The sequence below is a fragment of the Pararhizobium sp. A13 genome, assembly GCF_040126305.1.
Classification (GTDB): domain Bacteria; phylum Pseudomonadota; class Alphaproteobacteria; order Rhizobiales; family Rhizobiaceae; genus Pararhizobium.
Window position 1 is genome coordinate 101,935 of sequence record NZ_CP149510.1, and the last position, 227,893, is coordinate 329,827.

Genomic DNA, 227,893 nt, shown 5'->3' on the forward strand with positions numbered 1-227,893 from the left:
CGGTCGAGGACCTGCCGACGGAAGCCTTGCGCCTGCAATTGGAAACCAACGTCATCGGCTGGCACGATCTGACGCGGCAGGTCATCCCGGCAATGCGGGCGCAGGGTCACGGTCGCATCGTGCAGTGCTCATCCATCCTCGGCATCGTGCCGTATCGATGGCGGGGCGCCTACAATGCGTCGAAATTCGCGCTCGAAGGCCTGACGCTGACAATGCGCATGGAACTTGCCGGAAGCGGCATCGAGGTGAGCCTGATCGAGCCCGGACCGATCACATCGCGCTTCACCGCCAATGCGATCGCTTATGTCGAGCGCTTCATCGATATGAAGGGCTCGGTGCATGCCAAGGAATATGAACGGCAGATGCGACGACTGAAGGGCGAGAGCGCACCTGCCAGAGGCAAGCTGGAGCCCGATGCGGTCTATGCTGCGCTGAAACGCGCATTGACCGCAAAGAAGCCGAAGCCGCATTACATCGTGACGCTGCCGGCCAAACAGGGCGCATTTCTGAAGAAACTGCTTCCGGCCGGTCTGTTCTATCGCATCATCGGCCGTCTCGGCTGACGGGAAAGACGAAGGTAAATCAGATGAACAGTTTTATGACCGGTTTGACGTTGCTCGTCATGGGCGTTGTCGTCATCGTTCTCATCCGCGGCCTCCTCAACATGGTAAGGGGCGGCGACGGCAACACATCCAACAAGCTGATGCAGGCCCGCGTGTTCCTGCAGGCGGTGGCGATCGTGCTGATCATGCTGACGCTGTGGTTCACCGGCGGCGGCCGCTGACCGATGGTGAGACTGAACAAGATCTACACGAAGACGGGCGACGACGGCACGACGGGTCTCGCCACCGGCCCCCGCCGCCTGAAGAGCGATCTGCGTGTCGAGGCCTATGGCACGATCGACGAGGCCAATTCCTTCATCGGACTGGCGCGCCAGCATACCACTGAGCTCGCGGCGCTGGATGCCATGCTGATGCGCATCCAGAACGACCTCTTCGACCTCGGCGCGGACCTCTCGACGCCGGATACGGGCGAGACGCTGCCTTACGAGCCGCTGCGCATTATCGCCGCACAGGTGACCCGGCTCGAAACCGAGATCGACGCGTTGAACGCCGAACTCGACCCGCTTCGCTCCTTCGTACTCCCCGGCGGCAGTGGAGCGGCGGCCGCACTGCATATTGCCCGCACGGTCGCGCGGCGGGCCGAGCGGCAGATGGTAGAACTGGCGCGAATGGAGGGCGAGATCGTCAGCCGCGAGGCGCTCGCCTATGTCAACCGACTCTCCGATTTCCTCTTCGTCGCGGCGCGCTGGACGAACGGCAAGGGCAAGTCGGATGTGCTTTGGGTTCCGGGCAAAAACAGGTAGTCTCGCCACGCAACCGGTTTTTCAGGGGATCTCATGTTCATACCGCTGCACGACGCGAATTCCCTGAAGCACATCAAGGTCCAGTATGTCACGATCAGCCTGATCATCCTCAATGTGGTCATCTGGCTGTTCACCGGACCGCTGCTGGTGCCGGAAACCTTTTCCAACGCCACTGTCATGGGCCTGGGCTACATTCCCGCGATCGCCTTCGACTATGCGCGACTCACGCCTGACCTTGTGCTGGTGCCGGACGAGGCCACTTACGTCACCTATGCGTTCCTGCATGGTGACGTCTGGCATCTGGCCGGCAATATGCTGTTCCTCTGGGTGTTCGGCGACAATGTCGAAGACGCGCTGGGGCATTTCCGCTACCTGATCTTCTACCTCTTGTGCGCCGCCGCCGGCGCCCTGACGCATGGCCTGGTCAACACGGCCTCCGAAGCGCCGTTGATTGGCGCGTCCGGGGCGATCTCCGGGGTCGTCGCCGCCTATTTCCTGCTGCACCCCAAGGTCCGGGTCTGGGTGCTGGTGCTCTTTCGCATCCCGCTTCCCCTTCCCGCCTTCATTCCGCTGGCGTTCTGGATCGGACAGCAGTTCTTCATGCTCGTGGCAGATCCCGAGAGCGGCGTCTCCTGGGGCGCGCATGTCGGCGGCATCATTGCCGGGCTCATTCTGGTTGTCGTTTTGCGACGCCGGGACGTGCCGTTGTTCGACCGCACGATCGTCACGCCGCGCGCCGTCCGGCATGTCGAGGCAACGCCCAGCACCCCGTCTGCCGTTGCCACCGAAAACGCAAGAAAGCCCACGCCTTGGGGAAGACCGTCCTGAGCGGTTCGGAAGCCAGCGGCAGCCAACTGAACGATATCGGTTAAAAACAACGTATTAGCGACGTTAAACGCGTTTTCTCCCGAAAAATGGCCGCAAACGCTCGCCGTTCGGTCACGATTTGATATTGACGCGCACGTAAACGTAAGTATTTTTCCCATCGCAATCTGTTGGCCACCGGAGGGGCAAAGATTGTAATTGGAGAAAAAACGCGTATCGATGTCGCCAACCGACAATCAGGCAACTGCGTTAAAGCGCATTTTCTCGGCAAACGTCTTGTAAGGAAGGACACTATGAAAGTTCTGGTCACCGTCAAACGGGTCGTCGACTACAACGTGAAGATCCGCGTCAAGCCGGATGGATCCGGTGTCGAGCTTGCCAATGTGAAGATGTCGATGAACCCGTTCGACGAGATCTCGGTCGAAGAGGCGCTCAGGCTGAAGGAAGCTGGCAAGGTCTCGGAAGTGGTGGTCGTTTCCGTTGGTCCGGCCAAGGCCGAGGAGACCCTGCGTACGGCGCTTGCCATGGGTGCGGATCGGGCGATCCTGGTCGAGACCGACGATGCCGTCGAGCCGCTCGCCGTTGCCAAGATCATCAAGGGTGTGGCCGAAGCCGAACAGCCCGGCCTGATCATCGTCGGCAAGCAGGCGATCGACGACGATTCGAACCAGACCGGCCAGATGCTGTCGGCGCTGCTCGGCTGGGCGCAGGGCACCTTCGCGTCCAAGGTCGAGATCGGCGACGGCAAGGCGCAAGTGACCCGCGAAGTCGACGGCGGTCTGCAGACCATCGAGATCAAACTTCCAGCAGTTGTCACCACCGACCTGCGCCTCAACGAGCCTCGCTACGCCTCGCTGCCGAACATCATGAAGGCGAAGAAGAAGCCGCTCGACAAGAAGACACCGGCCGATTTCGGCGTCGATACGAGCCCGCGCCTGAAAGTGCTGAAGACCGAGGAGCCGGGTGGTCGCAAGGCCGGCATCAAGGTCAAGTCGGTCGCCGAACTGGTCGACAGGCTCAAAAACGAAGCCGGCGTTCTCTAAGGTCCAGGAAAAGGGAGACTAACATCATGGCCATTCTTCTTCTGGCAGATCACGACAACGCAACCCTGTCCGACCAGACCGCCAAGGCGCTGACGGCCGCCGCCAAGATCGGCGGCGACGTCCATGTGCTGGTCGCCGGTTCGGGCGCCAAGGCCGCGGCCGAACAGGCGGCAAAACTCTCCGGCGTTTCCAAGGTGCTGCTGGCCGATGACGCAAGCCTTGCCAACAACCTCGCCGAGCCCTTGGCGGCGCTGATCGTGTCGCTGGCAGGCAGCTACGACACGATCATTTCGGCCGCGACCTCGGTCGGCAAGAACGTGCTGCCGCGGGTCGCCGCCCTCTTGGACATCGCCCAGATTTCGGAAATCACCGAGGTCGTCTCGGCCGACACTTATCGGCGGCCGATCTATGCCGGCAATGCCATCCAGACGGTGCAGACGAGCGAGGCCAAGAAGGTGATTACCGTGCGCACCGCCTCCTTCGCCTCGGCTGGCGAAGGCGGTTCCGCCGCCGTCGAAACCGTTTCGGCGGCCGCCAATCCGGGCCTGTCCAGCTTCGTCAAGGATGCGCTGTCCTCCTCCGACCGTCCGGAACTGACCTCGGCAAAGATCATCATCTCCGGCGGTCGCGCACTCGGCTCGTCGGAGAAGTTCCAGCAGGTCATCCTGCCGGTGGCCGACAAGCTCGGCGCCGCCGTCGGCGCAAGCCGTGCCGCGGTTGATGCCGGCTACGCCCCGAACGACTGGCAGGTCGGCCAGACCGGCAAGGTCGTGGCGCCGCAGCTCTACATCGCGGTCGGCATCTCCGGCGCCATCCAACATCTGGCCGGCATGAAGGATTCGAAGGTCATCGTCGCCATCAACAAGGACGAGGAAGCCCCGATCTTCCAGGTCGCCGACTACGGCCTCGTCGGCGATCTCTTCGATATCCTGCCGGAGCTGGAAAAGGCACTCTGAGTATTTCGAAATGACATCAGCGGCCGCGCCATCGAGCGCGGCCGTTTTTCGTTGAGCAGGTGCCACATATGCTCGGCTTTCCGTTGCTTCGATCATCAATAAAGGCTGGAAAATTGGGCGCGATGCCTTTATCACTTGCATCCGGAACCCCGGCCTGGCGGGTTCATTGCTCTTTGCCTGAAACGGAAGCGCGACCGCCCTTCCGCACTGATGATGGAAAATCGGCTCGATGATCAAGAATATCGGAATTGTTGGCGCTGGACAGATGGGCTGCGGCATTGCCCAGGTATCGGCTGCGGCCGGTTACAAGGTGCACATCTATGACATTTCCGCCGACCGCGTCGAAGCCGGCCTTGCAACCATCAACGGCAACATGGCGCGGCAGGTTTCCTCAGGCAAGCTGACAGACGAGGAACGCAAGAAAGCGCTGTCGCTGATCAAGGGATCCGCAGACATCAACGACCTCAGCCAAGCCGATCTCGTCATCGAGGCAGCGACCGAGGATGAGAGCATCAAGCGCAAGATCTATGGCCAGGTCTGTCCGGTTCTCAAGGCCGATGCGATCCTCGCCACCAACACCTCCTCCCTGTCGATCACCCGGCTTGCGTCGGCGACCGACCGGCCGGAACGCTTCATGGGCATCCATTTTATGAACCCGGTCCCGGTGATGAAGCTGGTCGAACTGGTGCGCGGCATCGCCACCGAGGAAGAGACCTTTACCACCGCCAAACAGTTCGTCACGGCGCTCGACAAGACGATCACGGTTGCCGAGGATTTCCCGGCCTTCATCGTCAACCGCATCCTGCTGCCGATGATTAACGAGGCGATCTACACGCTCTATGAAGGCGTCGGCAGCGTCGACGCCATCGATACAGCGATGAAGCTCGGCGCCAACCATCCGATGGGACCGCTGCAGCTTGCCGATTTCATCGGTCTCGATACCTGCCTTTCGATCATGCAGGTGCTCCACGATGGCCTGGCGGATTCGAAATACCGCCCCTGCCCGCTTCTGGTCAAATATGTCGAGGCAGGCTGGCTCGGCCGCAAATCCGGCCGCGGTTTCTACGACTATCGCGGCGACGTGCCCATACCGACACGCTGAGCCTGTGGTCGACTGCTAAATCAGCGGTAGAAAAATTCAACCGATCTTAACCTGTTTGCCCCACCGTTCCCGCGTCAGCAACGGGCCGGGCAATGAGAGTTCAGCGCAAACTTCGCTTCATAGCTTTCGTGCTGTGCTTCACCGGGCTGTTCGTCGGCGGCCTCTACCTTGCCCATACGGCCTTCATCGCGTCGTGGAACGAGAAACAGCTGCGCCAGCTTGCAGCTGACACCATCAACCGCACCGAACTGGCGATCGACTCCGCCACGATGAAAATGAGCGACGTCATCCTCAACCGCAGCACGTCGTGCGCCACCGTCGATCGCATGGCGATGACAAAGGCGCTCTACGGATCCAGCATCATGAAGAACATGCGCCTTGAAACGAGAAGTGGCGTCTGCTGGAGTTACGAGGCGAACAACCAGGCGCTCGAGCAATCGATCGCGACCGCACCGCACAACCGCACCAAGAGCCCGGGCTATTCGCTCTTTTCCCTCCGTTTCGAGGGCTGGAAGGGGCTGGGCGTGCGCTGGCAATACGGGCAGGAAGAAAACATCGTCGAAGTTCTCGCGACCAGCGGCCTGCTGTTTGCAATCCTTCCGACCGAGCTGCGCGAGAGCGCGCTGATGCAGCTTACCCTTGCGGACGGCACGTCATTTGCCAGCTATAGTCCCGAGCGGAAATGGTACACCGATGGCGTCGAACTGACCAATTTCGAGGAGCAGTCGACACAATATCCCATCAAGTTCAGCTTGAAGGTCGATTCGTCCGCGCTCGCCCGATGGAACCAAGCGTTGTCGCCTCAGACGATCGCGATCGCCGTGGCTTTCGGCCTCGGCTTCGGCATTCTTGCGGCGCGCGGCATGTTCCGCAACACGTCAATCCTCGACGAACTCGATGCGGCATTGTCCAGCGGACAGATCCAGCCCTATTTCCAGCCGATTTTCGACCTTCAGGACCGAAAGCTTCTCGGCTTTGAAATGCTGGCGCGGTGGATCAAACCGGACGGATCGATGATTCCGCCGCTGGCCTTCATCCCGCTCGCCGAAAACAGCGGCCGTATCGAAAGACTGACAACCGAACTTTTGAAACAAGCCGGCGCGCAACTCGGCGAATTGCTGCAGACGCAGGGCCATCTCAAACTGAGTTTCAACGTTACGCCGGACCAATATCTGGCCGAGGGTTTCGTCGACACTCTCGCCACGCAGGCCACAAGGTTCAGGCTTCCACTGCGCTCGCTTGTCGTCGAGGTCACCGAACGGCAGGCCATCGTGGACAAGGACAAGGCTGCCGCAGTGACGGAGAGACTCATCGACGCTGGCATGCGGGTTGCCATCGATGACGCGGGCACCGGCCACAACGGCCTGTCCGCCATCCATGCGCTCGGCGCCAACTATCTCAAGATAGACAAGTTCTTCGTCGACGGCATCGCCCTTGATCGCAAGTCATCGGAACTCATCGAAATGCTGGCCGCGCTCGCGGAGAAATTCGGCATGACCGTGGTCGCCGAAGGCGTCGAGACGGAGGAGCAGATTGCCGCCCTGCTGCAACTCGGAATCCGCGAGGGGCAGGGTTACGTCTATTCCAAACCGGTGCCCGCAACCACGATCCTCGCCATGGCGGCAAAGGAAGCCGCCGCATGCGAACAGGCGGATGGGCGCGGTTCGCTGTTAAAGAGCGCCTGAAGGCGGCGCTGCGACAGCGGCCTTGACCAGCGCCTTGGCGTCGTCGCTGTCCCAGGCGGCAGGCCCGTTCATCGAGGAAATCAGGCAGCCCTTTTCATCCATCAGCAGCGTGACCGGCAAGCCGAAGGCGAGGCCTTCCTTCTTCAGCGAATTGAACACGCCCATGGAGACATCCCGGTAGTAGCCGAGCTCGTGCACGCCGGTCTCGTTCAGAAACGCCTTCGGCTTCTCATCGTCGCCGATATCGATGTTGACGGCCACGACTTCGAACGTGTCGCTGCCCTCGGTCTTCTGCAGAGCGTTCAGCGCCGGCATTTCCTCGCGGCAGGGTACGCACCAGGTCGCCCAGAGGTTCAGGAGAACGGTCTTGCCGGCAAAATCGGCGAGTGTCAGGTCTTTTCCATCCTTGCCCTTGAAGCTTAATCCGGCGAGCGGGCGCGGCTCGCTGACCGGTGCCATGGCCGCGACCTGGCCTTTCAGGAACGGCGTGATCGCCGCGACCCGATCTTTTGACGCCTCACAAGCCTTTGCATCGGCGGTTTCCACCGCCTGACCATTGCCAGACCCGCTTTCCCTGACGTATACCGCTGCCGCACCGGCGATCAGCCCGAGAAGGGCGGCGATCATCACCAGTCTGGCGGCAGGAAGGCGTTTGTGTCGGTCTGTCACTTCATTTTCCAAAACGGGTCATTCTCCAGGGCGGGCATTCTTCATGGGCGACGGCACTTCCGAAACCAAAAGCTCCAACCAGATGTGGGGCGGTCGCTTCGCACAAGGGCCGGCGGCGATCATGGAGGAGATAAATGCCTCGATCGGCTTCGACAAGAAGCTTTTCGCTCAGGATATCCGCGGCTCAATAGCGCATGCGACCATGCTTGCGCATCAAGGCATCATTTCGGCCGAGGATAAAGACAAGATCGTTCACGGCCTCGACACGATCCTGTCAGAGATCGAAAGCGGCCAGTTCGAATTCTCCCGCCGGCTCGAAGACATCCATATGAATGTCGAGGCGCGGCTTGCCACGCTGATCGGCCCGGCAGCGGGACGCCTGCACACGGCCCGCTCGCGCAACGACCAGGTGGCGCTCGATTTCCGCCTCTGGGTGAAGGAAGAGCTGCAGAAGTGCGAGCAGATGCTGACGGACCTGATCGCCGCCTTCCTCGACCGCGCCGAAGAGCATGCCGAGACGGTGATGCCCGGCTTCACCCACCTGCAGACCGCGCAGCCCGTCACCTTTGGCCATCACTGCATGGCCTATGTCGAGATGTTCGGCCGCGACCGCTCGCGGGTGCGACACGCCATCGAGCATATGGATGAAAGCCCGATCGGTGCGGCAGCGCTTGCCGGCACCGGATTTCCGATCGATCGCCATATGACGGCCAAGGCGCTCGGCTTCCGCGAGCCGACCCGCAACTCGATCGATACCGTCTCCGATCGCGATTTCGCATTGGAGTTCCTGGCGATCGCCTCGATCTGCGCCGTGCACCTGTCGCGGCTGGCCGAAGAGATCGTCATCTGGTCGACGCCGCAATTCGGCTTCGTGCGCCTGTCGGACGCCTTCTCCACCGGCTCCTCGATCATGCCGCAGAAGAAAAACCCGGATGCGGCCGAGCTGGTGCGGGCCAAGACCGGCCGCATCAACGGCTCGCTGATCGCGCTGCTCACCGTCATGAAGGGTCTGCCGCTCGCCTATTCCAAGGATATGCAGGAAGACAAGGAACAGGTCTTCGATTCGGCCGAAAGCCTGGAACTCGCCATCGCCGCCATGACCGGCATGGTGCGCGACCTGGACGTTCGCGCCGACCGCATGAAGGCCGCCGCCGGCTCCGGCTATTCCACCGCGACCGACCTTGCCGACTGGCTGGTGCGCGAGGCGGGCCTGCCCTTCCGTGATGCCCACCATGTCACCGGCCGGGCGGTGGCGCTGGCCGAACAGAAAGCTTGCGAGCTTGCAGAGCTTTCGCTGGAAGACCTGCAGGCGATCCATGCCGATATCACCGACAAGGTGTTCGACGTGCTGACGGTCGAAGCCTCGGTCGCCAGCCGCACGTCGTTTGGCGGCACGGCGCCGAGCGAAGTGAGGAAGCAGATCGCCTGGTGGCGCGGACGGAACTGAGGGCAAGATTCAGGGTGCACAAGACTCTGAAAACTCGATATGAGTTTCGACGAATTTGCACGAAGGGCGCTGTTGCCCGGACCAGGAAGCATCCATGCATCTGCGAAACACCACTTATCTGATTGCGGCCCTTGCCATTGCCGGGCTGGTACTGTCCGGCTGCGGCCGCAAGGGTGATCTTGATCGGCCGGGTTCGTCCGCGCCGATCAACACCAAGGCAGCACCCGGCACCGTTGAAAAGAAGGATGAAGCGCAAGACAAGCCCTTCCTCCTCGACCCTCTCCTTTAACAGGGCACTCCCTTGAACCATTTTGAATATCGCGACGGCATCCTTTTTGCGGAAGACGTCTCCGTCATCGACATCGCCAAGGCAGTCGGCACGCCATTCTATTGCTACTCCACCGCAACGCTGGAGCGTCACTATTCGGTCTTCTCCAAGGCCTTCGCCGATATCGACGCGATGGTCTGCTATGCGATGAAGGCCAATTCCAACCAGGCGGTGCTGAAGACGCTCGGCCGGCTCGGCGCCGGTGTCGACGTGGTTTCAGGCGGCGAGCTGCGCCGGGCTCTGGCGGCTGGCATTCCGGCAAGCCGCATCATGTTCTCCGGCGTCGGCAAGACGGCAGGGGAAATGGACCTCGCGCTCGAGGCTGGCATCTACTGTTTCAACGTCGAATCCGAGCCTGAACTCGAAATCCTCAACGCCCGCGCCGTCAGGCTCGGCAAGCAGGCGCATGTCTCGTTCCGCATCAATCCGGACGTCGATGCAAAGACCCATGCCAAGATTTCGACCGGCAAGAAGGAAAACAAGTTCGGCATCTCGTGGGAGCGTGCGCGCGCCGTATACGCCCATGCCGCGACCCTGCCGGGCATCAAGGTCACCGGCATCGACATGCATATCGGCAGCCAGATCACCGAGCTGCAGCCGTTCGAGGATGCCTTCAAGCTGCTGCGCGAACTGGTCGATACGCTGCGCGCCGACGGCCACACGATCGATCACGTCGATGTCGGTGGCGGGCTTGGCGTGCCCTACAGGGAAGACAACAATCCGCCTCCCTTGCCCGACGCCTACGCCAACATCGTCAAGGACCAGCTGCGCAATCTCAATTGCAAGATCGTCACCGAACCCGGCCGGCTGATCGTCGGCAATGCCGGCATCCTGGTGACCGAGGTCATCTACGTGAAGGATGGCGGCGAAAAGACCTTCGTCATCGTCGATGGCGCCATGAACGATCTTATCCGCCCGACATTGTACGAGGCCTATCATGAAATACGGCCTGTACGGATTTCCGCCGCCAATGCACCGCGCATCAAGGCGGATGTAGTCGGCCCTGTCTGCGAAACCGGCGACTATCTGGCGCTCGACCGCGAAATGGCGATGCCGAAGCCCGGCGATCTGATCGCCGTCGGCACGGCAGGCGCCTATGGCGCCGTGCAGGCTGGCACCTACAACAGCCGTCTGCTGGTGCCCGAAGTGCTGGTCAAGGGTGACCGATTCCACGTGATTCGCCCGCGCACCAGCTACGAAGATTTGATCGGGCTTGATTCCGTGCCGGATTGGCTGGACTGACGCGAGCCAACGGTTCGCGGTCCGCGATTGTTGATAGCGGCGGCCGCGGACGATGGAAATCGATCACGATCGCGCTATCGCCCTCGTCTTCGCCACAAAGAGTGTTATCCTTTGCAGCACGTTTCGAACGCTGAAAGGGAACGGATGACGAAAATCCGGCGGGATGTCTCGACGGGGACGGCGAGCTTCATAAGAAGCCTCGCGGTCAAGCGGACGCTTGCACGCCTCGTTCTCGTCGCCGAACAGGCCGCGCCTCGCGCTCTGCCCTTGGCTGCGACCGTGCTTCTGTTTCTCTCGACGGCCTGGTTCGGTTTCTTCCGCGTTGCGCCGGGCTGGCTGCATGCCACAGTCCTTTTCGTCTTTGCGGCCGCCTTCGTCGCCCTGCTGATCCCGCTGCTGCGTCTTCGCGTTCCCGGCAATACCGACGCGGACCGGATGCTCGAAGAACGCAACAACCTTGCGCACCAGGCGATCCGCGTTCAGGACGACCAGCCGGCCACCAGCGGCGCCTTCGGCCATGCCCTGTGGCAGGAACACCAGGTACGCATGGCGCGGATGATCAACGCGCTGGAAACCGGCCTGCCGCGGCCGGACATTGCCCGCAGCGACAATTACGGCCTGCGCGCGCTTCCCGTGCTGATCGCCTGTGTCGCTTTCGCCTATTCCTATTCGAACCGTGCCGGCCAGATTTCCGATGCCTTTCATCCGCCGCAACAGGTCGAGGCAAAGCCCGATGTGCGCATCGATGCCTGGGTGACGCCGCCCGCCTATACCGGCCGCGCGCCGGTTTTCCTGACCGGCCGCGAGGGAAGCGAACAGACCGCAAGCAACAGCGAGCCCCTTCGCATCCCGCAGTTCAGCGAACTGACCGTGCGTATCACCAGCGGCGGCGCGACCACGGCCGTAACCTATCACGAGGATGGTACCGGCAAACCGCTTGTCGTTCCGGCGCAGGAGGCGAAACCGGGCGAAGGTCAAAAGGCCGCCACCGAAACCGTCGCAGCCGATCCGGCCAAGCCCGGCGGCGAAACCCATATTCTGAAGATCGCCAAAGACGGCACGCTTGCGGTCAACGGCAAAACCTGGGCTTTCACGGTGATTCCGGACAGCGTTCCCGACATCGCTTTTGACGGCGTCCCGCACCCCGTAAACGCAGCGCTCGAAATCGGCTTTGCCGCCAGAGACGACTACGGCATTCAGGACGCCTGGGCCGAGATCAAGCCGCTGGACAAGCCCGAGGCCGGGGCCCGTCCGCTTTATCCGCTGCCGGAATATCGCCTCGACCTGCCCAAGCGCAACGCCCGCGAGGCAAAGGGGCTGACGAGCCGCAATCTTAGCGAACATCCGCTCTCCGGAAAGCGCGTCCGCGTCACGCTCGTGGCCAGGGACGCAGCCGGGCAGGAAGGCCGCAGCGTGCCGCAGGACATGATCCTGCCTTCCCGCCAGTTCTTCGAGCCGCTGGCAGGTGCCGTCGCCGAGCAGCGCCAGGTATTCGCGCTGGATGCCAACCAGCTGCCACGTTCGATCGACCTCAACGACGCGCTGATGATCCGGCCGGACGAGACGATCCCGAACCTCACGCATTTCCTGCTGCTGCAGTCGGCACGCACCCGCATGGCCCTCGTGCGCAACGACGACATGGCACGTGACGCCGCCAGCCATCTCTGGGAGATCGCGCTCGGCATCGAGGACGGCGATATCGCGCTGGCCGACAAGCGCCTGCGCGACGCCCAGCAGAAGCTATCGGATGCGCTGGAACGAAACGCTTCCGACGAGGAAATCGCCAAGCTGATGCAGGAACTGCGGGAAGCGATGCAGGAGTATATGGAGGCGCTTGCCAGACAGGCCGCCAAGAACCCGCGCATGGCTGCCAATCCCGATCAGAACAACGTGCTGCGCCAGCAGGATCTGGAAAAGATGATGAACCAGATCGAGAACCTCGCCAAATCCGGCGCCAAGGATCAGGCGCGCCAGCTGCTGTCGGAAATGCAGCGGATGATGAACAGTCTCCAGGCCGGGCGCATGCAGCAACAGCAGGGCCAGCAAAACAGCCAGATGCGCGAGCAGATGGACAAGCTCGGCCAGCTGATGCAGCGGCAGCAGCAGCTGATGGACGAGACCTTCAAGTTCGACCAGGCGCTGCGTGACCGCATGCAGCGCGGCGATCCGCTCGACGGCGAGGACCAGGAGCTGTTCAATCAGGACATGCCGCAGGAACCCGGCCAGCAGCCCGACGAGAACGCCCAGCCGGGGCCGCTCGACAATATGACGGCCGAGGAACTGAAGCAGGCCCTGAAGGATCTGCAGGCGCAGCAGGAACAGCTCGGCAAACAACTTGGCGAACTGCAGAAGGGTCTCGAAGGCATGGGCATCAAGCCTGGAAAGGGTTTCGGTGAGGCAGGCCGCGAGATGAAGGGGGCCGCCGACCAGCTCGGCAAGGGACAGGGTGAACAGGCCGTCGGCAGCCAGGGCCGCGCGCTGCAGGCCTTGCGCGACGGCGCCCAGGACATGATGCAGCAGATGCAGAGCCAGGGTCAGGGCCCCGGACAGGGACAAGGCATTCCGCAATATGGCCAGAACGGCCGCGACCCGCTCGGCCGCCGGCAGCAGAATGCCGGGCCGGATTTCGGCGATCAGGTCAAGGTGCCGGACGAGATCGATACCCAGCGCGCGCGAGAAATCCTCGAGGAAATCCGCCGTCGTCTCGGCACGAATTCCTCGCCGGAGACCGAGCGGCGATATTTGGAACGGCTGCTCGATATTCGCTGAGTGTTTCAAATTCAGCCTGAACGGGCCTGCCCGGGATGGAGGGCTGCTTGCGGAGGTTCCCGTCTACGACAGAGGTGAAGGTCAGCGTGTTCCAATCGCTGTGCGGTGAGCCGGAGCGTCCGGTCGGGCCAACGCCTGAGGGCCGCCAGCTGCTCCTGTTTCACGTCCTGGCTTGCGTTTCCTCGCATAGATGTTGAGCAGTATTCAGCTGCGGATGCCGGATTTCGAAAACCGCGGGCATGTCTAAAGTCCGCCGTCCACCGAGCTTTCTTGCGCAAACTTATACAGACAACACCTCCGCAATACTCGTCGCGGCACGAAATGCCCGGCTATCACTACCCGGAAAGTTCATCTCTGAGCGCTGACAATGTTTGCATTTTCACGGAGTAACCATAGCGTTACGCATTTGTACTATAGTCCTCACCGTGGTTTGCCGGTCGAGGGGAGGACATAATGCCGGAATCCGGTATCGGGCAGCGTAATTCCGCGGTTCTGGCTGGCATACTGGTGCTTGCCGCCCTGTTTCGTCTCCACGATGTCCAGCAACCCTTGATCGATGCCTTTAGCTGGCGCGAAGCAAGTACGGCCATGATGGCCGATAATTTCATGACACGCAGCTGGAACATCTTCTTTCCGCAGGTCAGCTGGACCGGTCCGGGTCCCTCCTATCAGGGTCGCGAACTTCAGATCATCTCCTACATCACCGCCCTGCTCTACAGCCTGTTCGGCTGGCACGACTGGCTGGGGCGCCTTGTCGCGATTGCCTTCGGCCTCTGGGGCGTCCTTGCACTGCATCGGTTGATCAATCGCGTGTGGGACACGGCGCACGCTCACGCCGGCGCCTTTCTGCTCGCTATCATGCCCGGCGCGGTTTTCATCGACCAGTCGTTTCTTCCCGATCCTGCGATGCTGTCGCTGGTCATCACCGGTGCCTGGCTCTATGTCGTCTATCTGCAGGAAGACCGCCACGGTCTTCTGGTGCTCGCGGGCGCGATTACGACATTGGGCGTGCTGGCGAAGCTGCCCGGCATCGCCGTGGTCGCTCCGATGACCTATGCGACATTCTCCATTCTTGAGGTGAGAGGCAGGCTCAACCCGCGTCGCATCCTGCAGATCCTGCCGGTCGCGCTGATCGCCGGCGCGCTGATCCTCGCGTACTACCGATGGGCGCTCTATGTCGGCACGAACTATCCGCCCTATCATGTTGCTGGCAGCGGCTATCTATGGGACGACGGGCTGTCCAAATTCCTCAGCCAGGCTTTTTACCTTCCCGCCGCATGGAAGATCGCCAGCAGCTGGCTCTTTTCCCTGCCCGTCCTGATACTCGCCGGCATAGCCCTGCTGGTGACGCCGCCGGGCATGACCGACCCGGCGCGCCACAAGGCCCCGTGGTTTTTCCATGTCTGGTTCGCCGGCGCCGTTTTGGTCTATTTCTTCGCCGCGCGCGAGATCAAAACCAATCCGTGGAATTTCCATATCTTCAGCGTGCCGGTGGCTGTAATGGCGGGCCGGGGGCTTATCCTATTGACCGCCATTGACGGCCGCCACCCAGGCTCGCGATGGCGCTGGCTGCGATTGGCATCCATCGTGGGCGTCGTCATCGTCGGCGGCAGCATTCCAGGGCTCCAGCTCATGAAGACACCCTACGCCCAATCCGGCCACAAGCTTGGTGTGCAGCTGAGCTCTCTCAGCAAGCCCGGCGATCTGGTGATTGCCGCATCAGCCACGATCGGCGATCCGATAGCGATCTATTATAGCCGACGTCGGGGCTGGGTCTTCCCGCCAGGCGGCGGGATGAACGACTGGTCGGTGCTTCCGGACGACGGCGAGGCGATCGACATGCTGGAGACGCTGCGGGCGAAAGACGCGGCGTGGTTCGGTGTCGCGAAAAATGCACGCGACTCGAAGGGGCGCAAGCTCCTCGAATACAACACGGGCCTTATTGCGCATCTCGACAAGACAGCCGAGCGTGTCATCGATGACGACACCCTGCTGATTTACCGGCTTGCGCCGCCAACCGCGTCTTATCGAGGGAGCCGCATGAAAAGGGCTGTCGGTCCCACACAATCATCTTCTAACGCGGAACCAGCGACGCAAGGGTTTTAGGGTCAAAGCGCCAGTCCGGTGAACCGTATCCCAGGGGCCAGCGGTAGGGCTCCCTGTCATTGAAGAACAGGATCGTCTCCAACAGCGGGAACTGCGTTTTATAGTCCTGCGAATTGAAAATCTCCGCGTACCAGCCTTGCTTGTAGGTCTGGCTCCCGGAAACACCGAGTTCCGCTATCATGACGGGCTTGCGAAACTCCCGAACGCGCTCATATTTTTCCTCGACCGTTTCACTGAAACGCCTGGGCCGGTTCCAATAGTCGATGTCCATCTTCTCAAGGCCCCAGACGGGAATCCCGACGATATCGACGAATTCGTCGCCAGGATAATAGGCGGCGAGGTTCTTGTGCCCCTTCGGCGACCATATGTAGAGGGCGTCAGGCAGGATCGCGCGGCAATGCGACACAAAATACGCGAAGGCCTTGCGATAGCCTCCCGAATCCTTTCGCGCCCATGGGTAACGGCCATCGACGTCCTCCATTTCATGTCCCCAGCGTATGTAGAGGGGAGCGCGGACGCCGCGAACCTTGTTGCAAATCCACTCGATCTCGGAATCGAAGCGCCCGTTCCGTATGTCCTTGAACAGGCGATCACCGCCTGCCCGCCAATCCGCAGCATGCGTGAAGGGCTCCACGGATATCATGAGGCCACGATGGTCGCGAATAGCACTTTTGATCTTGCGATCCAGCGCACGTTTGTCCGGCGCCTGCCAAGCCACGAAGACATGCTCGATCTGGAAATCGTCGCTGCCTTTTACCATCGATTGAGGATCGTAGACACCCATGGTGACCCGGCTCGCCGTGCGCGTGGTGGATGCAGCAGTGGCACCGATAGCCGCTGTCCTCGCCGACGTGTCCACCAGGGGCAAGCCGATCTCGGACGCTTCTCCGCCAGCCGGAGCCAGCGCAGTCGCGACAACGAGTCCCAAAAAACGTCCCCTCAGATAGCGCCAGTCCATCCGAGGCAGCAAGCGTCGTGCAGTCATGCATGGGTCCTGTCGCGCCGGCCGCCAACGCGTCGGCGCTCATGCGAAAGAAGGGCGTTCACCTGGAAATCAATTGAAGCTCCAGCGGGGCACGCATCGGGAGGTGCGGCCGAAACCGCTCGGCGAGCAGATATACGGACCCCGGCCATAGGCGATCAAACGGGTGTTCGTTTCCAAGCCCGAAACATATTTGACGCCTTTCACGGAAGCAATTTTCGCCCGCTTTTCACGGACCTCCGCAGCAGCCACGCTCTGAACCGCGCCCTTGCTGGGAGCTTGATACGGAGCAGCAGAAACCGCGTCGAGGGATGCCCGCTCGGAAGAACACGATGTGAGCAAGGACACCAGACCGACTGCGATTGCACATGAAACTCTACGAAACTGCGTCCTTACGGACGCTTCGTTTGTCCCAACGTTTTCCGAATACATCCCTGCTCCACGAGTGACCGGCCCCTGTCTCGGTTTCAGCATCTCATCTTATCGTTAACAACGGCTTTATTAGAAACTAATTGAATAGAAGATTGAATAACAGCGTTAAGAAATTTCAACCATTGTACGAAATCTGATCGGATGCACCGATTTGGCACAACACACACTCCTTTAGACAGAACAACCTTCTGTTCGCAATCTCTTTCATTAGAAATATCGGAGCGCACTGGCGCTCTCCGTCAACTCATTACTTCCCAGCGCTCAACGCGAGTGGGACTGAATGATAAGTATTATTACGCAAAGATAAGTAGAGATTCGCCAAAGGCCTAATTCCCCTGTCTCATTGTGACATCCGAAACATGTGTCTTTTCCGTTGTTTAAGAAAACCCCAAATCGTCTTTGACTTCTGTGACAATCGCGGGCATAATCATGTTAATGTATAGGTAACCATTTTTTACTTAATCGGATCGCGCCCTTCGATCTGACTTTTTCTCCGCATAAGCGGCAGAACCCGTCCAAACCTCGTGCTCTTCCCCGGAGTATTCCGCGAGTCGGCGGTTTTGCACCCATAAAATTCTGGGGATCGGTATCCATCCGCCCTTAGAATTTTGGGGGAGATCTGCGTTCGACATCTAGTTTTGTGTGGTCATGCGGGAGGCTGAAACATGACGCGAACAAACAAATCGAAAAAGGGTATTACTGAAAATATTCTGCAATTCCCTAGTAACAGGAGTAAAAAACTCAAGAAAGTACTTGTCGCGGGGGGCGCAGGCTTTCTTGGCTCGCATCTGTGTGAATTGCTTCTGGCGACAGACCACGACGTCATCTGCGTCGATGACCTTTCAACGGGACGCGTCGAAAACATCAATCACTTGTTCGACCTGCCGAATTTCGCCTTCAGGCGCCACGATGTCCGGTCGACGCTCAACGTCAAGGTCGATGCGATCTTCAATTTTGCAAGTCCGGCATCGCCTCCTGCCTATCAGGCCGACCCTATCGGCACGCTCTTCACCAATATTATCGGGGCCCGAAACCTGCTGGAGCTTGCCCGCCGCCGGGATGCAACCATTGTCCAGGCATCGACCTCGGAAGTGTATGGCGATCCGCTGGTGTCGCCACAGCGCGAAGACTACCACGGCAATGTCAGCCCGATAGGGCCTCGCGCCTGCTATGACGAAGGAAAGCGCTGCGCGGAGACCCAGTTTTTCGACTTCCACCGCCTCTTTGGCCTCAAGATCAAAGTCGCCCGGATATTCAATACCTATGGGCCGCGCATGCGCCCCGATGATGGACGTGTCGTTTCGAATTTCATCGTCCAGGCACTGCGCAATGAGCCCATCACCATCTATGGATCCGGACTTCAAACCCGTTCGTTTTGCTACGTCGACGATCTGATCGGCGGGTTCCTGAAATTTCTGAACACATCGCCGGACGTGACCGGACCGATCAATCTCGGCAACCCCACCGAGCTGACCATGATCGACTTGGCCGAGCGCATCATTCGCCTCACCAATTCAAAGTCTCCGATCGTCCATCAGCTTGCTGCCGTTGACGACCCGCAGCGGCGCCGGCCCGATATCAGCCTGGCGGCCGCGCAGCTTGGCTGGCGTCCGTACGTCGATATCGAGGACGGCCTCCTCTCGACCATCGCCTATTTCGACCGCATCCTGCGGCATGCGGCGGCAAACAACTGAGAGGTGACGGGGTGGATACTGTTCTCGTCACCGGCGGCGCTGGTTATATTGGAAGCCATACTTGTAAGCTTTTGCATCAATCAGGTTTCACGCCTGTCGCTTATGACAATCTCGCAACGGGCACCAAGGAGAATGTAAAATGGGGACCACTCGTTCGCGGTGACGTGCGCGACCGGGACCAGTTGAAACATGCCATCAAACTCTGGCAGCCAGTCTGCGTCATTCATTTCGCCGCATCGGCCTATGTGGGTGAGTCCATGGTCGATCCGCGCAAGTATTATAACAACAATGTCGCCGGCATCCTCTCGTTGCTCGACACATGTGTGGACATAAAGCTCCGGAATATCGTCTTCTCGAGCAGCTGCGCCACCTATGGCGTCCCGACAGAATTGCCGATTGCCGAGGCCAGTCCGCAAGCCCCGATAAACCCTTACGGGCGCACCAAGCTGATCGGCGAAATGATGCTGCGGGACTACGCTGCGGCCTATAAAATCCGTTATGTCGCGCTTCGCTATTTCAATGCGGCCGGCGCCGACATCGACGGCGAGCTCCGCGAGCGACACGATCCGGAAACCCATCTCATTCCCCGCGCGCTCATGGCCGCGGCAGGCAGAATCCCCGAGCTGACCGTCTTCGGCGACGACTACGATACACCTGACGGCACTTGCATTCGCGATTATGTCCACGTGTCGGATCTCGCCCAGGCGCATGTGTCGGCGGTCCACCATCTGATCGCCGGCGGCAAAAACCTGATGGTCAACCTGGGTTCCGGTCAGGGCACCTCCGTGCAACAGATCATCGATACGATCGAACGGCTGACGCATCGCCGCGTCCCCGTTCGTCGCGAAGCAAGGCGAGAGGGCGATCCACCCGCGCTTTACTCCGATCTCAACATGGCCACGTCCGAATTGAACTTCGCCCCGCGTTTCTCGGACATCGAAACGATCATTCGAACCGCTGCCCCGACCTTTGGACTGGAGGTCAAGCATGACGTTGTCGCGTGACCAGTCTCAGGCGAGGTCGGCACGTGCACAACAGCGCGCTGCAGCGCGCAGACCACCCGAAGCGCTGGCACCCGTCTTTGCGGGAGGGCGGCGCGTCGTCTATTTGGCGGGTGTTTTCAGCTGGCTCGCAGGCCTGATCTGGTTCTGGCAATGGTGGTTCCGGCCCGAACATTTCATCTCGCTGATGCCTTTTGTGACGTTAACACTGATCATGGCGTGGATAACGCTGCTCCCGGCTTACTTCATCTATCTGTTTGGCGGCAGCAGGCAGGCACGGCACATTGCACAGCAATGCGTTCCGGGACGTATCGCAATGGTTGTCACCAAGGCGCCGTCGGAACCGTTCGGAGTCGTTCGAAAGACGCTCAACGCAATGCTTGACCAGGTTGACTACGATTACGACGTCTGGCTGGCGGATGAGGCGCCAGATGCCGAGACGATCACATGGTGCGAGCGCCACGGTATCTTCATCTCGACCCGTCGGGGCGTGGAAGCGTATCATCGCAAGATCTGGCCGCGGCGCACGCGGTGCAAGGAAGGCAACCTTGCCTATTTCTACGATCATTACGGTTATGCCCGTTATGATTTTGTCTGCCAATTCGACGCAGACCATGTACCGGACGTGACATATCTCCGCGAGATCATGCGGCCCTTCTCGGATCCAGCCGTGGGCTACGTGTCGGCTCCGAGCATTTGCGATTCCAATGCCTCGGAAAGCTGGGCTGCACGCGGGCGGCTTCAGGCGGAAGCCAGCATGCACGGCTGCCTGCAGATCGGCTACAACAACGGCTGGGCGCCGCTTTGCATTGGTTCGCATTATGCCGTGCGAACGGCGGCACTCAAACAAATTGGTGGCCTCGGCCCCGAACTGGCGGAAGATCATTCGACCACGCTGCTGATGAATGCAGGCGGATGGAAGGGCGTTCACGCCATCGACGCGATTGCCCACGGCGAAGGTCCCCGCACCTTCGCCGATCTTGCCATTCAGGAGTTCCAGTGGTCGCGAAGCCTCGTCACGATCCTGATTCGCTATTCCAAGGACTACGTGCCGAGCCTCTCAGGCAAACTGCAATTTCAGTTCCTGTTCTCGCAGCTGTGGTATCCGCTGTTTTCGGTCTTCATGGCGGCCATGTTCCTCTTGCCGATCGTAGCACTGGCAACGGGCCGCAACTTCCTGAATGTGGCCTATCCGGATTTCCTGGCGCATATCCTGCCTCTGTCGATCTTGCTGATCGGGTTGGCCTTCTACTGGCGCTCCACCGGAACGTTCCGGCCCCACAACGCCAAGGTTCTCGGCTGGGAATCGGCCGTGTTCCTGCTTGCACGTTGGCCATGGTCGCTTGCCGGTTCTCTGTTTGCGGCGCGGGACCGGATCACCGGTTCCTTCGTCGATTTCCGGATCACGCCGAAGGACGGCAAGATCGCCGCCTACCCGCCGCTGCGGGTGCTTGTTCCTTACATCGCGATGTCGGTTTCTTCCGCGACAACCGCATTGCTTGTTTCCGATCCAGGCTCGGCCAAAGGCTACTACCTCTTCGCAATCGTGAATTCGATCGTCTACTCCGCGGTCCTGGTCGTCATCATCATCGGCCACGCCCGGGAAAACAGCCTGCCGCTGATCCCGACATCCAGGAGAGGTCTGGCGACGGCAGCAACTTTGGCGATGTGCCTCGTCGTGACCGGCAATGCCATCTATTCGCGCGGCATCCCCGGCCTCGAAGCCGTCGCATACGGGCAGGACATCATCACGTTCACCGAAACACACTTCTCCGTCGCGGGGGCGGGCCAGGGAGGCTCCCAGGTCAAGATTACGCGTTTCAAGATCAAATGGCATGGAATTTCATAATGAAAAAATTAAAGGAAACAACCAGATGAAAATTGCTATCATCGGAACAGGGTATGTCGGCCTGGTCAGCGGAACGTGCTTTGCCGCCTGGGGGCATCATGTTGTCTGCGTCGATATAGACAACGCTCGGATCGAGGCGCTCAGCCGCGGCGAAGTCGCGATATTCGAGCCTGGCCTCACCAATCTCGTGGTATCAAATCTCGAGTCCGGACATCTTCGGTTCACGATCGATCTCGAAAGCGCGGTTCGGGGCACCGACATCGTCTTCATCGCCGTCGGTACCCCGGCAAGCAATCATGATGGCGACGCGGACCTGTCCTATGTTTTCAAGGCAGCCCGGCAGACAGCCTTGGCGTTGTCCGGACCCGCATTGATCGTCACCAAATCAACCGTGCCGGTCGGCACCAGCGAGAGACTTGAAGCATTGATGCGGTCCGTTCGGACCGACATCGAATTCGAAGTTGCGTCAAATCCCGAATTCCTGCGGGAAGGTTCGGCAGTCGCCGATTTTGACAAACCGGACCGGGTGCTCATCGGCTGCGACAGCGACAGAGGAAGGGCGCTGCTTTGTGCGCTGTACCAACCCCTCTCGGACGCGGGTGTACCGATCATCGCCACCACGCGCCGCAGCGCCGAACTCACCAAATACGCCGCCAATGCGTTCCTCGCGACGAAGATCACCTTCATCAACGAAATGGCCGACCTCTGCGAGAAGGTCGGCGCCAAAGTCGATGAAATCGCGCTCGGAATGGGTCTGGACAAGCGCATCGGCGACGCCTTCCTGAAGGCCGGCCCGGGCTATGGCGGTTCCTGTTTTCCAAAGGACACCGTGGCACTCCTGCGCACAGCGCAGGAATGCGGCGTTTCGTTGCGCTTGATCGAGGAAACCATCGCCTCCAATACCTCACGCAAGCGCACACTGGCGCGCCGGCTGAGTACGCTGTTGGGCGAACCCCTGCAGTCCAAGAAAATCGCGGTGCTTGGCCTGACATTCAAGGCAGGGACGGACGATATGCGCAATGCCCCGTCGCTAACGCTCATCAACGCGCTGCAGAGCGCAGGGGCACACGTGCATGCCTTCGATCCAAGAGGCATGAAGAACGCACACGCGCTGTTGCGCGATGTGACGTTTTCCAGCAGTCCGTATGAATGCGCCGAGGACGCCGATGCGATCGTCTTGATGACGGATTGGCAATGTCTTCGAAACCTCGATTTCAAACGGCTCGGTGCGACAATGAACCGGCGCGTACTTCTCGATCTCCGCGGAGTCTACGACGTCGATACACTGGTCAACAGGTACGGCTTCACGGTCGAGCGCGTTGGCTATCCCGTCAAACGCCCACCGGATGAACGCGCCATCAGGATCAATCGTCGCGTCATCTACATCCCGCCCGGCACCGAGGTTCGCAATGGTACCCGCAACCTCTTTGACTCGCGTTTCGTCAGGGAGCGCAACGCAAACGATAGGAAGGAGCTTGACCATGATTAAAGTCGCACGAAAACCTGGCAACGGAGTGCCCGTGCTGCCCACTGCCAAACTTTTAGAGGAAGACACCGTCTAACCGAACATGGATAGCTCAAGAAGAGCTCAACCTTTCGGCCAGCCAAGGAGGCTGACATGACACACAGACTTGTAAGAACCGTCGCGGGAGGCGCCCTTTTGCTGATGCCCGTGACGCCCATCATCGCCGGCGCGACCCTTTGGCCCGCCTACGCGGAAGATACGGTTATGAAAGCAACCGTGGCCGACAAGCGGCCGGTCTTGCACCCAAACGCGACAAAATTCGGCGCTTATGACCCCTATGGTGATTTTGGCACGCAAACCGGTGTCGAGACCGAAGCTCTTTTCCTGCCTTGGGAAGACGTCGATCTCACAACCTTGAGCGTGGCCGACGAATACGCCTTGCAGCGGAAACGTAAGCTCCTGATCACCATCGAACCGTGGTCCTGGAACGAAGATTGGCGGCTCAGTTCCGACGACTTGCGCAGGAAGGTGCTGGCCGGGGACTATGATGCGAACATCAAGGCGATCTCCGCTGTGGTGAAGACCTTGAAGAGCCCTGTGATCATTCGCTGGGGCCAGGAAATGGAAGACAAATCCGGCCGCTTCTCGTGGTCCGATTGGCCCCCGCAGGACTATATCAAGGCCTACAGGAAAGTTGCCGAGCAGTTTCGCAAAGATACCCCCGCCGTTCAGATCATGTGGTCTCCAAAAGGGTCGGAGGGGTTGGAGAAATACTATCCCGGCGATAACTATGTTGATCTCGTCGGTCTCTCGGTCTTTGGCCTGCAGGAGTATGACATCAGGACCTATGGCGCGCCCAGGACCTTCAAGGAAGCATTGAAGCCGGGCTACGAGCGGGTGGCACCGTTCAAAAAGCCCATCTGGGTTGCAGAATTGGGTTATGCAGGCGACGCCAACTACATGCAGCCGTGGATCCAGACCGTGACCGCCAAGGACGCCCAGTTTCCGGATCTCAAGGAAGTGGTCTATTTCAACGACCGCGACGTCCATGCGTGGCCTTTCGAGCTCGGCCGGCCGAACTGGCGTGTGAAGCCCGATTCGAGCGTGAACTAACCCCGGCTCTCGAATGGCCGCGGCGCATCTGGTGTCGAGCGTATGCGAGGCTCAAGCCCGGTGAGCATGACGATAGTGACGGCCGGACGCGACGCGCCGCACGGCGGCTGACGTGCGTTAAGCTGATTGTGATGCCATGGAACCGCCGGATCGGTCCGTGGCGTCTAGTTGTGTTTCCAAACGTGCCCTGATGCAGCAGGCGTCACCAATCGCGGACGATCTGGCGGTGTTTTCGAATTGGTCGGGACGTTCTACGCCGCAAGAGCGACGGCAACGGCCTTGCGAATATCCGGCAAAGTGAAGGGTTTGGAGACGACGTCGATGACCTTGCCGGACAGATTGTCCGCCCTTTCGCGCTGTTCGGCGTAACCCGTCATCAAAAGGATCTTCAGGGCCGGAAAGGCGGCCGACGCTTCATGGGCGAGTTCGATGCCGTCCATGACGGGCATGCGGATATCGGACAAAAGCAAGTCGAAGCGCCCGCCGCGCAGGAAGGCCAGCCCCTCGGCGCCATCGGCAGCCTCGACGGTTTCATGACCGTCCAATTGTAGCGCCCGGGCAACGAAACGGCGCAGGCCGTCCTCATCTTCAGTAATCAGGATTTTCGCCATCATGGCCTCCGTTTCGGCAACAAAACTCCGCGGGGTCTGCGCTATGCAAAGCGCCATGCCCCTCACCCGCAGCACATCGCTGCGGGGTCACACCACCAGAGTTTTCTTTGTTTTCCGTAAACGCGGATGGCCAGATCAGCGCTGTCCCCGGCCGGATGGTTATTCCGCGTCGCCGGTGACGATGCCGACGAAGGGCAATTCGCGGAACGCATAGGCGACATCCATGCCGTAGCCGACGACGAAATAGTCCGGGCATTCGAAGCCGACATAATCCGCTTCGAGGTCGGTCTGACGCTTCACCTTCTTGTCGAGAAGAACCGCGATCGAGACCGACTTGGCGCCGCGCTCATACATCAGTTCCTTGGCGAAACGCAGGGTGCGACCCGACTCGAGGATGTCGTCGATCAACAGAATGTCACGGCCATGCACGTCGCTGTCGATGTCCTTGATGATCCGGACGCCCTGCGACACCGTGCCGGTGCCGTAGCTCGACAGCGTGATGAACTCGACTTCCGGCGCAAGGCCGGTCGCATGCATGGCGCGGATCAGGTCGGCGGCGAAAATGAAGGACCCCTTCAGAACCGCTATGACGAGCAGATCGTTCATCGGTCCCTGTCCGATCTTTTCGGCCAATTCGATATTGCGCGCCGCAATGGTTTCGGCGGAGTAGAGCGGTTCGATGTTTTTCCCACGGACGACGGGCATGTGGAAGTCTCCAGAAATGGTCATGGAGACTGCGTGCTAGGCCTCCGGAAGCTAGCCGCTTAGCACAGTCACGGGGACGAATCACCCTTTTCGCCAAAGGAAACCGTCACGTCCGGCAGTTTTCCACCTGCGTGTGGGAGGCGCGTCGAGAACGGGCGGCTTTCGCCGGGTGCAAGCGCCGCCTCGCCCGAGAATATCCGGCTGGCCGTGCGTTTCCGTCCACCGGCGATGACATCGACCTGGATCGTCGGCACGGCCTTCGGCGCATCGGAAAGATTTTCGACGGCGCCGTAGACCGAAACAATCTTCATGCCGTTGGCGTCGCTGAGCGCCGTGGTGACGCCCTTGATGGACAAGGCCGGAGATGCAACGGCCGGCTGATGATGGGAAAGACCGGCGAAAAGCAGGAAGACGGGCGCACACAGGCACGTCACGAGCACCGCAAACGCCTTGGGCGACGCCGTCTGGAGCAGGCGTTCAAGATGGTTCACCGCCCATGGAAGAACCGACGCAACGCGTGTCCCGCCGGCAACGCCGCGCGTTTGTTGCAGACGTGCGGCGGGTCGGCGATTGTCATTGAAGACCGGATAGACATTGCGGCGGCTGGTTGCCGGGACGATCTCGAATTCCGCGTCGATGATATCCGTCGCGCGCGAAGCACTTGACCTTTGGACGGAGCACTGAGGACGATCGGGCGGCAGAAGGTCCATCCGGCAGGCGGAATTGCCCCTGTTGGAACGGAAAGCGTTCATGGTCTCTCCTCTCGCAGCCACACCGGCCACGCCAGAATGCCGGGATTGGCCAACGGCCAGAATCGGGCATTGAAACAAACCTTTCCGAGACGTAAACCTAAATGGTTAATGCTTCGAAAATGATGCCCGCAAACCAGCTGCTTTCATCGAAAATTAACCATTGTTTAACCATGTTGGGAGCTTAGCAGTGAGCGCGACGCCGTTTCCTGTGGCAGAGGCCATCAACCCGCCGGAAATGCGTGGCAAGAAGCCTGACGAGAAGCTGGACGGACCCGTTGATTCACTTTGAAAATGTCGGATTGCGCTATGGAATGGGTCCGGAAATCCTCCGCGATCTGACCTTCGACATTCCCAAAAAGTCCTTCCAGTTCCTGACCGGCCCGTCAGGCGCCGGCAAGACGACGCTGCTCAGGCTGCTGTTCCTTTCATTGAGGCCGACACGCGGCCTGATCCGCATGTTCGACCGCAACATCTCGACCATTCCGCGCGAGGAATTCCCGATGCTGCGCCGCCGCGTCGGCATCGTCTTCCAGGACTTCCGCCTGCTCGATCACCTGACCACCTACGAGAATGTCGCGCTGCCCCTGCGCGTGCGGGGCAAGGACGAATCGTCCTACCGCGCCGACGTTCTCGAACTTCTTGGCTGGGTCGGGCTCGGCGAGCGCATCAACGTCCTGCCGCCGGTCCTCTCGGGCGGCGAGAAGCAACGCGCGGCGATCGCTCGCGCCCTGATCGACCGACCGGAAATTCTGCTCGCCGACGAACCGACCGGCAACGTCGATCCGCCGATGGCGCGGCGTCTCCTGAACCTCTTTCTCGAACTCAACCGGCTCGGCACCGCCGTCGTCATTGCCACCCATGATCTTTCGCTGATGGACCAGGTCGAGGCGCGGCGCATGATCCTCTCGCAGGGGCGGCTCGACATCTATGAGTGAAGCCCCGCTCGCCAACCATCCGCAGCCGGCAGCGCCCCCGGAGCGCAAGGCGGCGCTACGCGTGCGGCCGACGGCGCCGATCGTGCCGCCGGGCAATGTCTCCGGCAATGCGCTGATGCTGGTGATCGCCATCATGGCCTTCCTCGCCTGCCTGACGCTCGGCGCGGTCAGCATGGTGCGCTCGACGGCGCAGAGCTGGCAGAGCCAGATTTCCCGCGAGATCACCATCCAGATCAAGCCGGACGAAAAGCTGGACATGGAAAAGGCGCTTGCCGACGCACGCGACCTGGCCCTGACCTTCGACGGCACCACCGACGGCAACATCGTCGACAAGGAGGCAACCGCACGGCTGCTTGAGCCGTGGCTTGGCGAAGGCCTCGACCTCGACGACCTGCCGGTGCCGCGCCTCGTCATCATCACCATCGACGAGAAAAACCCGCCCGATTTCGCCGCGATGCGTAAGATGCTGACGGAGACCATCCCGCAGGCCTATCTCGACGATCACCGCACCTGGGTCGATCGGCTGGTCGCCATGGCGCATACGACGGCGCTGATCGGCACCGGCGTGCTGGTGCTGGTTTTTTCGGCCATGGTGCTGACCGTCATCTTCGCGACGCGCGGAACGCTGTCGGGCAACCGGCATATCGTCGAGGTCCTGCATTTCGTCGGAGCCGAGGCCGGGTTCGTCGCCTCCGAGTTCCAGAAACATTTCCTCAAGATCAGCCTCAAGGGCGCCGGCGCCGGCGGCCTCTTGGCCGCGACCTGCTTTGCGATCGCGAGCTTCTGGCAGTCGCGCTCGATCGCCACGCCGCAAAGCGACCAGGCGACCGCCCTGTTTGGCAGCTTTACCATCGGCTATACGGGTTACCTCGGCATCGCTGCGATCATGATCGTCATCGCACTTCTGACCACATTGACCGCGCGGTTCACGGTGATGCGGACGATCTACGAGATCGACCTGATCCGCTCCGATCCGGCCCGTATCGATACGTATCAGAACTGACGCACATGATTGCATTGCCTCGCATCCCTTCCTTGCCGCAATCTGTCCGTATGGAAGAATCACAATGGCTGGCGAAGCGCCCAGGACAGGAATGAGCGAAAGCGGCGGCATGCGGCGGAAAGGCGCGCGGGTGCGCAGGCATGTCAGCCTTCGCCGGCGGTTGGTGCGGCTGACGTTCTACGTGCTGCTGCTCATCGCCGGCAGCGCAACGGCAGGCTTCCTCTATTTCGCCGATTCCGTCGCCTCGCTGCAGCCGCCAGCCAACCCCAGAGCCGACGCCATCGTTGTCCTGACGGGCGGTTTCCAGCGGATCGATCAGGCCGTTGAACTCTTGAAAGGTGGAGCGGGCAAGCGGCTGCTCATCTCCGGCGTCCACCCCTCGACGACGGGCGGCCAGATCCGCCGCAACACACAGAGCTCCGCCGACCTCTTCAAATGCTGCGTCGATATCGGCCATGACGCGATCGACACGATCGGCAATGCCAACGAAACCGCCAACTGGATTCGCAGCAACGGCTACCGCAGCATTCTCGTCGTCACCAACAACTACCACATGCCACGCAGCCTGCTCGAATTGCGCCGCGCCAACCCGGGCATCGAGTTCATTGCCTATCCGGTCGTCAATTCCGACCTGAAGAGCACCAACTGGCTGCACAATCCGATGGTGCTGAAGACGATCCTTTCCGAATACGTCAAACTGACCATCGCATCCGCGCGCGACACGCTCGGCGCCCATCCGGCAAGCGGCCTTCGCACCGAAGGCAAGGACGCCACCGCATCCGGAAACTGAGCGGCAAGGCTAGAAACCCGCAAGGGAAGCGGTTTTCCTTCCCGGAATATTCGTGTAGGCAGCGGTCAGTTCTTTGCTGCGAAAGCCTGCCTGATGATCATCCTGCGTTCGGTCCTGTTCAACATCGCGTTCTATATCAACCTGATTGCCCAGATGATCGTGATGACGCCGATCTATTTCCTGGTGCCCCGCAAGACAGCATGGTTCGTTCCGAAGAACTGGGCCCGCAGCAATCACTGGTTGTTCAAGACGATCGTCGGTACGACATTCGAGATCGAGGGTCTCGAGAATATCCCGAAGGAGGGATATATCTTCGCCCCCAAGCATCAGTCCTTCTGGGACGTCTATGCGCTGCTGCCCTGGCTGTCCGATCCCTTCTTCATCCTGAAGCGCGAACTCGTCTGGATCCCGCTGTTCGGCTGGTACGTCCAGAAACAGCGGATGGTGCCGGTCGATCGCGGCGCCCGCGGCAGGGTGATGGCGGCGGTGATGCAGCGCACCAAGGACGAAATGGCGACCGGCCGCCAGTTGATCATCTACCCCGAAGGCACGCGCCGCCCGCCAGGCGCGCCGCCGCACTACAAATACGGCATCGCCCGCCTCTACCGCGATCTCGCCGTGCCGGTGGTCCCGGTCGTCATGCATCCCGGCCTGTTCTGGCCGCGCCGCAAATTCCTGCGGTTCCCCGGCCATTTCAAGGTGCGCATCCTGCCGCCGATCGAAGCCGGTCTCGATCCCGATGTCTTTCTGCAGACACTGGTCGATGTGATGGAAAAGGCCAGCGATCAGCTGCTGGTGGAAACGGTGAAGGACAATCCGCACTTGCCGCTGCCGCCGACGGCAGCCCAGCGGCTGAAGGAATTGCAGGCTCAGGCCTGAGCCTGCATCCGTTTGACGGTGGCTGCCACTTCTTCGAGCCAGTGATCGCGAATGCCCATCTCCTGCAGATGGGCAAGCGTGTTCATCACATACTCCGTGTTGGCGCCCGATTTGCCATGCGACACGGCAACCGTCGCGGCCGCTTCCTCGGCGCTCAGCGCGCCGGCATATTGCACATGGTTGCGGTCGATGATGTAGGTGAGCGCCGGTACGCGCCGCCCGTCGGCAAGCTTAACCGGCATGGTGCGTTCCTTGTAGACATGGGTGACCAGCTCGCGCTCGCGCAGGTAGTCGATGACGTCAGTCTTGTCCTTCTGAGTCACCTTGAAGGCCATGCCACGGCAGGAGCCGCCATAGTCGAGGCCGAGCACCAGGCCGGGGCGTTCCTGCGTGCCGCGGTGCACCCAGGAGCGGACGCAGAGCGCGCGCCGGTAGCCGAAAGCCCGGGCCGTCATCTTGTTTTCGAAGGCAAAGCCGGGGTTCCACATCAGGGAACCGTAGCCAAAGACCCAAAAATCGTCCATATCCACTGCCATTCACTTTGACGCCATCCCGATGCCGCCGAACGGCGCCGGGATGGCCGACAGACAACTCTGGTGCTTTCCTAGCGTATAAGATCGCCAATCGGAATCGGTTTCCTGAACGATTGCTCGCAAACGGGAAGACGCCAGCAGCCGGTCCCGGTGCAGCAGCATCAGAGATGGGCGATATCCTTGGAGCAGACCATGACAGCAGCAGACATTGCCGAACCCAGCGCCGGGAGCCGAAAGATCCGATGGCTGGCGATCGGTATCCTCCTGTTTCTGGGCGTCTATTCCGGCGCATGGTTTTTTGCGGCAAACCAGATCGAGACGCGGCTGCCGGCCTTTCTGAGCGAGAATAAAGGCACCGGATCATCGGCCGAATGCGGCGGCATGACCGTGCGCGGCTTCCCTTTCCGCATCGGCCTGTTCTGCGACACGGTCCGCCTTGACGATGCGGCACGTGGAGCCTCCGCGTCGTTCGGCGCGCTGCGCTCGGCAGCCCAGGTCTACCAGCCGGGACATGCGGTGATCGAACTCGACGGCCCGGCGGAAATCCGCGTGTCGCCTGGCCTGTCCGTCTCGGCCGCCTGGTCGCTGCTGCATGCCAGCATGCAAGCCACCCTTTCCGGCCTCGACCGGACCTCGATGACCTATGACCAGCTTTCGGGAACCGCCGTTTTGCCGGCGATGGAAGAGGAAGCAATAGTCGGTGCTACGCACAAACTCGCCTTCGGCGCCGGACATGGCGAGGCGCATTTCCGGCAGAACGGTCCGGATCTCGACGCCGCTCTCAGCGTCGATGGTTTCGATGCCAAGGTGGATGGCGGGCCAAGCCTGCTGCCGCTGCTCAATGCGAGCGCGGATATGACATTTGTCGATCGCGCGTCTCTGATGAATGCCGGAGGGCTGCAGCCGGGCGCGCTTCGCAACAGCAAGGGGGAAATGCGCAACCTCACTCTCGATCTCGGCAACGGCATGGTCACCACCGCAACCGGCCCCTTCGCCGTCAACGATCGGGGGCTGATCTCCGGCGAGTTCAGCGTCACGATGAAGAACATCGAAGGCTGGCGTCAGAACCTCGTCAAGGTGTTTTCGAATGAGGACGGAACGGCCATGGTCAACAACATCGCCAACATGCTGACGGCGCTGGCCGACGGCAAGAACGAGGCGACCGTGAAGCTGAATGTCCGCGACGGCATCGCGTTCCTCGCCTTCTTCCCGATCGGTGAGCTACCGCAGCTATAAGCCACGGCTTAGCCGCTACTTCTGATCCATCGCGTGGCGGCCGAAGTCGGCCATCTCGGTGTCCTGGCCTGCCTGGATGATCGAGCGGCGGATGGCGCGGGTGCGGGTGAAGAGGTCAAACAGCTTTTCGCCATCACCCCAGCGGATCGCCCGCTGCAGGTAAGCGAGGTCCTCCGAGAACCGTGCCAGCATTTCGAGGATCGCGTCCTTGTTGTGCAGGCACACGTCCCGCCACATGGTCGGGTCGGAGGCGGCAAGACGGGTGAAATCGCGAAAACCGGACGCAGAATATTTTATCACTTCCGATTCGGTCACCGCTTCCAGATCGTCGGCCGTGCCGACGATATTGTAGGCGATGATGTGCGGCAGGTGCGAAACGATCGCCAGAACCTTGTCGTGGTGCTCCGGGTCCATATCGTCGACCATCGAGCCCAGCGTTTCCCAGAAGGTCCTGAGCTTTGCCTTCGCTGCCTCGTCGGTCTCCGGCAGCGGCGTCAGGATGCACCAGCGCCCCTTGAACAGGCCGATGAAGCCGGCATCCGGACCGGAATATTCCGTGCCGGCGATCGGGTGACCCGGAATGAAGTGGACGCCTTGCGGCATATGCGGCGCCATCTGGGCGATGACAGAGCCTTTGGTCGAACCCACATCCGTGACGATCGCACCGGGCTTCAAATTGGCCGCGATCTCAGCGGCGACAGCACCGGACGCACCGACCGGAACGGAAACGATGACTAGATCGGCATCCTTCACAGCCTCGGCGGCCGACGTCGTGTAGCGGTCGCCGAGCCCAAGTTCCTGAGCACGCTTCAACGTCGCGTCGCTGCGCGAGGAAACCGTGACGGAACCGGCGAGCCCCTTGTCCTTGATCTCGCGCGCGATCGACGAGCCAATCAGGCCGATACCGACCAGGGCGATGGTGTCAAACTGCTTTGCCATCACACCCTGCCCATGAACTCGGTCAACGCGGCAATCACGCCTTCATTGGCCTCTGCCGAGCCGATCGTCATACGCAGCGCATTGGGGAGGCCGTAGGCGCGCACGGACCGCAGGATGAAGCCGCGACTCGTCAGGAACTCGTCGGCCTCCGGCGCCCGCTTGCCGTCCACATCCGGGAAATGGATCAACACGAAATTGGCGACCGATGGCGTCACCTTGAGGCCGATCGCGCTAAAAGCGCCGGTAACCTTGCCGAGCCAATCGAGGTTGTGATCGACGGCGGTGGCTATGAAGGCCTGATCGCGGATGGCAGCAGCGCCGGCGGCGATGGCGGGCGCGTTCATGTTGAACGGGCCGCGGACACGGTTCAACGCATCGACGATCGCAAGCGGAGCGTACATCCAGCCGACGCGCAGCGCTGCAAGACCATAGACCTTCGAGAAGGTGCGGGTCATCACCACGTTGCGGTTCGACGAGACGAGTTCGAGACCGGCCTCATAGTCGTTGCGGCGGACATATTCGGCATAGGCGGCGTCGAGAACGAGGATGACGTGTTTCGGCAGCCCGGCCTGGAGACGGCGGATCTCTTCGACCGGAACATAGGTGCCCGTCGGATTGCCGGGATTGGCGATGAAGACGATCTTCGTCTTCTCGGTCACGGCCGCGAGGATGGCGTCGATATCGACGCGGCAATCCCTTTCCTTGACGACGACCGGTGTCGCGCCGGCGCCCATGATCTGGATCTTGTAGACGAGGAAGCCGTGCTCGGTGATGATGCCTTCGTCGCCGGGCGCCAGGTAGACGTGGCAGAGCAGGCCGAGCAGTTCGTCGGAACCGTTGCCGCAGATCAGGTTTGCGGCGTTCAGGCCATGCACGGAGGCGATCGCCTCGCGCAGTTCCACCGCCTGGCCATCCGGATAGCGCTCAAGGCTCACGGCTGCCTTCTGGAAGGCTTCGATCGCCTTCGGGCTCGCGCCCATCGGCGTTTCGTTCGAGGAAAGCTTGTGGACCTTGGCGACGCCCGGCACATGCTCCTTGCCCGGCACGTAGGCGGCAATGTCGAGAATACCGGGGCGGGGTGCGGGGCTTTGCAGTTCAGCGCTCATGGGATCAGCTTTCCGGAGACTAAAGACGAGGTCCAGCCAATACCGGCGAATGCTGATTTTGTCGAGTGTTGGCCTGTGGCTCTTTCATTCTGCTTGCGGCTTCGCCCCCCCTCTGTCACTCCGTGACATCTCCCCCTCAAAGGGGGAGATCAGCCGCCAGCCTCTGAGCTCATAAGGGAATAGAATGATCTCCCCACTCGTGGGGGAGATGACAGCGAAGCTGACAGAGGGGGCGTCCTTGCTCAGTCCCTCATGACCTCAACGCAACTTCACCCGCGTCGTCGGGACGCCATGCGGCGCCAGCACCGGTACGAAGACACGCCGGGAGGCGCGGGCTGCCACCGGCAGGCCCTGGTAGAGCCGTTTCTGGGCCTCGACGATGATGACGCCGGAAAACACCGGCCAAAGCGACCGGCCGAGCCGCTCGAAGGCGCTGCGCAGTTTCAAGACCATTTTCAGCTTGGAGGGCGGGAAGAACAGCGCATCGGCGGATGCGCCGGGCGTGAAGTTGGTCTCGCGCAGAAGCGCCGTCAATTGCCCGCGCGAATAGGGCCGGCCGGAGCCGAAGGGCGTATGCTCCATGCGGGCCCAGACGCCGCGGCGGTTCGGCACGACGATGACGAGGCGGCCCCCGGGTGCAAGGACGCGCCAGAGCTCCTTCATCGTCTCGCGCGGATTTTCGGCGAATTCCAGCGAATGCACCATCAGCACCCGGTCGACAGACGAATCGGGCAAGGGCAGTTCCTCGTCGAAGATCAGTGCCGTCGAGGACAGTTCCGCGACCGGCCAGTTCACCGCTCCCTGCCCCGCGGGCATGAAGGCGAAGGTCCGCTCCGTATCGGCGCGAAAACGGTCGAGATAGGGTACGGCATAGCCGAGCCCGACCAGCCGCTCCTCCGGCAGCCGCGCCCAGACGGACGACAGCGCCATGCTGATCGACTGTTCGGCAAAATGCCCGAGGCCGGAATGATAGAACTCGCGGAGGTCGACAATATCTGCGTGCATGACCACCATGTTAGTCTGGAACGGGTGGACTTCAAGGCGTCCCTCACTACATTTGCGGTAACGACCCGTCTCTGCAGGAGCCATGTCATGGCCAATCTCGAACTCGACCTCTTTCTGTGCCGCACCGACAATTTCGGTGTGCTGGTCCATGACCCTGTAAGCGGCGCAACCGCCTCCATCGATGCGCCGGAAGAACAACCGATCCTCGGCGCGCTGAAACGGCGCGGCTGGACATTGACGCATATTCTGACGACCCACCATCACCCGGACCATGTATCGGCGAACCTGGCACTGAAGGAGGCGTTTGGCGTAACGATCATCGGGCCGGAGAACGAGGCGAGCAAAATCCCCGGCATCGACCGCACGATCGGCGACGGCGGCCATTTCGATTTTGCCGGCCACAGGGTCGATGTCTTCGAGACGCCGGGGCATACCGCCGGGCACATCTGCTTTCACTTCCCCGAGGACAAGCTCTTGTTTTCCGCCGACACGCTGTTTGCGCTCGGCTGCGGTCGGCTGTTCGAGGGCACGCCGGCACAGATGTGGACGTCGCTGCAGAAGCTGATGACGCTGCCGGACGACACGACGGTCTATTTCGGTCACGAATACACGCAATCGAACGCCCGTTTCGCGCTCACCGTCGATCCGCAAAACGACGCCTTGAAAAAACGCGCGGCCGAGATCGACGCCGTCCGTGCAGAGGACGAACCCACGGCGCCAACGACGCTCGGGCTGGAGAAGCAGACGAACCCCTTCCTGCGGCCGCACGATGCCGGAATACGGGCACATCTGGGCATGGAAAAAGCGTCCGACGCCGAGGTCTTCGCCGAAATCCGCAAGCGCAAGGATAATTTCTGATGGATGTACAGTTGCCACTCTCCGCCGAGGCGATCATCGAGACGCTGAAGATGCAACGCCATCCCGAGGGTGGCTGGTACATCCAGACCTTCAAGGATGAGGCGGGCGGTGCGCGCGGCCATTCCACCGCCATCTACTATCTGCTGGAGCGCGGTGAGCGTTCGCACTGGCACCGTGTTCGGGACGCGGTCGAGGTCTGGCATTTTTATGCCGGTGCGCCGCTGGCGCTCACAATTGCCGAGAATGGCAAGCCGGCGACGAGCGTCACACTCGGTGCAAATATTCTGCTGGGTGAACGGCCACAGGCGATCGTGCCCGCCGACTGGTGGCAGTCTGCGACCTCGCTCGGCGCATGGACGCTGGTTGGCTGCACCGTATCGCCGGGTTTCGATTTTTCCGCCTTCGAAATGGCGCCGCCGGACTGGCAACCGCCTGCGACGTGATCTCTATTCCGCGGGCTGCGCAGCTGCCCGATCGCGGAAAATGACGTCCTTGGCTGCAAGAACGGCGCCACCGGTCACGAACAGGCAGGCGAGTGCAATGCGCCAGGACGGCTCGGCAAAGCCGAACACGATGAGGACGAGCGTGGAAAGAACCGGAGCCGCATAGCTGGCGACGCCGAGAATCTGGATATTACCGTTCTTGACGCCGTAATCCCAGGCGTAGAAGGCAGCGCCGACCGGCAGGAGCCCGAGGCCTGCAACGGCGATCCATTGCGTTGCCGTCTCCGGCCAGACGGTCGTTTCCAGGCCGAGGTGGCAGAGGAACGACAATGCCGCCGTCGCCAGGCAGAAGCCGGTGACGACATCCGTCGAGACGGCATCGAAGCGCCGCGTCAACAGCGAGTAGCCCGACCAGGTGAAGGCGCAGGCGAGCGCTGCGCCATAGCCCATGGCATAAGCGTCATCAAACTGAACCCCATTGCGGGCGACGATCAGGATGGTACCGGCAAGGCCGCATAGCGCGCCGGCAATGTGATACCAGCGCAGGCGCTCGCCCGGCAGCAGCGCCGAGCCGACGACGATAAGCAAAGGCCAGAGATAGGCGATGAGCCCGGCCTCGACCGCGGGCGCGTTTCTGAGTGCCGTGAAATAGAGGAAGTGATAGCCGAACAGCCCGGCAATACCGACGATCCAGACTTTTGCCGGCTGTTTCAACAGCGCAAGCCGCTCCGGCTTCAGCGCCAGCACGACGATACCCGGCAGGCTGCCGATGGAAAAGCAGATCGCCGACAGCTGGAAGGGCGGCATGGTGCCTGAGGCGGCCGTGAACAAGGCCAGCAGTGACCACATCAGGATCGCAGAAAAACCGATCAGCGTTGCCTTGACCTTCATGCGCCTGCCCCCGCCTTTACAGAATCGTCAGCCCCCGAATTTGGTGGCCCAGACTGTGACTGGCCCGAGCCGCGTCGGGATCCGGACATAGACCGGAGCATATACATTCACCGCATCAGACTTGGCAAACCAGATTTCCATTGTATCCAGCTTGCGCAGGTAATCGACGTCCTCGCGCCCCTTACGGTAGCCGGATCTCGGCACGAATTTGATGCCGCAGACGATAACGTTGCCTTCGAAGCCCTCGGTCTTGAACGGTTTCGTGCCTTTAGCCGAGAGTTTCAGGTCCATCCGTGATTCGCCGTCGAAGATCGGCACGCTCTTCGGGCAGACGCGGGTGTCCGCGGGAAAAATCAGGCCGGAAAGCGGATCGACGACGTTGCGCATGTCGGCCTTGGTGACCGGCACCCAGTTTTTCGGAATCCGGCGGGCCGGCTTCATGGAGGCCGACAGGACGTTCCCGTTGTTGAAACGGACGTCAATCGCCCTGCCCTTCTTGCCCGTCTGATAGCGCACCCGATATTCCGAAGCGCTTAGACGATCTCGTCCGACGACGCCGGAAACGGAAGTTTGACCAGAGGTCTGTGCGAAGATGTCGGCGAGGCCGGCCGAATTCATCGTGCCGGAGATCGTGTAGCGATCGGCCTTGAATTCAGAGTGAAACGACGCCCTGGCAATCGGCAGGCCGGCCAGCGAAATGCTGTAATCCGTGTTGTGCTTCAGCTCGACGGCCTGAGCCAGACCTGTGGAAAACGTCGTCGTGACGAAAGCCAGAAGCGCCGAGATACCGATGCGCCAGTTCATTCCGCAAGCCCTTCCATTTCCCATTTACGCAACCGTCGCAGATACGGCGGGTTTGCGGCATTTCTGCGCCGCGCGACCTGCATTTGCCACAAGCTTTAACCCACCGCGCAGCAAAGTGGAATTGCGCCGGTCAAAGATGTATATGAACGCTGCCAACCACAATCGAAGCTCTCCCGGCCTTGTAAAACCGGCGTGGATTTCAAGAGTTTTCCCGGAAAACGAAGGTTTGGCTTGACGGCGCGGCTCTGTCTGACTATAGAACCGCAACTTTCCAATCATGGCCAACGGAATGCGGCCTGGGCGCTTAGGCCCGCTAACGCATGGACCGAAGCCGAAAAGAAAAATAGGTGCATCATGTCCCGTAGTTGCGAATTGACCGGCAAGGGCGTCCAGTCGGGCAACAATGTGAGCCACGCAAACAACAAGACCAAGCGCAAGTTCCTGCCGAACCTGTGCAGCGTCACGTTGATCTCCGACGCGCTTGGCCAGCGTTACCGTCTGCGCGTTTCGGCTGCAGCCCTGCGTTCGGTCGAACATCGCGGCGGCCTCGACGCTTTCCTGCTCAAGGCTGACGAAACCGAACTGTCCATGCGCGCTCGTCTGCTGCGCCGCCAGATCGTCAAGAAGACGGCTGAAGCAGTCGCTGCTTAATCAGCAGATTGCGCATCCCGATTTGAGAGGCTTGCCTGGGTGACCGGCGAGCCTTTTTCTCGTCTGACGTTTCAGTCAATCTTCGCTAATCTTGCCGGGCTTAAACGCGGCGAAATCGCGAACCCATGTTCCTCCAACTGGTGGCATACCCCAGGATAAAAAAATGCTGACAAACCGCACGTTCCTGATCTATGTCGCGCTGATGACCGCCGTCGTCGTGGCGTCCAATTTCCTCGTCCAGTATCCCCTGCCCGGCTCGATCGCCGGCATGCAGCTGGGCGATCTCCTGACCTGGGGCGCATTCAGTTATCCGATCGCCTTTCTGGTCACCGACCTCACCAACCGCCAGTTCGGACCGCAGACCGCCCGCAAGGTGGTGATCGCCGGCTTTGCCGTTGCCATCCTCTTATCGGTGCTGATCGCCACGCCGCGCATCGCAATCGCATCCGGCTCGGCCTTCCTGCTCGGCCAGTTCCTGGATATCTCGGTGTTCAACAAGCTTCGGGCGCAGAGCTGGTGGCGCGCGCCGCTGATCGGCTCGCTGTTCGGCTCGTTCCTCGATACGGCGATCTTCTTCTCCTTCGCCTTCGCCTCGTTCTTTGTGGTCTTCGGCCCGAACGACCCGTTCGCCTTGGAAAATGCGCCGATCCTCGGCGTCATGACGGCCGAAGCGCCGCGGTGGATTTCCTGGGCGCTCGGCGATCTCGGCGTCAAGATCATCGTGGGCCTCGCCATGCTTTTGCCCTACGGCGCCCTGATGAGCGTCATCAAGCCGATGCCCGCCTTGAAGGCGAGCGCCTGAAACGAGCGCAATTCTCCGGGAGATACAGACCCCTGTCACCATTGTTGGCAGGGGTTTTTCTTGCCAATGTTCACTGAACCAGGCGGAATTCCAGCATCAGGTTGCGCTCGAGGATCGAGTGATTGTCGTCGGAAACGATGATAACGTGGATGTCGCCGCCGGGCTCCACGACAATATCCAGGCCTTCCATGTTGTCGATCTGATAGCCCATGTCCGCCTGCAACAGGATCTCGCCGTCAACCGCGGCGCCCGGCTTGATGTCATCGCCCTTGATTCGGCGTATCTGCATGCCGATGCCTTCGGCGAAACTGAAGCGGCGCTCCAAGAGCAGAAGATCGCCGTTCGGCAGGAACGCGCCGTCGGTAACGGCGAAGGGTTTTTTCTGAACGACGCCGAAGACGCCCTTGCGCGGGCCGTCGAGAACGGCTGCATAGATATGCGCAGCCTTGTCCAGACTGAGCTCCGAAACGACCACGGCGCCACCGGCAAGCGGGCTTTCCTTCGGCGAAACGGCGATGGTTTCAAGCCCTCGATTGCTGCGCAGGGATTTCGGCGGAATGAACGTGGGGAGCGTCGCGACCGGGCGCGACCGCGCAAATCCAGGGTCGGGATAGACCTCGACGAGATTCATCTGCTCGATGCCGACTAGCGCCTCGCCGTCGCGCAGCGCCAATCCCTCGCTGTCCATGTCCCCCTTTACCTGCTCGGACCGGCCATGGGGATCGATCATCGATGTCACGGTCAGATCGCTCACTCCTGCCAGCCGGCCTTGCCCGTCACGGGCGATTTCGCCCTCGACCCAGTGGCCGGTATCCATGACGGCGAGGAAGGATTTCCGGTCCGGCCGGAAGCGGATCGAGGAGATTGCGCCCAGCAAGGCGTTGCTCGACGACATCTCGATGCCGCCGATGAATTCCAGCTTTCCGAACAGTTTCTGGTCCGAGCCGATCTTGAAATTCCCCATCTGCCGGCTTGCCACCGGGACGCTTTCCTGCGCCGGGAGGGACGCGGCGGCGGCCGGAATCACGGCGAGAGTGAGGGACAAAACGGCGGCCCTGATCAGTATCGCTTTCAATAGGATTCCTTCCGGCAGGCCGGCCCGGAGCATGCAATGTTGCTCCTCGAAAACTCAAATAGACAATGCACAAACAAAGCCGGGGCTGCTCGCCGCCCCGGTCAGGAAATGTCTCAGCCAGCGCGCCGCATCGACCCGCCTCGCCGCCTCGAGCTTTCGTCATCAAACAGCGAGGCGAGCTGCTCCGTCATCGCACCGGCCAGTTCGTCGGCATCCACGATCGTCACCGCCTTGCGATAGTAACGCGTCACATCATGACCGATACCGATCGCCAGCAGCTCGACCGGCGAACGTGTCTCGATCTGCTCGATGACGGCGCGCAGGTGGCGCTCCAGATAATTGCCCGGATTGACCGACAAGGTCGAATCATCGACCGGCGCCCCGTCGGAGATCATCATCAGGATACGGCGCTGCTCGGAGCGGCCGAGCAGCCGGTTGTGCGCCCAGATCAGCGCCTCGCCGTCGATGTTTTCTTTCAGCAGCCCTTCGCGCATCATCAGGCCGAGATTGCGGCGGGCGCGGCGCCATGGGGCATCCGCGGACTTGTAGACGATGTGGCGCAGGTCGTTGAGGCGGCCCGGCGTCTGCGGCTTGCCACTCGCCAGCCACTTTTCGCGCGACTGCCCGCCCTTCCAGGCCTTGGTGGTAAAGCCGAGAATCTCGACCTTGACGCCGCAGCGCTCCAGCGTGCGGGCAAGGATATCGGCGCAGGTGGCGGCAACCGTGATCGGCCGGCCGCGCATCGAGCCGGAATTGTCGATCAAGAGCGTCACCACCGTATCGCGGAAATTGGTGTCCTTCTCGCGCTTGAAGGAGAGCGGCTGCATCGGATCGATGATCATGCGCGTCAGGCGCGCCGAATCGAGATAGCCCTCTTCGAGGTCGAATTCCCAGGAGCGATTCTGCTGCGCCATCAGGCGGCGCTGCAGCCGGTTGGCGAGACGCCCGACGGCACCCTGAAGATGGGCCAGCTGCTTGTCGAGGAAGGCGCGCAGACGGTCGAGCTCGGCCTCGTCGCAGAGTTCCTCGGACGAGATGATCTCGTCGAATTCCTCGGTGAAGACGGTGTAATCGACCTTCTCGTTGAAATCGTCGAAGGGATGGGCCGGTCGCTTGACCTCGCCGGGCGTCTCGCTGTCATCCTCGCCGTCATCCGACATCTCGTCTTCGGAGATCTCGGCGCCGTCCATCTCGCCTTCGTCCATCTGCTCGTCGGCAGATTCGTTCTCGTCGGCGGGGGCGGCGTCGGAGCCGGCATCCTCGTCGGAGCTGTTTTCATCCTGCTCCTGGCTGCGCGGCTGGTCCTCGTCGGTCTGGGTATCCTGATCATCAGGCTCGACGTCATCGTCGCCGTATTTCTCCGCAACGTCCATGGAGGTCAGCATGTCGCGCACGACGCGGGCAAAGGCCTGCTGGTCGTTGACGGCGGCCGGCAGGTTCTTCATGTCGGCGGCGGCTTTTTCCTCGATGAAATCGCGCCAGAGGTCGAGCACCTTGCCAGCCGAGGCGGGCGGCTTCTGGCCCGTCAGCTTCTCGCGCACGATCAGCGCAATCGCTTCCTCCAGCGGTGCATCCGCCTGCCGGTCGATATTGCCGAAATTGGCCCTGGCATATTTCTCTTCGAGCATGGAGGTGAGGTTGCTCGCGACCCCGGTCATCCTCAGCGAACCAATCGCTTCGACACGCGCCTGCTCCACCGCATCGAAGATTGCCCGCGCATCCGCCCCCTGCGGCGACATGGTCGCATGGACGCGCTGATCGTGGCAGGCCTTGCGCAACGCCATGGAATCGCCGAGCCCGCGCGTTACCGCAAGTTCCTGCCGGGTCGGGCGCTTGGAGATTTCCGGCAGCCGCACACGTTCGCCGGCAAGGCCGGGACGCTCGTTGGCAAACACCACCTCGATTTCGGCGTCGCCGGCGATCGAGCGGATGCAGCCGGTCAGCGCGCGGCGGAACGGTTCGACATCGACGACGCCCGTTGGCCTTGCTTTCGAATTGTCGCCGCGGCCCGACATGGATCAGGCCGTGGCTTCGAGCACGATATTGGCAGCGCTTTCCTTCAGCTCGACACCGAAGGCGCGCTGATAATGTTCGGCGACCAGAGGCCGCTCGAGCTCGTCGCATTTGTTGAGGAACGTGATGCGGAAGGCAAAGGCGATATCGCCGAAGATATACGCGTTTTCTGCCCAGGTGATGACCGTACGCGGGCTCATGACTGTCGACAGGTCGCCATTGATGAAGGCGGCGCGGGTGAGGTCGGCGACGCGCACCATCTTCGAAACCGTTTCGCGGCCCTTGTCCTTGGTGAAGCCCTTGACCTTGGCGGCGACGATGTCGACTTCGTTGTCATGCGGCAGGTAGTTCAGCGTGGTGACGATCGACCAGCGGTCCATCTGCGCCTGGTTGATCTGCTGTGTGCCGTGATAGAGGCCGGTCGTATCGCCGAGGCCAACGGTGTTGGCCGTTGCGAACAGCCGGAAGGCCGGATGCGGGCGGATGACGCGGCTCTGGTCGAGCAATGTCAGGCGGCCGGACGATTCGAGCACGCGCTGGATGACGAACATCACGTCCGGGCGGCCGGCGTCGTATTCGTCGAAGACGAGCGCGACGTTGTGCTGGTAAGCCCAGGGCAGGATGCCGTCCTTGAATTCGGTGACCTGCATGCCGTCCTTGACGACGATCGCGTCCTTGCCGACGAGATCGATACGGCTGACATGGCTGTCGAGGTTGACACGCACGCAAGGCCAGTTGAGACGCGCTGCGACCTGCTCGATATGGGTCGACTTCCCCGTGCCGTGATAACCGGACACCATGACACGGCGGTTGTGGGCAAAGCCTGCGAGAATGGCGAGCGTGGTTTCGCGATCGAACAGATAGTCCGGATCGACGTCCGGCACATAGGCATCGGCCTTGGAATAGGCCGGAACCCTGAGATCGGTATCGATACCGAAAACGTCACGGACGGAAACTGTCGTATCGGGAAGGTTGGAAATATCGAGGTCTACCTTGCTCATCATGTCTCCAGCACGGAAGCCCCTTGATTTTTCTCGTGGGGGGCGTCGCGTCTATGCCTTTTAAATGTGTGACCGTAATAAAACGGGTTACTAGCAGAAGCCAGCCTGTTTTAACAATTGATATGCCTGGATCACGGCGCGAAAACGCTCTTCCGAGCCTCTGTCTCCGCCATTTGCATCGGGGTGATGCTTTTTTACAAGCTCTTTGTAGGCGGCCTTGACGTCGGCGGCTGTGGCATTGGCATGCAGGCCGAGCGTATCGAAGGCCTTGGCCTCCAGCGTCTTCAGCTTGCGCAGGCGCGGTTCCTGCCGGGCGGCGCGGGTGCGCGCCTGGTCGACGAAGCCGAACGGATCGCGCATGCGGGCCTGCGCCCCGGCTGATCCCGACCGCATCTGCGACTGCGCCGGACCGTTCTTGGCATTCTTGTTGACGCCAACCGTCCAGGTCGGGCGATGTCCGGTCAGGGCTTCCTTCTGATAGCGCGCGATCTCATTGTCGGAAAGGCCGGAAAAGTAGTTATAGCCCTTGTTGTATTCCTTGACGTGCTCGAAGCAGAACATGAAATATTCGTTCTCGGCATTGCGCCCCACAGGCGCGCGATGCACAGCATTTTCCTCGCACCCGTCCCACTGGCATTTGGGGGCCATCGATTCCGGTTTCTGGTTCACCTTGCGGCGGGTCCGGATGCCATCGAAGTATTTTGAATCGAGTTTCATGGCGCTAATTATGGGGTGTTGTGGGCACCACAACAAGAATTGACAAATCGGAATGTTGCTGGCTTTGTGAAACCATTTTGCACCGAGCAAAAAGCAATCCGGGACGGATCTTTCGGCTGCGGTCAACGCACCGGAAAAGCCAGAGAAACGGGGCTAAAACATGTCGCTTCAAAGCCGCATCGAAACAAAACTCAAGGCGGCCTTTGCACCCGAACGGCTGATCGTCATCAATGAAAGCCACCTGCACGCGGGCCATCAACCGGATTTCCACGGCACCGGCGAAACCCATATGCGCGTGCGCATCGTCTCGAGCGCCTTTATCGGCATGAGCCGCGTCGCCCGCCACCGGGCCATCAACGATCTCCTGAAACCGGAATTCGACGCCGGGTTGCATGCACTTGCGGTCGAACCCGCTGTTCCCGGGGAAACAACACGCTGGTAACGGGCGTGCTAACCCTGTCGCTATGCCTGACTGAACCCACCAGACTCGACGCTTGCCGAATTTGACGGTTTTCGGTCCCGCACCTACAATTGTAGCGGGTGAAAAATGGACGGATCTCGTGGTCCGTTGAAATTGCGACATACGGAAAATTTTCATCTTTAAGGCGCAGCCGACCACAGGTTGTCCGGCCGGCCTTGTTTTTTGGGGTCAAGACTATGCTCAGGAGGTTTGGGCTTGTCGCGGCGTTTGTCGCCGCGTTTTTATCAATGGATTACGCATCGGCATCGACGCCCCCAGGCAAACGCGTCGCGCTGGTCATGGGCAACAGCGCGTATCAGCACGCGGTTGAGCTGCCCAATCCGAAAAACGACGCCAAGTTGATGTCGGAGACGCTGCGCGCTGCGGGGTTTACCGTACTTGACGGGGAGAATCTCGACAAGGCGGCGATGACGGCGCTGGTCGATCAGTTCACCGAGATCGCCTACGACGCAGAGGTTGCGATCGTCTACTATGCCGGCCACGGGCTGCAGGTGGACGGCCGAAACTATCTCGTCCCGATCGACGCACAGCTGGAAAAGGCGGCGCAGCTTCAGACCCGCACCATTCCGGCCGACAAGGTTCTCGGCGCCCTGCCGCCGGATCCGGCCGTCAGCATCATCATTCTAGACGCCTGCCGCGACAATCCGCTGGCCCGCTCGCTGGCAAAGGTGCTGCCGGCCAGCCGCTCCGCCTCGATGGGCGTCGGCCTGGCGCCGGTGCAGGCCAATGGCCAGAGCACGGGTTCCGGCGGACTGCTGATCGCCTATGCGACCGATCCAGGCGCCGTCGCCTATGACGGCAAGGGCATCAACAGCCCCTACACGGCAGCCCTTGCACGGCACCTGACGACGCCGGGGCTGGAAATCCAGAGCGCCCTGACACGGGTGCGGGCCGACGTATCGGAAGCAACGGGGGGCGCGCAGCGTCCATGGCACAATGCCTCCCTCTCACGCGAAGTCTTCATCGGCGGCGATGCCTCGGCGCAAGCGGCACAGACCCCGGCGACGGACGTCAAAGCCACCGCAAACACCAGCGCCTCGTCCGACAAGACCGACGTCAACTGGACCGTCGAGCAAAAGCTCTGGGAAGAAGCCTCTAAGCGCAACACCGTGGCGCATTACGAACTCTACCTGCAGCAATATCCGAACGGCAATTTCGCCACGCTTGCCAAGCTCAATCTCGACCAGTTGAAGACGGTGACCACAACCGACGTTGCGTCGGTGGCCCCTGCCGGCGAAGCAAGCGCATCGGCATCGCAGATCAGAACTGCCGTTGCCGTTCCGGACGACGTCAAGCTGACTGTCGGTACGCCGGAAACGGAAGCCGCGCTGAACCTCGACAAGGGCGCCCGGATCGACCTGCAACTGCGGCTCGGGGCACTGGGCCATGTCACCGGCGGTGCGGACGGCGCACTCGGTGCCAGGTCACGCGGCGCGATCGGCGCCTGGCAGCGCCAGAACGGGCTTGTCGAAACGACCTACCTGACACAGCAACAGCACATGTTCCTCGTCGTCCAGACCGACCCGATGATGCCGCAGATTCGCGCGCAGTATGAGGCGCAGAAGAAAGCAGCCACAGCGCTTCGCAAGGCGCAGACCCCGGCGCGCCAGAAAGTGGTGGCGCAGCAGCGCGTCAAACGGCAGCGGCAGCAGCCGGAAGACACATTCGAAGGTCCGGTTGAACGCGGCAGAGGTGGAATGGACCCGGCGGGTGCTGCATTCGCCGGCGGACTGCTCGGTGGCGCCCTTGGCGGGATCATCGGCAACCGCTGAACCGGGCCCGACCCTGATGACTGGCCTTCGCCCTACGACAGGGGCGGAGGCATCGTCGCGTCGTCAGCCGGCCTGATCCTCAGCCGGGTGATCCGGTTCTTCACCCGCTTCATGACGATGAAGCGCTTGCCGTAGAAAGTGAACGCCTGGCGCTCCTCGGGGATCGTCTTCGATTCGTGGATGACCAGGCCGGCGACCGTCGTCGCCTCCTCATCCGGCAAATTCCAGTCGAGCGCACGGTTGAGATCGCGGATCGGCACGCTGCCGTCGACGACGATCGACCCGTCGGCCTCCTGGCGAACGCCCTGGATTTCCAGATCGTGCTCGTCGGATATATCGCCGACGATTTCCTCCAGGATATCCTCCAGTGTCACCAGCCCCTGGACCTCGCCATATTCGTCGACGACGATGGCGAGATGCGCCTTACGGCGCAGGAAGGCGTTGAGCTGATCCTTGAGATTGGTCGTGTCGGGCACGAACCAGGGCTTTTGCGCAATGCGGACGATATCGAGATTTTCCGGTTCGACATCGGGCTCGGCGAGTGCGCGCAGCAGATCTTTGGCGTGGACGACGCCGATGATATTGTCGGTCGAGCCGCGCCAGACCGGCATACGGGTATAGGGGCTTTCCAGAACCGCGCGAACCGAAACCTCCGGCGCATCGTCGGCGTTGATGCCACGCATCGAGGTGCGGTGGATCATGATGTCCGAGACCTCGAGTTCGCCGAGATCAAGCACGCCGCCAAGCCGGTCGCGATCCGCCTTGATGACGGAGCCTTCGCGGTGGAGGAAGTCGACCGCTCCGCGCAATTCTTCGTGCGCCGTCAACATCGGCATTTCGGAGGAGAGATTAACGCCGAACAAGCCAAGGATGCGCCGTACAATGCCATTGACCAGACTCGACAAGGGGCCGACGACGATCACCAACAACCGGACCAGCGGCGCAACGGCAAGCGCGAACCGGTCGGGCGCGGCGATCGCCCAGCTTTTCGGCAGAACCTCGGAAAAGACCACGAGCAGAATGGTCATGATGACGGTGGCAAACGCCACGCCGGAATCGCCGAACAGCCCGAGGAAAAGACTGGTGGTCAGCGACGACGCGAGGATGTTCACCAGATTGCTGCCGATCAGCAGCGTTCCGATCATCCGGTCACGCCGCGCGATCAGCCGAACCACAATGCCTGCACTGATATCGCCGTTGCTTTCCAGCGTGTGCATGCGAGAGCGGGACACCGCCGTCAACGCTGTTTCTGCACCAGCGAAAAATGCGGAAAACACCAGCAGCCCGAGCACCGAAACGATTATCAGCCAGTACTCGGCCAGAAACGCGACTGCGGCTTCGATGGTCATCTGGGATGTTTTTCCTCAAGAAACCGCAGCACTTCGTTGGCGGGCACGTCGTCGGCGACGAAGGACTGGCCGATACCACGCGTCAGGATGAAGGTCAGTTTGCCGCCCTTCACCTTCTTGTCCTGGGCAATCGCATCCATAAGCTTTTCCGCCGGCGGCAATGTGCCGGGAATGTCGTTCATGCGGGTCGGCAGACCGACGGCTTTCAGATGCGCCTCGACGCGGGTCGCATCGTCCGGGCTTGCGAGGTTCATGCGCGCCGAAAACTGGTGCGCCAGCACCATGCCGATCGCAACGCCTTCGCCGTGCACCAACCGGCGGCCATCATACTGCGTGGCTGCTTCGAGTGCATGACCAAAGGTGTGGCCGAGATTGAGGAGCGCGCGCAGACCGTTTTCGCGCTCGTCGGCTGCGACGACATCGGCTTTCGCCTGGCAACTGATGGCGATCGCCTCGATGCGAGCGTCGCCGCCGGCAAATACGGCCTGCCAGTTCTTTTCAAGCCAGGCGAAGAAATCCGGCTTGTCGATCAGACCGTATTTGGCGACTTCGGCATAACCGGCCCGGAACTCGCGCGGGCTCAGCGTATCGAGCACATCGGTATCGGCGAGCACGAGGTCGGGCTGATGGAAGACCCCGATCAGGTTCTTGCCGTGCGGCGAATTGATGCCGGTCTTGCCGCCGACGGAGGAATCCACCTGCGCCAGCAGTGAGGTCGGGATCTGGATGAACCGCGACCCCCGCCGGGCGATACCCGCGGCAAAGCCGGTGAGATCGCCGATGACGCCACCGCCAAGCGCGATCACCGCATCGTTGCGCTCGATTCGCGCACCGAGGATCGCATCGCAGACGGGGATCAGGTGTTCGAAGCTCTTGGTCTTTTCGCCCGCCGGCAGGACGAGCGACACGGCCTCGATCTCCTTCGCCTTCAGGCTCGTCATCAGCGGTTCGAGGTAGAGCGGCGCAACATGCTCGTCGGTGATGACCGCCATCCTGCGGCCCTTCAGCCGAGCCGCGATTTCGCCGGCTGCGGTCGCGATCAGGCCGGGACCGATGAGGATATCGTAGGAGCGGTCACCGAGATCGACGCGGACGGTGCGCTTGGCGGCGGATGGGCTGGCAGATGTCATTGTTTCACTTCTTCGGCATGGCGGCGAGAGCAGTAAGAACCTCTTCCACCATCACCTCTTTCTTCACATCGCGGGAGATCACTGTCAGGTCCGCCTCGGCATAGATCGGATAGCGGGCATGCATCAGGTTTTCGAGCGTCTGCTTGGGGTTTTCAGTTCTTAAAAGCGGGCGGCTATCGCGCTTGTTGACGCGCTCCCACAGGGTATCCAGATCGGCCTTGAGCCAGACCGAAAGGCCTTGTTTCTTGATATGACGGCGGGTGCGCTCGTTGATATAGGCACCGCCGCCTGTGGAGACGATGCGCGGGCCGGTATGGAGCAGCCGCTTGATGACGCGGGTTTCGAGCGCACGGAATTCTTCTTCGCCATAGGCTGCGAAGAGATCGCTGATCGTCATGCGCGAAACGCGCTCGATCTCATGGTCGGAATCGATGAAGGGAATGCCGAGCGCCGTTGCCGTCATCCGGCCGATCGCCGATTTGCCGGCTCCCATCAGACCGACGAAGACGAGGTTTCGCCGCCCGAGCGCGGCCTTCGCCCGCTCGATCAGCGCCTCGGAAACCGGTTCGATCACGTCGCTCATGCAGTTTCAATTTCCCCGTTCCGCTCCGGTATCGACAAATCGACGGGTAGCGTCAAGACATGGCTGCATACGACCTCAAGCATGATGCCCAAAAGTGTGAAGCAGTTTTCGGGCAACATCATGCCCCACTTCGAGAGAAACCGGCAGTTCTTGCACTTGCGAACGGGCGTGGTCATATAGATGCCAAGCTGAGGAGTTCAAAATGCCCACCCTGTTCCGGTTCCTGTTCATCTGCGCCATGATCGCCGGGGTGATTTACGGAAGCATGGTGGCCCTGGTGACGTTCGTCGACCCGGTAGAGCGCGACGTCACCATTCGTATCCCCTCGGAGCGGATCAACAAGACCCAATGATCGACCTTTCCGCCGCCCATATGGAATCCTTCCTGGAGATGATGAGCGCCGAGCGGGGTGCTGCCAACAACACACTTCTGTCCTATGAGCGCGACCTGGAGGACGCTTATTCCTTCCTGAAACAGCGTGGCGTCAAGCCGACGGAAGCCGCCTCGGAAGATCTGCGCGCCTATCTCGCCCATCTCGCCCAGCAGGGTTTCAAGGCATCGTCACAGGCCCGCAGGCTTTCGGCGCTCAGGCAATTCTACAAGTTTCTCTACGCCGAGGGTCTGCGAACCGACGATCCGACCGGCGTTCTCGACGCGCCGAAGAAAGTGCGCGCGCTGCCGAAGGTGCTGAGCATCGACGATGTTTCCAAGCTGATCGGGCAGGCGGAAATCGAGGCGGCACGGGCGGACGGCGATGTCGTTGCACGGTTGCGGATGCATGCGCTGATCGAACTGCTTTATGCGACCGGCATGCGCGTGAGCGAGCTGATCGCACTGCCCGCTTCCGTGCTTGCCCAGAATGGCCGTTTTCTCGTCATTCGCGGCAAGGGCAACAAGGAGCGGATGGTGCCGCTTTCGCATTCGGCAATCCGCGCCCTGCAAGCCTATGGCACCGAAATGGCCAGGGACAATGCCGCACAGAAGACGCCGCCGCCCGAAAGCCCATGGCTCTTCCCATCCTCCGGCAAGGCCGGTTACCTGCCGCGGCAGGTTTTTGCCCGCGATCTCAAGGGGCTCGCGGCCCGCGCCGGTATCCGCGTCGCAGCGATCTCGCCCCATGTGCTGCGCCACGCCTTTGCCAGCCACCTGCTTGCCAACGGCGCCGACCTTCGCGCGGTACAGGAACTTCTCGGTCATTCGGACATTTCAACGACACAAATCTACACCCATGTGCTCGAAGAGCGGCTGCATCAGCTTGTCCAAAACCATCACCCCCTTGCCAAACAGGCGAAAAAACAGGATTAGGAGCGCCAGAACACTTGGCCGGAACTACTGGGATCATCATGTCCGCGGCCACTGGCGCAATATGATCGGAAACGCATCACATGCACAATTATCTCGATTTCGAAAAACCAATCTCTGATCTCGAAGGCAAGATTCACGAGTTGAGGAAGATTGCCAGCGAAGACGAGAGCATCGACACCACCGACGAGGTCGAGCGTCTTGAAGTGCGCGCCCGCGAAGCGATGGCTGAAATCTATTCCAAGCTGAACCCCTGGCAGAAGACGCAGGTCGCACGCCATCCGCAGCGTCCGCACTTCCAGGAATATGCCGCCAGCCTCTTCACCGAATTTACGCCGCTAGCCGGCGACCGCAAGTTCGCCAATGACGAAGCGATCCAGGCCGGCCTTGCGCGCTTTCGCGGCACGCCTGTCGCCGTCATCGGCCAGGAAAAGGGCAACGACACCAAATCGCGCATCAAGCACAATTTCGGCAGCCCCCGTCCGGAAGGCTACCGCAAGGCGATCCGCGTGATGGAAATGGCCGACCGTTTCAGCCTACCGCTGATCACGCTGATCGACACTGCCGGCGCTTATCCCGGCATCGGCGCCGAGGAGCGCGGCCAGGCGGAAGCCATCGCCCGCTCGACGGAAATGTGCCTCAACCTCAAGGTTCCGATCGTCTCCGTCGTTCTCGGCGAAGGCGGTTCGGGCGGCGCGATCGCAATCGCCACCGGCAACCGCGTCTATATGCTGGAACACGCGATCTACAGCGTGATCTCGCCGGAAGGGGCAGCCTCGATCCTCTGGCGCGATTCCACCCGCGCCAAGGAAGCGGCGACCAACATGAAGATCACCGCCGAGGACCTGAAGTCGCTCGGCATCATCGACGGCATTATCGGCGAGCCGGTCGGCGGCGCGCACCGCGATCCGGACGCCGTCATCGCAAAGACCGGCACGGTGATCGCCGATGCGCTGAAGGAACTGTCCGGCCGCACCGGTGACCAGCTGCGCTCCGACCGCCGGCAGAAATATCTGGCGATTGGACGCCAGCTTTAAACATATCCATGGATTCCGCGGGGTTGGCCGGTCAAATTATGGTCGCGGTCCAACCTTGGCCATAATCTTGGCGTTTGGAACGGCTGGCGTAAGGCGGATCTGCAAGGTTAATATTTTGTGAAGTATTAAGGACGTATTGATTCTCCGTGGTCCGCCTCTGCGGGAGCGTCACGTTCAATCGTTTTCTCTATGGGCCCTTGCCGATGCGTCTGACACATCTTGTTGCCACCGCCGCCATCGCCGCGCTGCTCGCAGGCTGCACTGCCAATGAGGCGATGGATACAGTCGATGTCGATCTCAAGAAGGTCTCGAGCAAGGTAAACTACCAGCTTTCCGGCAAGATCGTGCAGAAGATGCAGGCAATGAGCATGGCGAAGGAATCGCCGATCATGCTGCGCATCTTCAAGGAAGAAGGCGTGCTCGAAGTCTGGAAGGCCAATGCCTCCAATCGCTTCGAAATGCTGCGCCAGTACAAGATCTGCGCCTGGTCGGGCAAGCTCGGCCCGAAGGTCAAGGAAGGCGACCGGCAGGCACCGGAAGGCTTCTACCCGATCGCACCGGGCCAGATGAACCCGCATTCCAGCTATTATCTGGCGATCAATACCGGTTATCCCAATCGCTTCGACCAGGCCAACGGCCGTCACGGTTCGAACCTGATGATCCACGGCGCCTGCTCCTCGTCCGGTTGTTACTCGATGACCGACGAGCAGATGCAGGAGATCTTCGCGCTTGCCCGCGACGCCTACAAGGGCGGCCAGCAGGCGGTCCAGCTACAGGCCCTGCCCTTCCGCATGACGGCGGAAAACATGGCGCGGCACCGCAACAGCCCGAACATCGATTTCTGGAACATGCTGAAGCCCGGCTACGACCAGTTCGAGATCACCAAGCGTCCGCCCGAGGTCAATATCTGCGAGAAGAAATACGTCTTCAACCAGCAGACCGACGGCAAGTTCAGCCCGACGGGCCCCTGCCCGGCGATGTCGACGCCTGCGGTCATGCAGGGAGCACTCGCCGCCTACAACAAGAAATACAATGAAGACTATGCCAAGGCGATCAAGAAGCTCGACGGCATGGTCTGGTACGAGCCGAGCGAAGCCGAGCGCAAGGCGATCGTTGCCAAGCAGCGCGTCGGCAAGGAACTGGCCTACGCGCCAACCGGCACGTCGCTCGACGCCGGCAAGCTGATGAAGGTCGCCGACCTCGAAAAGCAGGAAGCCCGCCGCCGCGAACTGGAAGAAGCCAAGAAGGCGATCGAAATCCAGAAGGCCGAGTTGGAGAAGTCCACCCGCAACGGCAAGACTGTGCCGGTGCCGGCCGAAAACCCGCTACCGCGCCCGGTCGAAACGGCCTCGGTCGAACAGACGGCTGCCAGGAAGAGTTTCTGGGGGGGCCTGTTCTCCAACAACGGCGATGATGCGCAGAAACTGCATCCGGTGGCCGCAGCCGCCGGTGATGCCGCTCAGCAACCGGCAGCAGTCGCCACGGCCCGGGCGGCTGGTGCCGAAACGACACAGAAGCCGGTCGAAGCAGCGACACAAGCAACCGCCACAACCGAGGCTGCACCGGTGGCCGTTGCTGAACAGGCGCCTGCCGGCAAGGGTTTCTGGGGTCGCCTATTCTCCAAAGACAGAGCTGATGCGGGGAAACCTGAGCTGGTAGGCACAGCGCCCTCTGACATCGCAAGTCAGCAACCTGCGGGTCAAAAACCCGTCGCGGATACCGCCCAACGACCCGCAACCGTCGCCACGGCTCAGCCCGCTGCCACCGAAACGGCACAGAAGCCGGTTGAAGCGGCGACGCAGGCAATAGCCACAAGCGGGAGCGCACCCATGACCGGGCAGGTCGTTGCCGAGCAGCAGCCGAAGAAGCGGCCGTTCTGGAAGCTCTGGGGCAATTGATGCCCGACGCGGACAGCCTGATTTATGATCTCAAGGGGCTGAAATGCCCCTTGCCGGTTTTGAAGACCCGCAAGCGCATGAAAACCCTTGCCCCCGGCACGCTGATCATCGTCGAGACGACCGACCCGCTGGCAATCATCGACATCCCGCATTTCTGCAACGAGGACGGGCATAGCTTGGAGCAATCCGAATCCATGGGGACCAGCCATCGGTTCGTGATCCGCAAGAAGGCCTGACGCACCTTGGCGCTGCGCGGATCAGCCAGGACTTTTGCGGACCGCAGGTGAGTGGCCTGGATCAAGCCACCGGCCTTTGGACGCGGTAAGGTGTCCGGCAGCGCGGCAAGATCAGGCACGGTGTTTTCAACCGATGACCTGGATGGCACATCGGTCAGCGGCTCAACGCCCGTTTCAACAACGGGCGGTTTGTTTGCGGCGTCGAATTGTTGCTGTGTCAGGACATCGACGGTGACGCTATCCTGCAACGGAGAGGCCTGTCGGCGCGGCGCCACGGCGAAGAGGAGCGCAAGTCCGATCAGGACGTGAAAGCCGAGCGAGGCGCCAAGTCCCCACGGGCTGGGCCGGCTGGACCGAGGCGCCGGTCCTGGCATGTTGCCGATGACTTCACCCGCCCCGAGAAACATGCCAGCCCTTTGCCGCTGAAAGCTACATCCTGAGACCCGGCACAGCCAGTGGATTGTCCTCCAGCGCCTGCCGGTCCGGACGGTCGATGCGTGGCTTGCCGGTGAACGCGTCGAAGAGATCGCGCACGAAGGCTTCCGGCAGTTCCTTCGTGATCAGCACCATGCGGGTGCGCCGGTCGGAAGGGTCCGGCCAGGCGGCCATACGCTGCGGCGGATGGAACACCGTCTGCACGCCGTGCAGGATCAGCGGCCTGTCCGGATTGTCGGACATGGCAACGATCGCCTTCATGCGAAGCAGTTTTTCGCCATGGGCGGAGCGCAGGAGATCGATGAACATCTCCAGCGCCATCGGATCGATCGGCCGGTCATGGACGATGCTGAAGGAGCGGATATCCGCGCCATGGCGGTTCTCGTCATGATGATGGTGGTGATGTTCGTGACCGTGATCGCAGGGCTCATGGTGATGGTGATCGTGGCCGTGGTCGTGGTGGTGACCTGCCGTGGCCTCGTCCTGAAGCCAGCGGCCGACATCGGCAATCTTTGTCGTCGGATCATAGAGCCCGCAATGGAAAAGCTCTGCCTTTCCTGCTTCGGGCAGATCGCCGTCCATCATCGGCGCGCGCGGATTGAGGTCTCTCAGGCGCGCTTTTAGTAAAACCACCGCATCCGGCGTCGCCAGCGACACCTTGCTGATCACCAGCCTGTCGGCCATGGCGACCTGCTTGACCGCTTCCTCGTGATTGGCGAGCGTCGACAGACCGTTGACCGCATCGACGATCGTGACGACGCCGTCGAGACGGTAGCTCTGGGCAATGACCGGATTGCCCATCACCGATTGGAGCACGGGCGCCGGATCGGCAAGCCCGGTGGTTTCGATGACGACACGCTTCAGCGGCTTGATCTTGCCCGTCTGCATCCGGTCCATCAGATCAGCCAGCGTATCGACCAGTTCGCCGCGCACTGTGCAGCAGAGGCAGCCATCCGACAGCTCGATGATGCCGTCGCTCGACGCCTCGACCAACAGGTGATCCAGCGAGACATCGCCGAACTCGTTGATGATAACGGCGGTGTCGGTGAGATCGGGATCCTTCAGCAGCCGGTTGAGGAGCGAGGTCTTTCCGGCACCGAGGAAGCCGGTGAGGATCGACACCGGCACGGCATTGAGGACAGGGCTCATATCTTATCCGATCGGTACAGAGACTTAAAAAACCGGACGAGGGACCGGGATCGGAATATTGGCAACATCGCCCTGTGCGGTCTCGGTCTGCCCGTTGACGTTTACAGCTTTCTCGGTGCCGGGGATAAGACCGGCGGCAACGAGGTTCAGCGGGCGGTTGATCTCATGGATATAGGGCGACTGCAGTTTCTGCCGGCCGACTTCGTCCCGGTTTTCGGAGCGGATCTTTGCGGCCTTCGGATTGCAGATTTCCTTGCTGACATCGGCGACCATGTCACGGGTTTCGCCATAAGGCGCGATCTGGCCAAGACCGGGCTTGCCGGCGCCACTCGACGTCAGGCCAAGCTGCAGCAACCGCGCCGATTCGTCCGCCCGTCCGCCGAGGCTTTCGGCACCGAGGACGACGGAAACGACGGCACGCCCGTTGCGCGTCGCCGAGGAGACCTGATTGAAACCGGAAGCGCAGATGAAGCCGGTCTTCATGCCATCGGCGCCATCGAAGCGGCCGATCAGCATGTTGAGGTTGGGATAGTTCTTCTTGCCCGTGGTGAAGCCTTCATAGGCGAAATAGGGAGCGTATTGCGGGAACTCACGCTTGATGGTGACCGCCAGCACGGCAAGGTCGCGGGCTGTCGTGTATTGGCCGGCACCCGGCAGACCGTTCGGATTGATGAAATGCGAGGAGGTCATGCCGATCCGCTGGGCTTCGGCATTCATCAGGTTGACGAAGGCGGGTTCGGAACCTGCGACCGTCTCGCCGATCGCAACCGCGATGTCGTTTGCGGATTTGATCAGCATCATCTTCAACGCACTGTCGAGCGTCACCGCCTGGCCGGGCTTGTAGAACATCTTGCTCGGCGGCTCGCCCGCCGCATTCTTCGACATCACCACGGGCGATTCGAGCGTCAGCTGACCGGACTTCAGGGCGCGGAACGTCGTATAGGCCGTCATCAGCTTGGTGAGCGAGGCCGGATACCACTTCTGATAGATATCCTGCTGCTCGTAGACCTTCAGCGAATTGACGTCGACGACCAGCTTTGGATTGGCCGCGCCGGGCATGGCGGTTGCAAGGAGCGCCGCGCAGGCCCCTGCCAGCACGGAAAATAGCTTCACCTGGCCGCTCGTCCGGATTCCATTCGTCACCACAATCAGACCTCGAAATTTCGGGAATTGCCTCGTATCGTCCGGCTATTTAACCTATATGGCGAGGTAATGGCAAAGACCATTCTTCTGCATCGATGCCAAAAATCCCGTACCCTATGCCCGCAATGGACCCACAGGAACCAACAATGCCCCTTCTCAACCGCGCATCAGAGCTCCAGAACGAAGTCACCGAATGGCGACGACACCTGCACACGAAGCCGGAACTCCTGTTCGCCGTGGAAAATACGGCAGCCTTCGTCGAAAATAAACTGAGGGAATTCGGGGTTGACGAAATCGTGACCGGTCTTGGCCGCACCGGCGTCGTCGGTCTGATCAGGGGCAATCACGGCGAAGGCCGGACGATCGGCCTGCGCGCCGACATGGACGCCCTGCCGATGACCGAGACGAGCGGCAAGCCCTGGGCTTCCACCGTGCCCGGCAAGATGCATGCCTGCGGCCATGACGGCCATACCGCCATGCTGCTGGGTGCTGCAAAGTACCTGGCGGAGACCCGCAACTTCAAGGGCGCGGTCGCCGTGATCTTCCAGCCGGCGGAAGAAGGCGGCGGCGGCGGCAACGAAATGGTCAAGGACGGCATGATGGAGCGGTTTTCCATCGAGGAAGTCTACGGCATGCACAATATGCCCGGCATGCCGCTTGGCCAGTTCGGCACCCGCGTCGGTCCGATCATGGCCTCGACGGACGAATTTACCATTACCATCGATGGCCGCGGCGGCCATGCGGCGCAACCGCACAAGACCATCGACCCGATCGTCATCGGCTCGCAAATCGTCAATGCCCTGCAGACGATTGCCTCGCGCACTGTCGATCCGCTTGCCTCGGTCGTCGTGTCGGTCACCAAATTCAACGCCGGCTTTGCCCACAACATCATTCCCGAGCAGGCGACGCTGGCCGGCACCGTGCGTACGCTGAGGCCGGAGGTCCGCGATCTCGCCGAAGCACGCATCAAACAGATTTCGGAAAGCCTCGCCTCCGCCTATGGCGCCAAGGTCCGGGTGTCCTATGGCCGCAATTATCCGGTGACGGTCAATCACCGGGAGGAGACTGGCCACGCGCTGTCGGCCGCGGCAAGTATTGTCGGCGAAACAAAGGTGTCAGCAGATCTCGACCCGATGATGGGCGGCGAGGACTTTTCCTATATGCTGCTCGCCCGTCCCGGCGCCTTCATCTTCATCGGCAACGGCGAGACCGCCGGCCTGCACAATCCCGCCTATGACTTCAACGACGAAGCGATCCCGCACGGCATCTCCTATTGGGTGAAGCTCGCTGAAATGCGGCTGGCGGCGTGACGACTTCGGGATGGCGCCGATGCATGAGATAGACAAGATCGACCGGCGGATACTCCACATCCTGCAGGCGGACGGCCGGATCACCAACCTCGAACTGGCCGACCGCATCGGCCTCTCCCCGACAGCGACCAGCGAGCGACTGCGCCGCCTCCTGAAGGAAGGCTACGTCTCCGGCTTCGGCGCGCGGCTCGATCCGCACAAGCTGGGCTTCGGGCTTCTCGTCTTCATCGAGGTCATGCTCGACAAGACGACACCGGAAGTCTTCGACAAGTTCGCTGTCGCCATCAAGCAGGCGTCGGCCGTGCTCGAATGCCACATGGTGGCCGGCGGCTTCGACTATCTCGTCAAGACCCGCTTCGAGGACATGCACGCCTACCGCAATTTCCTCGGCCAGGTGCTCTGGACGCTGCCGGGCGTCAAGGAGACGCGCACCTATGCGGTGATGGAAGAGATCAAGAACGACGGGCCGCTGCCGCTGGTGTGAGTTTACCCCCTCCCCCTTGTGGGGAGGGTTGGGGAGGGGCTTTTTCTTTACTAGGAGAGTAAACCCCTCCCGACCCTTCGGGCCAGCCTCCCCACAAGGGGGAGGGTAAACCGAGTCCCTTACAGCGTCGCCATGTCGATGACGAAGCGGTAGCGGACGTCGCTCTTGATGACGCGCTCATAGGCTTCGTTGACCTGATCCATGCGGATCAGCTCGATGTCAGAGACGATGTTGTGCTCGCCACAGAAATCGAGCATCTCCTGCGTCTCCTTGATCGAACCGATCATCGAGCCGGCAATGCTGCGGCGGCCCGGAATGAGCGAGAAGGCATGCACCGGCACCGGATTTTCCGGAACCCCGAGCAGGACGAGCGTCCCGTCCACCTTGAGCAGGCCGAGATAGGCGTTCCAGTCGATTTCCGCCGAGACGGTGCACAGGATAACGTCGAACGTGCCGGCCAGCGTCTTGAAGGTCTCCGCGTCGCTGGTGGCGTAATAGTGATCGGCACCCAGCTTGAGGCCGTCTTCCTTCTTCGACAGCGACTGGCTGAGGACGGTCACCTCCGCATCCATTGCATGGGCAAGCTTGACGCCCATATGGCCGAGACCACCCATGCCGACGATCGCGACCTTCTTGCCAGGACCGGCGCCCCACTTGCGCAGCGGCGAATAGAGCGTGATGCCGGCGCACAGCAGCGGCGCCGTCGCTTCGAAGGGCAGATGCTCCGGAATGGAGAGGACATAACCTTCCTTGACGACGATATGATCGGAATAGCCGCCCTGGGTCGGCGTCTTTCCGTCAGCCTCCACGCCGTTGTAGGTCGGCACGAGACCAGGCATGTACTGTTCGAGATCCACGTCGCGGCTGGCACAAGTCGTGCAGCTGTCGACGAAGCAGCCGACGCCGACCCGGTCACCAATCTTGAATTTCGAAACCTTGGATCCGACGGCGGTGACGATGCCGGCGATCTCGTGGCCGGGAACCATCGGAAACATCGAGTTGCCCCATTCATTGCGGGCCTGGTGAATGTCCGAGTGGCAGATGCCGGAATATTTGATACTGATGACGACGTCGTCCTCGCGCGGTTCTCGCCGTTCGAACGTGAAGGGTTGCAACGGCTTCGACGCATCCGTCGCCGCATATCCTCTTGCCAGGGCCATGGGTCACTCCTTTATGTGATGAGGCGGGGATTGTGATGGAAGCACGAACGGCCTCTCCCCGGACGCGCACTATGCAGGGAGCGACAGGCAGGCGTTAGAGCAATCCTGCAAACTTATTGTACGATCCTGCAAAACATGTCGCTGGAGTTTTGCAAACACGCGTTAAGAGACTACCTGTCGGGCTGCGTGATGGCATCTAAATAGCTGGAAAGACTTTCGATTATGACAGATTCAAGAACCCCGCGCAGTCAGGAACTGGTTGATCTCATTGCCCGTTTCGCCAAGGAAGATGGTGATCATCCGACAGCGATCCCTGGTTTGAGCGTCCATCGGCACGCAGGGACGGGAACAAAGGCCTGCGGTTCCTACAAGCCGAGTTTGGCGCTGATCGCGCAGGGCGCAAAACAGGTCATGCTCGGCGACGACATCTATCGCTACGGCCGCGGCGACTATCTGCTGACCTCAATCGACTTGCCGGTCACCACCCAGATCATCGAGGCGACAGCCGAAGAGCCTTATCTGAGCATGATATTTCAGATTGACACGACCAAGATCGCCGGGCTCGTGGAACATGCCAGCCAAGACGATCGCAGCCCCGCCCCTGCCGAACGCGGTATGGCCGTCAGCACGCTGACCCCGGAGCTTGAAGATGCCGCCACAAGGCTGCTTCGGTTGCTCGACCGGCCGGCCGACGTTCCGGCTCTGCTGCCGCTGATCGAGCAGGAAATCATCTATCGGCTGCTGACGGGACCGCAGAGCGGCCGCCTGCGCCAGATGGCCATCGCCGACAGCCAGTCGCACCAGATCAACCGCGCCTGCGTCTGGCTGAAGGAGCATTACGCCCTGCCGCTGAAGATCGAGGAGCTCGCCAACCGCGTCAGCATGAGCGTTTCCTCGCTGCATCACCATTTCAAGGCGATCACCGCCATGAGCCCGATGCAGTACCAGAAGCAGCTGCGCCTGCAGGAAGCACGCCGGCTGATGCTGGAGGAGATGCTCGACGCGGGATCGGCTGGCCATCAGGTCGGTTATGAGAGCCAGTCGCAGTTCAGCCGCGAATATGCGCGGCAGTACGGCGAGCCGCCGCGGCGCGACGTCGGTCGCGTCCGCCGCAGCCTGATAGACCGGCTGACCGGCGGTGTGGAAATGCTGAGCGAGGGATAAGCCTCTCGCTCAAGAAGCAAATTTGGCGGGCGGGAGCGGGAGCCGGCTGTAATCGGCCAATTTTTCCGGTCGTTAAAATTGTCGCCTTTCTCGCGCGACTTCCTTTACGGCATTTCCGTAGCATTCTTGCACACAGAGGCGAGGAGCATGTGATGGCAAATCACCGAAGAGAAGCCTATTCGGCGTTCGCAGAAGATCATAGGCAGCTTGGAGCCGCGAAGGGTCCCTTCTCGCCGACGCTGCGCATAAAGGCGCTCGCCGCCGCCGTTCTGGCCGGCGTCCTTTTTTGGGGCGCGGTCGTCTTTTTCATCATGCGCTGACGCCGAGGCCGGGTTTCCCCGGCGGTATCCGGCCGTCAAGCTGAAGTGCGAACCTTCAGAGGCGCATTCTGGCACCCGCGGCTACATCCGGCTGAACTCCGGCGGCCGTACCACCAAGCCTCTCGACGGCATTTCGCTCGAAAAACCCGCTAACACGGCGTTACATCGCGAAACAATTTGCGATGATTTTTTTCGGAACGATCGCTCCGCCTCTCGCATTGTGGACCACATGGCCATGACAAAACGAAAGGAGTGAGCCATGAAAACGAAGATCCTGATCCTCTCCGCTGCCGTTCTCGGCATGATGTCGAGCGCCGCGCTGGCCGAAGATGGCGCCATCACCGGTGCCGCTGGCGGTGCGGTCACAGGCGCCATCGTCGGCGGCCCGGTCGGCGCTGCCGTGGGCGGTGTCGTCGGCCTCGCAGCCGGCGCCGCGCTCGATCCCCCGCCGCAGAAGGTCGTGACCTACGTGGAACAGCAGCCGCTGCAGCAGTCGGTCGTCACCGAACAGCCGATGGTCGTCGGCAAGCCCATCCCGCGCGACGTGGTGCTGGTCCCTGTGCCGGAAGACACCCGCTACGCCTATGCGATCGTCAACAACCAGCGCGTGATCGTCGATCCGAAGACCCATACGGTCGTGCGGATCATGCAATAAAGCAGGTATCGCATGAAGCAGAAGGGGCGGACGGTGGTCCGCCCCTCGGTTGGGCGGCGTCCTCGTTCTTCGACAGAGAAACCGTCCAGCCGCATCCTGAGAAGTCCGCCCCCACTTCGGCAGGTTTTAGTTTTCCCGCAGTATTTCCAGGAGTAATCTGTTTATCGAGTTTGGACGACGGGAAGAGATGTGATGAAAAATCTGATTTCAAGCTGCGCCATCTTGGTCGCACTCGCGTCCTGTACGCCATACCAGGAGCAACCGATACCCGGAAGCATCACCTATGGCGGTCACCAGCCTCGCACGAAACTGACGAAGGCACCGATCGGCAGCACGTTTACCAATCAGATCATGGACGAGACCGGCCGCATGGCCATCGAGACCTACAGGATAGAGCCGGACCGCTCGCTCACGCTGATCAGACGCGAACGCCTCCGGCCCGGATTTTTCTCATATGATTGAGAACTTGGGCCCGACCGAGACCATATCGACCGATATTCAGCCAGGCTGGTTGAACGCATTTGACGACCGCCACTCAGAGACGTTCTGTCATCTATGTCTCCGGGTCGGACAATTGGAAAAATGGTAGCGGGAGAGGGACTCGAACCCCCGACACGCGGATTATGATTCCGCTGCTCTAACCACCTGAGCTACCCCGCCATCGGACTTGGACGCGGGCTTGGCCGCTGTCGTCGCCGTCAGTGGGGCGGCTTATAAGGTGCGGTTCATGCCGGTGTCAAGCGGAGCCGTTTTAAAAAATTGGAAGTTTTCCAACGGTCCGTGGACAATATGTTGAGCAAGGGGCGCCAGGCGCCCCTGCCCCGTTCAGGCCGCGGCCGAACTCTGCAGCAGGTCCTTCAGCGCCGCTTCGGCTGCCGCTTCGCGCTCGGAACGCAGGATGAAGCCGCCGCCATAGACGCGGGCGTCCTCGCCGGTGCCGGAATAGAGCGCGCAGGCCTGCCCGGGGGCAACGCCTGCCTCGCCTTCCAGAAGTTCGACCGAGATGCCGCCTGCATCGGCGTGCAGGATGGCGGGTGCCGGCTGGCGCGTGGAGCGCACCTTGGCGAAACAGGTGAAGCCTTCGGCTGCCACGTCACGAATATCGCCGTCGCCCAGCCAGTTGACGTCGCGCAGATAGACGCGGCGGGTTTCCAGCGCTTCCTTCGGGCCGACGATGACGCGGCGCGAGCGGGCGTCGAGATGCACGACATAAAGCGGCTCGCCCGTAGCCACGCCGATGCCGCGGCGTTGGCCGATCGTGTAATGCAGGATGCCCTCGTGGCTGCCGAGCACACGGCCGTCGAGATGGACGATATCGCCCGACAGAGCCGCATTCGGCTTCAGCTTCGAGACGATATCGGAATATTTGCCCTGCGGCACGAAACAGATGTCCTGGCTGTCGGCCTTCTTGGCGACGACGAGGCCCATGTCTTCGGCCAGCGCCCGCGTTTCGGCCTTCGTCAAATGACCGAGCGGAAAGCGCAGATAGTCGATCTGTTCTTGCGTCGTGGCAAAGAGGAAATAGCTCTGGTCGCGATCGGCATCGGCGGGGCGGAAGAGCGCGCGGCGGCCGGGCGCTCCCGGCTGCGGATTTGCTTTGGAGCGGATATAGTGCCCAGTCGCCAACGCATCGGCGCCGAGTTCGCGCGCGGTCGCCAGCAGATCGGCGAACTTCACCGTCTGGTTGCAGGCCACGCACGGAATCGGCGTTTCGCCGGCGACGTAGCTTTCCGCGAAGGGATTGATGACGGTTTCGCGAAAGCGCTGTTCATAGTCGAGCACGTAATGCGGGATGCCCAGCACTTCGCAGACGCGGCGGGCATCGTCGATATCCTGGCCGGCACAGCAGGAACCGGCGCGGTGCACGGCGGCGCCGTGATCGTAGAGTTGCAGGGTGATGCCGAGAACGTCATAGCCCTCACGTTTGAGGATGCCGGCCACGACCGAGGAATCGACACCGCCGGACATGGCAACGACGACGCGCGTATCTTCGGGCTTGCGATCAAAATCGAGACTGTTCACGGTTTCCAATCCGGCATTCCGGTCCATCGGCGGGGTTTCGGCACTTCTGCGCGACCATACCCTGTTTCCTGCAAACGGCCAACGCCGCAGCGAAGCGTGCCCGGCAACTACGCCTACCCGCAAGCCCGCTATATAGAAAGTCGCGAGGATATGGACAAGTGCCAGCTGAAAACGCGCTTAGATGAGCTTCATTCGCATGGCGCGGGCGATCGCTTGCATCCGGTTGACGGCATCGAGCTTGCGTGTCGCCGTCTTGAAATAGCTTGAGACCGTGTAGACGGAGATGCCGAGGATGATGGCGATCTCGTCGCTACTCTTGCCGGCCGCGGCCCAGCGCAGGCATTCGATCTCGCGGGCCGACAGCTTGTCGCGCGACGAGGCCCCGGTTTCGAAGGTGTGTTCGAGGATTTCGAACAGTTGCAGCAGGGTCAGATAGAGGTCCGCGGTCTCAGCCCTGTCGGGCTCGCTGCGGGGGCCGGAGAGGAGAACGGCGAAGGCCTCCCCGTGGGTGGTGTGCAAGAGGACGGCAAAGGCGTTGCGCATCGACTGGCCCGCAAACAGCGCACCGATGGTATCGACGGCATTGTCACCTTGGGCGTTCATGAGGACGGCCGTTTCGGCAAAGATCGGCAGCTTCGTCTGGCGCAGCCGCTCGATCAGCATACTGGCATGGAACACTGTGACGGCATCATATTCCCGCACCATGTCGGAGGACCAGCTGCTCAGCACAAGACGCTCGGCAAAGCGCTGCTGCTCGCCGGAAGGAATACGCGCGACCATGAAGTGGCTAAAGCCGAACTGGGCCGTGCACTGGCGCATCAGATGCAGCACTTCATATTCCGTCTGGATTGCGGGACTGTTCATGTCCGAAAGGAAATCAGCATAAGCCTCGCTTCGCAAGGCCAGCTTGTCACGGTCTCTCATAATTTCGATCACCAACCTGCCGGCCTATGCCGCCGGCGCTTCAAAAAATTCTCATTCCATAACTTTTTTCTTAAAGCAGCACACGGGCCGAAAGCGGCAAACTCCGAAAGTGCCGGGGAAAGCACAATCGAAGCAACAGACCGGAGTTTGGAAATAATGCGACGCAGTAAGAGCCGTTCCAGAGCATCGAAAGAGATGCGCTATGCTCAATTACCGGGCGGTTTTACCAAAGCATTTAATCAAATTGCAACCGTTACATTTGCATGGCTCCCATGCAAATGTTTGTTTCAAAACATTTCTTGCCTCGAAATCAGGAGGCGGATGATCGCTAAAACCTGTTCTTTTGTGGGGGAGGCGCCGCCAGCGGCTGGCTGTCGTCGCGCGGCCAAGTGTTCCGGTCCATGCCAGCAACGCCCCGGAAGTCTCTAAAATTATGAGCAAATTGTTACCGTGCGCTTAGGCAAATGTTAAATGTGGCAAGCTAAGTTGGGCGCATATGGTCTTGAGTATGTGTAGAGAGTCCAATGACCGAAATGATACGACCCCGCGTGAAATATGTCATCGGCCCCGATGGCAGCCCTTTGACGATTGCAGACCTGCCCCCGGCCAATACCCGTCGCTGGGTGATCCGACGCAAGGCTGAAGTCGTCGCCGCCGTTCGTGGCGGGCTTCTGAGCCTGGAAGAAGCCTGCGAACGTTACACCCTGACCGTCGAAGAATTCCTGTCCTGGCAGTCCTCCATCAACGACCATGGCCTCGCCGGCCTGCGCACGACCCGCATCCAGCAGTACCGCCACTGATCGGCGCGCATTAAGCGAAACCTTTTTTCGGGCGGTTGCCATGAACCCGGCAACCGCCCGAAGCATTTTCAGGTACCAGCCACCCTTCGCGTTCTGCTCGCGGCATGCCATATATCCACAAGCAGACAATCCGGATGGGTGGACCCATGGATATCAAACTTGAGGAAGCCGGCTCGCACGGCCGCTACAGCGTGGCTGTCGAAGGTCACACCAGCGAAATGACCTATTCCAGGTCATCGCCACAGCTGATCATCATCGATCACACCGCCGTTCCCGACGCGCTGCGCGGCAAGGGCATCGGCCAGGCACTCGCCGCCCATGCGATCGAGGAGGCCCGCAAGGGCGGCTGGAAGATCATTCCGCTCTGCCCTTTCATGCGCGCCCAGACGCACCGGCATCCCGAATGGCAGGATGTCATCCAGACATAGGACTGCACACGCCCTCAGGCGCACTGCACCAAAAACGCACAAGGCCCTCCTCACGAACTTGGGACAAGTCCGTCAGAAAGGCCCTGTGCCTTTGAACGCCGCCGAACGCCTCAGGCGCGCATGCGAACGCTGCTATCGCGCTCTTCAAGCGCGGCCGCCTTGGCGAATTCCGCCTGGACTTCCTCTAGCGCCAGTTCCGCCGCATCCTGCTGCACCTTCAACTCCCGCACCGAGACCTGCAGGTTGTCGGCCCGCTGCCGGGCAGCCTTGGCAAAGGTCGGATAGGCGAAATGCGAGGGATCGGAGATCCCGGATTTCTTCTCTTCGAACGTGATTTGGTTTTCCAATTCCTTGGTCATCCGCTCAAATTCGGCCATCATCATTTGAAGCTGGTTCAACTGACGCTGTTTCTCCTTCACCTGAAATTCCTTCAGGCGAACAAGGCTCTCACGTGACTTCATACGCAATACTCCCGTGATGCGAGACCCCGGTTACTTGATTTGGCCCGTCCAACCGACCTTACGGTGTCGGAAAAAGAAAAAAATTCAGCGATCTTAACAAAATCCTACCGCTGGTAACCTTTCGTTTACGGGCATCGTTAATCATAGGGACGATCATTTAAGGGTCAGTAAATGCCGAATGTTAAATTTGAGGTTCGGCATAGATTGAGTCAGATGAGTCAGATAGCCAATTTTCTTAATGTGGCGCATTAAGGATGTCATTCTAGATTCACATGCAAAATCAGAGGACTGCAAAAAATATTTAACATTTCCGATACACCTTGCCAGAGTGAATCAGAATTTGTTAACCATTTGCTGGCAGCCTCCAAATCAGGCAACGACTGGATCCGTATCGCGTAAGGGGGCCATCAACGACCTTTCGGCGGCGGAAAAGGGGACAATTATGCGGGTTCTACTGATTGAAGACGACAGCGCGACAGCGCAGAGCATCGAACTGATGCTCAAGTCGGAAAGTTTTAACGTTTACACCACCGATCTCGGTGAAGAGGGCGTCGACCTCGGCAAGCTCTATGATTACGACATCATTTTGCTCGATCTCAACCTGCCCGACATGTCCGGGTATGAGGTTTTGAGAACGCTGCGCCTGTCCAAGGTCAAGACACCGATCCTGATCCTCTCCGGCATGGCCGGCATTGAGGACAAGGTTCGCGGCCTCGGCTTCGGCGCCGACGACTACATGACCAAGCCTTTTCACAAGGACGAGCTCGTCGCCCGGATTCACGCGATCGTCCGCCGTTCCAAGGGCCATGCGCAGTCGGTGATCTCGACCGGCGAGCTCATCGTCAACCTGGATGCCAAAACCGTCGAAGTCGGCGGCCAGCGCGTCCACCTGACGGGCAAGGAATACCAGATGCTGGAGCTGCTTTCGCTCCGCAAGGGCACCACCCTCACCAAGGAAATGTTCCTCAACCACCTCTATGGCGGCATGGACGAACCCGAACTGAAGATCATCGACGTGTTCATCTGCAAGCTTCGCAAGAAGCTGGCAAATGCTGCCGGCGGCGCCAACTACATCGAAACGGTCTGGGGTCGCGGCTATGTGCTGCGCGAGCCGGACGGCGATTTCGCAGAAAGCGCCTGATTTTCGCCTGCTCTTCAGCTGGCGGCGTCCCGCATCCCGCATATGTGGAGACGCCACGGCTGATCGTGCCGAAATGAGTGTGAAGACCCGCCGGAGATGGCGGGTTTTTTCGTTTTTGGGGGCTGGATGGATCGGGGCGGCGCCCAGGGCGCCACACTACAAAAAAGCTGAGGCTGGGGGCAGCGGCTTCATCTGGCGGACACCGGAGTATGATTTTGGGAGTATGATTTTGGGAGTATGATTTTGATCAGGCAGCGACCGACAGGCTGCCAAAGACGCTGGTCAGGATCTTGCGGTCAAACGGCTTCAGGAGGAAGTCGTCAGCGCCGGCCCGCTTGCCGGCCATCATCTTCTTCAGGTCGGCTTCGACAACGCAGTAGTAGATGCGCACGCCCTTGCCGCCGGGCAGGTTGCGGATATTGGCAATGAGGTCCAGCGCGCCATCGAGAGCGGCATCGACGATAATGATATTCGGCAATTCCGCTTCGCAGCGCACGAGCGCCTCAAGGCCGTTGGCGGCCTCGGACACCAGGAAGTTCAAGCCGGAGAGAATGCGCTTTCCAACCTTGCGTACGACGTCAGAATCATCGGCAATCATTAACCGTTGCATCTCTAGCTCCTTCTTTATACCTAAGCGGGAGTCATTCCCTTGCAACAACCGTATTCCGGTTTGGCAAAGATTCAGTTACCGCGGGAACTAAAAAGACATTTATCTCGGGGTACCTCAGGCTTCGGTCATCCTTGCCGAAAAGATGATCTCCTCCGGCGTCGACTCCACCGCGATCTCCATGCCGGCCTCTTCGGCAAGCAGCACCGTGTAATAGGGCTGGATGGTGTGAGCATCGACCGCTTCTTCGAGCGTGCCGGACAGCAGTTCGATCAGCTTCGGCGGCACGCGCATCATCCGGCCCTTGGCGATCAGCTTGAAGACCGCGTCATATTCAGGGTTTTCCAGCACGACCTCGATCGAGCCACCGCGAGGAATGGCGCCATAGGCGATCAGGAACAGGTTGAGCAGCAGCTTCACGCGGTTCTTGGCGATAATGACGCGTGGGCCGGTCCAGGTGACTTCGGTCTTCTTTTCGACGGAGGCGAAATCCTTCGCGGCCTTTTCGGCCTCGCCGGTATCGATCGAGGCGCCGACCGAGCCGGAAGCACCGAAAGCAAGCCGCGCGAACTTCAACCGGACAGACGCATTGAGCGCACTGGTGCGGATCAAGTCCATGGCATCGGCATCCGCCCCGCCCTCGTCGAGAAGCTCGAGGCCGTTGTTGATGGCGCCAACAGGAGAGATGATGTCATGGCAGACGCGGCTGCACAGAAGCGCTGCGAGATCAGGACCGGTCAAGGTCAGGTTCGGGTTCTTTCCCATGTCGATTCCTCAATAGCCGTCTTTCGGCTTCCGGCTCATAAGCGTGGCCAGGCGGCCTTCCGCGATGCTTTTGCCAGCATGGTCTAGCCCGCGAAGATTGCGCGGGCATAGCGTCAAGGGCGAAGATCATAAAGACACCACATTTGGTAAACCGATTGTTAAGATCATCGGTTCAAATTGCTGACAATCAGCCCGAGCCCGTGACAGACTTGAACGGGGCAGGACAGCGGCCTGCGAATGAACACGCGCAGGCGCTCCCGGATTTACGGAGAAAACTATGCAGCGGATCGTCAATGCCGTGAAAACCAACCTCCTCCGCATGCTCGTGACATTGATGGCTGTCTTCAGCCTCGTGTCCGTTTCGCACGCGCAGAGTGCCAACGGCTCCCAGTACACGATGCAGGAAATCGTCGATGCCGGTCACGGCTTCTTCGGATCGACATCCGGCGGCCTTGCCAAAGTGGTCGAGAACGCATTTTCCAAATACGGACTGCCGAACGGCTACATCCTTGGCCAGGAGGGCTCCGGCGCGTTCGTGGCCGGCCTGACCTATGGCGAAGGCGACCTCTACACAAAGAATGCGGGCCAACACAACGTGTTCTGGCAGGGGCCGTCGCTCGGCATCGACTGGGGCGGTCAGGGCAGCCGCGCGATGATGCTGGTCTACAACCTTCCAGCCGTCCCCTCGCTCTACAAGCGCTTCGGCGGTGTCTCCGGCTCGGCCTATGTGGTCGCAGGCGTCGGCATGACGGTGCTGACCGATGACAACATCGTGCTGGTGCCGATCCGCACGGGGATCGGCGCACGGCTCGGCATCAATGTCGGCTATCTGAAGCTCACCCAGCAGCCGACCTGGAACCCCTTCTGAGGAAAAATCGCCGCGTTATCCTTGTCCGTCATTTCTTCAGCGGACGCGTCTTGCAAAAAAGGCGCGTCCGCGAATACTTGAAGTGATATCGTCGTTAGGCTTTCGAGCGACTGAAACGAGAACCGTTGCCGCGTGCTTCGAATTGAAATGGCCAGCCCTTGATTGAATTCGTACTCCTGTTTGCGCTCGGTTTCCTGACGGCGGCTATTCTCGGCCTTCTGGCTGCTCCGGTCGTCCACAAGCGCATCGTCCGTTTCGCCGAAGACCGATTGAAGGCGACGATGCCGCTGTCTCCACAGGAAGTGCGGGCACAAAAGGATGCGGCACGCGCCAGCTATGCCGCCGAAAACGCCCGCACCAGCCAAGTCCTGAAGCGCGAGCGCGACAAGAACGTCACGCTATTGCTGCAGAATGATGCCGTCCTGAAAGACGCCCAGCGCCTCGCCGGCGAAAATGCCGATCTGCACACCCAGATCGCCGACATGAATGTCGAGGCCGCCGACCTGCGTTCCACCGCCCGCCAACTGGAGCAGACGATCGAGCGGCTGAAGGCGAGTTTGGCCGACGTCGAGCGCGATAACGTCAAGAAGAACATCGACATCAAGACACTGACACGTCAGGTGGACCACGTCGCCGCCGATTTGGACAGCCTTAAGATCGACGCCGCCACCTACGATACGGAGGCGGAAAACCTGAAAAGCCGCATTGCCGGGCTGAGGGATGAGCGCGAAAACCTGCGTAACGAACTGAGAGCGGAAAGCGCCAGAGCGCGCGAGCTGGAAGCCCGGCTTGCGCGTGACGAAACCCGCATCCGCCAGTTCGAAGCCAAGCTTGCCAGGGAAATCGCTGCCAATGCGGACAAGGATAGCTTTCTCGAGCGCCGTGCGGCAGAAATCGAGCGTTTGAAGGCAAAGGTCAGGGATGCGGGCACCGATCTGCGCGATGCATCGAAGGCCCTGCGGGCTGCCGGCCTGACGATGCCTGTACGGAAAGATAAAAAGCCTTTGGCAGAAATGCCGGCCGCCGACGGCCTGCCTGTCCATGCGCCGACGTCTGTTGCGGATTCCCTCCCCTCAAGCGCCGTCATCGATCTGACCGTGCCCGCCGACTACGCCCGCAACCGGGCGGCCGCCGTGTCGGAGCGGCTGATCAATTCGAAAACATCGTCCCATGACGACGCCCTGCGGGAAGAAATTGCCGATATCGCGGCAACCATGGTGGCCTTGACCGCGGCAAAGGAAGGCCCGGCCTCGCCGATACCGGCTCTTCTCAAACCCGCCAGCGCACAGACCGAAGCGAACGAAAAAAGCCTCGCCGGCCGCGTCAGGGACATGTTCCCGCCGGAGCAGCCATAAGCGCCGTCAAATAAACCCGTTGATTATCGCAACCTGATGCAGCGCAATGCCGGTCGCGGTGGCGACGTTGAGGCTGTCGAGACCGGGCCGTTGGCGTATGCGGGCAGTGCGGATCGAGGACAGGATAGGCTGTGGCAATCCCTCACCCTCGGTGCCCACCAGAAGCGCCGTGCGCGGCGATGGCGCAATGTCGCGCAAATCGGTTTGCCCGCGCGGTGACAGCCCCCAGATCGAAAATCCCTCCGCCTGCAACCGCGACACAAGCGCTGCGACCGAGCCTTCCCGGGCAAAGGGCACCGTCAGGACCGAGCCGACGGACACGCGGATCGCCTTGCGGTACATGGGATCGCAGCTGGTGTCGTCCATCAGCACCGCATCGGCGCCGAACGCCGCCGCATTGCGGAACATGGAACCCATATTGTCGTGGTTGGAGATGCCGCAGGCGGCCAGCACCAGGCTTTTGGCAGGCAGAGCGCCAATGAGCGTATCCATTCGGGGCGCACGATCACACTTGCCAAGCGCCAGCACGCCGCGATGCATGTTGAAACCGGCAATGGCATCGAACACCACGGCATTGGCGACATAGACGGGAATATCGGCCGGGAATTCGGCAAGAATGTCGCTGACACCGCTGACCCGGTTTTCGAGCAGCAGGATCGCCTCTGCCTCTATGCCCCGGCCTGCGCGATGCGCGGCGGCAAGCACGCGCAGCACCACGGTTCCCTCGGCGATAAAGCGGCCGTGCCGTCCGGTGAGGTCCCGTTCCTTGATCGACACCAAGCCGGCAATACGCGGATCAGCCGGATCGTCGATGCGGACGGGAGCTTTCGCCACGAGACTGTCCCGCTCAGTTCGGCTTGACGGTGATGTCCGCGGTGATGCGGCCGGCAGCGATATCGAAGACGAACGCCTTGCGGTCTCCACCGCCGACAGCGCCGTAGAACAGGATCTGGCCGCCCGACAGAGCCACGTCCGAAACCTCAAACCCGGCCGGCAGGGCTGCAATTGCCGTCCGCGGTGCATCGCTCGGGACTGAAACGGCGGCCGTTTGCGACGCATCCTGATCGCTCAGTCGTGTTACCTTGTAGACAATCGCCCCAAGCACGACCATAAGCATCACCAACATGACACCGGCCGAGACAAGCTGCAGACGGATCATCTTGCGGCGCACGTTCTCCATCACCGGATCGAGCGGCTTTTCTTCCTGTTCGTCTGGTTTCTGAGTAGACATGGCTGGCCTTACCTGCGGAATGGAACGAAGAATGAGCGATCCCTTTAAACAAGCCCCGGCCATTAGGAAAGTCCTGACCGCAAATGAGGAAGCGAGCGGCCGGATGGACGCCTTCCTGACCGAGGCGCTGGCCGGCGAGTTTTCCCGCAACCGCATCAAGAGCCTGATCGAACAAGGCGAGGTCACCCTCAACGGCAAGACCATCAAGGAAGCGAAGAAGAAGGTGCAGCCGGGCGACATCTTCGAGATCGGCCTGCCGGAACCGGAAGATCCCGAGCCCAAGGGCGAGGATATCCCTCTCGATGTGCTCTACGAGGATGACGACCTGATCGTGCTCGTCAAACCGCCGGGCCTTGTCGTTCATCCCGGCGCCGGCAACTGGACGGGCACGCTGGTCAACGCGTTGATCCATCATTGCGGCAACAGCCTGTCGGGCATCGGTGGCGTCAAGCGGCCGGGCATCGTCCATCGCCTTGACAAGGATACGAGCGGCGTCATGGTCGTTGCAAAGAACGACGCGGCGCACCGCCATCTCTCCGACCAGTTCGCCGACCATGGGCGCACCGGCCCGCTGGAACGGGCCTATATGGCTGTCGTCTGGGGGCGCCCGCGCGGCCTTAAGGGAACGATCGACGCGCCGCTCGGCCGCGCCGGCGACCGGGTCAAGCGTGCCGTCAAGCAGGAAGGAACGGATGATGCGCGCGAAGCCATCACCCATTACGAGGTCATCGAGCGCTATCACGAAAAGCCCGACGCGACCGCGCTCGCTTCGATGGTCGAATGCCATCTCGAAACCGGCCGTACCCACCAGATCCGCGTGCACATGGCCCATATCGGCCATCCGCTGATCGGCGATCAGGATTATGGCGCAGCGTTCAAGACCAAGGCCAACCTGCTGCCGGATGCCGCAAAAGCCGTCGTCAACCGCTTCCCACGCCAGGCGCTGCACGCCTTCATGCTGGCGTTCGAACACCCTTCGACCGGAGAAACCATGCATTTCGAGTCGCCGGTTCCCGACGATATGCGTGAACTGGTCGAGGCACTGAGGGCGAAGGCTTAAGTTCGACTTTTGCCGGGCCGGAAAAGATCGGATTTGCTGTATTTCAGCCCTTGATATTTTGCCGGAGAACACAATTTACAGTGTGCAACCCGAATGAAGCATTCGCTTCTCCGGCTTCACGCCTGTGTGAAACCGGAGTTCTTGAATCATGCTTTCACCGCACTTATCTATGAGCATGTGGGGTCGGACAGACCCACAAGCCCGGCTTGCCAGAAGGAGGCCGGAACGCGAAAGGGGGGTGCATCATGGCCCGCAGTACGTTACCGTCCATTACCGCCGGAGAAGGCGGTCTCAATCGTTACCTTGACGAAATCCGCAAATTTCCCATGCTCGAGCCGCAGGAAGAGTACATGCTCGCCAAGCGGTACCAGGAGCATGACGACCGCAAGGCGGCACATCAACTCGTCACCAGCCATCTGCGCCTCGTGGCGAAGATCGCCATGGGGTATCGCGGTTATGGCCTGCCGATCGGCGAAGTTGTTTCCGAGGGCAATGTCGGCCTCATGCAGGCCGTCAAGAAGTTCGACCCGGAACGAGGCTTCCGCCTGGCAACCTATGCCATGTGGTGGATCAAGGCCTCGATCCAGGAATATATCCTGCGCTCGTGGTCGCTCGTCAAAATGGGCACGACCGCCAATCAGAAGCGGCTGTTCTTCAACCTGCGCCGCCTCAAGGGCAAGATCCAGGCCCTCGACGAGGGTGATCTGAAGCCCGAGCAGGTCAAGCACATCGCAACAACGCTGAACGTTTCGGAAGCCGAAGTCGTCTCGATGAACCAGCGCCTCTCCGGCGACGCATCGCTCAACGCACCGATCAAGGCGGGCGAAGGCGAGTCCGGCCAATGGCAGGACTGGCTGGTCGATGACCACGACACCCAGGAAGAAATGCTCATCGAACAGGACGAGCTGGAAAACCGCCGTGGCCTCTTGTCGAGCGCCATGAACGTGTTGAACGATCGTGAACGCCGCATCTTCGAGGCCCGCCGCCTGACCGAAGAGCCGGTAACGCTCGAAGATCTTTCGACGGAATTCGACATCAGCCGTGAGCGCGTTCGCCAGATCGAGGTCCGCGCCTTCGAAAAGGTTCAGGACGCCGTCCGCAAGGCGGCGCTCGAGCGGCAGAACGCGCTTCGCGTCGTCGAAGGCGCCTGAGTGTAAAGCAATAGATAAAAAAGCCGGCTGGATCGCTCCAGCCGGCTTTTTCATGTGGAATTTCACGCCTATTGGCCGGCGGGATTTGGTTTGGTGACGAGGCTCCAGGCCTGCATGGCCTTGGTGAAGGCCTCGGTGCCCGCCGGGCCCTTTTCCAGCGTCAGCAGAGCACGGCGACCATTACGATAGGTCAGCGGAATATCGATCCAGGTGCGGCTGCGCAGAAGCTCGATATTCGTTGCCACGGCTTCGGGGAAGTCGTTGAGCGCGATCATGTGGAAATCTTCCGTGATCTTCGCGGGCACAGCGATCAGCGGATCGCCGCGATCCTGCTCGTTGCGCTTCATCGCGACGCGCTGGACGCTTTCGATGCTGCCGCCTTCGAAGTTCTCCGGCAATGAGAAAACGAACTCGATGACGTGGCTCGCAGGCAACGACGAGTCGGCATTGCGCTTGATCGTCATCAACGCCGTCAGACCGCGTTCCGGAACATTGATCTGCGCCTGGACGACCGGCTCCGGCTTGGCGTCGCCGCCCGGAGATTCTTCCTTCACCGACCAGGCGACATTGCCTTCGATCGCCGTCGGCGCGGACTGTCCGAGCCGTTCCTCATAGAGGAACATCTTCTGGGCGCCGGCAGGGATCTGCTGTGTCGTCGGATTGGCGGCGGTCTGCTGCTCAGGCACCGGCTGAGCAGGCTGGGCGTCTGCGGCCTGGCCTGCAGGCGCCGCTTGCGCCGCGTTCTGCGGCGTACCTGCCTCCGTCTGGGCGGCAACCGATTTGCCTTCCTCGGTGGCAGCTTCCCCTCCCGGTACAGGCGCTGGCCCCTGATCGACTTCGCTGCCATCCGCCTGCAGGCGCTGCGTGAACTTGGGGTTGTTGCTGTCAAGCGACGCAACGTCAGTGCCGGGAGGCGTCTCAGTCTGCGTGCTCGTCTGCGGCGTTGCGACGTCCTTGGCCCCCTCTTCCGGCGTCGTTGCATCCGGCGTCTTCTGCCCCGGCACCTGCGCAGTCAGGGACTCGATCGCGGCCGCAACCCAGGAATTGACCACGTCCTGGTTTCGCCAATAGGCGTAAGCCCCACCGCCAACGACGATGAGGACAGCCGCGACAATTGCGATGACTTTGAGATTGACGGGCGAGCGCTTCGGCTCGGCGCGATAGGAAACCGGTCTCGAAGGAGCCGCCATATCCTCCGGGCCAGCTCCCGCAGCTTCCCTGCTCTGCTGAAAGGCCGCAGCAGCACCGGTGGCGGTTGCAACGCTGCCGTGTTCGAGGAGTTCGTCAACGTCATTCCAGGCACTGCCGGAAGATACGTGTCCCTCCGGCTCGACAGCAGCCGGTTTCTCGACGGGCCAGGACCAGTCGGAAATGGCAGGCTCCGTGCTCTCCGCGGCAACCGGCGCCGGGCTCTGGGTGAAGGGGTCGCTGTCGTCCCATGCCCAGGAATGCGAAGGTTCGGCGGCTTCCTGGCCTTTGCCATCGGATTCGGCGCGCGGTTGCACAACCGTTTCGACTGACTCGTAGTCTGAAAGGTCGGGAATTTCCTCGGTGATCGCAACTTCGCCCGCAGCCTCCGTCCAGACGGGCTCGCTGTGAGCCACGGCGGGAACCGGATCGCTCCATTCCGGCAGCTCCCATTCGGACGACGCCGCAGGCATCGGCTTGTCTTCGGGTCTCGACGACTGCGCGACGAGCTCCTCTTCCAAATCATCCGCCGCATGACCATCGTCCGGAGAAGACGTCTCGACCGACAACGCTTCAGGCTGCTCTGAAGCAATGCTGTGGCTCGGCTCATCCTGCACAGACGCTTCCACGGTTTCGCGCGTCTCGACAATTTCCGGCTGTTGCGGCGCAGTTTCCGTGGCAGGCTCGGATTCGGTCTGCTCGGAAACAGTCTCCTCGACTTCGGCAACCGGCTCGGAGACAGTCTCGTGCGCGACCGTTTCCTCATAGGCCGGGGGTTCGGCCGTTTCCTCTACAGCGGGAACCGCTTCCGTATCATAGGCCTCCACCGGCTCAACCGGTTCATAATACCGCTCTTCGGCAGCATCCACGTGGCGTTCCTCAGCCACGGGCTCTGCGACCGGTTGTGCCTCGTCGACGGCTGCCGTTTCCGCCGCGGCGTCCGCCAGCTCAGCGGCAGCACCTGCAGCCACCGAATCGACCGGCCCATCATCCAGCGCCGGAAGCGCTTCGGCATGGTCGCTCTCGACCTCGTTGATCGCCGCTTCCAGCTTGACCATCTGGCGTTCGATCATCTCGTCCGAGGGACGAGGCTTCATGCTTTCGAGCTGACGGCGGACGGCGCCCCGGGCCTTTTCGTAGACCTTGGCCCGCATCTCGGGAACATTGTCCGACAGACCATCGACGGTCCTTCGAATAACTGCAACAAAATCCGCCATCAGAACTTTCTCATACAATCGGCGTGTTTACGCCAGACTCTTCCCCAGTCGTAAACGCGAAGACTAGTCCTCAAACGGGTCCGTCACAAGTATCGTGTCATCGCGCTCGGGGCTGGTCGAAAGCAGCGCGACCGGCGCCCCGATCAGCTCTTCCACCTGCCGGACATATTTGATCGCCTGGGCCGGAAGATCTGCCCATTTGCGGGCGCCGACGGTCGATTCCTTCCAGCCTTCCAGCGTGATGTAGACGGGCTTTGCCTGGGCCTGCTGCGCCTGACTTGCCGGCAGATGATCGATCTCGACACCGTCCAAAGTATAACCGACGCAAATCTTCAGTTCATCGAGACCATCGAGCACGTCGAGCTTGGTCAGCGCAATGCCGGTGATGCCATTGGTTGCCACCGACTGGCGAACAAGTGCGGCGTCGAACCAACCGCAGCGGCGCTTGCGGCCCGTCACCGTGCCGAACTCATGACCTTTCTCCCCCAGGAACTGGCCGATTTCATCGTGCAGTTCGGTCGGGAACGGCCCTTCGCCGACGCGCGTCGTGTAGGCCTTGGTGATACCGAGGATATAGCCGAGCGCCCCCGGGCCCATGCCCGAGCCTGCCGCCGCCTGTCCTGCGACAGTGTTCGACGAGGTGACGAAGGGATAGGTCCCGTGATCGATGTCGAGCAGCGTGCCCTGCGCGCCCTCGAACAGGATACGCGCGCCCTTGCGGCGATGGCGGTCGAGCAGCAGCCAGACCGTATCCATGAACGGCAGGACACGGGCGGCGATGGAGGAGAGTTCCGCCATGATCGCCTCGTGGCTCACTTCCGCCTCGCCAAGACCGCGACGCAGCGCGTTGTGGTGCGTCAAAAGGCGGTCGACCTTGGCCGGCAGCGTGTCGAGATCGGCGAGATCCATGACGCGGATGGCACGGCGGCCGACCTTGTCCTCGTAAGCTGGGCCGATGCCGCGGCGGGTGGTGCCGATCTTGGTGCCGCTGTTGGAAGCCGCATCCTCGCGGATACCATCGAGCTCGCGGTGCAGCGACAGGATGAGCGTCGCATTATCAGCGATGCGCAGGTTTTCCGGCGTAATCGTCACGCCCTGCTTGTCGAGCTTCTCGATTTCGGCGATCAGCGCATGCGGATCGATGACGACGCCATTGCCGATGACGGCGAGCTTGCCGGGACGCACGACGCCCGAAGGCAGGAGGGAAAGCTTGTAGCTGGTGCCGTCAATCACCAGGGTATGGCCGGCATTGTGACCGCCCTGAAAGCGCACGACGACATCGGCGCGCTCCGAGAGCCAATCGACAATCTTGCCTTTGCCTTCGTCACCCCATTGCGATCCGACCACCACGACATTCGTCATTTCAGTTTTCCTGTTTCCACGCGCCAGTCATTGCGCTGTCTTCAAACCCGCGCATCTATACTGTTTTGTTTTTTGGAAAGCGACCCTGTTTAGGCTTGGATTCGGGGTTTTTGCATGGCAAAGACGGCATTTCGGCCTCAGGAATCGCGCTGACCGGACGTGCGGCAAGACAGGATCGGCACGGATACTGGCTAAACGTACGGAATTGACCGAATATTCATCCACCTCAGTTGCCGATCAGCGGGCAACGCGGCCAGGCATGTCGCAACGCGCACGCCTCTCCGTTGAAACTGCTCCTACGCTCCACCGCACATATGCTGTGAGTCAGCGAGCGTCCATGTGCCCCCGGTTCGTTTGTTCGTCGTCATATAGACCCGCCCCCTGTCGTCGCCATCGGGACAATGATGGGGAATGGAGATGAGGCACATGACCACCTCGTCCCTTGGTTTCGATCCGATCAGCGCTTCTTCACGGTTGTAGGAGACCTGATAGCCTTCATTGGTGAAGTCGATGCCGGTTCCGTCATCGAAATCGTCGCCGATGCGGGGATGCACCGCCTCCACCTGCGCAAGAACGCATTGACCGACTTTTTCCGGTACTGCTGCTGACGCCTTGGCACGACCCATTGCAATGGTTTCCGCCGTAATATCCTTCGGGATGTCAGCGGTGGCGCCGAGATCGTTGTATGCGTCGAGCACGCCGATATAGCTACTGAGAACGCAGGCACGATCAGCTCCGCAGGCATGCCGGTCCGCCAGGAAATCGCGCGCCACACGCGGCACGTTTTCATCCGGCGACGCCACCTTCGCTTCGGCATAGGCGGAATTCAGCAGACCGTCCAGTTGCGAAATTTGCGGGACATCGCAGACCAGATGCTCGTCGACAGTGGCAGCTTTTGCGCAATCGAAACCGGCCGCAGCCGCAGGCGCGCATGAGATCATCGCCAAAAACGCTGTCGCCAGAATTCGCTTCGTCATTTTTCTCTCCTGCGTTCCGACCGAACGTCTCACGGTGCCACCACAGGAACAAGTCTGGCGAATGCTAATAATGTGGGGTTGCCATATGTCCGCAGGGTTGATTCAATGTGCACGCGAACGCGGTGTCATGACGGCTCGATGTGACCGCGCTATTTCGCCTGCCGCCATCGTTTTACTCCACATGCCTCACCCAGGAACGCCGTGCCCGTAAATCTTCAAGCCTATGTCATTCTTTGCATCACCACATTGATCTGGGGCGGCAATTCGGTGGCCGGAAAGATGGCGGTCGGCCATGTCAGCCCGATGATGCTGACGGGCCTGCGGTGGGTCATTGCGTGCATCGTGCTTCTGATTTTCGCGGCACCGCAGGTGCGCCGTGACTTTCCCGCGATCCGCAGGAACTGGCTGCTTTTGCTCGGCTACGGCACCGTCGGCTTCACCGCCTTCAACGCGTTTCTCTATTCAGCGCTGCAATTTACCAGCGCCATCAACGCCGTCATCGAACAGGCCGGCATCCCCATGGTGATCTTCGTGTTGAACTATCTGTTGTTCCGCACGGCCTTCTCGATGGCGCAGATCGCAGGCTTCACGCTGACGCTGTTCGGCGTGGCGCTGACCGCGTCGCATGGCGATCTCTCCACGCTCCTGTCGCTCCAGCTCAATCAGGGTGATGCTCTGATGATGGCCGCCGTGCTCGTCTATGCCGGCTATACCGTGGCGCTGCGCTGGAAGCCGAACATTCACTGGAAAAGTCTGATCGCAGTCTCGGCCCTGGGCGCCCTGCTTAGCAGCATACCGCTCGTCATCTGGGAATTTTCCACCGGCAGCATCATCTTGCCCGATGCTCAAGGCTGGGCCATCGTCGCCTATGCCGGCCTCCTGCCCTCGCTGGTATCGCAGATCCTCTATGTGCGCGGCGTCGAACTGATCGGCCCCAACCGCGCCGGCCTGTTCATCAACACCATCCCGATCTTCGGCACGCTTTTGTCCATCGCGCTCATCGGCGAGGCGCTGCAGACATTCCATGTCGTCGCCATCGTGCTGGTGCTTGGCGGTATCGCGGTTGCGGAACGTGGCCGCCCGCGCCCGCAGCAAGAGGCCGAGGCAAGATAGACCTCTCAGCTTCCGCGGCCGGGCAGATCTCGCTCCATATAGACGGCCTGGCCGCCATAACACTCGAGCTTCGCGGCCAGTGCATCATCCATGCGCACCGAAAAACCTTGGCCCTCCCAGAACCCCTGCGATCCATTGACCGAGACCAACGCGACCGTCCGATAACCGGCCAAACGGGCCTGCTCGGCAAGCAACGCCGAAACCTTGGCCCCAGCGCCGGAGCCGCGCGTACCCGGCAGCAGGGCCAGGTCATGTAGATACCACGCGTCTGCCTCTGCAGGGATCGCCCCGAGCCGGACGTCGATCGGCGACGGTGCACGCCGGACCCAAGGGTGACTCAGAACATATCCCGAAACCACCCCGCCGTTTTCCAACACAAAGCATCCCTGCGGGCAAAGCAGCAGCCGTTCCAGAAGCACATCATGCGCCTCGGGCTGAAGCGCATGGGCGATGCACTGGATGTCATAGATCACGCCAATGTCCGCCGGATCGGCGGGGCGCCAACGATGGGCCGTATTTTTCTCGGTCATGCCGCTCGCTTTCATCAACGAAAGACGCGCCGGAGGTAAGTCCGGCGCGTCTCGTATCAGGTTTGGGAGGCGATGCGCTCTCGCAGGGAGCGCATCGAGGGATCAATCGACGTTGAACACCAGCTGCTTGGCCTGACGGATTGCCGAGTTGGCGCGCAGCTTGTCGAGCACGTCTTCCGAAACCGCGCCGTCGACATAAAGGAGCGCGATAGCATCCGAGCCGGCATGGTGACGACCTAGCTGGAAGTTGGCAATGTTGACGCCGGCGTCACCCAACGTCATGCCGATGAAGCCGATCATGCCGGGAACGTCGGTGTTGGTGATATAGACCATGTGATTGCCGACATCGGCATCCAGGTTGATATCCTTGATCTGAATGAAGCGCGGCTTGCCATCGGAGAAGACGGTGCCCGCAACCGAGCGCGTCTGGTTCGCTGTCGTCACGGTCAGCTTGATGTAACCGTCGAAAACGCCCGACTTGTCGCGCTTGACCTCGGAAAGGATAATGCCCTTTTCCTTGATCATCACCGGCGCCGAAACCATGTTGACGTCGGAGACCTGGCTGCGGATGAGACCGGCAAGGGCCGCACTCGTCAGGGCCTTGGTGTTCATACCGGCGGTAGCGCCATCGTAAAGGATCTCGATTTCCTTGATCGCGCTCTCCGTCACCTGACCGACAAAGGCGCCGAGAACGTCGGCAAGCTTGATGAACGGTTTCAGGATCGGCGCTTCTTCCGCCGTGATGGAAGGCATGTTGATCGCGTTCGAAACCGCGCCCTTGACCAGATAGTCCGACATCTGTTCGGCAACCTGCAGGGCGACGTTCTCCTGCGCTTCCGTCGTGGAGGCGCCGAGATGCGGCGTGCAGACGACGTTCGGCAGGCCGAAGAGCGGGCTTTCCGTCGCGGGCTCGACTTCGAACACGTCGAAACCGGCACCGGCGACATGACCGGACTTGATGGCGTCGGCGAGGGCATGCTCGTCGACCAGGCCGCCGCGGGCACAATTGATGATGCGCACGCCCGGCTTCGTCTTCGCCAGCGCCTCGCGGTTAAGGATGCCGCGCGTCTTGTCTGTCATCGGCACATGCAGCGTGATGAAATCAGCCTGGGCAAGCAATTCGTCGAGCTCGACCTTGGTGACGCCCATTTCTTCGGCGCGTTCCTTCGAAAGGAAGGGGTCATAGGCGAGCACGTGCATCTTCAGGCCGATGGCGCGCGAGCAGACGATCGAGCCGATGTTGCCGGCGCCGATGACGCCGAGCGTCTTGCCGGTGATCTCGACACCCATGAACTTCGATTTTTCCCACTTGCCGGCCTGGGTCGAGGTATCGGCCTGCGGCAGTTGGCGGGCGACGGCAAACATCAGCGCGATGGCGTGCTCGGCCGTCGTGATCGAGTTGCCGAACGGCGTGTTCATGACGATGATGCCGCGGCGCGAGGCGGCGGGGATATCGACATTGTCGACGCCGATGCCGGCGCGGCCGATGACCTTGAGGTTTGTCGCAGCCGCAATCAGCTTTTCCGTCGCCTTGGTGGCGGAGCGGATGGCGAGACCGTCATAGTTGCCGATGACTTCCGCCAGCTTGTCCTTGTCCTTGCCGAGCTTCGGCTGGAAATCGACTTCGACGCCGCGATCGCGGAAGATCTGGACGGCGGTTTCCGACAGTTCATCGGATACGAGTACGCGAGGTGCCATGAGAGGCCTCCATTGGTTTCGTCAAAAATTGAAAGGATATGGAAGACCGCGCCCTGTTGGCGCGGTCATAAGCCGGTCAGGCCGCAGCCTGTGAAAGCGTCGCCTTCTGGGTCGCGAAGGCCCAGTCGAACCAGGGCATCAGCGCCTCGAGGTCGGCCGTTTCGATCGTCGCGCCGGCCCAGATACGGAAGCCGGACGGAGCATCGCGATAGGCGCCGATATCGTGGGCAACAGCCTGCTTTTCCAGAAGCGCCACCATGCCCTTCGCAAAAGCGTCCTGCGCGGCAGCGTCGAGTGCCGCAACGTCCTTGTCGACGATCTTTAGGCAGACCGACGTATTGGACTGCGTTGCTTCCACAGCGGCCAGGTTGGCGATCCAGTCCGTCTTGGCGACGAAATCATGGATGACCTGCGCATTGGCGTCGGCACGGGCGATCAGCGCCTTGAGGCCGCCGACCTTCTTTGCCCACAGGAGAGCATCGATGTAATCCTCGACGCAGAGCATCGACGGCGTGTTGATCGTCTCGCCCTGGAAGATGCCTTCGATGATCTTGCCGCCCTTGGTCATGCGGAAGATCTTCGGCAGCGGCCATGAAGGCTCGTAGCTTTCCAGCCGCTCAACAGCGCGCGGCGAGAGGATGAGGATGCCATGCGCGCCCTCGCCGCCGAGAACCTTCTGCCAGGAGAAGGTGACGGCATCGAGCTTGGCGAAGTCAAGTTCCTGGGCGAAGGCGGCCGAAGTCGCATCGCAGATGGTCAGGCCCTTGCGGTCGGCCGGAATGAAATCGGCATTGGGAACGCGGACGCCCGAGGTCGTGCCGTTCCAGGTGAAAACCACGTCACGGTCGAAATCGAGCTTGGAAAGATCCGGAAGCAGGCCATAATCGGCCACGATCTTGCGGGTGTCGGGGAGCTTCAGCTCCTTGACGACGTCGGATACCCAGCCGGAGCCGAAGCTTTCCCAGGCGACCATATCGACGCCGCGCGGGCCGAGTAGCGACCAGAGCGCCATCTCAACGGCGCCGGTGTCGGACGCGGGCACGATGCCGATCCGGTAATCCGCCGGCACTTCCAGAACTTCGCGGGTGAGGTCGATGGCTTGCTTCAGCTTGCTCTTGCCAACTTTGGCACGATGCGAGCGACCGAGGGCTGCATCAGAGAGCGCATCGAGCGACCAACCGGGACGCTTCGAGCAGGGGCCAGAAGAAAAATGGGTGTTTGCCGGACGCAATTCCGGCGTAGCAGGGGTCGTCATCTGAGCTATCCTTCCAGATAGAAAGCCTCTCGTTAGGGAGAGGTGGCCTGCCGCCGTGAATATTGCGGACCGGGAAGGAAGTCAACAAACTTATGTCGCTGTTGAAAAGATTTTTGGCGCTGATGAGCGTCTTCGGGCGGTGGCCGCTCGGGCTACCAAAGTGACAGACGCAGGCCGACGCGAACCTCGTGACGGCCGAGGCCGTCGTCGAAAGCGTCGATATCGCTGCTGCCGAACATGTCGCCGTCGGCAATCTGCGAGTAGCGGTAGCCGAAATCGAGCTTCAGGCGCTCCGTCATGTCGTAGGAAACACCGGCCATCAGGGCATAGGTGAGGCGCCAGCTGCTGTCGCCCTCGAAGGACTGCGTGGCCGCGGCGGCACCCGAGCAGGCGGCAGCGCCTGCAACGCAAGTGGTTGTCAGCGAGACATCGCTCCAGCGCAACTGGGTCACGCCGAGACCGGCGCCAAGATAAGGCGTGAAGCCGGCCAACGTGGCGAGATCGACATAGCCGTTCGCCATGATGCCAATCGCACTGTAATCAGCGCGCAGGCCCCCCGCGCAGGACGTGCCTGCGGCTTCGCCGGCGCAGGGAACGTCCGCTTCACCCCCACCATCGAATTGTCCATCGAAATAGTCGCCGGTCAGATCAGCGCGGAACATGTCGTTGAACTGATAGCCGACACCCAGGGCGCCAGAGAAGGGTTTGCCGAAGCGGGCGTCGTCGAAAGAGGCCGTGTCCGTCGTGCCCGTACCGGCGTCGAACAGGCGAAGCGAAGGATCGCCCTCCTCCGTCCAGCCGGCATAACCGAGATCGCCGCGCAGATAGAAACCCTCGGTTCCGGTTTCCACCGCAGAAATGGTCACTTCCGGCGCATCGAGCAGATCGTCCGCCGCCATCGCCTGACCGCCGATGAACAGCAGCGCAAGCGCGGATGCATTAAGGAAAATATGCCGCATCGTTCAGTCCCTGGAACAACCATTCGCGACGCCGGAGCCACCCGGCCTTGCCGCCTTTACGAGCGTTAACTATCGCAGCCCTCGGTTAACCACGGGTTAACCATGCTTCTTAACCAGGACCGGCATCAAAAACCGGAAAAGGCCGCCCGGAAACCGGACGGCCTTTGAAAGCGGGGTCTTTGAGTGCGGCTTACTTGTAGACGATAGGTTCGGCCGGCGGGTCATAGACGGGATCGCAATTCTCGCCGAAGGCATAACGCAGGCCCGCACGGCCTTCGTGCAGATCGAACCCCTTGTCGTAACCAGGGCCGCCGTTCGAAGCAAAGCCGAACATGTCTCCACCTTCGACGCGGCGGTAGCGGTAGCCGACGTCAGCCTTCAAAGCGCAGGTGAGGTCGATGGAGGCACCAAGCATCAGCGCATAGGTAAAGCGCCACGGATCCTCGCCGTCATGCTCGACCGTTGGGTCGCAATTGGTCGGATCCGTCGTGTCGCAACTCGTGTTGCGCAGGTTCCTCCAGTTGACCTTCGTGCCGCCGAGACCGCCGCCGGCATAGGCCGTGAACGAACCGTAGCTCCAGAAATCGACATAGGCGTTCGCCATCAGGCTCCAGGCCGACATCGATGAAACGTCCGTCGAAACGCAGGAGACCGCCACGCCACACGAGCCGGACGTGCTCCCATGGAAATCGGACTTGCCAAGATAGTCGAGCGTCACGTCCGTGCGCAGATACTGGTTGATCTGATAGCCGACGCCGACGCCGAGCAGATAGGAATTGTCGACTTCAGCGGAATCGAAATCCTCCAGGTTGCTGTTGGAGCCCTGGAAATAGTGCGCGCCACGCAGATTTTTTTGGGAAAATCCCGCATCACCGCGCAGATACCAACCGCTGGCCGCGGCCACGTCTACCGGCTGCTGGTAGGGCTCCTGCGCGTCAACCGGCTGCTGATAAGGCTCCTGCGCGAGCACCGGCGTACTGACGAGCAGCACTGCCGCAATGCCACTCCAAATCCTCTTCATGGCCTCACTCCAATATTTCTTGTTGCTTGGTCAGCCGAGACACGGCCTCCAATGTAGGATGTTGAGTTGGATCATGAATAGGAAAGGTTAAGGTGTAATTAACTACAAAAATTTACCGTAACTATTAATAGGTTTGCTTGACGCCACAGCAACGCCCGGCATTTTCCTAACAACAGGTAAAAAAAGACCGGGCATAGCCCGGTCTTTCTCGGTGTCTCAAAATCGATTGGTATCAGGCGACGTTGCGAACGGCGCTGATGACGCTGATCAGCTCGTCGACGATCCGTTCGACCTGCTCCCGGTCGTCGCCCTCCGCCATGACGCGGATCAGCGGTTCGGTACCGGACGGGCGGATCAGCAACCGGCCATTCTTGGCAAGTTCCGCCTCCGCGTCGGCGATGGCCTGACGAACGGTGACGTTTTCGAGCGACATGCCGGACGAAACCCGAACGTTCTTCAGAACCTGCGGTACCGGGTCGAAACGGTGACAAACTTCGCTGACCGATTTTCCCTGACGCTTGACACAGGCGAGAATCTGCAGCGCCGCGACAAGACCATCGCCGGTGGTGCCGAAATCCGAGAGGACGATGTGGCCCGATTGCTCGCCGCCGACATTGAAGCCGTTCTGGCGCATGTGCTCGACGACGTACCGGTCGCCGACCTTGGTCCGATGCAGGTTGAGACTGCGTCCCTTGAGATAGCGCTCCAGGCCAAGGTTTGACATGACGGTCGCAACGATGCCATCGCCACTCAGCATGCCTTCGGCCGCCCAGCTATCGGCGATGACCGCCATCAACTGGTCGCCATCGACAATCTTGCCATGCTCGTCGACGATCAGCACGCGGTCGGCGTCGCCATCGAGCGCAATGCCGATATCGGCACGCACTTCATGCACCTTCTTCTGCAGTGCCTCCGGATGGGTCGATCCGCAGTCAAGATTGATATTGATGCCGTTCGGCTCGTTTCCGATCGTCACGACATCCGCACCGAGCTCCCACAGAGCGAGCGGCGCAACCTTGTAGGCGGCGCCATTGGCGCAGTCGATGGCGACCCTCAGGCCCTGAAGCGTCACGTCGCGCGGCAACGTGCGCTTGGCATGTTCGATATATCGATAGATGTCGCCTTCGACGCGCTTGGCCCTGCCAATCTCCTGCGACTTGGCGAGCTGCGCCGTCATGTCCTTTTCGAGCAGTTCCTCGATCTGGCCTTCCATCTCGTCGGACAGCTTGTAGCCATCCGGGCCGAACAGCTTGATGCCGTTGTCCTCGAAGGGATTATGCGAGGCGGAGATCATCACGCCGATATCAGCGCGCAGCGACCGCGTCAGCATGGCGACGCCAGGGGTCGGGATAGGCCCCAGAAGGAAGACATCGAGGCCTGCGGCAGTGAAACCGGCCACCAAAGCATTTTCCAGCATATAGCCCGAAAGGCGCGTATCCTTGCCGATCACCACCCGGTGCCGGTGCGCGCCGTTGCGAAAGATCGTACCGACGGCAACGCCGACGCGCATGGCGAGATCCGGCGTCATCGGAAACAGGTTCGACTGTCCGCGGATACCATCCGTCCCAAAATATTTGCGCTTCATAAAAACTCCAATTCTTGTCAAAGGCGCCACTGCCGCGTCAAATCACAGGCCTGCCAGGGAGCCGCTTTCCGCAACACCGGCCTTCCGGATCACATTTGCAGGCGCCAACGCCTCGCGTTGCGATCACGCGGAAAACTGCGCATGGGGTATTTTATTGCCATAAAACCTTCGCAACAACATCCCGTGTATCATCAGAATTCATTACAGCGCGTTACCAAGCGGGGAACCGGTTACGCTGAATTGTTCAGGACAAACAAAAACCGCCGCATCTTTCGGCGCGGCGGTCCTATTTCGCATTTGTACTCGGGGTAAGTCTATTGCGGCTGCGGCTCGAACCCGCCTTCGGCCTCGTCGCCCTTATGGCCGACGGAACCATCCTTCTTCACGCCCGCGGACGGAACGGCCGAGCCACGATGCGGTGGCGAGTCGTCGCCGAGGTCACGCGCCGGCTTTTCGCCACGGATCAGCGCCTTGATTTCGTCGCCCGTCAGCGTCTCGTATTCGAGCAAGCCCTCGGCAATCGCGACGAATTCGCCATGCATCTCGGTGATGATCCGCTTGGCTTCGAGGTATGCCTCATCGATCAGGCGGCGGATTTCGGTGTCGATCTTCTGCGATGTCGCCTCAGAGACGTTCTTGGTCTGAGAAACCGAGTGGCCGAGGAAAACCTCCTGCTGGTTCTCGCCATAGGCGACCTGCCCGAGCTCATCGGAGAAGCCCCACTGCGTCACCATGGCGCGAGCAAGCTTGGTTGCCTGTTCGATGTCGGACGATGCGCCGGAGGTGATGTTTTCCTTGCCGAAGGTGATTTCCTCGGCAACGCGGCCGCCCATCATGATCGCCAGGCGCGACACCATCCACTTGTAGCTCATCGAATAGCGGTCGCCTTCGGGAAGCTGCATGACCATGCCGAGCGCGCGGCCGCGCGGAATGATCGTTGCCTTGTGCAGGGGATCGGCAACCGGAACCTTAAGCGCCAGAATGGCGTGGCCCGCTTCGTGATAGGCGGTCAGCTTCTTCTCGGCTTCGGTCATGGCGGAGGAGCGGCGTTCCGCGCCCATCATGATCTTGTCCTTGGCGTCTTCGAATTCCTGCATCGTGACGACACGCTTGTTGCGGCGCGCAGCCATCAGGGCGGCCTCGTTGACGAGGTTCATCAGATCGGCGCCCGAAAAGCCGGGCGTGCCGCGCGCGAGAACCTTCAGATCGACATTCGGCGCCAGCGGCACGTTGCGGATGTGCACCTTCAGAATGCGTTCGCGACCGTTGATGTCGGGGTTCGGAACGACGACCTGGCGGTCAAAGCGGCCCGGGCGCAGCAGCGCCGGGTCGAGAACGTCCGGGCGGTTGGTCGCGGCGATCAGGATGATGCCTTCATTGGCTTCGAAACCGTCCATCTCGACCAGCAACTGGTTGAGGGTCTGCTCGCGCTCGTCGTTACCGCCGCCAAGACCGGCGCCGCGATGGCGGCCGACGGCGTCGATTTCGTCGATGAAGATGATGCAGGGCGCATTCTTCTTTGCCTGCTCGAACATGTCGCGCACACGCGATGCGCCGACGCCGACGAACATTTCGACGAAATCCGAACCGGAAATGGTGAAGAAGGGCACATTCGCTTCGCCGGCAACGGAGCGGGCGAGCAGCGTCTTACCCGTGCCGGGGGGGCCGACGAGCAACACGCCGCGCGGGATGCGGCCGCCGAGACGCTGGAACTTCTGCGGATCGCGCAGGAATTCGACGATTTCCTCGAGATCCTGCTTGGCTTCGTCAACACCGGCGACGTCGTCAAACGTCACGCGACCATGCGCTTCGGTGAGCAGCTTCGCCTTGGACTTGCCGAAACCCATTGCGCCACGCGAGCCGCCCTGCATCTGCCGCATGAAGAACAGCCAGACGCCGAGGATGAGAAGCATGGGCAGGAGCGTGCCGACATAACTCAGGAAACCGGAGGAACCGTCGGTTTCGGGGCGAACCGTCACGGTTACGTTCTTGGCTTCCATGCGTTCGGTCAAAGCCGTATCGATCGCAGGCGCATAAGTCTGGAAGGTCGCGCCGCTTTCGGTATAGGAACCGATCACCTTGTTGCCGGTGATCAGCACTTCCTTGACGCGGCTGCCATCGACATCCTTCAGGAACTGGGAAAAGGGAATATCCTTCGACCCGGTGCGCTCGGTCGGCTGCTGAAACATGCTGAACAGCGCGATCAGCAGCAGGGCAATGATTGCCCAAAGGGCAAAATTTCTGAAATTAGGGTTCATCGAACTCCCCGGAACCTGTCGCAGCCCGCAATGATTTGTGGCTGCATTCTTATGTCTAACATAGGGTTGCGCGACCGGCTTGCCAAGGTAAACTCAGGTTCAACCTGTCTTTTCCGTCAAAACATCGTGAACCGGAGGAGCAAGATACCGGTCACGGCCAAAGAGCGCAGCGATGCTATCCGCCATCATCAGGTCGAAACGCGGCAAAAAGGTGTCGTAAAGGCCGATACTGCTTTCGACCAAGGCCGCGGGCGACAAGGGGGCCCGGCCCACCGAAGAGAAGGCCGGGGCCGATTTGGCCGCGCGTTTGAGGATCGCGTCAGGGAGACCTGCGGCAATCGGTCTCGCCGCGAGTTTCACCGCATCGACACCGCCACCAACCATCAATGGCACCACACCGGTATTCGTGACGATGAAGCGGCCGTCCCAGATCGCTTTCTGATGAGGCAGTATAACCAGATCGGGCAGATTTCTTGCCTCCCGATAGAGATAGAGGCCCGAACGGCGGCGGTCGAAGACGACGCGCCCGGCCGTCATCCGGCCATCCCGCCCCTCGGCCAGGAACGCGACTAGCCGCGCCGCGGTTTCTCGGCCCGGCAGATGCCGCCTGCCGCCCATGACCGCGGTGAGCGACAGAATTGCCCGGCGGCAGTCCGGATCGGACACCTTCTCGGCGAGCACCGGTTCGATCTGCGCGGCAAGCCCTTCGAAAACGACGGCATGCCGCTCAAGCAGACTGGCGGCACGCGCGCTGGAACGACGGCGCACTTCGGCCGCAACGGTGAATTGATCGGTGGTCGATTGGGCGTCATCTTGGAGCGCCTGCCGAACTCGGACACGCTCGAAGCGCAGATTGGCATTGCTCGGATCATCGAACCAGTCTTCGCCCCGGAGCGTGAGATAGTCGCGGATATCGGCCCGGCGCTGCCTGAGAAACGGCCGCAACACCCAGACGCGGCGATCGACAAGCATTCCATCCGCCATCCCCGCCAGGCCGGGCGCATCCGCCTGCGAGCGGCTTTGCCGCATTGTGACGGTTTCGGCCTGATCGTCGGCCGTGTGGGCCGTCGCGATGCACTGCGCACCCATCTCCTCGGCAGCGTCAGACAGCAATTTGTAACGCGCCTCGCGGGCTGCAGCCTGAAGGCCCGTTTCCGGCTTTTCGCCCCGCCACTGGCGCGTGAGATGGGGGATTTTCCTGCCCGCGCAAAAATGTGCGACGGCACGCGCTTCATCGGCAGATTCCGGCCGCAAGCCATGGTCGATGGTGCAGGCGGACAGGGAAAAAGCGGAAAAGCCGCCGCGCGTGATCGCTTCGTGCAGCGCAAGCAGCAGGCCTTTCGAATCGCTACCGCCGGAAACGGCGGCGAGGATCATGCCGGGCGTCTTGAAAGTCGAAAGAAACTGTTTCGCCGCCTCGACAATGGCGTGCGGCGCGGCGCGATCTGCATCAGCAGGCAAGGCGGCTCTGTTCGCTGGTAACCTTGGCCTTCACTGCCTGGGAAGCTTTGGGATAGCGCTTGTTGACCTCGCGCAGCGTCGCGCAGGCTGTATCTTTGTTGTCGAGAGCAGCGAGCGACATGCCGAGCTTCAAGAGCATTTCCGGCGCCTTCGGCGACTTGCCATAGGTCTGGTGCGCATTCAGGAAGGTCTTGGCCGCGTCGTTGAACTTGCCCTGCGAATATTGCGCTTCGCCCATCCAGAAGCTGGCATCGGCCGCTTTTTCGCCATTCGGAAAGACATCCAGATAGTCGCGGAATTCGTTTTCGGCCTGACTGTAGTCGCCGGTCAGGACATGCCCGTAGGCCGACTGGTAGAGATCGCCGGGATTGTCCAGCGCTGCCGTCTGCTGCTGGCTGTCCGGGGTCTGGTTGATGCCCTGATCGACACCCGGAAGCGTCGCTTCGAGGCCGGTCGTGTTTCGATTCGCCGCAACGGGATTGCCGTTTTCATCGAACACGATCTCGCCGAGGGTTGTCGGCGGAGCGCCCGTGTTACCGCTCGCAGTAGTGTCCGATCCCAAACCTGCGTTGGGATCGGTTGCCGCTGCCTGATCATCCGTTGCCGGCACGCCGGTGGATGCAGTGTCGTTTGTCGGCGGCGTTTCCACCTGGCTCTTCTTGGTAGAGCCCGACTTGCCGCTTTCCAGGTCCTGGAAGCGGAACTCGTTGTCTTCCTGGAACTTGCGGATCTGTTCCTGCATCTGCAGGAGCTGGAAGCTCATTTCCTCGATACGCCCGTTGAGCGAGCGGATCTGTTCCTCGAGCTGCCCTATGCGTCCGATCTCGCTCGACTGGACCTTCAGCAGCGGCGCCTTGCCCGGCGACTGGGTCTCGCCGTGAATTGCGCGGTTAAACAGCGCAGAAAGCGGCATGGCGGTAACTGTCTGGCCAAAGCCCGCAAAGGCGGTCAGGCCGATCAATCCCGCCACGACAAAATGTTTCATGTCATGTGTCCCGTTTGAATATATTCCACTCTCGCCCGCAGCCGGTGCAAATCGGCCTTCGGGTGATTGCCGCACAGTTTTCCAATTGGCCTCAAAAAGCAACGGAGTTCGGTGAAAGTGTGACAAAAAAGAAAGGACGGCCTGAAGACCGCCCTTTCCATAAGCTTTTTCCGATGTGCGGCAATTACATGCCGGCGCCACCGAGAACCGTGACGGCGCGGCGGTTCTGCGACCAGCAGGAAATGTCGTCGCAGACGGCGACCGGCTTTTCCTTGCCGTAGGAGATCGTCTTCATCTTGCCGGCCGGGATACCGCGCGATGCGAGGTAGTCGCGGGTTGCAGCAGCGCGGCGTGCGCCGAGGGCAAGGTTGTACTCGCGGGTGCCGCGCTCGTCGGCGTGACCTTCGATCGTGATCGCATAGTTCGGGTAGCGCTGCAGCCACTGAGCCTGCTTGTCGAGGGTTGCCTGCGCATCGGCACGAATCGAGGTGGAGTCCGTGTCGAAGAAGATGCGGTCGCCGACATTGACCGTGAAGTCCTGCGTCGAGCCCGGCGTCGCTGCGTTCAGGCCGAGTTCGCCAGCGCTGTTCGGCAGGTTCTTCTTTGAGGCGCAGCCGGCAATGGCGAGCGTCATGAAAAGGGCAACCATGACCGGATTGCGAGCGATGGTTTGCATGCGGCCTTCGGCCTTGGCGTGAATGCGGCTCATGGGCCGGTCTCCTTGGATGTCTAAATTCAGGGTTGCCAGACTGTAACCGGAAGCGGTTAATCGACGTTCAACAGGTATGGTTAACAGAGTGTCAAAATATGCATGAAGGCTTGCTAGATCAGCCCTTTGCGGCGAGAAAGCGGCGGCCTCGCCACTTTCCTGCCGCATCGCAGCAACGCTATTCGAGCAGCGGCGACCAGGCCGGATCGGATGCAAAGCCCTGGGTGGAGATCAGCTGTTCGTTGTAGCCGGTCAGGTCGATCGAGTAGAGTTGTGGGCCGCCGGCACCGGCATTCTGACGGAAGAACATCAGGACGCGGCCGTTCGGCGCCCAGGTCGGGCCCTCGTTGTGGAAGCCCGTCGTCAGGATGCGTTCGCCCGAACCGTCCGGCTTCATCACGCCGATCGAGAACTTGCCACCCGACTGCTTGGTGAAGGCGATCAGGTCGCCGCGCGGCGACCAGACCGGGGTCGAGTAGGAGCCGTCACCAAAGGAGATGCGGTTCTGACCACCCCCGCCGGCGCTCATGACGTAGAGCTGCTGGCGACCGCCGCGGTCGCTTTCGAAGACGATCTGGCTGCCATCCGGCGAATAGGAGGGCGAGGTGTCGATCGCGGCCGTCGAGGTAAGGCGCGTCGTTGTCCGCGAACGCAAGTCCATCGTGTAGATGTTGGCGTTGCCTTCCTGCTGTAGGCTCATGATGACCCGCTGGCCATCCGGCGAGAAGCGCGGCGCAAAGGTCATGCCGGGAAAATTGCCGACGACTTCGCGCTGTCCGGTCTCGAGCTGCAGCAGGTAGACGCGCGGCTCGTTGCCCTCGAAGGACATGTAGGTGATTTCCTGCTTGTTCGGCGAGAAGCGCGGCGTCAGCACGATATCGTTGGAATTGGTGACCGCGCGGGCGTTGAAGCCGTCCTGGTCCATGATCGCCAGCTGCCGCTTGCGGGCCGTTTTCGGGCCGCTTTCGGCGACATAGACGATGCGGGTGTCGAAGTAGCCCTTTTCACCGGTGATGCGCTCATAGATCGCATCGGCGATGATATGGGCGACACGGCGCCAGTTTTCCGGCTGGGTAAAGAACTGCTGGCCGGTCATCTGCTGGCCGGCAAAACTATCCCACAGGCGGAACTCGGCCTTCAGGCGGCCATCACCTTCCTGGGTCACGCGGCCGGTGACAAGCGCCTGCGCATTGATGACCTTCCAGTCCTCGAAACGCGGTGCGGCATCCGGATTGCTGATCTTCTCGATGAAGGCGCCCTTGTCGATCGGCGCAAACAGGCCGGAACGCTTCAGGTCGGCAGCGACCACGTCGGAAATCTTCTGTCCCAGTTCACCCTGCAGGAAATCGGTGACGGCGATCGGCAAGGGCTCGACATTACCCTTGTTGATGTTGATTTCCACTAGCGCATGCGCGGGCGAGGTCAGCAGCGTGACCATCGCCGCGATCGCGACGAGAAAACGGAAGGGGTTTCGTTTCAGCATGGTTATAGAAGCCTCTCAGCCATTCATTCGTGTTCTGTTGTTAGAGCATTGCGCTCGGATCGAAATTGACGACGACATCACTCCAGGAATCGTATTTGTCAGCAGGCAAATCGGTAAACGGCGCGGATTTCATGATCGCGCGTCGGACGCTGCCTTCAAATGTACGACGCGCAGATTCCGTTCCGCCGGAAGCCACCACTTCGGGCGTGCCAATAAGCTCACCGTTTCTGTCAAGCTGCATGGAGACTCGAATCGTCAGTCCCTCTGCGCCAGACGTACCTGCGATAATCGACCAATTACCTTCGATTTTGCCTCTCAGTGCATCCATCTCGCTTTGGGAAAGCGTATTGCCCGTCGTCTTGTCGGCACCGGCGGCTGCCGGATTCTTAGCGCGCTTTGCGCCCCCGCCTGACGAATCCTGTTTATTGAGAAGCGCGGCAACCTCGTCAGCGTTGAAATCAGACTCCTTGGCAGTCGCGGCCTTTTTCTTTTCTTTCTTGTTTTCTTCGTTCTTGCGATCAGGCGTCTTGGCCGTCTGCGCCTGCTGCTCGACCTTCGGCTTCATGACCGGCGTCGGGATCTTGTCCGGCAGCGCCTCGGCTTCCGGATTTTCAGCGGGCTGCTCCTCGGTCGGCTTTTCTTCCGGCTTCGGGTCTGGCTTCACTTCCTGCTTGGGTTCAGGCAGCGAAGCGACTTCGGTCGCGGGCTCGGAGGCAGGCTTCTCTTCAGTGACCTCGGGGCTGTCTTCCTTGACAGGCTCAGGGGTGGGAACGGGCTTTTCCTCCGCCTTTATGGCGCCTGTCGATTCCTTTTCGATCGGCTTCGATTCCGGCTTGGGCGGCGTCTTCAGGTCGACATCGTTTTCACCGATGTTCTCGGCGTCCTTGACTTCCGTCGGCTTCTTGGTGGGTACCGCTGATGGCGTTTCCGCCTTCGGCGCTTCCTTGTCGCCCTGCTGAAGCTGGGTGAGCTCCTCGATCGGGACGATATCGACCGGCATCGACTCCAGATTGGAGACTTCGAACTTTTCGGGACTGCCAAGCGATACCAGCGCCCAGGTCAGCACCAGGGCGTGCAGCACAGCGGATGTGACGAGACTGGTCTTCATCGCAGCGCTCTACTGGTCCTTCTTCGGCTGGGTCACGAGGCCGATGTTCTTGAAGCCGGCCTCCTGGATGCGGGACATGACGTCGGCGATCACGCCGTAGGGCGAGGTGGCGTCGCCGCGCACAAAAATGCGCTCGCTATAGCCTGTGGTGGCGATCGCCTCGAGCTTGGCCGCGACCTCCTCGACCGGGATCGGCGTTTCCTGCAGGAAGACCTGGCCATCGCTCTTGACGGAGATGGTGATAGGCTGCGTTTCGGAATTGAGCGCTTTTGCCTGCGTTTCCGGCAGGTCGATCGGCACGCCGACCGTCATCATCGGGGCGGCGACCATGAAGATGATCAAGAGCACCAGCATCACGTCCACGAAGGGCGTGACGTTGATTTCGCTCATGATGGCCTTGCCGCGGCCGCGACGGCGGCGTCCGCCACCCGAGCCCTTCGATCCGCCTACTGCCATACCCATAGCAAATACTCCGTCTTTTCGGCCCGGTTACTGCGCGGCCTGGCGCGGCTGCTGCAGCTTCTCGTCGATCTGGCGCGACAGGATGGCCGAGAACTCGTCGGCAAAACCTTCCATGCGAGAGGTGATCTTGCCGGCGTCGGCGGAGAACTTGTTGTAGGCGATAACCGCGGGGATAGCGGCCAGAAGGCCGATGGCGGTGGCAAGCAGCGCCTCGGCGATACCGGGCGCGACGACGGCAAGGTTTGTCGACTTCGAACCGGCGATCGCCTGGAACGAGGTCATGATACCGACGACCGTACCGAACAGGCCGACGAACGGACCGGCCGAGCCGATGGTGGCAAGCGAGCCGAGCCGCGCTTCGAGCACTTCGGACTCCCGCGAAAGCGTGACATCCATCGCCCGGTCGATACGCATCTGCAGGCCGATCGGCGAACGGGCACCGCGCTCGAAGGATTTCTTCCACTCGCGCATGGCGGAAACGAAGATCGCGCCCATGCCGGAAGTCTGTCGGTCGGACAGTGTCCGATACAGTTCCTCAAGGGACTGTCCCGACCAGAACACCTGTTCGAAGGCATCCAGCTGGCGGCGAACCTTGCCGTATTTCAGCGTCTTGTCGACGACGATCGCCCAGGTCCAGACGGAGGCACCAATCAGCCCCAGCATCACCAGCTTGACGACGAAACCCGCTTCCATGAAAAGCGACCACAGCGTTACGTCCGTCGTCGCCGCAGCCAATCCAACCTGTTCCATAGTCTCAAATCCCCGAATCCAAACACCCGGCAAGAGCAGTCTCATGCTCACAGCCAGGTAGCTCAAACGTCATTGTTGCAAGATTGACCCGGCAGCTGCCGATAACCGGCCTCATGCCGATCTTTAAGCTTCCTGTCTGCCTTCTTGCGTTCAATCTTGGTGAAAGGATGACGTGCACTGCACAAAACCCTAATATGGGCATTAAGACATCATTATGGTTAAGGGAGTGTTACTTTATTGCACTGCAATCGCGACGGGCGAAAGCAGGCGGCAGACCGCTCCGGGAACATTCCATCCCTCGCCGCGTTAGGCGGCCATGAGCATCAACACACCGAAGAAATCACCGAACCGTCCCGCACGGCCGCATTTCGATCACCGCGACCGCCTCATCCTTGCACTCTACGCGCAGCTCCGGGCCGAGCGGGAAACCCGCGAGGCGCTGGAATGGGCGATCGAGAACGACGCGATATCGCCCGAGGTGCTGCAGGCGATGATTTCCGACCCCGTGCCCGTCATTACCAGCGAGGATGTGGCAGCCCTTGAACGGCTTCTCGCCCGCGATACGAACACCAGGAACATTCCGCACCAGCCCGCCTGAAGCGAAAAAGGATCGAGACATGGTATCGCGTGTAACACCAACTGGCTCGCGCCAAAGCTTGTCGCCAAGATCGATTTCACCGAATTTACCGATGATGGCCATATCCGCCACGCGGCCTGCGTGAGGACAAGGAGGCAACCGCCGTGACACTGAAATCGGAAAAAACCGTCTCGACGAAATCAGCGCAGAAGAAGGCGGCCAAGCTCGAAGCGCCCTCGGACGCAACCGCCTCCGCGAGCAAGACGACCCCCAAACGCAAGAAAACCGATGGCGAAGGCGATGTGCTCGGCATCCGCATTTCCCATGCCGACCGCCTGCTCTTTTCCGATCCGGACATCACCAAGCTCGACCTCGTCCGCTATTACGGCGTCGTCGCCGACCGCATGCTGCCGTTTGCCGCCAAGCACCCCGCCTCGATCCTGCGTTGCCCGCAGGGGCCGGACCATCAATGCTTCTACCAGAAACATGCCGGCGAGGGATTTCCGGACGAGATCCACCAGGTGCCGATCGAGGAATCGGACGGCGACGTCGCGAACTATCTCTATGTCGATGATGCCAGGGGCCTCATCGCTGCCGTGCAGATGGGCACAATCGAGTTTCACATCTGGGGCTCGACCGTCGACAAGCTCGACGCGGCCGACCGCCTCGTTTTCGATCTCGATCCAGATCCGAGCGTGACATTTGAAACTGTGAAGACGGCGGCCGTCTATCTCAGCAAGACGCTTGACGATATCGGCCTGAAATCGCTCGCCATGGTCTCGGGCGGCAAGGGCATCCACGTCATCGTGCCCCTATCCCGCCACGCGCCGTGGGAGGATGCCAAGGCGTTTGCCAAGGCGCTTTCCGTCAAGATTGCCGATCAGGACCCGGACCATTACATCGCCACCATGTCGAAGGCGAAGCGCAAGGGCCGCATCTTCATCGACTGGCTGCGCAATGAACGCGGGGCAACCGCCGTCGCCCCCTATTCGGTCCGGGCCCGCAAGAGAGGTCCGGTCGCGACGCCTGTCACCTGGGAGGAACTGACCGACCTCGACGCCGCCAACAGCTTCCGTATTCCGGATATCCTCGGCAGGATCGAAGAGGGAAACGACCCGTGGGCTGAGGCAAAGGATTGGAAACAGCGCCTGACCAAGGCGATGCTGAAAGCGGCGGGTGCCGAGAGCTGATCAGCCCTGCCCCAAAAACTTCTTTCCCAGCGCTTCCGGCAGCCGGCGCGGCCGGCCCTGTCCGTTGATCACGGCAATGATCACCTTGGCGGCGATCAAAAGCGTGCCTTCGCGGCGGATTTCCTGGCCCAGCACCATCTTGGCACCGCCCGCCTTTTCAGTCGTCGTGGTGATCGTCAGGATGTCGTCCATGCGCGCCGGCGCCTTGAAGTCGATTTCCATGCGATGGACGACGAAGACGAGACCTTCCGCGTCCCCCTCGATCGCCAAGGTCGCCTGCTCGACACCCAAAAGCCGCAGATAGTCGGTGCGGGCCCGCTCCATGAAATGCAGGTAACGGGCATGATAGACGACGCCGGAGAAATCGGTGTCTTCGTAGTAGACCCGCTGCACCAGCCGGTGCCCGTGATCTGTCAGTTCGCCGGAAAGTGCGATCAACGTCATTCACAACCTCGGAAGTTTTCTTTTTCCTGTGGCGGAACAAACGCCTTTTGGCAAGCATTGTCGTTCTGTCACATTCCATCCCTATCACCGTCACATAGTTTTCCAGTGAGGAGATTCCCTGCATGAAGATTGCTGTCCTTGGCGGTGATGGCTTCGTCGGCTGGCCGACGGCCCTGCATTTGTCCGATGCCGGGCATGACATTCACATTCTCGACAATCTCTCGCGGCGGTGGATCGACACCGAACTCGGGGTCCAATCTCTCACCCCGATGGATTCCATTCAGGAGCGGACCCGCATCTGGCACACCGAAACCGGCCGCCGGATCCATTTTCACCTGATCGATCTCGCTCGCGATTACGAGCTCCTCAAAAACTGGCTCGCCGAAAATCGCCCTGACGCCATCATCCACTTCGCCGAGCAGCGCGCAGCCCCCTATTCGATGAAGAGCGACCGGCACAAGAACTACACGGTCAACAATAACGTCAATGCCACGCATAACCTCCTGAACGCCTTGGTCGAGATCGGCCTCGACGCGCATCTCGTTCATCTCGGCACCATGGGCGTCTATGGCTATTCGACCGTAGGTGCCGCGATCCCGGAAGGCTATCTGCCGGTTGGTATCGAGACGCAGGACGGCCGCACCGTCGCCCAGGAAATCCTCTACCCGGCCAATCCCGGCTCGATCTACCACATGACCAAATGCCTCGATCAGCTGCTGTTCCAGTTCTACGCCAAAAACGATGGCGTGCGGATCACCGATCTGCACCAGGGCATCGTCTGGGGCACGCATACCGAACAGACCCGCCGCCACACCCAGCTGATCAACCGTTTCGACTATGACGGCGACTACGGCACCGTGCTCAACCGTTTCCTCATCCAGGCGGCGATCGGCTATCCGCTGACGGTGCACGGCACCGGCGGCCAGACCCGCGCCTTCATCCATATCCAGGATTCGGTGCGCTGCATCGAACTCGCTTTGATGAACCCGCCCCAGCGCGGCGCCCGTGTCGAAATCTTCAACCAGATGACCGAAACACACCGAATTCGCGACCTTGCCGAAATGATCGCCGGCCTGACCGGCTCCGAGATCGCCTGGCTGCCCAACCCGCGCAAGGAAGCCGCCGAAAACGATCTCGTCGTGCACAACGAGAAGTTCCGTGAGCTCGGCCTCAATCCGACCACGCTTCAGAATGGCCTGCTTGCGGAAATCGTCGACGTCGGCAAGAAATACGCTTATCGCGTCGACCGCAGCCGCGTGCCGGCCGTTTCGGCCTGGACGAAGGACATCGCCACCAAGATCAATCACGATCCGGAAGGCCGGAGGCTGAAATCGGTTTCATGACGCAACCCGCTCTGGTTTCAGAGGGCATCACCCCTTCCGGTCCCGCCGGATCGCGTAGTGCGTTCGTCACGCTGGTGACGAACGCCGACTACGCCATGGGAGCGACCGCGCTTGCCCGCTCCATACGCTTGACAGACACCAGCGCCGATATGGTCGTCCTTCACACCGGTGGCGTCGAACCCGATCGGCTCGTCCCGATTGCCGATCTCGGCTGTCGCCTCGTCGCCACCGACCTCTTGCCGCTGTCGGACGCCTTCAACGAACGTCATGCGCGCAAGAGCATCCATCACACCGCCCCTTTTACCAAAGGCCGCAAACCCGATTTCCACTCGCCACTCGACAACTTCTGCAAGCTGCGGCTCTGGCAGCTGACGGAATACGATCGCTGCATCTTCATCGATGCTGACGCGCTGGTCCTGAAGAACATCGACCGCTATTTCGCCTATCCCGAATTTTCCGCAGCACCCAACGTCTACGAGAGCCTTGCCGACTTTCATCGATTGAACTCGGGCGTTTTCGTAGCCGCCCCGTCGCTTTCAACCTTCGAAGCCATGTTGACACGGCTGGATGCACCCGATGCCTTCTGGCCACGCACCGACCAAACCTTTCTGCAAAATTTCTTCCCCGACTGGCACGGCCTGCCCGTCACGATGAACATGCTGCAATATGTCTGGTTCAACATGCCGGCGCTGTGGGACTGGGCGTCGATCGGCGTGCTGCACTACCAATACGAAAAACCTTGGGAAAAGGACCACCCGAAAGAAGAAAGGCTGCAACCTCTGATCGATCTCTGGCATGCTTTCTTCACCGGCGAAAACATCCCGGAGATTACCAACCTGCCAAATCCGGACCTGCCAAACCCGGACTGAATTCAGGAAGCTTATGACCCGCGTTCTCGTTTCCGGCGGCACCGGCTATGCCGGCCGCTTCATCGTCGAGCACCTGCTGGCAGGCGGCTACAAGGTCACCGTCGGCGGCCGCACCGCGCCCGAACCGGGCTTCTTTTCGAAGGACGTTCCCTTCGTTCCCCTGATCCTCGATCCCGAAGCAGACCAGATCGAGGCCTTCGACCATATCTACTATTTTGTCCACGCGGCCTTCGACCACCTGCCGGGCAAATATCGCGGCGGCGAAGGCGACGATCCAGACGGGTTCCGCCGCGCCAATCTGGACGGAAGCGTGCGGCTTTTCGAAACCGCGCGCGATGCCGGTGTTCGCCGCTGTGTTTTCCTGTCGAGCCGTGCCGCCTATGGCCCGCAAGCAGCCGGTGCTCTTCTGACGGAAGACATGCCTGCCAAGCCCCATACGCTGTACGGCGAGGTAAAGCTGCAGGCCGAACGCAGCCTTCTTTCGCTTTGCGGCCACGGCTTCGTCACGACAAGTCTCAGAGCGACTGGCATCTACGGTCCCTCGGGGCCGGGCCGAAAACACAAATGGGCTGCGCTTTTTGAGAACTACCTGTCAGGAACGATCGTCGGGCACCGTGCCGCGACGGAAGTACATGGCGAGGATGTCGCCAAAGCCGTGCGGCTGATGCTTGAGGCCGACGCCATGCGGATCAATGGCGAGACCTTCAACGTGTCGGATATCCTAACTGACAACCACGAAATCCTCTCCATCCTTCAGCGGGTGACCCACTGTCCGCATCCGCTGCCGGAAGCAGCGGATGCGGACAGTGCCGCCTATAATCCGATGGGAACCTGCAAGATCGAGGCACTGGGCTGGAAGCCTGGCGGCAGAGATTTGCTGCGGTGGACGGTTGAACAGCTCGCTTCATAAGATCAAGGCACGGGCCGGCAAACGCTCGCCCCGAAGTCGCGCACGGCATTGAACGGCCTGGGCGGCGTGGTGGCGCGTTCGCCTTCAGCCGAGGTCTACGACGACGATTTCCGGCGGCGAACCGAGACGAAAGGGCATGATCGACGTGCCGAGTCCGCCGGAAACGATCAGGTTACGGTTATCCTCGACGATATGGCCATAAGCATAGCGGTTGCGGAAGCGTGATGGGACGATGGGAGAATAGCCAAAGACACGGATTTGTCCGCCATGCGTGTGCCCCGAAAGGGTCAGTGATACGCGATCCGGCACCGTCGGAAAAACATCCGGCTCATGCGCCATCAGGATAACGGGTGCCTCCCCGCTGATCTGCGCCATCGTTGCGGGCAGGTCATCCATCCCCGGCCATGGCCCGATCTGATCCGCAAGCCCTGCGAGCCAGAACGAACGGCCATCCTTCTCTAAACACACCGCGCGATTGTCGTAGACCGCTACATTGATCGATGAAAGCGCGCCGTGAACAAGTGTCGGTCCCTTTCCGGCAGCCATCGCTCCCGGATCGTCCAACCAGTCATGATTGCCCAGCACCGCGTGGACGCCGAGCGGTGCCGACAGACGGGCGAGCTCGCGGGCCCAATCCTCCGGCGCGACATGGCCGGCGCTTAATCGCATGCCGGACAAAAAGTCCCCCAGCAGCAGGATCATGTCACCACCAAGACCGTTGGCCTGCTCGCAGATCTCGCCGATCCGCCGAGGCGACATCCAGGGTGTGCAGGCATGAATGTCTGCAAGCACGACCAGCCTCAATTTCAATCCGGCCGGCCAATTGTTCGGGACGAGACGATACCGCGTTACGCGCGGCTGCCGGGCCGGCTCTATCCCGACGGCATAAGCGCCGGTCGCCATGCCACTCAGCAACAAACTCGCGAATGCCCCTAGAAAGCCGCGCCGTGTGATCAATCAATCGTCCTCTTGGAACAGGCGGAACTGGGTGGTTTCCAGATCCTTCGGCACCTGCAATCCAAGATGTTTCCATGCATTTGCGGTCAAAACACGTCCGCGCGGCGTACGCTGGATAAAACCCTGCTGGATCATATAGGGCTCGATGATGTCCTCGATCGCATCGCGCGGCTCCGAAAGCCCGGCAGCGATCGTTTCAATGCCGACGGGACCGCCGCCGAAATTGAGCGCGATCATGGTCAGATAGCGCTTGTCCAATTGATCCAGTCCCATATTGTCGACCAGAAGCCGCGTCAGCGCCTCGTCGGCGATCTGCTTGGTAACGGCTTCGGCCTTTGCCACCTCGGCGAAATCGCGCACCCGGCGCAACAGCCTGCCGGCAATACGCGGCGTTCCGCGCGAGCGTCGGGCAATTTCGCGGGCACCGTCGTCGGTCATGCCAAGCCCCATCAGCCGGGCGCCGCGCCGAACGATCAGCTCCAGTTCTTCGACCGTATAGAAGCTCAACCGCACCGGAATGCCGAAACGATCGCGCAACGGCGTCGTCAGAAGGCCGAGCCGCGTGGTGGCGGCGACCAGCGTAAACTTGGACAGGTCGATCTTCACCGAGCGCGCCGCCGGTCCTTCGCCGATGATCAGGTCGAGCTGAAAGTCCTCCATCGCCGGATAGAGGATTTCCTCGACCGCCGGGTTGAGCCGGTGGATTTCATCGATGAACAGCACATCGCGGTCTTCGAGATTGGTTAGAAGCGCCGCGAGATCGCCCGCCTTGGCGATCACCGGTCCCGAGGTCGAGCGGAAATTGACGCCGAGTTCCTTGGCCATGATCTGCGCCAGCGTCGTCTTGCCGAGGCCGGGCGGGCCGACGAACAGCACGTGATCCAACGCCTCGCCGCGGTTCTTCGCCGCCTCGATGAACACCTTGAGATTGGCACGCGCCTCCGCCTGACCGGTGAACTCGTCGAGCGACTGCGGCCGCAGCGTCGTATCGAGGTCCTCGCCCCGCTTTTCCGGTGTGATCAGACGTGCGGCATCGGTCATGCGAGGAGTTCCATTCCGGGGACTTTGCGTGCGGCCTTCACATCGAAGGTCTTGGTGGAGTGACAACCTTCCTCAAACGAGCGGCAGGCAATCACGGCATCTGCAAAATCTGCATTGTTTTTTTCGACAAGCCGAAGAGCCTTTACGACAAGCGTGTGGTTCTCGACGATGAGCCCCCGCGTGTGAAGCAGCCTGTCAATGGCAAACGTAACATCTTTCCTATTGTACCCGTATTGCGACCGAAAGGCCCAATCAAGCTCCAGCAATCCGATAAGCGTGACAAAAGCCGAATAGTCCCGTCCAAGACCTTCTCCGAACTTGAGTGCCGCTGCGCGCTGTACCGGATCGTCATCGATGAAAAGCCGTATCACAATATTCGTATCGAGCCCGAACACCATCACGCGGCGGCGTCCGCTTCATGGTCGTCTTGTGTATCGACTACATTCTCGCCGCCACCCTTCAAGACTGCAGCGTCGATTTCCTCCAGTGTTGCCCGCCCCTTAGGGGGCTTTCCCAGCAAACCGGCAAGATCATTGAAATCGATATTTTTCGGGGTAAGGACGACCTCGCCGTCAACGACGGAATAGATCAACTGATCTCCGGGCCGGAGATTCAAAGCCTCCCTCATCTCCTTCGGGATGGTCACCTGGCCCTTCGACGAAAGCGTAACTTCCCACCACATACAGCAATCCTTCCAACGAAAATCGTTTTGGCGGAAATTCTACCAAATCTCCCTCGATCGCACAAACGACCAATCATCGCGCCAGTTCCTTCAACCCCAGCCGGATCAGCTTAGCGCTGTCGGCGCCCTCGCCGCCATTCTTCAACGCCGCGGCAACAGCGTTTGCCGCCTGATCGCGCGAGTAGCCGAGATTGCTCAACGCCGACACCGCATCAGCCACCGGTGCTGCAGCGACACCTTCGCCAAGCTCCTGCTTCAGGCCGATATTGGCCGCCGCCTCGCCGGCAAAGGCGGGCGCCTTGTTCTTCAGTTCGGTAACGATACGCACCGCGACCTTCGGGCCGACACCCGGCGCCCGCGACACGGACGTCTTGTCCTGCAGGGCGATCGCATTCGCCAGTTCGCCGGGCGTCAGAACCGAGAGTACCGCCAGCGCCACCTTGGACCCGACGCCCTGAACGCTCTGCAGCAGCCGGAACCACTCCCGCTCCAGCGCCGTCAGAAAGCCGAACAGCCGCAACTGGTCCTCGCGCACATAGGTCTCAATGAACAGAATGACGGCTTCACCCGGAGAGCCTAGCTTCGACAATGTGCGCGACGAGCAATGGGCGACATAGCCGACGCCGTGCACGTCGAGAACGACGTGGTCGTCGCCGATCTCGTCGATCGTTCCCTTGAGTTTGCCGATCATGGCGCAAAGTCCTTCATGGGTAGGTTTCCGGCGTGATCAGTTCGACGGAAGGGAAATAGGTTTTGTAGCGCACAGGATCTCTCGTCAAAAGCCGATAACCGCGTACGGCGGCGTGGGCCCCGATATAGAAATCGGGCAACGGCGAACGCTTGTCGCCCCCTGATTTCTTGTACTGGAGAAAAGCCTGGCCGGCAGCATAGGCCGCATCCCAGGGCAAATCTTCCCGCAGGAAAGCCGACGGCGAGAGCGCTGCTTCAAGCGCACCGGAAAAGGCGAAACCGGCCGCCATTTCCGCATAGATCAGCGGATTAATCACCACAGGACCGTTGCGCCTTGCGTCCGCCAAGCGCAACGCCGACCAATCCTCGAAGGCGCTGCCCGTATGGAACACATCGATCAGCACATTTGTGTCGATCAATGTCGCCATCAGTCTCTCAGCATTCTGTAGAAATCATCGCCGTCCATACCGCCGAGACTCATCGTTCCCTTGTGGCGGTTCAAATGGTCGGTAAATTCCTGGACGGCGCGTTCGATGCCGGCCTTAGCGGGCTCGACACGCCGCAAAATGGCCTGATTGCCCTTCAGAATGAATTCGACATCGGCCCCCGGCTCGATGCCGAGGTTCGTTCGCACATTCTTCGGGATGGTGACCTGGCCTTTTTCGGTGACGCGCATGGTAATACCTCTGTGGTATTACCTAGCCGCTCAAACGGAACAAGTCAAGAACAAATCAACCAGCGAGCGCCGCCATCCGCATTCGTGCCGCACCGCGATTGTGCGCATGGCAGATGGCGATCGCCAGCGCATCGGCCGCGTCATTGCCCTTGAATTCGGCCCTCGGCATCAGGATTTTCAGCATCATGTGGATCTGCTGCTTCTCGCCGTGACCGACGCCGATCACCGCCTTCTTCACCGCATTCGGCGCATATTCAGCGACCGGCAAGCCTGCCCGCGCCGGTACCAGCATGGCGATACCGCGCGCTTGTCCGAGTTTCAGCGTCGCCACCGCATCCTTGTTGACGAAGGTCTGCTCGACAGCCGCCTCGTCCGGCTTGTGGCTGTGGATCACGTCCGCCAATCCGTCATGCAACTGGCAAAGACGCGACGCGAGGTCCATCTCGCCGTCGGATGTCACTGTACCGGAAGCAACGAAGCGCAAGGAGTTGCCAAGCGTGTCGATGACGCCCCAGCCGGTACGGCGAAGCCCCGGATCGATGCCGATGATTCGAATCGTGTTTTGCATGCTGAACCCTATTCCCGATAACGGGACGCTGCCAGCAAAATGTGAACAAAACAAAAACATTCCCATGATTTAGCGGTCGATGAACTGCATCGTCTCCAACGCGGCAGGCTTGGATTTACGAAATTCGATCTTACATAGGTTTCTATCAAATCCGTTGATCGAAGGTTTCCCCATGGTCCCCTTTTCCATCCTCGACCTCTCCCCGATCACCCAAGGGGCAAGCGCGTCTGAGGCTCTGCAGAATTCACGCCGCCTGGCGCAGGAGGCGGAAGCGGCGGGCTACAAGCGCTTCTGGCTGGCCGAACATCACGGCATGAAAGGCATTGCCAGTGCCGCAACGTCGATCGTCATTTCCCATGTGGCGGCCGGCACGAAGACGATCCGGGTCGGCTCCGGCGGCATCATGCTGCCGAACCATTCGCCGCTGGTGATTGCCGAGCAATTCGGCACGCTCGCAGCACTATATCCCGGCCGCATCGATCTCGGCCTGGGTCGCGCGCCGGGAACCGACATGCGCACCGCCTCGGCCCTTCGCCGCAACATGGAGGCAAGCGCCAACAATTTCCCCAACGATGTCGTCGAATTGCAGGCGCTGCTCGGGCCTGCGAAGGAAGATCAGGCCCTGATCGCCGTTCCCGGCGCCGACAGCAACGTGCCGATCTGGCTGCTCGGCTCCAGCCATTTCAGCGCCCATCTCGCCGGCATGCTCGGCCTGCCCTTCGCCTTCGCCTCGCATTTCGCGCCCGATATGCTTTTGTCGGCGCTGGAGATCTATCGCGAGCGCTTCGAGCCGTCGCAATATCTTGACCAGCCGCATGCCATGGTCGGCATCATGGGTGTCGCCGCCGATACCGATGATGAGGCCAGCCACCTCTTCACCTCGATGCAGCAATCCTTCGTGGCGCTTCGCCGCAATGCACGCGGCCAGTTCCCGCCGCCTGTGGCTTCGATGGACGGGCTGTGGAGCGAGACGGAGAAGATCTTCGTCGATCATGCCATGACCTATGCGGTCGTCGGCGGCCCGGACACGATCAGGACGAAACTCGACCGCTTCCTCGACCAGACGCAGGCCGACGAGCTGATCATTTCCATGCCGATCTACGACATGGACGCGCGGCTGAAATCGGTGCGTCTGTTTGCCGAGGCGCAACAGCAACTGGCAAAGGCCGCATAACAAAAAGCCCGGCTGGAAAACCGGGCTTTTAGCAATCAAATGATTGACTGATCAGGCCGAAAGCTTGGCCATGACTTCGTCGGAGACTTCGAAGTTGGTGTAGACGTTCTGCACGTCGTCGTCGTCTTCCAGCGTGTCTATCAGTTTCATCAGCGACTGGGCGCGTTCTTCATCGACCGGCACGGTGTTTTGGGCCCGCCAGATCGCCTTGACGGTATCGGCTTCGCCGAGTGTTGCTTCCAAGGCCTTGGAAACCTCGCCGATATCCTCGAAACCGCAGACGATGTAGTGGCCGTCCTCGTCGGTCGTCACGTCTTCGGCGCCGGCCTCGATCGCGGCGTCCATGACCTTGTCGGCGCTGCCGACCGACGGCTTGTAGGAGATTTCGCCGACGCGGTCGAAGGAGAAGGAGACAGATCCGGTTTCGCCGAGCGCGCCGCCAGCCTTGGTGAAGGTCGAGCGGACGTTGGAGGCGGTGCGGTTGCGATTGTCGGTCAGCGCCTCGACGATGACGGCGACGCCACCGGGACCGTAACCCTCATAGCGCACGGCCTCGTAGTTTTCACCGTCAGCACCGGAGCCCTTCTTGATGGCGCGCTCGATATTGTCCTTCGGCATCGACTGTGCCTTGGCGTTCTGGATCGCCAGGCGCAGACGCGCGTTCATGGTCGGGTCAGGCAAACCGCCCTTGACCGCGACGGTGATTTCGCGCGCAAGCTTGGAGAACATTTTCGACCGCACTGCGTCCTGGCGGCCCTTGCGGTGCATGATGTTTTTAAACTGTGAATGGCCGGCCATGGCGCCCTCTTCGCATATTTGTCATGTTTGGAATTGGGCGCCTTATAGTTTCATTGGCGCTTTGCGTCCAGAAGGCGCTACTTTTTTTCAGTTGGCGTCGATCCGCCGGCGGCTGAGAAAGAAGGAGTGGCCGTCGTTTCGTTCGCAGGATAGTCCCGTCCGCGTCGAAAGGCAGGAGAAGGGGCCGGCAGTCCAAGTCTCGCCATAGTCGAGCACCGAACCGGCAGAGCAGCAACCCTGATCACCGACGTCTCTAACGAGTATCGCCGCACCGTCGCGCGACAGCGTCGCCCGAACATAGCGCGGCGCGACGCGGTCGCAGGATAGCTCCGGGCCGCCGTCGGCTGGCCGGTAGACCTCCGTTCCACCCTCCGGCGTGTAGACACAGCCGATATTGCCGGATGGCAGCACGAATTCTTCCTGGTGACCGAACGATTTCGTTTCCGGCACAGTGGCGATCTTGTCGCCTTCCGCTGTCGGCATCCGCGGCGGCGGGGCTCCATCGGCCATAGCAAGGGATGTCATGGAAAGGAGGGCAAGCGTGCAGACGGCGAAAAATCTCATTCCATGATTCCTGACAATGTGTCCCCGAAGGTCAGACGCCCTGCAGGATATAAATCAAGGGCTTCCTTGGCAAGGAACGCACCGAAACCATGACGCTCGCTCCCGTCGCAAAGCTCTTGTCGAAACCATCCCCGAACATCTGCAGGAAATTCGTGACCGGCGGCCCGCGCCGATGCATCGGCAGGATCAGCGCCGAGCGCAGCCGCGCCACCACCCGGCTCATGCTTTCCGCACCCATGGTCAGGCCGCCATCGACCGGCACCATCAGCACGTCCAGGCGGCCGATCTCGGCATAGTCGGTCTCGTCGAGTTCGTGATGCAAGTGGCCGAGATGGCCGATGCAGAGACCTGCGACTTCGAAAATGAAGATGGAATTGCCATCCGGCTCCATCGTTCCGCCACCGGCACCAATGTCGGTCGTCACATTGCGGATATAGGTGTCGCCGACGACGACATCGTGATCGGCCGGACCGCCGTCACCGCCCCATCCATGCAATACATGCTTGATCGCCGGGTCAGGCGTTAGCGTGTAGTGGCTGGAGTGCGCCTTGTTCATCGTCACCACGTCCGGCGCCTCGGGGAGCGCATACCAACCGCTGTAATCCGTCGCGATCGAGACGCCGCCGGGCGTCTCGATGAGAAAAGTCGAGTGGCCGATATAGGTGATCTTCACCTCGTCGCCGACGACAGCTTGAACATTAAGTCCAGCCCACGGCTTGAAACTGGCAAAGGCGACATCGGGACGCGCCTCAGCGATCGCCTGGCACTGGCTGACCGGAGCCGCTTGCGCACGGGCCGGCGTCAACCAGAGAAAATGCAAAAACGCGATGGCGGCAAATGGGAGGAGGAGATATCGCAACATCATGCACCCCGCAGTCAAGGATTTGCATGGGCCTTGAGGATAGGCAGGATGGACGCGACGTCCAGCGGCGATTGTGTGCGACGGCTCACAATCGCGTCATTGCGGGTTCGTCCGCCGAGGCGGTTTCACACCCAGAACGCCGGTATCGTCTCCGCCAGCCTGGGTCCGATCCGAAGTGGCGCGATGTTTTCCGCAAGGCCGGTGCGATCGGAAATCTCGACACCGACACCGCAGATGGTCGCCGGGCCGGACGCCGCCTCGAAGCGGCCCTTCGGCATCTTCGAGATGAAGCGGTTCAGCGGCTCTTCCTTCTCCATGCCGAGTGAAGAATCATAATCGCCGCACATGCCGGCATCCGACATGTAAGCGGTGCCGCCATTGAGGATCTGGTGATCGGCGGTCGGTACATGTGTATGGGTGCCGACGACGAAGCTCGCGCGGCCATCGACGAAATGGCCGAAGCACTGCTTCTCGCTGGTCGCTTCCGCATGGAAATCGAAGATGATGGCATCGGCCTGTTCCTTCAGCGGACAGGCGGTGAGAATGGCTTCCGCCGCCTTGAAGGGATCATCCAGTTCCGGATGCATGAAGACGCGGCCCATGACATTGGCGACCAGCACGCGCGCTCCGTTGCGGGCGAAATAGAGATTGGAGCCGCGACCGGGCGTACCTGCGGGATAGTTGGCCGGGCGCAGGAACTGGTCGTGCCGCTCGCAGAAGGTAACGGCCTCCTTCTGGTCCCAGACATGGTTGCCGGTGGTCACGACATCGGCGCCGGCATTGATGGTTTCCAGAAAGATGTCCTCAGTGATGCCGAAGCCGCCCGCGGCATTCTCGCCGTTGACGATGACGAAATCGAGCTTCAGGTCACTGATCAGACCGGGCAATCGGTCCCAGACCGCCGTCCGGCCGGTCTTGCCAACCATGTCACCCAGAAACAAAAGTCTCATATTTGCTTATTCCTAGCCCGAATATCCTGAGCCCGCTTTCGGTCAGCAGGGCGTCCAGCGCCACATCGTGCGGCTCTGCGGGCACTGATGCCACTTCCTGGCAGTCGAATGCAATCCCGATCAGTCGCGGCATATGGCCTTTCCGGCGCAAACGTTCGATCGCACGGTCGTAATATCCGGCGCCGTAGCCAATCCTGTGACCGGTTCTGTCGAAAGCCGACAGCGGCACCAGCATGATGTCGGGATCAAGCACCGGCGCATCCTCGCCCGGTCCGGTCGTGCCGAAACCCGTTTCGACGATCGGAGCGCCGGGCACGAGTTCGCGAAAAACAATGGTCTTCTTGTCGAGAATGACGGGAAGGCACAGCCGCGCGCAGCGCTCGCGCAAGCGCGCCATCAGCGGCCGGATATCGACTTCCGAGCGGATCGGCCAGAAGCCGGAAATCACCTGCCCGGGCTCGAACTCGATGATATCGCCGGCATGATCGAGCATTTTGAGGCTGGCTTTCATGCGTGCTTCCGGCGCCATCGCATCGCGCAGCGCCAGTCGCTCAATCCGCAGCGCAGCCTTCAGTTCCCTCGGTGTCATGCACATGCCCCCTTACCAGCGAGTGTCCATTTCTAGTGCATCCAACCGGGAGAGGGAAACCGTGCCGCCGGCGCTTGTACAACTTTTTGCGACGAAGCGGTCTCTTTCTCAATCTGGCACGCCGTTAGGGGTCTGTTCTGTATGCACTACGGTTCCGCTTTCGCGCTCTTTGCGGCCCGTGCCAGAGGGCGATGCGGCGAACTGTCCGATTCAAGACTGGGCCGGGGCGATGAAGGACAAGATGCTACCGGAACTCGATCCCCTGGAATTGCGCTGCCTGTCCTTGGCGGCGCGCGGGCGGCCCCGGGAAGACATCACGCGCGAAACTGACATTGCCCGCGACCGAATCGAGGAAGCCTTCAATACGGCCATGGAAAAGCTGCAGGCCGGCAACGTCGCGGAAGCGATTTTTCGCGCCGCCCGCATGAACCTGATTTCATAACATCCAGAAGCGGTGGCGTTGCACTCTGCAATCGACGTCTGCGCCGTCGATGCCGATATCATCGAGCAGATGCGCATTGTCGCGCCGCGATATCTCCGCCAGGGTTCGCCGCGCCAGACGCTTTTCCCGCCATTCCCCAATGCTGTGCCAAAAGCACTCTGTCATTCTGACAGACCGTCGCCGTGTCCTGTGATCGTGCTTCATATCCGAAACTCCGAGGTGTTCTCGCCGAGTATCGGACTTGCGTTGACATCAATCCAACGAATTGCGAAGATGTCTGCCATTAGAAAACATGATGGCGAACACGATGTTTCCTCCTCTTGAAAGCGATCTTCTGAGAACCTTCGTTGCCGTGGCCGACAGCGGCAATTTCACCAAGGCGGGGGAGACGGTCGGCCGAACCCAATCGGCCGTCAGCATGCAGATCAAGAAGCTGGAGGATATTCTTGGCGAGCCGCTGTTCGAGCGCGGATCGCGCGGCGTCAATATGACGGGCCACGGTGCGCGGCTTCTCGACAATGCGCGCCGTATCGTCGCCCTTCTTGATGATACCGCCGCATCCATTCGGCTGCCCGCCCTCGACGGCTCAATAAGAATCGGAATTTCGGAGGAATATATCAACTCTACTTTGCCTAAGGCGCTCGGTGCTTTCGCCGCTATTCATCCCGGCGTCGAAGTCACGGTGCAGCAGGGCGTCTCGATGTCCAACCTGGCGGCACTCGAGGCGGGCGAAATCGATATCGCCGTCGTGTTCGAACCCGGTGGCCACACGAAGAACGAAGTCCTCATGGTGGATCCCACTGTCTGGGTGACGTCGGATCAGCATCAGATCCACGAGCGCCATCCCGTGCCGATCGCCACCTACACCTACCTGAAAGGCGGATGGTGCGACGCTCTGGCGCTGAAGAGCCTGAAGAAACGCGGTATCGAAAGTCGCGTGGCCTATATCAGCCGCACCAGCAACGGCCTGATCGCTGCCGTGACATCCGGCCTTGCCATCGCCCCGCTCACCCGCAGCAGCATCCCCGCCGGATGCCGGGAACTGACGGCCGCCGACGGCTACGACGTCATCGACTTTTCGAATGTGGTGCTGAAGACCAGGGCGCGAAGCGCAAACAGCCGGATCATCGAAGGCATGGCCAACGCCATTCGTGAGGCGTTCCGCGCTCCGCCGGCGGCCCACAGCTGACTTTCGTCGGAAAGAAAGAAAGTGCGATCCACACAGCCGATGGATGGTTTACGATCCTGGGTGCCTACAAACGTAGGTGGGCGCCATGTGTCCAGGCCCACGAGCCTGGTCAGGGACAGCTCCCGTTGGATCGAGTATGGCCCCAGGGATTGTGGTGTCCTGTCGAGAAGGGCAGACCGCGACGCTGAATATAGAGGGCATCGACGGCTTGCGCCAGTGCCCACGCTCAACTTCTCAAAATTCAGTTGGCGGAAGCAGCCTTGCCGGTGAGCTTTGCCGCGATTCCATGGATCTGCGACGTAACTTCTGACAGCACCGAGGCCAATGCCTCCTCGGCCTTCTGCTGGTCGGCCAGGGTCGCATCGCGCCCCTGCTTCAGATTGTCGGTCTCCGTCTGCAGGCTTTTCAGCTTGCGGTTCACTTCGCTGAGTTCGTCCATGACCATGATGCCGGCCATGACGGTCAGCCTGAGGTCACCGATTTCGCCGAATTGGGATTTCAGATGGCTGACATACTGGTCGAAGCGGTTGGCGAGATCGGTCAGATGATCTTCCTGGCCCTCTTCGCATGCCATGCGATAGGCCTTGCCGTCGATCGTCACCGTTACTTGCGCCATTCCCGTCACCTGCCCGCAGGCGGACCACGCATCAGCGGTCCAGCACTGCCCTTATCGTTTCCATGGCCGTCACCAGACGGCGCGAGACTTCACGGTTGACTTCCTCAAGACGGTTTGCACGGAATTGCGACTGGTCGAGCTCCTGCGCCAGCCGCGACCGATCAGTATTGACCCGGCGAACCTCGCCTTCGATTTCACCACGGTCGCGCTCCCGGTCGAAGCGCCCGTCAATGGCATTCTCGAGGCTGCTGACTGCGCTGCGTAACTCCTCGATCGCCGCCTTGACTGTCTTTCCTGCCGCCATCACGCTTTCCCGATACGCACCAGCCGGCCTCGAATCGCCGTCCGACCTCTGTATTTCAAGCTCGTTACATTCTTAGACCCATTCGGCACGTCTCCACAACGGCAAGGGCTTCGCAGGTCCGCAGAAGCTGTGGATCACGTCCCTTTAAGTCGATTTGCGTCGCTTGCAGCCACCTCATCTTCTCCAACGGATAGAGGTCGAAAAAGGCCCTACAGAGGCACTCAAAATGGCCGTATTTGTTGACTCCCTCGAAGCAGGTGCTATGTGTCACCCGCTTTCTTAATACGGTCTTTGGAGGATAGAGACCGTTCCCTGTCCACCGAACTCAAGCGGAACAGTCAATGATCTCTCGCGAACAACACGACCGGATGGCAAACGCGATCCGTTTCCTATCCATGGATGCCGTCGAAAAGGCCAATTCCGGTCACCCCGGCCTGCCGATGGGCGCCGCCGACGTAGCAACGGTTCTGTTCTCCCGTTACCTGAAATTCGATCCGAAGGCCCCGCTCTGGGCAGACCGCGACCGCTTCGTGTTGTCGGCCGGCCATGGCTCCATGCTGATCTATTCGCTACTTCATCTGACCGGCTACGAAGACATGACGATGGAGGACCTCAAGCAGTTCCGCCAGCTCGGCTCGAAGACTGCCGGTCACCCGGAATACGGCCATGCCTCGGGCATCGAAACGACGACCGGCCCGCTCGGCCAGGGCATTGCCAATGCCGTCGGCATGGCGATCGCCGAGCGCAAGCTCGCCGAGGAATTCGGCAGCGACCTGCAGAACCATTATACGTATGTCCTCTGCGGCGACGGCTGCCTGATGGAAGGCATCAGCCACGAGGCGATCGCGCTCGCCGGCCATTTGAAGCTCAACAAGCTGATCCTGTTCTGGGACGACAACAACATCACCATAGACGGCGCCGTCTCGCTGTCGGATTCGACCGACCAGATCGCCCGCTTCCAGGCGGTGCACTGGAACACGATCCGCGTCGATGGCCACAATCCGGATGAAATCGCAGCCGCGATCGAAGCCGCCCAGAAGTCCGATCGCCCCACCTTCATCGCCTGCAAGACCGTCATCGGATTCGGCGCCCCGAACAAGGCTGGCACCCACAAGGTCCATGGTTCGCCGCTCGGCGCCGAAGAAATCGCAGCGACCCGCAAGGCGCTCAACTGGGAAGCCGAAGCCTTCACCGTCCCGGCCGACGTTCTCGAGGCATGGCGCGCAGCCGGCAAACGTTACGTGGGCGCGCGCAGGGAGTGGGAAGGCCGCCTGGATGCGACCGAACGCGGCAAAAAGTCCGAGTTCACCCGCCGCTTCGCCGGCGAACTGCCCGGCAACCTCGATGCCGCGATCGACGCCTACAAGAAGAAGATTGCCGATGCGCCGCCGACGGTCGCCACCCGCAAGGCTTCCGAAGACGCGCTTGAAGTCATCAACGGCACACTGCCCGAGACGCTCGGCGGCTCGGCCGACCTGACACCGTCGAACAACACCAAGACCAGCCAGATGAAGTCGATCACCCCGACCGATTTCTCCGGCCGCTACATGCACTGGGGCATCCGCGAACACGGCATGGCTGCCGCCATGAACGGCATCGCGCTGCACGGCGGTCTCATTCCCTACTCGGGCGGCTTCATGATCTTCACGGACTATTGCCGTCCGTCGATCCGCCTCGCGGCCCTGATGGGCATCCGCGTCATCCACGTCCTGACGCACGATTCCATCGGTGTCGGCGAGGATGGCCCGACGCACGAGCCGATCGAGCATATGGCCGCCCTGCGTGCCATCCCGAACCTCCTGATGTTCCGTCCGGCCGACGCGGTTGAAACCGCCGAATGCTGGCAACTGGCGCTCAAGGAGCAGCATCGCCCGTCTGGCCTGGCGCTGACCCGTCAGAACCTTGCGCCGTCCCGCCTGAAATACGAGGCCGAAAATCTCTGCGCCAAGGGTGCCTACGAGCTCATCGCCGCCGACAATGCCAAGGTGTCGATCTTCGCATCCGGCTCAGAGGTGGAGCTTGCCGTCAAGGCTGCAGCCGAACTGAACGGCAAGGGCATTGCTGCCCGCGTCGTCTCCGTGCCCTGCTTCGAACTCTTCGCCGAACAGCCGGAAGCCTATCGCAAGGCCGTTATCGGCAGTGCACCGGTGAAGATCGCCGCCGAAGCGGCTGTCCGCCAGGGATGGGACTATTTCATCGGCTCGGATGGCGATTTCATCGGCATGCACTCCTTCGGCGCTTCCGGCCCGGCCAAGGATCTGTTCAAGCATTTCGGCATCACGTCGGACGCAATTGTTGCCGCCGCCGAAAAGAAACTCGCCTGATTTTCCTTCACAGGGCGCGGCCCAACGCGCCCTGTTTTCCGCACCAAGACCTTAGACAGGGAGAGACCTGAAATGACTGTAAAAGTTGCCATCAACGGCTTTGGCCGCATCGGCCGCAACGTCCTTCGCGCCATCGTCGAATCCGGCCGCACCGACATCGAAGTCGTTGCCATCAACGATCTCGGCCCTGTCGAGACCAATGCGCATCTGCTGCGTTACGACTCGATCCACGGCAAGTTTCCGGCTGACGTGAAAGTCGAAGGCGACACGATCATCGTTGCTGGCGGCAAGCCGATCAAGGTCACGGCGATCAAGGATCCGGCAACTCTGCCGCATGGCGCAATGGGCGTCGACATCGCGCTCGAATGCACCGGCATCTTCACCGCCCGCGACAAGGCTGCCCTGCATCTTCAGGCCGGCGCCAAGCGCGTCATCGTTTCGGCACCGGCCGACGGTGCTGACCTGACCGTCGTCTTCGGTGTTAACCACAACGAACTGACCAAGGAACACCTGGTCATCTCCAACGCATCCTGCACGACCAACTGCCTGGTTCCGGTCGTCAAGACCCTGGACGACGTCGTGGGCATCGACCATGGCTTCATGACCACGATCCACTCCTACACCGGCGACCAGCCGACGCTCGACACGATGCACAAGGATCTGTACCGCGCCCGCGCAGCCGCCCTGTCGATGATCCCGACATCGACCGGTGCCGCCAAGGCCGTCGGCCTCGTCCTGCCGCACCTCAAGGGCAAGCTCGACGGCACCTCGATCCGCGTCCCAACCCCGAACGTCTCGGTCGTTGACTTCAAGTTCGTTGCCAAGCGCGACACGACGGTTGCGGAAATCAACGGTGCGATCAAGGCAGCCTCCGACGGCGCGCTCAAGGGTATCCTTGGCTACACCGACGAACCGCTGGTTTCGCGCGACTTCAACCATGACAGCCATTCCTCGATCTTCGCCAACGACCAGACCAAGGTTTTGGAAGGCAAGTTCGTGCGTATCCTCTCCTGGTACGACAATGAATGGGGCTTCTCCAACCGCATGGCCGACACGGCCGTTGCGATGGCCAAGCTGATCTAAAGCCATGTTTCGGCGCCCTTCCCTCAAGACGGTACGCTGGCGTCCGCTCGAAGGGGAAGGGCTCGAACACCTGACGATCAGACCTTCTGAAGCTGGTATCCGCGCCTCCAGTGCTCTGATCGGCGAACGCGGCGGTCGCCCCTACGGCGTCCGCTATGTCATTAATTGCGATGAAACCTGGACCGTGATGTCCTTCAGCATCGACACGACAGATGGCCAGCGGCTTTCCCTGGCATCCGATGGCAAGGGCCATTGGCGTGATGCGGACGGCACCGCCCTCCCCGCCTTTGACAGCTGCGTCGATATCGACCTTGCCGGAACGCCCTTTACCAACACGCTGCCCATTCGCCGCCTCGGCCTGAAGCCTCAGGACGGCACCGCCAAGCTCACCATGCTCTATGTGCCCTTCGACACGTTCGAGCCCTTTCCCGATGGCCAGAATTACACCTGCCTCGCGGAGGACCGGCTCTACCGCTACGAGGCCGAGGATCGTTCCTTCACTGCGGATCTGCCGGTGGACGAGGACGGGCTGGTGACGGATTATCCCACCCTTTTTCAAAGACTGTGACCGGAGACCGATCATGACTTTCAAGACCCTCGACGACCTCACCGATATCGCCGGCAAGCGCGTGCTTGTCCGTGTCGATCTCAATGTTCCGGTCAAGGACGGCAAGGTGACCGACGCGACACGCATCGAACGTGTCGTGCCCACCATCCGCGAACTTTCCGAAAAGGGGGCAAAGGTCATCCTGCTCGCCCATTTCGGCCGTCCGAAGGGTGAACCCGTCGCCGACATGTCGCTGTCGCTGATCGCCCCCGCCGTTGAGGACATCCTCGATCAGCGCGTCCATTTCGCCGCCGACTGCATTGGCGAAAAGTCAGCGGCCGCTGTTGCCGGCATGAACGACGGCGATGTCCTGCTCATGGAAAACACGCGCTTCCACAAGGGCGAGGAAAAGAATGACGCGGAGTTCACCAAGGCGCTCGCCGCCAATGGCGACATCTATGTCAATGACGCCTTCTCCGCCGCCCACCGCGCGCATTCCTCGACTGAGGGCCTCGCGCATCTGCTGCCCGCCTATGCCGGCCGCACCATGCAGGCGGAGCTCGAGGCTCTGGAAAAAGGTCTCGGCAATCCGAAGCGTCCGGTCGTTGCCATCGTCGGCGGTGCCAAGGTCTCGACCAAGATCGACCTCTTGATGAACCTCGTGAAGAAAGTCGATGCCCTCGTCATCGGCGGCGGCATGGCCAATACCTTCATCGCCGCGCGCGGCACCAATGTCGGCAAGTCGCTTTGCGAACATGACCTTGCCGGCACCGCCAAGCAGATCATGACGGAAGCCGCCTCCGCCGGCTGCGCCATCGTGCTCCCGGTCGACGGCGTCGTCGCCCGCGAGTTCAAGGCGGGTGCCGACAACGAAGTGGTCGATATCGAAGCGATCCCGGCCGACGCCATGGTGCTCGACGTCGGTCCGAAGTCGATCGCCGCCGTCAACGATTGGGTGAGCAAGGCCGAGACGCTGGTCTGGAACGGCCCGCTCGGCGCCTTCGAGATCGCCCCCTTCGACAAGGCGACCGTTGCCGTTGCCAAGCACGCGGCTGCCCGCACCAAGAGCGGCGCGCTCGTCTCCGTCGCCGGCGGCGGCGATACGGTCTCGGCAATGAACCACGCCGAAGTGGCGGACGACCTCAGCTACGTCTCCACCGCGGGCGGCGCCTTCCTCGAATGGATGGAGGGCAAACCGCTCCCGGGCGTCGACATCCTGCACCAGCAGAAGTAACCGCGCGTCGCCGCTGCAACCGCTCATCCGTTTCCATTACCCCCGGCCCCGCGCCGGGGGTTTTTCGTTGCACCGCACCTGTATTTGGACGCAGCGCAAAAATAATCCCAACATTTCAAACGATTAAATTTATTTTAATCGTTTTAAAGAATTTAACTTTCATTTTCGTTGCTCTATTCTTCTGCTATCGGCGAGCCGTCACGACAATCAGGAGAACGCATATGAGCGAAAGACTTGAAGACATTGCAGCAGCCATGGTGGCGACCGGCAAGGGCCTGTTGGCGGCCGACGAATCCACTGCGACGATCGGCAAGCGCTTCGACACGATCGGCCTTGCATCGACCGAAACATCGCGCCGCGACTATCGCGAGATGCTGTTTCGCGCCGACGAAGCCATGAAGACCTATATTTCCGGCGTCATCCTCTATGAGGAAACCCTGTTCCAAAAGGCGGCAGACGGCACGCCCTTCGTCGACATCATCCGCGCCGCGGGTGCCGTTCCCGGCATCAAGGTCGATACTGGTGCAAAGCCGATGGCGAAATTCCCGGGCGAGACGATCACCGAAGGCCTCGATGGCCTGGCCGGCCGCCTGAAGACCCATTATGACGCCGGTGCTCGTTTCGCCAAATGGCGCGGCGTGATCTCCGTATCCGATGTCCTGCCGACCTTCGGCGCGATCAAGGCCAATGCGCAGGCGCTGGCCCGCTACGCGGCCCTCTGCCAGGAAGCCGGCATCGTGCCGATCGTCGAGCCGGAAGTGCTGATGGACGGAACGCCGGGCGACCATTCGATCGACCGCGCGGAAGTCGTGACCGAAGAGACACTGCGCATCGTGTTCGAAGAACTGAGCGACGCACGCGTCAGCCTGGAAGGCATCATCCTCAAGCCGAGCATGGTCATCGACGGCAAAAGGGCGCGCAAGGCAGGCGTTGTCGAAGTCGCCGAGCGCACGGTGAAAGTGCTGAAACGCACCGTGCCCGCGGCCGTTCCCGGCATCGCCTTCCTGTCCGGCGGCCAGTCCACCGAGGAAGCAACGGCCCATCTCTCCGCCATGAAGGCCGGTTACGATCTGCCCTGGGGCATGACCTTCTCCTATGGCCGCGCATTGCAGACCGAAGCGCTGACAGCCTGGAGCGGCAAGCCGGAAAACGTCGCTGCCGGTCAGCGCGCCTTCACGCACCGCGCCAAGATGTGCAGCCTGGCTGCGACCGGCGGGTGGAAGAAGGAATTCGAAAAGGCAGCATGATTTAAGTTACAGGGAGGGGAGAAAGCCCGGTCCGCGCAAGCGGCCGGGCTTTCTTTATAGGTTCCTGCTCCTTCTTTACCATGAGGCGCATGGTCATCGGGGCGCCGCCCTTGTGCGAAACGGGAATCTCAATTGTCCGGGTGACAAAAACGCGCTTCGCGACGCTTTCGCTCTCCGTTATTTCCTGGAGTTGGTCTCAGCCGGAACGGAGCAAGTAGCCATGGACAGCGTTGCCTATATTACCGTCGATGTTTTCACCGGCGAAAGGTTTTCCGGAAACCAGCTTGCGGTGATCCCGGATGCGCGCGGGCTTTCCGATACGCAGATGCAGCAGATCGCCGCCGAGTTCCGTTACTCCGAAGTTACCTTTGTGCTTCCGCCGGAAGATCCCGCCAATACGGCGCGGGTGAGGATTTTCACGCCGACGATGGAAATCCCCTTCGCCGGGCATCCGAATGTCGGCACCGCCTTCGTGCTCGGCGGCCAGCCGGAGATTTTCGGCAATGCGCCGGGCGACGTGCTTCGCTTCGAAGAGAAGGCTGGTCTCGTCGCGACGGCGTTGATACGCGACGACGACGGACGCGTGGCCGGAGCCGGCATTCTTGCGCCGCAGCCGTTGTCGCTGGGACCGCAGATCGACACCGACACGATCGCCCACTGCGCCTCGATCGACGTTCGAGCCATTTGCACGGAAACTCACGCGCCCATCATCGCTTCCGTCGGCCTGCCCTTTGCGGTTGCTGAAGTGACCGATCTCGAGACCCTTGGGCGCGCCTGCCCGAACACCGCTGCCTTTGCCGGGGCCGGCCGGCGGTTTTCGCCTGAAGACGAGCAGTTCGCCATCTTTCTCTACACGCGCCTGCCGGATAATCCCTGGCATGTTCGCGCCCGGATGTTCGCCCCGCTCGACAATGTCATCGAGGATCCGGCGACCGGAAGCGCCTCCGGGGCACTGGGCGCGCTTCTCGCCTCGCTGCAGCCGGCGAGCGACCTCGACATCGACATAACCATCGAGCAGGGCGTCGAAATGGGGCGCCGGAGCCTGATAGAATTGAACGTGCATAAATCGGACGGGTTGGTTCACAGCGTGCGGATCGCCGGGCGCTGCGTGGCCGTCATGCGCGGCAACCTCAGCCTTTAGGGCCGGACGAGCACCGTTACCATCATCACCCCGATCGCGAAAACAGCGATCTTCCAGAAGTCACGGCGCTGGCGCAGTCCCGGCAGGTTGAGCGGCTTCAGCAACTGGATCACCATGGCCAGAAGCAAGAGTACTGTTAACGCTTTCGACATCATTTTTCTCTGTTGTGGAAAAGAATTTGGCAGGACCGCAGGCCGTCACACGCGCGTCACTTTTGCGCGCGAACAGGGTTAGAACGTCTTTTCCAATCTCACTCAATAAAAATTTCCGGCTGGCAATTATGGTGGCATCGCCCTACCTTTCGGCGCAACCCGGAACCAGCGGATTTCACATGCGAAAAAACCTTCTTCCCGTCGCCTCTCTTCTGCTTGGCACGCTGTTTCTCTTCCTTGGAAATGGATTGCACAGCCTGTTGCTGCCGGTGCGCGGCACGACGGAAGGCTATTCGACGACGCTGCTCGGCCTGCTCGGCACCTCCTGGGCAAGCGGCTTCGTGCTCGGCTGCCTGCTCGCGCCGACCATCGTCAAGCGCGCCGGCCATGTGCGCGCCTTCAGCTGCTTTGCGTCCATCCTGGCGATCATCGCGCTTTTGACCGGCATTCTCGTCGATCCGATCTGGTGGGTGGTGCTGCGCGCCTTCACCGGCTTCTCGACGGCAGGCACCTCGATGATCATCGAAAGCTGGCTGAACGAGCGCGCCACCAATGAGAGCCGCGGCGCGATCTTCTCGCTCTACATCGCCATCACCCTGATGGGCGTCGTCGGCGGTCAGTTGATGATCCCGTTCGGCGATACATCGACGACGCTGTTCTTCATGTGCGCCGGCATCGTCTATTGCCTGGCCATGCTGCCGACCCTCCTGTCGACCGCGGCCTTGCCGCAACCGTTGAAGCAGGTCAGCCTCGATCTGCCGGCGCTCTATCGCAACTCGCCGATCTCCTTTCTCGGCATCCTGCTCGTCGGCATCGCCAATGGCGCCTACGGGACGCTTGGCGCCGTCTTCGGCCGTCAGGTGGGACTTACCGATAGCAATGTCGCGCTGATGATGAGTACGACGATCTTCGCGGGCGCCGTGATGCAGTTTCCCGCCGGGCGCCTCTCGGACATGATCGACCGGCGCTACGTCCTGGCCGCCCTTGCAGCCGTTGCCGCGATTGCCGGCGCGCTCATCTTCCTGGTCGAGCCGACCGGCGTCGTTCTCCTGATCGCTCTCGTCGGCGTCTACGGCGCGACTGCCAATGCGCTCTATCCCATTGCCGTCTCGCATGCCAACGACTTCGCCACGCCGGAGGACTTCGTCAAGATTTCAGGCGGCCTGCTCTTGCTCTACGGCATTGGCACCATCATCGGCCCGACCATCGGCGGCCCGATCATGACCGTCACCGGCCCCTACGGCCTGTTCATGATCACCGCCTGCGCCCATGTGCTGATCACGGCTTACGCGATCTTCCGTAGCCGCATGCGCGCCGCTGTACCGGCATCGGAACGCGACGCCTACTCGACCATCAACCCCGGCACCCTGACAACGCCGGAAAGCCTGCAACTGTCGCCGCGGGCTGCCCGTCTGGAGGAAAAAAGCGACGACGAGCCCGAACGGAGGTCCGCATGAGCCTGTTTGACGACGACCATCCAAAGAAACAACCGGCCCACGAAATAGGCTGCGACCTTTCTCTTCTGTCGGCCGACGAACTTTCAGCCCGCATCGACGTGCTGAAACAGGAAATCGAGCGACTTGAGACGGAAAGAGCAAACAAGTCGGCAAGTAAATCGGCGGCCGAAAGTTTCTTTCGTTCGTGAGCCCAAACCTGACAGAATGAGGTCCAATTCGATTGCCGAGAAAGACAAAACATCGTCGCCAATCCGGCAGCCGTAACGCTTCATTAAGCCTTATAAGCTATTACTAACGCTTCCAGATCGCTCTGGACTCAGACAATTTCCAGGTTTGGCGAATGGTCTGATTTTTCTCCCTGTTTTACCTTGAGAGCCGCTTTTGCGGCTCTTTTTTTTTCCTTTTTTGCCCAACCGTCAAAGAATTGTGGAGATTAACCCTTTATTAAGAATAGGCTTGCGCGAAATGCGCTATGGGATCATGTTCAAATTATAGAACGAGCGGCCGGAAACTTGCTGTTAACCCGTTCGTTACCTGTCCGAGTTGATGCGTTTAACCAGGGAAATCAGACCATGTCCGAACGGGGATTGAATACTGTGAGCTTCGCGGGACACGCTGCGTCTTCGGCGCAGTTCAAGGCTCTCTATGCGGAAGGCATGGGCCTGGTTGAAGAGACCGCGAGCTATCTCGATGGCCCCGGTCGCGCCGCCTCCAAGGTTCTGCCGCGCATGGCATCGGTACTCTATGCCGCGGAATCGATGCGCCTCACCACCCGCCTGATGCAGATGGCATCCTGGCTACTCTTGCAGCGCGCCGTCAACAACGGCGAAATGAACCGCGAGCAGGTCCTGTCGGAAAAGAACAAGGTCCGCCTCGATAGTTTCAACGTCGATCGCACGGCGCCCGGCTGGAACGACCTGCCTGAAGGTTTCCGGGATCTGATCGACCGCTCGCTGCGCCTGCAGAACCGCGTCGCCCTGCTCGACCGCGAAATCTACCGCCCGCAGGAAGCCCAGAACTTCACGCCCGACAACCAGAACGGCGTCAAGGCCCAACTCACCCTGCTGCAGACCGCTTTTGGGACCAACTGATCGGAGCCCGACAGGCAGCCGAATGCTCAAACCCGGCCGTTGTGCCGGGTTTTGTGTTTTTGGGGACACCTGCGGCGCAGCGACAGCTAACACGCTCGAAGCCGTGCCGACTATGGACAGTTGGTGTCACGCCGGCGGCATCTTGTCGAATTTCGTAAGGGCTGGATCGATGTGGTCCCATGCGTAACCGCGCATGCCGTACGTCACCATCTGCGGCTTGTACCGGCTTGGGTCGTCCAGACTTGCGGCGTGTACCGTGAACAGGTCCGGCATAGCGGTGAACGTCAAATACACCGGCGCCCCGCAGGTCGGGCAGAACGCGCGTGTCTTGACGTTGCCGCTGTCGCCAACCATGTCCCAATGCTTCGCCTCGCCTTCGAGCTTCACGCTCCTCTTGTCCGCAAAGGTCAGGTAGGAACCGTGCCCGGTGCCGCTCTTGCGCTGACAGTCGCGGCACTGGCAGTCGTTCATCACCAGCGGTTCGGCCGAAATTTCATAACGGATCGCGCCGCAGGCGCATCCGCCCGTATAAGCCTTGCTCATATCGTTTCTCCTATAACGTGCTGTTGGGGTAAGAATGAACGGGGCGGGTCAGCCGCGCGGCGCGGCCCTCGCTCGCCGCGTGTTAGCCTACGCCAAAGACGACCAGACCGCCCTTGGCGTAGGCCGGCAGTTGTGCCACGACAACCACGACTTCGCTCAGCTGCTATATTCGTCGTGGCGGCGCCACCAGACGCCGTCTTCGTTGCGCCCCTTGGGCGCGCGGTCGAGCCATTGATACATGCCCCAGAGGCCATCCAGTCCGCGCGCATAGGCCGAATAGGTGTGGTAGACGACACCGTCCTCGAGGACGAAGGCGCTCATGCCCGGCCTCTCTCGCGCAAACGTGGCTGCGTCGGTTCCGGACATGGAGGCGAAGGTGGTCAGCCCGTCGGGTGTCGAGCGCGAGGGTATCTCGGGCCCCTCGCCGCTGAGCTGCGATGCCGGCTCGCGCCGGTAGTTGTATTCGACGGTTCCGTCGCGCTGTTGCTGCTCGGTGAGCGAGACGTTGAAGTCGAAGTTGAAGTCGCCGCCGAACGAGGACGCCCAGGGAAACGTCCATCCCATCCGCCGCTTGTACGCCTGCAGCTTTTCGAGCGACGCCCGCGATATCGCAGAAAACGCGACGTCGTGATTCTCCAGGTGGACGACGAAACCGTTGAACCCGTCCGCGATCGACGAACAGGACGGACATCCCGCCTTATAATCGGGCCCGAGCATGAAGTGGTAGACGAGGAGCTGCGAGCGCCCTCTGAAGAGGTCTGACAGCGAGGCGTTCCCCTCGTCGGTCTCGAAACGATACTCCTTGTCGATCCGGACCCACGGCAATTCCTGCCGTCGCCGCGCGAGCGCGTCGCTGCGCCGCGTCAGATCCTTCTCCTCCTTGAGCAGTGCGACGCGGGCCTCCAGCCACTCATCGCGAGAAACGACTTGATGCTGCATGGTTACCTCCTGTTTGCCGAAATGCTTGTTGCGTGGAGACGGTCCATTCCGGTCGAACGGCTGTTGAACTCGCTTTCGCAGACCCGCGTCAGTGCCGTAGCTTCGAGGTGGCCTGTTCCGCAGCGACGGCGTCGAGGTTTCGGACAACCTTCTTCCAACCTTCGCTCATGCTCCTGAAAGCAGTGTCGTTCTTCGGCAGCACGAAACCGGAGTGGATAAGGCGAAGGCGCGTCCCGCTTTCTACCCTGGAAAGGATGAACGTGACGACCGTGTCCAGCCGCGACCCATACCCGACGTTTCCCTCGTGTCCGCCTTTCCAGGCATAGGCGAAGCGTTCGTTCGGTATCACCTCCAGCACCTGGCAGCGAATGATCCCGTCCCACGCGCCGGCCGGCGTCGTCTGGAACGTGAAGTGGTTGCCCTCCACGGGCTCGAACCCTGTCGGCGCCATCATCCAGCGAGCGATCAGTTCGCCGGATGTCAGCGCTGTCCAGATCGTCTCCGGCGCATGCGGGAAGACCTCGTCAACCACGATGTCTTGCGTGTCGGGCGTCAAAGCGGCATCGGTCATGGATCGATCTCCTTGAGCAAGGTTCTGAGATTTGCGAAGCGCTCGCGCCAGAAGACACCGTAGTGGCTCATCCAATCGACGAGCGGGGCGAGACCCTCTGGCTCAGCGCGATAGTAAACGTTGCGCCCCTCCGGGCGCTCGGCAACCAGGCCGGCCTGCTTCAATGACTTGAGATGCTGGGAAATGGCGCCCTGCGTCACGCCACTCCCCCGCGTCAACTCGACCACGGTAATCTCGTCGGACCTGACGACCCGCTCGAAAACGGCCCGCCGCGTCGGGTCGGCAAGTGTGCGCAGGACAGCGGTGATGTTGGCGGCTTCGGTCATGGAAAATCAAATAGCCAATACTAATTGATAAGTCAATACTAATCTTTTTATTGTAGGGATGACGATACGATGGGAGACCAACAATCCCCCTATCGCCTTCCGCCAATGCCCCAAACGCAAAAAAGCCCGGACGAACCGGGCTTTTCCGAAATCATGTTCCAGCAAGGATAACTTAGAGGCCGAGGCCTTCGAAGCGCTTCTTGAACTTGGAAACGCGGCCGCCGCGGTCCATGAGCTGCTGGTTGCCGCCGGTCCATGCCGGGTGCGACTTCGGGTCGATTTCGAGGTTCATGGTCTGGCCTTCCGAACCCCAGGTCGAGCGGGTTTCGTATTCGGTGCCGTCGGTCATGACCACTTTGATCATGTGGTAAGCGGGATGGATATCAGCCTTCATAACAATCTTCCTGCAAGTTCCAGGGTCCAATTGTCGCAAGCCATTTGCGGGCCATTGCGGCATGGGGACCGAACACGTAAATGAAGCCGCAGACCACTCAAGGGACCACGGCTTCCCAATTTGATGCCGTGCCTATACATGATGGTCATCCGGATAACAAGTACCGCCGGAGAAGACTTGTGCGAGTTTTGCCGCTTCTTCCGGTATTGGAGGTCATGTGTCGAATGAGGTCGTCCAACCGGCGGGGCGCAGGTCCGTGCGCCCGCTGGCAAAGCTGTTGCCGTATATCCGGCGCTACCGCAATCTGGTCATCGGTGCCGGCATTTCGCTCGTCGTTGCAGCCGTCACGACGCTGACGCTGCCGATGGCCGTGCGCCGGATGATCGACCACGGATTCTCCGCCTCCGATGCCGGCTTCATCAACACCTACTTCTCCATGCTGATGGTTCTCGCCATCGTGCTCGCGGTGGCCAGTGCGACCCGCTACTACTTCGTCATCACGCTCGGCGAACGGATCGTCTCGGATCTGCGCCGCGATGTCTTCGACCATGTCACGCGGCTTTCCCCATCCTTCTTCGACGTCAACCAGTCCGGCGAGATCGTCTCGCGGCTGACCGCCGACACGACGCAGATCAAATCCGCCGTCGGCGCAACCGCCTCGGTCGCGCTGCGCAACATCATATTGTGCCTCGGCGCCATCGCCATGATGGTCTATACCAGCCCGAAGCTGTCGAGCCTGGTGCTCGTCGCCATCCCGGTCATCGTCTTTCCGCTCGTCGGCTTCGGCCGCTCGGTGCGTCGCCGGTCGCGGGAGGCGCAGGATACGCTCGCGACTGCTTCCGCCTATGCCGGCGAAGCGATCTCCGCTTCCCGCACCGTCCAGGCCTTCAACGGCGAGGCTGTAGCGCAGGCGCGCTATGGCCGTGCGGTCGAAAGCGCCTACGAGGCAGCCCGCGCCGCCATCAAGGCCCGCTCGATCCTCACCGCCTTTGCTATCACCATGATCTTCGGCAGCGTCGTCGCGGTCCTGTGGTTCGGTGCGCAGGATGTCCTGTCCGGCACGCTGTCGGCCGGCACGCTCGGCCAGTTTCTCTTGTATTCGGTTTTCGCCGCCGGCAGCCTCGGCGCACTCTCGGAGGTTTGGGGCGAACTCTCTCAAGCCGCAGGCGCTGCCGAGCGCCTGAGCGAATTGCTGGCCGAACAGCCAAACATCACGGCACCCGCCAATCCCGTCGCCATGCCGGAACCGGCGCAGGGTGCGGTCACCTTCGCCGATGTTCACTTCGCCTATCCCTCACGGCCGGGCTACAAGAGCGTCAAGGGCCTGAGTTTTGCCGTCAAGCCGGGCGAGACGGTTGCCATCGTCGGCCCCTCCGGCGCTGGTAAGAGCACCGTCTTCTCGCTGCTTCTGCGGTTCTACGATCCGGCCAAGGGCACGGTCAGCGTCGATGGCATCGATATCCGCTCGGTCGATCCGCAAGCATTGCGCAGCCGCATCGCCATCGTTCCGCAGGACGTCACCATCTTTGCCGCGTCGATCCACGACAACATCGCCTTTGGCCTGCCCACCGCATCGCGCGACATGGTGCGTACCGCTGCCATTGCCGCTCAGGCCGACGAATTCATTGCAAGGCTCGATCAGGGATACGATACGCAAGTTGGCGAGCGCGGCATTACGCTGTCCGGTGGCCAGCGCCAGCGCATCGCCATCGCGCGCGCGATCCTGAAAGATGCCCCGGTGCTCCTCCTCGACGAGGCCACCTCCGCGCTCGACGCTGAGAGCGAAACGCTGGTGCAGAAGGCGCTCGACGGCCTGATGCGCGAACGCACGACACTGGTCATCGCCCATCGGCTGGCAACCGTGCTCAAGGCCGACCGTATCCTGGTCATGGATCAGGGCAGGATCGTCGAAGAAGGAACGCACGCCTCCCTCGTTCGCCAGGGCGGGCTCTATGCCAAGCTCGCGCGGCTGCAGTTCGACTATGACAGCCCCGAAGCAAGCAATATCGTCACACTCGGATGAAGCATCCCGTTCCAAATAAAATCGATTGAGTACAACCCTTAATCCTTCTCCCGAGGTTGCCCTTCGATCGGGCGACGCTATTGTTGCCGCGGAAACGGCTTCACGGCCGTTTTGCAAACAGGCACGTCTTGGGAGGAGATTTGAATGGCATTGTCCTTATTGAAGCGGCGCACGGCGCTCGCGCTAGCCTTGATGGCGACGTCGGGGCTCGTACTCGGCGGTGAAGCGCAGGCGCAGGAATTTCCGGATCGCGCGGTAACGCTGGTCGTGCCCTTTGCAGCAGGCGGCTCGACCGACGTGGTCGCGCGCATCATCGGCCAGAAGATGTCCGACGATCTCGGCCAGCAGGTGATCGTGGAAAACGTCGCGGGCGCCGGCGGCAATCTCGGCGCCGACCGGGTGGCGCGGGCAGAACCCGATGGCTATACGATCCTGATGGGAACGGTTGCGACCCACGCGCTCAATCCGCTGATCCTGAAGACAAAGCCCTACGACCCGGAAAAGGACTTCGCCCCGGTCTCGCTGCTGGTGCTCGTGCCCAACGTGCTCGTGGTCAATCCGCAGCTTCCGGCAAAGAACGTCGCGGAGCTTCTGGCGCTTCTGAAGGCGGCACCCGACCAATACTCCTACGCATCTTCCGGCAACGGCACGCCGCTGCATCTCTCCGGCGAACTGTTCAAGAACATGGCCGGCGTCAGCCTGCAACATGTGCCCTACAAGGGTTCAGGTCCCGCGCTGAACGATGTCATCGGCAACCAGGTGCCGATCATGTTCGACAACCTGCCCTCGTCCTCGGGCCACATCAAATCCGGCACGCTCAGGGCCTTGGCGGTAACGACGAAGGAGCGCGCACCCTCCTTCCCGGATGTGCCGACGATCGCCGAAACCATTCCCGGCTACGAGACCTATACCTGGAATGCCCTGTTTGCCCCGGCAGGCACGCCGAAGGAAGCGATCGATCGGCTCAATGCTTCCGCCAAGAAAGCCTTGGCGGATCCGGCCGTCGTCGAGAAGATGAACGGCTTCAGCGCCACCATCGTCGCCTCGACGCCGGACGAACTTGCCGCACACGTGAAGGCCGAACTGGCGAAATGGGGTCCCGTCGTCAAGAACGCCAACGTCCAGATGGATTGAGGCTTCAGTTTTTCGCCAAAGCCAACGTTTCCCTCATTACCGGCCTTGTGCCGGTAATCCAGCCACGCGATGTCCATCGCCTGGAAGAGTGTTTACGCCCAAGGACTTGGGCGCACTGGATGCCCACCACAAGGGCGGGCATGAGGGAGAATTAAACCCCGCCGCTCAACATCAACCCGCTTGGATTCGGGCTTACCTGCAACTCAGAAGCCATTCCCCTTCAGTCCTCTCGTCAGGCGCCTATGCTGCGCCCCACGACCCTTCCTGAAAAGATGCAGCCACCCAGGAACGATCCTTCCAGCGCGTTGTAGCCATGCATGCCGCCGCCGCCGAAACCCGCAACTTCGCCCGCCGCATAAAGGCCGGGCACAGGTTCGCCGGAGAGCTCCAGCGCGCGGCCGTTGAGATCGGTCTGCAGGCCGCCCAGCGTCTTTCGCGTGAGGATATTGAGGCGCACCGCAATCAGCGGCCCCGCTTTCGGATCAAGCAGCCGGTGCGGTTTGGCCGTCCGCATCAGCCTGTCGCCCAGATAATTGCGGGCGCCGCGGATGGCGGTGACCTGCGCATCCTTCGAAAAGGGATTGTCGATCTCGCGATCGCGCGCCTCGATCTGGTGGCGCAGATGTTCGAGCGAAAGGCGCCCCTCGCCGGAGAGCGCATTCATCCCCGCGACGAGGTCTTCCAGCCGGTCGCGAATAACGAAATCCTCACCCTTGTCCATGAAGGCCTGCACCGGGCCTGGCGGATTTTTGCCCAGGCGTTTGAGCAGCAGCGGAATGTCCTTGCCGGTCAAGTCGGGGTTCTGCTCCGACCCCGAAAGTGCGAACTCCTTCTTGATGATCGCCTTGGTCAGAATGAACCAGCTATAGTCGGCGCCGGTCTTGCGGATCGCCTTCAGGGTGCCGAGCGTATCGAAGCCCGGCATGGCCGGTGCGGCAAAACGGTTGCCGTCGGCGTCGCACCAGAACGAGGATGGCCCCGGCAGGATGCGGATGCCGTGGTTCGGCCAGATCGGATCGAAGTTCCGCAAGCCCTCTGTATAGTGCCACATGCGATCCTTGTTGATGACGGAACCGCGCGCCTGCTCGGCAATCTCGACCATGCGCCCATCGACATAATCCGGCACGCCGCTGACCATGACGTTCGGTGGCGGGCCGAGCCGGTCGACCGGCCATTGCTTGCGCACCAGATCATGATTGCCGCCGATGCCGCCGGACGAGACGATGACGGCCCCGGCCTCGAACCAGAACTCGTCGACAATCTCACGTGAACTGCGCTGACCGCGGTCCACACCGTCGCTCTTCAGAACCGATCCTCTTGCGCCTGTGACGGCACCATTGGTCATGATCAGCTCGTCCACCCGATGGCGAAAGCGGAAGCGGATGCGCCCCCTGCCTTCTGCTGCTCGCCCCCTCGCGATGAACGGCGCCAGAACCCCCGGCCCGGTCCCCCACGTCACATGGAAGCGCGGCACGGAGTTCCCATGTCCGTGCGCAAGGCCGCCGCCCCGCTCCGCCCAGCCGACGACAGGAAACCATCGCATGCCCTGGCTATGCAGCCAGGCGCGCTTTTCACCGGCGGCAAAATCGAGATAGGCCTCCGCCCAGCGCCGCGGCCAGTAGTCCTCCGGGCGGTCGAACTGCGCCGACCCCATCCAGTCCTGCCGCGCCAGATCGAGAGTGTCGCGAATGCGCATGCGCCGCTGCTCGGGACTATCGATGAACAGCAAGCCACCAAGCGACCAGAAAGCCTGACCGCCCAAATTCTGCTCGCCTTCCTGATCGAGCACGATGACCCTGAGACCCCGGTCGGCAGCCTCCACCGCCGCAACGAGGCCGGCAAGCCCCGCTCCGATCACCAGAACATCACAATCCATGCCCGTCCTCCAGCAGCTCCACCCTGCGCTGACATTACGCACACGTAAACGTCAGGGCAACGGAGAAACGCAGCCGGAAAATATAGCTATTGGTGAATGCGGATCGCCGAGCGACCCGGAACGGGGTTCCGGTTATTTCTCGGTCAGCTTCAGTTCGATGCGGCGGTTCTGAGAGCGCGCGGCCGGACTGTCGCCCTCGGCAATGGGCTGGAATTCGCCGAAACCGGCCGCGGCAAGGCGATCCGCCGGAACGCCCCTGGAGATCAGGAACTTGACAACGGATGTAGCGCGGGCCGAGGAAAGCTCCCAGTTGTCGACGTAGCGCCCTGTCCCGGAAAGCGGAACATTGTCCGTATGCCCATCGACCCGGAGCACCCAGTTGATCTCAGAGGGAATTTCCTTGGCAAGATCGAGCACGGCCGTGGCAAGCTTGGCCATCTCCTCCTGCCCCGCCGGGTTTAGTTCATTGCCACCGGACGGAAACAGCACTTCCGACTGGAAGACGAAGCGGTCGCCGACAATACGAATATTTTCGCGATCGGACAGGATTTCGCGCAGCCGCCCGAAGAAGTCGGAACGGTAGCGGTTGAGTTCCTGCACGCGCTGCGCCAGCGCCACGTTCAGCCGGCGTCCAAGATCGGCGATCTTCGTCTGTGACGCCTCGTCCTTGGCCTCGGACGCCTGCAACGCTCCCTCGATAGCGGCGATCTGGCTGCGCAGTGCGGCGATCTGCTGGTTCAGAAGATCGATCTGGCTCATCGCCCGGGCACTGACCTGCTTTTCCTCATCCAGCTTTCCGGTGAGGTCGCCGATCTGCCGGTTGGCGGCATCCGAACTGCCGGCACCCTGGTCAAGCAGCGCCTGCAGCCGCGAGCGTTCGCCTTCCGACGACGCCAGGGATGCCTGCAGATTGGCAAGCGAATCCTCGAGATCCTGCTTGCCGCCCTTTTCAAGCGCCAAAAGCTGGGTCAGTTCGTTTATCTGGCTGTTCAACCGGTTGAGCACATCTTCCTTGCCGCTGATTTCGCGGCTGAGCAGGAATTGCGCCAGGACGAAAACTGACAGCAGGAACATGATAGCCAGCAGCAGGGTCGACAGCGCATCGACGAAACCCGGCCAGTAATCGACGGTTCTCTGTGTCCGGCCCTTGCGCGCAAGTGCCATCGGTCATTCCCCCCCGGCGTCGTCGACGCGTGCGAGCTTGTGCGGTCTTTCCGGATGAACGGGAATCTTGTCGGTGTTTCCGATACGCGCCGAGAGCTTGTCCAGCGTCTTGCGCATCGACTTTGCCTCATCCTGTTGTGCCTCGATCCAGTCGCGCAGCATCTGCTGCTCACCGCGCATGTTCTTCACCAGCCCCTGGATGCCTTCGGCAAGGCTTGCCATGGCGGCGGTCGTGCGCTGGCTCATTCCCCCGTCGTGGTTGAGACGGGCGAGTTGTTCGGTGAGTTGGCGAAGCTCTTCGACAGGTGCCGCGGCCGGCTTGCCGGGGGTCACCATGACGTCGGAACTGACATCTGTCACCGATGACAGCCAGTTTTCGAGTTCGGTGTAAAAGCGGTTCTGCGCGCGCCCTGCCTGAAGATCGAGAAAGCCGAGGATCAGCGAGCCGGAAAGGCCGAAGAGCGACGTGGAGAAGGCCGTGCCCATGCCAGCCAAAGGCGCCGAAAGACCCGTCTTCAGCGCGGCAAGAACATCCTGCGTGCTTCCCGTTCCTGCATCGAGCGATTGGATAACAGTATTGATCGACCCGATCGTGCCGAGCAGACCCCAGAAGGTGCCGAGCAGGCCGAGGAAGACCAAGAGGCCAGTCAGATACCGCGAGGTGTCGCGTGATTCGTCGAGGCGTGTGGCGATCGAATCGAGAATGGACCGCAGAGCAGTCGTCGAGATCGCCATTGAATGGCGCTGGCCGATGAGGGCGCGCATTGGCGCCAGGAGGACCGGGTCGCGGCCAACCTTCTCCGCGCTTCCGGCGGCACGGAATGAATTGAACCAGCGAACCTCGGGCCGCAACCTGAGGACATGATTGAAGACCAGAAGGATACCGATCAGCAGAACGCCGAGAATAAGGCCGTTCAGCCCCGGATTGCTGGCAAAGGCGGCGTGAGCCTGGCGAAACAGGATGGCTGCGACAAACCCGACGATGATGAGGAAAATCACCATCGTCCAGAAGAAAACCATCGGGCTTGTCAGCTTGTTGGGATTATAACCCTCATTCAATGCTCCGCCGGTATCCCATCCCGACAGTTCCAATTTCGCCATGGGGTTATTCTCCGGTTTTCATGTGCCGCAGCCTGCCCGCATATGCGAACACGGCGATGCTGGGCCGAAGACTAGAGGAAGTTTGTGCCAAATTGAAGGGGAAACAACGGGCAACATCAACAGGATGAAACAGCCGCCCGTTCAGGCCGTTCCGGCTTATTTTCCCGGCACGGGGCGGTGCAGCACCTCGTGCAGCGCCTTGCGGATATATTCGTTGCCGGCAACGATCGAGCCGTCGTCCATCGGCTTGTTGCCGCCATCGATATCGGCAACCCAGCCGCCCGCCTCGCGAATCAGCAGGATTCCGGCCGCAACGTCCCAAGGCAACAGGCCGCGTTCCCAGAATCCGTCAAAACGGCCGGCAGCGACATAGGCAAGGTCGAGAGAGGCAGCGCCCATGCGGCGGACACCGGCAACTTCGCCCATCACATGGCGCAGTTCGACGAGATAGGTACCGTGGTTGGCAACGCCCAGATGCGGCGTGCCGGTGCCGATGACGGCATCCGACAGGTTCTTGCGGGCAGCGACGCGCAGACGGCGATCGTTGAGGAAGGCGCCACCACCGCGCTCCGCCGTGAAAAGCTCGTCGGTCGCCGGGTTCAAGACGACGGCAGCAACGATCTCGCCCTGGCGTTCGAGCGCGACCGAAATCGCGAAATGCGGGATGCCGTGCAGGAAGTTCGTCGTGCCATCCAGCGGATCGACGATCCAGCGATGCGCGCCGTCGGTGCCGATGACCTCTTCGCTCTCCTCGCCAAGGAAGCCATAGGTCGGACGTGCCTTCAGAAGCTCTTCGCGGATCAGCTTTTCCGCCTTGCGATCGGCCTGCGAGACATAATCGCCCGGCCCCTTCAACGAGACCTGCAGGTTCTGTACTTCGCCAAAATCACGCGCCAGCGACTTGCCGGCCTTGAAAGCGGCCTGGACCATGACATTGAGAAGAGCTGAGCGTGCCATTTGGCTTTCCTTCGAAACAGAAAACCGGCCGCAGCAACGGCCGGAGAAAATTTAAACTTGCCGCTGTGGATCAGTCCGCGCGGCGGAGATAGGCGATTTCATTGGTATCGACCAGAATACGCTCCCCCGCCTCGACAAACGGCGGGACCATGACGCGCACGCCATTTTCCATGATCGCCGGCTTGTAGGAAGACGCGGCCGTCTGTCCTTTCACCACCGGATCGGCCTCCGCGATCGTCAGGACCACCTGATCGGGCAGCGAGATGCCGATCGGCTTTTCGTCGTACAGCTTGACCGAAACCATCATGCCGTCCTGCAGGAAGGTGGCGCGATCGCCAACGAAGTCCTTCTGCAGTTCCAGCTGTTCATAGCTCTCGACGTCCATGAACACCAGGGCATCGCCCTCTTCATAGAGGAACTGGAAGTCCTTGAGATCGAGAGTGACCAGTTCAACGGTTTCGGACGAACGGAAGCGCTCATTGAGCTTCGTGCCATCGATCAGGTTCTTGAGCTCGACCTGGTTGAAGGCACCACCCTTGCCCGGCTTCACCGTGACGCTCTTGACCGCAGCCCAAAGGCCGCCATTGTGCTCGATGACGCTGCCGGGGCGAATTTCGCTGCCGCTGATTTTCATGGGAAGCATGTCCTAAAGAAGTCCAGGCCGCGCCCACCGGCTAGCCAATCCGGCGCTTCAAGACCACAAAACCCCCGAAAGTTCAAGTCTTGCGCTGAAAACTCGCTCAGGACGACCGGTATTTGTTGGCAGCGCTCAACGCCGCCTTCTGTTGTTCTTCGGTCAGCCCGAGATAGAAATCCTCCAGCGCGGGGTCCTTCAATCCGGCCCTGCGCGACAGCACGTACCACTTGGCAGCCTCGACCGGATCGGGACGCGTACCAATCGCGTTGACATAGAGATGCGACAGCTTGTTCTGCGCCACGACATTGCCGCCCTCGGCCGCCCGCCGCATCCACTTGAAACCTTCATCGAGATTGCGGTCGCCGCCGATGCCGTCGACCAACCAGATGGCAAGGTCGAGCTGCGCCGTATCGAAGCCTGCGCGAGCAGCGCGCAAAAGCCAGTCGCGCGCCTTTGCCCGCTTGTTCTCATCAATGCCATCGACGTTCAAATAAATCTGCGACAGCGCATACTGCGCATCGGCGATGCCCTGCTCGGCCGATTTCTCATAATAGGGCAGCGCCGCCTTCAGGCCCCTTTCGCCCGGCATATCGGCGACCAGCAACTGGCCATAGTTGAATTGGGCGGAAGGGTTACCGAGGTCGGCAGCCTTTTTCATCAGCTCTTCCGACTTCTTCTTATCGCGCGGAACGTCGCGCCCCTCCATCAGCAGAAGCGCATATTTGAACATAGCGCCGGGATCGCCCGCATTGGCCGCCTGGCCATACCAGAAGGCGGCATCCTTGGTGTTGCGAGCAACGCCGAGCCCTTGCGCAAAGATTTCCGCGACCAGCGTCTGCGCCGCCGCGTCGCCCAGCTGCGCGCGCGGCAAAGCCAGTTCCATCGCGGTCAGATAGTAGCCGCGCTGAAACGCGCCGTAGGCGTCGTCAGCCTTGCCGGCAAACGGCTTTTCCTGCGGCAGGGCCGGCAGTTCCGCACCCATGCGATCGAGCACATTGACGCCGCTCGACGGCTCAAGCTTTTCGGCATCCGTCTTCCTTGCGTCTTCCGGAGATTGCAACGCCGGTATTTCGCCTTCCGGCAAGGCAGCCCCGTTGAACGGCGTGATCCGGCCACGCTTGGCAACGGCCCCCTCGTCGGTTTCGCCCTCCACGGCAGGCGTCACCGCGTTCACACCGGGCAAGGCATCCTCCGCGCGCAAGCAGACCGGCGCGCCAAGTAACGAGGCGCACATCAGGAGAAGCGGAAGGCGGTGCCGCGATGACGAGAGACGGTTCAACATGGAAATGTCTTAATCTTCAAACCGTGGCGCTTTTTCGTCAAGAAGCGCATTGACCTGCGCGACAACGGCCGGCGCCTGTTCTGGCTCGGCGAAGACGGCAAGCCGGAGTGCGACGAATTCGGCGCCACTCTCGGCAACCGTCAGCGCTGATTCCGGATCGGTGCCGCCCATGACGATGCAGGGGATCTCGATCATCGAGGCCCACCATTCGGCGAGCGCGACATTCTTCGGATGCGCCTCCGGCTTGATGTCACCATCGAGTTTGCCGAAGAAGACATAGTCCGGGCGGATCTCGCCCATTTCCAGCGCATGGTGCCGGTCGGTCGCATTGCCGCCGCCGACGATGAGTTTCGGCGAGAATTTCTCGACCGCCTCGGCGAGCTCCGCCGCATTGCCGGTCACATGCAGGCCATCGGCCTTGGCGCGGCCGGCAACCCGCGTATCGCCGGCCAGCAGCGCCGCCGCACCCGCCTTCTGGATCAGCGGCACGAGCGCTTCCGCGTGTTTCTGGAAGGCATGATCGTCCAGCCCGTATTGCGGCAGGATGACCGAGGCCACGTCGCCACCGCGCAATGCATCACCGAGGATTTGCACGCGGCTTTCGACATCGGCGATGTCAGGCGCAATGAGGACGAGTCGGCAGCGGTTGTCTGTATTGCTCATAGTGTCTTGGTTCCCGGTGAAATGCGCGTTACGCGCCATCCCCTACTCGATTTCGATCCGCAAAAGCGATAGACCCTGCAGGCAAAAGGATCAACCGATACCCATGCTTCCCGATTTTCAGTTCTATGCCATCGCCATTCCCGCGGTTCTGCTTGTCGGCTTCAGCAAGGGAGGCATGGGCGAAGCGCTGTCGTTGATGGGCGTGCCCCTTCTGTCGATCGCCGTTTCTCCGGTCCAGGCGGCGGCACTGCTTCTGCCGATCCTGATCGCCATGGATCTGGTCTCGCTGTGGATGTGGCGCCAGCATGGCGACACCAAGACTCTGACGATCCTTCTGCCCGGCGCGCTTGCCGGCATCGCCATCGGCTGGGCGACCTCGGCCTATGTGCCGCGCGATGCGCTGCGGCTGATCATCGGCGTCATCACCATCCTCTTCGTGCTGCGTTATGCCTACAACGTCTGGCGCGCCCGGCGCGGCATCGTCATTCCGGCCAAGCCGCACCGGCCGCTGCAGGCGAGCTTTCTCGGTTCCTTCGCAGGTTATGGCAGTTTCGTCGCCCATGCGGGCGGCCCGCCCTTCCAAATCTACGCCCTGCCGCTGAAACTCCAGCCGCGCGAATATACCGGCACGATGGTGCGCTTTTTTGCCATCCTCAATGCCGTCAAGCTCATCCCGTATTTTGCTCTCGGACAACTGGATCTCAGCAATCTGACGACATCGCTGACGCTTTTTCCGTTGGCTATGCTGGCAACCATGGCCGGCGCCTGGGTCGTCCGGCGGATGCAGCCGCAGGTCTTTTACCCGTTCATGTATACGATGGCATTCCTCGCCGGCCTGAAACTTGCCTATGACGGCCTGGTGGTGCTTGCCGCCGGATCGTAAGGCGTGCCTGTCAGGCTTGGGGAGCGGCTCACGTTCAAGTCGAAACACGGCTACACGCCGCGCTTGCATCCCGCAAAGCAAAATTCTATTGCCGCATTGCACAATTTGCTTGCCGAGCGCTTTGAATTCTCCTAGCTTTTGCGCATGTCAAACGCTGATCCCTTTGATGCAATCTCGGATCCGAACCGGCGCTATCTGCTGGAGGAACTGCGGCGCGCGCCGCGGACAGTGAATGAACTCGCCGAGGGACTGCCGATCAGCCGCCCGGCTGTATCGCAGCATCTTAAGGCCCTGCTAGACTCCGACCTCGTCTCCGTCTCCGCCAGCGGCACCAAACGGATTTACGCGATCAACAGGCCAGGCTTCGACCGGGTCAATCTGTGGCTGGATCAGTTCTGGTCTTGAGGGTATGCCGGCCCTGAGGGGCCAGACATCGGGAAACTCATTACCTGCAGCACTTTGGCAAACATCATGTTTGCGCCAAAATCCGCTTATCAACAGCGCTTGAAACCGGTCTTCAAGTTCGTCCTGATTGTCCGGACATCAATTTCTGCGCTGGAACGAGAGCCTCCCGATGAATGAGATTGTTTATCTAATCAGTGAGTTGAGGAACGAATCTTTTCGATTTCGTCCTTCAAGCGCAACTTCCGACGCTTGATGTCCGCGATGTGCTGGTCTTGGGCCGAGGGTTGCAGAAGAGCCGTATGGAGCTCCTGCTCCAGAACACCATGTTTTTTCTCAAGCGTTGCAAGATGAGCCTCAATGGTCATGTGGCAGTCCCTTCCTTTTGCTTGCACCCGGCGGGCAAAGCCGGATGTTCCACGTTAACCGAGTTAGTGTGCCATGCTATTTTTCATTTGTCGAAGGCGAAATCGTGGCGAAGGATAACTTCCCGTTACCAACAATTCTGTGCTAGAGCGACGCTCGATTTATGCGGATAGCAGACCATGCTGCCGGCGCCGACGGGGAACAGTGCATGCCAGATCAGGATCAGGCCGAACTCAGACTAAGCGTAGCGCGGTTGAGGCAGGAACACGAAGATTACGATGTCGCGATCAACGCCATGATCCAGACAGGCTGCGATGCCCTGCGCATCCAGCGGATGAAGAAGAAGAAACTGATCATCAAGGACAAGATCACCAAGATCGAGGACCAGATCATTCCCGACATTATCGCCTGAGCCGGCGGCGCGTTCGATCGATCGCGCCGGCCGAGAATTTCGGCCCTGTAACAAGCGGAACGAACACCGTGACGAAAGCATCTCCTCCGCCCGTCGCCATCATCATGGGAAGCCAGTCCGACTGGGAGACGATGAAGAATGCCGCCGATACGCTCGACGCCCTCGACATCGCCTATGATGCCCGGATCGTTTCGGCACACCGCACGGTGGACCGGTTGATCAATTTTGCCCGGGGCGCCCGGGATGAAGGCTTCAAGGTGATCATCGCAGGTGCCGGCGGCGCCGCCCATCTGCCCGGAATGACGGCTGCAATGACGCCGCTGCCGGTGTTCGGCGTCCCCGTTCAGTCCAAGGCGCTCTCCGGTCAGGACAGCCTTCTTTCTATCGTCCAGATGCCGGCAGGCATCCCCGTCGGCACGCTGGCGATCGGTCGTGCCGGCGCCGTCAATGCAGCCCTTCTCGCTGCGGCCGTCCTGGCTCTCAGCGATCCGGATCTCGCCGACCGTCTCGACGACTGGCGCGAACAGCAGAGTGCCGCGGTTGCCGAATACCCCGTGGATCAGGCATGAGAACGATCGGTATCATCGGCGGCGGCCAGCTTGGCCGCATGCTCGCCATGGCGGCGGCCCGGCTCAACTTTCGCACCGTCATCCTCGAGCCGCAGCCCGACTGTCCCGCCGCCCAGGTCGCCAACAGCCAGATCGTCGCCAATTACGACGACCAGGCAGCGCTCGCGAAACTCGCCGAATCCTGCGACCTCGTCACCTATGAATTCGAGAACGTCCCGGTCGCCGCAGCAGAACTGCTTGCGCGCTCGCTGCCGGTTTACCCCCCGCCCAAGGCACTGGAAGTGTCGCAGGACCGGGTGACGGAAAAGCAGTTCCTCAACGGCTGCGGCATCGAGACTGCCCGGTTCCACGTCATCGACGACCAGGAGCAGCTGGAACGGGCGCTGGCCGATTTTTCCGGCATCGGCGTTTTGAAGACCCGCCGCCTCGGTTACGACGGCAAGGGCCAGCGCGTGTTTCGCCACAAGACGGACGATGCGACAGGCGCCTACATGGCGCTTGGCAACGTGCCGCTCATCCTCGAAAGCTTCGTTGCTTTCGAGCGGGAGATTTCGATCATTGCCGCGCGCGGCACCGATGGGGCGATCGCCTGTTTCGACCCGGCGGAGAACATTCACCGCAACGGCATCCTTCATACCTCCACGGTTCCGGCCCCGGTCGGTGATGCGACAATGGCGGCGGCACGCGCCGCGGCAGGAACCATCCTCGAAGCACTTGGTTATGTCGGGGTCATCGGCGTGGAATTCTTCGTGCTGACGGATGGGACGCCGATCGTCAACGAAATCGCGCCCCGCGTCCACAATTCCGGCCATTGGACGGAGGCCGCCTGCGTGGTCTCGCAGTTCGAGCAGCATATCCGCGCGGTCACCGGCTTGGCGTTGTCCGACGGCGCCCGGCATTCCGATTGCGTGATGCAGAACCTGATCGGCGACGACATCGAAGACGTGCCGGCCTGGCTCGCCAAACCCAATGCGCTCGTCCACCTCTATGGCAAATCCGAAGCCCGACCCGGTCGCAAGATGGGCCATGTCACCTGGCTGATTTGAGCGCTTAACCCACAGAAAAGCCGAAAGCGGGCGTTAAAACCGGCTCTCTGTGGTTGACACTTTTGCGATGCCGGGTTATTTGCCTGCCACCCTAAGAGCGCGCTCGGCCCGAACGGTCTGCAAGCGCGCTTTTGATTGTTAAAGACCGGCGAATTCGGATTCGCCAAAACTGCGGATCAGAAAAATGAAGATCAAAAATTCGCTCAAGTCGCTGAAGGCTCGCCATCGCGAAAACCGTCTGGTGCGCCGCAAGGGCCGCATCTACATCATCAACAAGCTGAACCCGCGCTTCAAGGCCCGCCAGGGCTGATCCATTCTGCGAACCGGAAACGGAGGTTTCCGGTCCGTTCACGAATGGAATGAAAGCGCTTGAGCCTTCCTCTGTAGAGAAAGCGGGCTCGGACGGTTCATCGAATTGATGTCTCAAATTTGATTTTGATCTTCGGCCATGGCGGACTACCTTATCTGCCATGGTTAAACTTATGTCTACTAGTCTGATTCTCGTGATCGCGCTTTCGGCGACGGTCACTGGCGCACCCTCTCTTCTCGCAGCGGACACTTCACAGGCTTCGGCGACATCGGAACTGACGACGCCGAAGCAGCGGCTCGACACGCTCTTTTCCGAGCTGAAGCGGGCGCGCGACCCCGAGAAGGCACGCGAGATTTCCGATCGCATCCGCGTCGAATGGCAGGATTCCGGCAGCGCCTCCATCAATCTCCTGATGCAATGGGCGACAAAAGCGCTCGAAGCTGATCGCAAGGCGACGGCGCTCGATATCTTCGACCAGGTCATTTATCTCTCGCCGCAATATGTCGAGGGCTGGAACCAGCGCGCCACGTTGCATTACCGGATGGGCAACTATCGGAAATCCATGTCGGACATCAACCGGGTGCTGGCGATCGAGCCCCGGCATTTCGGTGCGCTCGCCGGTATGGCGGCTATCCTCACCGCGGCCGGCAAGGACGAACTGGCGCTCCGGGCGTGGGAGCAGTTTCTCGAGATCTACCCTGCCGATCGTCAGGCGCAGGAGCAGCTTGGCAATCTCGAAGAAAAGCTTGCCGGCAATCGCACATAATTCTGCGCCGGCGAAACCGCCAGTCGCTCTTTCTCGTATCGGACGATATCGCATTGCGAGATCGGTTGCGCATGCGCACAAACCGCGAGAGAGTGATTGATGTATTTCGCCTCCAGGAAAGCCATGCTGTTCATCACATCCGTGTTTCTCACGCTGCTCGTTACCGGGTTCGGTTTCAACTCCTATCAGGCAGCAGCGTTCGAGAAGCGCTATCCGAACAGGGGCGAACGCATAGACGTCGGCGGCTACCGGATGAACAGCGTCTACGTGCCGCGCCCACACAGCGCCGACCTGCCCACCCTTGTGTTCATTCATGGTGCTAGCGCCAATCTGCGTGATCAGATGATCGCCTTCAGGAGCAAGCTTGAAGGGCGCGCCGACATGCTGTTCCTCGATCGTCCGGGGCTCGGCTTCTCCGACCGCGGCGGTCCGCAGAACGCCTATCCCGACGGCCAGGCCGATGCGATCGCCGCCCTGATGTGCAAGCGCGGCATCAAAAGGGCGATCATCGTCAGCCATTCCTTCGGCGGCGCGATTGCGGCGAGCTTCGCGCTGAACCACAAGGACATGGTCGCAGGTCTTTTGTTTCTCTCGCCTGCCACCCATCCCTGGCCGGGCGGCATCGAATGGTATTATGACGCCGCCAAGGTTCCGGTGTTCGGCCGGCTGTTTTCCACCCTTGTCGCGCCGCCCGTCGGCATGGCCCTGATCGACAAGGCGACGAAGGCCGTCTTCGAGCCCAACCGGCGGCCGGACGACTACATCGAGCAGACGGCCGCTTATCTGTCGCTCAGGCCGCATGCCTTCCACAACAATGCCATCGATGTCGCCAATCTGCTGGACTATGTGAAACGCGTGTCGCCGCGCTACAAGGAGATCAAGGCGCCGGCCGTGATCATCACCGGCGACGCCGATCGCGTCGTCCTTCCCGAAATCCACTCCCGCCAACTGCACGCAGACATCGCCGGCTCCACGCTCCTGCGCATCCACGATCTCGGGCACAAGCCGGACTATGCCGTAACGGATCTGGCAATCGCCGCGATCGAGACATTGGCGGGCAAGAAGCGCAACCTTGAGCAACTGGCGGCACGGGCGGAAGCGCGGATAGCCCACGACAAGACCGAATGAAAAACGCCGCGCTTCCGACCGAAAGCGCGGCGTCCCAAGAGACGTACCATTGCAGTGTCGCGCGTCTTTTCAGACGCGCAAAGGTCGCTGCAACACTTTGATCTGCTGCATAATTTTTCCCTTAAATTGATTCCGACTCAAGGAATTATGCAATCGATTCAAACGCCGCTGAGGCCGTCCGAGCCGATATAGGCGATGCGCAGCATATTGGTGGCGCCCGGTGTTCCGAGCGGCACTCCGGCCGAGATGATCACCCGGTCGCCCGGCTTGCCGAAGCCTTCGGTCGCGACGATGCGGCAGGCGCGGTTGACCATGTCGTCAAGATCGGTCGCGTCATTGGTGACGACGCTGTGCAGGCCCCAGACGACAGAAAGACGGCGGGCGGTCTGTATGACCGGCGAAAGCGCGATCACCGGAACCTGCGGACGCTCGCGGGCGGTGCGCAGGCCCGTGTTGCCCGACGAGGTGTAACAGACGATGGCCGACAGCTTCAGCGTCTCGGCGATCTGGTGGGCGGCAAGCGAAATCGCATCCGCGCCGGTCGCTTCCGGCGGGGTGCGCTGCGCGTAGATGATGCCGGGATAATGCGGGTCCAGTTCAACCTTGCTGGCAATCGACGCCATGGTCGAGACGGCCTCGACCGGATATTCGCCAGAGGCGGATTCAGCCGACAGCATGACGGCATCGGCGCCTTCGAAGACGGCGGTCGCAACGTCCGACACTTCGGCGCGGGTCGGGACCGGCGCCGAAATCATCGACTCGAGCATCTGCGTTGCGACGACGACCGGCTTGCCGGCACGGCGGCAGGCGCGGATCAGCTGCTTCTGCAGGCCCGGAACCGCTTCCAGCGGCATTTCCACGCCGAGGTCGCCACGAGCAACCATCAGAGCGTCGGAGAGTTCGATGATCTCGTCGATCCGCTCGATCGCCTGCGGCTTCTCGATCTTCGACATCAACCCGACTCGACCGCGCGAGACCTTGCGGACTTCGGAAAGATCTTCCGGGCGCTGAATGAACGACAGGGCAACCCAGTCGACTTCGTCCGTCTCGAGCACGGCGTCCAGATCGGCCCTGTCCTTCTCGGTCAGTGCGCCGACGCCGAGAAGCGTGTCGGGCAGGCTAACGCCCTTGCGGTCGGAAATCTTGGTGCCGGCGATGACGGTGCAGACGATGCTCTTGCCATCGGTCTTGTCGGCGCGCAAATGCAGCTTGCCGTCGTCGATCAGCAGCCGGTGTCCAGGCTGGACGGCTTCGAGAATTTCCGGATGTGGCAGGAAGACACGCGTGCTGTCGCCCGGCTCATCCTTGTTGTCGAGCGTGAACGTCTGGCCGGGAACGACATCGACCTTGCCGTCTGCGAACTTGCCCACGCGCAGCTTCGGACCCTGAAGATCGGCGAGAATTCCGATCGGACGGCCACAGCGCGCCTCGACACTTCGGATGCGCTTGATCAGCGTGCGCATCATGTCATGGCTGGCATGGCTCATGTTGATCCGGAAAAGATCAGCGCCCGCCTCGTGCAGCTTTTGGATCATCTCTTCTTCGTTGGACGCTGGTCCAAGCGTGGCGAGAATTTTGACTTTTCTATTCCGCTTCATCAGTTGTGGCTTTCTTGGGTCCCTGGGGTATCGGACAACTGAACCATCCAGCTTCCCTGACGCCCCGTGTCGTATTCCTTGAATCCCATCCGCTGGAAACCGCGCGCGAAACAATCCTGCACGCCGGTGATCTTGAACTCGTTTTCGGCGACGCACATGTTGACGCCGCCCGTCCAGCGCCCGCCGCGGGCAGCGTCCTCAGCGTAGAGGTAATAGTATCGTGATTGAAGTTCGCCCTGGATCAGGGTGGCGCAGGTGGTCGCAGGAACCTGCCACCAGCCTTCCGTGATCCAGCCTTCCTTGGCCCGGTAGCCGATGGCCACACCCACGAGATTCTGGGTGCCGTTGCAGACGCGGAACTCGGCCCGCGCTTCGCTCGCCATCAGAACCGGCGAGAACGCCGCCAGAACGAAAAGAATACCGGCACTCAAGGACCAGTTCCGGACGTTCAGCCTGGAAAGAGGATATCTGGACACGGTTTCCAATGGGTCTCCATTGTGATTTGTCGTGGCACTTTCTTGCGACGGTAGGCCCGGAAAGTCAACGCGACTCTAATCGATTACATCCGGCTTTTTGTTGACCGAAATGTCACAAAATCCTCTTTGCCTTGCGATAATCGCCGCAGCATGCCATCAAATTTCGTCAAGCATGAATCGAGTTGATACTGTATGCGGGAAACATCACCATTCGAGATCATTGAGGGGAACAATGCCGCCGGGCTGGTGCTTCTGGCGGATCATGCCACAAACCGGCTGCCGCCGGAATATGGCAGGCTCGGCCTTCCCGAAAGCGCCTTCGAGCGCCACATCGCCTACGATATCGGCGTCGAGGCGCTGGTCCGCCGGCTCGCCGCCCGGCTTGACGTTCCCGCAGTCCTCAGCCGCTTTTCGCGGCTTTTGATCGATCCGAACCGGGGCGAGGACGATCCGACGCTGATCATGAAGATCTCCGATGGCGCCGTCATTCCCGGCAATCATCCCATCTCGTCGGAAGAATGGGAAAGCCGCCTCAACCGCTTTCACCGGCCCTATCACCGGGCCGTCTCGGAAACCGTCGCTGCGGTCGGGTCGGCAAGCGGCAAAGCGCCGCTGGTGATTTCCATTCATTCCTACACGCCCGCCTGGAAAGGCGTGCCCCGCCCCTGGCATGCTGCCGTCCTCTGGGACAGCGATCCGCGCGCGGTCAGTCCCTTGATCGAGGCGCTGGAAACGTCGGGCGATGTTCTTGTCGGCAACAACGAGCCCTATGACGGCGCCCTGCGTGGCGATACGATGTTCCGTCACTGCATGGAAACAGGACTCGCTCACGCGCTGATCGAGGTCCGGCAGGACCTGATTGGCGACGACATCGGCGTGGCGGAATGGGAGGCGCGGCTTGGGCCGATCTTCGCCGGCTTGAACGAACGCCCTGAATTGCACGAAATCAGGCGATATCCTTCCCGCACCGGGCCTTATGAACACGGCTGAAAGAGACGACGATGACCGAATTGACGCCACAACAGCAGCTGGAATTCGAAGCAGCCGCCTTCCGCCGCCTCGTCGCCCATCTGCGCGAACGCAGCGATGTTCAGAACATCGACCTTATGAACCTCGCCGGTTTCTGCCGCAACTGCCTGTCCAACTGGTATCGCGATGCCGCCAATGCCGCCGGCGTGCCGATGGACAAGGACCAGTCACGCGAGATCGTCTACGGCATGCCCTATGAAGAATGGCGATCGCTTTACCAGCGAGAGGCCTCCGACGAAAAGAAGGCCGCCTTCGAAGCGAGCAAGCCTCCTGCATAATTCCTTAAGTCGGAATCGGCCTTTGCGCGTCTGAAAAGACGCGCAGCGGCGTAAGGAATAGCGGCCGCAGAGACCGTTCCTCCGTGAAAACGGTGCGGCGTTACGCAATGTCACTTGACCTTCAGCCCGCTTCACGGCAGGTCACAGCCTCGCAAATTCAGTCCCCAACCAATCCCCAACAAGGAGAAGACCATGTCGGATGCCCATGGCGTCGCCCGCGATCAGCTTCGCTCTTTCATCGAGCGGATCGAGCGGCTGGAAGAAGAAAAAAAGACCATCGCGGATGACATCAAGGATGTATATGGCGAGGCGAAGGGAACCGGCTTCGATACGAAGATCCTGAAAAAAGTCATCGCGATCCGCAAGCAGGACAAGGACGAGCGCATGGAACAGGAAGCCATCCTCGACACCTACCTTGCAGCGCTCGGCATGATCGACGCACCGGAAGCCGAATAAGACGGCGAGCCCGCAACCGACAAAAAACCCGCCATTCCGGCGGGTTTTTTTATGACTTATCGGTGATGGATCAGATCAGTTCGTGCTGAACTTCTTCACTTCCAGGAAATTGACCGCACTCCCGCTGAACCGTGCCGTGTCCACGGAAACGGCTTCGTTCGAGAAACCAGCCGAATAGACCGTCGTCGGCGAGGCGCGCAGCGACTTGCTGACGAAGCGCGGCGCCTTGACCGGCTTGGACAAGGTTGCCATGCGGCCGTTCGACAGCGCCCAGTTGGAAATGATCTGCTGGGTCAGCTTCGGTTCGGTGCGGACCGACGAACGGGTGGCCGCATCTGCCTCCTGCTTGTTCGGACGTTTGCCCTTGGCGGGCGCCGCCTCCGCATTCGCATCGAAGGCATCCTCGAAGATCGCTGCGCGTGTTTCAGCACCCGACGGCGGTACGTAGGCGGCCAATTCGATAGGCCGCTCCTGCGGCGTCGGCTGCGCGAGCGCCACGCGTGTCTGCGCCTCGGCAACCGCGTCAACCGGCTGCTGCGCCTCGGCGACGGCCTGTGGCTGCGGCTCGGTCCGTTCCGCAAAGGAGGGCACGACGACATTGGCGTCGGCGACGGCCATCAGCGAGGCCTCGTCTGCCGGGCGCATGGCCGGCACGGGGACAAAACCAAGCGCTGCGACATCCTCGCCCAGCACCGCGGCATTCGGATCGGTCGAGGCCATCAGCGTGTCGCTGCCGGCATCGCCATTCAGGCCGCGCTTGCCAAGCATCTGCGGCACCGGAATCTTGTAGCCGTTCAGATCGGCATATTCGCCTTCGGCTGCGGCCGGTTCAGGCAGAGCCGCAGCCCAGGCCTCCTGCGCCGTTTCCGTGGTCGGCGCAACCAGCGCGGTCTGGACGCCGGCGTCCGCCGGCACATCCTTGAAGGCCGGTCTTGAGCCAGGAACCGGAGCGGCCACTTCCTTCTCCGCGGACTGTTGCGAGCCATCGACACCAGGAAGAGCCTGCTCGGCCTCGGCAACAGCAACTTCAGTGACCTTGGCCTTGGCGGCCGGCTGCTCATCCGCGCCTTCCAGTTCGCCGCTGGCAATTGCATTGGGCTCTTCGTCTTCGTCGCCGCCGCCAAACAGCATGGCGAACAGGTTGCCCTTACGCTTGGTATCCTTGTCGCCCGGTCCCTTGGCGCCACCACCTGCCACTTCAATGGCGCTGGCGCCGACGCGACGCTTGTAATCGGCCACGGCCAGCTCATACCCTGGCAGCGGCTTGCCATCGGAAGGCACGTGCATGGTCTTGCCGTCCGGGAAGAGGCGGGCGAGTTCGTTGCGGCTCATGCGCGGCCAGGCGCGAACGCCGCCGACATCCATGTGCACGAAAGGCGAACCCGAGGTCGGATAATAACCGACACCGCCGACCTGGAACTTCATGCCGATTTCGCGCAGATTCTTCAGCTTGACGTCGGGCAGATAGAAATCCATCGCCTTGCCGAGCATATGCTGGCTCTTCTTGGCCACGCCCTTGGAGCGCGACCGCAGCATGCCGTTGGTGGCCGGCGAACGGTAGGCGGAAACCACGTGGATATAATCGTGCGAACCGCTCTTCTGGTAGACTTCCCAGACGAGATCGAGAAGCCGCGGGTCCATCTTGGTCGGTTCGTTACGGCGCCAGTCGCGCAGGAAACGATTGATCTCCTGCAGGCCCTTGGCATCATAGCGACCATTGCGCTTGAACGTGATCGACGCCTTTTCCTGGGTGTGGATAAAATAGAGTTTGAGTGTCCGGGTCTGGCCAGCCGCCTCGACCGGCGGAGCCATGCCGGGCGTGACCATTGCGGTTGCGATCAGGAGCGATGCGAGGACACGCGGCATCTTGTGGGCCACTGCAGCGCAAAAGCGGGTTATCACGGAGCCGTTAGGCTTCTTGAATCCGAACAAATTTTGCAAACTCAATCCCCGTCCGACGGACAATGCGTCCCGTGGCTGCTCAGATGACTGTCAATTGCGGTGACAGCATGGCAAATATGCCACAGTCATCGGTTATCCTTATAATATAGTGAATGGTTCACTAACAAGGTCTAAACGACAACAGCCAAATACGACGGATCGTTACGCTTCGTTATCCCTCGTTTTATGCGGCCTCACTGAACGGATCGTCCGGATTAATGCCATAATCCTTGAGTTTACGGTACAATGTCGACCTTCCAATTCCCAGTTTTCGGGCCACCTGGCTCATCTGCCCACGGTAGAACTTGAGCGCAAAACGAATCAGTTCCTCTTCCACTTCGGCCAGCTTGCGCACATTTCCGCCATCATCGACGCTCGCAATCGCGTTTTCAGACGGATGATCCGCAACGGCATTTCGCGCTTCCGCCTTCTCGCTAGCGACGAAATGCGGATAGACCGATGGCAGGTAGTCGGCTTCGACCAACGGCGTTCTTGACGGCCCGGTCTCTTCCCATGTGAAGCCAGACTTCTCGGCGACGACGTAGCCGGGAATCTGCGTGGCGATCTGCGGGAAATCCTTGACCGTCAGTTCGGCTCCCTCGGCAAGCACGACCGCCCGGAAGATGGCGTTCTCCAGCTGGCGGATATTGCCCGGCCAATCATAGGCGGTGAGCAATGCCATTGCCCCACTGGAGACGGAGAGCGGAGTCGCAAGCCGCTGTTCCAGTGCGAAACGCTCAACAAAGGTGCGCACCAGAACCGGAATGTCTTCCTTGCGCTTGCGCAATGCCGGAATGGCGATGGGAAAGACGTTCAGCCGGTAATACAGGTCTTCGCGGAAGCGGCCTTCGCGCACTTCGTTGATCAGGTCCTTGTTGGTCGCGGAAATCAACCTGACATTGACCTTCTGCGGATGGCGCGCGCCAATCGTCTCGATCTCGCCCTGCTGAACCGCGCGCAGCAGTTTCACCTGCACCTCCACCGGCAGGTCGCCGATCTCGTCCAGGAACAGCGTGCCGCCATCGGCATCGGCGAACTTGCCGGAATGCTTTTCGGTGGCGCCGGTAAAGGCGCCCTTCTCATGGCCGAAGAGAATGCTTTCGACCAGATTGTGCGGGATGGCGCCGCAGTTGACGGTGACGAACGGCTTGCCGGCGCGCTCGCTGGCGTGCTGGATGGCACGGGCGACCATTTCCTTGCCGACACCGGATTCACCTTCGAGCACGATCGGAATATTCGACTGCGCGGCCCGGCGCGCGAGATCGAGCACCCGGATCATGGCAGGGCTTGCCGAAACCACATCCTCGAAACCGACGGCACCGCTGCGCGACCGCTTCGACACGCGGCCACGGCTTTCGCGGTGGTCCATCTTCAGCGCGTTGGTGATCGCAACGTTGAGGCGTTCGGGCGAAACCGGCTTGACGACGAAATCGAAGGCGCCGGCCTGCATGGCGAGAACGACCGTCTCGATGCCGCCCTGCCCCGTCTGCACGATGACCGGCGTATCGATGCCGCGCTCGGCGATCGCTTCGAGGAACCCATGGCCGTTCATTTCCGGCATCATCAGATCGAGCAGGATGACGCTGATCAGGCCGCGCTTGCGTTCCAGCAGTTCAAGACCACTGCGGCCGTTGTCGGCGAGATGGGCGATATGGCCGAGGCGTTCGATCATGTTCGTCAGCAGCCGGCGCTGGACCGGATCATCGTCGATGACGAGAATTTGGGATGTCATGAAGGCCTCCTGCTCTCTACATAGAACCAAAACGACACCTCATGTGCCGCATCGTGAGAAGCATTCGTGCCACAAAGGCCTGAAAATCCTCTTTTGAGAAATGCTTGCATTTTAACCATTGCCGACGTTAGGTCATGGCCCCATATCCGCCCTCTGCTTCGCCACCCAAATCCGGGCCGGCGCCCGTTGAAAAGAGTGAACAATCATGCACCATCTTCCTTCTTTCCGGACATCTTCTGGCATCGCCCACGCCGCCGCTTCAGGTGCTGCGGAGGCGGCGCAGCTTGGTGACCTGCCGTCCTGGAAACTGGAGGATCTCTACCCGTCGGCAACGTCGCAGGAATATCTCGGTGACTTGGAGAAGGCCGAGGCCGCAGCCAAGGCCTTCGAAGCAAAATGGAAGGGCAAGCTGGCGGATGCTGCAACGCGGGCCGGTGACGAGGGCATCGGCGTGGCCGTGCGCGAATATGAGACGTTGGAAGACCTGATGGGCAAGATCGGCTCCTTTGCCGGCCTCACCTATTTCTCCGACACGTCCAATCCAGCCAACGGCAAGCTCTACGGCGATGCCCAGTCGAAACTGACGGATATGGCGAGCCACCTCCTGTTCTTCTCGCTGGAAATGAACCGGATCGACGATGCCGTCATCGATGCCGCGCTCGAAAACGATGCACTGGCGGGCCACTACAAGCCTTGGATTGTCGACCTGCGCATGGACAAGCCCTACCAGCTCGACGACAAGCTGGAGCAGCTCTTCCTCGAAAAATCCATGACCGGCGCCAGCGCCTTCAACCGCCTGTTCGACGAAACCATGGCGTCGCTGACGTTCAATGTCGACGGCGAGGACCGGCCGCTCGAAGTAACCCTCAGCATGCTGCAGGAAGCCGATCCGGCCCTCCGAAAAAAGGCCGCGCAGGCGCTGACCGAAACCTTCAAAGCCAATATCCGCACCTTCACGCTGATCACCAATACGCTCGCCAAGGACAAGGAGATCTCCGATCGCTGGCGCGGTTTTGGAGATATCGCCGACAGCCGCCATCTGGCCAACCGGGTCGAGCGCGACGTGGTCGACGCGCTGGCCGCCGCCGTAAAGGACGCCTATCCGCGCCTGTCCCACCGCTATTATGCGATGAAGGCGAAGTGGCTCGGCATGGGACAGATGGAATTCTGGGACCGCAACGCGCCGCTGCCGGAAACCCCGACATCGCTCATTCCCTGGAGCGAGGCCAAGGAAACCGTTCTCTCCGCCTATGGTAATTTCGAGCCGGAGATGGCGGCGATCGCCAAGCGCTTCTTCGACGGCGGCTGGATCGATGCGCCGGTCCGCCCGGGCAAGGCGCCGGGCGCCTTCGCGCATCCGACGGTGCCCTCCGCGCATCCGTATGTGCTCGTCAACTACATGGGCAAACCGCGGGACGTGATGACGCTCGCCCATGAACTCGGGCACGGTGTGCATCAGGTTCTCGCCGGCGATCAGGGTGCGCTGATGGCTTCGACGCCTTTGACTTTGGCCGAAACGGCTTCAGTCTTCGGCGAAATGCTGACCTTCCGCGCCCTTCTCGACAAGACCAAGGACAACCGCGAGCGCAAGGCGATGCTCGCCCAGAAGGTCGAGGACATGATCAACACGGTGGTGCGCCAGATCGCCTTCTACGAATTCGAGCGCAAGGTCCACACCGCCCGCAAGAACGGTGAGCTGACCGCCGACGACATCGGCGAACTCTGGCTGTCCGTTCAGACGGAAAGCCTCGGGCCGGCGATCCGGATTTCGGAGGGCTACGAGACGTATTGGGCCTATATCCCGCACTTCATCCATTCGCCCTTCTACGTCTACGCCTATGCCTTCGGCGATTGCCTGGTGAATTCGCTCTACGCGGTCTACAGACAAGCCGAAACCGGCTTCCAGCAGAAGTATTTCGAGCTCCTGAAGGCTGGCGGCACCAAGCATCATTCCGAGCTTCTCGCCCCCTTCGGCCTCGATGCCACCGATCCGTCGTTCTGGGCACAGGGCCTGTCGATGCTGGAGGGGCTGATCGACGAACTCGAGGCGCTTGATAGGGCATAAGTTCCCGACGGATGCAGGATATGAAATCGCGTTTCGCAGTCACCGGCATGGATCCTCGGGTCAAGCCCGAGGATGACGATCCGGAGGCTTGGCTAGCGAAAAAACTGATACTGGTATTCCGTGGACGCCCCCATTCTCCGTCATCCTCGGGCTTGACCCGAGGATCCATGCGGACACCGACGTGAGCAGCATGACCGACACCGGCCCCTATGTCCTTTTCCGGGACGACAGCGAAGACAGGACGACCGTCTTCGCTGAGCCGTCACGCGTCATCACCGCACGGACGAAAGCAGAATTCTGGCGCGGGCTGGCGGACATGAAGCCGCGCACGGGACGGGAAAGTGGCTTGCCGGCTTCATGAGCTACGAGGCGGGGCATCTCTTCGAAAAGAAGCTGGCCCCCTTCGCCGAGGAGAACCGCCGCACGCCGCTGATGTCTTTCGGTGTCTTCGACGGACCTTCAGAAGTGCATTCCCTTTCGGAACCCCGGCGCCGCATCGAGAACGAACCCTTCATCACCGAGCCGCGCGCAAGTTGGAACTTCGATGCCTACAAGCAGCGCTTCGACCGCCTTCACCAGCATTTGCGGCAGGGGGATTGTTACCAGGCGAACCTCACCATGCCGGTCACTGCCCGATGGAACGGCGATCCGCTCGCCGCCTTCTGGTCGCTGATCGAGCGGCAGCCGGTGAAATACGGCGCACTCGTTTCGCTCGGTGGTCCGATCCTGCTGTCACGCTCGCCGGAACTTTTCTTCAAGATCGACAAGGAACGCTGGATCGAAACGCATCCGATGAAGGGCACCGCCCGCCGCGGCGCGACGGCTTCAGAGGACGAAGAGATCATCCGCGAGATGCAGGCCGATCCGAAGTCGCAGGCGGAGAACCGGATGATCGTCGATCTCTTGCGCAACGACATCTCCCGTATCACCGCGGTCGGCACCCTCGAAGTCCCGCGCCTGTTCGACGTCGAGACCTATCCGACCGTGCACCAGATGGTGAGCCACGTTCGAGCAAAACTGCTGCCGGACGTCGGAATCAGCCGGATTTTCGAAGCGCTTTTCCCCTGCGGCTCCGTGACCGGAGCGCCAAAAATGCGGGCGATGGAAATCCTGCATGATCTGGAAGCCGGCCCGCGCGATGCCTATTGCGGCTCGATCGGCTTCATCGCGCCGGATGGTACCATGCGTTTCAATGTGGCCATCCGCACCTTGTCTCTCTTTCCAAATGGCGAGGCCATCTTCAATGTCGGTGGCGGCATCGTCTTCGATTCGACCGCAGAAGCGGAATATGAAGAATGCCTGCTGAAGGCACGCTTCGCCGTCGGCGACGCTTGGATCGAACGATGACGGATTTTTCGCTGATCGAGACGATGCGATGGCAGCCCGGCACCGGCATCGTTCGGCTGCGGCTGCATCTGGCCCGGCTGAAGCGTTCGGCCGGGCGGTTGGGGTTTGCGGGGGCGGACAAAGCAGAGGCACGTCTGGCTGAAATACTTGGAGCGGCTTTACCCCCCTCTGTCCCTTCGGGACATCTCCCCCTCAAGGGGGGAGATCAGGCCGACGCGACCTCACGTCAACAACGCACCATCGAGGCAACCGCAGGTCCAATCTCCCCCCTTGAGGGGGAGATGCCCGACAGGGCAGAGGGGGGTGAAACCGCACACACGGTAGCGAACCGATCGCCATCGCCCCTCCGCGTCCGTCTGACGCTGAGCCCCTCCGGTGAAATCGCTGTCACCATCGCGCCTTTTACGCCTCTTCCCGAGGGCACCATCTGGCGCGTCGCGATCGCCGCCACCCGCCTCGATTCTGCCGACAAGCTCCTGCGCCACAAGACCACCCGGCGTGAGGTCTACGAGGCGGCGCGCGGCGAATATCCGATCGCGGATGCCGACGAAGTGCTGCTGCTCAACGAGAAGGGCGAACCCTGCGAGGGCACGATCACCTCGATCTTTCTCGACGACGGTTCTGGCGTGTTGAAAACACCGCCGATTTCCTGCGGGCTGCTCGCCGGCGTGCTTCGAACCGAATTGATCTGCGCCCGCCGCGCCCGCGTGCAACGGCTGACCCTTGCCGATATGAAAAACGGCAAACTCTACATCGGCAATTCATTGCGCGGCCTGATCAAGACGGAACTCACAAGGGAAGATTGAGATTGTTCATCCTGTCACTCACCTACAAGGTCGACCTCACCGAGGTCGATCGTCATCTGGAAACACATATTGCCTGGCTGAAGGCCGGCTATGAAGCTGGTTTGATCCTCGCATCCGGGCGAAAGAACCCGCGCAGTGGTGGTGTCATTTTGGCGCGTGGCGATCGTCCGCAAATCGATGCGCTGATTGCAGCCGATCCGTTTAGCCTGCACGGCGTTGCCGACTATTCGGTAACCGATTTCACCGCGACAATGACCGCGCCCGGTCTTGAGGCGCTGAAGGAATAGCGATCAGCGCAGGCTCACCGCGATCCTGTCCCGGCCGGAATGCTTGGCCTCGTAGAGTGCCGCATCGGCGCGCGAATAGATCGACCTTGCGGTATCGCCCCGCTCCAGGACGGCAATGCCGGCAGAGCAGGTGTAGAAAAACTGCGGCACTGCCGCCAAGGGGCGTGCGGTTCTGATGTTGTCCAGCACCCGGTCAACGATCTTGCGGCCTTCCGGCAATGTTGTCTCCGGAAAGATCAGCATGAATTCCTCGCCACCGATGCGTCCGAAGCAGTCGTGCCGCCGGACGAGCGGATGCACCCTCCGGGCGAAATCGAGGAGAATGTCGTCGCCCGTCTGATGGCCGTACCGGTCGTTGATGCCCTTGAAAAAATCGATATCGAGAATGCACACGCAACCGCTGGCAGGGCCCGAGGCAGACTCATTCCTGACCAGCACCTCAAGCTTCGACATCATATAGCGCCGATTGGAAACGCCGGTCAGCTCGTCGGTCTGGGATGCCTTCAACGCGAAGTCCCGGTCCTGCCGCAGCGAGCGCTCGTCCGGACGCAGATGGGTGATGTCGCTTGCAATGCACAGCATCCAGCCGTTTCGATCGACGGACTCGGTCATCCACAGCCAACGGCCGCCGACGACATCCGTCTCGAAGGCCCTGAACGGCACCTTGCCGCGCCGCGACTGCGCCGAGACCACCCAAGCCTCGAAGTCGCGCACGCTGATGACGGTACCGCGGCCGAGCGCATGATTGCGCCGCATCAGATCCGGCCAAAGCGGCGTCTCGTCTTCATCGAGATGGAAGGTCGAGCGGAAGGCCCGGTTGGCGTAACGCAGGCGATCGTCATGATCGTAGAGCGCGATGAGGACTTCAGTATCGTCTCTCAATGACGCTAGGCTGGCCGCTATATCATCCATCGCACCGATTCCGTATCGCGGCATTCATTGTAGGGCGGGCGCTATACAGCACCATCCCGAAATATGACGACTAGTGCCGACCCGGCAAGTATGCCGTCCGCACGCTTAATGAACCGTCACATTGTGTCCGAAGAACGAACGTCAAAAAAGAATCAAAGGGCTGACAACAATTTTTGCGCGTAACGGTTCGGCGCCGCTTCGACACAGCAGATCCGGAGGCGTCAAGCAAAAAAGCCCCGCCGGTGCGAAACCGGCGGGGCTTGGTCATTGTAACGGCTTTCGTTTATTCGGCAGCGGCCGGATGCAGCACGCCGCGCCGGATCTGGTCGGCCTCGATCGATTCGAACAGGGCCCGGAAGTTTCCTTCGCCGAAGCCTTCATCGCCCTTGCGCTGGATGAATTCGAAGAAGATCGGGCCGATCACCGTCTTCGAGAAGATCTGCAGGAGGATGCGGGTCATTCCGCCATCCACCACGCCCTCGCCGTCGATCAGGATGCCGTGCTGCTTCATTCGCTCGATCGGTTCGTCATGGCCGTGCACGCGCTCATGCGAGAGTTCGTAATAGGTATCCGGCGGACCCGGCATGAACTTCAGGCCATTGGTTGCGAGTTTGTCGGTCGCATCGTAGATGCCCTCCGTTCCAACGGCGATGTGCTGGATGCCCTCGCCCTTATACTTGCGCAGATATTCCTCGATCTGGCTGGTATCGTCCTTGGATTCGTTCAGCGGAATGCGGATCTTGCCGCAGGGCGAGGTGATCGCCCGGCTCGTCAGACCTGTGATGCGGCCGTCGATGTTGAAGAAGTGGATCTGCTTGAAACCGAAAAGCTCGCGGTAGAAATCCCACCACTTGTCCATGTTGCCGCGATAGACGTTATGGGTCAGGTGATCGAGATAATAGAAGCCGACACCCTGCGGCTTCGGATCGCGCTCGCCCAGCCATTCGAACTCGGCCTCGTAGGGCGAACCCTTCTTGCCGTAGGTTTCGATGAAATAGAGCAGCGACCCGCCGATGCCAACGATGGCCGGAACGTCAAGCACCTTGTCCTTGCCTTCATAGGGCATCGCCCCCTTCGACACGGCGTGCTCGAAAGCATGTTTGGCATCGACGACGCGCCAAGCCATGGACGGCGCGCAGGGGCCGTGATCGGCGACGAAGCGCATGGCATGACTGCCCGGCTCTCCGTTGAGCAGATAGTTGATATCGCCCTGGCGCCAGACCGTGAGGTCTTTCGTGCGGTGCTTGGCAACGCAGGTGTAGCCCATGCGGGTAAACAGTTCTCTCAGCTGTTCCGGCTCCGGATGGGCGAACTCGACAAACTCGAAACCGTCCGTGCCGGCCGGATTCTCTGCGGTGATGCCGGACGGGGGGGCATCATGCGGGAAGGGTCCCATGGTTCTCTCCTCTGAACTCATCGACTGTTGAGGCGATCATGACGCAAATCCTGCGCATTGTGCTTGCATTCTTGCGTGCTATAACCGGATCAATGCACGATCTGTGCGAGATTTGACGAAGGTGTGCACGAATGGAACAGATGGATGGCTATGATCTGAAGATCCTTGCCGAATTGCAGCGAGACGGCCGCCTGACCAACAATGAGCTGTCGGATTTGATCGCCCTGTCGCCGTCCCAATGTTCCCGCCGCCGTGCGCGATTGGAGGCTGAAGGCTTCATTCATGGCTACCGCGCCGTACTCGATCGCGGTCGGCTGGGGCTCGACCTCATGGTCGTGATCGCCGTCACCCTCGCCACCCATAACCGCGACAATGCCAAGCGTTTCGCAGCTCTGATCGCCGATCTGCCGGAGGTGCTGGAATGCTACGCGCTGACCGGCGAAATGGACTATCACCTCAAGGTCGTCACCTATGACCTTGCCGGGTTATCGCACTTCGTCAACGATGTGCTCCTGCCGCATGACAGCGTGCAGCATGTGAAAACATCGATCGTGCTGGCGACACTGAAGGATTTTCAGGGATTGCCGGTCCGCCAACGCGGCAAGCATTGAGAATGCCTCAGCGGCGGCGTTGCGCCATGGCGTTTTCAACGGCAGTCAGGCCGGACGACAGGGCCTGCAGGCCATCCGTTCCCAAAAGCCTTTCCAACTCCGCCGAATAGTCACGCGCCAGCCGCGTCAGCTCCTGATAAGCTTTGGCCCCCGCCGCCGTTAGCGCCAGATGTTCGACGCGGCGGTCCCCATCGTCCTGGGTGCGCTTCAGCCACCGGCGTTCCTCCAACGCGAAAACAGCACGGCTGACCTTCGTCTTGTGCATCGTCGAATGAACGCCGACCTCCGTCGCCGTCATGCGCCCTGAGCTTCCAAGTGCCGCCAGTGTCCGCCACTCCGGCCGCGTCAGGCCATATTCGGCCTTGTAGGCGGCGGCAAAGCGCAAGGCGATGAATTCCGCGGCGCGGTTGAGGCGAAACGGCACGAATTGCTCAAGATCGAAGTCGCCGGCGTCCATAGCTTCCTTGATAGTTACAAAATTGACAGTTACATTTGTAACCATATTTACGGAAGAGGTGCAAGCCATGCTGGAGAAAACCCGAAACACCGCTGTCGACGCGGTGGCGAACAGCCCGCAATACATGCCGGGCTTCGGCAACGACTTCGAGACGCAATCTCTACCGGGCGCATTGCCGCAGGGCCAGAACAGCCCGCAGAAATGCAACTACGGACTGTATGCCGAGCAGCTCTCGGGTTCCCCCTTCACGGCCCCGCGCGGCACCAACGAGCGCTCCTGGCTCTACCGCATCCGCCCGAGCGTGCGGCACACCCGCCGTTTCTCCAATGCGAGCTATCCCTTCTGGAAATCGGCCCCGTGCCTGGACGATCACTCCCTGCCGCTCGGCCAGCTCCGCTGGAGCCCGATCCCGGCGCCAACGGAAAAGCTCAACTTCCTCGCCGGCATCCGCACCATGACGGCTGCGGGCGACGTGATGACCCAGGTCGGCATGGCGGCGCATGCCTATGTGTTCAACGACGATATGATCGACGACTATTTCTTCAACGCCGATGGCGAACTGCTGGTCGTGCCGCAGCTCGGCGCCATCCGGGTCTTCACCGAAATGGGCATCATTGATGTCGAGCCATCCGAGATCTGCCTTATCCCGCGGGGCATGATGTTCAAGGTCTCGCGCCTCGGCGACGGTTCCGAATGGCGCGGCTATATCTGCGAGAACTACGGCGCCAAATTCACCCTGCCGGATCGCGGCCCGATCGGTGCCAATTGCCTTGCCAATCCGCGCGACTTCAAGACGCCGGTAGCAAGCTATGAGGACAAGGAAACGCCCTGCCGCGTGCATGTGAAGTGGTGCGGCAAGTTCTACGTCACCGAGATCGGCCATTCGCCGCTCGACGTCGTCGCCTGGCACGGCAACTACGCCCCGTTCAAATATGATCTCCGGACCTTCTCGCCGGTCGGCGCGATCCTGTTCGACCATCCGGATCCGTCGATCTTCACCGTGCTGACGGCGCCGACGGAGGAATCGGGAACCGCCAATGTCGATTTTGTCATCTTCCCGCCGCGCTGGCTGGTCGCAGAACACACGTTCCGCCCACCCTGGTACCACCGCAACATCATGAGCGAGTTCATGGGCCTTATCCACGGACAATACGACGCCAAGGAAGAGGGCTTCGTGCCGGGCGGCATGAGCCTGCACAATATGATGCTGCCGCACGGTCCAGATGCGACGGGCTTCGAGAAGGCGTCCAACGTCGATCTCAAGCCAGTCAAGCTCGACCACACCATGGCCTTCATGTTCGAGACCCGCTACCCGCAACAACTGACGCGCTACGCAGCCGACCTCGAAACACGGCAGGACGACTACCTCGAATGCTGGGACGGGCTGGAGCGCAGGTTCGACGGCACGCCCGGCATCAAGTGATCCCATTGCGGTGCGAACGAGCAGAACCGATCATTCAAAAACGGAATTCAAAACCATGAAACTTGCAACCCTCAAGGATAGCACCCGGGACGGCCGGCTGGTCGTCGTCTCCCGGGACCTGACCCGCTGCTCCGAAGTCGGCCATATTGCCCGCACGCTGCAGGCGGCGCTGGACGACTGGGAGCATGTGGCGCCGCGTCTGGCTGCGGTCGCAGAAGGGCTGGAAACCGGCGCCCAGCCGTCCGCACGGTTTCATGAACACGAGGCCGCCTCGCCGCTGCCGCGCGCCTATCAGTGGGCGGACGGTTCGGCCTACGTCAATCACGTCGAACTGGTGCGCAAGGCGCGCAACGCCGAGATGCCGGCAACGTTCTGGACCGATCCCTTGATGTATCAGGGCGGCTCGGACGCGTTCCTTGGGCCCCGCGACCCGATTGTCATGGCCGACGAATCCTACGGCATCGACATGGAAGCAGAAATTGCCGTCATCGTCGATGATGTGCCGATGGGTGCGACGGTCGACGAAGGCCGCACCGCCATCCGCCTCGTGATGCTCGTCAATGATGTTTCCCTGCGCGGCCTCATCCCGGCCGAACTCGCCAAGGGTTTCGGCTTCTTCCAGTCGAAACCTTCCTCGGCCTTCTCGCCGGTTGCTGTTACACCGGATGAACTTGGCGGCGCCTGGGACGGCGTCAAGCTGCAGCTGTCGCTTCTTGTTGATCTCAACGGCAAGCCCTTTGGCCGCGCCAATGCCGGCGTGGACATGACCTTCGATTTCGGCCAGCTCATCGCCCATGCGGCCAAGACCCGGCCGCTCTCGGCTGGCACCATCATCGGCTCTGGCACCGTCTCCAACAAACTCGACGGCGGACCCGGCAAGCCAGTCGCGGAAGGTGGTGTCGGCTATTCCTGCATCGCCGAAATCCGCACAATCGAAACCATTGAGACCGGCACTGCCGCCACGCCGTTCATGCGGTTCGGCGATACCGTCCGCATCGAGATGAAGGACACGACCGGACATTCGATTTTCGGGGCAATCGAACAGACCGTGACAAAGTACGAAAAGCGCTGAGGGCATCGTCATGAGCGATACGATACTGTTCGACTACTGGCGCTCGTCGGCCAGCTACCGGGTGCGGATCGCGCTCAACCTGCTGGCGATCCCCTATCGCTCCGTTCCCATCGACCTCCTGGCCGGAGAACACAAGCAGGCGGAACATCTCGCACGCAATCCTCAAGGCCTGGTTCCCGCGCTTTCGATCGATGGACAAATGCTGACACAGTCGCTGGCGATCATTGAATATCTTTCAGAGACGCGGCCCGGCTCCAGCCTGCTCCCCACAGACCCTCCGGGGCGCCAGCGCGTCAGGGCGCTGTCCTATGCGATTGCCATGGATATCCATCCGGTCTGCAATCTCGGCGTCGTCTTCCATGTCATGCAGCAATCGAAAGACCCGGATGCGGCGCGATCGGCATGGATGCGCAAGTTTATCGGCGAGGGTCTGGCTGCCTTCGAGCGGATGCTGGACAACCCGCAGACCGGCGAATTCTGCCACGGCGACCAACCGACGATGGCCGATCTCTGCCTCGTACCGCAAATCTACAATGCCCGCCGGTGGACCGTCGATCTTTCCGTCTGCCCGCGTGCCGCAGCGATCGCGGACAGATGCGAGCGTCTTCCGCCAGTTGCGCGAGCGCATCCGGATCAAGTCACACTGTCGAATGCAAAACCGCGATAGCGGTCATGCGGTTGCCATCCCCAACAATATTTTGAAAAATAATGAAAATTCTGCCATAATGCATGCGTGGCGGCACCATTTACGCGTGTCGCGTTAGGTTCCGACCATAGAAATGCCGGCCCGGCAGGACAGGTCGAACCGATCTCCTTTTCCGCCAGATTACCGGCGAAAGGAGGTGCGTCATGGCACGCAAACTGATCCGCATCCTCACCGGGGCCGCGTTTATGGCATTTGCGGCAATAGCGCATCCAGCAGCGGCGCAGCCGACGTTTAATTGCGCCGAACATTCCAAGATCGTCGAATTCCTCGGCTCGCATTATTCCGAGACGCTGCTCGCCGTCGGCCTCATCAACGAGACCGCCATTCTTGAGGTCTATGCCTCCGAGAGCGGCAGCTGGACCATGCTGGTGACCAACGTCAGCGGTCGTAGCTGCGTGATCTTTGCCGGCCAGAACTGGGAAACGGTCCCGGTTGGCCCGGGCGTGAAAACATGAAAGTGCAGCAGCGCCTGCGGCATCCTGCGCCACCAGAAGGCGCCAAATACGTAGCGCGTTGAATTGTCGCTCTTATTCTCTTTCAATCACATGCGGTCCCTGAAATTGCGCAACAACTGCGATCGGCGTCGCGCGTCCACCCCGCAACTCATGCTGGCCGCCTCGAGATCGCGCCCACACGCGCTTTCCGGCTCTTTATTGTGACAGAAATCTATGCTCTAGGGCCATTCGAGGCATGACAGTGCGAAATCCGCCCGCTAAACAGTCAAAGAACCCGTCCCCAGGAGAAAAACCAAAATGACAGAAACAACCTACCCGGTTTACGGCGAAATCACCGGGCCGATCGTGATGATCGGTTTCGGCTCCATCGGCCGCGGCACCCTGCCCCTGATCGAGCGCCACTTCAAATTCGACAAGAGCCGGATGGTTGTCATCGACCCGCGCGACGACGCAGACCACACCGAAATTATGGCAAAGCACGGCGTCAGGCATATCAAGTCGCATGTCACCAAGGACAACTACAAGGAACTCCTGAAGCCGCTTCTGACCGAAGGCGGCGGACAGGGTTTCTGCGTCAATCTTTCCGTCGATACCGGGTCGGTCGACCTGATGAAGCTCTGCCGCAAGCTCGACGTTCTCTACATCGACACGGTCGTCGAGCCCTGGCTCGGCTTCTATTTCGACAAGACCATGAGCAACGCCGACCGCACCAACTATGCGCTGCGCGAAACCATGCGCAAGGAAAAGGCGAAGAACCCGGGCGGCGCGACCGCTGTTTCCACCTGCGGAGCCAATCCGGGCATGGTTTCCTGGTTCGTCAAGCAGGCGCTCCTCAACCTCGCCAACGATCTCGAGGTGAAGTTCGACGAGCCGGACCAGCATGACCGCGAAGGCTGGGCCAAGCTGATGAAGAAGGTCGGCGTGAAGGGTATCCACATCGCCGAACGTGATACGCAGCTCACCAAGAAGCCGAAGCCGCTCAACGTCTTCTGGAACACCTGGTCGGTCGAGGGCTTCATCTCCGAAGGCCTGCAGCCCGCCGAACTCGGCTGGGGCACGCATGAAAACTGGATGCCGAAGAACGCCAAGAAGCACAAGAAGGGCTGCCAGGCAGCGATCTATCTGGAGCAGCCGGGCGCCAACACCCGCGTCCGCACCTGGTGCCCGACGCCTGGCCCGCAGTACGGCTTCCTCGTCACCCACAACGAATCCATCTCGATCGCCGACTTCTTCACCGTCCGCGACAAGGATGGCGACGTAACCTATCGTCCGACCTGCCATTACGCCTATCATCCGGCCAACGACGCCGTGCTGTCGCTGCACGAAATGTTCGGCAATGGCGGCAACGCGCAGCCGATCCACCACGTTCTCGACGAGAACGAACTGGAGGACGGCATCGACGAACTCGGCGTCCTGCTCTACGGCCACGACAAGAACGCCTACTGGTACGGTTCGCGCCTGTCGCTGGAAGAAACCCGCCGCATCGCCCCCTACCAGAACGCGACCGGCCTGCAGGTAACCTCCGCCGTTCTCGCCGGCATGGTCTGGGCGCTGGAAAACCCGACCGCCGGTATCGTCGAAGCCGACGAGATCGACTACAAGCGCTGCCTCGAAGTGCAGTCGCCCTATCTCGGCCCGGTTGAAGGCCACTACACCGACTGGACCCCGCTTGACGGCCGTCCGGGCCTGTTTCCGGAAGAGCTCGACACGAAAGATCCGTGGCAGTTCAAGAACATCCTCTTTCGCTGAACCGGCTGATTACGCTTCAAAAATTCAACACCCGGGGAACGATCCCCGGGTGTTTTTCGTTGACCGCCGAATAATCCCGCCGTGCTCGTGCCCCACTCTTGCTTTCAACTCCTGATCACGGCATGGTTTTTTCAACCGAAAGACAGCTTTCCGCGCAGCATCCGGGAGACATATATGAAGCCGATCGCCATCCTGACCCTTCTGTCCGCAGCAGCGGCGCTGGCCTCCTGCATGGGCCCGCGCGAAGTGCGCCAACTGCCGCCCGCTCAGGCACCGGCTGGCGTCGAAGGGTCTTGGACCGATCCGAACGGCATCGTCTCGACATTCGCAGGCGGCACCTTCACGACGCGGACCACCGACACCAACCAGGTCCTGGCCTCCGGAAACTACGTCAATCTCTCGCCCAAGCTGGTCGAAATCAACATGACCTCGATGGTCCGCAACACCCAGTCCAAGGTCAACTGCGCCATGGTCAGCCAGACGCAGCTCAACTGCACCACGGATTCCGGCGCGCAGTTCACGCTTATCCGCAGGAGTTGAGCCGGCTCACGACAGACTGAAAAGCCTCCCTCCGCGGAGACTTCAGGTTGCTGACAAAGTCGGGCATTCCACTTCTCCGTCACTACCGCCCGTGTGGCGGTAATCCAGCCGCGCGATGTCTATCGCGTGAAAGAGTCCCTTGCGCCCAAGGACTTGGGCGCACTGGATACCCGCCACAAGGGCGGCTATGAGGGACGGTAGACGTGCGCTTTTCGAACGAGGATGTCCCAATACAGTCTGAAGCCTTCCCGCGCGGAGGCTTTTTGCCCAAACCCTTGGTTTTTAACCTTGCCGGGAAATGGTTGCAAAGAGCTGATTTTGCGACTTGATGTCTGCGGCGTCTGATGAAACCATCGCGGTCGATACGGCTGTCACGGAACAATCGCAACTGTGGTCTAATCCGCTGTGCTGCCTGCCTAACCCGCCAAAACAGGAGGTGGCATGAAAGAGGCCGCGCCCGCTGAGAGAACGGATCACTGAGATGCAGGTGATGATCGAGGGACAGTCACACTTCCAGCCTTTCGGCTTACCTTATTGGGGTTTCGCAGATCTCAATAAGGGAGTTAGAAGCATGACTGCCTCTTATGAATACCATATCGGCGTGGACTACCACAAATCCTACAGCCACCTTGTTGTCCAGGACAGTAGCGGCAAGACGCTGAGATCAGGCCGGGTGAAGAACAATCGCCAGTCGCTGGGCGGCTTCCTGGAACGCTATCGCCAGAACTCGCATGCGGTTGTCGAAGCGACGCGCAACTGGATGGTGATGTACGACTGGCTCGACGACATTTGTGATGATGTCGTTCTCGCCCATCCGTTAAAGGTCAAGGCGATCGCCGACGCCAAAATCAAGACCGACAAGATCGATGCCACGGTTCTGGCACATCTGCTTCGCGCCGACCTGGTGCCGGAGGCCTGGGCGCCAACCGAGAAGTCACGGGAGCTGCGCGTCGCCCTGCGCGAGCGGATGTTTTACGTGCGGCTACGCACGATGACGAAGAACCGGATCGTCACCGTCTTTGATCGCTATCCGGAGCAAACGGCACTGCTGAGGAAGCTCGGCGACCTGTTCGGCAAGGCCGGCCGCGTCCAGCTGGCGCAAGTGAAGGTCTCGGAAATCGACCGCATCCAGATCGACCGTGGCCTCGACTTCATCGGCGACATCGACGTCCGGATCAAGCAGTCGGAAGCAACGATCCGAGCGATGACCAAGGCCAATGCCAACGTCAAGCTGTTGAAGACGATCCCCGGTATCGGCGAGTTCTTCGCCCGGCTGATTGACGCGGAGATCGACGACATATCGCGGTTCCGCAACCCGAAGAAGCTTGCCGCCTATGCCGGCCTTGTGCCCTCGACCTACTCCTCCGGCGGCAAGACCTATCACGGCAAGATCATCAAGCAGGGCAACAAGTGGCTGCGCTGGGCTTTCGTCGAGGCGGTGGCCCCCGCCATCGCCAGCGATGCGCAGCTGCGCGCCCAATACGAACACCTGAAGATCAGAGGAGTGAACAAGGCGCGCGTGGCCATTGCACGCAAGCTTTTGACGATCGCCTTCCAGATCCTGCGTGACCAGCGCGCCTATGAGCCGCGCGACACCAGCACCAGGGAAGGCGCGTCGACGATATCCCGGTTGTCCTGATGACAGTCTAGCGAGCCCGGCAGGACTGGGCTGCGCTCTTACAGGAGAATGGGAAGCCGGGAGCCGAACGCCACTCTGTGACCGAAGCCACAAGCATCAGGGTCACGCATTGGAGAATGGTTCAAGAACCGAAGGACAGCAAAAGCAATCTGTCCGGCGGGAAAGAAGGACTTTGCCGATCGGCGCGATTGCCGGTCAAACATTAACCGAACCCAAGGAAAAAGCCGCCAAATGGTGGTGTTCTGCTCCTTGCGTTCTTTCATTGGAGACATACATGATCAGACATTTGCGAACCGGGCTGATGACGGCCTCGATCCTTGCGCTTTCAACCAGCGCCGCCTTCGCCGATTATGAATTGAACATCCTGCACATCAACGATTTCCACTCCCGCATCGAATCGATCAACAAGTACGATTCCACCTGCACGGCAGAGGAAGAAGGCAAGAACGAATGCTTCGGCGGTGCTGCCCGGCTGAAGGTGGCGATCGACCAGAAGCGCGGGGAACTGGCTGGCAAGAACGTGCTGCTTCTGAATGCCGGCGACAACTTCCAGGGATCGTTGTTCTACACGACCTACAAGGGTGCCGCCGAAGCCGAATTCCTCAACCTGATGAATTTCGACGCCATGACCGTCGGCAACCATGAATTCGACGACGGCGAAGACGGGCTCGCCACCTTCCTCGACAAGGTCACTTTCCCGGTTCTCTCCTCCAACGTGCTCGCCGGCTACAAGTCGAAACTCATCGATCGCATCAAGCCCTCACTTGTGCTTGATGTCGGCGGCCAGAAGGTCGGCATCGTCGGCGCGGTCACCAACGACACGGCCGAAATCTCTTCGCCGGGCGACAATGTGCTGATCGGGATTGACGTCGACACCATCACGACTGCCGTACAGGAACTGAAGAAGCAGGGCGTCGACAAGATCATCGCGCTCACCCATGTCGGCTATCCGCGCGATCTCGCCGTGATCGCTAAAATTCCGGATGTCGACATCGTGGTTGGCGGCCACTCGCACAGCCTGTTGTCCAACACGGACGAGAAGGCCGAGGGCCCATACCCGACGATGGTCGACAATCCCGGCGGCTACAAGGTACCGGTCGTTCAGGCCGGGTCCTACAGCAAGTATCTCGGCGACCTCGTCGTCACCTTCGACGACAGTGGCGTCGTCAAGGCGGCCAAGGGCGATCCGATCCTGATCGATTCCAAGATCAAGCCGGACGAAACGATCCTCGCCCGCATCAAGGAACTGGCAAAGCCGATCGAGGAGCTGAAGACCAGGATCATCGGCAAGACCGACGCGCCGATAGATGGAAGCCGCGAATCCTGCCGCGCCCGCGAATGCCAGATGGGCGACCTGGTGACCGACGCCATGCTTGACCGCGTCAAGGGCCAGGGCGTGACCATCGCCATCACCAACGGCGGCGGTCTCAGGGCGTCGATCGACGCCGGCGACGTCTCGATGGGCGAAGCGATCACCGTCCTGCCGTTCCAAAACACGGTTGCGACCTTCCAGATCAAGGGTGCCGACATCACCGCGGCGCTTGAAAACGGCCTGGGCCAGATCGAGGAAGGCGGCGGCCGCTTCCCGCAGGTGGCCGGCATGAAGTTCGCCTTCGACAAGTCCAAGCCCGTTGGCAGCCGCGTCTCGAACATCGAGGTCAAGGAAGGCGAGACCTTCGTCCCGCTTGATCCGGCCAAGACCTACAATGTCGTCTCCAACAACTTCATGCGCAATGGCGGCGACGGCTATAGCGTCTTCAAGACCAAGGCCGAAAACGCCTATGACTACGGTCCGGGCCTCGAGACGGTTCTCGCCGACTACCTCACGGCACACAATCCCTACAAGCCGATGACCGACGGCCGCATCACGGAAATCGCCGCTGCGACAGAGACCCAGCCCTCGGCGCAGACAAGCACCGACACCGCTGCAAAAACCGTGACGCCAGAGGTGAAGCCGGCCGAACAGACCAAGACGGAAACCGCGACACCGGAAACCAAGCCGGCAGCAGAAACCGCGGCAGCGGCAGAGACCAAGCACGTCATCGTCAAGGGCGACACGCTCTGGGCTCTGGCGAAGGCCATCTACGGCAATGGCGAACTCTGGAAAACCATCGCTGCGGCCAACGGCAACCCGGTTCCGGAAAAGCTGGAAATCGGCAAGGAACTGCAGATTCCCGCCAAGTAAGACAATATGTCTCTTGTCCAAGGACCGGTCCGGGCTTTCCCGGGCCGGTTTTTCTTTTTAAGAACGGCATGAACCGTGGGGCAGCCTTTCCGTATAAGAGGGGCACAACCCCGTCACATGCAGGATATCCAAATGACCGCCGCCACCGATATGACCACCCCGAGCCACCCGCCCGTCAAATTCGGAAAAGTGGGTGTGTTGCTGGTCAATCTCGGCACGCCCGACGGCACCGACAAGGTGTCGATGCGACGCTATCTCAAGGAATTCCTGATGGATCGGCGCGTTATCGAATGGTCGCCGTTCTTCTGGTATCCGATCCTCTTCGGCATCGTCCTCAACACCCGCCCGGCCAAGGTCGGCAAGGCCTATGAGACGATCTGGAACAAGGATCTGAACGAGAGCTACCTGCGCACCTATACCCGCGACCAGGCGGAACGGATGGCGAAATCCTTCGCCGATATGCAGAATGTGCGGGTCGATTGGGCAATGCGCTATGGCCAGCCATCGATCCAGTCGAAGATGGAGGAACTGCAGAAGGACGGCTGCGAAAAGATCCTCGTCTTCCCGCTCTACCCGCAATATGCGGCAGCGACCACGGCGACCGTCAATGACGAGGCTTTCAAGGCGCTGCTGAAAATGCGCTGGCAGCCGGCTTTGCGCACCGTTCCTCCCTATCACGACGATCCCGTCTATATCGACGCTTTGGCGAACTCGATCACGGGCCACCTCGCGACACTCGACTGGGAGCCGGACGTGGTGCTCGCCTCCTTCCACGGCATCCCGCAATCCTATTTCGACAAGGGCGACCCCTATTACTGCCAGTGTCAGAAGACAGCCCGGCTGCTGCGCGAAAAGCTCGGCTGGCCGAAGGAAAGGCTGCAGGTCACCTTCCAGTCGCGCTTCGGGCCTGAGGAATGGCTGCAGCCCTATACCGACAAGACGGTCGAGAAACTCGCGAAGGAAGGCACCAAGCGCATCGCCGTCATCAATCCGGGCTTCGTCTCGGATTGCCTGGAGACGCTGGAAGAAATCGCCGAACAGGCCGCTGAGAGCTTCCACCATTCAGGCGGCGAGAAGTTCACCCACATCCCTTGCCTCAACGACAGCACGGACGGCATGAAAGTGCTGGAGCACGTCGTGCGCCGGGAGTTGCAGGGCTGGGCCTGACCACCCTCCCCTTGAGGGGGAGGGTCGGACCGCAGGTCCGGGGTGGGGTGACCGCCCGCGACACCCAACGGATCACCCCCACCCGCGACTTCGTCGCGACCTCTCCCCTAAACGGGGAGGTGGAGGGAGATCAGAACATCCCGGGAAATTCCAACAATCCTTGCAAATATCCCTATCAACTGCCACGTCTTATCCTAGAGTGCGCCAACAACAGGATGCATCCAACAGGAGAAACGCCCAATGCCTCTGGCCGGACTGGATATTGCCGTCATTGTACTCGTGGTCCTGGCCATTCTCGTCATTTTCAAGGGGGTCAAGACTGTCCCGCAAGGCTATCGCTACACTGTCGAACGTTTCGGCCGATACACGAAAACCCTTGAGCCCGGCCTGAACATCATCATCCCCTTCATCGACGGCATCGGCGCCAGGATGAACGTGATGGAACAGGTGCTCGACGTGCCGACGCAGGAGGTCATCACCCGCGACAATGCGAGCGTATCGGCCGACGCCGTCGCCTTTTACCAGGTGCTGAACGCCGCCGAGGCCGCCTATCAGGTATCCGATCTGCAGACGGCCATTCTGAACCTCACCATGACCAACATCCGCTCCGTCATGGGTTCGATGGACCTTGACGAGCTGCTGTCCAACCGCGACACGATCAACGACAAGCTGTTGCGGGTCGTCGATGAAGCCGTCGGCCCCTGGGGCATCAAGGTCACCCGCGTCGAGATCAAGGATATCCAGCCGCCGAAGGATCTGGTCGATGCCATGGCCCGGCAGATGAAGGCGGAGCGCGAGAAGCGCGCCCAGGTGCTGGAAGCCGAAGGCTCGCGCAACGCCCAGATCCTGCGCGCCGAGGGCGCCAAGCAATCGGCGATCCTGCAGGCCGAGGGCCAGCGCGAAGCTGCTTTCCGCGACGCAGAAGCGCGCGAACGCCTTGCAGAAGCCGAAGCCAAGGCGACGAAGATGGTCTCGGAGGCCATCGCCGCCGGCGACGTGCAGGCGATCAACTACTTCGTCGCGCAAAAATACACGGAAGCCATGGCGTCGATCGGCACCGCCCCGAATTCGAAGATCGTGCTGATGCCGATGGAGGCCTCATCGCTGATCGGTTCGCTCGGCGGCATCGGCGCGATCGCCAGGGAAGTGTTCGGCGATGGCGGCAATTCGCCGGCCCCCGTGCGGCAGGCGACGCCGCGCACGGCGCCCGTCCGTAATCCCTTCGCAACGCCCCAACAGGAAAGCTGATCCATGATCGAGCGCATCATCCTTGAACTGGGTCCCTGGGGCTGGTGGGCGCTGGGTCTCATGCTGCTGGCAGCGGAAGTCGTGGCGCCCGGCATGTTCCTCGTCTGGATCGGCATTGCTGCCATTTTGACCGGCGCCGTCTCCCTGCTGCTCTGGGAAACCAGCTTCTGGGTCTGGCAGGTGCAGCTGGTGTGCTTCGCCGTCCTTTCCGTGCTTGCGGTTTTCGCCGGGCGCCGCCTGCTTGCCCGCTCCGCCGACATGTCGGACGAGCCGCTCCTCAATCAGCGCGGCGCCCGCCTGATCGGCCGCACCGCCGTGCTTGAAAAGCCAATCACCGAAGGCCGCGGCCGGATCCGGCTCGACGACACGACATGGACCGTCAGCGGGCCGGACTTGCCCGCCGGCGCCCGCGTCAAGGTGACCGGCAGCAGCGGCGGCCAGCTGACCGTGGAAAGCGCCTGAAATTAAAGGCGAAAGCCGTTTCGGAAAGGAATGGTTAACCACATCCGTTTACGGTTGCTCAACACTGGTAAACGGATTTCCGGGCATTCGGCAGATGACGCCAATCTTTCCACGCACGAAGAGGACTTGCGTCCTTCGCCCGGCCGCTGCTGCCTGGCTCGTTGCCGGTTGTGCGCTATTTTCGCCCTGGACCGTCGCCGCCCAGGCTCTTGTTCCAGTGCCCGACGGCACCGGAACGACGGCTTCCGACGACCCTGCAACAACCACACCCGGCACGACGAATGCCAACGCTGCCGCAATCGCCGCTACCGCGACCGGTGAGGATGACGCCGCCCTCACCACCGGCTCGATCAGCACCGATGCAGGCGAACCGCTGCTCAACGATCCGAGCATCGATGAGGACATGGCTCGCACCAATCTGCGCGAAAACACCGTCGATGGTCTGCGGTCGCAACTCGATCTCGAACGCGACGACGCGCCCGGCATCCGGCTTGGCAGCTTCATCCTGAAACCGGCCCTCGGCCAGACCTTCAATTACGAAAGCACGAAGACCGGCAGTTCGAAGGAAACCCGCAGCTATCTCGAAACCGGCCTGAAAGGCACGCTGACCTCCGACTGGTCGCGTCACCAGCTATCCGTGACCGGCGAAGGCACCTGGCAGCGCAACGTCTCCGGTTCCGGCGAAACCGAACCGACCGCCGACATCGAGGCTGCCCTTCGCCTCGACATCGGCAACGACACCACGGGAACGTTGAAGGCCGGCTATCATTTCGAGCGCGAGGATGCGACCGATCCGAACGCAATCAGCGACGCGAGCACGCAGTCGGGCGTCAACCAATATACGCTCGGCGCCGGCATTGCGCATGACTTCGGCATCCTGCGCGGCTCCGCCAAGGTGGATTTCGACCGTTACGTCTATGGCGATGTGGATCTCAGCGACGGCTCAACATTGTCGCAGCAGGACAGGAACCGCAATGCGGGCGCTGTCACCCTGCGGGCGGGCTACGAGCTCTCGCCGGCACTCGTCCCGTTCATCGAGGCGTCCGCCGGAAAATCGGTCTACGACCTGCGTACAGATACGTCCGGTTTCGCGCGATCCTATGACAGCTACGGCGGCCGGGCCGGCGTCGAAGTCGATCTCGGCGAAAAGCTCAACGGCGAAATCGCGCTCGGCTACGAGACCTACCGCTTCGACGACAATCGCCTCGATAATCTGAGCGGCTTCACCATCGACGGCCTGCTCAACTGGTCGCCCCAGCGCGGCACCAACATAACCTACGGCATTTCGACCGGCATCGAGCCTTCGACCACGGCCGGCGACAGCGGCGCACTCGCCTATACGCTGAGCAGCAACGCGACGCATGAGCTCCGCTCGAACCTGGTGGCCCGCCTGTCGAACAGCCTGACCTTCCGCAACTATCCCTCCGGCAGCGTCTCGGAGGACCAGAGGGTCTGGCTCGCCGGCGCCGGCCTCACCTGGGACCTGAACCGTTATCTCGCCCTTACCGGCGATGTCGGCTACGAGCGCACCACGCAGGATACCGGCCCCTCGACGAATATTGCGCGCGTCGGCGTCGGCCTAACGCTGCGGCGTTAAACACGTAAAAGCCCCGCCTGCTTTGCCGCAAGCGGGGCTTTCTCTCATTCAAGCGCGAGCCTACTGCAGCTTCGCAACGAGCGCCTTGAACTGGGCTTCGACAGCCGGGCGGATGTCGGCGCGCTCAAGCGCAAAAGCGACGTTCGCAAGAATGAAGCCATCCTTGGCACCACAGTCGAAAGTCTCGCCACGGAACAGATAGCCGGCGAAATCCTGGGACTTGAGCAGCTTCAGCATGCCGTCCGTGAGCTGGATTTCGTTCCCTGCTCCACGCGCCTGATTTTCCAGGATAGAGAAGATTTCCGGCTGCAGGATGTAGCGGCCGTTGATGAAGAAGTTGGACGGTGCCGTACCCTTGGCCGGTTTCTCGACCATGTCGGTGATGCGGAAACCGTCGCCGACCTTCTCGCCGACACCGACGATGCCGTATTTGTGCGCCTGGTCCGGTTCGCACTCCTCCACCGCGACGATGTTGCCGCCGCTCTGCGAATAGAGATCGATCATCCCCTTCATGCAGCCCGGCTCGCCGCGCATGATCATGTCCGGCAAAAGCAGCGCAAAGGGTTCGTTGCCGACGATCTCGCGGGCGCACCAGACGGCGTGACCAAGCCCCAGCGGCTCCTGCTGGCGGGTGAAGCTCACCGAGCCCGCCTTCGGCAGTTGCTGCGCCAGAAGCGTCATCTCGGCCTTCTTGCTGCGCTCGCGCAGCGTCTGCTCAAGCTCGAAATGAATGTCGAAATAGTCTTCGATCACATGCTTGTTGCGGCCTGTGACAAAAACGAAATGTTCAATGCCTGCTTCGAGCGCCTCGTCGACGACATACTGGATGATGGGCTTGTCAACGACCGTCAGCATTTCCTTGGGAACGGCTTTGGTCGCGGGCAGAAATCTTGTTCCAAGACCGGCCACGGGGAACACGGCCTTACGAACTTTACGCTTGTCAGTCATTGACATCTCCAGAATCACGACATTGCGATCTTAAACGGGGAAAATTGTTATCAATAGGGATTAAGCGGCAAATTGCTATTTTTTTGCGAAGGAAGACGATGCCGCCTATTCATGGTAAAGAATTTGTTGACTTCATTTTCGTAAGATTCCCACTCTGGCGGTTGCCTTTTGGCTGAACGGCCCGAAAATGGAACCACATGCATGTAACCTGTGCATGAAGCTGGCTCTAAGACTGTAAATTTGCGCACCGCCGATCAGACCACACGATCCTGTGCGGAGCGCCGACCAACGGAAACGACAGCTGATGACAAAGACCCGAAAAAATCTCCTTTGCCGTGCCGCAGCCGCGTTCATCACAGCCACAGCCCTGTTTGGCTCGTCACCCGCATTCGCCGACGCCAGTTTCGAGACCTGGATCAACAGCTTCTATGCCACGGCGGCAAAGAGCGGAATCACCAAGGCCACCTATCGCCAGGCTTTCGCAGGTATAAAGACGCCCGACCCGGACGTGCTTGAGAAAGCACGCTATCAGCCCGAATTCAAGCACAAGATCTGGGAATATATCGACAGCCGCGTGAACCCCTATACGCGCAAGATCGGACAGGAAATGGCGGTCAAGCATGGCCGAACGCTGGCCGCGCTAGAGCGCCACTTCGGCATCGACAAGACCATTCTTCTGGCGATCTGGTCGATGGAATCCAATTATGGCGCGGTCCTGGAGAAGGACGAGCGGCTGCACTATGTTCCGCGCGCCTTGGCCACCCTTGCCTATGCCGATCCGAAACGGGCGAAATATGCCAAGACCCAGCTGATCGCCGCCTTGAAGATCCTGCAGAACGGCGACATCAGCCCGCGCGAGCTGAACGGCTCTTGGGCAGGCGCCATGGGCCACACGCAGTTCATTCCGACCAGCTATCTGCTCTACGCCATCGACGCCGATGGCAATGGCCACAAGGACATCTGGAATTCCGTACCGGATGCTCTGGCGACAGCCGCCAATCTGTTGAAGAAGAACGGCTGGCAGCCGGGCCAGACCTGGGGTTATGAAGTCGCGCCGCCGCGGGACGGCAGCCAGTATGCCGGCCAGACGAAGACGCTGGCGCAATGGGCAGCCCTCGGCTTCACCCGCCCGAACGGCAAGGGCTTCCGCAACACGGACCAGCGCGCTGAGCTGAAAATGCCCGGCGGCGCCGTCAGTCCCGGCTTCCTGATGACCAAGAACTTCTTCGTCATCAAGCGCTACAATGCGTCCGATTCCTACGCGCTCGGCGTCGGCCTGCTTGCCGACGAAATCGCCGGTTACGGCGGCATGCAGCAGGCATGGAGCCGCCCGGACGGTTCGCTCGACATCAAGCAGAAGTTCGAGCTGCAGTCCCGCCTGAAGGAACTCGGCTACTACGACGGCGAGGTCGACGGCAATTTCGGCTCCGGCTCCAAGGCCGCCATCCAGGCCTTTCAGAGCCGCAACGGCCTCGCCCCTGATGGCGAGCCGACCCAGCATCTGTTGAAGGCTCTGCGGAACTAGGTCAGGCCCTCAATTGCGGCGCATTCCTGCGCCACGATCGGCCGATAGCTCCTAAAGGGAGCCAATGCGCATCCTCCGCTGCGCATTGGCTTTAGCGCGAAAGACGCCCGGTACAAGTTCCATGAGCATGAATACGGCATTCAGACGTGGCATGAGGTGGCTGCTCAATGGCCTGATCGTCATTGCGGTCGGCGTCACGGCATTCGTGATCGAGCCGCCACGACAGGCCGGTGCCCAGGAACGCCGGTCAATCCTCGACATGCTGTTCGGCTTCGGCCGGCGGCGGCCGCCGCCGGTCTATGAAGACGTTCCGATCTACGAGCCCCGGCAACGGCAGCCGCAGCAACAGCGCCAGAAGCCAAGAAAGATTAAGCAGAAGGCTAAGCCCGCTCCGGTCGAGCCCGCGCCCGTCGTGGTTGAAAAACTGGACAATGCCAAGAAGGTTCTGGTCGTCGGCGATTTCATGGCCGGCAGTCTCGGCGACGGATTGAAAGTTGCCTTCGAGACGACCCCAGGTATCGTCATCGAAACCCGCGCCAACGGCTCCTCCGGCCTGGTGCGCGAGGATTATTTCAACTGGCCGGAAAGCCTGCCGGTCTATGTCGCCGAGCTGAAACCGTCGATCGTCATCGTCAGCCTCGGCGCCAACGAACGCCAGCAGATGTCGATCAACGGCGAGAAGGAAAAATTCCGCACCGACCGCTGGCTTGCCGAATATACGCGCCGCACCGGCGCCTTCGCAGCGCTCGCGCGCAGCGAGAATATTCCCCTGCTCTGGGTCGGCATGCCGCCTTTCCAGTCTACCGCGATGACCGCCGACATGGTCACTCTGAACGGCATCTTTCGCACGGAAACGGAAAAGGTCGGCGGCACTTTCATCGATATCTGGGACGGTTTTGTCGACGAGGGCGGCAAATTCGTCATGACCGGCTCTGATATCAACGGCCAGCAGGTCCGCCTGCGCGGCTCGGACGGGGTCAACCTGACCAAGGCCGGCAAACGCAAGCTTGCCTTCTATGTCGAGAAGGATATCCGCAAGCTGCTCGGTGATGCGGCCGCTTCAACCCAGGACATTCCAGGCGCCGACGGTATGAAGGATCTCGTCGTAGCCGCCCCGACCGCCAACGAAGACATCATCCAGACCCAGCCGATCAGCCTCGACGACCCCAATCTCGACGGCGGCGCAAGCCTTCTCGGCGGGCCGGCGACGCTCACCAGCAACGGCAAAAGCCCACGCGACCGCCTCGTCGAAAAAGGCGAAATCGCCGAGGCCCCGGCCGGACGGGTGGACGATTTCCGGCTCGCGAAGCCGGAAACGGTGATCAGCAATCCGGTTATCCGGAACTGACCCGCGACGATCGCGGTATCACGCCTCGACGCTAAAGCTGTGACTTAACGATTGCGATCCTTTTCGTTACATGTAACAGAAAGTAAAGGAGCTTTGATCCGTGCCGACACCGGTAAACCAGAGGGTTCAAAAGCGCCGCGAGAATCTGCGCGCCGCAGGCCTGCGGCCTTTGCAAATTTGGGTCCCAGACACACGACGTCCAGGATTTACCGAGGAATGCCGCCGCCAGACGTTGCTGGTGGCAAAGGCCGATACGGCCGATCGGGATTTACGGGACTTTATGGATGCGGCCCTTGCCGATCTAGATAGCGGCGGCGAATGAGGCGCGGTGATCTCGTGACGGTCGCCATGCCCGGCGATTTCGGTAAACCGCGTCCTGCCCTCGTCATTCAGTCGGATCAATTCTCCGCCACAGCGACACTCACAGTGTTGTTGCTTTCCAGCATGCTGGTAGACGCGTCGCTGATCCGGCTGACCGCGCATCCGACTCCGGCAAACGGTCTTCAAAAGCCGGCGCAGATCATGATCGACAAGGTCATGACGGTAAGACGTGACAGGCTTGGAGAGACCTTCGGTCGCATCGATGAAGAAACGATGATTTCCGTCAATCGATCGTTGGCCCTGTTCTTCGGCTTTGCCTGACCATTGCAGGAAAATCATAAACTCAACGACCAATCCTAAACTGCGCGGTGCGTCCCATCCGACATCCGCGCAGTCTTGATCTTGTTCTATTGAACTACGACGGCTCCCGTCGCCTTTACCGCGGCAGCACGGTCGAGCCCATCAGCGCCTCGTCGATGGCGCGGGCCGCCTGACGGCCTTCGCGGATCGCCCAGACGACCAGCGACTGGCCGCGACGCACGTCGCCGGCCACCCAGAGCTTGTCGACCGAAGTGCGGTAGTCCTTGTCGTTGGCGACGACATTGGTCGAGCCGCGGCGGTCGGTGTTGATCGTCAGCTTGTCGCCGAGATCCTTCAGCACGCTGTCGGTGAACGGACCGCTGAAGCCGATGGCGATGAAGGCGAGATCGGCCTTGATGACGAATTCCGTGCCGGCGATCGGCTTGCGGCGCTCGTCGACCTGGCAGCATTTCACGCCCGTCAGCATCCCGTCCTCGCCGACGAATTCGAGCGTTGCCACCTGGAACTCGCGCACGGCGCCTTCGGCCTGGGAGGACGAAGTGCGCATCTTCGTCGCCCAGAACGGCCAGACGGCGAGCTTGTCTTCCTTTTCCGGCGGCATCGGACGGATATCCAGCTGCGTCACCTTGACGGCGCCCTGGCGGAAGGCGGTGCCGACGCAGTCGGACGCCGTGTCACCACCGCCGACGACGACGACATGCTTGCCGCCGGCCAGGATCGGATCGGACGGCCAGCCGATGCTGTCGATGTTCTCGCGGCCGACGCGGCGGTTCTGCTGGACGAGATAGGGCATCGCGTCATGCACGCCGGCGAAATCGACGCCCGGAATACCGGCATTGCGCGGTGTTTCCGAACCGCCGCAGTAAAGCACGGCATCATGCTCGTCTATCAGGCTGTCGACTGTGCGGTCGACACCGACATTGACGCCGCAATGGAACGTCACGCCTTCGCCGCGCATCTGGTCGACGCGACGGTCGATGAAGTTCTTTTCCATCTTGAAGTCCGGGATGCCGTAACGCAGCAGACCGCCGGGCTTGCTTTCGCGCTCATAGACATGAACCTCATGGCCGGCGCGGGCGAGCTGCTGTGCCGACGCCATGCCGGCCGGGCCGGAACCGATGATCGCAACCTTTTTGCCGGTCTTCGTGACGGCCGGCTGCGGCACGATGTAGCCCATCTCATAGGCCTTGTCGGCGATCGCCTGCTCGACGGTCTTGATCGCGACGGGCGCATCCTCGAGGTTCAGCGTGCAGGCCTCCTCGCAAGGAGCCGGGCAGATCCGACCAGTGAATTCCGGGAAATTGTTGGTCGAATGCAGGTTGCGGATCGCCTCGTCCCAGTTGCCGTTGTAGACGAGATCGTTCCAGTCGGGGATCTGGTTGTGCACCGGGCAGCCGGTCGGGCCATGGCAATAGGGGATGCCACAGTCCATGCAGCGCGCGGCCTGCTTCTGCACTTCCGGGTCCGACATCGGGATCGTGAATTCGCGGAAATGCCGAATGCGGTCGGACGCCGGCTGGTACTTCGCCAGTTGCCGGTCGATTTCCATGAAACCTGTAACCTTACCCATGTTTCGTCCCTTATATCATAGAGGAGGCCACGCGGGACCCCAGTACCAGCAGGCGAAGCCGATCAGCGCCCCCAGCACGATGAATTCCATATTGATCTCGCCGTTCGCCATGAACGCGATCGCCGGAACAGCGACCGCGACACCCGCCGAAATCACCCGATGAATGGCAACGCCGTGCGGCATTACTCCGCCGCGATGCCCATCCGCATGCGCTCCATTTCCTCCAGCGCACGCCGGTATTCGACCGGCATGACCTTGCGGAATTTCGGCCGGAACTCGACCCAGTGGTCGAGGATTTCCTTGGCGCGCGGCGACCCGGTAAAATGCAAGTGGTTCGAGATCAGCTGGTAGAGCCGCTCGTCATCGTGGCGCGTCATGTCGCCGGAGATGTCTACCCTGCCCTTATGCATGAGATCGCCGCCGTGATGATGCAGCTTCTCCAGCATGTCGTCCTCTTCCGGAACCGGCTCGAGCTCGACCATCGCCATGTTGCAGCGCTTGGCGAAATCATCGCTTTCGTCCAGCACATAGGCGACGCCGCCCGACATGCCGGCCGCGAAGTTGCGGCCGGTCTCGCCGAGAACGACGACAACACCGCCGGTCATGTATTCGCAACCGTGGTCGCCCACGCCCTCGACGACCGCGATGGCACCGGAGTTGCGCACCGCGAAGCGTTCGCCGGCAACGCCGTTGAAGTAGCACTCGCCCGAGATGGCGCCGTAGAGCACCGTGTTGCCGACGATGATCGACTTGGCCGCGACGATCTTCGAGTTTTCCGGCGGGCGCACGACGATGCGGCCGCCCGAAAGACCCTTGCCTACATAGTCGTTGCCGTCGCCGATCAGCTCGAAGGTGATGCCGCGTGCCAGGAACGCGCCAAAGGACTGGCCGGCCGTGCCGCGCAGCTTCACGGAAATTGTGTCGTCCTTCAGACCCTTGTGACGATAGCGCTTGGCAACTTCACCCGACAGCATGGCACCGGCCGAACGGTCGACGTTCTTGATGTCGACCTCGATCGTAACCGGGGTCTTCGCTTCCAGCGCCGGCTGTGCCGCCGCAATCAGCTTGCGGTCGAGGATGTCGTGGATCGGGTGGTTCTGCTTCTCGGTCCAGTAGGTCTTTGCCTTCGGCGCATCGACCTTGTGGAAGATGCGGCTGAAATCGAGCCCGTTGGCCTTCCAGTGCGAGATCATCGCGTCCTTCTCGAGCAGTTCGGACAGGCCGATGATGTCGTCGAACCTGGCAAAGCCGAGCGAGGCGAGGATTTCGCGCACTTCTTCGGCCACGAAGAAGAAGTAGTTGACCACATGCTCCGGCGCACCCTTGAAGCGCTTGCGCAGGACCGGGTCCTGCGTCGCAACGCCCACCGGACAGGTGTTGAGGTGGCACTTGCGCATCATGATGCAGCCGGCGGCAATCAGCGGCGCTGTCGAGAAGCCGAACTCGTCGGCACCCAGCAGCGCGCCGATGATGACGTCTCGGCCGGTCTTCAGGCCGCCATCGACCTGCAGCGCGATGCGCGAGCGAAGCCCGTTCAGCACCAGCGTCTGATGCGTTTCTGCAAGGCCGATTTCCCAGGGAGAGCCGGCATGCTTCAGCGAGGTCAGCGGCGAGGCACCCGTGCCGCCGTCATAGCCGGAGATGGTGATGTGATCCGCACGTGCTTTCGCAACACCGGCCGCAACCGTGCCGACGCCGACTTCGGAGACGAGCTTCACGGAAACATCTGCTTCCGGGTTGACGTTCTTCAGGTCGTAGATCAGCTGCGCCAGATCCTCGATCGAGTAGATGTCATGGTGCGGCGGCGGCGAGATCAGGCCGACGCCCGGCGTCGAATGCCGGGTCTTGGCAACCGTCGCATCGACCTTGTGGCCGGGCAACTGGCCGCCCTCGCCGGGCTTGGCACCCTGCGCCACCTTAATCTGCAGCATATCGGCATTGACCAGGTATTCGGTCGTGACGCCGAAGCGGCCGGACGCCACCTGCTTGATGGCGGAGCGCTCGGGGTTCGGCGAACCGTCGTAGAGCGGAAAGTAGCGATCGCTCTCCTCGCCGCCTTCGCCGGTGTTGGACTTGCCGCCGATGCTGTTCATGGCGATCGCCAGCGTCGTGTGCGCCTCGCGGCTGATCGAGCCGAAGGACATCGCCCCGGTCGAGAAACGCTTGACGATGTTGACGGCCGGCTCGACCTCGCCGATCGCGATCGGCTTGCGGCCGAGCGCCTCCGCTTGCCTGATCGAGAACAGCCCGCGGATGGTGTTCATGCGCAGCGCCGCACCGTTCACCATCTCGGCGAATTCGCGGTAGCGGTCGACGGCATTGCCGCGGACGGCATGCTGCAGCGAGGCAACGGCGTCCGGCGACCAGGCATGGCCTTCGCCGCGCATGCGGTAGGCATATTCGCCACCGATATCGAGCGTGTTGGCAAGGATCGGGTCTGAACCGAAGGCCGCCTTGTGACGGTTGAAGGTTTCCGTGGCGATCTCGGCAAGGCCGATGCCCTCGATCTGCGTCGCCGTACCGAAGAAATAGCGATCGACGAGCTCCGACGAGAGGCCGACGGCGTCGAAGATCTGGCCGCCGCAATAGGACTGGTAGGTTGAGATGCCCATCTTGGACATGACCTTGAGAATGCCCTTCCCGACCGCCTTGATGTAGCGATAGACGACTTCACCGCCATCGACTTCCTTCGGAAACTCGCCGCGCTTGTGCATGTCGGTGAGCGTGTCGAAGGCGAGATAGGGGTTGATCGCTTCGGCGCCATAACCCGCCAGCAGGCAGAAATGATGCACTTCGCGCGGCTCGCCGGATTCGACGACGAGGCCGACAGAGGTGCGCAGCCCCTTGCGGATCAGGTGGTGGTGCACGGCTGCGGTCGCGAGAAGCGCCGGGATGGCAATGCGATCCGGGCCGATCTGCCGGTCGGACAGCACGATGATGTTGTAGCCGCCCTTGACGGCGGCTTCCGCCCGCTCGCAAAGCCGGTCGAGAATTTCCGGCATGCCTTCGGCGCCACGCGCGACGTCATAGGTGAAGTCGAGCGTCTTGGTGTCGAACCGGTCTTCCGTGTGGCCGATCGAGCGGATCTTTTCCAGATCACCATTGGTCAGGATCGGCTGGCGCACTTCCAGCCGCTTGGCATGCGACATGCCCGCATGATCGAGAATATTAGGGCGCGGACCGATGAACGAAACGAGGCTCATCACCAGTTCCTCGCGGATCGGATCGATCGGCGGGTTGGTGACCTGCGCGAAGTTCTGCTTGAAATAGGTGTAGAGCAGCTTCGTCTTGTCCGACATCGCCGAGATCGGCGTGTCGGTGCCCATCGAACCGATTGCCTCTTGGCCGGTCGTCGCCATCGGCGACATCAGGATCTTGGTGTCTTCCTGGCTGTAGCCAAACGCCTGCTGGCGATCGAGCAGCGACACGTCGCGGCGCAGCGCCCGCGGCTCGACTGGCTTCAGATCCTCGAGAATGAGCTGGGTGTTGTCCAGCCATTGGCGGTAGGGATGCTGGTTGGCAAGGTTCGACTTCACCTCCTCGTCGGAGATGATGCGGCCTTCCTCCATGTCGATCAGCAGCATCTTGCCCGGCTGCAGCCGCCACTTCTTGACGATGCTCTCTTCCTTCACCGGCAGGGTGCCGGCTTCGGACGCCAGGATGACGCGGTCGTCGTCGGTGACGAGATAACGGGCCGGACGCAGGCCGTTGCGGTCGAGCGTCGCGCCGATCTGCTTTCCGTCGGTGAAGCAGACGGCAGCCGGACCGTCCCACGGCTCCATCAGGGCAGCATGATATTCGTAGAAGGCCTTGCGCGCCGGCGCCATCAGCTGGTTACCGGCCCAGGCTTCCGGGATCAGCATCATGACGGCATGCGACAGCGGATAGCCGCCCTGCACCAGGAATTCGAGCGCGTTGTCGAAACAGGCCGTATCCGACTGGCCCTCGTAGGAGATCGGCCAGAGCTTGGAGATATCGTCGCCGAACAACGGTGACGATACCGAAGCCTGCCGCGCCGCCATCCAGTTGACGTTGGCGCGCAGCGTGTTGATCTCGCCGTTGTGAGCAACCATGCGGTAAGGATGCGCCAGCTTCCACGAGGGGAAGGTGTTGGTCGAGAACCGCTGGTGCACGAGTGCTACTGCCGATTCGAAGCGCGGGTCGGCCAAATCCTTGAAATAGGCAGCGACCTGATAGGCAAGGAACATACCCTTGTAGACAATGGTCTTCGACGACAGCGAAACCGGATAGAAACCGGTCTCGGCGCCGTGAAAGGCGTCGTAGATGCGGTTGGAGATCACCTTGCGCAGCGTGAACAGGCGGCGCTCGAACTCCGCGTTGGTCGCGGCATCGCGGCCGGCGCCGATGAATACCTGCAGGTGGTGCGGCTCCGTCGCGGCGATGTCAGGCGCCTTGGAGAGCGAGGAATTATCGACCGGCACCTCGCGGAAGCCGAGCAGGGTCTGACCTTCCTCGGCCACGACATCGGCGATCACCTGCTTGAAATGGGCAATCTGCGCCTCTTCCTGTGGCATGAAGAGATAGCCGACGGCATAATCGCCGGCCTTCGGCAGGGTCACGCCCTGCAGCGCCATTTCCTCACGGAAGAAACGGTCGGGAATCTGTACGAGAATGCCCGCGCCGTCGCCCATCAGCGGATCGGCACCGACGGCGCCGCGATGCGTCAGGTTTTCCAGGATGAACAGGCCATCCTTGACGATCTGGTGCGACTTCTCGCCTTTCATATGCGCGACGAAGCCGACGCCGCAGGCGTCATGCTCATTGCGCGGATCGTAAAGACCCTGCTTCTTTGGCAGGCCGGACGGGAATGCGGTGTTTTTCTCAACCGTCGCCGTGTGGCGCACGATGTTGAGTCCAGTTTCGGTGGATGGCGTAAAGTCCGTCATCGTCTTCCTCCTGTTAACCCGGCAGCGACCGGGTATTTCCGCAGTCCAGGCAGGCTTTCGCGAGCAAGAACCCCGCTCAGGCCGGCACCGGCATTATCGTTGCATGATCCTGATCCGGTCGCAAATGAAGCATTTACCGCATCAGGCAAAGTGCTCGCGACCATTGCGATTGCTGCGTCAGCCCGGACCTTGAGCGTCCTGCGCGGTTACAATCGTCGGCCGGCACCCGCTTTTGTGCAGGCCTTCCGGCGTCTTTCCGGTCTTGAGACCGAAATAGGACAGTCTTGCTGTCCTATTTCATAGGCTCTATGCCAGAAACCTCCCCGGACCGCAAGGGTACCAATATAAAATATTCTGGGAGATTTTACCGAACATTGCGGTTAATTTCGCATTTTTGTAATTTTCTTTCGTCAGCTCGTCATTTTCTTCGATTTGGTTTCAAACTGGTCTGACATTGTCCTTATCGCACCAGTTCCGCATTGCTTGCGGCTCCAGCATCTTTATGGTCGATGCCAACAATCCCGCCGGAGCTTTCCATCCCCGGAAACCACAGGACCACATTGATGATTTTCTCCTCGGACAATTGGGCGGGCGCCCATCCCGTGATTGCCGAAAGCCTGGTCAAGGCTGCCGGCGGCTTTGCCTCGGCCTACGGCGCCAGCGATCTCGATAGAAAGGTGGAGAAGAAACTTTCCGAAATATTCGAACGCGACGTTGCCGTCTTCTTCGTCGCCACCGGCACGGCCGCCAATTCGCTGGCTCTTGCCAGCGCCAACCGTCCCGGTGGCCATGTCTTCTGCCACCGCGAAGCGCATGTGAACGTCGATGAATGCGGTGCTCCGGAATTCTTTTCGCACGGCAGCCGGCTGGCGCCGGTCGATGGCGCGCTCGGCAAGATCGACCCGCTGAAGCTGGAAACAGAAATCAAGCGCTTCCCGCCGGGCTTCGTCCATGGCGGACAGCCAATGGCGATCACGATAACGCAGGCTACCGAAGCCGGTACGGCTTACGGCCTCGATGAAATCGACAGGATCGCAGCGATTGCCCGGAAATACCATCTGCCACTGCACATGGATGGCGCCCGCTTCGCCAACGCCCTCGTCAGCCTCGGCGCAACGCCGGCCGAGATGACCTGGAAGCGCGGCGTCGATCTTCTCTCCTTTGGTGGCACCAAGAACGGCTGCTGGTGTGCAGAGGCGTTGATCCTGTTCGATCCCGCAAAGGCCCAGCAGATGCACTACCTGCGCAAGCGCTCCGCCCAACTCTTTTCCAAGTCCCGCTTCATCGCCGCCCAGTTCGACGCCTATCTCGAAGGCGGCCTCTGGCTCGATCTCGCCCGGCACGCAAACCTCATGGCGAACTGGCTGGCCGAGGGCATCGAAGCATCGACCGGCGCACGGCTCGCCTGGCCGAGCGGTTCCAATGAACTCTTCATCATCCTGAGGAAGGAAACGGCGAAAAAGCTGGAGGAAAAGGGCGCCGTCTTCTACGACTGGCCCGTGCCCCACACGCTGGCGGGATCGGTCGCGGCCGACGAAGGCCTCTATCGTCTCGTCACCAGCTTCGCGACGACGAAAGAGGACGTGGAGCAATTTATCGCGGCTTGCTGAGCCCGGCCTGCGGGTAAAGAATTGCGCCGCCTGAAAGAGCAAACAGATACCGCGCCCTCCCGGGACGCCAATTGCTGACTGAAATGTGAAAATTTGTTTTGGTGCCCGCCGGAGAAATCGATGCCGGAACGCGGACTTTCAAAAAGAGAGATTCGCGACAATTAAAAGAATTCGTCCAAAAGCTGATAGTAGGACAGCTTGGCAGTATCCGGCTTGGAAACGCCGTACGAACCGAGAAAAGCCAGTCCCCATTTCTCCCCCAAATTGTATCGAACGCTCCAATACGCCAAAGCTATATCCTGATAGCGATCGGCGACTCCCAGACGGGCGCAATCAACAAACCCGCTGAACTGACCGTTGCGCGACATGAAGTTCGGTAGACATGCGTCTCCGTGCGTTACGACGAGGTCCGCGCCGTTCGGCATTTGCGCTTCCAGAAGCTTGAACAAATCTTCGGCGGAATTGCCCAGCCTCTCTTCATCGAAGTCGGACTCATCCACCAGCCCCGCCTCCATCCGCTCTTTTGCAAGCGCCAACCGATTAGCCAACCTATGATCGAAAGGGCAGCTGCCGATGTCGATCGAGTGCAACCTGCAAAGCGCGGCGGAAAGAGTTTCGATACACTCTTTGGGCGCGATCGATGCAGATGAGGATAGAGCTTGGCCGGGAATTGCAGTGGTCAACAGCCAGTTTTTGCCAGCGTAGATCTCCTGCGCGACGACGCTGGGGCATAGCATCCCGGCTCCAGCAAGCCATTGAAGCCGCCCTGCCTCATGGGGCAGTTCGGCGAACGGGCCAACCGGCTCGCATTTGAGAAAAAGACCGGGCTGGCTGTCAGAAACCAACCTGAACACGCCTGCCGACGAGCGGCCGACCTCATCTCGCTCCCACGTGTAGGGCGATATCCGGACGTGCCACTCAGGCGGTAGATCGGCGACATTCAGGGTGAGGGGCAATTCACTCATCGAAAACCCTTACTAGTGTCTCTCGTAGCGAATGCCGCGGCATCTGGGCCGCCTCCTCGCGAAAAGCGGAAAACCCGTTTCAATCTCTCTGCCATAAGAAAAACCGCCTGCAACGCGCGGTTACAAGCGGTTTCTGCGACAACGGGAGTTCCGTCCGCCAGTGGGTCAACGCCGCCGCTAGCGGACGCCGTTTCTTCATGTTGACCGATGCCGTGCCTTAGTTGGCGCTGCCTTCGATCTCAGCGGTTTCGACCTGGGTCGCTTCGATCTGCTTCGGCTGAGACTGCGCAACGGAGATACCGATCTTGCGCGGCTTGGCTGCTTCCGGAATCTGGCGCAGGAGATCGATGTGAAGCAGGCCGTGCTTCAGCGAAGCGGACTGGATCTCCACGTGATCGGCAAGCTGGAAGCGGCGCTCGAAGGCGCGCTTGGCGATGCCGCGATACAGGAACTGGTTTTCCGAGGTCTTTTCTTCGCTCTTCTCACCCTTGACGGTCAGCGTGTGCTCGCGCGCTTCGATCGAAAGTTCGGTTTCGTCGAAACCGGCGACGGCCATGGTGATCCGGTAGGTGTTTTCACCGGTCCGCTCGATATTGTAGGGCGGATAGGTCTGCGACTGGTCCGGCTGGCCGAGACTGTCAAGCATGGTAAAGAGACGGTCGAAGCCGACCGTGGAACGGTAGAGGGGGGAAAAATCAACGTGACGCATGGTGTCCTCTTGAGAGCAACTGTTAGCGATCATGGCTGTGTCATCCCGAAAGCGGCGATGGCAAAGCCGGTTAGACGGGCCCGTCTTCGGCGCCCGCTACGATGAGATGGGAATTGTTTTTCCCACCTTCAAGACCCCAAAAAGCATGTTCCGCGTCTCGGGAAAGCTGCCTTTTCTCGATAAACGCAGCATGAACGGCCGGTTCCGGTGGCGTTCAGCTTCCATGGGCTAGATTGCGGCTATCGGAAGACAAGGCAGGCAGTACGGTGAACGTCCCTTCTCCCGCATGCTGCCGGCCTTCAGCCGACCGACTGTTTCTGGCCGGGAACGGTAAATCAGTCCCCCACCGTTTCCGGTCCTTTTTCTTTGACGCCCGAAACAGGGGCGCCTATCCCTTGACGCGGTTGCTGCACCCTTCCTTAATCGGAATCGTATCAGTGTTATCACCGCGCCTTGCCTAGCCCCGCCGGATCGACCTTGCCCATGACGCCCACCCTTCATTCCACCCCGAACAATCCGATCCCCGGCAATCACACCGTCGGCTTTTTCGAGGGCGCCGGGGCCAAGAAAATCCGCTATGCGATTTTCAAATGCGATGCGCCGGTTGCCAAGGGTACCGTCGTGCTTCTGCAGGGCCGCAACGAGTCGATCGAGAAATATGCCGAGACCATCGGCGAATTGACCGCGCGAGGCCTCTGGGTCGCGACCTTCGACTGGCGCGGCCAGGCGGGCTCGGAACGCCTGCTGAAGAAGCCGCGCCGCGGCCATGTCCGCCGCTTCTGCGACTACGAGCGCGACCTCACCATTTTCCTCGACAAGATCGTGCTGCCCGACACACGCCTGCCCTTCTTCATGCTCGCCCATTCCATGGGCGCACTGATCGCGCTGTCGCAAGCGCCGCTGCTCGCCAGCCGCATCGATCGCCTGGCAATCCTGGCGCCCTTCGTTGCGCTTGGCGGCCAGAAGTTCGGACACGGCACGATCAGCCTTCTCGCCGCGGCCTTCAGCCTGTGTGGCCTCGGTTTCCTGCCTTTGATGCGCGACAAGGGCTCGTTGCCGTTTTCGGAAAACCTGCTGACATCGGATGCCTGGCGCTTCGCCCGTAACAAGGCACTGACCGACACGCATCCCGAACTGGCGTTGGGGCCGCCGACCGCCCGCTGGCTGCACGAGACCTTCAAGGCGATCAAGCGCATTACAAGCCGCGAGCACCTGACGCATATCCGCGTGCCGACAATCATGCTGGCGCCGACGCGGGACCTGCTGGTGCCGCATCTCGCCGTCGAGAACCTCGCCCGCAATTTCCGCGCCGGACACATGATTCCAATCGACGGCGCCCGCCACGAATTGCTGCATGAGGCCGATTACTACCGCGCCCAGGCCATGGCCGCGATCGAGGCCTTCATCCCCGGCAGCAGCGCCGATACGGCGATGACGGATGCAGACGAACCCCACGGCGAGAGCGTCGAGCACTCAGCCCTTTAGGATCGCCAGCGCCTGCGTGTGAAGTTCGGCGCTGCCGGCCGCGATGATTTCGCCGCCCATTTCCGCCGGCCCGCCGTTCCAGTCGGTGACGATGCCGCCGGCCTGTTCGATCAGCGGGATCAGCCCGCCGACATCATAGGGCTTCAGACCGCATTCGATGACAAGGTCGATATGGCCGGAGGCAAGCAGCGCGAAGGCGTAGCAATCACAGCCATAGCGGGCGAGTTGCACCTTGTTTTGAACGGCCTCGAAGCGGGTCTTGATGTCGCCGGTATAGAGATGCGGCGACGTGGTGAACAGGATTGCTTGGGCGAGATCGGCGCACGGGCGTGTGGCGATCTTCCTGTTCCCGTCCCGGCCGCGATAGAACGCGTCCTTTCCGTCCGCGAAATAGCGCTCCTCGGTAAAGGGCTGGTCCATCAGCCCCATCACCGCCTCGCCCTTGTGATAGAGGCCGATCAGCGTGCCCCAGACCGGCAGGCCGGAGATGAAGGCGCGGGTACCATCGATCGGGTCGATGACCCAGACATAATCCCGGTCAAGCCCGACACTGCCGAATTCCTCGCCGAGAATGCCGTGATCGGGAAAATGGCTTTCGATCAGGCTGCGGATCGCCGCTTCGGCGGCGCGGTCGCCTTCCGTCACCGGATCGAAACCGGCGGCTTCCTTGTTGGCAACGCTGATGCCGGTACGGAATCGCGGCAGGGTTTCCGCCTTGGCCGCGTCGGCGAGGCGGTCGAAAAATTCACGGTCCGGCAGCATGATGCCTCACGAAATTCGAGGGAAAGGGATGCATAACGTGCTTATTGCAGATTTTTTCAAAAAAGAAGTCTGCACCCGAAAAATAGGAAAAACACCGCGGAATCGCTCGCGAGAAAGCGACATGTCGCCAGAATTCGGGAGAACGTACATCAAAATGCCCAAAGCGCTTCGAAATCGAGCCATTTCGCCAATTTTCAGGCGATCCAGAAATGGCGCACCGCAGCAAAGGAAGCCCGATCTCGCTTGACAATTGTGCGCTGCAATAATAGCTTTTTCCTACAGTCACTTGTGGCTGTAAATACCCTCCTTGGGTGTTTCCTCCCTAGACTTAGCCGCGCCACAAGCGCGGTTTTTTTTGCCCGGATTTTGGGGCCAGATTCGGGGGATAAGGGCCTCCGGCGTTATTCGGCCGCGAGCGAAGAATTTCCAGCGTATTTTTCCACATGCGCCGCAAGGCCGCCAAGGAAGATGCCTATGGCCTGAGCCAGCATCGCAAAATCCTTCTTCTTCTGCAGCGTCGCCTCATCGACATAGAGACCGCGATTGATCTCGATCTGCAGGGCGTGCAGCCCGCGTGCGGGGCGGCCGTAGTGCTCGGTGATGAAGCCGCCGGCATAGGGCTTGTTGCGGGCGACGGAAAAGCCGAGATCCTCCAGCAGCGAGACAGCCGTGCGCGACAGGTCGGCCGCGGCGCTGGTGCCGTAGCGGTCGCCGATGATGAAATCCGGGCGCTGTCCGGTGCCCGCCAACCGGATATTGCCCGGCATTGAATGGCAGTCGATCAGCACTGCCAGCCCGAACTGGACATGGGTACGGGCGATCAGCCGCCGCAGGCAGGCATGATAGGGCTTGTAGATGGTTTCGATCCGGTCGAGCGCCTCGGCGACCGGAAAGCGGCCATGGTAGATCTCCATGTTTTCCGCCACCAGCCGCGGCACCGTGCCGAGACCGCCGGCCACCCGCATCGAACTGATATTGGCATGCGGCGGCAGGGCGCCGTCGAACATGCGCGGGTCGAGTTCGTAAGGCTCGCGGTTGACGTCGAGAAAGGCGCGCGGAAAATGCGCCAGAAGCAGCGGCGCGCCGAGACCGGTCACCGAGTGGAACAACTCATCGACGAAATGATCTTCCGAGCGGCGGATCGACAGGCCGTCCAGACGCGACTGTTCAAGAAAGGACTGGGTATAAATGCGGCCGCTATGGGGGGAATTGAACACAAAGGGAATGCGCTGCATGTCCGGCTCGCGAACTTCGAACTGTTCGGTTTCGCTGACGTTCTGCGCCATCGCGGCCCTTTTTTACCATGTCACAATCTTGCTGCTTCGTGTATGTTGCCAGCAGGCAGCATTCATGTCCATAGTCGTTTCCTGCCAGTGAACGGAGGTTGACCTCATGTCTTCACCGGATATTTACTCGCATGCGGTTTCATGAAGTTACCGCTATTCCCGACATCGACACGTAAGGTGCAACGGCTTTATCCATGAGTCCAAAAATTCTCCTCGCCGAAGACGATAACGACATGCGCCGCTTCCTGGTGAAAGCCCTGGAAAAGGCCGGCTACAAGGTGTTGTCCTTCGACAATGGCGCAAGCGCCTACGACCGACTGCGCGAAGAACCGTTCTCGCTCCTTCTGACCGACATCGTCATGCCCGAAATGGACGGCATCGAGCTTGCCCGCCGGGCGACCGAACTCGATCCGGATCTGAAAGTGATGTTCATCACCGGCTTCGCCGCCGTCGCACTGAACCCCGATTCGAAGGCTCCGAAGGACGCGAAGGTGCTGTCCAAACCGTTCCACCTGCGCGATCTTGTCGATGAAGTGAACAAGATGTTGGCGGCTTGAGGCCCGGTTTGCAAGGCGTCCAACGGGTCGCGAAACTTCCTGTCAAAAAGCCGATAAAAGCCTATTGACGCCACAAGAGGTTTTGTGATCTATGCGCCGACATCGGATGGGCGTGTAGCTCAGCGGGAGAGCACTACGTTGACATCGTAGGGGTCACAGGTTCAATCCCTGTCACGCCCACCATCCAGTTTCTAGATGTATCAAGGGCTTAGCGAGAGATCGCTGAGCCCTTCGCACATTTCCCGGTGGGTTCGATGAACCAATCTTCGCATTTATCGTTACGATCGCGGTGATCGTCGGGTTCTCTCACGCTTGCCCACCGTTCACCTAGCGACGCTTCAAGATACCTGCCTGCCTTTGTAATGCCCCGTGTCTTTGTGGTCGCGGCCTTGGTACGCTTTGTTTCTCGCTTGACTGCTGCGCGCATCAAACTCTTGCCGGCACTGACCATGGGAAACTCGCAGGGAGTAGCCATTTATCGGGCTTTGGCGGAAACAGAGAACCCGCCACCAAAAAGGTGACGGGATGCTAAATAGCCTCGCAGATACAGAGCAACTCAAAATCTACTTACAAGCCAATAATGCTTTCGCTGTAAAAGCCGAGCCGGTTTAGAGTATGGCAACGGCGAAATAGAATTAGACTATGCTAATAAAATAATCGATCGCCAAATTTGGGAGTGCTTATGTCAATTCAGGGGTGATGGCATTCTGTGGCTGAATACAAATTTAATGTTTGCTAATCCAATTGGGAGCGCGCACTGTGGTGTTGTCGATAGCCAACAAAACGGGCGCTGTCGCCTAAGGGTTCATTACCCTGCCCCAATCGATAAGGAGGACGCTTGATGTCTTCCATTCTCAAAATCCACTCTCTGGGAAATCTGGGCAGTTTCGTTCGCCGGTTTCGATATGTCGACTTCCTGATCAGATCGAGTCCGGCACTGAGCCTGGCCTTTTTAGCCTACATCACGTTTGGGGACTACCTTTGGTAGATCAACGAACGGCGGCTATTGACGCGACCGCTTTGAAACCCACGCAAGGGAAACGATGACGATCATGCTGACGCGGACGACACACCGAACCATTCATTTCAACGCACCGGCATCGCTGGACGGTCTCGATCTTCCACTGGCACCCGGCGACTATCAGGTGAATGAAGACGAAGAATTGATTGAGGGTCTCTCCTGGCTCGCCTATCGCCGCGTCGCTACTTTCATCACCGTACCGGCGACGCCGGAAAATGGCCACGTTTCCCGCATGCTTCCGATCGATGCCGAGGCGCTCGAAGAAATGCTCCGGCGTGATGGCATTGGCGATGGACGATAGCAGATAGGCAGGTGCGCATGGCCCATCACAAATTTGCAATCGGCGCAGAGGTTCGGCTGATAAGCCGAACTGGGCTCTCCCCGGCCGCGGCCGAGACGTATCGGGTCATAACTCTTCTCCCGATAATGGATCTTTCTCCCCAGTATCGCCTTCGCAACGACGAACTGGGGCAAGAGCGGGTATCCAAGGAGGACAATTTGAGCGCCGTCGCGGAAAGCCGTCTTTAGACGATTATCGGGCCATTTACGAATACACCGCCACTTTCGCGGCAGGCCCACCATCCGGTTCCTTCGCTCAATGTTTCTGGCTCCTTCGGGAGCCTTTTACATATTTGCCGGTAGTGCCTTATCAGGCATGTTCAACGCGCCTGCCGTATCGCCCTGAATGATATCGACAAGAACTGCTCCCATCTGGGACACGATTTATCCTTTGCTAAGGACATCATCGTTTCAGGCATTCTTGACTCTTCTCATCAATATTGGGCGATCTATAGTCTCTACTAGCCGCATGATGCGGCCGAATGGAGAGCATGATGCCCAAAACCGTGGCCAAGAAATTAGCCGCTGATCCAAGCGTCGGGACCGAAGAATTGGAGGCGGCAGTAGATTATATGAGAGAAAAGCTTATTGAAGCCGCCCACAGGAACGCCCCGGCGCCTTTTCTTACTTATCGCAACAAAATGATATTTGAGACGACGTTGAAAATTCGGCAGAGCAGATAATCTGCCGTTCTTAGCACAAGCAAAAAGAGACTCCAGGATGATGGATATGGTCTGCGCCTAGTCCCGCACGCCAGATCGTCACGCGTTCAGCCCTGCGCAGGCCGCCGTTCGATTGTGGGCCCCACAGCCGAGCGGCGGTCTCGCGTGATGATCACGTCATCGGGTCAAGCCCGCCGGATAGCCGGCTGGCGGCTCCAACTGCGCCGTCGGCACGTCGCCGGTTGACTTTGCCGTTTCCCACCCGGATCATGTTACGGAGTTTGCCAGCCCCGTTGAGCACCACCCCCGATTGAGGCTGCGCCTGCCAGGACATCTCCCGATGAACGAACCCCGCTACGGCCTGCGCCAGGAGAAGAACGGCACCTGGACCGTCCTGGATGTCATTACCAGCCTGCCTGCGGCATCGGATGGGCGGGATCTGACCGGCCTCGACCGCGACGATGCCAAGGATATCGCCGATGCGCTGAACCGGGACTATCTCGCCGGCCGCGAAAGTCCGCTGGTTTGAGGGTTCCGTCCCGCCTTTTGGCAGTTCATCGCCTTTTCGCCTGGGACGGGGGCACGCGGGACGAAGCCGCCCTTGCCTTCACGCGTTCGCGCGGAGACCGGTCGCGTGCTCTCTGCCTCAATGGAGGCGCGTTCGCGCCTGCCACATCGTCAAGCAGCCAACTGCCGCTGCCGAGAAGGAACAGGAAAAGCACATAGGTCGCGTTCCAGAAGTGAACCGTCTCCATCCGACAAGAAAATACCCCGTCATCACGATCAGGTAAGCGGTCCTGTAGCGCACGCGTTGCTCGTCAGTTTCCTTTCTGAACGCGATGCATGTGAACAGGGTCAGGAAACCGCCGGTCAAGGCAGCCGCCGCCGGGATGCCAAACAACAACGTCATCGGCACGAAGCATCCCCCTGGCATTAAAAAAGGCCCCTCCACGTTGCCGTAGAGGGGACTTGAAAATGCCTAGGTGATGAAATCGCCGGCCTGCAAAGTGTCCAGCGCCGGCAGTAGAGAATGAAACGCCTGACCGCGCATCCCCCAAATGGGGTAGACGGACGCTGTTTTTCTTCAAAATCAAAAGGTTGAGAGAACGGGCCTGGCCGACAGGCCCGGCGAAGCCGACAAAGCGGCGCGAAACCGCTAGTCCCTGCCGCCGTCTGCAGCAGTACCCCGCTCGTCTCCCGCGCGGCGAGGGCGCAAACCCGCGCCACCGCGTCGAAAAAACACGAAATATTGTTACGAAAATCGTGACGCGGGCGCAGTTTTGCGATAGGAACCGCTGCAATTGCGAGCCCTGCTCCCCACATCCGCCGTTACCCCAGGCTTAACGTTCAAGGAAGACGTCCATGCCCGCCTATCGCTCCCGCACCACCACCCACGGCCGCAACATGGCCGGCGCTCGCGGCCTGTGGCGCGCAACGGGCATGAAGGACAGCGATTTCGGCAAGCCGATCATCGCCGTGGTGAACTCGTTCACGCAGTTCGTGCCGGGCCACGTTCACCTCAAGGATCTCGGCCAGCTGGTTGCGCGCGAGATCGAGGCGAATGGCGGCGTCGCCAAGGAATTCAACACGATTGCCGTCGATGACGGCATCGCCATGGGCCATGACGGCATGCTCTATTCGCTGCCGTCGCGCGAACTGATCGCCGATAGCGTCGAATATATGGTCAACGCCCACTGCGCCGACGCCATGGTCTGCATCTCCAACTGCGACAAGATCACGCCCGGCATGCTGATGGCGTCGCTGCGTCTCAACATTCCGGTCATCTTCGTCTCCGGCGGCCCGATGGAGGCCGGCAAGGTCGTGCTCTCCGACGGCAAGATCCATGCGCTCGACCTGGTCGACGCCATGGTTGCCGCCGCCGACGACAAGGTCTCGGACGAGGACGTCAAAATCATCGAGCGCTCCGCCTGCCCGACCTGCGGCTCCTGCTCGGGCATGTTCACCGCCAATTCGATGAACTGTCTGACCGAGGCGCTCGGCCTGTCGCTGCCGGGCAACGGCTCGACGCTCGCCACCCATTCCGACCGCGAAAAGCTGTTCCTGCGCGCCGGCAGGGAGATCGTCTCGCTCGCCAAACGCTATTACGAAGCAGAAGACGTCACCGCCCTGCCCCGCACGATCGCGAGCAAAGGCGCATTCGAAAACGCCATGGCGCTCGATATCGCCATGGGCGGCTCGACCAACACCGTCCTGCATATCTTGGCCGCCGCCCACGAAGGTGAAGTCGATTTCACCATGGACGACATCGACCGGCTGTCGCGCAAGGTGCCGTGCCTCTCCAAGGTGGCACCGGCCAAGGCCGACGTGCACATGGAAGACGTGCACCGCGCCGGCGGCATCATGGCGATCCTCGGCGAACTCGATCGGGCGGGCCTGTTGAACAGGGACCTGCCGACGGTTCATTCGAAGACGCTCGCCGACGCGCTGGCCACCTGGGATATCGCCGTCACCGATAACCCGGCAGCGCTCGAGCTGTTCAGCGCCGCCCCCGGCGGCGTACCGACGCAGGTCGCCTTCAGCCAGAGCGCCCGCTGGAAGGAGCTCGATCTCGACCGCGAAAAGGGCGTCATCCGCGACGCCCAGCATCCCTTCTCTAAGGACGGCGGTCTTGCTGTCCTCAAGGGCAACATCGCGCTCAACGGCTGCATCGTGAAGACCGCCGGTGTCGATGAATCGATCCTGAAATTCTCAGGCCCCGCCCGCGTCTTCGAAAGCCAGGACGCTTCGGTCAAGGCGATCCTTGCCAACGAGGTCAAGGCCGGCGACGTCGTCGTCATCCGCTACGAAGGCCCGAAGGGCGGACCGGGCATGCAGGAAATGCTTTATCCGACCAGCTACCTGAAGTCGAAAGGCCTCGGAAAGGCCTGCGCGCTGATCACCGACGGCCGTTTCTCCGGCGGCACCTCGGGTCTCTCCATCGGCCACGTTTCGCCGGAAGCCGCCAATGGCGGCCTGATCGGCATTGTCCGCGAAGGCGACATGATCGACATCGACATCCCCAACCGGACGATCTCGCTACGCGTCGACGAGGCCGAAATCGCCGCCCGCCGCACTGAGCAGGACGCCAAGGGCTGGAAGCCGGTCGAGCAGCGCAAGCGCAAGGTGACGACCGCGCTGAAAGCCTATGCCGCCTTCGCCACGTCCGCCGATCGCGGCGCTGTCCGCGACCTCGGCGATCTCTAAAGAGGTTGAACGCCGTCCCCCCCGGAAAGGCGCAACTTGACGATCGATCCCCGGAGCGGCCTGTTGACAGAACAACACTCAACCGTTCTCGGGGACGAATATGACGACGCGCTCCGTGGCGCAGTGCTGATGGTTCTGCTTGAGATGGGGTGGATCTGACGGACAAGTCCTGTTCCGTCGCCGGCTCGCAAATGCTCGAGGTCATCGACTTCCAGCTGGACGGCGCGCTCCTCCGGATAGACGCCGAGACCTATATGGGCCTGTCGATCACCGGCCCGCGCTCCACGGTCGCCGAGATCGAACCGCGGCTCTGGAACGGCGGGCGGTCAACGCCGGCGCTCCTTGAGCCCTCGCGCAAGCTCGCTACATATGTCGCGTTTCCGCTGGTTCATTCCACCAGTTGTTGTGCAGGCCGTCCATATACTGGACCGGCAAGGATGCCAGCACAGCGGGGTCCATATCGTCCAGGCAAGCGATATTGACGGAAACGAAGGCGCCGCCGATCTCCTCGACATAACCGTGGCCATAGGGCGCGACGCCGCAAACGAGGCAGAACCGATGATGGCCGCTCATCGTCCCGAACTGGTAGTCACCGATGCCTGCCTCCTCGCACAACAGGCGGAAGTCCTCCGGCTTCACGTTCGCACCCCAGTACCGCCGCTTGGAGCAGATGGAGCAATTGCACCGGCTCGTACCCGCCTCAAGATCGATATCAGCTTCAAATCGAATGCGGCCGCAATGGCAGCTTCCCTTGTAGGTCATTTTCATCCCGGCTCTCCCTTGCCTGACGCGTCGTAATATGACAACATATTGTCATATCCGCATCCTACAGAATGACAATATGTTGTCAATATGAAAAAACCAGACCGTACCGCTGCCGGCGATGCCTTCGCCGCCTTCTCGATCTTAGTTATCCGGCTTGCCGCACATCTCAGTGCCGAAGGCGATGCGCTCGCAAAACCGAGCGGCCAGACCAGCGCCCGCTGGCAGGTGCTGGCGGCGGCCAGCCATGCCAATATGTCCGTCGCCGACATCGGCCGCATTCTCGGCCTGGCGCGTCAGGGTGTCCAGCGGATCGCCGATATCCTGGAGGCCGAGGGGCTGGTGCGCTACGAGGAAAATCCGGCACACCAGCGCGCCAAGCTGCTGCTGTTGACGCCCGAAGGAGAGGCAACGCTGCGCGACATCCAGATGAGGCAGGCCGCCTGGGCGGATGCGCTCGGCGCCGAATTCGGAGCAGATGATCTGCGTATCACGACCGAAGTCCTTGCCCGGGTGCTGGACGGCCTCGCCCGTCCGAAGGCGAAAACACGTCGCTGAGCGTCCGGCTACCCCGCACGGAAACCAGCGGATGCGCCAGTGGATGCTCGCAACGAGGCCGGGGCACCTGCCACCAAAGCGAAAAGGCGCCAGCCAAACCCAGCGCCCTCTCCACGCAACGGCAGGACCTCCCTGCTTCAATTCGCCTGCTGCGGCTCCATATACGCGAGCTCCCAGACATGACCGTCCGGGTCCTGGAAGCTGCAGCCATACATGAAGCCGTAGTCCATCACCGGCCGCCATTCCTTGCCACCCAGCGAAAGCGCCTTGGCCAGCGTTTCGTCCACCTCCTGGCGGCTCCCGGCCGACAGCGCCGTCAGCACTTCCGTGGCCTTGCTGGTGTCGCTGATTTCATCGATGATGAATTCCTTGAAGCGTGCCTCATGCATCAGCATGACGAAGATATTTTCCTCGACGATCATGCACAGCGTATCGTCGCTCGAATATTCCGGATTGAAACTGAAACCGAGCCCACTGAAAAATGCTTTCGAACGCGAAACGTCCTTGACCGGTAGGTTCACAAAAATCATCCGCATTCGCTCTCTCCTCTTGTTATGGGCCTATTTGTTGGGGATCGTCCGCCTCCTCCGGCGGAAAGAAAAAGCGCTCACGCGAGCGCCAGAAGGTCGGTGCGCAACCGGTCCGGGGCGCCGTCGCCCAACGTTTTGTCGACTTCGGCATGCGTTTTCGTCCAGATCGGCATCGCCCTTGCGAGCAGGGCGTGTCCCGCAGGCGTCAGCTTCATGCGCCGCAGGCGGCGATCCTTGCTGTCGGTCATGGTTTCCAAGAGCCCCCGCTTCTCCAGCGGTTTCAGTGCCGCCGTCAGCGTCGTCCGGTCCATGGCGAGCAGATGGGCGACGGGGCCCATGCCCGGCGGCTCCGGCCGGTTGAGCGACATCAGCAGCGAAAACTGCCCGTTGGTCAGGTCGAGGGGCCGCAGCGCCTCGTCGAATTTCCGCGCCAACGCCCGCGCCGCTCTTTGCACATGAAGGCACAGGCATGTGTCGCGCACATGAAGGGTGGTCTCGAAAGGAATCACGACAGGCTTTGACATGGCGTAATAATGTTGATATCAACGTATTTAGTCAAGCGGAATGAAACACGATCTCTGAGGAGGAATGAACGATGTTGACGAATCCGGTTGTATCCCGCGAAGAATGGCTCGAAGCCCGCAAGGCGCTGCTCGCCACCGAAAAGGAAGAAACGCGGCTACGCGACAAGATCCGTGCCGAACGGCAGAAGCTGCCCTGGGTCAAGGTCGACAAGACCTACACGTTCGATACTCCGTCGGGCAAAAAGACATTGGCCGACCTGTTCGATGGCCGCAGCCAGCTGATGATCTACCATTTCATGTTCGGCCCCGACTGGGAGGCCGGCTGCCCCGGCTGCTCTTTCCTTTCCGACCACATCGACGGCACGCTTGCCCATCTCAACAATCATGACGTGACCTATGTCACTGTTTCCCGCGCGCCGCTTGCCAAGATCGAGGCCTACAAGAAACGCATGGGCTGGAAATTCCCCTGGATCTCGTCCTTCGGCAGCGATTTCAACTTCGATTACCACGTCTCCTTCACCAAGGAAGAGCTGGAGAGCGGCAAGGTCTTTTACAACTTCCGCGAAATATCCGGTGACCAGGCCAATGACGAACTGCCGGGCATGAGCGCCTTCATCCGCGACGAAGCCGGCAATGTCTATCACACCTATTCCGACTACGCCCGCGGCGGCGAGGAGATCCTGACGACGCTGATGATCCTCGACCGGGCGCCAAAAGGCCGCAATGAGACGTCGACATTGAGCTTCGTGAAACGCCACGACGAATATGAGGACACGTCTCAGGCACAGTCCTGCTGCGCCTGACCGATAATATCGCACCGACAATGAGGAGACCGCTGCGATGAAGGCGGAAATTCTTGAGGAACACCGGTGGCTGGAGCAGCTGACGGGCAGGTGGCGTGTGAGTTTCGACATGCCCGCTGCCACCGGCGAACAGGCATCCGAGGGAGCATGGATCGAGGAAACCCGCTCGCTGGGCGACGCCTGGATCATCTCCGAGACGACCGGGATCATGCCGGACGGCAGCAAGGCGACGAACATCATGACGCTCGGCTATGATCCTGCGAAAAAACGTTATGTCGGCTCTTTCGCCAGTTCGATGATGACCTATCTCTGGGTCTACGAAGGCACGCTCGACGAGACCGGCACGGTGCTGACGCTCGACTGCGAAGGTCCCGATTTCGAAAATACCGGCAGGACGGCGCGGTACCAGGACATCGTTGCGATCAAGGACGAGAACACGCGGAATTTCTCGTCCCGCATGCAAAATGCCGACGGCATTTGGCAGCCTGTCATGTCTTCCGACTACAAACGCATTTCCGCAGTCTGACACTCTGCCTTTTTCGGCCATACGGCCCCGCAAACATCAAAGGGAGGATTGCAATGAGCGACAAACATGGAGCGTTCGTCTGGTACGAACTGATGACCACCGACACCAAGGCGGCGGAAGAATTCTACGATGCCGTCGTCGGCTGGACGTCCGAGGACAGCGGCATGCCCGGCGCCGACTACACGCTTTTCAAGGCGGGCGACGTGCGTGTTGCCGGCCTGATGACGATGCCCGAGGGCGCCTTGAAGATGAACGCTCCGCCGGCCTGGGTCGGTTATATCGGCGTCGATGATGTCGATGCCGCGGCAAAGAAGATCGCCGAACTCGGCGGCACGGTGTATCGCCAACCGGAGGATATTCCGACCATCGGCCGCTTCGCCATCGTTGCCGATCCGCACGGCGCGGTGTTCGCCCTGTTCAAGGGCGCTGGCGACGGCGAGATGCCCGAGCTCGCGCAGAATGCCAATGGCAATGTCGGCTGGCATGAGCTGATGGCTGGTGATCTCGCCGTGGAATTCCCCTTCTACCAGAAGATGTTCGGCTGGGGGAAGGACGAGGCGATGGATATGGGGGCAATGGGCGTCTACCAGCTCTTCAATCACAACGGCGCGCAGATCGGCGGCATGATGACGAAGACGCCGGAAATTCCCGCTCCCTATTGGGGCTATTATTTCAACGTCGATGCTCTCGACGCCGCGGTCGAGCGGGCGACCTCGCGCGGCGCCAAGATCGTCATGGGCCCGATGGAGGTTCCCGGAGGCGCCTGGGTGATCGGCGGCGTCGATCCGCAAGGCGCCCATTTCAGCCTGGTATCGATGAAGCGCTGAAACGTCGCTTTCGCAGTTGATGGACGCCGGCGGATCGCTGCCTGCGCGTCCTCGCACTATGGGGTCGCAGCCACCACAAACGACGACTGCCGGCCATCGCAGTCGCTGGGGCACTGGCGAATACAGGTCGCCCAAGGTGTGCAGCGCCGAACCCGCGGCATCAACATTGAGCGCGGTGCCGTCTTGCAACACGTGATATGGTCGAATTTCCGTCGTTCACCTGGACGACGCAAAAAGGAAATATCCCATGGGAGACCAGATACGCCCACTGCAACCGGGTGAGCCCGCGCCGGCATTCGCCCTCCCCGCGGCCAACTTCGACGGATTGGTTTCTCTCGACAGCTTGCGTGGCCGCTCGTTCCTGATCGGCTTCTTTCGCGGCCTGCACTGCCCATTCTGCCGGCGTCAGCTCGGGCAGCTTGCCGGCCTGCAGCCCACCCTGCGCGCCGCCGGGGTAGAGATCCTTGCCGTGATCAACACGCCGGTGGAACGCGCCCGCTTGTATTTCCGCTACCAACCGACGCCGGTCATGCTTCTGTGCGACCCGGAATGCCGCACGCACCGCGCCTTCGGCGTGCCGCGCGTCGAGTTCGTGCCCAATGGCAGCAGCGAGCGGCCCGAATGGCCCTCTCGCACCACCATGGCGCAATTCGGGGCGGCACGCATCAACCCTACCGGCGAGCTGCCGGAAGCTTTACAGCCGATGGAAGCCAACGTCGTTCTCAACGCCAGGGACGGCTTCGAGCTTGACGAAGCGGATCATGCGATCTTGGCGAACCACGGTACGCAGCTCGTCGGGCACTTCCTGGTCGATGCGACCGGCATCGTCGGCTGGGTGCAAATCGAGGCGCGCGACGGGCCGAACAGCCTCGGCATCTTCCCGACCGCGGCGCAGATCATCGCCGCTGTTGGCAGCCTGGAACGGTGACCTGCAGCGCCCCCCCCGCGCTGCGGCAATTTGACCCCGTCATCAAACTGTCACGCAACTTTCATCGGCGCAGCCTACACTAACCCCGCCCAGAACCGGATCGCGTCCGGCCGCAGGATGCGCATTCTGGAAGCCGCAACACGGCATGTCCTTGTAACCTGCGTTTTGCGGACACCATTTCATGCGTCTGTCGTTCAAGCTGTCGCTGGCCTCGCTGTTGCTGGCGGTCCTCTCCATTTCCGCCACCAGCGCCGCCGCGCTCTATATCAGCGCGTCGCAATCCTCGGACGCGGCCGTGGCCAAGCTGGAGACGCTGGCCGATGGCCGCCGCAACGAGCTGGCGCAATATCTCCGCTCGGTCGAAGAGGACCTGCGCGGCTTCAGCCGCGAGAAAGTCGTCGGCAAAGCGCTTTCCGATCTGTCGGACGCCTTCAACGCGATCCCTGGAGATCGTGCCGCCGATCTCCAGCGACGCTATATCGATGACAATCCCGCGCCGGACGGCCAGAAATCCGACATGAAATCGGCCGGCCGCGACGAGTACGACAAGTTTCACGGCCGCTATCACGGTTTCTTCCAGCGTTTCGCCGCGGAAAAGGGCTACCGCGACATCCTGCTCGCCGACCTCTCCGGCAATGTCGTCTATTCGCTGCAGAAGCACCGCGATTTCGCCGCCAACCTGACATCGGGCGCCCTGAAAGAGACCGGTCTCGGCCAGGTGTTCGCCGCCGCAGCGCCGGGCACCGATACGTCGATCATTTCTTTCGCGGACTACCGGATCCATACGCCCTCCGGCGCCCCGGCCGCCTTCATTGCCATCCCGCTCGCCTCGGTCGCCGGCAAGATCGGCGTGCTCGTCTTCCAGATGCCCGACGCCCGCATCGCATCGATCCTCAACAACAAGGTGGGTCTCGGTGACACCGGCGAAGCGATCCTGCTCAACAGCGACGGCCAGTTCCTGACCGATTCCGTGCGCAGCAGTGGCGAGGTCCTGAAGGCCCGGATCGACCCCACGGTCGTTGCCAGCGATGCCGACAAGCCGATCGCCAACGCTACACTCTCCGATCATCGCGGCAGCCAAAGCCGCCTTTCCGCCGCAGCCGTCGATTTTCTCGGCACCCGCTGGACGGTGGTCGCGATCATGGACACAAGCGAGGTCTTTGCAGGGCTGACCCGGCTCATCCATTGGACCCTCGCCATCTCCTTCGGCGTGCTGGCGCTGACGGCCTGCCTCGGCGTCTGGTTTGCCCGCCGCCTCTCACGCCCGATTTCCGCCCTTGTCGGCAACATGGAGAAACTTGCAGGCGGCGACACGGCCATTCCCTTGCGCGATACCGACCGTACCGACGAGATCGGCGACATGGCCCGTTCGGTGCTCGTCTTCCGCGATGCCGCAATCGAGAAGGCGCGGCTGCAGGCGGAGGCGTCGGATATGCGCGAGCGCAGCGAAGGCGAGCGCCTGCATCGTGAGCTGGAGAAGCGCCACGCCGAGGCCCAGACGGATGAGGCCGTGGGAGCGCTCGCCGAGGCGCTGCAACAATTGGCACACGGAGACATGACCAGCCGGATCGAAAAGCCCTTTACCGAAAGCCTCGATCGCCTGCGGCTCGACTACAATGCCGCCGTCGAAAAACTCGCCAACGCGCTGTCTGATGTCCGCAGCGGCACCCATCAGATCCGCGACAATTCCGGCGAGATACAGGTCGCCGTTGATCAGCTCTCGCAGCGCACCGAACAACAGGCCGCATCGCTTGGCGAAGCGGCTTCAGCCCTTGCGGAAATGACCGGCGCCGTTCGCTCGGCCGCCGAGCGCACCACGACCGCCGAGCGGCTCGCGGACGATGCCCACAAGAGCTCGCTTGCCTCCTCCGAGGTCGTCCACAACGCGGTCGCGGCGATCAGCCTGATCGAGGCCTCGTCGAACGAGATCGGCAACATCATCGGCGTCATCGACGATATCGCCTTCCAGACCAATCTTCTGGCGCTGAATGCCGGTGTCGAGGCCGCCCGTGCCGGCGACGCAGGCAAGGGCTTTGCCGTCGTCGCACAGGAAGTGCGCGAGCTGGCCCAGCGAACTGCCAGCGCCGCCCGTGAGGTCAAGCAGCTGATCACCCGCTCCGCCGAAGAGGTGGGCCGAGGCGCCAGCCTCGTGCGCACCACCGGCGGTGCGCTGGCCGAGATTGCCACGAGGGTCGATGCGATCGACGTCGAAATCAAGGAAATCGCCCGTGCTGCCCGCAGCCAGTCGGCTGGCATTGAGGAAATCAATGCGACCGTGCGCCAGCTGGACGCCGTGACCCAGCAGAATGCGGCCATGGTCGAGGAAAGCAACGCGGTGACGCACCGCCTGTCCGCGGATGCGGCAGCGCTCGCAAAACTCGTCGGCCAGTTCGACATCGTAGCGCACCGTTCAAGCCCGCAGGACACCACGGAAGAGCCGCCAAAACGTCATTCCGCCATTGTTCCCCTTGCCCGACGCGTGCTCGCCGGCTGACGTGGGCGACAAATCTTGGTGGGCGGATTTTCCGCCACACCATACCGGCCGCGGCACCACTCCCGGCATCGCTGTGAATTCAGCCTTGCAATCTTTCTTCGCATTGCACAAAGTCTTCACAATGGTGGCACAGACCCATCATCGAGGGGATAAAAAACCGCATGGCGATCAAAGCAAGCATTCATCACCTGACGCATTACAAATACGACAAGCCGGTTCGGCTCGGGCCGCAGATCATCCGGCTGAAACCGGCGCCGCATTCCAAGACCAAGGTCATCAGCCACTCCCTCAAGGTCTCGCCGTCCAATCATTTCGTCACGCTGCAGCAGGATCCCTACGGCAACTACCTGTCCCGCTATGTCTTTCCTGATCCGGTCACCGAGCTGAAGATCGAGGTCGATCTGATCGCGGACATGACGGTCTACAATCCGTTCGATTTCTTCATCGAGGAAGACGCCGAGACCTTCCCCTTCCAGTATCCCGAGGATATTCGCGACGACCTGAAAATCTACATGCAGCCGGAGCCGATGACCCCGGCGCTGGCCGACTACGTCGCGTCCATCGACCTGACGCCTGTGCGAACCATCGATTTCATCGTCGGCCTCAACGCCCGCCTGCAGCAGACCGTCAACTACGTCATCCGCATGGAACCCGGTGTCCAGACCCCGGAACAGACGTTGCAGCTGGCGCTCGGCTCGTGCCGCGATTCGAGCTGGCTGCTCGTGCAGATCCTGCGCCATCTCGGCCTCGCCGCCCGCTTCGTCTCCGGCTATCTCATCCAATTGGCCCCCGATCTCAAGGCGCTTGATGGGCCGTCCGGCACCGAGGTCGATTTCACCGACCTGCACGCCTGGTGCGAAGTCTATATCCCCGGCGCCGGCTGGGTCGGTCTCGATCCGACCTCCGGCCTGCTAACCGGCGAAAGCCATATCCCGCTTTCCGCCACGCCGCACTATCGTAACGCCGCGCCAATCTCCGGCGGCCTCTATGGCGACGCGAACACGACGTTCGAATTCGACATGAAGGTGGCGCGCGTCGCCGAACATCCGCGCATCACCAAGCCGTTTTCCGAGGAAAGCTGGCAGGCGCTGAATGCGCTCGGCGAGCATGTCGACAAAGTGCTGAACGGCAGCGACGTGCGCCTCACCATGGGCGGAGAGCCGACCTTCGTCTCGATCGACGATTTCGAATCGGAGGAATGGAACACCGGCGCCGTCGGTCCGACCAAGCGCGACAAGGCCGACCAGCTGATCCGCAGATTGCGCGAACGCTTCGCCCCCGGCGGTTTCCTGCATTACGGTCAGGGCAAGTGGTATCCGGGCGAAAGCCTGCCGCGCTGGACCTTCTCGCTTTACTGGCGCAAGGACGGCAAGCCGATCTGGCATGATCCAAAGCTTATTGCAGCCGAGGGCCAAGACACCGAGGTCACCGACAAGGAGGCCGAAGCGCTCCTGACCGGCATCGCCACGGAGCTTGAGATCGAGCCCGAGATGATCATCCCGGCCTTCGAGGACCCGGCGGAATGGATCATCAAGGAAGGCAGCCTGCCGGAAAACGTCGATCCCTCCAATTCGAAGCTCGAGAGCCCGGAAGAACGCGCCCGGATCGCCAAGGTCTTCGAGCGCGGGCTGACGACCGCGACCGGCTATATCCTTCCTGTCCAGGCCTGGAACGCGAAGGCCAAGGGACGCCGGTGGGTGAGCGAGAGATGGCGCACGCGCCGCGGCAAGATTTTTCTCATCCCCGGCGATTCGCCCATCGGCTTCCGCATGCCGCTCGGAACCCTGCCCTACGTGCCGCCGTCGCAATATCCCTACATCCATCAGGCCGATCCATCGATCCCGCGCGAGCCGTTGCCGGACTACAGCGCCCCCGTGCGGGCCTTGGCGGAAGCGTCCCGCACGGCGAGCGAGCCGAGCCAAGGCCGCAACGAGCAGAATATCGCGGGATCGACGGGCGACATCCGCGGCGCTGTTCGCACCGCGCTCAGCGTCGAGCCACGCGACGGCCGGCTCTGCGTGTTCATGCCGCCGGTCGAGCGCATCGAGGACTATCTCGACCTGATCGCCGCCGCTGAAAAGGCTGCGTCCGATCTCGGCCTGCCGATCCATATCGAGGGCTATTCGCCGCCGCAGGATGAGCGCATCAACGTCATGCGCGTCGCGCCCGATCCGGGCGTCATCGAGGTCAATATCCACCCGGCCTCCAACTGGCAGGATTGCGTCGCGATCACCACCGCGATCTACGAGGAGGCCCGCCTCACCCGCCTTGGCGCTGACAAGTTCATGATCGACGGCCGCCATACCGGCACCGGCGGCGGCAACCATGTGGTGGTCGGCGGCGACAATCCGAACAACAGCCCGTTCCTGCGTCGGCCAGACCTGTTGAAAAGCCTGATCCTGCATTGGCAGCGGCATCCGTCGCTGTCCTATCTTTTCTCCGGCATGTTCATCGGCCCGACCAGCCAGGCGCCGCGCATCGACGAAGCGCGCCACGACACGCTCTACGAGATGGAGATCGCCATGGCGCAAGTGCCACTGCCCGGCATGGCGCAGCGGCCCTTGCCGTGGATCGTCGATCGCCTGTTCCGCAATCTCTTGACTGACGTCACCGGCAACACCCACCGCTCGGAAATCTGCATCGACAAGCTGTTTTCACCGGATGGTCCGACCGGCCGCCTTGGCCTCGTCGAGTTCCGCGGCTTCGAAATGCCGCCCAATGCCCGCATGTCGCTTGCCCAGCAGCTGCTGGTGCGTGCGCTGATTGCCCGCTTCTGGCAGAATCCGGCCGAAGGCAAGCTCGTCCGCTGGGGCACGACGCTGCACGACCGCTTCATGCTGCCGCACCATGTCTGGCAGGATTTCCTCGACGTGCTCGCCGACCTCCGCTCCAACGGCTTCGATCTAAGGTCGGAATGGTTCGAGGCCCAGCTCGAATTCCGCTTCCCCTTCTGCGGCGAGGTTGAATACGAGGGCGCCAGGCTCGAACTGCGACAGGCGCTGGAGCCGTGGCATGTCACGGGCGAACAGGGTGCGATTGGCGGCACCGCACGTTATGTCGACAGTTCGGTCGAACGCCTGCAGGTCAGGCTGGAGACGGCCAATCCGGAACGCTACACCGTTGCCTGCAACGGCCGTGCGCTTCCGCTTACCAAGACAAGCTTCAACGGCGTCTCGGTTGCCGGCGTGCGCTACAAGGCCTGGCAGCCGGCGTCGGGTTTGCACCCGACTTTGCCGGTTAACACACCGCTTACATTCGACATTTATGATACATGGTCACGGCGTTCGATCGGCGGCTGCATTTATCATGTTGCCCACCCGGGCGGACGCAGTTACGACACGTTCCCGGTGAATGGCAACGAGGCGGAAGCCCGCAGGCTGGCACGCTTCGAGCCGTGGGGTCACACAGCCGGCGCTTACGCCCTCGTGCAAGAAACCCCATCAGCGGAATTTCCCCTGACGCTCGATTTGCGGCGTCCGGCAGGAGTGTAGGGCCTCAATGTCAAAGAAGCAGACGGCGGAAGCGACACGTGCGGAGAACCGGGACGAAAACGATCCGGTTTTCGGCTATCGCGCGCTTCCCGGCATTGCCGATGAAATGCTCGATACCCATGGCAATGTCCGGCCGGTGTGGCAGCACCTTCTCTCGACCATTGGCCGCATGGACGAGACGGACCTTGCCAACCGCTTCGCCCGCGCCGACCGCTATCTGCGCGACGCCGGCGTCTTTTACCGAGCCTATGGCACGAAGGAGAATTCGGAGCGTAGCTGGCCGCTGTCCCACGTTCCGGTCCTGATCGACGATGTCGAATGGCAGGCCGTCTCGAAGGGACTTGTTCAGCGGGCCGAACTGCTGGAGCGCGTCGCGGCCGATATCTATGGTCCCAACCGGCTTGTGGCCGAAGGCTTCCTGCCGCCATCACTGGTCGCCGGCAATCCGGAATTCCTGCGCCCGATGGTCGGCGTGCTTCCCGCCGACGGCCATTTCGTGCATTTCTGCTCCTTTGAGATCGGCCGCGGGCCGGACGGCAATTGGTGGGTGTTGTCGGATCGCACCGAGGCCCCCTCGGGTGCCGGCTTCGCGCTTGAAAACCGGGTGGCGACCACCCGCGCCTTCTCCGATCTCTATGCCGAAACGCACGTCCATCGCCTCGCCGGCTTCTTCGGCGCCTTCCGCGATACGCTGCAGTCGCGCAAGAAGCACCCGGACGACCGCATCGCCGTTCTGACGCCAGGTGTCGCCAACGAGACCTATTTCGAGCACGCCTATATCGCACGCTACCTCGGCTTCATGCTGCTCGAGGGCGAAGACCTGACTGTCATCGATGGCCGCGTCATGGTTCGCACGGTCGCCGGCCTGAAACCCGTCGGCGTCCTCTGGCGCCGCCTCGACGCCGCCTTCGCCGATCCGCTGGAACTGAACCAGGGCTCACATATCGGCACGCCGGGCATGGTCGAGGCGCTGCGTTCCGGCTCGGTCTCGATCGTCAACTCTCTCGGCTCCGGCATTCTTGAAACCCGCGCCTTCCTTGCTTTCCTTCCAAAGATCTGTCGACACGTGCTGGGCGAAGACCAGATCCTGCCGAGCATCGCCACCTGGTGGTGCGGCCAGCAGCCGGAGCGCGATCAGGTCGCCCAGAACATCGAGAAGATGGTGATCGGCCCCGCCTATTCCACCAGGCCGTTCTTCGACGACAATGGCCGCTCTGTTCTGGGCTCGTCCCTGCGCGATACCGCCAAGGTCTCCGTTTCGGAATGGCTGCAGAACGACGGTCCGAAGCTCGTCGGCCAGGAAGTCGTGACGCTGTCGACAACGCCTGCCTGGATCAACGGCAAGCTGACGCCGCGGCCGATGAGCCTGCGCGTCTACGTTGCCCGCACCCGCGATGGCTGGCAGGTCATGCCGGGTGGCTTCGCCCGCATCGGCTCCGGCGCCGATGCGGCGGCGATCGCCATGCAGGCGGGCGGCTCCGCGGCCGATGTCTGGATCGTCAGCCAGAAGCCGGTGGAGCACATGACGCTCCTGCCGGCCGAGGAGAGCTTCATCCGCATCCTGCCCGGCAGTCTGCCGAGCCGCGCGGCTGACAACCTCTTCTGGCTTGGCCGCTATATCGAGCGGGCGGAAGGCGCGCTGCGCATCCTGCGCGCCTGGCACGGGCGGTTTGCCGAAACCGCCAATACCGAAATGCCGCTCTTGAAGGACATCACCGATTATCTGGCCGGTCTCGATATCGACACCAGGCAAGCGGTGCCCGAAAGCCTGATCACCAATATCAACAGCGCGCTGTTTTCCGCCAGCAACATCCGCGACCGCTTCTCGGCCGATGGCTGGCTGGCGCTCAACGATCTCGCCAAGACCGCCCGAAAATTCCAGTCGACGGTGCAGGCAGGCGACGACGCCACGCACGCGATGACGATCCTGTTGCGCAAGCTCGCAGGCTTTGCCGGTCTCGTCCATGAAAACATGTACCGCTTCACCGGCTGGCGCTTCCTGTCGATCGGCCGCTATCTCGAGCGTGGCCTGCACATGACCCGGCTGCTCGGCCATATGTCGGGCGAGGACGCGCCGGACGGCGCCTACGACATGCTGCTTGAAATCGGCGACAGCGTCATGACCCACCGCCGGCGTTACAACGTCAACACCGCGGCGCTCACGGTAACGGACCTTCTCGCCCTCGATCCGCTCAACCCGCGCTCGATCCTCTACCAGTTGAACGAGATCAAGACCGAGGTCGAGCAACTGCCGAACGCCTTCTCGAACGGCCAGATGTCGCCCTTCTACCGCGAAGCCATGCGCCTCCATGCAGGTCTCGCCGTCATGACCCCGGAAGCCATGAACGCTCTGGTCTACAATCGGCTCGAACAGGAACTGGGGCGCTTCTCCGATATCCTCGCGCAAACCTATCTCGGATAGGATATGACAGACCTGCTGCGCCCAAACTGAGAGTTCCATGCTCTACGACATCAATCTGCGGATCACCTATACCTACGAAGTCCCGGTTTCCGGCGGCAGGCACGTCGTGCGCGTGTTGCCTGTCTCGCTGCCGGACCGCCAGCGGCTGGTGGCAGGCACCGTTACCTGCACGCCGGGCCCGGAGGAACGCAGGGACAGCGTCGATTTCTTCGCCAACCCCTCGACGTCGATCCTGTTTCGCAAGCAGCATGAAAAGCTGGTGATCCGCATGCAGGCCCGCGTCCAGCTCGAGCCCCAGCCACTCACCGCCGATTTTTCGCCGGACCTTGCGGCCTTCCCCGGCGAGATCGCCACCGTCTGGTCGCTCGACGCCAATTCGCCGCATCATTTCCTGGGCGCAAGCCCCCGCCTTCCCGAGGATACGGCGATTGCTTCCTATGCCCGCGGCATCGCCAGGCCGGGCATGACCATCCGCCAGATCGCAACCGCCATCTGCGCCGAGATCCACAAGGATTTCACCTACGACCCGAAGGCGACGACGGTCGACACAACCCCACGCGAGGCCTTCAAGCTGAAGCGCGGCGTCTGCCAGGATTTCACCCATGTGATGATCACCGCGCTGCGCAGCCTCGGTATCCCCGCAGGCTATGTCAGTGGCTTCCTCAGAACCATCCCGCCACCGGGCAAAGAACGTCTCGAAGGTGCCGATGCCATGCATGCCTGGGTGCGTTTCTGGTGCGGCACCACCATCGGATGGCTGGAACTCGACCCCACCAACAATATTTTTGCCGGAATGGATCACATCGTCGTCGGCCACGGCCGCGACTATAGTGACGTGGCACCCGTCATCGGCGTGCTGAAAAGCTACGGATCGCACAAGACAGAGCAGGCTGTGGACGTCATTCCCTTGCAGTGATCCGAACGGGAAAGCCCGGGCGTCTTCTTTTTGCACAGCCGCAGAGGGCTCCAAGGACTGCGTCTCCGGCATCCTTAAAACTATAATTAAATCTGATAGGTAACTTAAATTGTCCGGTGAGACTTGCCGGATAGAACCCGTTTCATCGACATGATGTCTGATACGGGTAGATAAAATGGCAAAACGTGCAACTTTTCTGAAGTCATGTTCGAATCTGATCGGCGACCGTCGCGGCAACCTCGGGATGATGGCCGCATTGCTGGTTCCGGTGTTGTTCGCAGCCGGCGGTGTCGCGATCGACATGACCAATATGATGCTGACCAAGGACCGGTTGCAGGACGCGACCGATGCAGCCGCACTCGCAGCCGCGTCCGCTCTGGTGAACGACGGCCTATCGATAGAACAGGCAAAAGAGCTGGCAAAGGATTTCGTCAAAAGCCAGATGCAGAGCGACGCCAGCCTGTCGGCGGAGGAACTCGCAGCGCTGGAACAGGCTCTTGCAGACAACACCACCGTCGACATCACCGAACAGACCGCGACCGGCGAGGCGGCCGCCGTCGGCAACAGCAAGACCTATGTCGTCGATGTATCCTCGAAGTTCGATCTCCCGCTCAACGCGCTGACCCGGCTTCTCGGTGAGGAGACCGCCGAAATCGGCACCGCAAGCAAGTCCCTGAGTTCGTCCGAATCGAAGAATGCCCTATCGATGTTCCTGGTTCTCGACCGCTCCGGCTCGATGGCCGAGGACACGGCAACGGTCGACGCGGACAATCCGACCAAGGTCGAGTATTACGCGTGCGGCACCAAGAAGAAGCCGAAGACGTGTTCGCGAGACGTTCCCAACTACGTCATCAAGATCGATGCGCTGAAGACGGCCACCGAAAATCTCATGACCTATATGAAGACCGCGGACCCGACCGCCTCGCTCGTCAGGACCGGAGCAGTGTCCTATAACGCTTCGATGCAGAAGCAGACGGACCTCGCCTGGGGCACGGATGCCGTCGGAACCTACGTTAACGCCCTGACGGCAACCGGCGGCACGGATTCCGGAGACGCGTTCAAGGCCGCCTACCAGAAGCTCGTGCTGAAGAAGAACGAGACGGAAATGGTCGAGGACGCTGCGCACAGCGAAAAAAACAAGCAGGTCCCGACAAAGTACATCGTCTTCATGACCGATGGAGACAACAATTACACGTCGGCCGATACGACGACCAAATACTGGTGCGACGAGGCCAGGAATGATGGCATTCAGGTCTTTACCGTCGCCTTCATGGCACCGGAACGCGGCCAGGCATTGCTGAACTATTGCGCCACCTCCAGCGACCATTATTTCGCCGCCGAGAACGCAGAACAGCTGAACGCCGCCTTCGAATATATCGGCGAGAAAGCCTCGGCGATGACGGTACGCCTGACGAAATAGCACCGTCCAACATTCCTGCCAAAGGCCCGTCCCGAAAAATCGCGGCGGGCCTTTTCGCGTTTTCCGCAATGCCTCCAGCCATTTGCAAGCCGTTTGGTAAGCCGCCCCCATCCAATTTTCATCTTATTGAAAACGCTATTGCAAGCGCTTCGTATCGGTGCATAAATCGCTCCCATGCCCCGTTGGTGTTCGCCTCCGGTCTCCCAAACCGCAAGCAAAGGGTAAACCTTTTTCATGATCGATCGTTTGCACAACGAAAAGATTCCGAGCGCCGCCCCCAGGGCATCGAACTCCGAAGTCCTTGCCAAGGAAATCATCGAGCGCCTTACCTACCGTATCGGCAAGGATCCGAAAGTCGCCAAACCACACGACTGGTTGACCGCCGCGATACTGGTTGTGCGCGACCGCATCACCGACAACTGGATGGAATCGACGCGCAAGACCTACTCGTCCAATGCCAAGCGCGTTTACTATCTATCGCTCGAATTCCTCATCGGCCGCCTGATGCGCGACGCCGTCACCAATATCGGCCTGATGGACGAACTGCGCGAGGCGCTCGCCTCCTTCGGCGTCGATATCGACGTCATCGCGACGCTGGAGCCGGATGCGGCACTCGGCAATGGCGGCCTCGGCCGTCTCGCAGCCTGTTTCATGGAGTCGATGGCGACAGTCGATATCCCCGCCTATGGCTACGGCATCCGATACGTCCACGGCCTCTTCCGCCAGCAGATGGCCGACGGCTGGCAGGTGGAACTGCCGGAAACCTGGCTTGCCCACGGCAACCCCTGGGAGTTCGAGCGCCGCGAAAGCTCCTATGAAATAGGCTTCGGCGGTTCGGTCGAAACCGTCAATGTCGATGAGGAAGTGACCCGTTATGTCTGGAAGCCGGCCGAGCGCGTCATTGCGACGGCCTGCGATACGCCGGTGGTCGGCTGGCGTGCCAAGCGCGTCAACACGCTGCGCCTGTGGACCGCCCATCCGATCGACCCGATCCTGCTCGATGCCTTCAATGCCGGCGACCACATCGGCGCGCTTCGCGAAAGCAACAAGGCGGAAAGCCTCGCCCGCGTGCTTTATCCGGCTGACGCCACCCCGGCCGGCCAGGAGCTGCGCCTGCGCCAGGAGTTCTTCTTCTCCTCCGCCTCGCTGCAGGACATCCTGCGCCGCCATTTGCAACAATATCCGGATTTCACCTCGCTCCCCGACAAGGTCGCCATCCAGCTCAACGACACGCACCCGGCCGTGTCGGTTGCCGAGCTCGTTCGCCTGCTGACCGACGTCCACGGCATGGATTTCGAAGCGGCCTGGGATATCGCCCGCCACACCTTCTCCTACACCAACCACACGCTTCTGCCCGAAGCGCTCGAAACCTGGCCGGTGCCGCTGTTCGAGCGCCTTTTGCCGCGCCACATGCAGATCGTCTATGCGATCAACGCCAAGATCCTGCTCGAGGCCCGCAAGCAGAAGGCCCATAGCGACCAGGAAGTCCGCAATATCTCGCTGATCGACGAGACCGGTGACCGCCGGGTGCGCATGGGCAACCTCGCCTTTGTCGGCTCGCACTCGATCAATGGCGTCTCGGCCCTTCATACCGAACTGATGAAGGAAACCGTCTTCGCCGACCTGCACCGGCTTTATCCGGAACGTATCAACAACAAGACCAATGGCATCACACCGCGGCGCTGGCTGATGCAATGCAACCCTGAATTGGTTACATTGATCCGCGACGCAATCGGCGACGAGTTCATGGACAATACCGAGGCCCTGCAGGCCCTCGATCCCTTCGCCGACAAGCCGGATTTCCAGGGGAAATTCGCCGCGATCAAGCGTGCCAACAAGGTCAAGCTCGCCCAGCTGGTTCAGAGCCGCATGGGCATCCGCCTCGATCCGTCGGCGATGTTCGACATCCAGATCAAGCGCATCCACGAATACAAGCGCCAGCTTCTGAACATCATCGAGGCGATCTCGCTCTACGACCAGATCCGCTCGCACCCCGAACTCGACTGGGTGCCGCGTGTCAAGCTCTTCGCCGGCAAGGCGGCGCCGAGCTACCACAACGCCAAGCTGATCATCAAGCTCGCCAACGATGTGGCCCGCGTGATCAACAACGACCCATCCGTGCGCGGTCTTTTGAAGGTCGTCTTTATTCCGAACTACAACGTCTCGCTCGCCGAGATCATGGTCCCCGCCGCCGACCTGTCGGAACAGATCTCGACGGCCGGCATGGAAGCGTCTGGAACCGGGAACATGAAGTTCGCGTTGAACGGTGCGCTGACCATTGGAACGCTTGATGGCGCCAATGTCGAAATGCGCGACTGGGTCGGCGAGGAGAACATCAAGATCTTCGGAATGACCGCGGAAGAGGTCTCCAAGGTACGCGCGGAGGGTCACAATCCCCGCGCCATCATCGAGCAGTCGCGCGAACTCTCCCAGGCATTGCAGGCCGTCGCATCGGGCGTCTTCTCGCCCGACGATCGCAATCGCTTCACCGGACTGATCGATGGTATCTACAATCACGACTGGTTCATGGTGGCGGCCGATTTCGACGCCTATGCCAAGGCCCAGCGTGAGGTTGATGCGATCTGGACGGACACGACCAGCTGGTATTCCAAGACCATTCGCAACACCGCGCGGATGGGCTGGTTCTCCTCCGACCGTACAATCCGGCAGTATGCCGGGGAAATCTGGAGAGCCGGATGACAGTAGTGCCAAAAGACGCCACGCCTACCGTTCCGCCAGCCAGCCTGTCGACGGAAGAGATTGCGGCGATCCTCGCTGGCACTCATAGCAATCCGTTCGCCGCTCTGGGCGTCCATCCAGCGGGCAAAGAGTTCGTCGCCCGCTGTTTCATCCCCGGTGCCGAAACGGTGACCGTCGAGACATTGGCCGGCAAGGACATCGGCACGCTCTCGCGGCGTGATGATGCCGGCTTCTTCGAAGGCCCGATCGCCGTCAAGAAGATCCAGCCGGTCCGCTACCGCGCCCGCAACGCCGGCGGCGAATGGACCGTCACCGATCCCTACAGCTTCGGCCCGGTACTCGGACCAATGGACGACTATTACATCCGCGAAGGCTCGCATCTGCGTCTCTTCGACAGGATGGGGGCGCATCCGCTGAAGCATGACGGCGCGGAGGGCTTTCACTTCGCCGTCTGGGCGCCCAATGCCCGGCGCGTCTCCGTGGTCGGCGATTTCAACGATTGGGATGGCCGGCGCCATGTCATGCGGCTGCGCCAGGACACCGGCATCTGGGAAATCTTCCTGCCGGATATCCGGGCCGGCGCGATCTACAAATACGAGATCGTCGGCAAGAATGGTGAAGTCCTGCCCCTGAAGGCCGATCCCTTCGCGCGGCGCTCGGAATTGCGCCCGAAGAATGCGTCGATGACGACCGGCGAAATCGAGCAGGCCTGGGAGGATGAGGCGCATCGGAAGCATTGGGCAAGTGTCGACGCCCGCCGCCAGCCGATCTCCATCTACGAGGTTCATGCCGCCTCCTGGCAGCGCCGTGACAATGGCGACATGCTGAATTGGGACGAGCTCGCCGACCGGCTGATCCCCTATTGCGTCGACATGGGCTTCACCCATATCGAGTTCTTGCCCGTCACCGAATATCCCTTCGATCCGTCCTGGGGCTACCAGACGACCGGCCTTTATTCGCCGACCGCCCGCTTCGGCGAGCCGGAGGGTTTTGCCCGCTTCGTCAACGGCGCCCACAAGGTCGGCATCGGCGTCATCCTCGACTGGGTGCCGGCGCATTTTCCGACGGATGCCCATGGCCTGCGCTGGTTCGACGGCACCGCCCTTTATGAGCACGAGGATCCCCGTCAGGGCTACCACCCGGACTGGAACACCGCGATCTACAATTTCGGCCGCGCCGAGGTGTTTTCCTACCTCGTCAACAATGCGCTCTACTGGGCCGAGAAATTCCATCTCGACGGCCTGCGGGTCGATGCCGTTGCTTCGATGCTTTACCTCGACTATTCGCGCAAACATGGCGAATGGGTGCCGAACGAGTATGGCGGCAACGAGAACCTCGATGCGGTCCGCTTCCTGCAGACGATGAACAAGGAGGTCTACGGCAGCCATCCCGGCATCATCACCATTGCCGAGGAATCCACTTCCTGGCCGAAGGTCTCGCATCCGGTTCATGCCGGAGGGCTCGGCTTCGGCTTCAAGTGGAACATGGGCTTCATGCACGACACGCTGCAATATTTCCAGCGCGAGCCGATCTACCGCAAGCACCACCACAACGACCTGACCTTCGGCCTGCTCTACGCCTTCAGCGAGAATTTCGTGCTGCCGCTCTCCCATGACGAAGTGGTGCATGGCAAGGGCGCGCTGATCGCCAAGATGGCGGGCGACGACTGGCAGAAGTTTGCCAATCTGCGGGCCTATTACACGTTCATGTGGGCTTATCCCGGCAAGAAGCTCCTGTTCATGGGTCAGGAATTCGCCCAGTGGCGCGAATGGTCGGAGGACCGCGGGCTCGACTGGAACCTGCTCGAATATCCGCTGCACGAGGGCATGCGTCGGCTGGTCCGGGACCTTAACGGCACCTACCGGAACAAGGCGGCGCTGCACGCCCGCGACTGCGAGGGCGACGGCTTCGAATGGCTGATCGCCGACGACCGCGACAATTCCGTCTTTGCCTGGCTGCGCAAGGCGCCCGGCGAGAAACTGGTCGCCGTCGTCAGCAACTTCACGCCGGTCTACCGGGAGAGCTACACCATCCCGCTGCCCGTGGAGGGGCGGTGGAAGGAAATCCTCAACAGCGACGCCGAGATCTATGGCGGCAGCGGCAAAGGCAATGGAGGGGCCGTCCAGGCAACGAAAAACAGCGCAGGCGTCATCACGGCCACCATCACCCTGCCGCCTCTGGCGACACTGATGCTGGAGCAGGATTAACGCACGGCAAGGCGGGCTCCCAAGGCCTGTCCGTGCGGTGCGAGGCAAGAATATTTGGAGAGTATGCCGGCCCCAGGACTTGGGCAGACCTCTCCGGCAACCATACTATCGGGAGGAAAAATCAATGGAAAAACGCAGCCAGCCCCTCGCCCGTGACGCAATGGCCTATGTCCTTGCCGGCGGCCGCGGAAGCCGCCTGAAGGAACTGACCGACCGCCGCGCCAAGCCCGCGGTCTATTTCGGCGGCAAGGCCCGCATCATCGATTTCGCGCTGTCGAATGCGCTGAATTCCGGTATCCGCCGCATCGGCGTCGCGACGCAATACAAGGCGCACTCGCTGATCCGCCACCTGCAGCGCGGCTGGAACTTCTTCCGCCCCGAACGAAACGAAAGCTTCGACATCCTGCCGGCTTCGCAGCGCGTGTCCGAAACGCAGTGGTACGAAGGCACCGCCGACGCGGTCTACCAGAACATCGACATCATCGAGGATCACGGCGTCGAATACATGGTCATCCTCGCCGGCGACCATATCTACAAGATGGACTACGAGCTCATGCTGCAGCAGCATGTCGATTCCGGCGCCGACGTCACCATCGGCTGCCTGGAAGTGCCGCGCATGGAAGCGACCGGCTTCGGCGTCATGCATGTCGACGACAAGGACCAGATCATCGCCTTCGTCGAAAAGCCGGCCGATCCGCCGGGCATTCCCGGCAATCCGGAGATGGCGCTCGCCTCGATGGGCATCTACGTCTTCCACACCAAGTTCCTGATGGACGTCCTGCGCCGCGATGCGGCCGACCCATCCTCCTCGCGCGATTTCGGCAAGGACATCATCCCCTATATCGTCCAGAACGGCAAAGCCGTTGCCCACCGTTTCAACCAGTCCTGCGTTCGCTCCGATTTCGAGCGCGAGGCCTATTGGCGCGACGTCGGCACGATCGACGCCTACTGGCAGGCCAATATCGACCTCACCCACGTCACCCCGGAGCTCGACATCTACGACAGCACCTGGCCGATCTGGACTTTCGCCGAGATCAAGCCGCCGGCAAAGTTCGTCCATGACGACGAGAACCGCCGCGGCTCGGCAACCTCTTCGCTCGTCTCCGGCGACTGCATCATTTCCGGCGCGGCATTGAACCGCAGCATGCTGTTCACCGGTGTCCGGGTGAATTCCTTCTCCCGCCTCGACGGCGCGGTGATCCTGCCCAACGTCAGGATCGGCCGGCACGCGCAGCTGAAAAATGTCGTCATCGACAGCCGCGTCGTCATTCCGGAAGGCCTCGTCGTCGGCGACGACCCGGAATTCGACGCCAAGCGCTTCCGCCGCTCGGAAAACGGCATTTGCCTGATCACCCAGGCGATGATCGACAAGCTGGACATGTAAGGCATGGAAGTTCTTTCCGTTGCATCGGAAGTCTTTCCGCTGATCAAGACAGGGGGTCTCGCCGACGTGGCGGGCGCCCTGCCGGCGGCGTTGAAGCCGCACGGCGTGCGCATGCGCACGCTGATGCCGGGCTATCCGATCGTCATGCACAAGCTCAAGAAGCCGCAAAAGGTCGGCGGCTTCGACAATCTCTTCGGCCATCCCGCCTCGATCCACGCCGTCGATCATGAGGGTCTCGACCTTCTCGTCCTCGACGCGCCGGAACTGTTCGATCGCGATGGCGGCCCCTATGTCGACAGGCAGGGCTTGGACTATGTCGACAATTTCCGCCGCTTTGCCGCGCTTTCACTGGCAGCCGCCGAGATTGCAGGGGGACTGCTGCCGAGCTGGAAGCCGGACCTCGTTCACGTGCACGACTGGCAGGCGGCGCTGACCCCGGTCTACATGCGCTTTGGCCCGGCCCATGGGATGCCGGTGGTGCTCACCATCCACAACATCGCCTTCCAGGGCCAGTTCGGCCCGGAGGTCTTCTCCCAGCTTGCGCTGCCGCCGGAGGCCTTCTCCATCAGTTTCGTCGAGTATTTCGGCGATGTCGGCTTCCTCAAGGGCGGCCTGCAGACGGCGAACGCCATCACCACCGTCAGCCCTTCCTACGCCCAGGAAATCCTCACGGCCGAATTCGGAATGGGCTTCGACGGCCTGCTGGCGACGCGCCTTTCCCATCTCAGCGGTATCGTCAACGGCATCGACACGGAAGTCTGGAACCCGCAGACCGACACGCATATCGCCGAAAACTACGGTCCAGCGTCGCTGAAAAAGCGCGAGGGCAACCGCAAGGCCCTGTCGGCCCATTTCGGTTTCGACAACGCGCCCGGCCCGATCTTCTGCGTCGTCAGCCGGCTCACCTGGCAGAAGGGCATGGACGTGCTCGCCGAAGTGATCGACGACATCGTCGACAATGGCGGCAAGCTTGCCGTGCTCGGCTCCGGCGATCCCTCGCTCGAAAGCGCCTTCCTGACCGCCGCCGCGCGCCATCCCGGCCGTATGGGCATGGTCACCGGCTATAACGAGCCGCTGTCGCATCTGATGCAGGCCGGCGCCGATGCCATCCTCATTCCGTCACGCTTCGAACCCTGTGGCCTCACCCAGCTCTACGGGTTGCGCTACGGCTGCGTACCGATCGTCGCCCATACCGGCGGCCTTGCCGACACGATCATCGACGCCAACGAGGCAGCCCTTGCGGCACGCGTCGCCACCGGTTTCCAATTCTCGCCCGTTTCTGCTGCGAGCTTGCGCCAGGCGCTTCGGCGCGCCTTCGCCGCCTACCGGCAACCGAAAGTCTGGGCCCGCCTCCAGGCCCAAGGCATGAAATCAGACGTCTCCTGGGATTTGAGCGCGCATCGTTATGCCGATCTTTATTCCAGTCTTCTTGCGAAAGGCTAAGCCCCTATGACCATAACCGTACAAACCACGCCCTATCTGGACCAGAAGCCCGGAACCTCCGGCCTGCGCAAGAAGGTGCCGGTCTTCCAGCAGAAGAACTATGCCGAGAATTTCATCCAGTCGATCTTCGATTCGCTGGAAGGCTTCAAGGGCGATACGCTGGTGATCGGCGGCGACGGCCGCTACTACAACCGGGAGGTCATCCAGATCGCCATCAAGATGGCGGCCGCCAACGGCTTCGGCCGCGTGCTGGTCGGCCGCGGCGGCATCCTGTCGACGCCCGCCGCCTCCAATGTCATCCGCAAATACAAAGCCTTCGGCGGCATCGTTTTGTCGGCCAGCCACAATCCCGGCGGCCCGACCGAGGATTTCGGCATCAAGTACAATATCGGCAATGGCGGCCCGGCTCCGGAAAAGGTCACCGACGCCATCTTTGCCCGCACCAAGACGATCAACCAGTACAAAATAGCCGACGTTCCCGACGTCAATCTCGACATCGAAGGCAGCCAGGACCTGGCCGGCATGGAGGTCGTGGTGATCAACCCGGTCTCCGACTATGCCGAACTGATGGAAAAGCTGTTCGACTTCCCGTCGATCCGCCGCCTGCTGTCAAGCGGCTTCCGCATCGTCTTTGATGCCATGAGCGCCGTCACCGGCCCCTATGCCAAGGAAATCCTCGAAAACCGCCTCGGCGCCGCCAAGGGGTCGGTGCTCAACTTCATCCCGCTGCCCGATTTCGGCGGCCATCACCCGGACCCGAACCTCGTCCACGCCCGCGCCCTCTATGAGGAGATGATGGGCGAGGACGCCCCCGACTTCGGTGCGGCCTCCGACGGCGACGGCGACCGCAACCTGATCATCGGCAAGGGCATCTTCATCACCCCGTCCGACAGTCTGGCCATCCTCGCCGCCAATGCCACCTTTGCCCCGGGCTATTCTAAGGGGCTCGCTGGCATCGCCCGCTCGATGCCGACCAGCGCCGCCGCCGACCGCGTCGCCGAAAAACTCGGCATCGGCATCTACGAGACGCCAACCGGCTGGAAGTTCTTCGGCAACCTGATGGATGCTGGCATGGTCACCATCTGCGGCGAGGAAAGTGCCGGCACGGGCTCCAACCACGTGCGTGAAAAGGACGGCCTCTGGGCGGTGTTGCTCTGGCTCAACATCCTTGCCGTGCGCATGGAAAGCGTCGCCGAGATCACCCGCCAGCACTGGACCACCTACGGCCGCAACTACTATTCGCGGCATGACTACGAAGAAGTCGATACCGACGCCGCCAACGGCCTGGTGACCGCGCTGCGCGATCAGCTCTCCACCCTGCCCGGCAAGAGCTTCGGCAAACTCAAGGTCGCGACCGCCGACGACTTCTCCTACAACGATCCGGTCGACAAGTCGGTAAGCAACAACCAGGGCATCCGCATCCTGTTCGAAGGCGGCTCCCGCGTCGTCTTCCGCCTCTCCGGCACCGGCACCTCCGGCGCGACGCTGCGCGTCTACATCGAACGCTACGAACCCGACGCCTCCCGCCACGACATCGAGACCCAGGAAGCGCTCGCCGACCTGATCACAGTTGCCGACGAGATCGCCGGGATCAAGAGCCGCACGGGCCGAACGGAACCGACCGTCATTACCTGATCGAATGCCCACCCTCCCCTTGAGGGGGAGGGGCGGCGCATTGCGCCGGGGTGGGGTGATCCGCTGAGAACACAGTCATGCCAAGTGCCATGCCGAACCCGGCCACAAAGGAAACGCGACGATGACCGCCGACGATCTCGTCGCCCTCTACAAAGCCGGGAAGTTCAAGGAAGCCCTCGCCGCCGCGATCGGCGCAAACGCAAAGTCCAAATTCTCGCCAACCCGCCTGGTGATGGACAAGCAGGCAGGCAAGCTCAGATGCTACCGGGGAAACAAGCGCGTCGAGAAGGATGAACATGGCGAGTGGCAATTGGCCAAGACTTTGAGCTGACGGGGATCGCTCGGGCCGCGAAGAAACGACGTGAGCCCTCGCATCATAGGTCCGCGGAGCAGCCAGGTTCAACACCAGAACCACGACTTTGCGACCTCGCTCTTGGCTTCTGAGCGCGTGACGCCGATATCGCGAAGTTGTTCGTCGCTGAGTTCCGACAGGGTGATTCGGCTGTTGCGCTTCTCGAAGAAGTGAGCTGCTCGTGACACGAAAGCCAGCCCCACGCTTTTTACAGATATCCAGCATGCCCGGACACCGCTCGGCTCCAGCACGTCAGATCCGTGATCCGGTATGTCTATCGTCATCTCGACTAATCTCCGTCTTCAACTCCCCTCACCATGCGCCGGATCTTTTCATTAAAGAAGATTATGGTACTTATGCATTCCATAAGGAATTCTTTGATGTCTCTCAGTCTCGACCAGCTTCAATCCTTCGTTCACGTCGTCGAACTCGGAAGCTTCACTGCCGCCGCCGAAAAGGCAGCCATTACGCAGCCGGCCGTCAGCCTTCAGGTAAAACTTCTGGAACAGCGCCTTGGCGTCCGTTTGATCGAGCGTGTCGGCAGGCGTGCGCAGCCGACCCCGGCCGGCCTTGAGCTTCTCACCCACGCGAGGAGAATCATCCAGGAATTGAGCGATGCGGAAGAGTCGATGGTGCCCCACAGGAGCGGCATCGCCGGGCGCGTCCGGATCGGAAGCGGCGCGACGGCCTTCATCCACCTCCTACCGCTGGCAATCTCCAAGGCCAAGGCCAGGATGCCGGGGCTGGACATCACGGTTCGCATCGGAAATGCCGATGACATCCTGCGCGATCTGGATTCGAATTCGCTCGATCTTGCGGTGGTCACCATGCCGGCATCGGGAAGATCGCTCGAAGTCGAGGAGTTCTACGAGGACGAGCTTATGGCCGTCGCGCCACGAGGGGCCAGGATGCCCGCAGCAGGGCCGGATGCGGCGTTCATGAGCGAAAAGACACTCCTCGTCTATGAAGGCGGCAATACGCGTCGAAGCATTGAGGAATGGATGTCTGCCGGCGGCATACGGTTAAAGCCCGCCATGGAATTCGGCAGCGTCGAGGCGATCAAGGAACTTGTCGCAGCCGGACTAGGATGGTCTATTCTGCCCGGACTGTCCCTTAAGCGGGACCGGACAGACTTTCTGGAGGCTTGCCCGGTGCGCCCGAAGCTCGTGCGCAGGCTGGGCATCGTCGTCCGTCGCGACAAGCATCTCAGTCGCGGCCTCAGGGAGGTCATGAAAGCCCTGCGCGAAACGAAAGCAGCCCCGGCAGCACGCTGAGAGAAGGCCGGGGATCAAACAGCGGATGGACCAAACGGAACCGACGGTTATGACGTGATCGAAGCACCCGAAAGTAAGGTCAACATGCGAGCCAAACCACGGCGGATTTCCCGGGCGTGGGTGACGGTGTTTCGGCAGTCTCCCACCCTCCCCTTGAGGGGGAGGTCGCGCGAAACGCGCGGGTGGGGTGTTCGTCAGGGGCGCGCAAAAGTCACCCCACCCCGGAGCTTCGCTCCGACCCTTCCCCTCAAGGGGAGGGTGAAAGTCGGCCACGGACCCCGATCGACCGAGGGGAAAGTCCGACGACATGACGGCGGGGAGGAAAGCGCATAACGCCAACGCCAGAAGGCACGGCATTTTCCCTCTTCTCCCCCACGGGGAGAGGTGGCCCGCAGGGCCGGATGAGGGGGAGCCGCTTGCTCGACCGCCTGCCGCCCCGCCCCCTCATCGCCTCGCCAAGGCGCGGCACTTCCCAACGTGAGAAGTGGGGAGATTCACGCCCCTTGGAGGAGAGGTAAACTTACCCCTTGCAACCCGCCTCGGGACAAATCAGTGTCAAATCAAGCTGCCCTGCTCCTCACGCCTGCCTGATCAATCCCAAGGTGACCCCGATGCCGAACCTGCCCGCACCCTCGCCTCTCGGCGCCACGACCGGAGATGCCGGCACGACCTTCGCAGTCTGGTCCACCTCCGCCGCCGGCATCGAACTCTGCCTCTTCGATGCAACGGGAGATATCGAGTTGCGCCGCCTGCCGATGCAGCGCAGCGAGGAAGGTGTTCACAGCCTGACAGTCACCGACGCAGCCGCCGGCACGCGCTATGGCTTCCGCGCCTGGGGACCATACGCACCGGATCAGGGCCTCTGGTTCGACCCCGCCAAACTCCTGGTCGATCCCTATGCCCGCGAACTCGACCGCCCCTTCCGCTACGAGCCGCGCCTCTCGGTGTTCGGCGATGACACCGCCGACCTCGTGCCGAAGGCAATCGTGACGGAGCCAACGACGGCACGGATAGCTGCGCCGCTCTTCCAGCCCGGCGGCCTCGTCTACGAAATCGCGGTGCGCCCCTTCACCATGCTCCACCCGGATATCCCCGAAACCCTGCGCGGCACGGTCGGCGCGCTGGCGCATCCGTCCATCATCGCGCACCTCAAGCGCCTCGGCGTTTCCGCCGTCGAGCTCATGCCGATCACCGCCTGGATCGATGAGCGCCATTTGCCGCCGCTCGGCCTCACCAACGGCTGGGGCTACAATCCGATCGCCCTCATGGCGCTCGATCCGCGCCTGGTGCCCGGCGGCATGACGGAACTGCGCGATACCGTGGCGGCCCTGCATGCGGAAGGCATCGGCGTCATCCTCGATCTCGTCTTCAACCATTCCGGCGAAAGCGACCGGCTGGGCGCGACGCTCTCGATGCGCGGCCTCGACAACCCCACCTATTACCGCCATGCCGAAGGCCGGCCCGGCGAACACGGCGAGCCCCGCGAGTTGGTCAACGACACCGGCTGCGGCAATACCGTCGCCTGCGATCACCCCGTGGTGCGCCGCCTGATTCTCGACAGTCTTTGCCACTTCGTCCTCTCGGCCGGCGTCGATGGCTTCCGCTTCGACCTCGGCTCCATCCTCGGCCGCGACATGAACGGCTTCCGCAGCGACGCCGCGCTTTTGACGGAAATGCTGGCCGATCCGCTCCTCAAGGACCGCATCTTGATTGCCGAACCCTGGGACATCGGCCCCGGCGGCTATCAGCTCGGCAATTTCCCGGCCCCCTTCCTCGAATGGAACGACCGCGCCCGCGACGACCTGCGCCGCACCTGGCGCGGCGACCGTCACATCATCGGCGACCTGGCGACGGCGCTGGCCGGCTCCTCGAACATCTTCTCGCGCAACGGCGGCACTGAGACGCGCAGCATCAACTTCATCGCCGCCCATGACGGCTTCACGCTGATGGATCTCGTCTCCTATGCCGGCAAGCACAACGAGGCCAACGGCGAGTACAATCGCGACGGCCACAATGAAAATCACTCCTGGAACAATGGTGCCGAGGGTGCGACGGATGATCCCGAGGTCCTCGCCTTCCGCCGCCGCGACGCCATGGCCCTGCTCTCGACATTGTTTGCTACGCGCGGCACGATCATGCTGACGGCCGGCGACGAGGCCGGTCGCAGCCAGCACGGCAACAACAACGCCTATTGCCAGGACAACGAGATCACCTGGCTCGACTGGACCGCGCTGGAAGAGGACCTCATCGCCCACACCGCAGCCCTGTCGCAGATCCGCTCACGCTTCGATGTCTTCCGCGAGACCGAATTCTTTAGAGGAAACGGCGATGTCGAATGGCTGAGGCTCGACGGCCAGCCGATGACCGTCGGCGACTGGGAAAGCCCCGCGACCGATAATCTGATGATGGTTCTTTCGACCGGCGACGCTGTGCAGAACCGGAGCACCCGCCTTGCCGTCGTGATCAACCGCAGCCATGCCCCGCATCCCTTCCATCTGCCGCAGCGGCAGGAAGCCCGGTGGCAAAACCTTCTGCCCTCGCACGAGGCTGGCAACGGAATAATCGCCGCGCGGAGCGTCGGTTTCCACGTGGAAATTCTATAAGTCTATACTGCCCGCCTGATTGCCGTTTTTCACAAGAGCGGCATATAGAGAAAACGGGGGATGTTTTTGATCGGGAAAGAGAATGCCGCAGGAAATTTCGCTGTCTGACGTCAAGGATCTCGTCGGCAAGGAGATCGGGGTCTCCGACTGGATCACGGTTACGCAGAAGACCATCGACGGTTTTGCCGATGCCACCGACGACCACCAGTTCATCCACACCGACCCGGTGCGGGCGGCAGCCGAAACGCCCTTCGGCGGCACGATTGCGCACGGGTTCCTGTCGCTCTCGCTCTTGTCGGCGATGAACTACAACTGCCTGCCCAAGGTGCGCGAGCAGACCATGGGCATCAATTACGGCTTCGACAAAGTGCGTTTCATGACGCCGGTGAAGTGCGGCGCCAGAGTGCGCGGCCGCTTCACCATGGCCGAGGCCCGCTTCCGCGGCGCCGGCATGCTGATGGTCACCTACGACGTCACCGTCGACATCGACGGCGAGCGAAAACCGGCACTCACCGCCAACTGGCTGACCATCATCCAGTTCGACCCGAAGGACCGGCCGGAAGATGCCTGACGGCCGGACGACAGAGCAGACCGTCCGTCTCGCTTTCGTCACGCAGGCCAAGGCCTGCCAGAGCCTCGGCTCGCCCTTCACCGCCAGCCTCTGTACACTCGCCTCCCGGCTGCTGACCGCCGACTATCCGGTCGGCGCAAAGATCCTGTCATGGCCGGGCGATCCCTCGCCCTACGGCGATTCCGTGCCGCTCCGCCTTGCAGGCGCCCTGCATGCGCTGGTGCTCGCCAAGGCGGATCCAAAACTTGTCGCCGCCTATCCGCCTCACGCGGCCGAAGCGGATGATCTTTGGAATGCCGTTGAAAACGCCTGCCGCACGCATGTGCCCTTTATTCTTGAGCGCCTGAAATCGGCACCGCAGACGAACGAGGTGCGCCGCTCCGCAGCCCTGCTTCCCGGGTTCCTGACGATTTCCAGCCTGTGCCGCAAACCGCTGGTACTGTCGGAAGTCGGCGCCAGTGCCGGCCTCAACCTGTATTGGGACCACTATGCCTACCGGCTGGGCGAGATGTCTTGGGCCTTGCGGCCGTCGCCGGTGATGCTGGCGCCGGAATGGAAAGGGCCCACGCCACCGAATATCGCCGTCCATGTCACAAGTCGCGCCGGCTGCGACCTCAACCCGCTGGACCCGGCGCGCGATGAGGACGCCATGCGGCTCCTGTCCTATCTCTGGGCCGATCAGACCGACCGGCTGAAACGCACGCGCCTTGCGCTCGCCATCGCCGCCAATCATCAGGCCGTCGAAAAGGCGGACGCGGTTGACTGGCTGGAGCAACGGCTT

Annotated in this window: 219 protein-coding genes, 2 tRNA genes, 1 other RNA gene and 3 pseudogenes (2 of these 225 running past the window's edge); 129 read left to right on the plus strand and 96 right to left on the minus strand. The window is 61.1% G+C overall.

The features are described from left to right. From WI754_RS00505 to WI754_RS00540, 8 genes are all read left to right on the plus strand, one after another. On the plus strand, nt 1–563 hold the 3' portion of the coding sequence (locus WI754_RS00505) for an SDR family oxidoreductase (RefSeq protein ID WP_349435619.1). The gene continues 271 nt to the left of window position 1, outside the view; 563 of the gene's 834 nt are visible here — the last part of the coding sequence; the start codon falls outside the window, past its left edge; the stop codon is at nt 561–563. Nucleotides 564–586: 23 nt separating this feature from the next. Beyond that, nucleotides 587–784, plus strand: coding sequence for a twin transmembrane helix small protein (locus tag WI754_RS00510; protein WP_113003780.1), 198 nt, complete (start codon nt 587–589; stop codon nt 782–784). A 3-nt stretch (nt 785–787) separates the two neighbouring features. After that, entirely contained in the window at nt 788–1,366 is a 579-nt protein-coding gene (locus WI754_RS00515; protein ID WP_349435620.1) for a cob(I)yrinic acid a,c-diamide adenosyltransferase, read from the plus strand. 33 nt (nt 1,367–1,399) lie between these two features. Next, on the plus strand, nt 1,400–2,194 hold the full coding sequence (locus WI754_RS00520; RefSeq protein ID WP_349435621.1) for a rhomboid family intramembrane serine protease: 795 nt from the start codon (nt 1,400–1,402) through the stop codon (nt 2,192–2,194). A 290-nt stretch (nt 2,195–2,484) separates the two neighbouring features. Beyond that, nucleotides 2,485–3,234: an electron transfer flavoprotein subunit beta/FixA family protein gene (locus WI754_RS00525; protein ID WP_349435622.1), complete on the plus strand. Its 750-nt coding sequence runs from the start codon at nt 2,485–2,487 to the stop codon at nt 3,232–3,234. Between the two features lie 26 nt (nt 3,235–3,260). After that, nucleotides 3,261–4,190 carry an electron transfer flavoprotein subunit alpha/FixB family protein gene (locus WI754_RS00530; RefSeq protein WP_349435623.1) on the plus strand — a complete coding sequence of 310 codons (930 nt, stop codon included), beginning with the start codon at nt 3,261–3,263 and terminating at the stop codon, nt 4,188–4,190. 229 nt (nt 4,191–4,419) lie between these two features. Beyond that, the gene (locus tag WI754_RS00535; protein WP_349435624.1) at nt 4,420–5,292 is read left to right on the plus strand and encodes a 3-hydroxybutyryl-CoA dehydrogenase; all 873 of its coding nucleotides are present in this window, start codon (nt 4,420–4,422) and stop codon (nt 5,290–5,292) included. Between the two features lie 92 nt (nt 5,293–5,384). Continuing rightward, on the plus strand, nt 5,385–6,977 hold the full coding sequence (locus tag WI754_RS00540) for an EAL domain-containing protein (RefSeq protein ID WP_349435625.1): 1,593 nt from the start codon (nt 5,385–5,387) through the stop codon (nt 6,975–6,977). Here the strand turns inward: WI754_RS00540 and WI754_RS00545 are convergent. After that, the gene (locus tag WI754_RS00545; RefSeq protein ID WP_349435626.1) at nt 6,963–7,646 is read right to left on the minus strand and encodes a TlpA disulfide reductase family protein; all 684 of its coding nucleotides are present in this window, start codon (nt 7,644–7,646) and stop codon (nt 6,963–6,965) included. The genes WI754_RS00540 and WI754_RS00545 overlap by 15 nt on opposite strands. Nucleotides 7,647–7,689: 43 nt before the next feature. Here WI754_RS00545 and argH point away from each other — a divergent pair, with 43 nt between their 5' ends. The 5 genes from argH to WI754_RS00570 all read left to right on the plus strand — a co-directional run bounded on the left by argH (nt 7,690) and on the right by WI754_RS00570 (nt 15,538). Continuing rightward, nucleotides 7,690–9,093 carry an argininosuccinate lyase gene (argH, locus tag WI754_RS00550; RefSeq protein WP_349435627.1) on the plus strand — a complete coding sequence of 468 codons (1,404 nt, stop codon included), beginning with the start codon at nt 7,690–7,692 and terminating at the stop codon, nt 9,091–9,093. 94 nt (nt 9,094–9,187) lie between these two features. Further along, the gene (locus WI754_RS00555; RefSeq protein ID WP_349435629.1) at nt 9,188–9,382 is read left to right on the plus strand and encodes a lipoprotein; all 195 of its coding nucleotides are present in this window, start codon (nt 9,188–9,190) and stop codon (nt 9,380–9,382) included. 12 nt (nt 9,383–9,394) lie between these two features. Next, on the plus strand, nt 9,395–10,663 hold the full coding sequence (gene lysA, locus WI754_RS00560; protein ID WP_349435630.1) for a diaminopimelate decarboxylase: 1,269 nt from the start codon (nt 9,395–9,397) through the stop codon (nt 10,661–10,663). A gap of 144 nt (nt 10,664–10,807) precedes the next feature. Beyond that, nucleotides 10,808–13,432, plus strand: a complete 2,625-nt coding sequence (locus WI754_RS00565; protein ID WP_349435632.1) for a TIGR02302 family protein — start codon at nt 10,808–10,810, stop codon at nt 13,430–13,432. Between the two features lie 453 nt (nt 13,433–13,885). Then, complete coding sequence (locus WI754_RS00570) at nt 13,886–15,538, plus strand: glycosyltransferase family 39 protein (protein WP_349435634.1); 1,653 nt, start codon at nt 13,886–13,888, stop codon at nt 15,536–15,538. Here the strand turns inward: WI754_RS00570 and WI754_RS00575 are convergent. Then, complete coding sequence (locus WI754_RS00575) at nt 15,507–16,466, minus strand: glycosyl hydrolase (protein WP_349435636.1); 960 nt, start codon at nt 16,464–16,466, stop codon at nt 15,507–15,509. The two genes, WI754_RS00570 and WI754_RS00575, sit on opposite strands and share 32 nt — an antisense overlap. 1,151 nt (nt 16,467–17,617) lie before the next feature. Here WI754_RS00575 and WI754_RS00580 point away from each other — a divergent pair. The 5 genes from WI754_RS00580 (at nt 17,618) to WI754_RS00600 (ending at nt 24,074) form a co-directional block, all read left to right on the plus strand. Next, a complete protein-coding gene (locus WI754_RS00580) occupies nt 17,618–18,646 on the plus strand; it encodes a UDP-glucuronic acid decarboxylase family protein (RefSeq protein WP_349435637.1) in 1,029 nt (342 codons plus the stop codon). 11 nt (nt 18,647–18,657) lie between these two features. Continuing rightward, on the plus strand, nt 18,658–19,650 hold the full coding sequence (gene galE, locus WI754_RS00585) for a UDP-glucose 4-epimerase GalE (RefSeq protein WP_349435638.1): 993 nt from the start codon (nt 18,658–18,660) through the stop codon (nt 19,648–19,650). Beyond that, nucleotides 19,634–21,496: a glycosyltransferase family 2 protein gene (locus WI754_RS00590; RefSeq protein WP_349435639.1), complete on the plus strand. Its 1,863-nt coding sequence runs from the start codon at nt 19,634–19,636 to the stop codon at nt 21,494–21,496. The genes galE and WI754_RS00590 overlap by 17 nt, the downstream gene beginning before the upstream one ends. Nucleotides 21,497–21,521: 25 nt before the next feature. Next, complete coding sequence (locus WI754_RS00595) at nt 21,522–22,985, plus strand: UDP-glucose/GDP-mannose dehydrogenase family protein (RefSeq protein ID WP_349435640.1); 1,464 nt, start codon at nt 21,522–21,524, stop codon at nt 22,983–22,985. A 129-nt stretch (nt 22,986–23,114) separates the two neighbouring features. After that, nucleotides 23,115–24,074 carry a glycosyl hydrolase gene (locus WI754_RS00600; protein WP_349435642.1) on the plus strand — a complete coding sequence of 320 codons (960 nt, stop codon included), beginning with the start codon at nt 23,115–23,117 and terminating at the stop codon, nt 24,072–24,074. A gap of 251 nt (nt 24,075–24,325) precedes the next feature. Here the strand turns inward: WI754_RS00600 and WI754_RS00605 are convergent, their stop codons facing one another. From WI754_RS00605 to WI754_RS00615, 3 genes are all read right to left on the minus strand, one after another. Continuing rightward, entirely contained in the window at nt 24,326–24,685 is a 360-nt protein-coding gene (locus tag WI754_RS00605; RefSeq protein ID WP_349435643.1) for a response regulator, read from the minus strand. A gap of 159 nt (nt 24,686–24,844) precedes the next feature. Then, on the minus strand, nt 24,845–25,390 hold the full coding sequence (gene hpt, locus WI754_RS00610) for a hypoxanthine phosphoribosyltransferase (protein ID WP_037120496.1): 546 nt from the start codon (nt 25,388–25,390) through the stop codon (nt 24,845–24,847). A gap of 68 nt (nt 25,391–25,458) precedes the next feature. Then, nucleotides 25,459–26,142 (minus strand): hypothetical protein, encoded by a 684-nt coding sequence (locus tag WI754_RS00615; protein ID WP_349435645.1) that lies wholly within the window; start codon nt 26,140–26,142, stop codon nt 25,459–25,461. 275 nt (nt 26,143–26,417) lie between these two features. On the opposite strand from WI754_RS00615, the gene ftsE reads away from it, so the two are divergent. From ftsE to WI754_RS00635, 4 genes are all read left to right on the plus strand, one after another. Next, complete coding sequence (ftsE, locus tag WI754_RS00620; RefSeq protein ID WP_349435646.1) at nt 26,418–27,077, plus strand: cell division ATP-binding protein FtsE; 660 nt, start codon at nt 26,418–26,420, stop codon at nt 27,075–27,077. Further along, nucleotides 27,070–28,080, plus strand: a complete 1,011-nt coding sequence (locus WI754_RS00625) for an ABC transporter permease (RefSeq protein WP_349435647.1) — start codon at nt 27,070–27,072, stop codon at nt 28,078–28,080. The genes ftsE and WI754_RS00625 overlap by 8 nt, the downstream gene beginning before the upstream one ends. Nucleotides 28,081–28,171: 91 nt before the next feature. Next, nucleotides 28,172–28,870, plus strand: coding sequence for a YdcF family protein (locus tag WI754_RS00630; protein ID WP_349437681.1), 699 nt, complete (start codon nt 28,172–28,174; stop codon nt 28,868–28,870). A 93-nt stretch (nt 28,871–28,963) separates the two neighbouring features. After that, a complete protein-coding gene (locus WI754_RS00635) occupies nt 28,964–29,749 on the plus strand; it encodes a 1-acyl-sn-glycerol-3-phosphate acyltransferase (protein WP_349435648.1) in 786 nt (261 codons plus the stop codon). On the opposite strand, the gene WI754_RS00640 is transcribed toward WI754_RS00635, so the two are convergent. Next, nucleotides 29,740–30,285, minus strand: a complete 546-nt coding sequence (locus WI754_RS00640; RefSeq protein ID WP_349435649.1) for a gamma-glutamylcyclotransferase — start codon at nt 30,283–30,285, stop codon at nt 29,740–29,742. The two genes, WI754_RS00635 and WI754_RS00640, sit on opposite strands and share 10 nt — an antisense overlap. Before the next feature lie 189 nt (nt 30,286–30,474). On the opposite strand from WI754_RS00640, the gene WI754_RS00645 reads away from it, so the two are divergent. After that, nucleotides 30,475–31,518, plus strand: a complete 1,044-nt coding sequence (locus WI754_RS00645) for a DUF2125 domain-containing protein (protein WP_349435650.1) — start codon at nt 30,475–30,477, stop codon at nt 31,516–31,518. A gap of 15 nt (nt 31,519–31,533) precedes the next feature. Here WI754_RS00645 and WI754_RS00650 read toward each other — a convergent pair whose 3' ends face one another. The 3 genes from WI754_RS00650 to WI754_RS00660 form a co-directional block, all read right to left on the minus strand. Beyond that, nucleotides 31,534–32,460: a prephenate/arogenate dehydrogenase family protein gene (locus WI754_RS00650; RefSeq protein WP_349435651.1), complete on the minus strand. Its 927-nt coding sequence runs from the start codon at nt 32,458–32,460 to the stop codon at nt 31,534–31,536. After that, nucleotides 32,457–33,563, minus strand: a complete 1,107-nt coding sequence (hisC, locus tag WI754_RS00655; protein WP_349435652.1) for a histidinol-phosphate transaminase — start codon at nt 33,561–33,563, stop codon at nt 32,457–32,459. Before hisC ends, WI754_RS00650 begins: the two co-directional genes overlap by 4 nt. A 258-nt stretch (nt 33,564–33,821) precedes the next feature. After that, entirely contained in the window at nt 33,822–34,568 is a 747-nt protein-coding gene (locus WI754_RS00660; protein WP_349435653.1) for a class I SAM-dependent methyltransferase, read from the minus strand. An 87-nt stretch (nt 34,569–34,655) separates the two neighbouring features. Between WI754_RS00660 and gloB the strand changes: the two genes are divergently transcribed. Both gloB and WI754_RS00670 read left to right on the plus strand, forming a co-directional pair. After that, entirely contained in the window at nt 34,656–35,426 is a 771-nt protein-coding gene (gloB, locus tag WI754_RS00665; RefSeq protein WP_349435654.1) for a hydroxyacylglutathione hydrolase, read from the plus strand. Continuing rightward, a complete protein-coding gene (locus tag WI754_RS00670) occupies nt 35,426–35,869 on the plus strand; it encodes a cupin domain-containing protein (RefSeq protein ID WP_349435655.1) in 444 nt (147 codons plus the stop codon). The genes gloB and WI754_RS00670 overlap by 1 nt, the downstream gene beginning before the upstream one ends. A gap of 3 nt (nt 35,870–35,872) precedes the next feature. Here WI754_RS00670 and WI754_RS00675 read toward each other — a convergent pair whose 3' ends face one another. Next, entirely contained in the window at nt 35,873–36,760 is an 888-nt protein-coding gene (locus WI754_RS00675) for an EamA family transporter (protein WP_349435656.1), read from the minus strand. A 27-nt stretch (nt 36,761–36,787) separates the two neighbouring features. Beyond that, complete coding sequence (locus WI754_RS00680) at nt 36,788–37,564, minus strand: DUF3108 domain-containing protein (protein WP_349435657.1); 777 nt, start codon at nt 37,562–37,564, stop codon at nt 36,788–36,790. On the opposite strand from WI754_RS00680, the gene WI754_RS00685 reads away from it, so the two are divergent. From WI754_RS00685 to WI754_RS00695, 3 genes are all read left to right on the plus strand, one after another. Continuing rightward, nucleotides 37,551–37,799, plus strand: a complete 249-nt coding sequence (locus WI754_RS00685; protein ID WP_349435659.1) for a hypothetical protein — start codon at nt 37,551–37,553, stop codon at nt 37,797–37,799. The genes WI754_RS00680 and WI754_RS00685 overlap by 14 nt on opposite strands. A 119-nt stretch (nt 37,800–37,918) precedes the next feature. Further along, entirely contained in the window at nt 37,919–38,215 is a 297-nt protein-coding gene (gene rpmB, locus WI754_RS00690) for a 50S ribosomal protein L28 (RefSeq protein ID WP_026203698.1), read from the plus strand. Nucleotides 38,216–38,378: 163 nt separating this feature from the next. After that, nucleotides 38,379–39,017 (plus strand): queuosine precursor transporter, encoded by a 639-nt coding sequence (locus tag WI754_RS00695; protein ID WP_349435661.1) that lies wholly within the window; start codon nt 38,379–38,381, stop codon nt 39,015–39,017. Between the two features lie 70 nt (nt 39,018–39,087). Here the strand turns inward: WI754_RS00695 and WI754_RS00700 are convergent, their stop codons facing one another. From WI754_RS00700 to WI754_RS00715, 4 genes are all read right to left on the minus strand, one after another. After that, a complete protein-coding gene (locus tag WI754_RS00700) occupies nt 39,088–40,083 on the minus strand; it encodes an esterase-like activity of phytase family protein (RefSeq protein WP_349437682.1) in 996 nt (331 codons plus the stop codon). Between the two features lie 122 nt (nt 40,084–40,205). After that, a complete protein-coding gene (cobT, locus tag WI754_RS00705) occupies nt 40,206–42,107 on the minus strand; it encodes a cobaltochelatase subunit CobT (RefSeq protein WP_349435662.1) in 1,902 nt (633 codons plus the stop codon). Nucleotides 42,108–42,110: 3 nt separating this feature from the next. Beyond that, nucleotides 42,111–43,106, minus strand: coding sequence for a cobaltochelatase subunit CobS (gene cobS / locus WI754_RS00710; RefSeq protein WP_018327789.1), 996 nt, complete (start codon nt 43,104–43,106; stop codon nt 42,111–42,113). 90 nt (nt 43,107–43,196) lie between these two features. Next, nucleotides 43,197–43,832 (minus strand): DnaJ domain-containing protein, encoded by a 636-nt coding sequence (locus tag WI754_RS00715; RefSeq protein WP_349437684.1) that lies wholly within the window; start codon nt 43,830–43,832, stop codon nt 43,197–43,199. A 151-nt stretch (nt 43,833–43,983) separates the two neighbouring features. Between WI754_RS00715 and WI754_RS00720 the strand changes: the two genes are divergently transcribed. Then, a complete protein-coding gene (locus tag WI754_RS00720; RefSeq protein ID WP_112847049.1) occupies nt 43,984–44,265 on the plus strand; it encodes a BolA family transcriptional regulator in 282 nt (93 codons plus the stop codon). Between the two features lie 266 nt (nt 44,266–44,531). After that, complete coding sequence (locus WI754_RS00725) at nt 44,532–46,076, plus strand: caspase family protein (protein ID WP_349435663.1); 1,545 nt, start codon at nt 44,532–44,534, stop codon at nt 46,074–46,076. 32 nt (nt 46,077–46,108) lie between these two features. Here the strand turns inward: WI754_RS00725 and WI754_RS00730 are convergent, their stop codons facing one another. The 3 genes from WI754_RS00730 to WI754_RS00740 are packed head-to-tail and all read right to left on the minus strand — an operon-like array spanning nt 46,109 to nt 49,138. Beyond that, entirely contained in the window at nt 46,109–47,425 is a 1,317-nt protein-coding gene (locus WI754_RS00730; protein WP_349435664.1) for an HlyC/CorC family transporter, read from the minus strand. Beyond that, nucleotides 47,422–48,555, minus strand: coding sequence for a 3-dehydroquinate synthase (gene aroB, locus WI754_RS00735; protein WP_349435665.1), 1,134 nt, complete (start codon nt 48,553–48,555; stop codon nt 47,422–47,424). Before aroB ends, WI754_RS00730 begins: the two co-directional genes overlap by 4 nt. Nucleotides 48,556–48,559: 4 nt before the next feature. Further along, nucleotides 48,560–49,138 carry a shikimate kinase gene (locus tag WI754_RS00740; protein ID WP_349435667.1) on the minus strand — a complete coding sequence of 193 codons (579 nt, stop codon included), beginning with the start codon at nt 49,136–49,138 and terminating at the stop codon, nt 48,560–48,562. Nucleotides 49,139–49,340: 202 nt separating this feature from the next. Here WI754_RS00740 and WI754_RS00745 point away from each other — a divergent pair, with 202 nt between their 5' ends. From WI754_RS00745 to WI754_RS00765, 5 genes and pseudogenes are all read left to right on the plus strand, one after another. Next, entirely contained in the window at nt 49,341–49,490 is a 150-nt protein-coding gene (locus WI754_RS00745; RefSeq protein ID WP_037120560.1) for a hypothetical protein, read from the plus strand. Next, nucleotides 49,487–50,443 carry a site-specific tyrosine recombinase XerD gene (xerD, locus tag WI754_RS00750; RefSeq protein ID WP_349435669.1) on the plus strand — a complete coding sequence of 319 codons (957 nt, stop codon included), beginning with the start codon at nt 49,487–49,489 and terminating at the stop codon, nt 50,441–50,443. The genes WI754_RS00745 and xerD overlap by 4 nt, the downstream gene beginning before the upstream one ends. Nucleotides 50,444–50,523: 80 nt before the next feature. Next, the gene (locus WI754_RS00755) at nt 50,524–51,477 is read left to right on the plus strand and encodes an acetyl-CoA carboxylase carboxyltransferase subunit alpha (RefSeq protein ID WP_349435670.1); all 954 of its coding nucleotides are present in this window, start codon (nt 50,524–50,526) and stop codon (nt 51,475–51,477) included. 203 nt (nt 51,478–51,680) lie between these two features. Further along, nucleotides 51,681–52,682, plus strand: a pseudogene (locus WI754_RS00760) (murein L,D-transpeptidase family protein); the annotation flags it as partial. Nucleotides 52,683–53,374: 692 nt separating this feature from the next. Further along, nucleotides 53,375–53,611 (plus strand): sulfurtransferase TusA family protein, encoded by a 237-nt coding sequence (locus WI754_RS00765; protein WP_349435671.1) that lies wholly within the window; start codon nt 53,375–53,377, stop codon nt 53,609–53,611. Between the two features lie 429 nt (nt 53,612–54,040). On the opposite strand, the gene WI754_RS00770 is transcribed toward WI754_RS00765, so the two are convergent. Further along, nucleotides 54,041–55,195: a GTP-binding protein gene (locus WI754_RS00770; RefSeq protein ID WP_349435672.1), complete on the minus strand. Its 1,155-nt coding sequence runs from the start codon at nt 55,193–55,195 to the stop codon at nt 54,041–54,043. 24 nt (nt 55,196–55,219) lie between these two features. Beyond that, nucleotides 55,220–56,293, minus strand: a complete 1,074-nt coding sequence (locus tag WI754_RS00775; protein WP_349437685.1) for a D-alanyl-D-alanine carboxypeptidase family protein — start codon at nt 56,291–56,293, stop codon at nt 55,220–55,222. 191 nt (nt 56,294–56,484) lie between these two features. On the opposite strand from WI754_RS00775, the gene WI754_RS00780 reads away from it, so the two are divergent. Together WI754_RS00780 and WI754_RS00785 are read left to right on the plus strand one after the other, a co-directional pair. After that, complete coding sequence (locus WI754_RS00780) at nt 56,485–57,648, plus strand: M20 aminoacylase family protein (protein WP_349435674.1); 1,164 nt, start codon at nt 56,485–56,487, stop codon at nt 57,646–57,648. Nucleotides 57,649–57,667: 19 nt separating this feature from the next. After that, nucleotides 57,668–58,132: an Lrp/AsnC ligand binding domain-containing protein gene (locus WI754_RS00785; RefSeq protein WP_349435675.1), complete on the plus strand. Its 465-nt coding sequence runs from the start codon at nt 57,668–57,670 to the stop codon at nt 58,130–58,132. Nucleotides 58,133–58,251: 119 nt separating this feature from the next. On the opposite strand, the gene WI754_RS00790 is transcribed toward WI754_RS00785, so the two are convergent. Next, entirely contained in the window at nt 58,252–59,292 is a 1,041-nt protein-coding gene (locus tag WI754_RS00790) for an NAD(P)-dependent alcohol dehydrogenase (RefSeq protein WP_349435676.1), read from the minus strand. Nucleotides 59,293–59,514: 222 nt separating this feature from the next. On the opposite strand from WI754_RS00790, the gene WI754_RS00795 reads away from it, so the two are divergent. The 4 genes from WI754_RS00795 to WI754_RS00810 all read left to right on the plus strand — a co-directional run bounded on the left by WI754_RS00795 (nt 59,515) and on the right by WI754_RS00810 (nt 61,893). After that, nucleotides 59,515–60,456: an AraC family transcriptional regulator gene (locus tag WI754_RS00795; RefSeq protein WP_349435678.1), complete on the plus strand. Its 942-nt coding sequence runs from the start codon at nt 59,515–59,517 to the stop codon at nt 60,454–60,456. A 152-nt stretch (nt 60,457–60,608) separates the two neighbouring features. Beyond that, nucleotides 60,609–60,776 carry a hypothetical protein gene (locus tag WI754_RS00800; RefSeq protein WP_349435679.1) on the plus strand — a complete coding sequence of 56 codons (168 nt, stop codon included), beginning with the start codon at nt 60,609–60,611 and terminating at the stop codon, nt 60,774–60,776. Nucleotides 60,777–61,035: 259 nt separating this feature from the next. Beyond that, on the plus strand, nt 61,036–61,431 hold the full coding sequence (locus WI754_RS00805) for a DUF1236 domain-containing protein (RefSeq protein ID WP_349435681.1): 396 nt from the start codon (nt 61,036–61,038) through the stop codon (nt 61,429–61,431). A 192-nt stretch (nt 61,432–61,623) separates the two neighbouring features. After that, nucleotides 61,624–61,893, plus strand: a complete 270-nt coding sequence (locus WI754_RS00810) for a hypothetical protein (RefSeq protein ID WP_349435682.1) — start codon at nt 61,624–61,626, stop codon at nt 61,891–61,893. 121 nt (nt 61,894–62,014) lie between these two features. Here the strand turns inward: WI754_RS00810 and WI754_RS00815 are convergent. The 3 genes from WI754_RS00815 to WI754_RS00825 form a co-directional block, all read right to left on the minus strand. Then, nucleotides 62,015–62,091, minus strand: a tRNA-Met gene (locus WI754_RS00815). 165 nt (nt 62,092–62,256) lie between these two features. Then, entirely contained in the window at nt 62,257–63,480 is a 1,224-nt protein-coding gene (gene mnmA, locus WI754_RS00820; protein WP_349435684.1) for a tRNA 2-thiouridine(34) synthase MnmA, read from the minus strand. Nucleotides 63,481–63,630: 150 nt separating this feature from the next. Next, the gene (locus tag WI754_RS00825) at nt 63,631–64,377 is read right to left on the minus strand and encodes a LuxR C-terminal-related transcriptional regulator (RefSeq protein WP_349435685.1); all 747 of its coding nucleotides are present in this window, start codon (nt 64,375–64,377) and stop codon (nt 63,631–63,633) included. A gap of 524 nt (nt 64,378–64,901) precedes the next feature. On the opposite strand from WI754_RS00825, the gene WI754_RS00830 reads away from it, so the two are divergent. Together WI754_RS00830 and WI754_RS00835 are read left to right on the plus strand one after the other, a co-directional pair. Continuing rightward, a complete protein-coding gene (locus tag WI754_RS00830; protein WP_018327815.1) occupies nt 64,902–65,177 on the plus strand; it encodes a DUF1153 domain-containing protein in 276 nt (91 codons plus the stop codon). Between the two features lie 146 nt (nt 65,178–65,323). Further along, the gene (locus WI754_RS00835; RefSeq protein WP_349435688.1) at nt 65,324–65,605 is read left to right on the plus strand and encodes a GNAT family N-acetyltransferase; all 282 of its coding nucleotides are present in this window, start codon (nt 65,324–65,326) and stop codon (nt 65,603–65,605) included. Nucleotides 65,606–65,715: 110 nt separating this feature from the next. Here the strand turns inward: WI754_RS00835 and WI754_RS00840 are convergent, their stop codons facing one another. Beyond that, the gene (locus tag WI754_RS00840; protein WP_349435689.1) at nt 65,716–66,066 is read right to left on the minus strand and encodes a flagellar export protein FliJ; all 351 of its coding nucleotides are present in this window, start codon (nt 66,064–66,066) and stop codon (nt 65,716–65,718) included. Nucleotides 66,067–66,508: 442 nt separating this feature from the next. On the opposite strand from WI754_RS00840, the gene ctrA reads away from it, so the two are divergent. Beyond that, nucleotides 66,509–67,207: a response regulator transcription factor CtrA gene (gene ctrA, locus WI754_RS00845; protein ID WP_024270822.1), complete on the plus strand. Its 699-nt coding sequence runs from the start codon at nt 66,509–66,511 to the stop codon at nt 67,205–67,207. Between the two features lie 247 nt (nt 67,208–67,454). Here ctrA and WI754_RS00850 read toward each other — a convergent pair whose 3' ends face one another. After that, nucleotides 67,455–67,817, minus strand: coding sequence for a response regulator (locus WI754_RS00850; protein ID WP_037120601.1), 363 nt, complete (start codon nt 67,815–67,817; stop codon nt 67,455–67,457). A 114-nt stretch (nt 67,818–67,931) separates the two neighbouring features. Continuing rightward, entirely contained in the window at nt 67,932–68,579 is a 648-nt protein-coding gene (locus WI754_RS00855; protein WP_349435690.1) for a histidine phosphotransferase family protein, read from the minus strand. A 277-nt stretch (nt 68,580–68,856) separates the two neighbouring features. Between WI754_RS00855 and WI754_RS00860 the strand changes: the two genes are divergently transcribed. Both WI754_RS00860 and WI754_RS00865 read left to right on the plus strand, forming a co-directional pair. After that, entirely contained in the window at nt 68,857–69,447 is a 591-nt protein-coding gene (locus WI754_RS00860) for an EipA family protein (RefSeq protein WP_349435691.1), read from the plus strand. Between the two features lie 158 nt (nt 69,448–69,605). Continuing rightward, nucleotides 69,606–70,802: a hypothetical protein gene (locus WI754_RS00865; protein ID WP_349435692.1), complete on the plus strand. Its 1,197-nt coding sequence runs from the start codon at nt 69,606–69,608 to the stop codon at nt 70,800–70,802. A gap of 6 nt (nt 70,803–70,808) precedes the next feature. On the opposite strand, the gene WI754_RS00870 is transcribed toward WI754_RS00865, so the two are convergent. Both WI754_RS00870 and WI754_RS00875 read right to left on the minus strand, forming a co-directional pair. Next, nucleotides 70,809–71,636, minus strand: a complete 828-nt coding sequence (locus WI754_RS00870; RefSeq protein WP_349435694.1) for an RNA methyltransferase — start codon at nt 71,634–71,636, stop codon at nt 70,809–70,811. Nucleotides 71,637–71,649: 13 nt separating this feature from the next. Beyond that, nucleotides 71,650–72,033, minus strand: coding sequence for a hypothetical protein (locus WI754_RS00875; RefSeq protein ID WP_349435695.1), 384 nt, complete (start codon nt 72,031–72,033; stop codon nt 71,650–71,652). A gap of 31 nt (nt 72,034–72,064) precedes the next feature. Between WI754_RS00875 and WI754_RS00880 the strand changes: the two genes are divergently transcribed. Continuing rightward, complete coding sequence (locus WI754_RS00880; RefSeq protein ID WP_349435696.1) at nt 72,065–73,093, plus strand: RluA family pseudouridine synthase; 1,029 nt, start codon at nt 72,065–72,067, stop codon at nt 73,091–73,093. A 245-nt stretch (nt 73,094–73,338) separates the two neighbouring features. Beyond that, a complete protein-coding gene (gene rpoH / locus WI754_RS00885) occupies nt 73,339–74,244 on the plus strand; it encodes an RNA polymerase sigma factor RpoH (protein WP_349435698.1) in 906 nt (301 codons plus the stop codon). A gap of 68 nt (nt 74,245–74,312) precedes the next feature. On the opposite strand, the gene WI754_RS00890 is transcribed toward rpoH, so the two are convergent. The 3 genes from WI754_RS00890 to WI754_RS00900 all read right to left on the minus strand — a co-directional run bounded on the left by WI754_RS00890 (nt 74,313) and on the right by WI754_RS00900 (nt 78,988). Beyond that, entirely contained in the window at nt 74,313–76,649 is a 2,337-nt protein-coding gene (locus WI754_RS00890) for a hypothetical protein (RefSeq protein ID WP_349435699.1), read from the minus strand. A 63-nt stretch (nt 76,650–76,712) separates the two neighbouring features. Beyond that, on the minus strand, nt 76,713–78,011 hold the full coding sequence (locus tag WI754_RS00895; RefSeq protein ID WP_112846829.1) for an adenylosuccinate synthase: 1,299 nt from the start codon (nt 78,009–78,011) through the stop codon (nt 76,713–76,715). Nucleotides 78,012–78,307: 296 nt separating this feature from the next. Continuing rightward, complete coding sequence (locus tag WI754_RS00900) at nt 78,308–78,988, minus strand: hypothetical protein (RefSeq protein WP_349435700.1); 681 nt, start codon at nt 78,986–78,988, stop codon at nt 78,308–78,310. A 201-nt stretch (nt 78,989–79,189) separates the two neighbouring features. Between WI754_RS00900 and WI754_RS00905 the strand changes: the two genes are divergently transcribed. After that, nucleotides 79,190–80,101, plus strand: coding sequence for a DMT family transporter (locus WI754_RS00905; RefSeq protein WP_349435701.1), 912 nt, complete (start codon nt 79,190–79,192; stop codon nt 80,099–80,101). 5 nt (nt 80,102–80,106) lie between these two features. On the opposite strand, the gene WI754_RS00910 is transcribed toward WI754_RS00905, so the two are convergent. The 14 genes from WI754_RS00910 to tolQ all read right to left on the minus strand — a co-directional run bounded on the left by WI754_RS00910 (nt 80,107) and on the right by tolQ (nt 96,365). Next, entirely contained in the window at nt 80,107–80,646 is a 540-nt protein-coding gene (locus WI754_RS00910; RefSeq protein ID WP_349437686.1) for a GNAT family N-acetyltransferase, read from the minus strand. An 87-nt stretch (nt 80,647–80,733) separates the two neighbouring features. Continuing rightward, the gene (serA, locus tag WI754_RS00915; protein WP_349435702.1) at nt 80,734–82,329 is read right to left on the minus strand and encodes a phosphoglycerate dehydrogenase; all 1,596 of its coding nucleotides are present in this window, start codon (nt 82,327–82,329) and stop codon (nt 80,734–80,736) included. Nucleotides 82,330–82,405: 76 nt separating this feature from the next. After that, the gene (locus tag WI754_RS00920) at nt 82,406–83,584 is read right to left on the minus strand and encodes a phosphoserine transaminase (RefSeq protein ID WP_349435704.1); all 1,179 of its coding nucleotides are present in this window, start codon (nt 83,582–83,584) and stop codon (nt 82,406–82,408) included. 152 nt (nt 83,585–83,736) lie between these two features. Beyond that, complete coding sequence (locus WI754_RS00925; RefSeq protein ID WP_349435705.1) at nt 83,737–84,543, minus strand: outer membrane protein; 807 nt, start codon at nt 84,541–84,543, stop codon at nt 83,737–83,739. Between the two features lie 190 nt (nt 84,544–84,733). Beyond that, complete coding sequence (locus tag WI754_RS00930; protein WP_349435706.1) at nt 84,734–85,564, minus strand: outer membrane protein; 831 nt, start codon at nt 85,562–85,564, stop codon at nt 84,734–84,736. Between the two features lie 232 nt (nt 85,565–85,796). Next, complete coding sequence (glmM, locus tag WI754_RS00935) at nt 85,797–87,149, minus strand: phosphoglucosamine mutase (protein ID WP_037120636.1); 1,353 nt, start codon at nt 87,147–87,149, stop codon at nt 85,797–85,799. A gap of 314 nt (nt 87,150–87,463) precedes the next feature. Then, nucleotides 87,464–89,407 carry an ATP-dependent zinc metalloprotease FtsH gene (gene ftsH, locus WI754_RS00940; RefSeq protein ID WP_349435707.1) on the minus strand — a complete coding sequence of 648 codons (1,944 nt, stop codon included), beginning with the start codon at nt 89,405–89,407 and terminating at the stop codon, nt 87,464–87,466. A 99-nt stretch (nt 89,408–89,506) separates the two neighbouring features. Further along, the gene (gene tilS, locus WI754_RS00945; RefSeq protein ID WP_349437687.1) at nt 89,507–90,784 is read right to left on the minus strand and encodes a tRNA lysidine(34) synthetase TilS; all 1,278 of its coding nucleotides are present in this window, start codon (nt 90,782–90,784) and stop codon (nt 89,507–89,509) included. A 73-nt stretch (nt 90,785–90,857) separates the two neighbouring features. Further along, entirely contained in the window at nt 90,858–91,853 is a 996-nt protein-coding gene (ybgF, locus tag WI754_RS00950) for a tol-pal system protein YbgF (RefSeq protein WP_349435708.1), read from the minus strand. A gap of 184 nt (nt 91,854–92,037) precedes the next feature. Beyond that, nucleotides 92,038–92,562 (minus strand): peptidoglycan-associated lipoprotein Pal, encoded by a 525-nt coding sequence (gene pal / locus WI754_RS00955; protein WP_349435710.1) that lies wholly within the window; start codon nt 92,560–92,562, stop codon nt 92,038–92,040. 178 nt (nt 92,563–92,740) lie between these two features. After that, nucleotides 92,741–94,051, minus strand: a complete 1,311-nt coding sequence (gene tolB / locus WI754_RS00960; protein WP_349437688.1) for a Tol-Pal system beta propeller repeat protein TolB — start codon at nt 94,049–94,051, stop codon at nt 92,741–92,743. Nucleotides 94,052–94,085: 34 nt separating this feature from the next. Further along, a complete protein-coding gene (locus WI754_RS00965) occupies nt 94,086–95,153 on the minus strand; it encodes a hypothetical protein (RefSeq protein ID WP_349435711.1) in 1,068 nt (355 codons plus the stop codon). A gap of 9 nt (nt 95,154–95,162) precedes the next feature. After that, a complete protein-coding gene (gene tolR, locus WI754_RS00970; protein ID WP_018327843.1) occupies nt 95,163–95,615 on the minus strand; it encodes a protein TolR in 453 nt (150 codons plus the stop codon). A 27-nt stretch (nt 95,616–95,642) separates the two neighbouring features. After that, a complete protein-coding gene (gene tolQ / locus WI754_RS00975) occupies nt 95,643–96,365 on the minus strand; it encodes a protein TolQ (RefSeq protein ID WP_349435713.1) in 723 nt (240 codons plus the stop codon). A gap of 316 nt (nt 96,366–96,681) precedes the next feature. On the opposite strand from tolQ, the gene WI754_RS00980 reads away from it, so the two are divergent. Both WI754_RS00980 and ligD read left to right on the plus strand, forming a co-directional pair. Then, nucleotides 96,682–96,963 carry a hypothetical protein gene (locus WI754_RS00980; RefSeq protein ID WP_349435714.1) on the plus strand — a complete coding sequence of 94 codons (282 nt, stop codon included), beginning with the start codon at nt 96,682–96,684 and terminating at the stop codon, nt 96,961–96,963. Between the two features lie 33 nt (nt 96,964–96,996). Next, nucleotides 96,997–98,132, plus strand: a pseudogene (gene ligD / locus WI754_RS00985) (non-homologous end-joining DNA ligase); the annotation flags it as partial. On the opposite strand, the gene ybgC reads toward ligD, so the two are convergent. Continuing rightward, complete coding sequence (gene ybgC, locus WI754_RS00990) at nt 98,133–98,576, minus strand: tol-pal system-associated acyl-CoA thioesterase (RefSeq protein WP_018327848.1); 444 nt, start codon at nt 98,574–98,576, stop codon at nt 98,133–98,135. It abuts the pseudogene before it with no gap. Nucleotides 98,577–98,698: 122 nt separating this feature from the next. Between ybgC and WI754_RS00995 the strand changes: the two genes are divergently transcribed. The 3 genes from WI754_RS00995 to WI754_RS01005 are packed head-to-tail and all read left to right on the plus strand — an operon-like array spanning nt 98,699 to nt 101,698. Beyond that, a complete protein-coding gene (locus WI754_RS00995) occupies nt 98,699–99,919 on the plus strand; it encodes an NAD-dependent epimerase/dehydratase family protein (RefSeq protein ID WP_349435716.1) in 1,221 nt (406 codons plus the stop codon). Next, on the plus strand, nt 99,916–100,788 hold the full coding sequence (locus tag WI754_RS01000; RefSeq protein WP_349435718.1) for a glycosyltransferase: 873 nt from the start codon (nt 99,916–99,918) through the stop codon (nt 100,786–100,788). Before WI754_RS00995 ends, WI754_RS01000 begins: the two co-directional genes overlap by 4 nt. 13 nt (nt 100,789–100,801) lie before the next feature. Continuing rightward, nucleotides 100,802–101,698: an NAD(P)-dependent oxidoreductase gene (locus WI754_RS01005; RefSeq protein WP_349435720.1), complete on the plus strand. Its 897-nt coding sequence runs from the start codon at nt 100,802–100,804 to the stop codon at nt 101,696–101,698. An 84-nt stretch (nt 101,699–101,782) separates the two neighbouring features. Here the strand turns inward: WI754_RS01005 and WI754_RS01010 are convergent, their stop codons facing one another. The 8 genes from WI754_RS01010 to ruvC form a co-directional block, all read right to left on the minus strand. After that, nucleotides 101,783–102,601, minus strand: a complete 819-nt coding sequence (locus tag WI754_RS01010; protein WP_349435722.1) for a metallophosphoesterase — start codon at nt 102,599–102,601, stop codon at nt 101,783–101,785. A 54-nt stretch (nt 102,602–102,655) separates the two neighbouring features. Beyond that, nucleotides 102,656–103,696, minus strand: a complete 1,041-nt coding sequence (gene ruvB / locus WI754_RS01015) for a Holliday junction branch migration DNA helicase RuvB (protein WP_349435724.1) — start codon at nt 103,694–103,696, stop codon at nt 102,656–102,658. After that, on the minus strand, nt 103,693–104,094 hold the full coding sequence (locus WI754_RS01020; RefSeq protein WP_349435725.1) for a type II toxin-antitoxin system VapC family toxin: 402 nt from the start codon (nt 104,092–104,094) through the stop codon (nt 103,693–103,695). Before WI754_RS01020 ends, ruvB begins: the two co-directional genes overlap by 4 nt. Next, a complete protein-coding gene (locus WI754_RS01025) occupies nt 104,094–104,378 on the minus strand; it encodes an AbrB/MazE/SpoVT family DNA-binding domain-containing protein (RefSeq protein ID WP_349435727.1) in 285 nt (94 codons plus the stop codon). Before WI754_RS01025 ends, WI754_RS01020 begins: the two co-directional genes overlap by 1 nt. A 73-nt stretch (nt 104,379–104,451) precedes the next feature. After that, the gene (gene ruvA / locus WI754_RS01030; RefSeq protein WP_349435729.1) at nt 104,452–105,069 is read right to left on the minus strand and encodes a Holliday junction branch migration protein RuvA; all 618 of its coding nucleotides are present in this window, start codon (nt 105,067–105,069) and stop codon (nt 104,452–104,454) included. A gap of 13 nt (nt 105,070–105,082) precedes the next feature. Beyond that, complete coding sequence (locus WI754_RS01035; RefSeq protein ID WP_349435731.1) at nt 105,083–105,496, minus strand: type II toxin-antitoxin system VapC family toxin; 414 nt, start codon at nt 105,494–105,496, stop codon at nt 105,083–105,085. Beyond that, nucleotides 105,496–105,744 (minus strand): AbrB/MazE/SpoVT family DNA-binding domain-containing protein, encoded by a 249-nt coding sequence (locus tag WI754_RS01040; protein WP_349435732.1) that lies wholly within the window; start codon nt 105,742–105,744, stop codon nt 105,496–105,498. Before WI754_RS01040 ends, WI754_RS01035 begins: the two co-directional genes overlap by 1 nt. Before the next feature lie 55 nt (nt 105,745–105,799). Beyond that, nucleotides 105,800–106,312 (minus strand): crossover junction endodeoxyribonuclease RuvC, encoded by a 513-nt coding sequence (ruvC, locus tag WI754_RS01045; RefSeq protein WP_349435733.1) that lies wholly within the window; start codon nt 106,310–106,312, stop codon nt 105,800–105,802. A 172-nt stretch (nt 106,313–106,484) separates the two neighbouring features. Between ruvC and WI754_RS01050 the strand changes: the two genes are divergently transcribed. After that, nucleotides 106,485–107,486: an LLM class flavin-dependent oxidoreductase gene (locus tag WI754_RS01050; protein WP_349435734.1), complete on the plus strand. Its 1,002-nt coding sequence runs from the start codon at nt 106,485–106,487 to the stop codon at nt 107,484–107,486. 51 nt (nt 107,487–107,537) lie between these two features. Here WI754_RS01050 and WI754_RS01055 read toward each other — a convergent pair whose 3' ends face one another. The 5 genes from WI754_RS01055 to WI754_RS01075 all read right to left on the minus strand — a co-directional run bounded on the left by WI754_RS01055 (nt 107,538) and on the right by WI754_RS01075 (nt 111,249). Next, nucleotides 107,538–108,284, minus strand: a complete 747-nt coding sequence (locus WI754_RS01055) for a YebC/PmpR family DNA-binding transcriptional regulator (protein ID WP_349435735.1) — start codon at nt 108,282–108,284, stop codon at nt 107,538–107,540. 87 nt (nt 108,285–108,371) lie between these two features. After that, complete coding sequence (locus tag WI754_RS01060) at nt 108,372–108,848, minus strand: hypothetical protein (RefSeq protein WP_349435736.1); 477 nt, start codon at nt 108,846–108,848, stop codon at nt 108,372–108,374. A 31-nt stretch (nt 108,849–108,879) separates the two neighbouring features. Beyond that, the gene (locus WI754_RS01065) at nt 108,880–109,713 is read right to left on the minus strand and encodes an MBL fold metallo-hydrolase (protein ID WP_349435737.1); all 834 of its coding nucleotides are present in this window, start codon (nt 109,711–109,713) and stop codon (nt 108,880–108,882) included. Nucleotides 109,714–109,835: 122 nt separating this feature from the next. Then, nucleotides 109,836–110,660: a TIGR00282 family metallophosphoesterase gene (locus tag WI754_RS01070; protein ID WP_349435738.1), complete on the minus strand. Its 825-nt coding sequence runs from the start codon at nt 110,658–110,660 to the stop codon at nt 109,836–109,838. Next, entirely contained in the window at nt 110,638–111,249 is a 612-nt protein-coding gene (locus WI754_RS01075) for a 5-formyltetrahydrofolate cyclo-ligase (RefSeq protein ID WP_349435739.1), read from the minus strand. Before WI754_RS01075 ends, WI754_RS01070 begins: the two co-directional genes overlap by 23 nt. Before the next feature lie 61 nt (nt 111,250–111,310). Here WI754_RS01075 and WI754_RS01080 point away from each other — a divergent pair, with 61 nt between their 5' ends. Further along, nucleotides 111,311–111,691, plus strand: coding sequence for a hypothetical protein (locus WI754_RS01080; protein ID WP_349435740.1), 381 nt, complete (start codon nt 111,311–111,313; stop codon nt 111,689–111,691). A gap of 307 nt (nt 111,692–111,998) precedes the next feature. Then, entirely contained in the window at nt 111,999–112,880 is an 882-nt protein-coding gene (locus tag WI754_RS01085; RefSeq protein WP_349435741.1) for a LysR family transcriptional regulator, read from the plus strand. 21 nt (nt 112,881–112,901) lie between these two features. On the opposite strand, the gene ssrS is transcribed toward WI754_RS01085, so the two are convergent. The 3 genes from ssrS to WI754_RS01100 all read right to left on the minus strand — a co-directional run bounded on the left by ssrS (nt 112,902) and on the right by WI754_RS01100 (nt 113,800). Continuing rightward, nucleotides 112,902–113,061: non-coding RNA, 6S RNA (ssrS, locus tag WI754_RS01090), on the minus strand. Between the two features lie 60 nt (nt 113,062–113,121). Continuing rightward, a complete protein-coding gene (locus WI754_RS01095) occupies nt 113,122–113,496 on the minus strand; it encodes a cell division protein ZapA (RefSeq protein WP_349435742.1) in 375 nt (124 codons plus the stop codon). A gap of 31 nt (nt 113,497–113,527) precedes the next feature. Next, nucleotides 113,528–113,800: a DUF4164 domain-containing protein gene (locus WI754_RS01100; protein WP_037164145.1), complete on the minus strand. Its 273-nt coding sequence runs from the start codon at nt 113,798–113,800 to the stop codon at nt 113,528–113,530. Between the two features lie 341 nt (nt 113,801–114,141). Here WI754_RS01100 and tkt point away from each other — a divergent pair, with 341 nt between their 5' ends. The 6 genes from tkt to WI754_RS01130 all read left to right on the plus strand — a co-directional run bounded on the left by tkt (nt 114,142) and on the right by WI754_RS01130 (nt 121,376). Then, nucleotides 114,142–116,124, plus strand: a complete 1,983-nt coding sequence (gene tkt / locus WI754_RS01105) for a transketolase (RefSeq protein WP_349435743.1) — start codon at nt 114,142–114,144, stop codon at nt 116,122–116,124. A 72-nt stretch (nt 116,125–116,196) separates the two neighbouring features. Further along, nucleotides 116,197–117,207, plus strand: a complete 1,011-nt coding sequence (gap, locus tag WI754_RS01110) for a type I glyceraldehyde-3-phosphate dehydrogenase (protein ID WP_349435745.1) — start codon at nt 116,197–116,199, stop codon at nt 117,205–117,207. A gap of 4 nt (nt 117,208–117,211) precedes the next feature. Next, nucleotides 117,212–117,775, plus strand: coding sequence for a putative glycolipid-binding domain-containing protein (locus tag WI754_RS01115; protein ID WP_349435746.1), 564 nt, complete (start codon nt 117,212–117,214; stop codon nt 117,773–117,775). A gap of 13 nt (nt 117,776–117,788) precedes the next feature. After that, nucleotides 117,789–118,988 carry a phosphoglycerate kinase gene (locus WI754_RS01120; protein ID WP_349435747.1) on the plus strand — a complete coding sequence of 400 codons (1,200 nt, stop codon included), beginning with the start codon at nt 117,789–117,791 and terminating at the stop codon, nt 118,986–118,988. A gap of 221 nt (nt 118,989–119,209) precedes the next feature. Next, nucleotides 119,210–120,235 (plus strand): class I fructose-bisphosphate aldolase, encoded by a 1,026-nt coding sequence (locus WI754_RS01125; protein WP_349435748.1) that lies wholly within the window; start codon nt 119,210–119,212, stop codon nt 120,233–120,235. Between the two features lie 220 nt (nt 120,236–120,455). After that, a complete protein-coding gene (locus tag WI754_RS01130; protein WP_349435751.1) occupies nt 120,456–121,376 on the plus strand; it encodes a PhzF family phenazine biosynthesis protein in 921 nt (306 codons plus the stop codon). On the opposite strand, the gene WI754_RS01135 is transcribed toward WI754_RS01130, so the two are convergent. Beyond that, nucleotides 121,373–121,528: a hypothetical protein gene (locus WI754_RS01135; RefSeq protein WP_113004406.1), complete on the minus strand. Its 156-nt coding sequence runs from the start codon at nt 121,526–121,528 to the stop codon at nt 121,373–121,375. The two genes, WI754_RS01130 and WI754_RS01135, sit on opposite strands and share 4 nt — an antisense overlap. 179 nt (nt 121,529–121,707) lie before the next feature. On the opposite strand from WI754_RS01135, the gene WI754_RS01140 reads away from it, so the two are divergent. The 3 genes from WI754_RS01140 (at nt 121,708) to WI754_RS01150 (ending at nt 124,076) form a co-directional block, all read left to right on the plus strand. Further along, on the plus strand, nt 121,708–122,985 hold the full coding sequence (locus WI754_RS01140) for an MFS transporter (RefSeq protein WP_349435753.1): 1,278 nt from the start codon (nt 121,708–121,710) through the stop codon (nt 122,983–122,985). Continuing rightward, nucleotides 122,982–123,173: a DUF1192 domain-containing protein gene (locus WI754_RS01145; RefSeq protein WP_037120747.1), complete on the plus strand. Its 192-nt coding sequence runs from the start codon at nt 122,982–122,984 to the stop codon at nt 123,171–123,173. The genes WI754_RS01140 and WI754_RS01145 overlap by 4 nt, the downstream gene beginning before the upstream one ends. 384 nt (nt 123,174–123,557) lie before the next feature. Beyond that, nucleotides 123,558–124,076, plus strand: a complete 519-nt coding sequence (locus tag WI754_RS01150) for a DUF1465 family protein (protein WP_018327877.1) — start codon at nt 123,558–123,560, stop codon at nt 124,074–124,076. Nucleotides 124,077–124,202: 126 nt separating this feature from the next. Here the strand turns inward: WI754_RS01150 and WI754_RS01155 are convergent, their stop codons facing one another. The 5 genes from WI754_RS01155 to rpmE all read right to left on the minus strand — a co-directional run bounded on the left by WI754_RS01155 (nt 124,203) and on the right by rpmE (nt 126,849). Further along, nucleotides 124,203–124,619 (minus strand): GFA family protein, encoded by a 417-nt coding sequence (locus tag WI754_RS01155; protein ID WP_349435755.1) that lies wholly within the window; start codon nt 124,617–124,619, stop codon nt 124,203–124,205. A gap of 156 nt (nt 124,620–124,775) precedes the next feature. Continuing rightward, nucleotides 124,776–125,558, minus strand: coding sequence for a thioredoxin family protein (locus tag WI754_RS01160; RefSeq protein WP_349435758.1), 783 nt, complete (start codon nt 125,556–125,558; stop codon nt 124,776–124,778). Nucleotides 125,559–125,646: 88 nt separating this feature from the next. Beyond that, a complete protein-coding gene (locus WI754_RS01165) occupies nt 125,647–126,129 on the minus strand; it encodes an SRPBCC domain-containing protein (RefSeq protein WP_349435759.1) in 483 nt (160 codons plus the stop codon). After that, nucleotides 126,126–126,455 (minus strand): metalloregulator ArsR/SmtB family transcription factor, encoded by a 330-nt coding sequence (locus tag WI754_RS01170; protein ID WP_349435761.1) that lies wholly within the window; start codon nt 126,453–126,455, stop codon nt 126,126–126,128. The genes WI754_RS01165 and WI754_RS01170 overlap by 4 nt, the downstream gene beginning before the upstream one ends. A 172-nt stretch (nt 126,456–126,627) precedes the next feature. After that, complete coding sequence (rpmE, locus tag WI754_RS01175; protein ID WP_018327882.1) at nt 126,628–126,849, minus strand: 50S ribosomal protein L31; 222 nt, start codon at nt 126,847–126,849, stop codon at nt 126,628–126,630. Nucleotides 126,850–127,066: 217 nt separating this feature from the next. Between rpmE and WI754_RS01180 the strand changes: the two genes are divergently transcribed. Both WI754_RS01180 and WI754_RS01185 read left to right on the plus strand, forming a co-directional pair. After that, nucleotides 127,067–128,872: an ABC transporter ATP-binding protein/permease gene (locus tag WI754_RS01180; protein WP_349435765.1), complete on the plus strand. Its 1,806-nt coding sequence runs from the start codon at nt 127,067–127,069 to the stop codon at nt 128,870–128,872. A 144-nt stretch (nt 128,873–129,016) separates the two neighbouring features. Further along, nucleotides 129,017–130,006, plus strand: coding sequence for a tripartite tricarboxylate transporter substrate binding protein (locus WI754_RS01185; RefSeq protein WP_349435766.1), 990 nt, complete (start codon nt 129,017–129,019; stop codon nt 130,004–130,006). A 232-nt stretch (nt 130,007–130,238) separates the two neighbouring features. Here WI754_RS01185 and WI754_RS01190 read toward each other — a convergent pair whose 3' ends face one another. The 7 genes from WI754_RS01190 to WI754_RS01220 all read right to left on the minus strand — a co-directional run bounded on the left by WI754_RS01190 (nt 130,239) and on the right by WI754_RS01220 (nt 137,686). Further along, complete coding sequence (locus WI754_RS01190) at nt 130,239–131,882, minus strand: FAD-binding dehydrogenase (protein WP_349435768.1); 1,644 nt, start codon at nt 131,880–131,882, stop codon at nt 130,239–130,241. 132 nt (nt 131,883–132,014) lie between these two features. Continuing rightward, entirely contained in the window at nt 132,015–133,046 is a 1,032-nt protein-coding gene (locus WI754_RS01195) for a peptidoglycan -binding protein (RefSeq protein ID WP_349435770.1), read from the minus strand. A 3-nt stretch (nt 133,047–133,049) separates the two neighbouring features. Continuing rightward, a complete protein-coding gene (locus WI754_RS01200) occupies nt 133,050–134,147 on the minus strand; it encodes a flagellar motor protein MotA (protein WP_349435771.1) in 1,098 nt (365 codons plus the stop codon). 156 nt (nt 134,148–134,303) lie between these two features. Next, nucleotides 134,304–135,104: an inositol monophosphatase family protein gene (locus WI754_RS01205; RefSeq protein ID WP_349435772.1), complete on the minus strand. Its 801-nt coding sequence runs from the start codon at nt 135,102–135,104 to the stop codon at nt 134,304–134,306. 70 nt (nt 135,105–135,174) lie between these two features. Next, nucleotides 135,175–135,738 carry an elongation factor P gene (gene efp / locus WI754_RS01210; protein WP_349435774.1) on the minus strand — a complete coding sequence of 188 codons (564 nt, stop codon included), beginning with the start codon at nt 135,736–135,738 and terminating at the stop codon, nt 135,175–135,177. A gap of 106 nt (nt 135,739–135,844) precedes the next feature. Next, nucleotides 135,845–137,023 carry a tetratricopeptide repeat protein gene (locus WI754_RS01215; protein WP_349435775.1) on the minus strand — a complete coding sequence of 393 codons (1,179 nt, stop codon included), beginning with the start codon at nt 137,021–137,023 and terminating at the stop codon, nt 135,845–135,847. Between the two features lie 9 nt (nt 137,024–137,032). Then, entirely contained in the window at nt 137,033–137,686 is a 654-nt protein-coding gene (locus WI754_RS01220) for a thiamine phosphate synthase (RefSeq protein WP_349435777.1), read from the minus strand. Between the two features lie 103 nt (nt 137,687–137,789). Here WI754_RS01220 and WI754_RS01225 point away from each other — a divergent pair, with 103 nt between their 5' ends. Beyond that, complete coding sequence (locus WI754_RS01225) at nt 137,790–138,569, plus strand: sulfite exporter TauE/SafE family protein (RefSeq protein WP_349435780.1); 780 nt, start codon at nt 137,790–137,792, stop codon at nt 138,567–138,569. Nucleotides 138,570–138,713: 144 nt separating this feature from the next. Next, nucleotides 138,714–138,974 carry a metalloregulator ArsR/SmtB family transcription factor gene (locus tag WI754_RS01230; protein WP_037120777.1) on the plus strand — a complete coding sequence of 87 codons (261 nt, stop codon included), beginning with the start codon at nt 138,714–138,716 and terminating at the stop codon, nt 138,972–138,974. A 191-nt stretch (nt 138,975–139,165) separates the two neighbouring features. Here the strand turns inward: WI754_RS01230 and WI754_RS01235 are convergent, their stop codons facing one another. Further along, nucleotides 139,166–139,339, minus strand: a complete 174-nt coding sequence (locus WI754_RS01235) for a DUF465 domain-containing protein (protein ID WP_349435782.1) — start codon at nt 139,337–139,339, stop codon at nt 139,166–139,168. A gap of 206 nt (nt 139,340–139,545) precedes the next feature. Here WI754_RS01235 and WI754_RS01240 point away from each other — a divergent pair, with 206 nt between their 5' ends. From WI754_RS01240 to WI754_RS01265, 6 genes are all read left to right on the plus strand, one after another. Beyond that, complete coding sequence (locus WI754_RS01240; RefSeq protein ID WP_018327895.1) at nt 139,546–139,749, plus strand: DUF465 domain-containing protein; 204 nt, start codon at nt 139,546–139,548, stop codon at nt 139,747–139,749. Between the two features lie 104 nt (nt 139,750–139,853). After that, on the plus strand, nt 139,854–140,318 hold the full coding sequence (gene purE, locus WI754_RS01245) for a 5-(carboxyamino)imidazole ribonucleotide mutase (protein WP_037120781.1): 465 nt from the start codon (nt 139,854–139,856) through the stop codon (nt 140,316–140,318). After that, nucleotides 140,315–141,364 carry a 5-(carboxyamino)imidazole ribonucleotide synthase gene (locus WI754_RS01250; protein ID WP_349435783.1) on the plus strand — a complete coding sequence of 350 codons (1,050 nt, stop codon included), beginning with the start codon at nt 140,315–140,317 and terminating at the stop codon, nt 141,362–141,364. Before purE ends, WI754_RS01250 begins: the two co-directional genes overlap by 4 nt. 184 nt (nt 141,365–141,548) lie before the next feature. Beyond that, the gene (gene ykgO, locus WI754_RS01255; RefSeq protein ID WP_018327898.1) at nt 141,549–141,674 is read left to right on the plus strand and encodes a type B 50S ribosomal protein L36; all 126 of its coding nucleotides are present in this window, start codon (nt 141,549–141,551) and stop codon (nt 141,672–141,674) included. A 172-nt stretch (nt 141,675–141,846) separates the two neighbouring features. After that, complete coding sequence (locus WI754_RS01260) at nt 141,847–142,440, plus strand: hypothetical protein (protein WP_349435785.1); 594 nt, start codon at nt 141,847–141,849, stop codon at nt 142,438–142,440. A gap of 123 nt (nt 142,441–142,563) precedes the next feature. Then, the gene (locus tag WI754_RS01265) at nt 142,564–143,568 is read left to right on the plus strand and encodes an alpha/beta hydrolase (protein ID WP_349435787.1); all 1,005 of its coding nucleotides are present in this window, start codon (nt 142,564–142,566) and stop codon (nt 143,566–143,568) included. A gap of 158 nt (nt 143,569–143,726) precedes the next feature. Here the strand turns inward: WI754_RS01265 and pyk are convergent, their stop codons facing one another. Further along, a complete protein-coding gene (gene pyk / locus WI754_RS01270) occupies nt 143,727–145,166 on the minus strand; it encodes a pyruvate kinase (protein ID WP_349435789.1) in 1,440 nt (479 codons plus the stop codon). Further along, nucleotides 145,166–145,549 (minus strand): DUF1036 domain-containing protein, encoded by a 384-nt coding sequence (locus WI754_RS01275; protein ID WP_083926021.1) that lies wholly within the window; start codon nt 145,547–145,549, stop codon nt 145,166–145,168. Before WI754_RS01275 ends, pyk begins: the two co-directional genes overlap by 1 nt. 285 nt (nt 145,550–145,834) lie before the next feature. Here WI754_RS01275 and WI754_RS01280 point away from each other — a divergent pair, with 285 nt between their 5' ends. From WI754_RS01280 to WI754_RS01290, 3 genes are all read left to right on the plus strand, one after another. Further along, nucleotides 145,835–146,632: an N-formylglutamate amidohydrolase gene (locus WI754_RS01280; RefSeq protein ID WP_349435790.1), complete on the plus strand. Its 798-nt coding sequence runs from the start codon at nt 145,835–145,837 to the stop codon at nt 146,630–146,632. Between the two features lie 11 nt (nt 146,633–146,643). After that, nucleotides 146,644–146,949: a DUF1244 domain-containing protein gene (locus WI754_RS01285; RefSeq protein WP_349435791.1), complete on the plus strand. Its 306-nt coding sequence runs from the start codon at nt 146,644–146,646 to the stop codon at nt 146,947–146,949. Nucleotides 146,950–147,141: 192 nt separating this feature from the next. Beyond that, entirely contained in the window at nt 147,142–147,405 is a 264-nt protein-coding gene (locus WI754_RS01290; protein ID WP_018327905.1) for a DUF2312 domain-containing protein, read from the plus strand. Nucleotides 147,406–147,480: 75 nt separating this feature from the next. Here WI754_RS01290 and WI754_RS01295 read toward each other — a convergent pair whose 3' ends face one another. Beyond that, on the minus strand, nt 147,481–149,346 hold the full coding sequence (locus WI754_RS01295; RefSeq protein ID WP_349435792.1) for a DUF882 domain-containing protein: 1,866 nt from the start codon (nt 149,344–149,346) through the stop codon (nt 147,481–147,483). 184 nt (nt 149,347–149,530) lie between these two features. Then, nucleotides 149,531–151,078: a sigma-54 dependent transcriptional regulator gene (locus tag WI754_RS01300; protein WP_349435793.1), complete on the minus strand. Its 1,548-nt coding sequence runs from the start codon at nt 151,076–151,078 to the stop codon at nt 149,531–149,533. Between the two features lie 205 nt (nt 151,079–151,283). On the opposite strand from WI754_RS01300, the gene WI754_RS01305 reads away from it, so the two are divergent. The 4 genes and pseudogenes from WI754_RS01305 to WI754_RS01320 all read left to right on the plus strand — a co-directional run bounded on the left by WI754_RS01305 (nt 151,284) and on the right by WI754_RS01320 (nt 155,583). Next, a complete protein-coding gene (locus tag WI754_RS01305) occupies nt 151,284–153,143 on the plus strand; it encodes a M3 family oligoendopeptidase (protein WP_349435794.1) in 1,860 nt (619 codons plus the stop codon). A gap of 190 nt (nt 153,144–153,333) precedes the next feature. Continuing rightward, nucleotides 153,334–154,490: pseudogene (locus WI754_RS01310) on the plus strand (aminodeoxychorismate synthase component I). Next, complete coding sequence (locus WI754_RS01315) at nt 154,487–155,296, plus strand: aminotransferase class IV family protein (protein WP_349435795.1); 810 nt, start codon at nt 154,487–154,489, stop codon at nt 155,294–155,296. The pseudogene WI754_RS01310 and the gene WI754_RS01315 overlap by 4 nt, the downstream one beginning before the upstream one ends. Nucleotides 155,297–155,298: 2 nt before the next feature. After that, on the plus strand, nt 155,299–155,583 hold the full coding sequence (locus tag WI754_RS01320) for a YciI family protein (protein WP_349435797.1): 285 nt from the start codon (nt 155,299–155,301) through the stop codon (nt 155,581–155,583). A gap of 3 nt (nt 155,584–155,586) precedes the next feature. Here WI754_RS01320 and WI754_RS01325 read toward each other — a convergent pair whose 3' ends face one another. Beyond that, nucleotides 155,587–156,495, minus strand: a complete 909-nt coding sequence (locus WI754_RS01325) for a GGDEF domain-containing protein (protein WP_349435798.1) — start codon at nt 156,493–156,495, stop codon at nt 155,587–155,589. 283 nt (nt 156,496–156,778) lie between these two features. Beyond that, the gene (hppD, locus tag WI754_RS01330) at nt 156,779–157,891 is read right to left on the minus strand and encodes a 4-hydroxyphenylpyruvate dioxygenase (RefSeq protein WP_349435800.1); all 1,113 of its coding nucleotides are present in this window, start codon (nt 157,889–157,891) and stop codon (nt 156,779–156,781) included. A 131-nt stretch (nt 157,892–158,022) separates the two neighbouring features. Here hppD and WI754_RS01335 point away from each other — a divergent pair, with 131 nt between their 5' ends. After that, entirely contained in the window at nt 158,023–158,502 is a 480-nt protein-coding gene (locus WI754_RS01335; protein ID WP_349435802.1) for an Lrp/AsnC family transcriptional regulator, read from the plus strand. Between the two features lie 7 nt (nt 158,503–158,509). On the opposite strand, the gene WI754_RS01340 is transcribed toward WI754_RS01335, so the two are convergent. Further along, complete coding sequence (locus WI754_RS01340) at nt 158,510–158,959, minus strand: MarR family transcriptional regulator (RefSeq protein ID WP_349435804.1); 450 nt, start codon at nt 158,957–158,959, stop codon at nt 158,510–158,512. A gap of 67 nt (nt 158,960–159,026) precedes the next feature. On the opposite strand from WI754_RS01340, the gene hmgA reads away from it, so the two are divergent. The 12 genes from hmgA to WI754_RS01400 all read left to right on the plus strand — a co-directional run bounded on the left by hmgA (nt 159,027) and on the right by WI754_RS01400 (nt 173,202). Further along, nucleotides 159,027–160,382 (plus strand): homogentisate 1,2-dioxygenase, encoded by a 1,356-nt coding sequence (gene hmgA / locus WI754_RS01345; RefSeq protein WP_349435806.1) that lies wholly within the window; start codon nt 159,027–159,029, stop codon nt 160,380–160,382. Between the two features lie 55 nt (nt 160,383–160,437). Then, entirely contained in the window at nt 160,438–161,454 is a 1,017-nt protein-coding gene (locus WI754_RS01350) for a fumarylacetoacetate hydrolase family protein (protein WP_349435808.1), read from the plus strand. A gap of 10 nt (nt 161,455–161,464) precedes the next feature. Beyond that, nucleotides 161,465–162,121 (plus strand): maleylacetoacetate isomerase, encoded by a 657-nt coding sequence (gene maiA, locus WI754_RS01355; protein WP_349435809.1) that lies wholly within the window; start codon nt 161,465–161,467, stop codon nt 162,119–162,121. A gap of 182 nt (nt 162,122–162,303) precedes the next feature. Next, complete coding sequence (locus tag WI754_RS01360; RefSeq protein ID WP_349435811.1) at nt 162,304–162,615, plus strand: hypothetical protein; 312 nt, start codon at nt 162,304–162,306, stop codon at nt 162,613–162,615. 297 nt (nt 162,616–162,912) lie between these two features. Beyond that, the gene (locus WI754_RS01365) at nt 162,913–164,364 is read left to right on the plus strand and encodes a homospermidine synthase (RefSeq protein WP_349435812.1); all 1,452 of its coding nucleotides are present in this window, start codon (nt 162,913–162,915) and stop codon (nt 164,362–164,364) included. Nucleotides 164,365–164,538: 174 nt separating this feature from the next. Next, nucleotides 164,539–164,904 carry an outer membrane lipoprotein Omp10 gene (omp10, locus tag WI754_RS01370; RefSeq protein ID WP_349435813.1) on the plus strand — a complete coding sequence of 122 codons (366 nt, stop codon included), beginning with the start codon at nt 164,539–164,541 and terminating at the stop codon, nt 164,902–164,904. 571 nt (nt 164,905–165,475) lie between these two features. Next, nucleotides 165,476–166,543 (plus strand): IS110 family transposase, encoded by a 1,068-nt coding sequence (locus WI754_RS01375; protein ID WP_349433383.1) that lies wholly within the window; start codon nt 165,476–165,478, stop codon nt 166,541–166,543. 274 nt (nt 166,544–166,817) lie between these two features. Continuing rightward, the gene (locus WI754_RS01380; RefSeq protein WP_349435815.1) at nt 166,818–168,728 is read left to right on the plus strand and encodes a 5'-nucleotidase C-terminal domain-containing protein; all 1,911 of its coding nucleotides are present in this window, start codon (nt 166,818–166,820) and stop codon (nt 168,726–168,728) included. A gap of 132 nt (nt 168,729–168,860) precedes the next feature. Continuing rightward, nucleotides 168,861–169,895: a ferrochelatase gene (gene hemH / locus WI754_RS01385; RefSeq protein ID WP_349435816.1), complete on the plus strand. Its 1,035-nt coding sequence runs from the start codon at nt 168,861–168,863 to the stop codon at nt 169,893–169,895. A gap of 240 nt (nt 169,896–170,135) precedes the next feature. Beyond that, a complete protein-coding gene (locus WI754_RS01390) occupies nt 170,136–171,143 on the plus strand; it encodes an SPFH domain-containing protein (RefSeq protein WP_349435818.1) in 1,008 nt (335 codons plus the stop codon). Nucleotides 171,144–171,146: 3 nt separating this feature from the next. Beyond that, on the plus strand, nt 171,147–171,605 hold the full coding sequence (locus WI754_RS01395) for an NfeD family protein (protein WP_349435819.1): 459 nt from the start codon (nt 171,147–171,149) through the stop codon (nt 171,603–171,605). 94 nt (nt 171,606–171,699) lie between these two features. Next, on the plus strand, nt 171,700–173,202 hold the full coding sequence (locus tag WI754_RS01400; RefSeq protein WP_349435821.1) for an outer membrane beta-barrel protein: 1,503 nt from the start codon (nt 171,700–171,702) through the stop codon (nt 173,200–173,202). Between the two features lie 60 nt (nt 173,203–173,262). Here WI754_RS01400 and galU read toward each other — a convergent pair whose 3' ends face one another. Further along, nucleotides 173,263–174,150, minus strand: coding sequence for a UTP--glucose-1-phosphate uridylyltransferase GalU (gene galU, locus WI754_RS01405; RefSeq protein ID WP_349435822.1), 888 nt, complete (start codon nt 174,148–174,150; stop codon nt 173,263–173,265). 304 nt (nt 174,151–174,454) lie between these two features. On the opposite strand from galU, the gene WI754_RS01410 reads away from it, so the two are divergent. The 4 genes from WI754_RS01410 to WI754_RS01425 all read left to right on the plus strand — a co-directional run bounded on the left by WI754_RS01410 (nt 174,455) and on the right by WI754_RS01425 (nt 177,665). Next, the gene (locus WI754_RS01410) at nt 174,455–175,675 is read left to right on the plus strand and encodes a lytic murein transglycosylase (RefSeq protein ID WP_349435823.1); all 1,221 of its coding nucleotides are present in this window, start codon (nt 174,455–174,457) and stop codon (nt 175,673–175,675) included. Nucleotides 175,676–175,796: 121 nt separating this feature from the next. Beyond that, a complete protein-coding gene (locus tag WI754_RS01415) occupies nt 175,797–177,023 on the plus strand; it encodes a DUF459 domain-containing protein (RefSeq protein ID WP_349435824.1) in 1,227 nt (408 codons plus the stop codon). Between the two features lie 100 nt (nt 177,024–177,123). Continuing rightward, on the plus strand, nt 177,124–177,345 hold the full coding sequence (locus WI754_RS01420) for an antitoxin MazE family protein (RefSeq protein WP_349435825.1): 222 nt from the start codon (nt 177,124–177,126) through the stop codon (nt 177,343–177,345). Further along, a complete protein-coding gene (locus WI754_RS01425) occupies nt 177,342–177,665 on the plus strand; it encodes a type II toxin-antitoxin system PemK/MazF family toxin (RefSeq protein ID WP_349435826.1) in 324 nt (107 codons plus the stop codon). Before WI754_RS01420 ends, WI754_RS01425 begins: the two co-directional genes overlap by 4 nt. A 115-nt stretch (nt 177,666–177,780) precedes the next feature. On the opposite strand, the gene WI754_RS01430 is transcribed toward WI754_RS01425, so the two are convergent. From WI754_RS01430 to gltB, 3 genes are read right to left on the minus strand one after another with little or no spacing between them, the layout of a single operon-like run. Next, nucleotides 177,781–179,235 carry a glutamate synthase subunit beta gene (locus WI754_RS01430; protein ID WP_349435828.1) on the minus strand — a complete coding sequence of 485 codons (1,455 nt, stop codon included), beginning with the start codon at nt 179,233–179,235 and terminating at the stop codon, nt 177,781–177,783. Between the two features lie 15 nt (nt 179,236–179,250). Further along, complete coding sequence (locus WI754_RS01435) at nt 179,251–179,418, minus strand: hypothetical protein (protein WP_349435829.1); 168 nt, start codon at nt 179,416–179,418, stop codon at nt 179,251–179,253. Further along, entirely contained in the window at nt 179,418–184,142 is a 4,725-nt protein-coding gene (gene gltB / locus WI754_RS01440; RefSeq protein ID WP_349435831.1) for a glutamate synthase large subunit, read from the minus strand. The genes WI754_RS01435 and gltB overlap by 1 nt, the downstream gene beginning before the upstream one ends. 563 nt (nt 184,143–184,705) lie before the next feature. Between gltB and WI754_RS01445 the strand changes: the two genes are divergently transcribed. After that, entirely contained in the window at nt 184,706–185,752 is a 1,047-nt protein-coding gene (locus WI754_RS01445) for a low specificity L-threonine aldolase (RefSeq protein WP_349435832.1), read from the plus strand. Between the two features lie 161 nt (nt 185,753–185,913). Here WI754_RS01445 and WI754_RS01450 read toward each other — a convergent pair whose 3' ends face one another. Beyond that, on the minus strand, nt 185,914–186,717 hold the full coding sequence (locus tag WI754_RS01450) for an APH(3') family aminoglycoside O-phosphotransferase (protein WP_349435835.1): 804 nt from the start codon (nt 186,715–186,717) through the stop codon (nt 185,914–185,916). Nucleotides 186,718–186,934: 217 nt separating this feature from the next. Then, the gene (locus WI754_RS01455; protein ID WP_349435837.1) at nt 186,935–187,426 is read right to left on the minus strand and encodes an Hsp20 family protein; all 492 of its coding nucleotides are present in this window, start codon (nt 187,424–187,426) and stop codon (nt 186,935–186,937) included. Between the two features lie 483 nt (nt 187,427–187,909). On the opposite strand from WI754_RS01455, the gene WI754_RS01460 reads away from it, so the two are divergent. Then, nucleotides 187,910–188,911, plus strand: coding sequence for an alpha/beta hydrolase (locus tag WI754_RS01460; protein WP_349435838.1), 1,002 nt, complete (start codon nt 187,910–187,912; stop codon nt 188,909–188,911). Here the strand turns inward: WI754_RS01460 and hisN are convergent. Together hisN and WI754_RS01470 are read right to left on the minus strand one after the other, a co-directional pair. Further along, nucleotides 188,900–189,673 (minus strand): histidinol-phosphatase, encoded by a 774-nt coding sequence (hisN, locus tag WI754_RS01465; RefSeq protein ID WP_349435839.1) that lies wholly within the window; start codon nt 189,671–189,673, stop codon nt 188,900–188,902. The genes WI754_RS01460 and hisN overlap by 12 nt on opposite strands. Before the next feature lie 401 nt (nt 189,674–190,074). Continuing rightward, entirely contained in the window at nt 190,075–190,959 is an 885-nt protein-coding gene (locus tag WI754_RS01470) for an N-formylglutamate amidohydrolase (protein WP_349435841.1), read from the minus strand. A 194-nt stretch (nt 190,960–191,153) separates the two neighbouring features. Between WI754_RS01470 and cpdR1 the strand changes: the two genes are divergently transcribed. From cpdR1 to ilvD, 7 genes are all read left to right on the plus strand, one after another. Then, complete coding sequence (gene cpdR1, locus WI754_RS01475; RefSeq protein ID WP_018327941.1) at nt 191,154–191,516, plus strand: response regulator CpdR1; 363 nt, start codon at nt 191,154–191,156, stop codon at nt 191,514–191,516. Nucleotides 191,517–191,624: 108 nt separating this feature from the next. Continuing rightward, nucleotides 191,625–191,699 (plus strand) — tRNA-Val (locus tag WI754_RS01480). An 869-nt stretch (nt 191,700–192,568) separates the two neighbouring features. Beyond that, the gene (locus tag WI754_RS01485) at nt 192,569–192,838 is read left to right on the plus strand and encodes a hypothetical protein (RefSeq protein ID WP_349437689.1); all 270 of its coding nucleotides are present in this window, start codon (nt 192,569–192,571) and stop codon (nt 192,836–192,838) included. 17 nt (nt 192,839–192,855) lie between these two features. Beyond that, nucleotides 192,856–193,065, plus strand: a complete 210-nt coding sequence (locus WI754_RS01490) for a hypothetical protein (protein WP_349435843.1) — start codon at nt 192,856–192,858, stop codon at nt 193,063–193,065. Nucleotides 193,066–193,370: 305 nt separating this feature from the next. Then, the gene (locus tag WI754_RS01495; protein WP_349435844.1) at nt 193,371–193,559 is read left to right on the plus strand and encodes a hypothetical protein; all 189 of its coding nucleotides are present in this window, start codon (nt 193,371–193,373) and stop codon (nt 193,557–193,559) included. A 319-nt stretch (nt 193,560–193,878) separates the two neighbouring features. Then, the gene (locus tag WI754_RS01500) at nt 193,879–194,067 is read left to right on the plus strand and encodes a hypothetical protein (protein WP_349435846.1); all 189 of its coding nucleotides are present in this window, start codon (nt 193,879–193,881) and stop codon (nt 194,065–194,067) included. Nucleotides 194,068–194,900: 833 nt separating this feature from the next. Next, the gene (gene ilvD, locus WI754_RS01505) at nt 194,901–196,742 is read left to right on the plus strand and encodes a dihydroxy-acid dehydratase (protein ID WP_349435848.1); all 1,842 of its coding nucleotides are present in this window, start codon (nt 194,901–194,903) and stop codon (nt 196,740–196,742) included. Between the two features lie 363 nt (nt 196,743–197,105). Here ilvD and WI754_RS01510 read toward each other — a convergent pair whose 3' ends face one another. Then, nucleotides 197,106–197,510 carry a GFA family protein gene (locus WI754_RS01510; protein ID WP_349435850.1) on the minus strand — a complete coding sequence of 135 codons (405 nt, stop codon included), beginning with the start codon at nt 197,508–197,510 and terminating at the stop codon, nt 197,106–197,108. 84 nt (nt 197,511–197,594) lie between these two features. Between WI754_RS01510 and WI754_RS01515 the strand changes: the two genes are divergently transcribed. Continuing rightward, the gene (locus WI754_RS01515) at nt 197,595–198,062 is read left to right on the plus strand and encodes a MarR family winged helix-turn-helix transcriptional regulator (protein WP_349435851.1); all 468 of its coding nucleotides are present in this window, start codon (nt 197,595–197,597) and stop codon (nt 198,060–198,062) included. A gap of 137 nt (nt 198,063–198,199) precedes the next feature. Here the strand turns inward: WI754_RS01515 and WI754_RS01520 are convergent, their stop codons facing one another. Together WI754_RS01520 and WI754_RS01525 are read right to left on the minus strand one after the other, a co-directional pair. Beyond that, complete coding sequence (locus WI754_RS01520) at nt 198,200–198,598, minus strand: VOC family protein (protein ID WP_349435852.1); 399 nt, start codon at nt 198,596–198,598, stop codon at nt 198,200–198,202. Nucleotides 198,599–198,669: 71 nt separating this feature from the next. Further along, nucleotides 198,670–199,116, minus strand: a complete 447-nt coding sequence (locus WI754_RS01525; RefSeq protein WP_349435853.1) for a MarR family winged helix-turn-helix transcriptional regulator — start codon at nt 199,114–199,116, stop codon at nt 198,670–198,672. A gap of 74 nt (nt 199,117–199,190) precedes the next feature. Between WI754_RS01525 and WI754_RS01530 the strand changes: the two genes are divergently transcribed. The 15 genes from WI754_RS01530 (at nt 199,191) to WI754_RS01600 (ending at nt 222,643) form a co-directional block, all read left to right on the plus strand. Further along, nucleotides 199,191–199,919 (plus strand): thioredoxin family protein, encoded by a 729-nt coding sequence (locus WI754_RS01530; RefSeq protein WP_349437690.1) that lies wholly within the window; start codon nt 199,191–199,193, stop codon nt 199,917–199,919. A gap of 37 nt (nt 199,920–199,956) precedes the next feature. After that, the gene (locus WI754_RS01535; RefSeq protein WP_349435854.1) at nt 199,957–200,445 is read left to right on the plus strand and encodes a DUF1579 domain-containing protein; all 489 of its coding nucleotides are present in this window, start codon (nt 199,957–199,959) and stop codon (nt 200,443–200,445) included. Nucleotides 200,446–200,498: 53 nt separating this feature from the next. Beyond that, a complete protein-coding gene (locus WI754_RS01540; RefSeq protein ID WP_349435855.1) occupies nt 200,499–201,272 on the plus strand; it encodes a VOC family protein in 774 nt (257 codons plus the stop codon). Nucleotides 201,273–201,519: 247 nt separating this feature from the next. Then, entirely contained in the window at nt 201,520–202,200 is a 681-nt protein-coding gene (locus WI754_RS01545) for a redoxin domain-containing protein (protein ID WP_349435856.1), read from the plus strand. 181 nt (nt 202,201–202,381) lie between these two features. Then, nucleotides 202,382–204,694 (plus strand): methyl-accepting chemotaxis protein, encoded by a 2,313-nt coding sequence (locus WI754_RS01550; protein WP_349435857.1) that lies wholly within the window; start codon nt 202,382–202,384, stop codon nt 204,692–204,694. Between the two features lie 161 nt (nt 204,695–204,855). Beyond that, a complete protein-coding gene (locus WI754_RS01555; protein WP_349435858.1) occupies nt 204,856–208,185 on the plus strand; it encodes a transglutaminase family protein in 3,330 nt (1,109 codons plus the stop codon). A 7-nt stretch (nt 208,186–208,192) separates the two neighbouring features. Next, nucleotides 208,193–210,607: a circularly permuted type 2 ATP-grasp protein gene (locus WI754_RS01560; protein ID WP_349435859.1), complete on the plus strand. Its 2,415-nt coding sequence runs from the start codon at nt 208,193–208,195 to the stop codon at nt 210,605–210,607. Nucleotides 210,608–210,644: 37 nt separating this feature from the next. Then, nucleotides 210,645–211,523, plus strand: coding sequence for a transglutaminase family protein (locus WI754_RS01565; protein ID WP_349435860.1), 879 nt, complete (start codon nt 210,645–210,647; stop codon nt 211,521–211,523). Nucleotides 211,524–211,698: 175 nt separating this feature from the next. After that, nucleotides 211,699–212,943, plus strand: a complete 1,245-nt coding sequence (locus WI754_RS01570) for a TadE/TadG family type IV pilus assembly protein (protein ID WP_349435862.1) — start codon at nt 211,699–211,701, stop codon at nt 212,941–212,943. A gap of 234 nt (nt 212,944–213,177) precedes the next feature. Further along, complete coding sequence (locus tag WI754_RS01575) at nt 213,178–215,643, plus strand: glycogen/starch/alpha-glucan phosphorylase (protein WP_349435863.1); 2,466 nt, start codon at nt 213,178–213,180, stop codon at nt 215,641–215,643. After that, nucleotides 215,640–217,850, plus strand: coding sequence for a 1,4-alpha-glucan branching protein GlgB (gene glgB, locus WI754_RS01580; RefSeq protein WP_349435864.1), 2,211 nt, complete (start codon nt 215,640–215,642; stop codon nt 217,848–217,850). Before WI754_RS01575 ends, glgB begins: the two co-directional genes overlap by 4 nt. Before the next feature lie 124 nt (nt 217,851–217,974). Beyond that, nucleotides 217,975–219,234 (plus strand): glucose-1-phosphate adenylyltransferase, encoded by a 1,260-nt coding sequence (gene glgC / locus WI754_RS01585; protein WP_349435866.1) that lies wholly within the window; start codon nt 217,975–217,977, stop codon nt 219,232–219,234. A 3-nt stretch (nt 219,235–219,237) separates the two neighbouring features. Further along, on the plus strand, nt 219,238–220,677 hold the full coding sequence (gene glgA / locus WI754_RS01590; protein ID WP_349435867.1) for a glycogen synthase GlgA: 1,440 nt from the start codon (nt 219,238–219,240) through the stop codon (nt 220,675–220,677). Nucleotides 220,678–220,683: 6 nt separating this feature from the next. Further along, on the plus strand, nt 220,684–222,312 hold the full coding sequence (locus WI754_RS01595; RefSeq protein ID WP_349435868.1) for an alpha-D-glucose phosphate-specific phosphoglucomutase: 1,629 nt from the start codon (nt 220,684–220,686) through the stop codon (nt 222,310–222,312). A gap of 121 nt (nt 222,313–222,433) precedes the next feature. Further along, on the plus strand, nt 222,434–222,643 hold the full coding sequence (locus WI754_RS01600) for a hypothetical protein (protein WP_349435870.1): 210 nt from the start codon (nt 222,434–222,436) through the stop codon (nt 222,641–222,643). Nucleotides 222,644–222,711: 68 nt separating this feature from the next. Here WI754_RS01600 and WI754_RS01605 read toward each other — a convergent pair whose 3' ends face one another. Next, a complete protein-coding gene (locus tag WI754_RS01605) occupies nt 222,712–222,948 on the minus strand; it encodes a DUF1127 domain-containing protein (protein WP_349435872.1) in 237 nt (78 codons plus the stop codon). Between the two features lie 96 nt (nt 222,949–223,044). Here WI754_RS01605 and WI754_RS01610 point away from each other — a divergent pair, with 96 nt between their 5' ends. The 4 genes from WI754_RS01610 to WI754_RS01625 all read left to right on the plus strand — a co-directional run. Continuing rightward, nucleotides 223,045–223,938 (plus strand): LysR family transcriptional regulator, encoded by an 894-nt coding sequence (locus tag WI754_RS01610; RefSeq protein ID WP_349435874.1) that lies wholly within the window; start codon nt 223,045–223,047, stop codon nt 223,936–223,938. A gap of 611 nt (nt 223,939–224,549) precedes the next feature. Next, nucleotides 224,550–226,541: a glycogen debranching protein GlgX gene (gene glgX / locus WI754_RS01615; protein ID WP_349435876.1), complete on the plus strand. Its 1,992-nt coding sequence runs from the start codon at nt 224,550–224,552 to the stop codon at nt 226,539–226,541. Nucleotides 226,542–226,623: 82 nt separating this feature from the next. Beyond that, on the plus strand, nt 226,624–227,112 hold the full coding sequence (locus WI754_RS01620) for a MaoC family dehydratase (protein WP_349435877.1): 489 nt from the start codon (nt 226,624–226,626) through the stop codon (nt 227,110–227,112). Next, nucleotides 227,105–227,893: the 5' portion of a DUF2332 family protein gene (locus WI754_RS01625; RefSeq protein ID WP_349435879.1), read on the plus strand. It continues 282 nt past the right edge of the window; 789 of the gene's 1,071 nt are visible here — the first part of the coding sequence; it begins with the start codon at nt 227,105–227,107; its stop codon lies off the right edge, out of view. Before WI754_RS01620 ends, WI754_RS01625 begins: the two co-directional genes overlap by 8 nt.

Excerpts from the sequence above, each read along its gene's own strand:
- WI754_RS00525 (WP_349435622.1), top strand. The coding sequence starts at position 2,485 with ATGAAAGTTCTGGTCACCGTCAAACGGGTCGTCGACTACAACGTGAAG.
- WI754_RS00725 (WP_349435663.1), top strand. The coding sequence starts at position 44,532 with ATGGATTACGCATCGGCATCGACGCCCCCAGGCAAACGCGTCGCGCTG.
- tolQ (WP_349435713.1), bottom strand. The coding sequence starts at position 96,365 with ATGGAACAGGTTGGATTGGCTGCGGCGACGACGGACGTAACGCTGTGG.
- WI754_RS00675 (WP_349435656.1), bottom strand. The coding sequence starts at position 36,760 with ATGAAGGTCAAGGCAACGCTGATCGGTTTTTCTGCGATCCTGATGTGG.
- ykgO (WP_018327898.1), top strand. The coding sequence starts at position 141,549 with ATGAAGATCAAAAATTCGCTCAAGTCGCTGAAGGCTCGCCATCGCGAA.
- WI754_RS01350 (WP_349435808.1), top strand. The coding sequence starts at position 160,438 with ATGAAACTTGCAACCCTCAAGGATAGCACCCGGGACGGCCGGCTGGTC.
- WI754_RS01170 (WP_349435761.1), bottom strand. The coding sequence starts at position 126,455 with ATGACCGAAGCCGCCAACATCACCGCTGTCCTGCGCACACTTGCCGAC.
- WI754_RS01160 (WP_349435758.1), bottom strand. The coding sequence starts at position 125,558 with ATGCAGCATCAAGTCGTTTCTCGCGATGAGTGGCTGGAGGCCCGCGTC.
- WI754_RS01200 (WP_349435771.1), bottom strand. The coding sequence starts at position 134,147 with ATGGCGAAATTGGAACTGTCGGGATGGGATACCGGCGGAGCATTGAAT.
- WI754_RS01380 (WP_349435815.1), top strand. The coding sequence starts at position 166,818 with ATGATCAGACATTTGCGAACCGGGCTGATGACGGCCTCGATCCTTGCG.
- WI754_RS01415 (WP_349435824.1), top strand. The coding sequence starts at position 175,797 with ATGAGCATGAATACGGCATTCAGACGTGGCATGAGGTGGCTGCTCAAT.
- WI754_RS00785 (WP_349435675.1), top strand. The coding sequence starts at position 57,668 with ATGCATGAGATAGACAAGATCGACCGGCGGATACTCCACATCCTGCAG.
- WI754_RS00830 (WP_018327815.1), top strand. The coding sequence starts at position 64,902 with ATGACCGAAATGATACGACCCCGCGTGAAATATGTCATCGGCCCCGAT.
- WI754_RS01000 (WP_349435718.1), top strand. The coding sequence starts at position 99,916 with ATGACGCAACCCGCTCTGGTTTCAGAGGGCATCACCCCTTCCGGTCCC.
- WI754_RS00755 (WP_349435670.1), top strand. The coding sequence starts at position 50,524 with ATGCACAATTATCTCGATTTCGAAAAACCAATCTCTGATCTCGAAGGC.
- WI754_RS01535 (WP_349435854.1), top strand. The coding sequence starts at position 199,957 with ATGAAGGCGGAAATTCTTGAGGAACACCGGTGGCTGGAGCAGCTGACG.
- WI754_RS01075 (WP_349435739.1), bottom strand. The coding sequence starts at position 111,249 with ATGACACCGAGGGAACTGAAGGCTGCGCTGCGGATTGAGCGACTGGCG.
- WI754_RS01600 (WP_349435870.1), top strand. The coding sequence starts at position 222,434 with ATGACCGCCGACGATCTCGTCGCCCTCTACAAAGCCGGGAAGTTCAAG.
- rpoH (WP_349435698.1), top strand. The coding sequence starts at position 73,339 with ATGGCCCGCAGTACGTTACCGTCCATTACCGCCGGAGAAGGCGGTCTC.
- WI754_RS01605 (WP_349435872.1), bottom strand. The coding sequence starts at position 222,948 with ATGACGATAGACATACCGGATCACGGATCTGACGTGCTGGAGCCGAGC.
- WI754_RS01155 (WP_349435755.1), bottom strand. The coding sequence starts at position 124,619 with ATGAGCAAGGCTTATACGGGCGGATGCGCCTGCGGCGCGATCCGTTAT.
- argH (WP_349435627.1), top strand. The coding sequence starts at position 7,690 with ATGGGCGACGGCACTTCCGAAACCAAAAGCTCCAACCAGATGTGGGGC.
- WI754_RS01620 (WP_349435877.1), top strand. The coding sequence starts at position 226,624 with ATGCCGCAGGAAATTTCGCTGTCTGACGTCAAGGATCTCGTCGGCAAG.
- WI754_RS01100 (WP_037164145.1), bottom strand. The coding sequence starts at position 113,800 with ATGGCGGCAGGAAAGACAGTCAAGGCGGCGATCGAGGAGTTACGCAGC.
- WI754_RS00860 (WP_349435691.1), top strand. The coding sequence starts at position 68,857 with ATGCAGCGGATCGTCAATGCCGTGAAAACCAACCTCCTCCGCATGCTC.
- WI754_RS00555 (WP_349435629.1), top strand. The coding sequence starts at position 9,188 with ATGCATCTGCGAAACACCACTTATCTGATTGCGGCCCTTGCCATTGCC.
- WI754_RS00765 (WP_349435671.1), top strand. The coding sequence starts at position 53,375 with ATGCCCGACGCGGACAGCCTGATTTATGATCTCAAGGGGCTGAAATGC.
- WI754_RS00565 (WP_349435632.1), top strand. The coding sequence starts at position 10,808 with ATGACGAAAATCCGGCGGGATGTCTCGACGGGGACGGCGAGCTTCATA.
- WI754_RS01545 (WP_349435856.1), top strand. The coding sequence starts at position 201,520 with ATGGGAGACCAGATACGCCCACTGCAACCGGGTGAGCCCGCGCCGGCA.
- WI754_RS00895 (WP_112846829.1), bottom strand. The coding sequence starts at position 78,011 with ATGACGAATGTCGTGGTGGTCGGATCGCAATGGGGTGACGAAGGCAAA.
- WI754_RS01525 (WP_349435853.1), bottom strand. The coding sequence starts at position 199,116 with ATGTCAAAGCCTGTCGTGATTCCTTTCGAGACCACCCTTCATGTGCGC.
- WI754_RS00570 (WP_349435634.1), top strand. The coding sequence starts at position 13,886 with ATGCCGGAATCCGGTATCGGGCAGCGTAATTCCGCGGTTCTGGCTGGC.
- WI754_RS01010 (WP_349435722.1), bottom strand. The coding sequence starts at position 102,601 with ATGGCGACCGGCGCTTATGCCGTCGGGATAGAGCCGGCCCGGCAGCCG.
- WI754_RS01265 (WP_349435787.1), top strand. The coding sequence starts at position 142,564 with ATGCTGTTCATCACATCCGTGTTTCTCACGCTGCTCGTTACCGGGTTC.
- serA (WP_349435702.1), bottom strand. The coding sequence starts at position 82,329 with ATGGCACCTCGCGTACTCGTATCCGATGAACTGTCGGAAACCGCCGTC.
- WI754_RS01290 (WP_018327905.1), top strand. The coding sequence starts at position 147,142 with ATGTCGGATGCCCATGGCGTCGCCCGCGATCAGCTTCGCTCTTTCATC.
- hmgA (WP_349435806.1), top strand. The coding sequence starts at position 159,027 with ATGCTGGAGAAAACCCGAAACACCGCTGTCGACGCGGTGGCGAACAGC.
- WI754_RS01240 (WP_018327895.1), top strand. The coding sequence starts at position 139,546 with ATGCCAGATCAGGATCAGGCCGAACTCAGACTAAGCGTAGCGCGGTTG.
- WI754_RS01555 (WP_349435858.1), top strand. The coding sequence starts at position 204,856 with ATGGCGATCAAAGCAAGCATTCATCACCTGACGCATTACAAATACGAC.
- tilS (WP_349437687.1), bottom strand. The coding sequence starts at position 90,784 with ATGATCCTCGCCGCCGTTTCCGGCGGTAGCGATTCGAAAGGCCTGCTG.
- WI754_RS01125 (WP_349435748.1), top strand. The coding sequence starts at position 119,210 with ATGAGCGAAAGACTTGAAGACATTGCAGCAGCCATGGTGGCGACCGGC.
- WI754_RS01165 (WP_349435759.1), bottom strand. The coding sequence starts at position 126,129 with ATGACCGATGCCGCTTTGACGCCCGACACGCAAGACATCGTGGTTGAC.
- WI754_RS00600 (WP_349435642.1), top strand. The coding sequence starts at position 23,115 with ATGACACACAGACTTGTAAGAACCGTCGCGGGAGGCGCCCTTTTGCTG.
- ybgF (WP_349435708.1), bottom strand. The coding sequence starts at position 91,853 with ATGAAACATTTTGTCGTGGCGGGATTGATCGGCCTGACCGCCTTTGCG.
- WI754_RS01235 (WP_349435782.1), bottom strand. The coding sequence starts at position 139,339 with ATGACCATTGAGGCTCATCTTGCAACGCTTGAGAAAAAACATGGTGTT.
- WI754_RS01215 (WP_349435775.1), bottom strand. The coding sequence starts at position 137,023 with ATGTTGAACCGTCTCTCGTCATCGCGGCACCGCCTTCCGCTTCTCCTG.
- WI754_RS01120 (WP_349435747.1), top strand. The coding sequence starts at position 117,789 with ATGACTTTCAAGACCCTCGACGACCTCACCGATATCGCCGGCAAGCGC.
- WI754_RS00835 (WP_349435688.1), top strand. The coding sequence starts at position 65,324 with ATGGATATCAAACTTGAGGAAGCCGGCTCGCACGGCCGCTACAGCGTG.
- cobT (WP_349435662.1), bottom strand. The coding sequence starts at position 42,107 with ATGTCGGGCCGCGGCGACAATTCGAAAGCAAGGCCAACGGGCGTCGTC.
- WI754_RS01325 (WP_349435798.1), bottom strand. The coding sequence starts at position 156,495 with ATGGATGATATAGCGGCCAGCCTAGCGTCATTGAGAGACGATACTGAA.
- WI754_RS01185 (WP_349435766.1), top strand. The coding sequence starts at position 129,017 with ATGGCATTGTCCTTATTGAAGCGGCGCACGGCGCTCGCGCTAGCCTTG.
- WI754_RS00910 (WP_349437686.1), bottom strand. The coding sequence starts at position 80,646 with ATGAAAGCGAGCGGCATGACCGAGAAAAATACGGCCCATCGTTGGCGC.
- WI754_RS00640 (WP_349435649.1), bottom strand. The coding sequence starts at position 30,285 with ATGGCAGTGGATATGGACGATTTTTGGGTCTTTGGCTACGGTTCCCTG.
- WI754_RS01070 (WP_349435738.1), bottom strand. The coding sequence starts at position 110,660 with ATGAGACTTTTGTTTCTGGGTGACATGGTTGGCAAGACCGGCCGGACG.
- WI754_RS01195 (WP_349435770.1), bottom strand. The coding sequence starts at position 133,046 with ATGGCACTTGCGCGCAAGGGCCGGACACAGAGAACCGTCGATTACTGG.
- WI754_RS00630 (WP_349437681.1), top strand. The coding sequence starts at position 28,172 with ATGAGCGAAAGCGGCGGCATGCGGCGGAAAGGCGCGCGGGTGCGCAGG.
- WI754_RS01445 (WP_349435832.1), top strand. The coding sequence starts at position 184,706 with ATGATTTTCTCCTCGGACAATTGGGCGGGCGCCCATCCCGTGATTGCC.
- WI754_RS01515 (WP_349435851.1), top strand. The coding sequence starts at position 197,595 with ATGAAAAAACCAGACCGTACCGCTGCCGGCGATGCCTTCGCCGCCTTC.
- WI754_RS01520 (WP_349435852.1), bottom strand. The coding sequence starts at position 198,598 with ATGCGGATGATTTTTGTGAACCTACCGGTCAAGGACGTTTCGCGTTCG.
- tkt (WP_349435743.1), top strand. The coding sequence starts at position 114,142 with ATGATCTCTCGCGAACAACACGACCGGATGGCAAACGCGATCCGTTTC.
- WI754_RS00645 (WP_349435650.1), top strand. The coding sequence starts at position 30,475 with ATGACAGCAGCAGACATTGCCGAACCCAGCGCCGGGAGCCGAAAGATC.
- WI754_RS01065 (WP_349435737.1), bottom strand. The coding sequence starts at position 109,713 with ATGATGTTGCGATATCTCCTCCTCCCATTTGCCGCCATCGCGTTTTTG.
- WI754_RS01135 (WP_113004406.1), bottom strand. The coding sequence starts at position 121,528 with ATGTCGAAAGCGTTAACAGTACTCTTGCTTCTGGCCATGGTGATCCAG.
- WI754_RS01190 (WP_349435768.1), bottom strand. The coding sequence starts at position 131,882 with ATGGATTGTGATGTTCTGGTGATCGGAGCGGGGCTTGCCGGCCTCGTT.
- WI754_RS00660 (WP_349435653.1), bottom strand. The coding sequence starts at position 34,568 with ATGCACGCAGATATTGTCGACCTCCGCGAGTTCTATCATTCCGGCCTC.
- WI754_RS01035 (WP_349435731.1), bottom strand. The coding sequence starts at position 105,496 with ATGGCGACATTGATCGACACAAATGTGCTGATCGATGTGTTCCATACG.
- WI754_RS00800 (WP_349435679.1), top strand. The coding sequence starts at position 60,609 with ATGGCAAATCACCGAAGAGAAGCCTATTCGGCGTTCGCAGAAGATCAT.
- WI754_RS00880 (WP_349435696.1), top strand. The coding sequence starts at position 72,065 with ATGAGCGATCCCTTTAAACAAGCCCCGGCCATTAGGAAAGTCCTGACC.
- WI754_RS01260 (WP_349435785.1), top strand. The coding sequence starts at position 141,847 with ATGTCTACTAGTCTGATTCTCGTGATCGCGCTTTCGGCGACGGTCACT.
- WI754_RS01595 (WP_349435868.1), top strand. The coding sequence starts at position 220,684 with ATGACCATAACCGTACAAACCACGCCCTATCTGGACCAGAAGCCCGGA.
- efp (WP_349435774.1), bottom strand. The coding sequence starts at position 135,738 with ATGAAAATCAGCGGCAGCGAAATTCGCCCCGGCAGCGTCATCGAGCAC.
- WI754_RS00855 (WP_349435690.1), bottom strand. The coding sequence starts at position 68,579 with ATGGGAAAGAACCCGAACCTGACCTTGACCGGTCCTGATCTCGCAGCG.
- WI754_RS00850 (WP_037120601.1), bottom strand. The coding sequence starts at position 67,817 with ATGCAACGGTTAATGATTGCCGATGATTCTGACGTCGTACGCAAGGTT.
- WI754_RS01575 (WP_349435863.1), top strand. The coding sequence starts at position 213,178 with ATGATCGATCGTTTGCACAACGAAAAGATTCCGAGCGCCGCCCCCAGG.
- WI754_RS01115 (WP_349435746.1), top strand. The coding sequence starts at position 117,212 with ATGTTTCGGCGCCCTTCCCTCAAGACGGTACGCTGGCGTCCGCTCGAA.
- hemH (WP_349435816.1), top strand. The coding sequence starts at position 168,861 with ATGACCGCCGCCACCGATATGACCACCCCGAGCCACCCGCCCGTCAAA.
- galU (WP_349435822.1), bottom strand. The coding sequence starts at position 174,150 with ATGACTGACAAGCGTAAAGTTCGTAAGGCCGTGTTCCCCGTGGCCGGT.
- WI754_RS01430 (WP_349435828.1), bottom strand. The coding sequence starts at position 179,235 with ATGGGTAAGGTTACAGGTTTCATGGAAATCGACCGGCAACTGGCGAAG.
- cpdR1 (WP_018327941.1), top strand. The coding sequence starts at position 191,154 with ATGAGTCCAAAAATTCTCCTCGCCGAAGACGATAACGACATGCGCCGC.
- WI754_RS00595 (WP_349435640.1), top strand. The coding sequence starts at position 21,522 with ATGAAAATTGCTATCATCGGAACAGGGTATGTCGGCCTGGTCAGCGGA.
- WI754_RS00900 (WP_349435700.1), bottom strand. The coding sequence starts at position 78,988 with ATGACGAAGCGAATTCTGGCGACAGCGTTTTTGGCGATGATCTCATGC.
- WI754_RS00540 (WP_349435625.1), top strand. The coding sequence starts at position 5,385 with ATGAGAGTTCAGCGCAAACTTCGCTTCATAGCTTTCGTGCTGTGCTTC.
- WI754_RS01460 (WP_349435838.1), top strand. The coding sequence starts at position 187,910 with ATGACGCCCACCCTTCATTCCACCCCGAACAATCCGATCCCCGGCAAT.
- WI754_RS00720 (WP_112847049.1), top strand. The coding sequence starts at position 43,984 with ATGTCGCTTCAAAGCCGCATCGAAACAAAACTCAAGGCGGCCTTTGCA.
- WI754_RS01360 (WP_349435811.1), top strand. The coding sequence starts at position 162,304 with ATGGCACGCAAACTGATCCGCATCCTCACCGGGGCCGCGTTTATGGCA.
- WI754_RS01500 (WP_349435846.1), top strand. The coding sequence starts at position 193,879 with ATGAACGAACCCCGCTACGGCCTGCGCCAGGAGAAGAACGGCACCTGG.
- rpmB (WP_026203698.1), top strand. The coding sequence starts at position 37,919 with ATGTCCCGTAGTTGCGAATTGACCGGCAAGGGCGTCCAGTCGGGCAAC.
- glgA (WP_349435867.1), top strand. The coding sequence starts at position 219,238 with ATGGAAGTTCTTTCCGTTGCATCGGAAGTCTTTCCGCTGATCAAGACA.
- WI754_RS00520 (WP_349435621.1), top strand. The coding sequence starts at position 1,400 with ATGTTCATACCGCTGCACGACGCGAATTCCCTGAAGCACATCAAGGTC.
- WI754_RS00805 (WP_349435681.1), top strand. The coding sequence starts at position 61,036 with ATGAAAACGAAGATCCTGATCCTCTCCGCTGCCGTTCTCGGCATGATG.
- WI754_RS00510 (WP_113003780.1), top strand. The coding sequence starts at position 587 with ATGAACAGTTTTATGACCGGTTTGACGTTGCTCGTCATGGGCGTTGTC.
- WI754_RS01565 (WP_349435860.1), top strand. The coding sequence starts at position 210,645 with ATGCTCTACGACATCAATCTGCGGATCACCTATACCTACGAAGTCCCG.
- WI754_RS00790 (WP_349435676.1), bottom strand. The coding sequence starts at position 59,292 with ATGGCCCTGGCAAGAGGATATGCGGCGACGGATGCGTCGAAGCCGTTG.
- ctrA (WP_024270822.1), top strand. The coding sequence starts at position 66,509 with ATGCGGGTTCTACTGATTGAAGACGACAGCGCGACAGCGCAGAGCATC.
- ruvC (WP_349435733.1), bottom strand. The coding sequence starts at position 106,312 with ATGCAAAACACGATTCGAATCATCGGCATCGATCCGGGGCTTCGCCGT.
- pal (WP_349435710.1), bottom strand. The coding sequence starts at position 92,562 with ATGAGCCGCATTCACGCCAAGGCCGAAGGCCGCATGCAAACCATCGCT.
- rpmE (WP_018327882.1), bottom strand. The coding sequence starts at position 126,849 with ATGAAGGCTGATATCCATCCCGCTTACCACATGATCAAAGTGGTCATG.
- WI754_RS00795 (WP_349435678.1), top strand. The coding sequence starts at position 59,515 with ATGACAGATTCAAGAACCCCGCGCAGTCAGGAACTGGTTGATCTCATT.
- glmM (WP_037120636.1), bottom strand. The coding sequence starts at position 87,149 with ATGAAGCGCAAATATTTTGGGACGGATGGTATCCGCGGACAGTCGAAC.
- WI754_RS00920 (WP_349435704.1), bottom strand. The coding sequence starts at position 83,584 with ATGACGACCCCTGCTACGCCGGAATTGCGTCCGGCAAACACCCATTTT.
- WI754_RS01485 (WP_349437689.1), top strand. The coding sequence starts at position 192,569 with ATGCTGACGCGGACGACACACCGAACCATTCATTTCAACGCACCGGCA.
- glgX (WP_349435876.1), top strand. The coding sequence starts at position 224,550 with ATGCCGAACCTGCCCGCACCCTCGCCTCTCGGCGCCACGACCGGAGAT.
- WI754_RS01455 (WP_349435837.1), bottom strand. The coding sequence starts at position 187,426 with ATGCGTCACGTTGATTTTTCCCCCCTCTACCGTTCCACGGTCGGCTTC.
- WI754_RS01425 (WP_349435826.1), top strand. The coding sequence starts at position 177,342 with ATGAGGCGCGGTGATCTCGTGACGGTCGCCATGCCCGGCGATTTCGGT.
- WI754_RS01470 (WP_349435841.1), bottom strand. The coding sequence starts at position 190,959 with ATGGCGCAGAACGTCAGCGAAACCGAACAGTTCGAAGTTCGCGAGCCG.
- WI754_RS00625 (WP_349435647.1), top strand. The coding sequence starts at position 27,070 with ATGAGTGAAGCCCCGCTCGCCAACCATCCGCAGCCGGCAGCGCCCCCG.
- WI754_RS01400 (WP_349435821.1), top strand. The coding sequence starts at position 171,700 with ATGACGCCAATCTTTCCACGCACGAAGAGGACTTGCGTCCTTCGCCCG.
- WI754_RS00530 (WP_349435623.1), top strand. The coding sequence starts at position 3,261 with ATGGCCATTCTTCTTCTGGCAGATCACGACAACGCAACCCTGTCCGAC.
- WI754_RS01540 (WP_349435855.1), top strand. The coding sequence starts at position 200,499 with ATGAGCGACAAACATGGAGCGTTCGTCTGGTACGAACTGATGACCACC.
- WI754_RS01450 (WP_349435835.1), bottom strand. The coding sequence starts at position 186,717 with ATGAGTGAATTGCCCCTCACCCTGAATGTCGCCGATCTACCGCCTGAG.
- WI754_RS01040 (WP_349435732.1), bottom strand. The coding sequence starts at position 105,744 with ATGCGCGTCACCGAAAAAGGCCAGGTCACCATCCCGAAGAATGTGCGA.
- WI754_RS00840 (WP_349435689.1), bottom strand. The coding sequence starts at position 66,066 with ATGAAGTCACGTGAGAGCCTTGTTCGCCTGAAGGAATTTCAGGTGAAG.
- glgB (WP_349435864.1), top strand. The coding sequence starts at position 215,640 with ATGACAGTAGTGCCAAAAGACGCCACGCCTACCGTTCCGCCAGCCAGC.
- WI754_RS01610 (WP_349435874.1), top strand. The coding sequence starts at position 223,045 with ATGTCTCTCAGTCTCGACCAGCTTCAATCCTTCGTTCACGTCGTCGAA.
- WI754_RS01340 (WP_349435804.1), bottom strand. The coding sequence starts at position 158,959 with ATGGACGCCGGCGACTTCGATCTTGAGCAATTCGTGCCGTTTCGCCTC.
- WI754_RS01005 (WP_349435720.1), top strand. The coding sequence starts at position 100,802 with ATGACCCGCGTTCTCGTTTCCGGCGGCACCGGCTATGCCGGCCGCTTC.
- WI754_RS01250 (WP_349435783.1), top strand. The coding sequence starts at position 140,315 with ATGAGAACGATCGGTATCATCGGCGGCGGCCAGCTTGGCCGCATGCTC.
- WI754_RS00770 (WP_349435672.1), bottom strand. The coding sequence starts at position 55,195 with ATGAGCCCTGTCCTCAATGCCGTGCCGGTGTCGATCCTCACCGGCTTC.
- WI754_RS00535 (WP_349435624.1), top strand. The coding sequence starts at position 4,420 with ATGATCAAGAATATCGGAATTGTTGGCGCTGGACAGATGGGCTGCGGC.
- ruvB (WP_349435724.1), bottom strand. The coding sequence starts at position 103,696 with ATGACCGATGCCGCACGTCTGATCACACCGGAAAAGCGGGGCGAGGAC.
- WI754_RS01025 (WP_349435727.1), bottom strand. The coding sequence starts at position 104,378 with ATGTGGTGGGAAGTTACGCTTTCGTCGAAGGGCCAGGTGACCATCCCG.
- WI754_RS01205 (WP_349435772.1), bottom strand. The coding sequence starts at position 135,104 with ATGGCACGCTCAGCTCTTCTCAATGTCATGGTCCAGGCCGCTTTCAAG.
- ftsH (WP_349435707.1), bottom strand. The coding sequence starts at position 89,407 with ATGAACCCTAATTTCAGAAATTTTGCCCTTTGGGCAATCATTGCCCTG.
- purE (WP_037120781.1), top strand. The coding sequence starts at position 139,854 with ATGGGAAGCCAGTCCGACTGGGAGACGATGAAGAATGCCGCCGATACG.
- WI754_RS01060 (WP_349435736.1), bottom strand. The coding sequence starts at position 108,848 with ATGAGATTTTTCGCCGTCTGCACGCTTGCCCTCCTTTCCATGACATCC.
- xerD (WP_349435669.1), top strand. The coding sequence starts at position 49,487 with ATGATCGACCTTTCCGCCGCCCATATGGAATCCTTCCTGGAGATGATG.
- WI754_RS01220 (WP_349435777.1), bottom strand. The coding sequence starts at position 137,686 with ATGAGCAATACAGACAACCGCTGCCGACTCGTCCTCATTGCGCCTGAC.
- WI754_RS01150 (WP_018327877.1), top strand. The coding sequence starts at position 123,558 with ATGTCCGAACGGGGATTGAATACTGTGAGCTTCGCGGGACACGCTGCG.
- WI754_RS00580 (WP_349435637.1), top strand. The coding sequence starts at position 17,618 with ATGACGCGAACAAACAAATCGAAAAAGGGTATTACTGAAAATATTCTG.
- maiA (WP_349435809.1), top strand. The coding sequence starts at position 161,465 with ATGAGCGATACGATACTGTTCGACTACTGGCGCTCGTCGGCCAGCTAC.
- WI754_RS00515 (WP_349435620.1), top strand. The coding sequence starts at position 788 with ATGGTGAGACTGAACAAGATCTACACGAAGACGGGCGACGACGGCACG.
- WI754_RS00980 (WP_349435714.1), top strand. The coding sequence starts at position 96,682 with ATGAGCATCAACACACCGAAGAAATCACCGAACCGTCCCGCACGGCCG.
- WI754_RS01495 (WP_349435844.1), top strand. The coding sequence starts at position 193,371 with ATGCCCAAAACCGTGGCCAAGAAATTAGCCGCTGATCCAAGCGTCGGG.
- ybgC (WP_018327848.1), bottom strand. The coding sequence starts at position 98,576 with ATGACGTTGATCGCACTTTCCGGCGAACTGACAGATCACGGGCACCGG.
- gltB (WP_349435831.1), bottom strand. The coding sequence starts at position 184,142 with ATGACGGACTTTACGCCATCCACCGAAACTGGACTCAACATCGTGCGC.
- WI754_RS00825 (WP_349435685.1), bottom strand. The coding sequence starts at position 64,377 with ATGAGAGACCGTGACAAGCTGGCCTTGCGAAGCGAGGCTTATGCTGAT.
- WI754_RS01300 (WP_349435793.1), bottom strand. The coding sequence starts at position 151,078 with ATGACATCCCAAATTCTCGTCATCGACGATGATCCGGTCCAGCGCCGG.
- WI754_RS01130 (WP_349435751.1), top strand. The coding sequence starts at position 120,456 with ATGGACAGCGTTGCCTATATTACCGTCGATGTTTTCACCGGCGAAAGG.
- WI754_RS01315 (WP_349435795.1), top strand. The coding sequence starts at position 154,487 with ATGACGGATTTTTCGCTGATCGAGACGATGCGATGGCAGCCCGGCACC.
- glgC (WP_349435866.1), top strand. The coding sequence starts at position 217,975 with ATGGAAAAACGCAGCCAGCCCCTCGCCCGTGACGCAATGGCCTATGTC.
- mnmA (WP_349435684.1), bottom strand. The coding sequence starts at position 63,480 with ATGGACCGGAATGCCGGATTGGAAACCGTGAACAGTCTCGATTTTGAT.
- WI754_RS00685 (WP_349435659.1), top strand. The coding sequence starts at position 37,551 with ATGCGCCAGTTCATTCCGCAAGCCCTTCCATTTCCCATTTACGCAACC.
- WI754_RS01145 (WP_037120747.1), top strand. The coding sequence starts at position 122,982 with ATGAGCCTGTTTGACGACGACCATCCAAAGAAACAACCGGCCCACGAA.
- hppD (WP_349435800.1), bottom strand. The coding sequence starts at position 157,891 with ATGGGACCCTTCCCGCATGATGCCCCCCCGTCCGGCATCACCGCAGAG.
- WI754_RS00680 (WP_349435657.1), bottom strand. The coding sequence starts at position 37,564 with ATGAACTGGCGCATCGGTATCTCGGCGCTTCTGGCTTTCGTCACGACG.
- omp10 (WP_349435813.1), top strand. The coding sequence starts at position 164,539 with ATGAAGCCGATCGCCATCCTGACCCTTCTGTCCGCAGCAGCGGCGCTG.
- WI754_RS00925 (WP_349435705.1), bottom strand. The coding sequence starts at position 84,543 with ATGCGGCATATTTTCCTTAATGCATCCGCGCTTGCGCTGCTGTTCATC.
- WI754_RS00730 (WP_349435664.1), bottom strand. The coding sequence starts at position 47,425 with ATGACCATCGAAGCCGCAGTCGCGTTTCTGGCCGAGTACTGGCTGATA.
- WI754_RS01375 (WP_349433383.1), top strand. The coding sequence starts at position 165,476 with ATGACTGCCTCTTATGAATACCATATCGGCGTGGACTACCACAAATCC.
- WI754_RS01275 (WP_083926021.1), bottom strand. The coding sequence starts at position 145,549 with ATGGCGAGCGAAGCGCGGGCCGAGTTCCGCGTCTGCAACGGCACCCAG.
- hpt (WP_037120496.1), bottom strand. The coding sequence starts at position 25,390 with ATGCCCGTCGTCCGTGGGAAAAACATCGAACCGCTCTACTCCGCCGAA.
- WI754_RS01280 (WP_349435790.1), top strand. The coding sequence starts at position 145,835 with ATGCGGGAAACATCACCATTCGAGATCATTGAGGGGAACAATGCCGCC.
- WI754_RS01085 (WP_349435741.1), top strand. The coding sequence starts at position 111,999 with ATGTTTCCTCCTCTTGAAAGCGATCTTCTGAGAACCTTCGTTGCCGTG.
- WI754_RS00605 (WP_349435643.1), bottom strand. The coding sequence starts at position 24,685 with ATGGCGAAAATCCTGATTACTGAAGATGAGGACGGCCTGCGCCGTTTC.
- WI754_RS01560 (WP_349435859.1), top strand. The coding sequence starts at position 208,193 with ATGTCAAAGAAGCAGACGGCGGAAGCGACACGTGCGGAGAACCGGGAC.
- WI754_RS00995 (WP_349435716.1), top strand. The coding sequence starts at position 98,699 with ATGAAGATTGCTGTCCTTGGCGGTGATGGCTTCGTCGGCTGGCCGACG.
- WI754_RS00695 (WP_349435661.1), top strand. The coding sequence starts at position 38,379 with ATGCTGACAAACCGCACGTTCCTGATCTATGTCGCGCTGATGACCGCC.
- WI754_RS00670 (WP_349435655.1), top strand. The coding sequence starts at position 35,426 with ATGGATGTACAGTTGCCACTCTCCGCCGAGGCGATCATCGAGACGCTG.
- WI754_RS01550 (WP_349435857.1), top strand. The coding sequence starts at position 202,382 with ATGCGTCTGTCGTTCAAGCTGTCGCTGGCCTCGCTGTTGCTGGCGGTC.
- WI754_RS00740 (WP_349435667.1), bottom strand. The coding sequence starts at position 49,138 with ATGAGCGACGTGATCGAACCGGTTTCCGAGGCGCTGATCGAGCGGGCG.
- WI754_RS01365 (WP_349435812.1), top strand. The coding sequence starts at position 162,913 with ATGACAGAAACAACCTACCCGGTTTACGGCGAAATCACCGGGCCGATC.
- hisN (WP_349435839.1), bottom strand. The coding sequence starts at position 189,673 with ATGCTGCCGGACCGTGAATTTTTCGACCGCCTCGCCGACGCGGCCAAG.
- WI754_RS01510 (WP_349435850.1), bottom strand. The coding sequence starts at position 197,510 with ATGAAAATGACCTACAAGGGAAGCTGCCATTGCGGCCGCATTCGATTT.
- WI754_RS00890 (WP_349435699.1), bottom strand. The coding sequence starts at position 76,649 with ATGGCGGATTTTGTTGCAGTTATTCGAAGGACCGTCGATGGTCTGTCG.
- WI754_RS01435 (WP_349435829.1), bottom strand. The coding sequence starts at position 179,418 with ATGCCGCACGGCGTTGCCATTCATCGGGTGATTTCGGCGGGTGTCGCG.
- WI754_RS00965 (WP_349435711.1), bottom strand. The coding sequence starts at position 95,153 with ATGAAGACCAGTCTCGTCACATCCGCTGTGCTGCACGCCCTGGTGCTG.
- ilvD (WP_349435848.1), top strand. The coding sequence starts at position 194,901 with ATGCCCGCCTATCGCTCCCGCACCACCACCCACGGCCGCAACATGGCC.
- WI754_RS01305 (WP_349435794.1), top strand. The coding sequence starts at position 151,284 with ATGCACCATCTTCCTTCTTTCCGGACATCTTCTGGCATCGCCCACGCC.
- WI754_RS01055 (WP_349435735.1), bottom strand. The coding sequence starts at position 108,284 with ATGGCCGGCCATTCACAGTTTAAAAACATCATGCACCGCAAGGGCCGC.
- WI754_RS01490 (WP_349435843.1), top strand. The coding sequence starts at position 192,856 with ATGGCCCATCACAAATTTGCAATCGGCGCAGAGGTTCGGCTGATAAGC.
- gap (WP_349435745.1), top strand. The coding sequence starts at position 116,197 with ATGACTGTAAAAGTTGCCATCAACGGCTTTGGCCGCATCGGCCGCAAC.
- WI754_RS00745 (WP_037120560.1), top strand. The coding sequence starts at position 49,341 with ATGCCCACCCTGTTCCGGTTCCTGTTCATCTGCGCCATGATCGCCGGG.
- ruvA (WP_349435729.1), bottom strand. The coding sequence starts at position 105,069 with ATGATCGGCAAACTCAAGGGAACGATCGACGAGATCGGCGACGACCAC.
- gloB (WP_349435654.1), top strand. The coding sequence starts at position 34,656 with ATGGCCAATCTCGAACTCGACCTCTTTCTGTGCCGCACCGACAATTTC.
- WI754_RS00930 (WP_349435706.1), bottom strand. The coding sequence starts at position 85,564 with ATGAAGAGGATTTGGAGTGGCATTGCGGCAGTGCTGCTCGTCAGTACG.
- pyk (WP_349435789.1), bottom strand. The coding sequence starts at position 145,166 with ATGAAGCGGAATAGAAAAGTCAAAATTCTCGCCACGCTTGGACCAGCG.
- aroB (WP_349435665.1), bottom strand. The coding sequence starts at position 48,555 with ATGACATCTGCCAGCCCATCCGCCGCCAAGCGCACCGTCCGCGTCGAT.
- hisC (WP_349435652.1), bottom strand. The coding sequence starts at position 33,563 with ATGAGCGCTGAACTGCAAAGCCCCGCACCCCGCCCCGGTATTCTCGAC.
- WI754_RS01050 (WP_349435734.1), top strand. The coding sequence starts at position 106,485 with ATGGTCCCCTTTTCCATCCTCGACCTCTCCCCGATCACCCAAGGGGCA.
- WI754_RS01570 (WP_349435862.1), top strand. The coding sequence starts at position 211,699 with ATGGCAAAACGTGCAACTTTTCTGAAGTCATGTTCGAATCTGATCGGC.
- WI754_RS01140 (WP_349435753.1), top strand. The coding sequence starts at position 121,708 with ATGCGAAAAAACCTTCTTCCCGTCGCCTCTCTTCTGCTTGGCACGCTG.
- WI754_RS00810 (WP_349435682.1), top strand. The coding sequence starts at position 61,624 with ATGAAAAATCTGATTTCAAGCTGCGCCATCTTGGTCGCACTCGCGTCC.
- cobS (WP_018327789.1), bottom strand. The coding sequence starts at position 43,106 with ATGAGCAAGGTAGACCTCGATATTTCCAACCTTCCCGATACGACAGTT.
- WI754_RS00635 (WP_349435648.1), top strand. The coding sequence starts at position 28,964 with ATGATCATCCTGCGTTCGGTCCTGTTCAACATCGCGTTCTATATCAAC.
- WI754_RS00875 (WP_349435695.1), bottom strand. The coding sequence starts at position 72,033 with ATGTCTACTCAGAAACCAGACGAACAGGAAGAAAAGCCGCTCGATCCG.
- WI754_RS01225 (WP_349435780.1), top strand. The coding sequence starts at position 137,790 with ATGCTTCCCGATTTTCAGTTCTATGCCATCGCCATTCCCGCGGTTCTG.
- WI754_RS01395 (WP_349435819.1), top strand. The coding sequence starts at position 171,147 with ATGATCGAGCGCATCATCCTTGAACTGGGTCCCTGGGGCTGGTGGGCG.
- WI754_RS01285 (WP_349435791.1), top strand. The coding sequence starts at position 146,644 with ATGACCGAATTGACGCCACAACAGCAGCTGGAATTCGAAGCAGCCGCC.
- WI754_RS01020 (WP_349435725.1), bottom strand. The coding sequence starts at position 104,094 with ATGGTGTTCGGGCTCGATACGAATATTGTGATACGGCTTTTCATCGAT.
- WI754_RS00590 (WP_349435639.1), top strand. The coding sequence starts at position 19,634 with ATGACGTTGTCGCGTGACCAGTCTCAGGCGAGGTCGGCACGTGCACAA.
- WI754_RS01230 (WP_037120777.1), top strand. The coding sequence starts at position 138,714 with ATGTCAAACGCTGATCCCTTTGATGCAATCTCGGATCCGAACCGGCGC.
- tolR (WP_018327843.1), bottom strand. The coding sequence starts at position 95,615 with ATGGGTATGGCAGTAGGCGGATCGAAGGGCTCGGGTGGCGGACGCCGC.
- WI754_RS01095 (WP_349435742.1), bottom strand. The coding sequence starts at position 113,496 with ATGGCGCAAGTAACGGTGACGATCGACGGCAAGGCCTATCGCATGGCA.
- WI754_RS00780 (WP_349435674.1), top strand. The coding sequence starts at position 56,485 with ATGCCCCTTCTCAACCGCGCATCAGAGCTCCAGAACGAAGTCACCGAA.
- WI754_RS01390 (WP_349435818.1), top strand. The coding sequence starts at position 170,136 with ATGCCTCTGGCCGGACTGGATATTGCCGTCATTGTACTCGTGGTCCTG.
- WI754_RS00615 (WP_349435645.1), bottom strand. The coding sequence starts at position 26,142 with ATGAACGCTTTCCGTTCCAACAGGGGCAATTCCGCCTGCCGGATGGAC.
- WI754_RS01335 (WP_349435802.1), top strand. The coding sequence starts at position 158,023 with ATGGAACAGATGGATGGCTATGATCTGAAGATCCTTGCCGAATTGCAG.
- WI754_RS01410 (WP_349435823.1), top strand. The coding sequence starts at position 174,455 with ATGACAAAGACCCGAAAAAATCTCCTTTGCCGTGCCGCAGCCGCGTTC.